238 protein-coding genes, 1 tRNA gene and 1 pseudogene (1 of these 240 only partly in view) are annotated in these 228,672 nt (G+C 45.4%); 159 read left to right on the top strand and 81 right to left on the bottom strand.

What is annotated here, in order from left to right; all coding sequences use genetic code 11:
* The 6 genes from FD974_RS06760 to dnaB form a co-directional block, all read left to right on the top strand.
* On the top strand, nt 1-924 hold the 3' portion of the coding sequence (locus tag FD974_RS06760; protein WP_215363685.1) for an asparaginase. 153 nt of this gene lie to the left of the window's left edge; only the last 924 of its 1,077 coding nucleotides appear in the window; its start codon lies off the left edge, out of view; the stop codon is at nt 922-924.
* 134 nt (nt 925-1,058) lie between these two features.
* The gene (gene rpsF, locus FD974_RS06755) at nt 1,059-1,433 is read left to right on the top strand and encodes a 30S ribosomal protein S6 (RefSeq protein WP_015421573.1); all 375 of its coding nucleotides are present in this window, start codon (nt 1,059-1,061) and stop codon (nt 1,431-1,433) included.
* Nucleotides 1,434-1,492: 59 nt separating this feature from the next.
* Nucleotides 1,493-1,786 carry a primosomal replication protein N gene (priB, locus tag FD974_RS06750; RefSeq protein ID WP_215363682.1) on the top strand — a complete coding sequence of 98 codons (294 nt, stop codon included), beginning with the start codon at nt 1,493-1,495 and terminating at the stop codon, nt 1,784-1,786.
* A gap of 14 nt (nt 1,787-1,800) precedes the next feature.
* Nucleotides 1,801-2,073 carry a 30S ribosomal protein S18 gene (gene rpsR / locus FD974_RS06745; RefSeq protein WP_076022861.1) on the top strand — a complete coding sequence of 91 codons (273 nt, stop codon included), beginning with the start codon at nt 1,801-1,803 and terminating at the stop codon, nt 2,071-2,073.
* 13 nt (nt 2,074-2,086) lie between these two features.
* Nucleotides 2,087-2,539: a 50S ribosomal protein L9 gene (gene rplI, locus FD974_RS06740; protein WP_215363679.1), complete on the top strand. Its 453-nt coding sequence runs from the start codon at nt 2,087-2,089 to the stop codon at nt 2,537-2,539.
* Between the two features lie 24 nt (nt 2,540-2,563).
* Nucleotides 2,564-5,059, top strand: a complete 2,496-nt coding sequence (gene dnaB / locus FD974_RS06735) for a replicative DNA helicase (protein ID WP_371817107.1) — start codon at nt 2,564-2,566, stop codon at nt 5,057-5,059.
* Nucleotides 5,060-5,134: 75 nt separating this feature from the next.
* On the opposite strand, the gene FD974_RS06730 is transcribed toward dnaB, so the two are convergent.
* Nucleotides 5,135-5,950, bottom strand: coding sequence for a mechanosensitive ion channel family protein (locus FD974_RS06730; protein ID WP_215363676.1), 816 nt, complete (start codon nt 5,948-5,950; stop codon nt 5,135-5,137).
* A gap of 180 nt (nt 5,951-6,130) precedes the next feature.
* On the opposite strand from FD974_RS06730, the gene FD974_RS06725 reads away from it, so the two are divergent.
* Nucleotides 6,131-8,194 (top strand): autotransporter domain-containing protein, encoded by a 2,064-nt coding sequence (locus FD974_RS06725; protein ID WP_215363674.1) that lies wholly within the window; start codon nt 6,131-6,133, stop codon nt 8,192-8,194.
* 1 nt (nt 8,195) lies between these two features.
* On the opposite strand, the gene FD974_RS06720 is transcribed toward FD974_RS06725, so the two are convergent.
* The 10 genes from FD974_RS06720 to FD974_RS06675 all read right to left on the bottom strand — a co-directional run bounded on the left by FD974_RS06720 (nt 8,196) and on the right by FD974_RS06675 (nt 18,327).
* A complete protein-coding gene (locus tag FD974_RS06720) occupies nt 8,196-8,738 on the bottom strand; it encodes a C40 family peptidase (RefSeq protein WP_215363671.1) in 543 nt (180 codons plus the stop codon).
* The gene (locus tag FD974_RS06715) at nt 8,719-10,392 is read right to left on the bottom strand and encodes a PhoH family protein (RefSeq protein ID WP_215363668.1); all 1,674 of its coding nucleotides are present in this window, start codon (nt 10,390-10,392) and stop codon (nt 8,719-8,721) included. The genes FD974_RS06720 and FD974_RS06715 overlap by 20 nt, the downstream gene beginning before the upstream one ends.
* A gap of 234 nt (nt 10,393-10,626) precedes the next feature.
* Nucleotides 10,627-11,094, bottom strand: a complete 468-nt coding sequence (locus FD974_RS06710) for a peroxiredoxin (protein ID WP_215363665.1) — start codon at nt 11,092-11,094, stop codon at nt 10,627-10,629.
* A gap of 39 nt (nt 11,095-11,133) precedes the next feature.
* Nucleotides 11,134-12,051, bottom strand: a complete 918-nt coding sequence (locus FD974_RS06705) for a polysaccharide deacetylase family protein (protein ID WP_215363662.1) — start codon at nt 12,049-12,051, stop codon at nt 11,134-11,136.
* 22 nt (nt 12,052-12,073) lie between these two features.
* A complete protein-coding gene (locus tag FD974_RS06700; RefSeq protein ID WP_215363660.1) occupies nt 12,074-13,120 on the bottom strand; it encodes a bifunctional UDP-4-keto-pentose/UDP-xylose synthase in 1,047 nt (348 codons plus the stop codon).
* Nucleotides 13,121-13,164: 44 nt separating this feature from the next.
* Nucleotides 13,165-14,034 carry a formyltransferase gene (locus tag FD974_RS06695; protein WP_215363657.1) on the bottom strand — a complete coding sequence of 290 codons (870 nt, stop codon included), beginning with the start codon at nt 14,032-14,034 and terminating at the stop codon, nt 13,165-13,167.
* Entirely contained in the window at nt 14,035-15,006 is a 972-nt protein-coding gene (locus FD974_RS06690) for a glycosyltransferase (RefSeq protein WP_215363654.1), read from the bottom strand.
* 62 nt (nt 15,007-15,068) lie between these two features.
* Entirely contained in the window at nt 15,069-16,241 is a 1,173-nt protein-coding gene (locus FD974_RS06685) for a DegT/DnrJ/EryC1/StrS aminotransferase family protein (protein ID WP_215363651.1), read from the bottom strand.
* A gap of 14 nt (nt 16,242-16,255) precedes the next feature.
* Nucleotides 16,256-17,950, bottom strand: coding sequence for a glycosyltransferase family 39 protein (locus FD974_RS06680; RefSeq protein WP_215363648.1), 1,695 nt, complete (start codon nt 17,948-17,950; stop codon nt 16,256-16,258).
* Nucleotides 17,950-18,327 (bottom strand): Mth938-like domain-containing protein, encoded by a 378-nt coding sequence (locus FD974_RS06675; protein ID WP_215363646.1) that lies wholly within the window; start codon nt 18,325-18,327, stop codon nt 17,950-17,952. Before FD974_RS06675 ends, FD974_RS06680 begins: the two co-directional genes overlap by 1 nt.
* Nucleotides 18,328-18,405: 78 nt before the next feature.
* On the opposite strand from FD974_RS06675, the gene FD974_RS06670 reads away from it, so the two are divergent.
* The 7 genes from FD974_RS06670 to FD974_RS06640 are packed head-to-tail and all read left to right on the top strand — an operon-like array spanning nt 18,406 to nt 25,060.
* Nucleotides 18,406-19,644, top strand: coding sequence for a pyridoxal phosphate-dependent aminotransferase (locus FD974_RS06670; RefSeq protein WP_215363644.1), 1,239 nt, complete (start codon nt 18,406-18,408; stop codon nt 19,642-19,644).
* Between the two features lie 17 nt (nt 19,645-19,661).
* A complete protein-coding gene (locus tag FD974_RS06665) occupies nt 19,662-20,972 on the top strand; it encodes a homoserine dehydrogenase (protein WP_215363642.1) in 1,311 nt (436 codons plus the stop codon).
* Between the two features lie 9 nt (nt 20,973-20,981).
* Entirely contained in the window at nt 20,982-22,424 is a 1,443-nt protein-coding gene (gene thrC, locus FD974_RS06660; protein WP_215363640.1) for a threonine synthase, read from the top strand.
* Between the two features lie 27 nt (nt 22,425-22,451).
* On the top strand, nt 22,452-23,678 hold the full coding sequence (gene glp, locus FD974_RS06655) for a gephyrin-like molybdotransferase Glp (protein WP_215366742.1): 1,227 nt from the start codon (nt 22,452-22,454) through the stop codon (nt 23,676-23,678).
* Nucleotides 23,679-23,702: 24 nt separating this feature from the next.
* The gene (moaD, locus tag FD974_RS06650; RefSeq protein WP_215363638.1) at nt 23,703-23,960 is read left to right on the top strand and encodes a molybdopterin converting factor subunit 1; all 258 of its coding nucleotides are present in this window, start codon (nt 23,703-23,705) and stop codon (nt 23,958-23,960) included.
* Between the two features lies 1 nt (nt 23,961).
* Entirely contained in the window at nt 23,962-24,423 is a 462-nt protein-coding gene (moaE, locus tag FD974_RS06645; protein WP_215363636.1) for a molybdopterin synthase catalytic subunit MoaE, read from the top strand.
* 16 nt (nt 24,424-24,439) lie between these two features.
* Nucleotides 24,440-25,060 carry a hypothetical protein gene (locus FD974_RS06640; protein WP_215363634.1) on the top strand — a complete coding sequence of 207 codons (621 nt, stop codon included), beginning with the start codon at nt 24,440-24,442 and terminating at the stop codon, nt 25,058-25,060.
* On the opposite strand, the gene FD974_RS06635 is transcribed toward FD974_RS06640, so the two are convergent.
* Nucleotides 25,057-25,305: a GIY-YIG nuclease family protein gene (locus FD974_RS06635; RefSeq protein ID WP_215363632.1), complete on the bottom strand. Its 249-nt coding sequence runs from the start codon at nt 25,303-25,305 to the stop codon at nt 25,057-25,059. The genes FD974_RS06640 and FD974_RS06635 overlap by 4 nt on opposite strands.
* 114 nt (nt 25,306-25,419) lie before the next feature.
* Here FD974_RS06635 and clpB point away from each other — a divergent pair, with 114 nt between their 5' ends.
* The 4 genes from clpB to FD974_RS06615 all read left to right on the top strand — a co-directional run bounded on the left by clpB (nt 25,420) and on the right by FD974_RS06615 (nt 31,421).
* Nucleotides 25,420-28,014: an ATP-dependent chaperone ClpB gene (gene clpB / locus FD974_RS06630; protein WP_215363630.1), complete on the top strand. Its 2,595-nt coding sequence runs from the start codon at nt 25,420-25,422 to the stop codon at nt 28,012-28,014.
* 43 nt (nt 28,015-28,057) lie between these two features.
* Entirely contained in the window at nt 28,058-29,296 is a 1,239-nt protein-coding gene (locus FD974_RS06625) for an MFS transporter (RefSeq protein ID WP_215363628.1), read from the top strand.
* Nucleotides 29,297-29,574: 278 nt separating this feature from the next.
* A complete protein-coding gene (aceA, locus tag FD974_RS06620; protein WP_215363626.1) occupies nt 29,575-30,873 on the top strand; it encodes an isocitrate lyase in 1,299 nt (432 codons plus the stop codon).
* A gap of 107 nt (nt 30,874-30,980) precedes the next feature.
* A complete protein-coding gene (locus FD974_RS06615; protein ID WP_215363624.1) occupies nt 30,981-31,421 on the top strand; it encodes an HIT family protein in 441 nt (146 codons plus the stop codon).
* A gap of 70 nt (nt 31,422-31,491) precedes the next feature.
* Here the strand turns inward: FD974_RS06615 and FD974_RS06610 are convergent, their stop codons facing one another.
* The gene (locus FD974_RS06610; RefSeq protein ID WP_215363622.1) at nt 31,492-31,974 is read right to left on the bottom strand and encodes a cupin domain-containing protein; all 483 of its coding nucleotides are present in this window, start codon (nt 31,972-31,974) and stop codon (nt 31,492-31,494) included.
* 144 nt (nt 31,975-32,118) lie between these two features.
* Between FD974_RS06610 and FD974_RS06605 the strand changes: the two genes are divergently transcribed.
* A complete protein-coding gene (locus tag FD974_RS06605) occupies nt 32,119-33,153 on the top strand; it encodes a 3-oxoacyl-[acyl-carrier-protein] synthase III C-terminal domain-containing protein (protein WP_215363620.1) in 1,035 nt (344 codons plus the stop codon).
* An 86-nt stretch (nt 33,154-33,239) separates the two neighbouring features.
* The gene (locus FD974_RS06600) at nt 33,240-34,112 is read left to right on the top strand and encodes a DMT family transporter (protein WP_215363618.1); all 873 of its coding nucleotides are present in this window, start codon (nt 33,240-33,242) and stop codon (nt 34,110-34,112) included.
* Nucleotides 34,113-34,125: 13 nt separating this feature from the next.
* Here FD974_RS06600 and FD974_RS06595 read toward each other — a convergent pair whose 3' ends face one another.
* Genes FD974_RS06595 through FD974_RS06575 form a run of 5 tightly spaced genes read right to left on the bottom strand, consistent with a single transcriptional unit; the run spans nt 34,126 to nt 38,476 of the window.
* Entirely contained in the window at nt 34,126-34,557 is a 432-nt protein-coding gene (locus FD974_RS06595) for a DUF1841 family protein (protein WP_251374559.1), read from the bottom strand.
* Nucleotides 34,544-35,200 (bottom strand): endonuclease III, encoded by a 657-nt coding sequence (nth, locus tag FD974_RS06590; protein ID WP_215366739.1) that lies wholly within the window; start codon nt 35,198-35,200, stop codon nt 34,544-34,546. Before nth ends, FD974_RS06595 begins: the two co-directional genes overlap by 14 nt.
* Complete coding sequence (gene rsxB, locus FD974_RS06585; protein WP_251374689.1) at nt 35,200-35,886, bottom strand: electron transport complex subunit RsxB; 687 nt, start codon at nt 35,884-35,886, stop codon at nt 35,200-35,202. Before rsxB ends, nth begins: the two co-directional genes overlap by 1 nt.
* Nucleotides 35,887-35,945: 59 nt before the next feature.
* Nucleotides 35,946-37,244, bottom strand: coding sequence for a polyhydroxyalkanoate depolymerase (locus tag FD974_RS06580; protein WP_215363612.1), 1,299 nt, complete (start codon nt 37,242-37,244; stop codon nt 35,946-35,948).
* 32 nt (nt 37,245-37,276) lie between these two features.
* Complete coding sequence (locus FD974_RS06575) at nt 37,277-38,476, bottom strand: amino acid aminotransferase (protein ID WP_215363610.1); 1,200 nt, start codon at nt 38,474-38,476, stop codon at nt 37,277-37,279.
* A 180-nt stretch (nt 38,477-38,656) separates the two neighbouring features.
* Between FD974_RS06575 and uvrB the strand changes: the two genes are divergently transcribed.
* The 11 genes from uvrB to FD974_RS06520 all read left to right on the top strand — a co-directional run bounded on the left by uvrB (nt 38,657) and on the right by FD974_RS06520 (nt 49,152).
* Nucleotides 38,657-40,810, top strand: coding sequence for an excinuclease ABC subunit UvrB (uvrB, locus tag FD974_RS06570; protein WP_251374688.1), 2,154 nt, complete (start codon nt 38,657-38,659; stop codon nt 40,808-40,810).
* A gap of 161 nt (nt 40,811-40,971) precedes the next feature.
* Complete coding sequence (locus FD974_RS06565) at nt 40,972-41,541, top strand: Fe-S cluster assembly transcription factor (protein ID WP_215363608.1); 570 nt, start codon at nt 40,972-40,974, stop codon at nt 41,539-41,541.
* 40 nt (nt 41,542-41,581) lie between these two features.
* On the top strand, nt 41,582-42,841 hold the full coding sequence (locus FD974_RS06560; RefSeq protein ID WP_371817106.1) for an IscS subfamily cysteine desulfurase: 1,260 nt from the start codon (nt 41,582-41,584) through the stop codon (nt 42,839-42,841).
* A gap of 49 nt (nt 42,842-42,890) precedes the next feature.
* Nucleotides 42,891-43,277, top strand: coding sequence for a Fe-S cluster assembly scaffold IscU (gene iscU / locus FD974_RS06555; protein ID WP_215333536.1), 387 nt, complete (start codon nt 42,891-42,893; stop codon nt 43,275-43,277).
* Between the two features lie 37 nt (nt 43,278-43,314).
* Nucleotides 43,315-43,638, top strand: coding sequence for an iron-sulfur cluster assembly protein IscA (iscA, locus tag FD974_RS06550; protein WP_076022896.1), 324 nt, complete (start codon nt 43,315-43,317; stop codon nt 43,636-43,638).
* On the top strand, nt 43,616-44,143 hold the full coding sequence (hscB, locus tag FD974_RS06545; RefSeq protein ID WP_251374558.1) for a Fe-S protein assembly co-chaperone HscB: 528 nt from the start codon (nt 43,616-43,618) through the stop codon (nt 44,141-44,143). The genes iscA and hscB overlap by 23 nt, the downstream gene beginning before the upstream one ends.
* Nucleotides 44,144-44,161: 18 nt before the next feature.
* On the top strand, nt 44,162-46,027 hold the full coding sequence (hscA, locus tag FD974_RS06540; RefSeq protein ID WP_215363601.1) for a Fe-S protein assembly chaperone HscA: 1,866 nt from the start codon (nt 44,162-44,164) through the stop codon (nt 46,025-46,027).
* An 18-nt stretch (nt 46,028-46,045) separates the two neighbouring features.
* Entirely contained in the window at nt 46,046-46,384 is a 339-nt protein-coding gene (fdx, locus tag FD974_RS06535; RefSeq protein WP_215363599.1) for an ISC system 2Fe-2S type ferredoxin, read from the top strand.
* 37 nt (nt 46,385-46,421) lie between these two features.
* The gene (locus FD974_RS06530) at nt 46,422-47,546 is read left to right on the top strand and encodes a DUF3300 domain-containing protein (RefSeq protein ID WP_215363596.1); all 1,125 of its coding nucleotides are present in this window, start codon (nt 46,422-46,424) and stop codon (nt 47,544-47,546) included.
* A 15-nt stretch (nt 47,547-47,561) separates the two neighbouring features.
* Nucleotides 47,562-47,930: a Rap1a/Tai family immunity protein gene (locus FD974_RS06525; RefSeq protein ID WP_215363593.1), complete on the top strand. Its 369-nt coding sequence runs from the start codon at nt 47,562-47,564 to the stop codon at nt 47,928-47,930.
* Nucleotides 47,931-48,159: 229 nt separating this feature from the next.
* Entirely contained in the window at nt 48,160-49,152 is a 993-nt protein-coding gene (locus FD974_RS06520) for a YeiH family protein (RefSeq protein WP_215363590.1), read from the top strand.
* Nucleotides 49,153-49,181: 29 nt separating this feature from the next.
* Here the strand turns inward: FD974_RS06520 and FD974_RS06515 are convergent, their stop codons facing one another.
* Nucleotides 49,182-49,958: a ferredoxin--NADP reductase gene (locus FD974_RS06515; protein ID WP_215363588.1), complete on the bottom strand. Its 777-nt coding sequence runs from the start codon at nt 49,956-49,958 to the stop codon at nt 49,182-49,184.
* A gap of 193 nt (nt 49,959-50,151) precedes the next feature.
* Between FD974_RS06515 and FD974_RS06510 the strand changes: the two genes are divergently transcribed.
* From FD974_RS06510 to FD974_RS06495, 4 genes are all read left to right on the top strand, one after another.
* Nucleotides 50,152-50,637, top strand: a complete 486-nt coding sequence (locus FD974_RS06510; protein WP_215363585.1) for an isoprenylcysteine carboxylmethyltransferase family protein — start codon at nt 50,152-50,154, stop codon at nt 50,635-50,637.
* 47 nt (nt 50,638-50,684) lie between these two features.
* A complete protein-coding gene (locus tag FD974_RS06505) occupies nt 50,685-51,065 on the top strand; it encodes a rhodanese-like domain-containing protein (protein WP_215363583.1) in 381 nt (126 codons plus the stop codon).
* A 35-nt stretch (nt 51,066-51,100) separates the two neighbouring features.
* Complete coding sequence (locus FD974_RS06500) at nt 51,101-51,553, top strand: OsmC family protein (RefSeq protein WP_215363581.1); 453 nt, start codon at nt 51,101-51,103, stop codon at nt 51,551-51,553.
* 79 nt (nt 51,554-51,632) lie between these two features.
* Nucleotides 51,633-51,761, top strand: a complete 129-nt coding sequence (locus FD974_RS06495) for a DUF3149 domain-containing protein (protein ID WP_215363578.1) — start codon at nt 51,633-51,635, stop codon at nt 51,759-51,761.
* Between the two features lie 79 nt (nt 51,762-51,840).
* Here the strand turns inward: FD974_RS06495 and lysS are convergent, their stop codons facing one another.
* From lysS to FD974_RS06475, 4 genes are all read right to left on the bottom strand, one after another.
* Nucleotides 51,841-53,385 (bottom strand): lysine--tRNA ligase, encoded by a 1,545-nt coding sequence (gene lysS / locus FD974_RS06490; RefSeq protein ID WP_215363574.1) that lies wholly within the window; start codon nt 53,383-53,385, stop codon nt 51,841-51,843.
* A 34-nt stretch (nt 53,386-53,419) separates the two neighbouring features.
* A protein-coding gene (prfB, locus tag FD974_RS06485; protein WP_215363571.1) for a peptide chain release factor 2 occupies nt 53,420-54,524 on the bottom strand; the annotation gives its coding sequence in 2 pieces (ribosomal slippage) (nt 53,420-54,442 and nt 54,444-54,524; 1,104 coding nt in all).
* A gap of 28 nt (nt 54,525-54,552) precedes the next feature.
* Nucleotides 54,553-56,298: a single-stranded-DNA-specific exonuclease RecJ gene (gene recJ, locus FD974_RS06480; RefSeq protein WP_215363568.1), complete on the bottom strand. Its 1,746-nt coding sequence runs from the start codon at nt 56,296-56,298 to the stop codon at nt 54,553-54,555.
* Nucleotides 56,295-57,263 carry a hypothetical protein gene (locus tag FD974_RS06475; protein WP_251374557.1) on the bottom strand — a complete coding sequence of 323 codons (969 nt, stop codon included), beginning with the start codon at nt 57,261-57,263 and terminating at the stop codon, nt 56,295-56,297. The genes recJ and FD974_RS06475 overlap by 4 nt, the downstream gene beginning before the upstream one ends.
* A 67-nt stretch (nt 57,264-57,330) precedes the next feature.
* Between FD974_RS06475 and FD974_RS06470 the strand changes: the two genes are divergently transcribed.
* The 4 genes from FD974_RS06470 to FD974_RS06455 are packed head-to-tail and all read left to right on the top strand — an operon-like array spanning nt 57,331 to nt 62,617.
* Nucleotides 57,331-58,593, top strand: a complete 1,263-nt coding sequence (locus FD974_RS06470; protein WP_215363564.1) for a lipoprotein-releasing ABC transporter permease subunit — start codon at nt 57,331-57,333, stop codon at nt 58,591-58,593.
* Nucleotides 58,586-59,281, top strand: a complete 696-nt coding sequence (locus FD974_RS06465) for an ABC transporter ATP-binding protein (RefSeq protein WP_215363562.1) — start codon at nt 58,586-58,588, stop codon at nt 59,279-59,281. Before FD974_RS06470 ends, FD974_RS06465 begins: the two co-directional genes overlap by 8 nt.
* Nucleotides 59,278-60,129 carry a TatD family hydrolase gene (locus FD974_RS06460; protein ID WP_215363560.1) on the top strand — a complete coding sequence of 284 codons (852 nt, stop codon included), beginning with the start codon at nt 59,278-59,280 and terminating at the stop codon, nt 60,127-60,129. Before FD974_RS06465 ends, FD974_RS06460 begins: the two co-directional genes overlap by 4 nt.
* Nucleotides 60,130-60,133: 4 nt before the next feature.
* Nucleotides 60,134-62,617, top strand: a complete 2,484-nt coding sequence (locus FD974_RS06455; RefSeq protein WP_371817105.1) for a DNA internalization-related competence protein ComEC/Rec2 — start codon at nt 60,134-60,136, stop codon at nt 62,615-62,617.
* 1 nt (nt 62,618) lies between these two features.
* On the opposite strand, the gene FD974_RS06450 is transcribed toward FD974_RS06455, so the two are convergent.
* Nucleotides 62,619-64,145, bottom strand: coding sequence for an HAD-IB family phosphatase (locus FD974_RS06450; protein WP_215363558.1), 1,527 nt, complete (start codon nt 64,143-64,145; stop codon nt 62,619-62,621).
* A 257-nt stretch (nt 64,146-64,402) separates the two neighbouring features.
* Between FD974_RS06450 and FD974_RS06445 the strand changes: the two genes are divergently transcribed.
* From FD974_RS06445 to FD974_RS06410, 8 genes are all read left to right on the top strand, one after another.
* Complete coding sequence (locus FD974_RS06445; RefSeq protein ID WP_215363556.1) at nt 64,403-64,690, top strand: hypothetical protein; 288 nt, start codon at nt 64,403-64,405, stop codon at nt 64,688-64,690.
* Between the two features lie 179 nt (nt 64,691-64,869).
* Nucleotides 64,870-65,406: a hypothetical protein gene (locus FD974_RS06440; RefSeq protein WP_215363553.1), complete on the top strand. Its 537-nt coding sequence runs from the start codon at nt 64,870-64,872 to the stop codon at nt 65,404-65,406.
* 85 nt (nt 65,407-65,491) lie between these two features.
* Nucleotides 65,492-65,698: a cytochrome c3 family protein gene (locus tag FD974_RS06435; protein WP_215363550.1), complete on the top strand. Its 207-nt coding sequence runs from the start codon at nt 65,492-65,494 to the stop codon at nt 65,696-65,698.
* 35 nt (nt 65,699-65,733) lie between these two features.
* A complete protein-coding gene (locus FD974_RS06430) occupies nt 65,734-65,949 on the top strand; it encodes a DUF4156 domain-containing protein (RefSeq protein ID WP_215363548.1) in 216 nt (71 codons plus the stop codon).
* Between the two features lie 141 nt (nt 65,950-66,090).
* Complete coding sequence (locus tag FD974_RS06425) at nt 66,091-66,285, top strand: GIY-YIG nuclease family protein (RefSeq protein ID WP_215363545.1); 195 nt, start codon at nt 66,091-66,093, stop codon at nt 66,283-66,285.
* A gap of 36 nt (nt 66,286-66,321) precedes the next feature.
* A complete protein-coding gene (locus tag FD974_RS06420) occupies nt 66,322-66,510 on the top strand; it encodes a hypothetical protein (RefSeq protein WP_215363543.1) in 189 nt (62 codons plus the stop codon).
* A gap of 83 nt (nt 66,511-66,593) precedes the next feature.
* Nucleotides 66,594-67,358, top strand: a complete 765-nt coding sequence (locus FD974_RS06415; RefSeq protein WP_215363541.1) for a hypothetical protein — start codon at nt 66,594-66,596, stop codon at nt 67,356-67,358.
* The gene (locus tag FD974_RS06410; protein ID WP_215363539.1) at nt 67,355-68,446 is read left to right on the top strand and encodes a hypothetical protein; all 1,092 of its coding nucleotides are present in this window, start codon (nt 67,355-67,357) and stop codon (nt 68,444-68,446) included. The genes FD974_RS06415 and FD974_RS06410 overlap by 4 nt, the downstream gene beginning before the upstream one ends.
* Before the next feature lie 241 nt (nt 68,447-68,687).
* Here the strand turns inward: FD974_RS06410 and FD974_RS06405 are convergent.
* Nucleotides 68,688-68,764, bottom strand: a tRNA-Met gene (locus FD974_RS06405).
* 250 nt (nt 68,765-69,014) lie between these two features.
* On the opposite strand from FD974_RS06405, the gene FD974_RS06400 reads away from it, so the two are divergent.
* Genes FD974_RS06400 through radA form a run of 3 tightly spaced genes read left to right on the top strand, consistent with a single transcriptional unit; the run spans nt 69,015 to nt 72,737 of the window.
* Nucleotides 69,015-70,859 carry a potassium transporter Kup gene (locus FD974_RS06400; RefSeq protein WP_251374686.1) on the top strand — a complete coding sequence of 615 codons (1,845 nt, stop codon included), beginning with the start codon at nt 69,015-69,017 and terminating at the stop codon, nt 70,857-70,859.
* Nucleotides 70,856-71,365 carry a hypothetical protein gene (locus FD974_RS06395; protein WP_215363534.1) on the top strand — a complete coding sequence of 170 codons (510 nt, stop codon included), beginning with the start codon at nt 70,856-70,858 and terminating at the stop codon, nt 71,363-71,365. The genes FD974_RS06400 and FD974_RS06395 overlap by 4 nt, the downstream gene beginning before the upstream one ends.
* A 4-nt stretch (nt 71,366-71,369) precedes the next feature.
* On the top strand, nt 71,370-72,737 hold the full coding sequence (gene radA / locus FD974_RS06390) for a DNA repair protein RadA (protein ID WP_215363532.1): 1,368 nt from the start codon (nt 71,370-71,372) through the stop codon (nt 72,735-72,737).
* 2 nt (nt 72,738-72,739) lie between these two features.
* Here radA and prmB read toward each other — a convergent pair whose 3' ends face one another.
* From prmB to dapD, 3 genes are read right to left on the bottom strand one after another with little or no spacing between them, the layout of a single operon-like run.
* On the bottom strand, nt 72,740-73,642 hold the full coding sequence (gene prmB / locus FD974_RS06385) for a 50S ribosomal protein L3 N(5)-glutamine methyltransferase (RefSeq protein ID WP_215363530.1): 903 nt from the start codon (nt 73,640-73,642) through the stop codon (nt 72,740-72,742).
* 16 nt (nt 73,643-73,658) lie between these two features.
* Nucleotides 73,659-74,810 carry a succinyl-diaminopimelate desuccinylase gene (gene dapE, locus FD974_RS06380; protein ID WP_215363528.1) on the bottom strand — a complete coding sequence of 384 codons (1,152 nt, stop codon included), beginning with the start codon at nt 74,808-74,810 and terminating at the stop codon, nt 73,659-73,661.
* Nucleotides 74,811-74,826: 16 nt separating this feature from the next.
* Nucleotides 74,827-75,654, bottom strand: a complete 828-nt coding sequence (dapD, locus tag FD974_RS06375) for a 2,3,4,5-tetrahydropyridine-2,6-dicarboxylate N-succinyltransferase (protein WP_215363526.1) — start codon at nt 75,652-75,654, stop codon at nt 74,827-74,829.
* Between the two features lie 175 nt (nt 75,655-75,829).
* Here dapD and smc point away from each other — a divergent pair, with 175 nt between their 5' ends.
* The 3 genes from smc to ligA are packed head-to-tail and all read left to right on the top strand — an operon-like array spanning nt 75,830 to nt 82,441.
* The gene (smc, locus tag FD974_RS06370; protein WP_215363523.1) at nt 75,830-79,351 is read left to right on the top strand and encodes a chromosome segregation protein SMC; all 3,522 of its coding nucleotides are present in this window, start codon (nt 75,830-75,832) and stop codon (nt 79,349-79,351) included.
* 18 nt (nt 79,352-79,369) lie between these two features.
* Nucleotides 79,370-80,416, top strand: coding sequence for a cell division protein ZipA C-terminal FtsZ-binding domain-containing protein (locus FD974_RS06365; RefSeq protein ID WP_215363519.1), 1,047 nt, complete (start codon nt 79,370-79,372; stop codon nt 80,414-80,416).
* 9 nt (nt 80,417-80,425) lie between these two features.
* On the top strand, nt 80,426-82,441 hold the full coding sequence (gene ligA / locus FD974_RS06360; protein WP_215363517.1) for an NAD-dependent DNA ligase LigA: 2,016 nt from the start codon (nt 80,426-80,428) through the stop codon (nt 82,439-82,441).
* Here ligA and FD974_RS06355 read toward each other — a convergent pair.
* Together FD974_RS06355 and map are read right to left on the bottom strand one after the other, a co-directional pair.
* Complete coding sequence (locus FD974_RS06355) at nt 82,438-85,041, bottom strand: [protein-PII] uridylyltransferase (RefSeq protein ID WP_215363514.1); 2,604 nt, start codon at nt 85,039-85,041, stop codon at nt 82,438-82,440. The genes ligA and FD974_RS06355 overlap by 4 nt on opposite strands.
* A 12-nt stretch (nt 85,042-85,053) precedes the next feature.
* A complete protein-coding gene (gene map / locus FD974_RS06350; RefSeq protein WP_215363510.1) occupies nt 85,054-85,890 on the bottom strand; it encodes a type I methionyl aminopeptidase in 837 nt (278 codons plus the stop codon).
* 269 nt (nt 85,891-86,159) lie between these two features.
* Here map and rpsB point away from each other — a divergent pair, with 269 nt between their 5' ends.
* The 17 genes from rpsB (at nt 86,160) to FD974_RS06265 (ending at nt 103,515) form a co-directional block, all read left to right on the top strand.
* Nucleotides 86,160-86,909 (top strand): 30S ribosomal protein S2, encoded by a 750-nt coding sequence (gene rpsB / locus FD974_RS06345; RefSeq protein WP_215363507.1) that lies wholly within the window; start codon nt 86,160-86,162, stop codon nt 86,907-86,909.
* Nucleotides 86,909-87,787, top strand: coding sequence for a translation elongation factor Ts (gene tsf, locus FD974_RS06340; RefSeq protein ID WP_215363505.1), 879 nt, complete (start codon nt 86,909-86,911; stop codon nt 87,785-87,787). Before rpsB ends, tsf begins: the two co-directional genes overlap by 1 nt.
* 187 nt (nt 87,788-87,974) lie before the next feature.
* Nucleotides 87,975-88,685 (top strand): UMP kinase, encoded by a 711-nt coding sequence (gene pyrH, locus FD974_RS06335; protein ID WP_215363503.1) that lies wholly within the window; start codon nt 87,975-87,977, stop codon nt 88,683-88,685.
* A gap of 11 nt (nt 88,686-88,696) precedes the next feature.
* On the top strand, nt 88,697-89,257 hold the full coding sequence (frr, locus tag FD974_RS06330; protein WP_215363501.1) for a ribosome recycling factor: 561 nt from the start codon (nt 88,697-88,699) through the stop codon (nt 89,255-89,257).
* A gap of 31 nt (nt 89,258-89,288) precedes the next feature.
* Entirely contained in the window at nt 89,289-90,062 is a 774-nt protein-coding gene (gene uppS / locus FD974_RS06325; protein ID WP_215363499.1) for a polyprenyl diphosphate synthase, read from the top strand.
* A 15-nt stretch (nt 90,063-90,077) separates the two neighbouring features.
* Nucleotides 90,078-90,905 carry a phosphatidate cytidylyltransferase gene (locus FD974_RS06320; protein WP_215363496.1) on the top strand — a complete coding sequence of 276 codons (828 nt, stop codon included), beginning with the start codon at nt 90,078-90,080 and terminating at the stop codon, nt 90,903-90,905.
* Nucleotides 90,905-92,095 carry a 1-deoxy-D-xylulose-5-phosphate reductoisomerase gene (gene ispC / locus FD974_RS06315; protein ID WP_215363494.1) on the top strand — a complete coding sequence of 397 codons (1,191 nt, stop codon included), beginning with the start codon at nt 90,905-90,907 and terminating at the stop codon, nt 92,093-92,095. The genes FD974_RS06320 and ispC overlap by 1 nt, the downstream gene beginning before the upstream one ends.
* Nucleotides 92,096-92,106: 11 nt before the next feature.
* A complete protein-coding gene (locus tag FD974_RS06310; protein WP_215363492.1) occupies nt 92,107-93,240 on the top strand; it encodes an RIP metalloprotease in 1,134 nt (377 codons plus the stop codon).
* Nucleotides 93,237-95,585 (top strand): outer membrane protein assembly factor BamA, encoded by a 2,349-nt coding sequence (gene bamA / locus FD974_RS06305; protein ID WP_215363489.1) that lies wholly within the window; start codon nt 93,237-93,239, stop codon nt 95,583-95,585. The genes FD974_RS06310 and bamA overlap by 4 nt, the downstream gene beginning before the upstream one ends.
* 18 nt (nt 95,586-95,603) lie before the next feature.
* Complete coding sequence (locus FD974_RS06300) at nt 95,604-96,131, top strand: OmpH family outer membrane protein (protein WP_215363487.1); 528 nt, start codon at nt 95,604-95,606, stop codon at nt 96,129-96,131.
* Nucleotides 96,132-96,137: 6 nt separating this feature from the next.
* A complete protein-coding gene (gene lpxD, locus FD974_RS06295; RefSeq protein WP_215363485.1) occupies nt 96,138-97,193 on the top strand; it encodes a UDP-3-O-(3-hydroxymyristoyl)glucosamine N-acyltransferase in 1,056 nt (351 codons plus the stop codon).
* A gap of 49 nt (nt 97,194-97,242) precedes the next feature.
* Nucleotides 97,243-97,692: a 3-hydroxyacyl-ACP dehydratase FabZ gene (fabZ, locus tag FD974_RS06290; RefSeq protein ID WP_015421422.1), complete on the top strand. Its 450-nt coding sequence runs from the start codon at nt 97,243-97,245 to the stop codon at nt 97,690-97,692.
* Entirely contained in the window at nt 97,692-98,489 is a 798-nt protein-coding gene (lpxA, locus tag FD974_RS06285) for an acyl-ACP--UDP-N-acetylglucosamine O-acyltransferase (RefSeq protein WP_215363482.1), read from the top strand. Before fabZ ends, lpxA begins: the two co-directional genes overlap by 1 nt.
* Nucleotides 98,449-99,702, top strand: a complete 1,254-nt coding sequence (gene lpxB, locus FD974_RS06280) for a lipid-A-disaccharide synthase (protein ID WP_215363479.1) — start codon at nt 98,449-98,451, stop codon at nt 99,700-99,702. The genes lpxA and lpxB overlap by 41 nt, the downstream gene beginning before the upstream one ends.
* On the top strand, nt 99,699-100,289 hold the full coding sequence (gene rnhB / locus FD974_RS06275; protein ID WP_215363476.1) for a ribonuclease HII: 591 nt from the start codon (nt 99,699-99,701) through the stop codon (nt 100,287-100,289). Before lpxB ends, rnhB begins: the two co-directional genes overlap by 4 nt.
* Nucleotides 100,290-100,300: 11 nt before the next feature.
* Entirely contained in the window at nt 100,301-101,125 is an 825-nt protein-coding gene (locus tag FD974_RS06270) for an RNA methyltransferase (RefSeq protein WP_215363474.1), read from the top strand.
* A 473-nt stretch (nt 101,126-101,598) separates the two neighbouring features.
* On the top strand, nt 101,599-103,515 hold the full coding sequence (locus tag FD974_RS06265) for an autotransporter outer membrane beta-barrel domain-containing protein (RefSeq protein WP_215363472.1): 1,917 nt from the start codon (nt 101,599-101,601) through the stop codon (nt 103,513-103,515).
* 102 nt (nt 103,516-103,617) lie between these two features.
* On the opposite strand, the gene FD974_RS06260 is transcribed toward FD974_RS06265, so the two are convergent.
* Nucleotides 103,618-104,445 carry a pyruvate, water dikinase regulatory protein gene (locus FD974_RS06260; protein ID WP_215363470.1) on the bottom strand — a complete coding sequence of 276 codons (828 nt, stop codon included), beginning with the start codon at nt 104,443-104,445 and terminating at the stop codon, nt 103,618-103,620.
* A 107-nt stretch (nt 104,446-104,552) separates the two neighbouring features.
* Between FD974_RS06260 and ppsA the strand changes: the two genes are divergently transcribed.
* Nucleotides 104,553-106,955, top strand: a complete 2,403-nt coding sequence (ppsA, locus tag FD974_RS06255; RefSeq protein ID WP_215363468.1) for a phosphoenolpyruvate synthase — start codon at nt 104,553-104,555, stop codon at nt 106,953-106,955.
* 67 nt (nt 106,956-107,022) lie between these two features.
* Here the strand turns inward: ppsA and FD974_RS06250 are convergent, their stop codons facing one another.
* The 5 genes from FD974_RS06250 to smpB all read right to left on the bottom strand — a co-directional run bounded on the left by FD974_RS06250 (nt 107,023) and on the right by smpB (nt 111,741).
* Complete coding sequence (locus FD974_RS06250) at nt 107,023-107,901, bottom strand: proteasome-type protease (protein WP_215363465.1); 879 nt, start codon at nt 107,899-107,901, stop codon at nt 107,023-107,025.
* Nucleotides 107,902-107,962: 61 nt separating this feature from the next.
* Complete coding sequence (locus FD974_RS06245) at nt 107,963-108,760, bottom strand: transglutaminase family protein (protein ID WP_215363463.1); 798 nt, start codon at nt 108,758-108,760, stop codon at nt 107,963-107,965.
* An 8-nt stretch (nt 108,761-108,768) separates the two neighbouring features.
* Nucleotides 108,769-109,749 carry an alpha-E domain-containing protein gene (locus tag FD974_RS06240; protein WP_215363461.1) on the bottom strand — a complete coding sequence of 327 codons (981 nt, stop codon included), beginning with the start codon at nt 109,747-109,749 and terminating at the stop codon, nt 108,769-108,771.
* Nucleotides 109,750-109,761: 12 nt separating this feature from the next.
* Nucleotides 109,762-111,174, bottom strand: a complete 1,413-nt coding sequence (locus tag FD974_RS06235) for a circularly permuted type 2 ATP-grasp protein (protein WP_215363459.1) — start codon at nt 111,172-111,174, stop codon at nt 109,762-109,764.
* Between the two features lie 114 nt (nt 111,175-111,288).
* The gene (gene smpB, locus FD974_RS06230; RefSeq protein ID WP_114638281.1) at nt 111,289-111,741 is read right to left on the bottom strand and encodes an SsrA-binding protein SmpB; all 453 of its coding nucleotides are present in this window, start codon (nt 111,739-111,741) and stop codon (nt 111,289-111,291) included.
* Nucleotides 111,742-111,767: 26 nt separating this feature from the next.
* Between smpB and FD974_RS06225 the strand changes: the two genes are divergently transcribed.
* From FD974_RS06225 to FD974_RS06165, 13 genes are all read left to right on the top strand, one after another.
* The gene (locus FD974_RS06225) at nt 111,768-112,202 is read left to right on the top strand and encodes a type II toxin-antitoxin system RatA family toxin (protein ID WP_215363457.1); all 435 of its coding nucleotides are present in this window, start codon (nt 111,768-111,770) and stop codon (nt 112,200-112,202) included.
* On the top strand, nt 112,192-112,542 hold the full coding sequence (locus FD974_RS06220) for an RnfH family protein (RefSeq protein WP_215363455.1): 351 nt from the start codon (nt 112,192-112,194) through the stop codon (nt 112,540-112,542). The genes FD974_RS06225 and FD974_RS06220 overlap by 11 nt, the downstream gene beginning before the upstream one ends.
* A 26-nt stretch (nt 112,543-112,568) precedes the next feature.
* Entirely contained in the window at nt 112,569-114,035 is a 1,467-nt protein-coding gene (gene guaB / locus FD974_RS06215; protein ID WP_215363453.1) for an IMP dehydrogenase, read from the top strand.
* Between the two features lie 25 nt (nt 114,036-114,060).
* Complete coding sequence (gene guaA / locus FD974_RS06210) at nt 114,061-115,668, top strand: glutamine-hydrolyzing GMP synthase (protein WP_215363450.1); 1,608 nt, start codon at nt 114,061-114,063, stop codon at nt 115,666-115,668.
* A gap of 23 nt (nt 115,669-115,691) precedes the next feature.
* The gene (locus FD974_RS06205) at nt 115,692-116,519 is read left to right on the top strand and encodes a ferritin-like domain-containing protein (protein WP_215363447.1); all 828 of its coding nucleotides are present in this window, start codon (nt 115,692-115,694) and stop codon (nt 116,517-116,519) included.
* Nucleotide 116,520: 1 nt separating this feature from the next.
* A complete protein-coding gene (locus FD974_RS06200; protein ID WP_215363444.1) occupies nt 116,521-118,416 on the top strand; it encodes a radical SAM protein in 1,896 nt (631 codons plus the stop codon).
* Between the two features lie 44 nt (nt 118,417-118,460).
* A complete protein-coding gene (locus tag FD974_RS06195) occupies nt 118,461-119,159 on the top strand; it encodes a hypothetical protein (protein ID WP_215363441.1) in 699 nt (232 codons plus the stop codon).
* A complete protein-coding gene (locus FD974_RS06190; protein WP_215363437.1) occupies nt 119,156-119,866 on the top strand; it encodes a hypothetical protein in 711 nt (236 codons plus the stop codon). The genes FD974_RS06195 and FD974_RS06190 overlap by 4 nt, the downstream gene beginning before the upstream one ends.
* Nucleotides 119,867-119,894: 28 nt before the next feature.
* On the top strand, nt 119,895-120,548 hold the full coding sequence (queE, locus tag FD974_RS06185) for a 7-carboxy-7-deazaguanine synthase (protein WP_215363435.1): 654 nt from the start codon (nt 119,895-119,897) through the stop codon (nt 120,546-120,548).
* A 41-nt stretch (nt 120,549-120,589) separates the two neighbouring features.
* Nucleotides 120,590-121,054: a 6-carboxytetrahydropterin synthase QueD gene (gene queD, locus FD974_RS06180; protein WP_215363433.1), complete on the top strand. Its 465-nt coding sequence runs from the start codon at nt 120,590-120,592 to the stop codon at nt 121,052-121,054.
* An 11-nt stretch (nt 121,055-121,065) separates the two neighbouring features.
* The gene (tadA, locus tag FD974_RS06175; protein ID WP_215363431.1) at nt 121,066-121,521 is read left to right on the top strand and encodes a tRNA adenosine(34) deaminase TadA; all 456 of its coding nucleotides are present in this window, start codon (nt 121,066-121,068) and stop codon (nt 121,519-121,521) included.
* Nucleotides 121,518-122,459 carry an LD-carboxypeptidase gene (locus tag FD974_RS06170; protein WP_215363429.1) on the top strand — a complete coding sequence of 314 codons (942 nt, stop codon included), beginning with the start codon at nt 121,518-121,520 and terminating at the stop codon, nt 122,457-122,459. Before tadA ends, FD974_RS06170 begins: the two co-directional genes overlap by 4 nt.
* 73 nt (nt 122,460-122,532) lie before the next feature.
* Entirely contained in the window at nt 122,533-123,120 is a 588-nt protein-coding gene (locus FD974_RS06165; RefSeq protein ID WP_215363427.1) for a heme-binding protein, read from the top strand.
* 31 nt (nt 123,121-123,151) lie between these two features.
* Here the strand turns inward: FD974_RS06165 and FD974_RS06160 are convergent, their stop codons facing one another.
* The 5 genes from FD974_RS06160 to FD974_RS06140 are packed head-to-tail and all read right to left on the bottom strand — an operon-like array spanning nt 123,152 to nt 128,690.
* Nucleotides 123,152-124,018, bottom strand: a complete 867-nt coding sequence (locus FD974_RS06160; protein WP_215363424.1) for a 23S rRNA (adenine(2030)-N(6))-methyltransferase RlmJ — start codon at nt 124,016-124,018, stop codon at nt 123,152-123,154.
* A 2-nt stretch (nt 124,019-124,020) separates the two neighbouring features.
* Entirely contained in the window at nt 124,021-124,818 is a 798-nt protein-coding gene (locus FD974_RS06155) for a phosphatase PAP2 family protein (protein WP_215363421.1), read from the bottom strand.
* Nucleotides 124,819-124,824: 6 nt separating this feature from the next.
* Complete coding sequence (locus tag FD974_RS06150) at nt 124,825-126,084, bottom strand: glycosyltransferase family 9 protein (RefSeq protein WP_215363419.1); 1,260 nt, start codon at nt 126,082-126,084, stop codon at nt 124,825-124,827.
* 16 nt (nt 126,085-126,100) lie between these two features.
* A complete protein-coding gene (locus FD974_RS06145; RefSeq protein ID WP_215363417.1) occupies nt 126,101-127,144 on the bottom strand; it encodes a lysylphosphatidylglycerol synthase transmembrane domain-containing protein in 1,044 nt (347 codons plus the stop codon).
* A gap of 49 nt (nt 127,145-127,193) precedes the next feature.
* Nucleotides 127,194-128,690 (bottom strand): glycosyltransferase family 39 protein, encoded by a 1,497-nt coding sequence (locus tag FD974_RS06140; RefSeq protein ID WP_215363415.1) that lies wholly within the window; start codon nt 128,688-128,690, stop codon nt 127,194-127,196.
* Between the two features lie 58 nt (nt 128,691-128,748).
* On the opposite strand from FD974_RS06140, the gene FD974_RS06135 reads away from it, so the two are divergent.
* Nucleotides 128,749-129,543, top strand: a complete 795-nt coding sequence (locus tag FD974_RS06135) for a DUF3047 domain-containing protein (protein WP_215363413.1) — start codon at nt 128,749-128,751, stop codon at nt 129,541-129,543.
* Between the two features lie 16 nt (nt 129,544-129,559).
* Here FD974_RS06135 and FD974_RS06130 read toward each other — a convergent pair whose 3' ends face one another.
* Nucleotides 129,560-131,845: a cation-translocating P-type ATPase gene (locus FD974_RS06130; RefSeq protein WP_215363412.1), complete on the bottom strand. Its 2,286-nt coding sequence runs from the start codon at nt 131,843-131,845 to the stop codon at nt 129,560-129,562.
* 74 nt (nt 131,846-131,919) lie between these two features.
* Here FD974_RS06130 and FD974_RS06125 point away from each other — a divergent pair, with 74 nt between their 5' ends.
* From FD974_RS06125 to FD974_RS06070, 12 genes are all read left to right on the top strand, one after another.
* Nucleotides 131,920-132,114 (top strand): heavy-metal-associated domain-containing protein, encoded by a 195-nt coding sequence (locus FD974_RS06125; RefSeq protein ID WP_215363410.1) that lies wholly within the window; start codon nt 131,920-131,922, stop codon nt 132,112-132,114.
* Nucleotides 132,115-132,232: 118 nt separating this feature from the next.
* The gene (gene apbC, locus FD974_RS06120) at nt 132,233-133,321 is read left to right on the top strand and encodes an iron-sulfur cluster carrier protein ApbC (RefSeq protein ID WP_215363407.1); all 1,089 of its coding nucleotides are present in this window, start codon (nt 132,233-132,235) and stop codon (nt 133,319-133,321) included.
* Between the two features lie 6 nt (nt 133,322-133,327).
* The gene (locus tag FD974_RS06115) at nt 133,328-133,864 is read left to right on the top strand and encodes a DUF3305 domain-containing protein (protein WP_215363404.1); all 537 of its coding nucleotides are present in this window, start codon (nt 133,328-133,330) and stop codon (nt 133,862-133,864) included.
* Entirely contained in the window at nt 133,864-134,439 is a 576-nt protein-coding gene (locus tag FD974_RS06110) for a DUF3306 domain-containing protein (protein ID WP_215363401.1), read from the top strand. The genes FD974_RS06115 and FD974_RS06110 overlap by 1 nt, the downstream gene beginning before the upstream one ends.
* 11 nt (nt 134,440-134,450) lie before the next feature.
* The gene (locus FD974_RS06105) at nt 134,451-136,541 is read left to right on the top strand and encodes a 4Fe-4S dicluster domain-containing protein (protein WP_215363398.1); all 2,091 of its coding nucleotides are present in this window, start codon (nt 134,451-134,453) and stop codon (nt 136,539-136,541) included.
* On the top strand, nt 136,538-137,179 hold the full coding sequence (locus FD974_RS06100; protein WP_215363395.1) for a molecular chaperone: 642 nt from the start codon (nt 136,538-136,540) through the stop codon (nt 137,177-137,179). The genes FD974_RS06105 and FD974_RS06100 overlap by 4 nt, the downstream gene beginning before the upstream one ends.
* 125 nt (nt 137,180-137,304) lie before the next feature.
* On the top strand, nt 137,305-137,526 hold the full coding sequence (locus FD974_RS06095; protein ID WP_215363392.1) for a formate dehydrogenase: 222 nt from the start codon (nt 137,305-137,307) through the stop codon (nt 137,524-137,526).
* 59 nt (nt 137,527-137,585) lie between these two features.
* Nucleotides 137,586-140,573, top strand: a complete 2,988-nt coding sequence (locus FD974_RS06090; RefSeq protein ID WP_215363389.1) for a formate dehydrogenase subunit alpha — start codon at nt 137,586-137,588, stop codon at nt 140,571-140,573.
* 33 nt (nt 140,574-140,606) lie between these two features.
* Complete coding sequence (gene fdh3B / locus FD974_RS06085; protein WP_215301175.1) at nt 140,607-141,263, top strand: formate dehydrogenase FDH3 subunit beta; 657 nt, start codon at nt 140,607-140,609, stop codon at nt 141,261-141,263.
* Nucleotides 141,263-141,499, top strand: a complete 237-nt coding sequence (locus tag FD974_RS06080) for a hypothetical protein (RefSeq protein WP_215363386.1) — start codon at nt 141,263-141,265, stop codon at nt 141,497-141,499. Before fdh3B ends, FD974_RS06080 begins: the two co-directional genes overlap by 1 nt.
* A 42-nt stretch (nt 141,500-141,541) precedes the next feature.
* Nucleotides 141,542-142,597, top strand: coding sequence for a formate dehydrogenase subunit gamma (locus tag FD974_RS06075; protein WP_215363383.1), 1,056 nt, complete (start codon nt 141,542-141,544; stop codon nt 142,595-142,597).
* 10 nt (nt 142,598-142,607) lie between these two features.
* Complete coding sequence (locus FD974_RS06070) at nt 142,608-142,877, top strand: hypothetical protein (RefSeq protein ID WP_215363380.1); 270 nt, start codon at nt 142,608-142,610, stop codon at nt 142,875-142,877.
* Here FD974_RS06070 and FD974_RS06065 read toward each other — a convergent pair whose 3' ends face one another.
* Together FD974_RS06065 and FD974_RS06060 are read right to left on the bottom strand one after the other, a co-directional pair.
* Nucleotides 142,878-143,588, bottom strand: a complete 711-nt coding sequence (locus tag FD974_RS06065) for an ATP-binding cassette domain-containing protein (protein ID WP_215363377.1) — start codon at nt 143,586-143,588, stop codon at nt 142,878-142,880. It abuts the gene before it with no gap.
* Nucleotides 143,581-144,276: an ABC transporter permease gene (locus tag FD974_RS06060; protein WP_215363374.1), complete on the bottom strand. Its 696-nt coding sequence runs from the start codon at nt 144,274-144,276 to the stop codon at nt 143,581-143,583. The genes FD974_RS06065 and FD974_RS06060 overlap by 8 nt, the downstream gene beginning before the upstream one ends.
* A gap of 66 nt (nt 144,277-144,342) precedes the next feature.
* On the opposite strand from FD974_RS06060, the gene FD974_RS06055 reads away from it, so the two are divergent.
* From FD974_RS06055 to cls, 3 genes are read left to right on the top strand one after another with little or no spacing between them, the layout of a single operon-like run.
* On the top strand, nt 144,343-144,543 hold the full coding sequence (locus FD974_RS06055) for a hypothetical protein (protein ID WP_215363369.1): 201 nt from the start codon (nt 144,343-144,345) through the stop codon (nt 144,541-144,543).
* A complete protein-coding gene (locus tag FD974_RS06050) occupies nt 144,543-145,289 on the top strand; it encodes an endonuclease/exonuclease/phosphatase family protein (protein ID WP_215363365.1) in 747 nt (248 codons plus the stop codon). The genes FD974_RS06055 and FD974_RS06050 overlap by 1 nt, the downstream gene beginning before the upstream one ends.
* Nucleotides 145,286-146,761, top strand: coding sequence for a cardiolipin synthase (gene cls / locus FD974_RS06045; RefSeq protein ID WP_215363363.1), 1,476 nt, complete (start codon nt 145,286-145,288; stop codon nt 146,759-146,761). Before FD974_RS06050 ends, cls begins: the two co-directional genes overlap by 4 nt.
* Here cls and FD974_RS06040 read toward each other — a convergent pair.
* On the bottom strand, nt 146,758-147,942 hold the full coding sequence (locus tag FD974_RS06040) for a CaiB/BaiF CoA-transferase family protein (RefSeq protein ID WP_215363361.1): 1,185 nt from the start codon (nt 147,940-147,942) through the stop codon (nt 146,758-146,760). The two genes, cls and FD974_RS06040, sit on opposite strands and share 4 nt — an antisense overlap.
* 11 nt (nt 147,943-147,953) lie before the next feature.
* The gene (locus FD974_RS06035; RefSeq protein WP_215363359.1) at nt 147,954-149,123 is read right to left on the bottom strand and encodes an acyl-CoA dehydrogenase family protein; all 1,170 of its coding nucleotides are present in this window, start codon (nt 149,121-149,123) and stop codon (nt 147,954-147,956) included.
* A gap of 178 nt (nt 149,124-149,301) precedes the next feature.
* Between FD974_RS06035 and FD974_RS06030 the strand changes: the two genes are divergently transcribed.
* From FD974_RS06030 to FD974_RS06015, 4 genes are all read left to right on the top strand, one after another.
* The gene (locus FD974_RS06030) at nt 149,302-149,805 is read left to right on the top strand and encodes a YqaA family protein (RefSeq protein WP_215363357.1); all 504 of its coding nucleotides are present in this window, start codon (nt 149,302-149,304) and stop codon (nt 149,803-149,805) included.
* Between the two features lie 54 nt (nt 149,806-149,859).
* Nucleotides 149,860-150,636, top strand: coding sequence for a 3-hydroxybutyrate dehydrogenase (locus FD974_RS06025; RefSeq protein WP_215363354.1), 777 nt, complete (start codon nt 149,860-149,862; stop codon nt 150,634-150,636).
* 128 nt (nt 150,637-150,764) lie between these two features.
* On the top strand, nt 150,765-151,343 hold the full coding sequence (sodB, locus tag FD974_RS06020) for a superoxide dismutase (RefSeq protein ID WP_215363352.1): 579 nt from the start codon (nt 150,765-150,767) through the stop codon (nt 151,341-151,343).
* 32 nt (nt 151,344-151,375) lie between these two features.
* A complete protein-coding gene (locus FD974_RS06015; RefSeq protein ID WP_215363349.1) occupies nt 151,376-151,966 on the top strand; it encodes a urate hydroxylase PuuD in 591 nt (196 codons plus the stop codon).
* Nucleotides 151,967-152,067: 101 nt separating this feature from the next.
* Here FD974_RS06015 and FD974_RS06010 read toward each other — a convergent pair whose 3' ends face one another.
* Nucleotides 152,068-153,231, bottom strand: coding sequence for an FAD-dependent oxidoreductase (locus tag FD974_RS06010; RefSeq protein ID WP_251374556.1), 1,164 nt, complete (start codon nt 153,229-153,231; stop codon nt 152,068-152,070).
* Nucleotides 153,232-153,286: 55 nt separating this feature from the next.
* Entirely contained in the window at nt 153,287-153,454 is a 168-nt protein-coding gene (locus FD974_RS06005; RefSeq protein WP_215363347.1) for a rubredoxin, read from the bottom strand.
* A 152-nt stretch (nt 153,455-153,606) separates the two neighbouring features.
* Here FD974_RS06005 and FD974_RS06000 point away from each other — a divergent pair, with 152 nt between their 5' ends.
* A complete protein-coding gene (locus FD974_RS06000) occupies nt 153,607-154,554 on the top strand; it encodes a hydrogen peroxide-inducible genes activator (protein WP_215363345.1) in 948 nt (315 codons plus the stop codon).
* Between the two features lie 77 nt (nt 154,555-154,631).
* Entirely contained in the window at nt 154,632-155,732 is a 1,101-nt protein-coding gene (locus FD974_RS05995) for an alkene reductase (RefSeq protein ID WP_215363343.1), read from the top strand.
* Between the two features lie 48 nt (nt 155,733-155,780).
* On the opposite strand, the gene FD974_RS05990 is transcribed toward FD974_RS05995, so the two are convergent.
* The 4 genes from FD974_RS05990 to FD974_RS05975 all read right to left on the bottom strand — a co-directional run bounded on the left by FD974_RS05990 (nt 155,781) and on the right by FD974_RS05975 (nt 158,115).
* Nucleotides 155,781-155,957 (bottom strand): hypothetical protein, encoded by a 177-nt coding sequence (locus FD974_RS05990; RefSeq protein WP_215363340.1) that lies wholly within the window; start codon nt 155,955-155,957, stop codon nt 155,781-155,783.
* A 22-nt stretch (nt 155,958-155,979) separates the two neighbouring features.
* Complete coding sequence (locus tag FD974_RS05985) at nt 155,980-156,171, bottom strand: hypothetical protein (RefSeq protein ID WP_215363337.1); 192 nt, start codon at nt 156,169-156,171, stop codon at nt 155,980-155,982.
* Nucleotides 156,168-156,902, bottom strand: coding sequence for a hypothetical protein (locus tag FD974_RS05980; RefSeq protein ID WP_251374555.1), 735 nt, complete (start codon nt 156,900-156,902; stop codon nt 156,168-156,170). Before FD974_RS05980 ends, FD974_RS05985 begins: the two co-directional genes overlap by 4 nt.
* A 67-nt stretch (nt 156,903-156,969) precedes the next feature.
* On the bottom strand, nt 156,970-158,115 hold the full coding sequence (locus FD974_RS05975) for an alpha-hydroxy acid oxidase (RefSeq protein ID WP_215363334.1): 1,146 nt from the start codon (nt 158,113-158,115) through the stop codon (nt 156,970-156,972).
* Between the two features lie 157 nt (nt 158,116-158,272).
* Here FD974_RS05975 and FD974_RS05970 point away from each other — a divergent pair, with 157 nt between their 5' ends.
* On the top strand, nt 158,273-159,208 hold the full coding sequence (locus FD974_RS05970) for a DMT family transporter (protein WP_215363332.1): 936 nt from the start codon (nt 158,273-158,275) through the stop codon (nt 159,206-159,208).
* An 87-nt stretch (nt 159,209-159,295) separates the two neighbouring features.
* Nucleotides 159,296-160,444, top strand: a complete 1,149-nt coding sequence (locus tag FD974_RS05965; RefSeq protein ID WP_215363330.1) for an aminotransferase class V-fold PLP-dependent enzyme — start codon at nt 159,296-159,298, stop codon at nt 160,442-160,444.
* Between the two features lie 33 nt (nt 160,445-160,477).
* On the opposite strand, the gene FD974_RS05960 is transcribed toward FD974_RS05965, so the two are convergent.
* Nucleotides 160,478-161,140, bottom strand: a complete 663-nt coding sequence (locus FD974_RS05960; protein ID WP_215363328.1) for an FABP family protein — start codon at nt 161,138-161,140, stop codon at nt 160,478-160,480.
* 80 nt (nt 161,141-161,220) lie between these two features.
* Between FD974_RS05960 and FD974_RS05955 the strand changes: the two genes are divergently transcribed.
* Nucleotides 161,221-161,523 (top strand): hypothetical protein, encoded by a 303-nt coding sequence (locus tag FD974_RS05955; RefSeq protein ID WP_215363325.1) that lies wholly within the window; start codon nt 161,221-161,223, stop codon nt 161,521-161,523.
* Between the two features lie 12 nt (nt 161,524-161,535).
* Here the strand turns inward: FD974_RS05955 and FD974_RS05950 are convergent, their stop codons facing one another.
* The gene (locus FD974_RS05950) at nt 161,536-162,504 is read right to left on the bottom strand and encodes a DMT family transporter (RefSeq protein WP_215363322.1); all 969 of its coding nucleotides are present in this window, start codon (nt 162,502-162,504) and stop codon (nt 161,536-161,538) included.
* 6 nt (nt 162,505-162,510) lie between these two features.
* Nucleotides 162,511-163,395, bottom strand: a complete 885-nt coding sequence (locus FD974_RS05945) for an NAD(P)H-hydrate dehydratase (RefSeq protein ID WP_215363320.1) — start codon at nt 163,393-163,395, stop codon at nt 162,511-162,513.
* Between the two features lie 62 nt (nt 163,396-163,457).
* Here FD974_RS05945 and FD974_RS05940 point away from each other — a divergent pair, with 62 nt between their 5' ends.
* From FD974_RS05940 to FD974_RS05925, 4 genes are read left to right on the top strand one after another with little or no spacing between them, the layout of a single operon-like run.
* Complete coding sequence (locus FD974_RS05940) at nt 163,458-164,873, top strand: MBL fold metallo-hydrolase RNA specificity domain-containing protein (protein WP_215363317.1); 1,416 nt, start codon at nt 163,458-163,460, stop codon at nt 164,871-164,873.
* A gap of 10 nt (nt 164,874-164,883) precedes the next feature.
* On the top strand, nt 164,884-165,741 hold the full coding sequence (locus tag FD974_RS05935) for an LOG family protein (protein WP_215363313.1): 858 nt from the start codon (nt 164,884-164,886) through the stop codon (nt 165,739-165,741).
* Nucleotides 165,742-165,763: 22 nt separating this feature from the next.
* A complete protein-coding gene (locus FD974_RS05930) occupies nt 165,764-166,279 on the top strand; it encodes a hypothetical protein (protein ID WP_215363310.1) in 516 nt (171 codons plus the stop codon).
* 3 nt (nt 166,280-166,282) lie between these two features.
* Nucleotides 166,283-167,500 (top strand): NAD(P)/FAD-dependent oxidoreductase, encoded by a 1,218-nt coding sequence (locus FD974_RS05925; RefSeq protein WP_215363308.1) that lies wholly within the window; start codon nt 166,283-166,285, stop codon nt 167,498-167,500.
* Between the two features lie 21 nt (nt 167,501-167,521).
* On the opposite strand, the gene FD974_RS05920 is transcribed toward FD974_RS05925, so the two are convergent.
* Nucleotides 167,522-167,911 (bottom strand): group II truncated hemoglobin, encoded by a 390-nt coding sequence (locus tag FD974_RS05920; protein WP_215363306.1) that lies wholly within the window; start codon nt 167,909-167,911, stop codon nt 167,522-167,524.
* Between the two features lie 112 nt (nt 167,912-168,023).
* On the opposite strand from FD974_RS05920, the gene FD974_RS05915 reads away from it, so the two are divergent.
* Nucleotides 168,024-168,548: a hypothetical protein gene (locus tag FD974_RS05915; protein ID WP_215363304.1), complete on the top strand. Its 525-nt coding sequence runs from the start codon at nt 168,024-168,026 to the stop codon at nt 168,546-168,548.
* A gap of 55 nt (nt 168,549-168,603) precedes the next feature.
* On the opposite strand, the gene FD974_RS05910 is transcribed toward FD974_RS05915, so the two are convergent.
* From FD974_RS05910 to FD974_RS05900, 3 genes are read right to left on the bottom strand one after another with little or no spacing between them, the layout of a single operon-like run.
* Entirely contained in the window at nt 168,604-168,840 is a 237-nt protein-coding gene (locus FD974_RS05910) for a TIGR02450 family Trp-rich protein (protein ID WP_215363302.1), read from the bottom strand.
* Nucleotides 168,830-169,135, bottom strand: a complete 306-nt coding sequence (locus FD974_RS05905; RefSeq protein ID WP_215363299.1) for a hypothetical protein — start codon at nt 169,133-169,135, stop codon at nt 168,830-168,832. The genes FD974_RS05910 and FD974_RS05905 overlap by 11 nt, the downstream gene beginning before the upstream one ends.
* A gap of 2 nt (nt 169,136-169,137) precedes the next feature.
* Nucleotides 169,138-170,721: a rhodanese homology domain-containing protein gene (locus tag FD974_RS05900; RefSeq protein WP_215363296.1), complete on the bottom strand. Its 1,584-nt coding sequence runs from the start codon at nt 170,719-170,721 to the stop codon at nt 169,138-169,140.
* 276 nt (nt 170,722-170,997) lie between these two features.
* Here FD974_RS05900 and FD974_RS05895 point away from each other — a divergent pair, with 276 nt between their 5' ends.
* Nucleotides 170,998-171,186: a hypothetical protein gene (locus FD974_RS05895; RefSeq protein WP_028819023.1), complete on the top strand. Its 189-nt coding sequence runs from the start codon at nt 170,998-171,000 to the stop codon at nt 171,184-171,186.
* A gap of 73 nt (nt 171,187-171,259) precedes the next feature.
* Here FD974_RS05895 and FD974_RS05890 read toward each other — a convergent pair whose 3' ends face one another.
* From FD974_RS05890 to FD974_RS05870, 5 genes are all read right to left on the bottom strand, one after another.
* Nucleotides 171,260-171,550: a DUF1330 domain-containing protein gene (locus FD974_RS05890; RefSeq protein ID WP_215363294.1), complete on the bottom strand. Its 291-nt coding sequence runs from the start codon at nt 171,548-171,550 to the stop codon at nt 171,260-171,262.
* A gap of 106 nt (nt 171,551-171,656) precedes the next feature.
* Nucleotides 171,657-172,946 carry a DEAD/DEAH box helicase gene (locus tag FD974_RS05885; RefSeq protein ID WP_215363292.1) on the bottom strand — a complete coding sequence of 430 codons (1,290 nt, stop codon included), beginning with the start codon at nt 172,944-172,946 and terminating at the stop codon, nt 171,657-171,659.
* 107 nt (nt 172,947-173,053) lie between these two features.
* Nucleotides 173,054-173,644, bottom strand: coding sequence for a hypothetical protein (locus FD974_RS05880; protein ID WP_215366721.1), 591 nt, complete (start codon nt 173,642-173,644; stop codon nt 173,054-173,056).
* 11 nt (nt 173,645-173,655) lie between these two features.
* Complete coding sequence (locus FD974_RS05875; RefSeq protein WP_215363290.1) at nt 173,656-174,087, bottom strand: YbgC/FadM family acyl-CoA thioesterase; 432 nt, start codon at nt 174,085-174,087, stop codon at nt 173,656-173,658.
* The gene (locus FD974_RS05870) at nt 174,084-174,527 is read right to left on the bottom strand and encodes a GNAT family N-acetyltransferase (RefSeq protein WP_215363288.1); all 444 of its coding nucleotides are present in this window, start codon (nt 174,525-174,527) and stop codon (nt 174,084-174,086) included. The genes FD974_RS05875 and FD974_RS05870 overlap by 4 nt, the downstream gene beginning before the upstream one ends.
* A gap of 176 nt (nt 174,528-174,703) precedes the next feature.
* Here FD974_RS05870 and FD974_RS05865 point away from each other — a divergent pair, with 176 nt between their 5' ends.
* Complete coding sequence (locus FD974_RS05865; RefSeq protein ID WP_251374554.1) at nt 174,704-175,285, top strand: hypothetical protein; 582 nt, start codon at nt 174,704-174,706, stop codon at nt 175,283-175,285.
* 63 nt (nt 175,286-175,348) lie between these two features.
* Here the strand turns inward: FD974_RS05865 and FD974_RS05860 are convergent, their stop codons facing one another.
* Both FD974_RS05860 and FD974_RS05855 read right to left on the bottom strand, forming a co-directional pair.
* Nucleotides 175,349-175,573 (bottom strand): molybdopterin-binding protein, encoded by a 225-nt coding sequence (locus FD974_RS05860; RefSeq protein WP_215363285.1) that lies wholly within the window; start codon nt 175,571-175,573, stop codon nt 175,349-175,351.
* A 17-nt stretch (nt 175,574-175,590) separates the two neighbouring features.
* Nucleotides 175,591-176,415, bottom strand: coding sequence for a substrate-binding domain-containing protein (locus FD974_RS05855; RefSeq protein WP_215363280.1), 825 nt, complete (start codon nt 176,413-176,415; stop codon nt 175,591-175,593).
* A 74-nt stretch (nt 176,416-176,489) separates the two neighbouring features.
* Between FD974_RS05855 and FD974_RS05850 the strand changes: the two genes are divergently transcribed.
* From FD974_RS05850 to FD974_RS05835, 4 genes are all read left to right on the top strand, one after another.
* Nucleotides 176,490-177,515 carry a substrate-binding domain-containing protein gene (locus tag FD974_RS05850; RefSeq protein WP_215363277.1) on the top strand — a complete coding sequence of 342 codons (1,026 nt, stop codon included), beginning with the start codon at nt 176,490-176,492 and terminating at the stop codon, nt 177,513-177,515.
* A gap of 78 nt (nt 177,516-177,593) precedes the next feature.
* The gene (locus FD974_RS05845) at nt 177,594-177,986 is read left to right on the top strand and encodes a cytochrome c5 family protein (protein WP_215363274.1); all 393 of its coding nucleotides are present in this window, start codon (nt 177,594-177,596) and stop codon (nt 177,984-177,986) included.
* 8 nt (nt 177,987-177,994) lie between these two features.
* Entirely contained in the window at nt 177,995-178,282 is a 288-nt protein-coding gene (locus FD974_RS05840; RefSeq protein ID WP_215363272.1) for a SemiSWEET transporter, read from the top strand.
* Between the two features lie 64 nt (nt 178,283-178,346).
* Nucleotides 178,347-179,039 (top strand): fumarylacetoacetate hydrolase family protein, encoded by a 693-nt coding sequence (locus FD974_RS05835; protein ID WP_215363270.1) that lies wholly within the window; start codon nt 178,347-178,349, stop codon nt 179,037-179,039.
* 14 nt (nt 179,040-179,053) lie between these two features.
* Here the strand turns inward: FD974_RS05835 and FD974_RS05830 are convergent, their stop codons facing one another.
* Nucleotides 179,054-179,827 (bottom strand): enoyl-CoA hydratase/isomerase family protein, encoded by a 774-nt coding sequence (locus tag FD974_RS05830; protein ID WP_215363268.1) that lies wholly within the window; start codon nt 179,825-179,827, stop codon nt 179,054-179,056.
* 75 nt (nt 179,828-179,902) lie between these two features.
* Here FD974_RS05830 and FD974_RS05825 point away from each other — a divergent pair, with 75 nt between their 5' ends.
* The 7 genes from FD974_RS05825 (at nt 179,903) to FD974_RS05795 (ending at nt 185,547) form a co-directional block, all read left to right on the top strand.
* Nucleotides 179,903-180,061, top strand: a complete 159-nt coding sequence (locus tag FD974_RS05825) for a DUF5993 family protein (protein ID WP_215363265.1) — start codon at nt 179,903-179,905, stop codon at nt 180,059-180,061.
* Complete coding sequence (locus tag FD974_RS05820; RefSeq protein WP_215363263.1) at nt 180,058-180,621, top strand: disulfide bond formation protein B; 564 nt, start codon at nt 180,058-180,060, stop codon at nt 180,619-180,621. Before FD974_RS05825 ends, FD974_RS05820 begins: the two co-directional genes overlap by 4 nt.
* A 76-nt stretch (nt 180,622-180,697) precedes the next feature.
* Nucleotides 180,698-181,648, top strand: a complete 951-nt coding sequence (locus FD974_RS05815; protein ID WP_215366715.1) for a tripartite tricarboxylate transporter substrate binding protein — start codon at nt 180,698-180,700, stop codon at nt 181,646-181,648.
* 125 nt (nt 181,649-181,773) lie between these two features.
* Nucleotides 181,774-183,468 carry a hypothetical protein gene (locus FD974_RS05810; RefSeq protein ID WP_251374551.1) on the top strand — a complete coding sequence of 565 codons (1,695 nt, stop codon included), beginning with the start codon at nt 181,774-181,776 and terminating at the stop codon, nt 183,466-183,468.
* A gap of 10 nt (nt 183,469-183,478) precedes the next feature.
* Complete coding sequence (locus FD974_RS05805; RefSeq protein WP_215363261.1) at nt 183,479-183,835, top strand: YcfL family protein; 357 nt, start codon at nt 183,479-183,481, stop codon at nt 183,833-183,835.
* 25 nt (nt 183,836-183,860) lie between these two features.
* Complete coding sequence (gene lpoB / locus FD974_RS05800) at nt 183,861-184,451, top strand: penicillin-binding protein activator LpoB (RefSeq protein WP_215366712.1); 591 nt, start codon at nt 183,861-183,863, stop codon at nt 184,449-184,451.
* 40 nt (nt 184,452-184,491) lie between these two features.
* A complete protein-coding gene (locus tag FD974_RS05795) occupies nt 184,492-185,547 on the top strand; it encodes a hypothetical protein (RefSeq protein WP_215363259.1) in 1,056 nt (351 codons plus the stop codon).
* Between the two features lie 16 nt (nt 185,548-185,563).
* On the opposite strand, the gene FD974_RS05790 is transcribed toward FD974_RS05795, so the two are convergent.
* The 5 genes from FD974_RS05790 to trxA form a co-directional block, all read right to left on the bottom strand.
* Entirely contained in the window at nt 185,564-186,955 is a 1,392-nt protein-coding gene (locus FD974_RS05790) for an MATE family efflux transporter (protein ID WP_215363257.1), read from the bottom strand.
* A gap of 3 nt (nt 186,956-186,958) precedes the next feature.
* A complete protein-coding gene (locus FD974_RS05785; RefSeq protein WP_215363255.1) occupies nt 186,959-188,686 on the bottom strand; it encodes a glycosyltransferase family 39 protein in 1,728 nt (575 codons plus the stop codon).
* A gap of 94 nt (nt 188,687-188,780) precedes the next feature.
* A complete protein-coding gene (locus FD974_RS05780) occupies nt 188,781-189,128 on the bottom strand; it encodes a type B 50S ribosomal protein L31 (RefSeq protein WP_215363251.1) in 348 nt (115 codons plus the stop codon).
* 144 nt (nt 189,129-189,272) lie between these two features.
* Nucleotides 189,273-190,535, bottom strand: coding sequence for a transcription termination factor Rho (gene rho / locus FD974_RS05775; protein ID WP_215363247.1), 1,263 nt, complete (start codon nt 190,533-190,535; stop codon nt 189,273-189,275).
* 269 nt (nt 190,536-190,804) lie between these two features.
* Nucleotides 190,805-191,131 carry a thioredoxin TrxA gene (gene trxA / locus FD974_RS05770; protein ID WP_062309025.1) on the bottom strand — a complete coding sequence of 109 codons (327 nt, stop codon included), beginning with the start codon at nt 191,129-191,131 and terminating at the stop codon, nt 190,805-190,807.
* Between the two features lie 131 nt (nt 191,132-191,262).
* Here trxA and FD974_RS05765 point away from each other — a divergent pair, with 131 nt between their 5' ends.
* The 6 genes from FD974_RS05765 to FD974_RS05745 all read left to right on the top strand — a co-directional run bounded on the left by FD974_RS05765 (nt 191,263) and on the right by FD974_RS05745 (nt 200,542).
* Nucleotides 191,263-194,253: a PD-(D/E)XK nuclease family protein gene (locus FD974_RS05765; RefSeq protein ID WP_215363245.1), complete on the top strand. Its 2,991-nt coding sequence runs from the start codon at nt 191,263-191,265 to the stop codon at nt 194,251-194,253.
* Complete coding sequence (locus FD974_RS05760; protein WP_251374550.1) at nt 194,250-197,774, top strand: exodeoxyribonuclease V subunit beta; 3,525 nt, start codon at nt 194,250-194,252, stop codon at nt 197,772-197,774. Before FD974_RS05765 ends, FD974_RS05760 begins: the two co-directional genes overlap by 4 nt.
* Before the next feature lie 130 nt (nt 197,775-197,904).
* Nucleotides 197,905-198,402 (top strand): LexA family transcriptional regulator, encoded by a 498-nt coding sequence (locus FD974_RS05755; protein ID WP_215363243.1) that lies wholly within the window; start codon nt 197,905-197,907, stop codon nt 198,400-198,402.
* Nucleotides 198,399-199,700, top strand: coding sequence for a Y-family DNA polymerase (locus tag FD974_RS05750; protein WP_215363240.1), 1,302 nt, complete (start codon nt 198,399-198,401; stop codon nt 199,698-199,700). Before FD974_RS05755 ends, FD974_RS05750 begins: the two co-directional genes overlap by 4 nt.
* A gap of 37 nt (nt 199,701-199,737) precedes the next feature.
* Complete coding sequence (locus FD974_RS09780; protein ID WP_256437833.1) at nt 199,738-199,869, top strand: hypothetical protein; 132 nt, start codon at nt 199,738-199,740, stop codon at nt 199,867-199,869.
* A 136-nt stretch (nt 199,870-200,005) separates the two neighbouring features.
* Entirely contained in the window at nt 200,006-200,542 is a 537-nt protein-coding gene (locus FD974_RS05745) for a TIGR00645 family protein (RefSeq protein WP_215363237.1), read from the top strand.
* Between the two features lie 36 nt (nt 200,543-200,578).
* Here the strand turns inward: FD974_RS05745 and FD974_RS05740 are convergent, their stop codons facing one another.
* Entirely contained in the window at nt 200,579-201,235 is a 657-nt protein-coding gene (locus tag FD974_RS05740; RefSeq protein WP_215363233.1) for a putative quorum-sensing-regulated virulence factor, read from the bottom strand.
* A gap of 198 nt (nt 201,236-201,433) precedes the next feature.
* Here FD974_RS05740 and FD974_RS05735 point away from each other — a divergent pair, with 198 nt between their 5' ends.
* The 6 genes from FD974_RS05735 to FD974_RS05710 all read left to right on the top strand — a co-directional run bounded on the left by FD974_RS05735 (nt 201,434) and on the right by FD974_RS05710 (nt 206,268).
* Complete coding sequence (locus FD974_RS05735; RefSeq protein WP_215363230.1) at nt 201,434-202,903, top strand: DUF4407 domain-containing protein; 1,470 nt, start codon at nt 201,434-201,436, stop codon at nt 202,901-202,903.
* A complete protein-coding gene (locus tag FD974_RS05730) occupies nt 202,900-203,775 on the top strand; it encodes a hypothetical protein (protein WP_215363228.1) in 876 nt (291 codons plus the stop codon). Before FD974_RS05735 ends, FD974_RS05730 begins: the two co-directional genes overlap by 4 nt.
* A gap of 29 nt (nt 203,776-203,804) precedes the next feature.
* Nucleotides 203,805-204,764, top strand: coding sequence for a hypothetical protein (locus FD974_RS05725; protein WP_215363226.1), 960 nt, complete (start codon nt 203,805-203,807; stop codon nt 204,762-204,764).
* 280 nt (nt 204,765-205,044) lie between these two features.
* Complete coding sequence (locus FD974_RS05720) at nt 205,045-205,407, top strand: hypothetical protein (RefSeq protein ID WP_215363224.1); 363 nt, start codon at nt 205,045-205,047, stop codon at nt 205,405-205,407.
* Nucleotides 205,408-205,487: 80 nt separating this feature from the next.
* Entirely contained in the window at nt 205,488-205,766 is a 279-nt protein-coding gene (locus tag FD974_RS05715) for a hypothetical protein (protein WP_215363222.1), read from the top strand.
* A gap of 31 nt (nt 205,767-205,797) precedes the next feature.
* Nucleotides 205,798-206,268, top strand: coding sequence for a hypothetical protein (locus FD974_RS05710; RefSeq protein ID WP_215363220.1), 471 nt, complete (start codon nt 205,798-205,800; stop codon nt 206,266-206,268).
* Nucleotides 206,269-206,270: 2 nt separating this feature from the next.
* On the opposite strand, the gene FD974_RS05705 is transcribed toward FD974_RS05710, so the two are convergent.
* The 3 genes and pseudogenes from FD974_RS05705 to FD974_RS05695 all read right to left on the bottom strand — a co-directional run bounded on the left by FD974_RS05705 (nt 206,271) and on the right by FD974_RS05695 (nt 207,900).
* Nucleotides 206,271-206,576 carry a HigA family addiction module antitoxin gene (locus tag FD974_RS05705; protein WP_215363217.1) on the bottom strand — a complete coding sequence of 102 codons (306 nt, stop codon included), beginning with the start codon at nt 206,574-206,576 and terminating at the stop codon, nt 206,271-206,273.
* A gap of 33 nt (nt 206,577-206,609) precedes the next feature.
* Nucleotides 206,610-206,840, bottom strand: a pseudogene (locus FD974_RS09825) (type II toxin-antitoxin system RelE/ParE family toxin); the annotation flags it as partial.
* Nucleotides 206,841-206,928: 88 nt separating this feature from the next.
* Complete coding sequence (locus FD974_RS05695) at nt 206,929-207,900, bottom strand: YafY family protein (RefSeq protein WP_215363214.1); 972 nt, start codon at nt 207,898-207,900, stop codon at nt 206,929-206,931.
* 119 nt (nt 207,901-208,019) lie between these two features.
* On the opposite strand from FD974_RS05695, the gene FD974_RS05690 reads away from it, so the two are divergent.
* From FD974_RS05690 to FD974_RS05680, 3 genes are read left to right on the top strand one after another with little or no spacing between them, the layout of a single operon-like run.
* Complete coding sequence (locus FD974_RS05690; RefSeq protein ID WP_215363211.1) at nt 208,020-208,205, top strand: hypothetical protein; 186 nt, start codon at nt 208,020-208,022, stop codon at nt 208,203-208,205.
* Complete coding sequence (locus FD974_RS05685; RefSeq protein ID WP_215363208.1) at nt 208,205-208,573, top strand: hypothetical protein; 369 nt, start codon at nt 208,205-208,207, stop codon at nt 208,571-208,573. The genes FD974_RS05690 and FD974_RS05685 overlap by 1 nt, the downstream gene beginning before the upstream one ends.
* A complete protein-coding gene (locus FD974_RS05680) occupies nt 208,563-208,895 on the top strand; it encodes a hypothetical protein (RefSeq protein WP_215363205.1) in 333 nt (110 codons plus the stop codon). Before FD974_RS05685 ends, FD974_RS05680 begins: the two co-directional genes overlap by 11 nt.
* 32 nt (nt 208,896-208,927) lie before the next feature.
* Here the strand turns inward: FD974_RS05680 and FD974_RS05675 are convergent, their stop codons facing one another.
* Genes FD974_RS05675 through FD974_RS05665 form a run of 3 tightly spaced genes read right to left on the bottom strand, consistent with a single transcriptional unit; the run spans nt 208,928 to nt 209,984 of the window.
* Nucleotides 208,928-209,344, bottom strand: a complete 417-nt coding sequence (locus FD974_RS05675) for an HAD domain-containing protein (protein ID WP_215363193.1) — start codon at nt 209,342-209,344, stop codon at nt 208,928-208,930.
* A 2-nt stretch (nt 209,345-209,346) separates the two neighbouring features.
* A complete protein-coding gene (locus tag FD974_RS05670) occupies nt 209,347-209,664 on the bottom strand; it encodes a hypothetical protein (RefSeq protein WP_215363191.1) in 318 nt (105 codons plus the stop codon).
* A 5-nt stretch (nt 209,665-209,669) separates the two neighbouring features.
* Nucleotides 209,670-209,984, bottom strand: a complete 315-nt coding sequence (locus FD974_RS05665; protein ID WP_215363189.1) for a hypothetical protein — start codon at nt 209,982-209,984, stop codon at nt 209,670-209,672.
* A gap of 113 nt (nt 209,985-210,097) precedes the next feature.
* Between FD974_RS05665 and FD974_RS05660 the strand changes: the two genes are divergently transcribed.
* The 6 genes from FD974_RS05660 (at nt 210,098) to FD974_RS05635 (ending at nt 221,063) form a co-directional block, all read left to right on the top strand.
* Nucleotides 210,098-210,385 (top strand): hypothetical protein, encoded by a 288-nt coding sequence (locus FD974_RS05660; RefSeq protein ID WP_215363188.1) that lies wholly within the window; start codon nt 210,098-210,100, stop codon nt 210,383-210,385.
* A 916-nt stretch (nt 210,386-211,301) separates the two neighbouring features.
* Nucleotides 211,302-214,424, top strand: coding sequence for a type I restriction endonuclease subunit R (locus tag FD974_RS05655; RefSeq protein WP_251374549.1), 3,123 nt, complete (start codon nt 211,302-211,304; stop codon nt 214,422-214,424).
* A complete protein-coding gene (locus FD974_RS05650; RefSeq protein ID WP_215363186.1) occupies nt 214,418-216,052 on the top strand; it encodes a class I SAM-dependent DNA methyltransferase in 1,635 nt (544 codons plus the stop codon). Before FD974_RS05655 ends, FD974_RS05650 begins: the two co-directional genes overlap by 7 nt.
* Nucleotides 216,045-217,226, top strand: coding sequence for a restriction endonuclease subunit S (locus tag FD974_RS05645; protein WP_215363184.1), 1,182 nt, complete (start codon nt 216,045-216,047; stop codon nt 217,224-217,226). Before FD974_RS05650 ends, FD974_RS05645 begins: the two co-directional genes overlap by 8 nt.
* Before the next feature lie 165 nt (nt 217,227-217,391).
* Entirely contained in the window at nt 217,392-218,711 is a 1,320-nt protein-coding gene (locus FD974_RS05640; RefSeq protein ID WP_215363182.1) for a hypothetical protein, read from the top strand.
* An 84-nt stretch (nt 218,712-218,795) separates the two neighbouring features.
* Nucleotides 218,796-221,063, top strand: a complete 2,268-nt coding sequence (locus FD974_RS05635) for a caspase family protein (protein WP_215363180.1) — start codon at nt 218,796-218,798, stop codon at nt 221,061-221,063.
* Here the strand turns inward: FD974_RS05635 and FD974_RS05630 are convergent.
* Nucleotides 221,057-221,362 (bottom strand): hypothetical protein, encoded by a 306-nt coding sequence (locus FD974_RS05630; protein ID WP_215363177.1) that lies wholly within the window; start codon nt 221,360-221,362, stop codon nt 221,057-221,059. The genes FD974_RS05635 and FD974_RS05630 overlap by 7 nt on opposite strands.
* 117 nt (nt 221,363-221,479) lie before the next feature.
* Nucleotides 221,480-222,607, bottom strand: a complete 1,128-nt coding sequence (locus tag FD974_RS05625) for a caspase family protein (RefSeq protein ID WP_215363175.1) — start codon at nt 222,605-222,607, stop codon at nt 221,480-221,482.
* Between the two features lie 90 nt (nt 222,608-222,697).
* Between FD974_RS05625 and FD974_RS05620 the strand changes: the two genes are divergently transcribed.
* The 11 genes from FD974_RS05620 (at nt 222,698) to FD974_RS05570 (ending at nt 228,580) form a co-directional block, all read left to right on the top strand.
* Nucleotides 222,698-223,285, top strand: coding sequence for an RNA polymerase sigma factor (locus FD974_RS05620; RefSeq protein ID WP_215363173.1), 588 nt, complete (start codon nt 222,698-222,700; stop codon nt 223,283-223,285).
* Nucleotides 223,286-223,298: 13 nt separating this feature from the next.
* Nucleotides 223,299-223,859, top strand: a complete 561-nt coding sequence (locus FD974_RS05615; protein ID WP_215363170.1) for a hypothetical protein — start codon at nt 223,299-223,301, stop codon at nt 223,857-223,859.
* A 189-nt stretch (nt 223,860-224,048) separates the two neighbouring features.
* The gene (locus FD974_RS05610; RefSeq protein WP_215363167.1) at nt 224,049-224,351 is read left to right on the top strand and encodes a hypothetical protein; all 303 of its coding nucleotides are present in this window, start codon (nt 224,049-224,051) and stop codon (nt 224,349-224,351) included.
* Nucleotides 224,352-224,360: 9 nt separating this feature from the next.
* Nucleotides 224,361-224,696 (top strand): hypothetical protein, encoded by a 336-nt coding sequence (locus FD974_RS05605; RefSeq protein WP_215363165.1) that lies wholly within the window; start codon nt 224,361-224,363, stop codon nt 224,694-224,696.
* Nucleotides 224,686-224,958 carry a helix-turn-helix domain-containing protein gene (locus FD974_RS05600; RefSeq protein ID WP_215363163.1) on the top strand — a complete coding sequence of 91 codons (273 nt, stop codon included), beginning with the start codon at nt 224,686-224,688 and terminating at the stop codon, nt 224,956-224,958. The genes FD974_RS05605 and FD974_RS05600 overlap by 11 nt, the downstream gene beginning before the upstream one ends.
* Nucleotides 224,955-225,152, top strand: coding sequence for an HNH endonuclease (locus tag FD974_RS09820; RefSeq protein WP_215363160.1), 198 nt, complete (start codon nt 224,955-224,957; stop codon nt 225,150-225,152). Before FD974_RS05600 ends, FD974_RS09820 begins: the two co-directional genes overlap by 4 nt.
* Nucleotides 225,149-226,828, top strand: coding sequence for a DEAD/DEAH box helicase family protein (locus FD974_RS05590; RefSeq protein ID WP_215363158.1), 1,680 nt, complete (start codon nt 225,149-225,151; stop codon nt 226,826-226,828). Before FD974_RS09820 ends, FD974_RS05590 begins: the two co-directional genes overlap by 4 nt.
* Nucleotides 226,829-226,883: 55 nt before the next feature.
* The gene (locus FD974_RS05585) at nt 226,884-227,192 is read left to right on the top strand and encodes a hypothetical protein (RefSeq protein ID WP_215363157.1); all 309 of its coding nucleotides are present in this window, start codon (nt 226,884-226,886) and stop codon (nt 227,190-227,192) included.
* Nucleotides 227,193-227,196: 4 nt separating this feature from the next.
* Nucleotides 227,197-227,685 carry a hypothetical protein gene (locus FD974_RS05580; RefSeq protein ID WP_215363153.1) on the top strand — a complete coding sequence of 163 codons (489 nt, stop codon included), beginning with the start codon at nt 227,197-227,199 and terminating at the stop codon, nt 227,683-227,685.
* Nucleotides 227,682-228,257, top strand: coding sequence for a hypothetical protein (locus tag FD974_RS05575; RefSeq protein ID WP_215363150.1), 576 nt, complete (start codon nt 227,682-227,684; stop codon nt 228,255-228,257). Before FD974_RS05580 ends, FD974_RS05575 begins: the two co-directional genes overlap by 4 nt.
* Nucleotides 228,257-228,580, top strand: coding sequence for a hypothetical protein (locus FD974_RS05570; RefSeq protein ID WP_215363146.1), 324 nt, complete (start codon nt 228,257-228,259; stop codon nt 228,578-228,580). The genes FD974_RS05575 and FD974_RS05570 overlap by 1 nt, the downstream gene beginning before the upstream one ends.
* Nucleotides 228,581-228,672 lie beyond the last annotated feature (92 nt).

Genomic DNA, 228,672 nt, shown 5'->3' with positions numbered 1-228,672 from the left:
CAGTCAGCAATTCCTGATGGAATCGAGGTGCTTTCCAGTCAAATTGCCAATATCAATAGCCGTGATTTAACTGATGCGCACTTAACTTCTCTTGGTCTGGCAGTTCAAGAGGCCCTGAATAACGCTCAAGTCCGTGGGATTGTGATTACCCATGGCACGGATACATTGGAGGAAACCGGTCTATTTTTGCAGGCCGTTTGCGGCAAGCTGGCCCATCGCCTAGGCAAGAGGGTCATTTTGACTGGCGCAATGCTGCCCAGTAATGCGCCTCAAGCTGATGGCCCTTCCAATCTTCTAGATGCGCTGCGTTGGGCTTGCACAGCAATCGATAACTGTCCAGGCGGAATTTATGCCGTGATGGATGGTCGTGGCTGTATGGCTATGGATTTGGCAAAGCGTCATGCCCAATCCCTGAACGCCCTCATTCAGGATTCGCCAACTAGTTCTGTCGGCCTGATTAATCCTTCATGGCTCGCTGGTGTGAAGTCAGTTCAAGCGCTTTGGGACGAAGATTTACCCATTCCCGCTGCAGGCGAGTGGCCGTGGGTAGAGATCTTGACCTGTCATGCTGGAGCTAGGCCAGAAACACTACGGCAGTGGCTTGGTAGCAAAGCCCAAGGTCTTGTAATCGCTGGAACGGGTAATGGCGGAATTCATGCTGCTTGGTTGGCGCCACTGACGGATTTGATTGATCAGGGAATTGCTGTTGTGAGAACAAATCGGACCGGGGCGGGGGCAACAGTCCAAGACCTGCCTGAAATCGATCTACCTTCCTGCCTAGCAAGTGGCAAGCTTTCAGCCCCAAAAGCCAGAATTGCGCTGCAATTAGCCATCAATGCTGCAAAACAGGCCAAATTAGTCGGTAAACCCCTGACTTGGCAGGATTTTTTTGCTAGAATAGCGGACTTACCGGAAATTCGGTAAGGTCTTCAAAAGCAGTAAATATGTGTAGTTCGTTTTACCTACAATTTGTTACTACCTTGTCACACTGGCGCTAACTTTAAAACCATCGGAAGTTAGCAAGACGCCCAGGTGACTTTATCCCTAAGGAGTGTTAGATGCGTCATTATGAAATCGTCTTTATCGTCCACCCGGACCAAAGCGAGCAAGTACCTGCGATGATCGATCGCTACAAAGCGACTTTAGCTGCTGCTGGCGGCAAAATTCATCGCATGGAAGATTGGGGTCGTCGTCAGATGGCTTACATGATCGACAAGCTTGCTAAAGCCCATTACGTTTGTATGAATATTGAGTGCGACCAGAAAACTCTGGACGAGCTCGAGCACGCATTCAAATTTAACGATGCTGTTTTGCGTCACCTCATCATCAAGACAAAGAAAGCTGAAACAGAGCCTTCTATCATGATGAAAGAAGTGCAACGTGAAGAAGCGCGCAAATCAGCTCAATCCGACGCTCCAGTAGCAGCGGCTTAAGTTAGAAATTTGAAGAGGAATACACAGACTAGAAAACGTATCAGAGTGACGGAGCGGCGTTGAATCATTTCACCCTAACTGCATTCTTGGTATCTAAAGACGCGATTCGATTTACACCAGCAGGAATACCGGTGATGCATTGTCAGCTAGAGCATAGTGGCGAGGTAAACGAGGTAGGGGTTGCTAGGAAAATTCAGATGAGTGTTGAAGCCATCGCAATCGGCCCAATACAAAAGGGCATAGAGCAAATGGATTTAGGAGCCGAGGCAGTGTTTGAAGGATTCTTAGCACCCAAGACTCTACGTAATCAAAGACTTGTTTTCCATATTACCCATATTCAATTGAAAAATTAAAAGAGGAAATCATCATGGCGTTTGGAAAGAAACCCGATTTCAAAAAGAAACCAGCTCAGAACCCATTGTTCAAGCGTAAGCGTTATTGCCGTTTCACTGTTGCTGGCGTAGAACAGATCGACTACAAAGATGTAGATACATTGAAGGACTTCATTGGCGAAAACGCCAAAATTACTCCTGCTCGTTTGACTGGCACAAAAGCAAAATATCAGCGTCAGTTAGACACTGCTATCAAGCGTGCTCGTTTCTTGGCCTTGTTGCCATTCTCCGATCAACATAAGAAATAATTAGGAGCCCTCAATGCAAATCATTCTTTTAGAAAAAGTAATTAACTTGGGCAACCTTGGCGACATTGTTCGCGTTAAAGACGGTTACGCTCGCAATTTCTTAATCCCTCAACGTAAAGCCCGTCGTGCTACTGAGTCAGCGATTGCTGATTTCGCAGTTCGCCGTGCTGAGCTTGAAAAAGTGGCTGCTGAGAAATTGGCTGCTGCTGAAGCGGTTGGCGCAAAGCTCAAGGACTTGGTTCTTGAAATCGGTCAAAAAGCTGGCGTTGATGGCCGCTTGTTTGGTTCAGTAACCAATCACGATATTGCTGATGCTTTGAAAGCCAAAGGCTTCGTTATTGAAAAAGCTTCTGTACGTATGCCTACTGGCCCATTAAAGATGGTTGGTGATCACCCTGTAGCGGTTGCTGTTCATACCGATGTAGTGGTGGATATCACTATCCGTGTTGTTGGCGAGCAAGCGTAAGTTTAAGATCTGTAATAAAGCCTCATGGCTGAATCCCGTTCACGTTCCCTTACGCCAAATCCCGGCATGATGGGTTCTGGGGATGCAGTCGTGCAGGCCTTAAAAGTACCGCCGCATTCTGTAGAAGCCGAGCAATCATTGCTCGGTGGTCTACTCATCGATAACTCCTCATGGGACAACCTAGGTGGAGTATTAAACGATAAAGATTTCTATCGCCCTGAGCATGCTTTGATCTATAAGGTCATCGCCCGTTTGGTTGGCGACAATCACCCCGCCGACGTAATCACTGTTTATGATGCAGTGAAGTCTGAGCAGGGCGGTGATTTAGTCAGTATTGACTACCTGAATTCATTAGCGCAAAACACACCAAGTGCAGCGAACATCAAAGGCTATGCCGATATTGTTCGTGACCGTAGCATTCTGCGTCGCTTAATTGAGGTTTCAGACAGCATTGTGAATTCTGCATTCGTCCCAGAAGGTCGGACTGTAAGAACCTTATTGGATGAAGCTGAGTCCCGTATTTTGCAGATTGGCGAAGAGGGAAGTCGCAAAGCCGATTATCTGGAAATTGAACCTTTACTAAGAACAGTTGTTGCTCGTATCGACGAGCTATACAACCGTCAAGGTGGTAGCGATATTACCGGGATTGCCACCGGCTTCATTGATTTAGATAAACAAACTAGTGGATTGCAAAAAGGTGATTTAGTCATTGTTGCTGGAAGACCTTCAATGGGTAAGGCGCAGCCATTAGATGCTAAAGTAAAAACGGTTGATGGTTGGAAGTTGATGGGTGATTTGCGTTTTGGCGATCGCATAGCCTCTGTGGATGGCCGGCATTCTATGGTCACCGGCATCTACCCGCAAGGTGCAAAGCAGATATACAAAGTGACGTTTTCTGATGGTCGTGAAGCTGAGTGCTGTGATGAGCATCTATGGCGTGTCATGTATCGTGATTGGGATGCTCCCAAGGTAATTAATACTGCGCGTTTAATGGAAATGCTCTCTTGTGTTCGCTACAAGAATCGTCTGTGGATAGATCCTGTTTCTGGTGATTTTGGTCACTCAAATGTATTGCCAATTAACCCATGGGTTTTGGGCGCATTGCTCGGTGATGGAACTTTAGCCTTATCCCATGGTAGCGTTATGTTCTCGACCAAGTCTCCAGAGCTTATTGAGCGTATGAATGCACTTGCTGGGTATGAGATGGAGTTGGTTCACGCTAATGCATATGACTGGAGATTGGTTTCCAAAGCCAGAATCGCTTCTAATGGCCAGCGTCAGTCTGTGCCAACAAATTATTTCCGCTCTGCCTTACAAGATATAGGTGTACTGGGCTGCAGAAGTTTTGATAAATATATTCCTGCTACTTATCTTGAGGCAAATAAGACCTCTCGTCTCGCACTCTTTCAAGGTCTGATGGACACCGATGGCTGGATTGAGAAGTGGGGCTCTATTCGTTTTTGTACAGCGAGCAAGCAATTATCCGAAGATGTTGCATCCTTGGCGAGATCATTGGGCGGATTTTGCTCAATCGCTCAAAAACAAACAAGCTACAGCTACAGGGGTGAGAAGAAGCAGGGGCGCCTATCATATGTTCTGAATATGAGTTTTGGCCCTGGCTTTCAAGCATTTACTTTGCCTGAAAAGAAGGAAAGACTCAGATCAACTTGGGATCGCCAGCGCAGACTTACCTTTAAGAGTGTCGAGCCATCCAGAGTTGCTCAGGCGCAGTGCATTTCGGTGAGTCATCCCGATAGAACCTACATCACGAATGACTATGTAGTGACGCATAACACTGCTTTTGCATTAAACATTGCTGAGAATGTCGCCTTGGCTGAAGGTTTGCCCGTTGTAGTGTTCTCTATGGAGATGTCGGGTGAGCAATTGGCAGCGCGTTTACTAGGATCGGTAGGGCGCGTTGACCAAGGTCGTATGCGAACTGGTAAGTTGCAAGATGATGAGTGGCCACGCGTAACCGATGCAATTGCCCGTTTAAGTAATACCCAAATTTTGATCGATGAAACTGGCTCCTTATCCAGCCTTGAACTACGTGCACGTGCACGCCGTATTGCGCGTAACTTTGGTGGAACATTAGGTCTGGTTGTGATTGATTACTTGCAGTTGATGAGTGGCTCTGGTTCAGAGAATCGAGCAACGGAGATTTCTGAAATTTCACGTTCTCTCAAATCACTCGCAAAAGAATTGCAGTGCCCAGTGGTAGCGCTATCTCAGCTTAATCGTGGTCTAGAGCAGCGCCCCAACAAGCGCCCCATCATGTCTGATTTACGTGAGTCAGGTGCGATTGAGCAAGATGCTGACTTAATTATGTTTATCTACAGGGATGAGGTTTATCACCCCGATACCACGACAGATAAGGGTGTAGCGGAGATTATTATTGGTAAACAGCGTAATGGCCCTATTGGCACAGTGCGCCTAAGCTGGCAAGGCCCTTATACCAAGTTCGATAACTTGGCGATGGGATCTATCGGCTACTCTTCTGGTGGGTATGAGCCGTTCTAATTCAAAGCCTAAAATTGGAAAAAAAGCCTCGCACTGCGAGGCTTTTTAGCTCTGGTGGGCATTAATTTAAGTAAATTACTTCACAGCTATATTTTGTGCTGCCACTGGTGAAGGAAATCCGGCTGACGTTAATGACTCACTCATCACACGATTGCTTTCAAAATAGACCTGCCAATAATGATTGTTATTGCAATAAGGGCGCACTGCCAATACTGGACCAACAAGATTGAATTCCAATATATTTACTTCAACAGCTGGCTCTTGTAGTACGTTTGGAATAGAGGCGATCTTTTCGCGCAGGAGTTTCATGGCAGCATTTTGATCTGCTGCACTAGAGAGTTGGCATTTAAGATCAACGCGACGATAAGAGCTATGACTAAAGTTTTGAATGGTATCACCCAAAATTTTGGTATTACCAACCATTGTTGCAATATTGTCTGGCGTATAGATAGTGGATGAAAACAGTCCAATCTCCTTAACTGTTCCAGTTACACCGCCTGCAGTAACGAAGTCACCAACTTTGAAGGGTCGCAACACAATCACAAATACACCCGCTGCAAAATTAGAGAGGAGGCCTGCCCAAGCGGCGCCGATTGCTACGCCAGCAGTAGCAATTAAGGCAGCAAAGCTGGTTGTTTGAATGCCGAAATAGCCCAGAATACCAATCACTAGAAGGATATTCAGGGTCACAGAAACAACCGATCTAGTGTATCGAAGGATTGTTGCGTCTAGTTTCTGCTGTTCCAAGCCTTTACTGAGAATGCTGAGAGCAAGTCCAATGAGCCACCGCCCTATCAGCCAAAATGCAATGGCTGCCAGAATTTTGAGGCCAATATCGGTAGCCGCAGTAACCAGAATTTCCTGAATTCGGTTTACATCAATTTCTTTCATTACTTCATTCCCGTATTAATTACATTTAAAAATATCAAAATTTTCACCATAGGATTAATTGTTGAGCCGAATCTATATTAGCCTTTGGGTTAATAGATATTATCCAAATGGCTAATTATTATTCACATAATCCAAAGATCACCTCCAGACCAGATTAACTTAATTTTTAGCTATTTTGATATGAAATACCCATTTTTCTCGTACCAATTTTCCTTATTGGGTCTATTAGGCGCCTTATTTGTTGTTGGTTCATGTGGACCCGCATTAGCCCAGTCTACAGGGGGTTGCGATTCTTATGCTCCAAATACTACAAGCGGCACTTCTCAAACGGTGAGCTGTAACAGTAGCATCAGTCCCGCAGCAACAGAGGGTGTTACTTCAACGGCAAATTCTACAAGTATTGGCAATAACGTTACAGTGAATGTTGACAATGGAACATCCTTAGTCATTAATGGCTCAACAATAGGTATTGGTAGTAATGCAAATATCAGCAACCATGGCAATTTAAATACGAGTGCATTCTATTATGGATATGGCATGTCATCAGGGGCTAATGGGCGCTCTCAGGCAGGCGGTAGCACCCTACTAAATGCTTCTGATGGCACCATCTACACTGGTGGAGGATATGCGGCAGGGATGTATGTGAGCGCAACAAATGCTTCGTCAGCTGCTAATTCACTAACAAATGATGGAGCAATTCAAACAGATGGTATTGGGGCCGCTGGTATGCGATTGGTTTCTGGTGCAAGCTCTGGAGGTGTTGTAAATTTAATTGTAAATAGTGGCACGATTATTACTAACGGTGTATCAGCCCACGGTATTCAAGTTTCGGGTGCAGGCGCTGTGACTATTGAAAATACTGGAACAATTAGAGCAAATGGCTCAAATGCCTTCGGCATATATTCTGCCGGGAATATCACTACACTGACCAATTCTCAAGGCGGATCAACACCGCTAACCTTTTCTGGCATTGCCCCTAGTAATTACAACGTAGTAGTTACAAGTCCAAGCAACTATGGAAAGTTAGATGCTAGCAATGGAGTAATTTCCGGAGTAATGAATTTTGGAATTAATAACACCTCAAGTTTAGCTTTTGATACCACATATGCCACTGTATTGAATGGTGTAAAGATTAATAATATTGGTAACTCTTATGGAACTTTTACCTCTGGAGGAAATACCTATCAATGGGCGTTAGCGCATCGAATTAATGGTTCAGCAGATGAAACAGATCTGGTCATTTTGCCGGTGGTTCAGCCTACATTGGAAGCACTCGAGGAAGTATTAGCTGCTGAGTCTTATTTGATTGCCCCAATTTATTTGGATACGCAGACTTCACTCAATTTAATGGGTACGGCTTTGCAGGGATTATTTGCTATGCAATCAGCAGGAGTTATTAACGGCATGGGTTATGACTGCCAGCTGTTTGGAGGTAATAATATTTGCGTTTCTGCTGGCGGTAGATTTACCAACGTGAGTACTTATCCATATAACAATACTAGCGGATTGATTATTGGGGCATACCGATTCTCTGATCATATTCGTTTTGGAGGCTATCTTGATCAAAATCTCTCACAGAGCACGCCAGGGGGAATTGTTCAATTAAATAATGGCAGCCCCATGGTGGGGATTTTTGGAGTTTGGTCTCAAAATATGGATGGAACTGGTGCGGAAGCAAAGATATCTGCTGGTTATGCAAATAAGGATGCTACGCTCACTCGTCCAGTTGTGGGAGTATCTGAAGCTGGCGCTGGCTCTACATCGCTAACTACTCAAGGAGTGATGGGCCTATTAAAGTATGGTTTTGCTATTGGCAATAGGTCTGTTGTATCTCCTTACATTGGAATGAGATACGTTGCGGGAGGAATGGGCTCTTACAGTGAAGGTCAATCAAACACAGTCTCTAGCCCTTTAACTTATAACGCAATTGATAACTACACCACTACAGCGCTAGTAGGCCTCATGAGTAGTCATCGCCTTGCTGAAAGAACTAGTCTACTGATAAGCGCGGGCGTGGAAAAAGATACGAATGCAAATATTGGAAATTTAATCACTACAGGTAATGGTGAGTTTAATGTTGCCATGAATAATAATTACCGTAGCGTAAGGCCAACAGCAAGCCTAGGAGCCTTTCATGATTTGAGTGCCCATGAGCGAATTGGTCTTTCAGCTATTTATCGTCAGGAAGCATATCAAGCGCTCACCTCAACAACAGTAATGGCGACCTATACAGTCGGTCTGTAACTTACTTCTCAGAGTTTGTTGAAGTTAGCCTTCGAGCTTCAGTAAATCTAGCTGCCCAGTAAGGTTTGGTGATGTATTCAAGTCGTACTGTTCCCCCGGCGCTGGGTGCATGAACAAATCTACCTTGCCCAACATATATTCCTGCATGGGAATATTTTTCGCCGGTAGTATTGAAGAAGACGAGGTCACCAGGGGCGGGGGGTTGGCCATCAACGCTTTGCCCTTTTCTACTCATCTCTTTAATAGTTCTTGGCAATTTGATATTTGCTGATTTGGAATAGACATAAGCAATCAGGCCGCTGCAATCAAAGCCACTCTTAGGAGTATTTCCGCCGTAGCGATAGGGCACACCCACTAAGCCTACTGCAGCAATAGAGATATCCTCTGTACCAACGCTGGCATCTTGCTTAAATTGCGATACCTTAGCGGTATTCGATTTGGCAGAAAATGTACTGCAACCTGAAAGCACTAGAACGCAAATAAAAATGCCGCACCCTATTAGGGCACGGCATGAGTGCTGATTATCAGAGCGCGTCTGCAGCATGATCCGCAAGACGTGAACGCTCCCCACGGGCAAGCGTCACATGTCCACCATGACGCCAACCTTTGAAGCGATCCACTACATAAGTGAGGCCTGAAGAGCCTTCGGTGAGATAAGGGGTATCGATCTGGGCGATATTGCCAAGACAAACAATTTTTGTTCCTGGGCCAGCACGAGTCACTAAGGTTTTCATTTGTTTGGGGGTTAAGTTCTGCGCTTCGTCAATGATGACAAATTTGCTTACAAAAGTCCGGCCCCGCATGAAGTTCATGCTCTTGACTTTAATACGTGAACGGATGAGTTCCTGAGTAGCTGCACGACCCCATTCCCCTGCACCACCATCTTCATTGCGTTGAAGGACTTCAAGGTTGTCATCAAATGCGCCCATCCAAGGCTGCATCTTCTCTTCTTCGGTGCCTGGTAAGAAGCCAATATCTTCACCGACAGGCACGGTTGCACGCGTGATGATGATTTCGTTGTAACGTTTACTGTCCAAGACTTGTTCAAGTCCAGCAGCCAATGCCAATAAAGTTTTACCAGTACCCGCTTGACCTAATAAGGTAATGAAATCAACTTCTGGATTCATCAAGAGGTTCATAGCAAAGTTCTGCTCACGATTGCGCGCAGTCACACTCCAAACATTATTCTTTTGATGAGAAAAATCTCTCAAGGTTTGCAGGAGGGCGGTCTTGCCATTAATTTCTTTTACTTGAGCGTAAAAAGGCGTGGAGCCATCGGGATTTTCTTGATATACAAATTGATTAACTAACATGCTTGGTACCGTTGGCCCAGTCACCCTGTAGAACATCGTGCCTGACTTACCATCAGCCCAACTTTCCATATCTTTGCCATGCTTTGGCCAAAAGTCTGCCGGAAGGGTCATCACCCCAGAGTACATTAAGTCACGATCTTCTAAAACCTGATCATTGAAATAATCTTCTGCAGGGAGGCCTAAGGCGCGCGCCTTAATACGCATATTGATGTCTTTAGACACCAGCACTACCTCTTGGCCTTTGCGGGTTTTTTGCAGCTCGCTGACTACCGCCAAGATGAGATTGTCACCTTTACCCTCTGGTAAGCCCTCTGGAAGGGCTTGGGTGGTCAGTTTGGTCTGAAAGAATAGGCGCCCTGAAACATCTTGGTTGCCTAATTTATTGAGGGGGATGCCCTCATCTAATGAGCCACTCGTTCCTGCCACTAATTGATCTAAGGATCGGCTTACTGTACGCGCATTGCGGGCAACCTCAGTCATCCCCTTTTTATGGTTATCCAATTCCTCCAAAGTTGTCATTGGCAAGAATAGGTCGTGCTCTGAGAAGCGAAAGAGAGAGCTTGGGTCATGCATTAATACGTTGGTATCTAGTACAAACAGACTTGGTGGTCCGGTACGAATAATACGTTTTGGCTTTTCTGGAGTACTTGCTATGGATTTACCACCCCGTTCATTGCGCGTAATAGTGCGATGATCAGTTTTAATTTTCGCAAGAGCAACTTCAGCCTCTGATAGATCTTCCTCGGTATCAGCCAGCCATTCTGTTGCATGCGTTTCCATCACAACTGGTTTTGCTGGGGCAGGACGTTTCTTTAAATCGGGAGTGTCTTTATTGCTAATTTTGACTTGGCCAGCAATTTGAGTTGGGATTGGGGGCAATGGCATGCAGACTCTCCTAAAAGAAAAAACCGCCAAGCAGATTGCATTGACGGTTTGTAATGAAACTGGCTGTAAAACAATCTAAAAAACGGCGGGGGTTACTTGCCTTGCCTGATCTGAAATATTCAGGCTGATGAGTCAAACGGATTGTTAGACTTTCCCGTCGTTTACGGTGCATATGAACTACTTTACCCCAATTTTTGGGCTTTGCAAGTACCCCAGATTAAATTAATCAAAAAATTATTTTGTTTCTTGGGCAGCTTGTAATACCTCTGTCACATGTCCGGGAACCTTAAGTCCACGCCACTCTTTTACCAGGTTTCCAGCAGAGTCAAAAAGAAAAGTGCTGCGCTCTACGCCGCGTACTTGTTTGCCATACATGTTCTTCATTTTCATGACCCCAAAGAGTTGGCAAAGGGTCTCATCAGTATCTGCGACTAACTCAAAAGGCAACTCGAGCTTGCTACGGAAATTATCATGAGATTTCAGGCTATCTCGAGAGACTCCCACAATCAGGGTATTTGCTTTAGTAAACGCTTCGATATTGTCACGAAATTCCCCAGACTCAGCGGTGCAACCTGGAGTCATGTCTTTTGGGTAAAAGTAAATCACTAGCTTTTTACCTTTGGCGGATTCTGGCGTAAAGGTCAATCCAGATGTTGCTGGAATAGCGCATTTGGGGATTGGTTTGCCAATTTCTACTGTCATGATTCTCTCGCTTATTTATCTTACTTCTGGTTCAAATACTTAGACTGCCTGCAAAATCAGTTCACCACTACGATTGGGTATCTCGCCCCAAGTAACCGGTTCAATGGCTATTTTATCGAGTTGTTTCGTCGCCACCCAAGATTGATGGAGTTCGCCCATGGTGACTAAGTCATGGCCCTGATTGAGCCATCCCATGATGAGTTGCTCGAATGCAGGCAATAGCTTTTGACCCTCTAATTCAGCATGTAGGGTAAATACTTGATCATTCGGGTTGCTTTGGGTGATCTCAAGGAGCTTTTTAACGGCGCCAAACTCATCAGCATCATCAATTCCAATCAGCTCATCAAACGTAGGCAATGTTGTGGGGTATTGAACATGCTTGGCTGTACCAGAGGGCAATGCAAAGCGGTAGGGCATCAGATTCGGTTTTGCTCTGCCGTCTGATGAATATTGAATGCCCCACTCATCAAGCTGCTCAAATGCTGCTTCATTCATTTGCCAACCGGCAGCTCCATAGGTTACTGGTGTATGTCCAAATATTTCACTAAAACGATCCCAGCTTTTTTGCATTTGCGCTTTTGTCCACTGTGGATCACGATGGCGGACCGCATCTTGCCAAGCCACATGATCCCAAGTGTGAATACCTGTTTCATGACCAGCAGCATCAATGGCGCGCATTTCTGCAGCAGCTTGTTTACCAATATCAGGACCTGGCAATAAGACGCCATAGAGCAATGTTTTGATGCCATAGTGCTCAACTACGGAGGTACGACTGACTTTTTTCAGAAAGCCAGGACGAAATACCCGTTTAAGTGCCCAGCCAGTATGGTCGGGTCCTAAGCTAAATAAAAAGGTTGCCTTAAGGCCAAAGCGATCCAGAGTGCGCGCTAGATTAGGTACGCCTTCTTTAGTGCCACGTAAGGTATCAACGTCTACCTTGAGTGCAATTTTTGCCATGAAGCTGTGAAGTTACTTTCGCTTATTCGGTGTCGACTAAGTGACGCGCTTTCTCAACATCTTGGCGATAAGCTTCAAAAATGTTCTTGAGCGCATCGCCCATCGTCGTTGTTGGCTTCCAGCCAAGTTCACTCATAGTGTTATCGATTGCGGGAACGCGATTTTGCACATCCTGGTAGCCTTCACCGTAGTAGGCACCTGAAGTGGTTTCTACAATCTTCACTTCATTTGCAGTCTTAGCGTACTCCGGAATACTGCGAGCAATCTCCAACATCTGATTGGCGAGTTCGCGAACAGAGTGATTATTTTTAGGATTGCCAATGTTGTAGATCTTGCCATTGGCAATGCCATCTTTGTTATCGATGATGCGCATCAGGGCATCGATACCATCATCCACATACGTGAAGGCGCGCTTTTGCGCACCACCATCCACCAAGTTAATGGGCTCGCCGCGAACAATATGGCCCAAGAATTGAGTGACTACGCGGGAAGAACCCTCTTTTGGGGTGTAAATGCTATCAAGGCCTGGGCCAATCCAGTTAAATGGACGGAAGAGGGTAAAGCGGAGGCCTTCCATGCCATAACCCCAGATCACGCGATCCATCAATTGTTTAGAGCAAGCGTAGATCCAGCGTGGTTTATTGATGGGGCCGTAAACCATATTCGATTTTGCAGGATCAAACTCACTGTCTTCACACATCCCATAGACTTCAGATGTTGATGGGAAGACTAAATGCTTTTTGTATTTCACAGCAGAGCGCACGATCGGCAAGTTTGCTTCAAAGTCCAGCTCGAAAACCTTTAAAGGCTGCTGAACATAGGTTGCTGGAGTGGCAATGGCCACTAGAGGCAAGATCACATCACATTTGCGAATATGGTACTCAACCCATTCTTTATTGATGGTGATATCACCTTCGAAAAAATGCATGCGCGGATGGTTGACTAAGTCACCAAGGCGATCATTTTGCATATCCATGCCGTAGACATCCCAGTCGGTTGTTTCTAGGATGCGCTTTGAAAGGTGGTGGCCGATAAAGCCGTTTACGCCAAGAATGAGTACTTTTTTCATCTTTACTGCCTCGTTTTTTAATCTAAAGGGTGCTGCTGTATTCATTAGCTGTTTGCTGGGTACCAATTCAGTATCGCAACCGCTTTTTGGTCTCCGCAAACGCCGAATACCTGATTATCAACCACTTGGATGCCAGGGGTCTGAAGATTGAGTTGGGCCGGTAGGGTGCCCTCTAAGCTAGTTTGAGCCACAATCATGCGTTGACCTTGCCAGTCTGTAAAAGCGCCAGGATAGGGCGGTGCAACGGCTCTGACGAGGTCGTGAACCTGTTTAGCGCTTTGTTCCCAATGAATTTGCCCATCAGCAGGCTTGCGGCCCCCAAAATAACTGCCTTGGCTCAGAAGATTAGGCGATCTGGGTACTCGACCATGAACCAGTGCTGGCAAAACCTGGGTTAAAACATCCACAGCAGCCGAGCTGACCTTGCCAAAGACATCGGTAGCGGTTTCATTTGGACCAATGGGAACGGCTGACTGACCAACAATATCCCCCGCATCTGGCTTAGCTTCCATGATGTGTAAAGTGGCGCCAGTTTGGGTTTCGCCATGCAAAATAGCCCAATTGACTGGTGCGCGCCCACGATACTTCGGTAGCAGTGAGCCATGCATATTGAGAGCCGCAATTTTGGCGCAAGCAAGTAGCTCGGCAGGAATCATATAGCGGTAATAAAACGAGAATAGATAGTCTGGTGCTAATGTTTGGATTTGCGGAATCAACCCTATTAATTGATTGGCATTAGGCGTGATGTAAGGAATATTTTTATCCTCACACAGCTTAGCCACACTTCCGAACCACACATTCTCATTGGGATCATCTTGATGGGTTATCACCAGATCTACTTGAATGCCCGCATTGAGTAAAGCCTTGAGGCAATTGACGCCAACATCGTGATAAGCAAAGACGACTGCGTGCAATTATTTTTTCTCTAAAACAGTTTGCACAACATAGCGAGGACGCTCACGAACTTGTTGGTAGATACGGCCAATGTATTCACCAAGGAGACCAAGGCCAAAGAGCATCACACCTATCAAGAAGAATGTCAGTGCGAAGAGGGTAAAGACTCCTTCAACCTCGGCACCCAATACAAAGCGACGTACCAGCAAGTAAGCAAAGAGGCTACCTGCGGCAAGCGCAAGCAACATGCCCAAAATCGAAAAGATCTGTAAAGGCATGACAGAAAAACCGGTCACTAAATCAAAGTTTAGACGAATGAGTTGATAAAGGCTGTATTTGGATTCACCAGCAAAGCGCTCTTCATGTTTAACGGTGATTTCAGTGGGGTTCGCTGCAAAAGTGAATGCAAGAGCTGGAATAAAGGTGTTGCTCTCGTCGCACTGACGCACGAGATCAACAATGCGACGACTATAGCCGCGCAACATGCAGCCTTGATCCGTCATCGTGATGCGGGTAATTTTTTGGCGCAAGTGGTTCATTGCACGTGAGGCAAATTTCCTAAAGAAGCTATCGCGACGGTTTGCACGAATCGTCCCAACATAATCATGACCTTGAAGTAGTTGATTGACTAGCGCATCAATTTCTTCTGGTGGGTTTTGGAGGTCTGCATCTAATGTAATGATGTATTGACCTCGGGCGTACTCAAAGCCAGCCATGATGGCCATGTGTTGACCAAAGTTACTATGAAATAACACGGCGCGAGTAACATCCGGTCTTAATTCCACTTGCTTGGCTAGCAGGCCAGCAGAGCGATCTTTGCTGCCATCATTGACAAACACCACCTCATAGCTGATCTGATGTTTGCTCGCAGTAGCATCTAGCGCTGGATAAAGGCGATCAAAGAGGGCCTGAAGTCCATCTTCCTCGTTATAAACGGGAATAACGATACTTAGTTGAGGATTGCTCGTTTGGGTTGCTAAATTCGCAGTCATCCTGCAATTTTGCCTGATCTTGGCTCTGAACCCCAATTCTGTAAGAAAGAGCGTCCTATGAGCTAGTTTTTAAGGTGATTTTTCAAAATGGCAATGAGCGTTCGAGCGATACGGCCAATATCCTCATCCGCCATCCCGGGGAAGAGTGGCAGAGTCAAAATTGAGCGACCAATACGCTGTGCATTTGGAGTTGACTGAGTTTGATAGCCGAGCTTCTGATACAGCGTAAAACCAGTAATGATCGGGTAGTGAACTCCAGTACCGATGCCTTGATCTTTTAACTCAGTCATGATTTGGGCGCGGTCAACATTCAACTGATCAAGAGGTAAAACCACTTGGAACATATGCCAGTTGCTGTCACTGAAGTTCTCTACAGGAAGCTCTAGTTTGAGTTGCTCCAAACCAGCAGTCTTGAGCTCACTTCGAATCACATCAAAATATTGTCTAGCCAAGGCGCTTCTGCGCGCCTGAAAAGCAGGTAGTTGTTTAAGCTGATGAAGTCCAATGACTGCATTGACATCGGTGAGGTTGTCTTTGCCGCCTAGTACATCAACATCCATGCCATCCATACCTTGGCGGGTGAGACCTTGCAGGCGCAACTTCTCTGCAAGCTTTGCTTCATCTGCATTATTAAGAACAAGGCATCCACCTTCAACAGTAGATAAGTTTTTATTGGCTTGAAAGCTAAAGCTCACCAAATCACCAATGCTGCCAATCTTTTGACCTTGCCATTGCGAGCCAAATGCTTGAGCGGCATCTTCAATAACGCGCAAGTTATGTTCTTTGGCAAGCGAGTACAGATGATCCATGTCAACTGGTAAGCCAGCCAAATAAACCGGCATGATGGCGCGCGTCTTAGGTGTTATGGCTGCAGATACTTTATTTAAATCAATATTGCGTGTAACTGGATCAATATCTACAAAGACTGGGGTAGCGCCCACACTCAAAATAACGTTAGAGGTTGCAACCCAGGAAATGGGGGTTGTAATGACTTCATCTCCAGGTCCAATACCGGCAACCTGCAGGGCGATTTTCATGGTTGCCGTACCGTTGGCAAAGCAACGCACTGGGCGTCCACCAAAGTATTCACTTAATGTCGCTTCAAACTCGGCAAGCTTGGGTCCAGAAGTAACCCAGCCAGAGCGCAGAACTTGGGCTACCGCATCAATCGTTTCTTGATCGAAGTGCGGGCGCGTAAAGGGAATAAAAGGGAGTTGAGATTCGTTAGTAGTCATAGTAGGAGATGAGCTTATTGCGTAGAAGTGCTTGTGGGCTCAGGATGTTTCACAATTACCCGTCTTGAATCTCGTCCCACCTCTTGCATGGGTACATTTAATTTTTGCAACTCAACATATTGCTCTGGAACCATTAATGCATAAGCAGTTTGATCTTCGGACCAGCGCTCAATAAAAGCATCTAAGGTCGGCAACCATAGCTGCGGTTCTTGTTTAACCCCAAACTCCAGTTCATCTGGGAACTCTACCATCACCATGGTTTTGCCTAAATAGAAAGGCACCGTGTGATCCAGAATTCGCACGGAATAAAAATTGACCTTATCAGGAATGGTCGCCTTTACTTTTTCTGCTAAGTCGATTCCCGAAACTGCGCGCCCAAGGGTCTCGTGACCCGTGCCCGCAATGAGTGCGCAAAGAAAAAAGCCGCTTGCAAAACTCGTCATACTTGCCAAGCCATTACGTTTGCTTTGCATCAGTGCAAGCAAGCTAAAAATGACCAAGGTAATCAATGCCGCAATAATCCAGTAGGTGTACTGAGCATAGGCTTCAATTTCATCTGGTCTGGCTTGTTTGCTGACTTGATCCAAGAAGAAAAAGCCCGCAATACCAAATAGCGCAAAGAAGGCAGTTTGTAATTGCCAAGGCAGTTTCAAGCTGTTGCTAAATCCTAAATTCCTGTCGAGGCGATTGCCAACAATCAACGCTAGGGCAGGAAAGATCGGAATAATGTATCCCGGTAATTTGGATTGCGAAAGGCTAAAGAATCCCAGAATGACTGCAAACCAGCAGGTTAGTAACCAGCCGCTGGAGAACTGTCGATTTCGTTCTTGCCATGCCTGTCCGATGGCACCAGGAATTTGCGCAACCCAAGGGAGGAAGCCCAAGATCAGTAGTGGGATGAAAAAATAAATGGGCCCCGTCCTGCTATGCGCAGTCTGAGTAAAGCGTTGCAAATGCTCATGAATAAAAAAGAACTCTAAGAATTCTGGATTACGTTGTGCCACTAGAACAAACCAAGGTGCAGTAATTGCTAAAAAAACAATCGTGCCGCTAATGATGTAAAGACGCTTCCAGATTTTCCAATCCCAAGCAGTGATGGAGTACACCATGAATACCATGCCGGGAATGGCAAGCCCAATGACCCCCTTGGATAAAGTGGCTAGGCCCATCAATGCCCAGCAAGCCCACATCCAGTGACGAGTGCCGCTTTGCAGTCGAGAAGTTTGCGCTAGTAGGAGGCTGCAAAGTGCCGCAACCAAAAATGCAGATAAGCCCATATCCAATGAATTGATATGGCCACCAATGACCCACATGGGGCTGGAGGCTAAAACAAGTGCGGCTATCCATCCCGCTCGGGCGTTATAGATGCGTGCGCCAGTAAAGCCAACAAACAAAATCGTGAGAAAGCCTGTAAGAGCTGTCCAAAGCCTTGCCTGCCAATCACCGATGCCAAACAGATTAAAAGCAGTTGCTGTTGCCCAAATTTGTAGAGGCGGCTTTTCAAAATATTTATATCCGTTATAACGCGGGGTTACCCAGTCACCAGTAACCAACATCTCTCTAGAGATCTCGGCATAACGACCTTCATCTGATGGAATGAGGTGGCGGTAATTGAGAGTGCCAAACCATAGCAATCCATAAATCAGCACCAGGATCAAAATCTTGACGGGATTTAAGGCTGAAGATTGTCTAATTTGACCAAATTGCATTAGGGTACTTCCACGATTAAGGCCAACAAGACCCGTCGACCCTCACCAACGAGAATGTTGTATGTGCGGCAGGCTGCTTGAGAGTCCATGACTTCAAAGCCAATTTTGGCCTCAATCAGGGTTTTGAGCAGCTCCGGTCTTGGAAAGCGCTGGCGATTGCCGGTACCAATCAGGATTAATTCAGGCTTAAGAGCGGCCATTTGGGTGAAATTGGCTGCAGCTAGCCCATCAAAAGATTTGACGGGCCATTCTTCAATATTGCCATCAGAGCTCAATAAAACAGCATGGTTATAGGGTGTCTTATTGATCTCGACATAGCCGTCTCCGTAACCGGTGATCGTATTGGCTCCAGAATGGGGGTCAGATTGAAGCTTCACATGGACTCTCTGTCATAATTATGTGGATTATAGCCAGCTGTTTTTTCCTAGATTTCAAGAACTTACCCTTAATTTATTGTGAAACCGATCCTAAAGTCCGAAAAACTCAATGACGTCTGCTACGACATACGCGGGCCAGTGCTGGAGCTTGCCCAGCGGATGGAGGAAGAGGGGCACAAAATTATCAAATTAAACATTGGTAATGTAGGGGTCTTTGGCTTTGATCCTCCCGAAGAGATTCAGTTGGACATGATTCGCAATTTGGGTAACGCTTCAGCCTACTCTGATTCCAAGGGAATTTTTGCTGCGCGCAAGGCAATCATGCAGTATTGCCAAGAAAAGGGCATCCAGGGCGTTGCTTTAGATGACATCTATACCGGCAATGGTGTTTCTGAACTCATTGTCTTGTCTATGAATGCCTTGCTCAATAATGGTGATGAAGTTCTGGTGCCTGCACCTGACTACCCGCTGTGGACTGCTGCGGTCAGTTTGTCGGGCGGCACTCCGATTCATTATCTTTGTGATGAAGCAAAAGAGTGGGCTCCAGATTTGGATGACCTGCGCAAAAAAATTACCCCGAAGACCAAAGCGATTGTGGTGATTAACCCCAACAATCCAACGGGCGCTATTTACTCTAAGGAAGTTTTGCAGGAGATCACAGCCATTGCACGTGAGCATGGCTTGATTTTGTTTGCCGACGAGATATACGACAAGATGCTGTATGACCAAGAGAAACATATCTCTTTGGCTTCGCTATCAACGGATGTTGTCATCATCACCTTTAATGGTTTATCCAAGAACTACCGCTCTTGTGGCTATCGTGCTGGGTGGATGATTGTGTCTGGCGATAAAGAGATGATTCGGGATTACATTGAAGGCCTCAATATGCTTTCTTCAATGCGTCTGTGTGCCAACGTCCCAGGTCAATACGCCATTCAAACAGCGCTTGGTGGCTATCAAAGCATTAATGATTTGGTGGCCGAAGGTGGTCGCTTAGCTAAGCAGCGTGATTTAGCTTGGAAGCTCATTACTGCAATTCCGGGTGTGACTTGTGTCAAACCCAAGTCTGCCCTTTATTTATTTCCAAGGCTTGATCCTGAAATTTACCCAATCAAGGATGATCAGCAATTTGTAGCTGATCTTCTAAAAGAAGAAAAAGTATTGCTAGTGCAAGGCTCTGGGTTTAACTGGGCTAAGCCTGATCACTTCCGTGTAGTGTTCTTACCTCACGAAGATGTGCTGACAGAAGCAATTGGTCGTCTGGCACGTTTTCTGGAGCGTTATCGTCAAAAGCATAGTCGTAAAGCGACTAATTAAACCGCAACAAAGGCATCATGAAACCGATTCAAGTTGGTCTATTAGGTATTGGCACAGTAGGTGGGGGTGTATTTACTGTTCTCGAGCGCAATCAAGATGAAATCACTCGCCGCGCTGGCCGCGGTATTCGGATTAATACTGTTGCTGATTTAAATGTAGATCGCGCTAAAGAATTGGTTAAAGATCGCGCTCAAGTAGTGAGTGATGCGCGCTCTGTCATCAGTAATCCTGAGATTGATGTAGTGGTTGAGCTGATTGGCGGCTATGGCATCGCTAAGGACCTGGTTCTTGAGGCCATTGCTGCGGGTAAGCATGTTGTTACTGCTAATAAGGCTTTGATTGCTGTTCATGGTAATGAGATTTTTAAAGCTGCGCATGACAAAGGTGTGATGGTTGCATTTGAGGCAGCGGTTGCTGGTGGTATTCCAATCATTAAGGCTTTACGTGAGGGCTTAACAGCCAACCGCATTGAATGGATTGCCGGAATTATTAATGGCACAACAAACTTCATCCTCTCGGAGATGCGCGATAAAGGTTTGGACTTTGCGACTGTTTTGAAGGAAGCGCAGCGTTTAGGTTACGCAGAAGCAGACCCTACCTTTGATATTGAAGGTGTCGATGCCGCTCATAAAGCAACCATCATGAGTGCAATTGCATTTGGTATCCCAATGCAGTTTGAAAAAGCCCATGTGGAAGGCATTACTAAGCTTGATGCGATTGATATTAAATATGCTGAGCAATTGGGCTACCGTATTAAGTTACTGGGCATTGCCAAAAAGACAACGACTGGTGTTGAGTTACGTGTGCACCCAACCTTAATTCCAACGAAGCGTTTAATTGCAAACGTGGAAGGCGCAATGAATGCGGTGCAGGTATTTGGTGATGCAGTGGGTACCACTCTTTACTATGGCAAGGGTGCAGGCTCGGAGCCTACAGCTTCCGCTGTGATTGCCGACCTAGTAGACATTACCCGCCTCTTAGGTGCTAGTCCTGAGAACCGCGTTCCGTATTTAGCCTTCCAGCCGGATGCTGTACGTGATATTACCGTCTTGCCGATGGGCGAGATTACAACGAGCTACTACTTGCGCTTGCGTGTAGCCGATCAGGCAGGTGTCTTGGCTGATATTACTAAGATCTTGGCGGCGCACAGTATTTCAATCGATGCGCTCTTACAAAAAGAAGCGGATGAGGGCGAGAGTCAAACTGACTTGGTTGCTTTGACCCATGAGACTAAAGAAAAGCATATGCTGGCTGCAATTGCTGAAATTCAAAATCTCAAGACTGTGGCTGGTGAAGTTGTCAAAATTCGTTTAGAAAATTTGTCTTAAGCTCAAGCCATGCGTTATCAATCGACTCGAGGCAATAGCCCACAACAATCTTTTCTAGAAATTCTGCTAGGTGGTTTAGCGCCAGATGGTGGTTTGTATTTACCGACGCAATATCCGCAAGTCACCAAAGCACAACTAGATTCTTGGCGTGGTTTGTCCTATGCAGATCTTGCGTTTGAGATTTTGAGTTTGTATTGCGACGACATTCCTGAGAATGATTTGCGCGCCTTATTGCGTAAAACCTATACCGAGCAAGTCTATTGCAATGGTCGTCCAGAAGATAATGCAAAAGACATTACACCGCTACACTGGTTGGGCGAAGAAAACGGGACGCGCATTGGTTTGTTGAGTCTTTCTAATGGCCCAACCTTAGCATTCAAAGATATGGCCATGCAGTTGCTTGGCAATCTTTTTGAATATGCCTTAAAGAAAAACGGGCAGAAACTCAATATCTTGGGCGCAACTTCTGGTGATACGGGTAGCGCAGCGGAATATGCCATGCGCGGCAAAGAGGGCGTGAAGGTATTTATGCTTTCACCACGCGGCAAGATGAGCGCTTTTCAATCGGCGCAAATGTACTCCTTGCAAGACCCCAATATTTTTAACCTAGCAGTAGCGGGTGTATTTGATGATTGTCAGGACATTGTCAAAGCTGTTAGCAATGATCATGCTTTTAAGGCCGGTAATCAAATTGGTACTGTAAATTCAATTAACTGGGGTCGCGTTGTTGCCCAGGTAGTGTATTACTTTCAAGGTTACTTATTAGCTAGCAAGTCTAGCGCTGAAAAAGTATCCTTCACCGTGCCATCAGGAAACTTTGGCAATATCTGCGCTGGTCACATAGCCCGCATGATGGGTTTGCCGATTGCGCATTTAGTTGTGGCAACCAATGAGAATGATGTGCTTGACGAGTTCTTCCGCACTGGCGTGTATCGTGCCCGTAAGTCTGCTGAAACACTGCATACCTCAAGTCCATCGATGGATATTTCTAAAGCTAGTAATTTTGAGCGTTTTGTTTTCGATCTCATGGGTCAGAATGGCCCAGCAACTGCGGAGATGTTTAAGCAAGTGGATACTGCTGGCGGCTTTGACATCTCTCAAGATGCTGTCTTTCAAGAGATTGATCAGTATGGTTTTCAGTCTGGTCGTAGTACCCATCAAAACCGTTTAGATACGATCCGTAATGTTTACGAGCAATATGGTGTCATGATTGATACGCATACAGCTGATGGTGTCAAAGTAGCGCGCGAGCATTTACAGGCAGGTGTGCCAATGATTGTTTTAGAGACTGCTTTGCCGATTAAGTTTGAAGAAACCATTGAAGTTGCCTTGGGTCGTCCGGCAGAATGCCCGTCAGCATTTAAAGACATTAAGTCTAAACCGCAGCGTGTTGAAAATATCGATGCCGATGTCACTCAAGTTAAAAACTTCATTACCTCTCATCTTAGCTAAGCAAATATCACTATGAATAAGCCTCCGATGTTGACCGCTCAGCAGGCTTTGGATCACTTGCTCTCACATGCGCAAGCAGTCAGTGAGAGTGAGAATGTCCCCATGCAGGCTTCTCTTGGTAGGGTGCTTGCGCAAAATGTGGATAGCTTGGTTGACGTTCCGCCGCTTGATAACACCTCAATGGATGGTTATGCCGTTCGTACTGCTGATGCCAAAGTTTCCGGAAGTGTCCTCAAAATTGCGCAGCGTATCCCGGCAGGATCAGTTGGTACAAGGCTTGAGCCAGGTACTGTCGCTCGAATTTTTACCGGGGCACCTGTTCCTCCTGAAGCAGATGCCGTGGTGATGCAAGAAGATTGTGTGATTGTGGATGGGGCAAGTGATCAGGTGCAAATTAATGCCACTCCTACACCAGGACAATGGATTCGTAGAAGAGGCGAGGATCTTTCTGCTGGAAAAGTAGCATTAACTGCAGGCACTTTTTTGCGCCCTCAAGAATTAGGTGTTGCTGCTTCTGCTGGCCTGACACATTTAAGCGTTAAACGTAGAGTAAAGGTAGCTGCATTTTTTACCGGTGATGAGTTATCACTCCCTGGAGAGCCTCTTAAGCCTGGTGGCATTTACAACTCGAATCGCGATACCTTATTAGCCTGCCTGCAATCTTTGGGTTGTGACGCCACCGATTTTGGGATTGTTCCGGACAATCTTGCGGCTACAAGGCAAACTTTGCGTAAAGCCAGTAAAGATCACGACCTCATTATTACTTCTGGTGGCGTATCCGTTGGTGAAGAGGATCACATCAAGCCTGCAGTAACCGCTGAGGGTAGATTAGACCTCTGGCAAATTGCGATTAAACCAGGCAAGCCTTTAGCCTTTGGGGCAGTCAGAAAATCGGATGAGGCAAAAGCTGGTGAGGCATGGTTTATTGGGTTGCCGGGCAATCCCGTCTCTAGCTTTGTCACTTTCTTATTATTTGTGCGCCCATTCATTCTCAAACTCCAGGGTAGAGTAGAAGAAAAAGTCCAGCCTTACCCCATGCGAGCTGACTTTGATTGGCTCAAAGCGGATCGACGCAATGAGTTCTTGCGAGTCAAGATTAATGCCAATGGTGGCCTAGATTTATTCCCCAATCAAAGCTCTGGTGTGCTGACTAGCGCATCGTGGGGTGATGGTTTAGTGGATTGTCCGCCCAATCAGCCAATTAAAGCCGGTGATCTGGTGAAGTACATCCCTTTTAATGCTTTGCTAGGCTAAAGTAAATCGGATTACGATTTAGCTATGAAACTTCAATTACGATTCTTTGCTTCATTGCGTGAGGGCCTTGGGCTCTCAGAAGAGGTCATTTCTGTTCCGGCTGAAGTCAAAACCATCTCTGACTTAAGAGCTTATTTAGTTGCTCGTGGCAATCCCTGGTCTGAAGTACTAGCAGAGGGTAAAGTCATTCGTTGTGCCTTGAATCAAGAAATGGTGAAAGAGACAACGCTTCTGCAGGACGGTGCTGAAGTGGCAATTTTTCCTCCTGTTACAGGCGGTTAAGATGCAGAATTCTTTCATTCGCATTCAAGAGGCTGACTTCGATTTAACGACTGAGGTTAAGGCGCTGCGTAAGGCTGATCCCCGCGTCGGAGCGGTAGTGACTTTTGTCGGTACTGTACGGGATATGAATGACGGTAGCGTAGTGAAAGGCATGACGCTAGAGCATTATCCCGGCATGACTGAAAAAGCCTTAGAAGAAATCATTTCACAAGCTAAGGATCGCTGGGATATTTATAAGACCCTCGTCATTCATCGAGTGGGGCCACTTCAGCCTGAAGATCAAATTGTTCTAGTCGCAGTGACGAGTGCTCACAGACGGGAGGCTTTCGCTGCCTGTGAATACATCATGGACTACCTGAAGACGGCAGCCCCATTCTGGAAAAAAGAAGACACGCCAGAAGGTGCAAGATGGGTAGATGCTCGTATAACTGACGATGCCGCAATGGCCCGTTGGAATAAGTAACTAGGGGCAAAGAACGATGCTAACCGATGAGAAGAAGGCTTTAATTGAGGATGAAGAGCGTTTTAGGCATGAGTTGAGGCAGAAGATAGAGGGTGATATTGCCACTACCGGGCAAGAAATCAAAGCCTCCGAGAAAAAGCTATTTGAAAAAATAAATACATTTCTCAATAGCTCAATTGGTTTGCTGTTGGTATCTTCGGTGGTGGTATCTGGTGGTGGCGCACTTTATCAGCAGATTGAACATGATTATGAGAGTCGCGAAAAAAGCAAAGAACAGTCTCTCACATTTAAATTCGAAATCGGTGATCGCATTAAAAATATGCAATTTCTCTTAAAGCGTGCCAAAACGGTAGGTGATGCCAAAGTAGCGATGGCAGGTATGTTTAAGAGCCAATTTCCCCTTAACTCTAGTTTAGATAACAAGAGTCTTTCTTCCTTGTACTTCAGTCTTTATCAATTAGCTGAGGGTACTGAGAAAGAGCGCAGCAAAGAAGCTATTCAAATCCTTGATGAGCTTGAGGAGCTTGAATATTCATTGCAAAGTAGAGTCAATACTGATGTTTTGAATGCCTCTGAAAAAGAACAAATCATCAAGTTAGTGTCTAGTATTGAAAGCATGCATTTAGGCGCGCGCTAGTTCGATATATCAAAAAATCCCAACTTTTCAGATCTCGCTAGCTTCTTGAGTTTGGCCTCCGCCTTAGAGGCCTCAGATCGATCCGGGTGCTCCTGTGTTGCCAAGAGGACAACTGGTCTACGCGCTCTTGTATAGCGTGCGCCTTCTCCAGAGTTATGGGCTGCCAGGCGGTGCTCGAGGCGGTTGGTAATGCCAGCATAGTAGCTGCCATCGGCGCACTCTAGAAGGTAAACAAGCCAAGTCAAAATGAGGGTAAATTCGCTTAAAAAAGGGTCTAAAACACTTGAAATTGCCTAAAATGCCCCTATATTCTATAGGTAGATATCAATAAAAATAGATGCAGTAGATAGGACTTAAAAATGAGAATAGATAAATTAACGACTAAGTTTCAAGAGGCCTTAAGCGAGGCGCAAAGCCTAGCTTTGGCTAAAGACAACCAATATATCGAGCCAGCCCACTTATTGCTGGCCATGCTGCGCGACTCGGATGGTGGCGCTAAGAGTTTATTAACGCGTGCCGGCGTCAATGTGCCTGGCTTAGAGAAAGCAACTGAGAAGCTGATTAGCAACCTTCCCGAAGTGCAGGGGACTGGTGGCGAAGTTCAGGTGAGTCGCGATCTGACTAATTGGCTGAACTTATGCGAGAAAGAGGCTAATAAGCGTAATGATCAATTCATCGCTGGCGAGTTGTTCTTGCTAGTGGTAGCTGATGATAAAGGTGAGCTTGGCAAAATTGCTCGTGAGAATGGTTTAAATCGTAAATCGTTAGAAGCGGCTATTGATTTAGTGCGCGGAGGAGAATCAGTGAATAGTGCAGATGCAGAAGGTCAACGTGAGGCCTTAAAAAAATACACCGTTGATTTAACTGAACGTGCGCGCATGGGTAAGCTCGATCCAGTGATTGGTCGTGATGACGAGATTCGTCGCACCATTCAGATCTTGCAGCGCCGCGGTAAGAATAACCCCGTACTCATTGGCGAACCAGGTGTGGGTAAGACCGCTATTGTTGAAGGCTTAGCGCAGCGTATTGTCAATGGCGAAGTACCTGAAACTTTAAAGAACAAACGAGTCTTGGTGCTGGATATGGCCTTGCTATTGGCTGGCGCTAAGTATCGTGGTGAATTCGAAGAGCGCCTGAAGGCTGTGCTTAGTGATGTAGCTAAGGATGAAGGTCAAACCATCATCTTTATTGACGAGATTCATACGATGGTGGGCGCTGGCAAGGGTGATGGCGCAATGGATGCTGGCAATATGCTCAAGCCTGCCTTGGCTCGTGGAGAATTACATTGCATCGGTGCTACAACCTTAGATGAATATCGTAAATATATTGAAAAAGATCCTGCCTTAGAGCGTCGTTTCCAAAAAGTGATGGTGGAAGAACCTAGTGTTGAAGCAACGATTGCCATTTTGCGTGGCTTGCAAGAGCGTTATGAGCTCCATCACGGTATTGAAATTACTGATCCAGCAATTGTGGCTGCGGCAGAGTTGTCGCATCGCTATATTACGGACCGTTTTTTACCAGATAAAGCAATTGATCTGATCGATGAAGCGGGTTCACGTATTCGGATGGAGATTGATTCCAAACCAGAGGTGATGGATAAACTTGAGCGTCGCCTCATTCAGTTGAAGATTGAGCGCGAGGCAGTTAAAAAGGAAAAGGACGAAGCCTCCCAAAAACGCTTAGGCCTTATCGAAGAAGAGATTAAGCGTCTTGGTGCTGAATATGCTGACTTAGAGGAAATTTGGAAGGCAGAGAAGGGTGCAGTTCTGGGTGCCGCCAATTTGAAGGAAGAGATTGAGAAGGTAAAAGCTGATATTGCTAAATTGCAACGTGATGGTAAGTTAGAGCAAGTTGCTGAGTTGCAATACGCCAAGCTCCCTGAATTAGAGGCTAAGCTTAAATCTGCTGCGGCTGCCGAAGCAAAGGGTGATAAAGATGGCGCGGTCAAAAACAAGCTCTTGCGTACCCAAGTGGGTGCAGAAGAGATCGCTGAAGTGGTCTCACGCGCTACAGGTATTCCAGTATCGAAGATGATGCAAGGTGAGCGCGATAAATTACTCAAGATGGAAGAACTTTTGCATAAGCGTGTGGTTGGTCAAGAAGAGGCTATTCGCGCAGTATCTGATGCTATCCGTCGTTCACGCGCTGGTCTTGCAGAAGAGAATCGTCCATATGGCTCATTCTTGTTCTTGGGGCCAACGGGTGTTGGTAAGACTGAGCTTTGTAAGGCTTTAGCTGGTTTCTTGTTTGATAGTGAAGATCATCTCATTCGTATTGATATGAGTGAGTTCATGGAAAAACATAGCGTTGCACGTTTGATTGGCGCCCCTCCAGGCTATGTTGGCTATGAAGAGGGTGGTTACTTAACAGAGCAGGTGCGTCGCCATCCTTACAGCGTGATTCTTTTTGATGAAATTGAAAAAGCGCATCCCGATGTCTTCAATGTGCTCTTGCAAGTATTGGACGATGGACGCCTAACGGATGGTCAAGGTCGAACCGTAGATTTTAAAAATACGGTGATTGTGATGACTAGCAATATTGGCTCGCATTTGATTCAATCCATGGCTGATAAGAAGCAATCTGAAATCAAGGATGCGGTATTTGAAGAGCTGAAGAATCACTTCCGCCCTGAGTTCTTAAATCGTATTGATGAGATTGTGGTCTTCCATGGCCTTGATAAAGGCAATATTGCGAACATCGCGAAGATCTTACTCAAGAACCTATCGGATCGCCTGGCGAAAGTGGATATGCAGCTAGAGGTAAGTGATGCTGCTCTCAGTAAGATTGCTGAAGTAGGATTTGACCCAATATTTGGGGCGAGACCACTCAAGCGTGCTATTCAGCAGCATATCGAGAATCCTGTATCGAAGATGATTTTGGAGGGTAAGTTTGGCCCGAAAGATACAGTGCCAGTTGATGTGGATAAAAAAGGCGAGTTCAGCTTTACAAAGTAATAATTCAATAGCAGAAATGATTCTGCGCCAGTAAACTCGGTACATGACTGATGCGCTCCAAAGTAGGCGCGCCAGTGATGTCCGGGTTATTGGTCTTCTTAGTCTGGCTCACGGCAGCTCCCATTTCTTTCATTTAATCCTGCCGCCCATGTTCCCATGGCTTAAGGCGGAGTTTGGCTTTAACTATGCTGAATTGGGATTGCTCATGACCATATTTTTTGTGGTTTCATGCACTATCCAAGCAGCCTCTGGATTTTTGGTTGATCGCATTGGTGCGCGACCAGTCCTATTTGTTGGTGTTGGTTTATTGGCTCTAGCAGCCATCACTTATTCCCAAAGTAATGGTTATGCTCTATTGGTCTTAGGTGCCGTAATTGCTGGTTGTGGAAACGGGATATTTCATCCGGTTGATTACACTTTAATTAATCATAAAATTTCGCCTCCGAATTTGCCTTACGCATATTCCATTCATGGTGTTGCCGGCTATATTGGTTGGGCTGCGGCTCCGGCATTCATGGTGGCAATTGCCACCATAGCGGATTGGCGTATTGCCTTTTTATCTGCAGGTATTGTTGAGGCGCTCATCCTGCTTACCTTATGGCTGGGGAGAGCGCGCCTGATTGATGATGTAGCAGCTAGGCAGGAAGAATCTAAAGCCACTCATGCTCAAGAAAATCCTGGTGGCGCTCCTATGAGTACCTTTGGTTTCTTGAGATTGCCGGTGGTTTGGTTGTGCTGGATTTTCTTTTTCTTTAGCATGGCAGCCACCACGGGTTTGCAATCATTTGCACCAACAGCGCTCTTTGAAATCTATGATCTTGCAGTGAGCTCTGGAAACTATTACTTAACATTGATGTCGATGGGCGGTGCGGGCGGTATGTTGCTTGGTGGTTATCTTGCTAGTAAGCTGAAAGTTCCTGAGCGCATTATCACGATCTGTTTCACCGTCAACATTGTGATGGGCTTGTTATTAGCAACAGGGTGGGTGCCAATCAATTTCATCATTCTTGCTTTCGTAGTGATTGGTTTGGGCTTAGGTATTGCCGCTCCTTCACGCGATTTAATGATTCGTACTGCAACCCCATCTGGAAGCTCAGGCAGGGTCTATGGCATTGTGTATTCAGGAATTGATCTGGGCGCTGCTTTGAGTCCACTGATTTTCGGAATCTTCTTGGATATTGGTCTGCCTAAATTCTTATTTATCGGCGTAGCCTTCCTGCAATTGATGATTATTTTGACTGGACTTAAGGTCTCTACGATTGCGTCCCGTAGAACCATTTAGGTTTTTACTCAATATTCCACCATGTGGAATGTCATTACCATACGTAAAAATAAGCCCATCTATTCGTTATGGAATCAATGCCACTGCGTGAATTAGTATCCCGCATTGTAAAAAACTAATATTAAATCATTGATTTTATTGATTAATTTATTTTAAAAATATCCTGTATTTCTACTTGCATCAGATCTCCCGATCTATAAACTCTTATATAAGACATAAGACTTAAATGTCTCAATATTCGTAGTTTTGAATTACTTGTTTAACTTAGGGAGAAAAACATGGCAGATCGCAAAGCAGAAATCGCAGCACTACAAAAGGACTGGGATACCAATCCACGTTGGAAGGGCATTACCCGTGGCTATACAGCCGAGGATGTTGTACGTCTACGTGGCTCACTCAAAATTGAGCACACATTAGCTAAGCATGGCGCAGAGCGTCTGTGGGACTTGGTGAATAACGAAGCCTACGTTAACTGCTTAGGTGCGTTAACTGGTGGTCAGGCAATGCAGCAAGTGAAGGCTGGCGTACAAGCAATTTACTTATCTGGCTGGCAAGTAGCTGCCGATGGCAACTCTTACGCAGCAATGTACCCAGATCAATCTTTGTATCCAGTAGATTCAGTGCCAAAAATGGTTGAGCGTATCAATAACTCATTCCAGCGCGCTGATGAAATTCAAACTGCTAAGGGTATTAACAAGGGTGATGCAGGCTATATCGAGTATTTCGCTCCAATCGTTGCGGATGCTGAGGCTGGTTTCGGAGGTGTATTGAATGCATTTGAATTAAGTAAAGCATTGATCAAGCAAGGTGCAGCTGGTGTTCACTTTGAAGATCAGTTGTCTTCTGTGAAGAAGTGCGGTCACTTGGGTGGCAAAGTATTGTTGCCTACCACTGAATCAGTGCAAAAATTAATCTCTGCTCGTTTGGCGGCTGACGTAATGGGTGTTCCAACTATCATCTTGGCTCGTACTGATGCAGAGGCTGCCGATTTGTTGACATCTGACTATGATGAAAACGATAAGCCATTCTTGACTGGTGAGCGTACTTCAGAAGGCTTCTACAAAACACGTAAGGGCTTGGATCAAGCAATCTCACGTGGTCTTGCTTATGCAGCTTATGCTGATATGGTTTGGTGTGAAACAGGTACACCTGATTTAGATTTTGCGCGTCAGTTTGCTGAAGCAATTCGTGCAAAGTTCCCAGGCAAGATGTTGGCTTATAACTGCTCACCATCATTTAACTGGAAGAAGAACTTGGACGATGCAACGATTGCGAAGTTCCAGCGTGAATTAGGTGCAATGGGTTACAAGTATCAGTTCATTACTTTGGCTGGTATTCACTCGATGTGGTACAACATGTTTGACTTGGCACAAGACTACATGCAGCGCGGTATGACTGCTTACATCGAGAAAGTACAAGAGCCAGAATTTGCTGCACGTGATCGTGGTTACACATTCGTATCCCATCAGCAAGAAGTTGGTACAGGTTACTTTGATGATGTAACTACTGTGATTCAGGGTGGCAAGTCTTCAGTAACAGCGTTGACTGGATCTACTGAAGAAGAGCAGTTCCACTAAGAAATCCCTAAGTAGTATGTAGCAAGCAGTAGCACACCAATACTGCCACGGCACCTAAATAACCCCACAAGGGTGACTTAGGTGCCGTTTTCGTTTACATTCTTGCTATGACTGATTGCGTATTGTGTAAAGATGAGCTTAAGCCCAATGAGGGGCAACTAGTTTGGCGCGGAGACGACTGTCGCATCATTCTGGTAAATGATCCCGATTTGCCAGGTTTTTGTAGGGTGATTTGGAATCGCCATATTGCTGAGATGACCGATCTCACTCCCGGTGAGCGTGAGCATCTGATGGCTTTAGTTTTTGCTGTTGAAGAGGCGATCCGTAAGGTGATGAATCCCGACAAGGTAAATATTGCGGCGCTGGGAAATATGGTTCCGCATATTCATTGGCATGTGATTCCAAGATATAAAGACGATGCTTACTTTCCGGGATCTGCTTGGTCAGTAAAGACAAGGGAGACGCCCCAAAGTCAATTAGAGAATCGCCAGAAACTTGCTCGAGAGATGCCCGAAGCAATCAGAGCAGCAATTGCATTGCTAGCGTAATGCAACTTCATTCAACATAGATTGAAACAGAGCTCAAGGGTAAATCCTTGAGCTCAATTCTAAAATTGCTTTATTGCAATTTATCGCAGCTTACTGGTTTGATCTGATCAGGCTTTTCTTGCCCGAGATAGATGCCAATAATTTTCACTGGACCTTGCCCGGCTGGTTTGCCATAGTGACACCAATTCATTGCTTCAACGTAGGAGCTACCTGCGGGGATTACTTTTTTCCCTTTAGAGCCATAGTCTACCTCGAGCTCGCCAGATACTACATATACATAAAGTGGGACAAGATGTTGATGGGTATCTGTTTTTTTCCCAGGAGCAATCTCGATATTGAAAGCATTGATGAGAGGTGATCCAGATGGAAATTTAAATTCTTGACCAATAATCGTTTTGTTGGCACCAACCATAGGGATTACAGTTGCAGTAATATCTTCGTAGGGTGTTTTACCATCTGTATGATTGATGGCATTTACATGGCTTGCTAAAAGTGCCAGGCCCCAAACAGCAATCATTTTGTTTATAGATAGCATTGATTTCAATGTGCTCATGAAGCCTTCCTTTTATTTAAAGTGGAGAGCTTATTATGATTGAAGAGAATTTAAACCACAAGAGATCACCGTGATCGGCCTTAACTTTAGTTATGAAGGGATTTGTACAATGAGCAAGACCTCTATTGGTTGCCACTTAGACTCATGAATACCTCTACTGTTGAACGACCCAATGCTGTTATTGCTGGAATTTCAGGGTTTGGTACTTACGTGCCAAAAACGCGAATTTCTGCAGAGGAGTTAGCGCGTGATGCCAATATCCCCCTGGAAAAATTAACCGAAGGCATTGGTTTTACGCACGTTCATAAAGCAAGCGATGATGAGCATCCATTCACAATGGGATTGGAGGCTGCAAAAGAAGCTCTATCGGATGCAGGGCTAGCGGGTGAGGAAATCGATTTAGTGATTTTTGTATCTGCGGGTGATTATGATTATCGATTTTGGTGCCCATCAAGCGCAGTAGTTCGTGAGATTGGATGTCACCATGCTTATGCATTTGAAGTGAGAAATGGTTGCGCTGGCGGGAATTTGGCCTGCAATGTGGCTATGGGCTTGATGGAAAGAGATCCATCTATTAAGCATGCTTTAGTCATCTGCGCTGATACACTCACGCGCGTTGTTTCCCCAAAAATCCCAGAATGTCGACCTATCCTTTATTTTGGTGATGGCGCCGCTGCTGTTGTGCTAACCAGAAATCATCCACGTTATCAATTCTTGAGTTTTGCCGAACACACAGATGGAGATTTGGGTGATCTATTGAGAGTTGAGGCTGGTGGTACGCGCATGCCTATTAAGCCGGGCTTTAATGAATGGGATAAGACTTTCTCTCGTGTAGATGAGCTTGCGTTTGCAACGCTGGTAAATCAAATTTACCTAAAAGAGTATCTTGGAGTGATGAATAAGGCACTCGATAGATCTGGAATTGTGGCTTCACAAATTGAGTATGTATTAATGAACCAGATTAAAAACTCATTGCGTATCCATATCATGAATGGCATGGGAATACCCGAGGATCACACCTATATCAGCATGGGAGAGTTCGGTCATATCGGGCCTGCAGATTGCTTATTCACTATGGCAAAGGCTCATCGTGAGGATTTATTGCCCGAAGGTAAGCTCGCTATCTTAGCTGCTAGCGGACTGGGATTTTCTTGGTCGGCTAGTGTTATTCGGTGCTAATTGACATATCACTTCATTATCAATATGAGATATTTTTCTTGAATGCTCATAAGGCTCAACGTCTCTAAATATGGAAAAATCTTCGGGTGAATAAAGAAACCAAGGGGATGCTTATTGGCTTTGTTGGGATACTGATTTTTAGCCTCACCTTGCCGGTCACGAAAATTGTTCTGGGTAGCTTTAATCCCTACTTCATTGCTTTTGGAAGAGCATTTTTAGCAGGCTTATTCGCTTTAGTCTATCTCTTATATACAAAAGCGCCGCTTCCCGCTCAGTCTGACCTAGTGAAGTTGGCAGTCATTGCATTGGGGGTGATATTTGGCTTTCCTATTTTGACTACGATTGCGATGGAAGAGGGCTCATCAGCCCACGGTGCTGTGATTTTAGGCATGATGCCTTTGGCAACCACTGTGATCGGAGTTATTCGTTTTAGGGAGCGCCCATCCTTGGGGTTTTGGTTGGTTTCCGTTCTGGGCGCAGGGTTGGTCGTGGTTTATGCGCTGCTCAAAAACTCTGGTAGTTTCACCTATATTGATGGTCTCTTGGTATTGGGCGGCATTTGTGCCTGTGTTGGCTATGTTGAAGGAGGTGAGCTGTCGCGCAAGATGAGTCCACCACAAGTGATTTCTTGGGCCTTGCTTATTTCCTTGCCGGTAAATTTGGTAGCAACTTACTTCTCATTTAGCTCTGTTTATTGGAGTGCCGACCCTTTTATTTGGACGAGCTTTATTTATCTCGGCTTATTTCCGATGTATCTCGGTTTTTTCTTTTGGTATGGCGGCCTTGCCATTGGCGGCATTGCCAGGGTAAGTCAAGTACAGCTGATCCAACCTTTTTGTACGCTAATTGCAGCCAGTCTAATCCTGGGGGATAGGCTGACCTTAATGAATATGGTTTTTGCTTTTCTGGTGGTATCAACGGTAGTGTTGAGTAAAAAAATGCTTGTGAAGCGCCATTGATCGGCATCGATGGTTAATTCAATCTCTTTAATGCCTCAAGATATTTTTCAGGGCTCAATGGTTGGCCTTCTCTTTGTGCTTCCCACATCACTTGACCAAGGCATTCCATCATAGCGTGTTGTGCTTCGTGCTCAGAGCCTAGTTTTTGAGTGAGCTTCTCTGCGACTGCTTTAATACCAGGCGGTTGATCAATGGAGATTTGCTCGCTGATCGACAGGTGCATAGACAGATGCAAGAAGGGATTGGTTTCCCCTCTTTCGGGTGTGTAGTCTTGCGATACTGCGCCCTCTGGGTCCGCGAGAGTAGAGTGATATTCGGGATGTAGCACCATCCAATCACTTGCTAATGTTTCCATTGGCGTCAGAATCTGATTCTCTGTTTTCTTCTTCCAGGTATCGCAGAAAAAACGACGCACTTCTTCGCGAGTGGGGTTAAATATCGCCACGGACTTTTCCTTTGCCTGTTTTTTGCTTGAATTCACACAAGGGTTCAACAATACATTGCTCGCAATCTGGCTTGCGGGCTTTACATGTGTATCGGCCATGCAAGATAAGCCAGTGGTGTGCGTCTTGTAAGTATTCTTTGGGTACCCGCTTTAAAAGCTGCTCCTCAACTTTGACTACATCCTTACCCGGCGCTAAGCCTGTGCGATTGGATACGCGAAAGATATGCGTATCTACCGCCATAGTGGGATGTCCAAACGCAGTATTGAGAATAACGTTCGCCGTTTTTCTCCCGACGCCAGGAAGCGCCTCAAGTGCCTCTCGGGTTTGGGGTACCTCGCCGCCATGTTGATCTAGCAGCATTCGGCAGGTTTCTTGAATATGCTTGCCTTTGGAGTTAAATAAACCAATATGCTGAATATATGGTCTGACACCTTCCTCGCCAAGATCTAATAGAGCTTGTGGAGTATTGGCTACTTTATAGAGCTCGCGAGTACCTTTGTTTACCGAGACATCAGTTGCCTGTGCAGATAGCAGTACGGCGATGAGCAATTCAAAAGGGGAGCTGTACTCCAACTCCGTTTCAGGGTGGGGATTATTAGCCTTGAGCTGCTCAAAAAAAGCTTGGCGCTTTTCTAAATTCATCATTTCTTTTCTTGAGCCCTGGCAATAGCAGCCGCGATGATGGCGCGCTTTCTCTCCTGCTCTTTTTTTGCTTCTTCAGAATCCGTTGCTTCTGCATTGACAGCAGCTAACTTCATGGCAGCCTTCTTTGCAAGACGTTCATCGTTATCACGTTGCTCGCGATCGAGCCTAAGTTCTCGTGCATGATACCGAGCGCGTGCAATGTCTGCCTGTTCTGGCGACCACGCATCCCAACCGGTATTCTCATTGGTGACATATATCATCGTGATGCAGTCAACAGGGCAAGGGGGGATGCATAAATCGCAGCCCGTACACCATTCACTTAATACAACATGCATTTGTTTTGATGCCCCCACAATGGCATCCACCGGGCAAGCCTGAATACACAGAGTGCAGCCAATACAAGCCTTTGGATCAATGAAGGCAACTGGCCTAGGCCGCTCACTGCCACACTCTGGGTCAATGCTAGGGTGTAGCTCAAAGGCATCTTGTGGGTAAATTGGGGTGAGTAGTTGGCCCAATCTTTTAATGCCCTCTATACCTCCAGGAGGGCAGCGATTTGGTAATACTTCGCCGGTTGCCAAGGCTTGTGCATAAGCTCTGCAATCGGGGTAGCCACATTTAGTGCACTGGGTTTGAGGAAGGATATCCTCGAGACGATCCGCTAGATTTTTCGTCGAATTCATATTCATGACAAATGAGTAAGCAAAAACTAAAAGCGCGACCCGAAAGTCGCGCCTTTAATTTAGGCAGATTTTTTACTTGCCAGCTTTGGTGGCTTAGCCCTTGCTCTCTTAGGGGTGGCTTGGTGTTCGCGGATAAACGATTTGATCTTCGGATATACCTTTTCACGCCAACGACGACCAGAGAAAATACCATAGTGACCTGCACCAGCAACCTCATAATGATCTTTATTGGCCTTAGGAATGCCAGCACACAGCGCATGCGCTGAGCGCGTTTGACCGCTGCCAGAGATGTCATCTAACTCACCCTCGACTGTAAGCAGGGCAGTCTTTTGAATATCCTGTGGCTTGACTAGCTCCCCGGATACTTCCCAAGTGCCATTGGGTAATGCGTAGTCTTGGAACACAGTCTTAATCGTATCGAGGTAAAACTTGGCATCCATATCTAAGACGGCGTTGTATTCATCATAGAAACGAATATGGGACTCAGCATCTTGTTCGTCACCGCGCACTAAGTTCTGGAAGTAGTCCCAATGTGATTGCAGGTGGTTTTGGGGATTCATGGCGATAAAGCCAGTGTGTTGCAAGAATCCTGGATAAACCTTACGACCTGCGCCTGGATAATTTTGCGGTACTTTGTAAATCACATGGCTTTCAAACCACTCATACGACTTTTGGTCAGCCAAGCTATTGACTGCTGTAGGTGATTTACGGGCATCAATTGGACCGCCCATCATGATCATTGATGCCGGTGTTTTTTCGCCAGCAGAAGCCATTAAAGAAATAGCGCCCAGTGTTGGTACTGTAGGTTGGCAAACAGAAATGACATGCAAATTATCGGCGCCGATATGGCGAATGAAATCTTGCACATAATGAACATAATCATCCAAACCAAAGTCACCATCTTCAGCAGGCACAATGCGCGCATCAATCCAGTCAGTGATATATACCTTGTGATCTTGCAAGAGCGTGCGAACAGTATCGCGCAAGAGCGTTGAATGATGGCCTGATAGTGGCGCAACTACTAAGACCACAGGATCTTCTTTTAATTTTTTAATGACATCAAGGTCATCAGAAAATCGTTTAAAGCGAATCAAATTGCAAAATGGCTTTGTCACCACTGTGCGCTCATGAATAGCCACTTCTTTGCCATGAGCCTGGACCGAGCGAATACCAAATTCAGGTTTTTTGTAATTTTTGCCTAAGCGGTAGAGGAGTTCGTAGCTAGCAGCTAAACGATCAGATCCTGGAATCTTCGAGGCTGGATTTGAGGCATTGATAAATGCCTCTGAAGCTGCTCTGGCCCATGAGCTTACTGGTTGAAGTAATGCTTTTTGAAATTCATGTAACTGATATAGCATGTTGCCTCCTGATAATTCAGTGTAACCGCTTGTTACGCTAAAACGCGGGCGATTGCTGTAGCCACCTTATCAATATTCTTGGTATTGAGAGCAGCCACACAAATACGGCCAGTAGAGAGGGCATAAATGCCATCTTCTTTTTGTAAACGCTCTACTTGCTCAGCAGTCAGGCCTGAGTAAGAGAACATGCCGCGTTGTGCTTCGATAAAAGCAAAATCTTGCTTTACACCAGCAGCAGCGAGTTTTTCAACTAAGCCATGGCGCATTGCTTTAATGCGGTCGCGCATTTGGGCTAATTCATCTTCCCAGAGTTGACGCAGTTCTGGTGAATTGAGCACAGCAGCAGCAATAGCCGCACCATGGGTCGGTGGATTTGAGTAGTTAGTACGAATCACGCGCTTTAATTGTGACAACACGCGAGTAGATTCATCTTTGCTCTGTGTGATGATCGATAGTGCGCCAACACGCTCACCATAGAGTGAGAATGATTTAGAAAAAGAGCTCGACACAAAGAATGACATGCCAGAGTCAGCAAATAAACGCACAGCTACACCATCTTGCTCAATGCCAGCAGCAAAGCCTTGATAGGCCATGTCTAAGAAGGGGATGAGTTCCTTTGTCTTGCAGATCTCAATTACCTGACGCCATTGTGCTTCGGTGATGTCGGCGCCTGTTGGGTTATGGCAGCAAGCATGCAAGAGAACTGTAGTGTGCTTTGGAAAGGACTCTAAGGATTTCACCATGCCATCAAAATCAACGCCGCGAGTCTTGCCGTCGAAGTAGGTGTACTCCAGCACTTCAAAGCCAGCTGCCTCAAAAATACCGCGGTGATTTTCCCAGGTAGGGTTGCTGATTGCGCATGGCGCATTTAAGTTCAAGCGCTTAATGAAGTCAGCACCCACGCGCAAGGCCCCAGTACCACCCAAGCATTCTGCAGTAACTACACGACCATCTTTAATGAGCGCAGAGTCAGCACCAAATAGAAGATTTTGCACTGCACTGTTATAGGGATTAGGACCCTCAATTGGGATGTAGCTGCGTGGGGATTGCTTGGCAACAATTGCCTCCTCCGCTTTGATAACTGCTTTTAAAAGGGGGACTTTTCCTTCATCGGTGTAATAAACACCTACCCCGAGATTCACTTTATCGGCACGTTGGTCTGCGACGTAGGCTTCGGTAAGGCCAAAAATAGGATCTTTAGGGGCTAGCTTGACTGAATTAAAGAGGTTCATTGGATGTTTAGAAGGGGCGGAAGTGGAGTGAAAAAAGGTTATTGGGTCTGTATTTAGCGTTAAATTTCGTTTAATTTGCTTTAAATGGCTTTTTTCAGGCTGTTACGAGCTATTTCCAAATAAAAACGGCAAAATCATTGTTTGTACAAAATTCGCTGTGAACTAAAGCTCACAGGTGAAATGATAGCTGAGATGCCCCCTAAGTTGCCTAAAACCTCACCAAATTCTCCGATTGCCCAGGATCTAAAAAGCCCGGTCGCTGATCCATTGGGTGAGGCGGGCCATGATCTGGACCCTTCCAGGTTTGTTTCCTTTCCAGACTCACCATTTCAGCTCTATCAGCCCTTTCCACCAGCAGGAGACCAGCCGGCTGCAATTGATGCCTTGGTGGCTGGAATCGAGGATGGACTGACTTTTCAGACGCTCTTGGGGGTTACTGGCTCAGGTAAGACCTTCACTATGGCCAATGTCATTGCGAGAACGGGTCGTCCGGCCATTATTTTTGCCCCTAACAAGACTCTAGCCGCTCAGCTGTACAGCGAATTTAGGGAATTTTTCCCCAAAAATGCGGTGGAGTATTTCGTCAGCTACTACGACTACTACCAGCCAGAGGCTTATGTTCCGCAGCGGGATCTGTTTATCGAAAAAGACTCCTCCATTAATGAGCATATTGAGCAGATGCGTCTGTCTGCTACCAAGAGTTTGTTGGAGCGACGTGATGTCATCATCGTTGCAACAGTGTCCGCAATTTACGGTATTGGTAACCCTGGGGACTATCACAGCATGGTGATGACCTTGCGCCCTGGTGACAAGATGAGTCAACGCGATATCTTGATGCGTTTAATTGCCATGCAATATGACCGCAATGAAACGGATTTCAAGCGCGGTGTTTTCCGAGTGCGTGGCGATACGATTGATATTTTCCCAGCTGAGCATAATGAGCTAGCAGTGCGAGTGGAGTTATTTGATGATGTGATTGAAAGTTTGCAATTCTTCGATCCACTCACTGGAAGAATTCGGCAAAAGATTCCGCGCTTTACGGTTTATCCAAGTTCACACTATGTAACACCACGCGATACGGTATTAAAAGCAATTGAAACCATCAAAGCAGAATTGCGCATTCGCTTAGATGAGTTTGTGAAAGACGGAAAACTAGTAGAGGCGCAACGCTTAGAACAGCGGACTCGCTTTGACCTGGAGATGCTCAATGAATTGGGTTTTTGCAAAGGTATTGAGAACTACTCACGCCATCTCTCTGGTGCCATGCCTGGCGAGGCTCCGCCGACACTAGTAGATTATTTACCCAACGACGCATTGATGTTTTTAGATGAGAGTCACGTTCTGATTGGTCAACTGAACGCAATGTACAACGGCGATAAATCCCGTAAACATACTCTAGTGGAGTTTGGTTTTCGTTTGCCTTCTGCAATGGACAACAGACCACTCAAGTTCACAGAGTTTGAAAACAAGATGCGGCAAACCATTTTTGTTTCTGCAACCCCAGCTGATTATGAGAATACGCATACAGGGCAGGTAGTGGAGCAGGTAGCGCGACCAACAGGATTAGTTGATCCAGAAATTGAAGTCTTGCCGGCAAGCTCACAAGTGGACGATTTGCTTAGCCAAATTTATGAGCGCGTCAAAGTGGGCGAGCGCGTGTTGGTCACAGTCTTAACCAAACGGATGGCAGAGCAACTCACTGATTATTTATCCGATAACGGGGTAAAGGTGCGTTATGTGCACTCTGATATTGATACCGTTGAACGCGTTGAAATTCTTCGCGATCTTCGACTCGGTGTATTCGATGTTTTGGTGGGTATTAATTTATTACGTGAAGGCTTAGATATCCCAGAGGTCTCACTTGTGGCGATTTTGGATGCTGATAAAGAAGGCTTTTTGCGTTCTGAACGCAGCCTAATACAGACTATTGGTAGGGCAGCTCGTAATGTGCGTGGCAAGGCAATTTTGTATGCCGATCGAATCACAGACTCGATGAAGCGGGCGATGGGTGAAACAGAGCGCCGTCGAACCAAGCAAATTGCGTTTAATAAAGCCAACGGCATTGAGCCTCGTGGTGTCCAAAAACGGATTAAAGACATTATTGATGGTGTCTATGACGTTAAAGAGAAGCGTTCTGAGATGCAGGTAGAGCAGGAGCGTGCGCGGTACGAGGATATGAGTGAGAAGCAATTGGCTGCTGAAATTAAGCTTTTGGAAAAGCAAATGAACTCTGAGGCCAAGAATTTAGAGTTTGAGAAGGCGGCAGCAACCCGAGACCGCCTCACCAAGGTTAAGGAAATGGCCTTTGGGGCACGCTCACGGGATGCGATTTAAGGGAAAATAGCGCTTTTGGAGTTGGCAAACACCTAATCCCTTGGATTTTTGGGATAATTCCCGAGCGGAATAGTTGGGTATATGGTAAAGTTGAGTGGAATGGTCGGGTATTACCCGCCCGACTGTTAGCTGTCCATAACAATCCATTACCAAGGTGACATATGAGACTTACAACCAAAGGTCGTTTTGCAGTAACTGCCATGATTGATTTAGCCCTACGTGAAACGCATGGGCCAGTAACTTTGGCTGGAATTAGCCAAAGACAAAAGATTTCCCTTTCCTATCTCGAGCAACTGTTCGGAAAATTACGCCGCTTTAATATCGTTGAGAGTACTCGCGGTCCTGGTGGCGGTTACACCTTAGCGCGTAAGTCTGATGAAATCAGCGTAGCGGACATCATCGTGGCGGTTGACGAGCCAATAGATGCTACCCAGTGTGGTGGTAAGGGAAATTGTCATGCTGATGAAGAGAATCATGGCCGCTGTATGACGCATGACCTTTGGACTAATTTGAATTCTAAGATGGTGGAGTACCTCAGCTCTGTCTCGCTGCGTGACCTCGTACAACAGCAAGAGGGCCGGGGTGTTGTATTGCATGATTTACGCCCTAAAAAGCTAAAGCCTGATGTCATCAAAACAGATAAAACTGCAGAAGTGGTTGCCGCCAAAAAAGAAGTTGCAGCTAAACGTCCGTTAGTCAATTCCGTTTTTAATCTGGCACAGCAGAATTAATTCAGCCCAATAACCAACACTCATATTTGATAAGTTAATCATGAACGCACCACAAGATATCCCTCAACAAGCGGTTCCAATGTTTAGTCCAAAACACTTTCCGGTGTACATGGATTATTCAGCAACTACGCCGATTGATCCCCGTGTTGTTGACAAAATGCTGCCTTACTTACGCGAGCAGTTTGGTAATGCTGCATCTCGCAGTCATGCCTACGGTTGGGCGGCTGAAGAGGCTGTTGAGTGGGCGCGTTCTGAGGTTGCTCAATTAGTGCACGCTGATCCCAGGGAGATTGTTTTCACTAGTGGCGCCACTGAGAGTATTAACTTGGCACTTAAAGGTGCTGCGCATTTCTATAAAGAGCGTGGCAACCACATCATTACCGTCAAAACTGAGCACAAAGCAACTTTAGATACTTGCCGTGAGCTAGAGCGTGAAGGCTTTGAGGTAACGTATTTAGACGTGCTACCCAATGGCTTGATTGATTTTGCTCAGTTAGAAGCTGCAATGAAGCCTGGGACTATTTTGGCTTCAGTGATGTATGTGAATAACGAAATTGGTGTTGTGCAAGATATTCCCCGCATTGGTGAGCTATGCCGTTCACGTGGCGTTATTTTTCATGTGGATGCAGCACAGGCAACCGGTAAGGTTGAGATCAACTTAGAAAAAGAAAAAGTAGATCTGATGAGTTTTTCTGCGCACAAGACTTATGGCCCCAAAGGTATTGGCGCTTTGTTTGTGCGTCGTAAGCCACGTATTCGTATTGAGGCACAAATTCATGGTGGCGGTCATGAGCGCGGCATGCGATCTGGCACTCTAGCCGTGCATCAAATTGTAGGTATGGGTGAAGCTTTCCGCATTGCTCGCCTGGAGATGGCTGAGAGTAATAAGCGAATTCGTGCACTACGAGATCGTTTGTTAAATGGTTTGAAAGATGTTGAAGAGGTTTATGTCAACGGGGATATGGAGCATCGCGTCCCTCATAACCTGAATATCAGCTTTAACTATGTCGAAGGCGAGTCCATGCTGATGGCTTTAAAAGATTTGGCTATTTCTTCTGGATCTGCCTGCACTTCAGCATCTTTGGAGCCTTCCTACGTATTGCGCGCTTTAGGTCGCAACGACGAGTTGGCGCATAGCTCTATCCGATTTACTTTGGGTCGCTTTACGACTGAAGAAGAAGTAGATTTCACGATTAAGTTGGTGAAAGAGAAGATTGCTAAATTGCGTGAGCTTTCACCGTTATGGGAAATGTTTAAAGATGGTGTTGATCTAAGCACTATCCAGTGGGCTGCACATTAATTAATTGATAAATATTTAAGCAACATTACAGAAATGACGAGGAAATACCATGGCATATAGCGATAAAGTAATCGACCATTATGAAAACCCCCGCAACGTTGGCTCTTTTGAGAAGGGTGATGATCAAGTTGGGACTGGTATGGTCGGCGCCCCAGCGTGTGGCGACGTGATGAAATTACAAATCCGCGTAAATGATCAAGGCGTTATTGAAGATGCTAAGTTCAAGACATATGGTTGCGGTTCTGCGATTGCCTCATCGTCTTTAGTAACCGAGTGGGTTAAAGGCAAAACTCTAGATCAAGCATTAGAGATTAAAAATTCTTTAATTGCAGAAGAGTTGGCTTTGCCTCCTGTGAAGATTCACTGCTCAATCTTGGCCGAGGATGCTATCAAGGCGGCAGTTGCTGACTATAAAGAAAAGCATCCCGCTAAATAAGTATCGGCAGTTTTTTAAAGAATAAGACAGGTTTTTTATGGCAATTACCTTAACTGATAAAGCAGCAAAGCACGTGCAGCGCAATTTGGATAAGCGTGGCAAAGGATGTGGCTTGCGCTTGGGCGTCAGAACGACAGGTTGTTCTGGACTGGCTTATCAGCTTGAATATGTAGATGAGGCTGCACCAGAAGATACGATGTTTGAATCGAATGGCATTAAAGTTTTTGTGGATCCGAAAAGTCTGGCCTACCTAGATGGCACTGAGCTAGATTTTGTGCGTGAAGGTTTAAACGAGGGCTTTAAGTTCCAAAACCCTAACGTTAAAGATGAGTGTGGTTGTGGCGAATCCTTCCGCGTCTAACAATTACTTTGATTTCTTTGGTCTTCAGCAGCAATTCGATTTGGATTTGTCTGCCTTAGATCAGGCTTATTTAGCCATTCAAAAGGAAGTGCATCCCGATCGTCATGCGCGCGGGAGTGATTCTGAGCAAAGAATTGCTATGCAAATGGCAACCTATGCGAATGCCGCTTTTCAGACTCTGAAGAATCCGATTCAGCGCGGCCTTTATATCTGCCAGCTTCATGGGGTGGATGCCAATCTAGAGACCAATACCGCTATGCCAGCAGCTTTTCTAATGAAGCAAATGGAGTGGCGCGAGAGTCTTGAAGAGCAGGAAGACGATTTAATGGCTTTGGAAGCCCTATCTGAGGAAGTTGAAGGATCCAAGGCGGAAACGATCATTGAGCTTACTCAAGCAATTGATGGAGCTAAAAATTATGAGCGTGCTGCAGAGTTACTCAGGGGCTTATTGTTTGTTGATAAGTTTGCGCAAGAACTCGATGATGCTATTGCTAGCTTGGTATAGCTTTACACTCAACCCCATATGGCACTCTTACAAATCTCCGAACCTGGCAAATCGCAAGCTCCCCATCAACGCCGAATAGCTGTTGGTATCGATCTAGGCACTACTAATTCATTGGTAGCTATTGTGCGCGATGCTTTGCCTAAAGTGCTTGCAGATTCTCGGGGCCAAGAATTACTTCCCTCGGTAGTGCGCTATTTACCAAACGGTAGGACTCAAGCAGGTTTTGAGGCAATTGAGAGCATTGTTTCTGACCCTAAGAATACGATCGTCTCGGTCAAGCGCTTCATGGGGCGCGGCATTATTGATGTGGAGCATATTGAAAATACTCCTTATGATTTTGTCGATGAGCCTGGCATGCTCAAAATTCGTACAGTAGCTGGTGATAAGAGCCCTATTGAAGTGTCTGCAGAAATTTTGGCGCGTCTACGCCAACTGGCTGAAGACTCAGTAAATGACGATATTGTGGGTGCAGTGATTACTGTGCCGGCGTACTTTGATGATGCGCAACGTCAGGCCACTAAAGATGCTGCCAAGCTCGCCGGAATTGAAGTGCTGCGTTTACTGAATGAACCAACCGCTGCAGCGATTGCCTATGGTTTAGATAATGCCTCAGAGGGCATCTATGCAGTCTATGACTTGGGTGGAGGCACCTTCGATATTTCTATTCTGCGAATGAGTAGAGGGGTATTTGAGGTTCTCTCTACGGGCGGGGATTCTGCTCTAGGGGGTGACGATTTTGATCATCGACTCTACTGCTGGGTGATTGAGCAGGCAAAATTGCCACCACTATCTATTGGTGATCATCGCAAGCTATTGCTCGCCTGCAAACATGCCAAGGAACAGTTAAGTCACAATCCTCTGGCTCGCGTTCATGAGACTTTGTCGGATGGTACTGTGGTTAATGTCGGTGTTAGCCAAGCTCAGTTTTTTGAAATCACCCAGAATCTGATTAACAAAACCCTTTTGGCGGTGAAGAAGGCTTTGCGTGATGCAGGCCTCAAAGCGGATGAGGTGAAGGGCGTTGTTATGGTTGGTGGGGCAACGCGGATGCCTCATGTCCAGCGTGCTGTTGGTGAGCTCTTTGGGACTAAACCTTTAAATAATTTAAATCCTGACCAAGTAGTTGCTTTAGGCGCTGCCATGCAGGCCGACTTGCTAGCGGGCAATCAAAGTAAAGATGATGAGTGGCTCTTGCTCGATGTGATTCCACTATCTTTAGGCATTGAAACCATGGGTGGATTAGTGGAGAAAATTATTCCACGCAATACGCCCATTCCGGTCGCGCGTGCACAGGACTTCACAACATTTAAAGATGGTCAAACAGCATTAGCAATTCAGGTGGTTCAGGGTGAGCGTGAGTTAGCGCAGGATTGTCGATCCTTGGGCAAGTTTGAGTTGCGTGGCATTCCACCAATGGCAGCGGGAGCAGCCCGAATTCGGGTGACATTTCAGGTCGATGCGGATGGTTTGCTTTCTGTGAGTGCAATGGAGCAGGGATCAGGTGTACAGGCCTCGATTGATATCAAACCCTCCTATGGCTTAACTGATGCTGAGATTACACGCATGTTGCAAGACGGGTTTGCTTCTGCCAAGATTGATCTGTTATCTAGATCCTTGCGTGAAGAGCAAGTCAATGCACAGCGTTTATTAGATGCCGTTCAAACTGCCCTAGACTCCGATCGTCAATTATTAAATGCGCAAGAGCAAGCAGTGGTGGATCAAGAAATGGCAACCTTGAGAAAAATATTAGAAGAAGAGTCTGATAGTGCTGTATTGAGAAAGGCAGTAGATCATGCAGCCAAAGCCACAGATGATTTTGCACAGAAGAGAATGAACTCCAGTATTCAGAAGGCATTAGCCGGTAAGAATGTTGCGGAAATTTAATTAAAGAAAATAACCCAGATGACTCAGATTGTTGTATTACCCCATAGTGAATATTGCCCAGAGGGCGCAGTTGTCGAAGTGACTCCTGGCACTTCAATTTGTGAGGCTTTATTGGAAAACGACATCCCGATTGAGCATGCCTGCGATATGGTCTGTGCTTGCACCACTTGTCATGTCATCGTGAAAGAGGGTTATCAGAGCCTCAATCCCCCTGATGAAAATGAAGAGGATTTGCTAGATCGTGCATGGGGTCTGAGTCCTCAATCGCGGCTATCCTGCCAAGCAATTGTGGCTCGTGAGGACTTGGTAATCGAGATACCGAAGTACTCCATTAATCACGCAAAAGAGAATCACTAGTTAGGGAATTGGTTTGCTTGCGAGGTATATTCTACTTATGAAGAGTCAATCTACCGTTTGGTGTTTAGTCGCAGGGACAGTTCTACTGAGTGCCTGCTCTAATAATAGCGACCCCTATAACCAGAGTTCCGGCTACCCTATGAGCTACACCCAGAGTGGTGGTTATGCTAGTTCTCCACAGCTTATCTCTTCTGAGCAACTGCAGTCTCTGGTTTCGCCAATAGCACTGTATCCAGACTCATTACTCTCTTTGATGTTGCTGGCATCTACGTATCCCTTGGAAATTGCAGAGGCATATAACTGGCGCAGAAGTAATGCGAGCCTTTCTGGGGCAGCTTTGCAAAATGCACTGAAAACCCAGTCTTGGAACGATAGCGTTAAGTCTCTGATTGCTTTTCCACAAGCCTTTGACATGATGGGTAGTAAATTGCAGTGGACGCAGAATCTTGGCAACGCCTATAAGCTTCAGCCGGCTGATACGATGAAGGCGGTTCAGGTTTTACGCAAGCGCGCTGTTCAGGCGGGAACCTTGAAGTCAAATCAGCAGATGACTGTTAGCACCGATCCAAACTCGAATATTGTGATTGGCCCAGCCAATACTCAGGTGGTCTATGTGCCAAGTTACAACCCAAACCTCGTTTATGGCACTTGGCCTTATCCGGACTATCCACCATATCCGGCATATAACCCTGCTTGGGGAATGATGTCTTTTGGTTTGGGTTTTGCTGTAGGTGATGCATTTTGGTCAACACCGAGTTGGTCTAATGGAACTATCAATGTCAATAACAGCGGGAGCAATACCCCAGGCAGATCTAATCGTGGGGTAATTGGTCCCAGCAGTATTCAAAATCAACAAAGACTCCTAAATGATTGGAAAAACAATGCTACTCCCCAGGAGAGGCAGGCGGCCAGAGCCGCTGGTCAGCGGGCTGATAGTGATTTTCAAAAAAATGCAACGCCTCAAGAGCGTGCTCAGGCTGATCGTCTAAACCAAGAAGCTCGCAACGATTACCAGCGTGATCGTGATAACCAAAATGCTTACAGAGAAGCTGCCCAGGAAAATGCTCTACGTGAGCAAGCCCGCTTTGATCGTATGAATGACGATCGTTTTGGTGGGCGTGGTGGTTTTGGTGGTGGTCGTATGGGTGGATTTAGACGCTAATTTAGAGAATATCAAATGAACTCATTTCGAATTACTGTGTCAGTCTTGACTGTAGTACTGTTATTTCAGTCTCAAGTTTTTGCGCAATCTAATTTACCTAAGAATGATGCCTCGACAAAAGCATTGGTCGAGTTATGTCAAAACGTGAATGATATTGATGCGCAAAATTTTTGCTTTGGCTTTGGTGAGGGCGTATATCAGTCCTATCTCGCCAATCGCAATCCCAAAATGAAGCCGAGCATTTGTTTTTCTCCAGATTCAGGCACTAGGGAGAGGATTCTTCAAGAATTCTTAAGTTGGAATCAGCGCAATCCCCAGTTCAATCAGGAGCGTGCGGCTAAGACTTTAGTGCGCTTTTTTGAGGCTCAGTACCCCTGTAAATAGGCTTAGAGAGATTATCTATTCTATTTGCACCAATTTAGAGCATAACGCACCCAAACGAAGCGACCTATCTTTTATTGCTGTTGTGAGTGGAATACGATGAAGTTGTTGTTCATTCTTTAGGTAGTACCTCCATAGTATTTCTTTAGACCACCCTTCGGGGTGGTTTTTCTTTATATCTTGACGACTGGCAATTTTCTCAAGAGTGTAGAGATTTAGAATCAGATTCTCAATGCTGAAGATCATCCAACAATACTTCCCTGGCCTTTTGGTCTGCCTGGTCATCGCGATGTCGACCAGTTTTCTTTCTGATAACTATGGTGGCCCACAGTTACTCTATGCCTTGCTCATTGGCCTATCCCTGCATTTCTTATATCTCAATGAAACAGTAAAGCCGGGAATTGATTTTTGCGCTAAGACTGTTTTGCGTTTGGGGGTGGCCTTACTAGGTATCCGCATTACTTTTGCTGATATCAGCGCGATTGGGATTAATACAGCGCTGATCGTGATCTTTGCGGTAGCAGCCACAGTCTGTCTTGGATATTTTTTGGCTAAATTTCTGAAGTTATCTCCAGATTTGGGATTGATTGCTGGAGGCTCTGTTGGAATTTGTGGGGCCTCAGCAGCATTAGCTGTAGCATCAGTTTTGCCTAAAACCAAAGAAAATGAGCGATTTACTTTGCTCGTGGTCGTTGGGGTTACGGTGCTGTCCACTATTGTTATGGTCGTCTACCCCTTTGCTTTGCAGTTACTCGATGTTGCCGCCTTACCAGCGGGGATTTTTTTGGGGGCAACGATTCATGATGTTGCGCAGGTCGTAGCAGCTGGAATGCTATTTGGCCCAGAAGCGGGCGATGTCGCAACAGTGGTGAAGTTATTCCGAGTTGCTTTATTGCTCCCAGTGGTTCTGGTGATCTCCATTTTCTTTGGTGCTGAAAAATCATCTCAGAAAATGGGATGGGGGAGCCTACGCTTAATTCCTACCTTCCTATTGGGGTTTGTGGCTCTATCAGTGATTGCATCGATGCAAATATTGCCAAGCAGCGTAACGCATTCCATTGGCGGAGCATCGCGCTGGATGCTCGTCATTGCGATTGCCGCCGCAGGTCTTAAAACCAACTTTCAAGAATTGGCTAAGTTAGGTTGGCAACCGGTAGTGATGTTGGTGGTAGAGACTCTTTTTATTGCTTCGATTGGTCTAGTCTTTATTACCAACTTTGAGTAATGGGTGCATAGCCTGTAATAGACGCTGCATTATTTTTCTACAAAAGCTCTCTCAAATACATAGTCACCGAGTTGACCAAGGCTTGGTGAGACCTTGAAGCCTTTGGCATCTAACATCTCAGCAGTTTCTTTGAGCATCGATGGGCTACCACAAATCATGGCACGATCCACTGCGGGATCAAGAGGTGGCAAGCCAATGTCTTTGAAGAGTTGGCCCGACTCAATGGCAGTCGTAAGTCTACCGGTATGTTTGAATGCTTCACGAGTGACGGTTGGATAGTAGATGAGTTTTTCACGAATGATTTCACCGATGTATTCGTCTTGCGTGAGCTCGTTCTTGATGTAATCACCATAGGCTAGTTCGCTCACTAGGCGCACCCCATGAATGAGAACTACCTTCTCAAATTTATCGTATGTTTCTGGGTCACGAATAATACTCATAAATGGCGCTAGTCCAGTACCAGTGCTGAAAAGGTAGAGATGCTTACCAGGATTTAAATCATCGATGACAAGTGTGCCAACTGATTTTTCACTCACTAGAATGGGGTCACCCACTTGAATTTTTTGCAATCTAGAGGTGAGGGGACCATCTTGAACCTTAATGCTGAGGAACTCTAAATGCTCCTCGTAATTTGGGCTAGCAACACTATAGGCTCGCACTAATGGTTTACCTTCTACTTCTAGACCAATCATCAAAAAATGACCGCTACGAAAGCGTAAGCCCTTATTTCTGGTGGTAGTGAAACTAAAAAGGGTGTCATTCCAGTGGTGAACGCTGAGAACAGTTTCGGTGTTGTAGGCTGCCATAGGTACTTAAATAATGAGGTGTAAACCTCAATTATCCTCAATCTTGAAACCACTCTATAAAAACAAGCGAATTTTGATCTATGTCATTCAAAAGCTCTCTACCGATTGAGCCCTCAAATCACGGTGTTGCATGAGAAGGCAGTGACTTGCCGAAGGGGGTAGACTGTAATCTTATATATACGAGGTCTTTTGTATGAGCTCAGTAGGTCCCAAGTCCGTCTTTGAACGGGGTATTTGGTATGTCATCATTCAGGCAATTCTGATTGGCTTGATTTTGTTTGGCCCGAAGGGGTCAGATTTACTGACTTCCGAACCCCTCAAAACAATCTTTTTGTCATGCGGCATTTCGATTGGCCTGATTTCAATCTTGGTAATGCTTATTGCAGTGATTAATCTTGGTAAAAATCTTACCCCCTTGCCATGCCCAAAAGACAATGCGCAGTTAGTGCAGTCTGGCCTTTATCGTTATGTGCGCCACCCCATTTATTTTGGAGTGTTATTAGCTGCTCTTGCATGGTTGCTTATTTTTCCAAGCGCTTACATTTTGCTCTATGGCATAGCCTTATTCATACTCTTTGACATCAAAGCGAGGCGTGAAGAAGTGTGGCTTGTAGAGCGCTTTCCCGCATATCAAGATTATCAAAGGCGGGTCAAAAAACTATTCCCTGGTGTTTATTAATATATTTTTATATATAATGAAAACACATCTAAATTTAAGGAAATAATATGAAAACAGCACATGATCTCGTCGCTTTAGCAAAGAGTCAGATAAAAGAGGTAAGCGTTGCAGATGCTGCGCAAGCAATTCAAGCGTCAGATATCTTGCTAGATGTGCGCGAGGCGGATGAGTATGCCAGTGGCCATATCCCAGGGGCAGTCCATATTTCTAGGGGTTTATTGGAGTTTAAGTTAAGTAACAGTCCAGAGCTGGCGCCACGTGATTTAAAAATCGTGTTGTATTGCAAGACTAGTGGACGCGCAGCATTAGCTGCAAAAGCTTTATATGATATGGGCTATTTGAATGTAGAGTCTATTGCTGGTGGCTTTGATGCTTGGGCTTCTGCTGGCAATCCAATTGCTAAGCCACAGCCTTTAGAATTTGAATAACCTTATATTTAATTAACTTGTTCTTGGGAGTTCTTATGAGTGGTGAGCCATCAGTTCGATTGGTGCAGCAAGCCGATTATCGGTTTGCCATTTATTACAACGAAGAACGCGATCCAATCTATGGGGATGAGCCGCCACCATTGGGTGGCTCTCAGGGAGCAACCCCATCTCAGTTTCTGTTAGCCGGCGTTGCTAACTGCCTGTCGGACTCACTGCTGTTTGCTATTAGAAAGTTTAAGCAGAACCCCGAGCCAATTGAAACAAGGGCTCGTTGCGAAATAGGCCGAAATGAACAGAACCGCTTACGTATTTTGGCGATTTATGTCGATATTCATATTGGAGTGCCAGGTGCATCTTTAGAAAATCTTGACAGAGTATTGGCCCAGTTTCAGGATTTCTGTACCGTATCTTCTAGTGTCAGCCTGGGTATACCAGTTAATGTGACAGTGACCGACTCCAATAATCAGCAGTTATATCCAGCGATATAAGGCTTTCCTTTGATGTGGGTCAAAACGGCCTCCTTTTGAAAAGCCTAAAGTGGTATTAGGAAATTAAAAGGAGATAGAGATGATCTTGTTTAAAGAATTGTTTGGCACTTTCGCTGGCCAGCTTAGCCTGGCAGTAATTCTGTTCATTATTGGCATGGCAGTATTCTTTGTCCGCATGTTCTTAAAGAAGATTGCAGCCGGCGAATAAGCCAAGATAAACACAGAAGTTAAAAAAGCCGCAGAATGTAAACTCTGCGGCTTTTTACTTTTGAGGCATTAAGGCTCTACTATTCTTCCTCGCGGCGCAGATGTGGGAAGAGAATCACATCACGAATATTGGGTGCATCAGTTAGTAGCATTACCAGGCGATCAATGCCAATACCACAGCCACCTGTTGGAGGCATGCCATATTCGAGCGCGCGAATGAAGTCATGGTCAAAGTACATGGCCTCTTCATCACCAGCTTCTTTTTGCTCTACTTGTTTACGGAAACGATTGGCCTGATCCTCTGCATCATTGAGCTCTGAGAAGCCATTGGCAATTTCACGCCCAGTAATGAACAGCTCAAAGCGTTCAGTAATGCCAGGGCGAGTATCGGATTCGCGGGCTAGGGGGCTTACTTCAATAGGGTAGTCAATGATGTAGGTTGGCTCCCACAAATGCTCTTCGGCAACCAATTCAAACAAGGCTAACTGGAGCGCGCCAAGACCAGCATTCTTTAATGTTGGAGAGTCTGGGTTCTCACCACCTTTTTTGAGTTCAGCTCGAATGAATGCGGCGTCTTCCAATTGTGCTGCTTCGTAGCGCTTATTGGATTGGCTACAGTACTTCAAGATCGCTTCAGTAATGGTCAAGCGCTGGAAAGGCTTGCTAAGGTCTAACTCGCGACCTTGATGAGTAAGTACAGCAGTGCCTTGCGCATCCATAGCAGCTGCTCGAATCAAGCTTTCTGTGAAGTCCATCAACCAGCGGTAATCCGTATAGGCTGCGTAGAATTCCATCATGGTGAATTCTGGATTGTGGCGTGGGCTCACACCTTCATTGCGGAAGTTGCGATTAATTTCAAAGACACGTTCAAAGCCACCTACGACAAGACGCTTTAAATACAATTCAGGCGCAATACGCAAAAACATTTGCATGTCTAAGGCATTGTGATGCGTGATAAAGGGCTTAGCAGTAGCGCCCCCGGGAATTGGGTGGAGCATGGGCGTTTCGACTTCCATGAAGTCAGCATCGAGCATATGGCGACGCAAGGAGGCGATCGTATTGCTGCGCGCTCTAAAAGTATTGCGACTTTCTGGGTTCACAATCAAATCAACATAGCGTTGACGATACTTTGTCTCTAAGTCAGATAGACCATGGAACTTATCAGGTAGGGGGCGTAGTGATTTGCTGAGTAAACGCAAGTTACTGCACTCAACAGAAAGTTCACCCTTATTGGTTTTAAACAAGTGACCTTCAGCAGAAATGAAATCGCCCATATCCCAATGCTTAAAAGCGCCATGGGTATCAGCACCACTGATTTCATCATTGATGTAGAACTGAATCTGACCGCTGCGATCTTGGATGGTGGCAAAACTGGCTTTACCCATCACGCGCTTAAGTACCATACGGCCGGCCACTTTGACATGCACCTTCTTGGCAGCCAGCTCGTCTTTAGACAAGCTGTCGTAGTGAGTGTGTAAATCTGCCGCTAAATGTGTTGGCACAAAATCATTGGGAAAGGCGACACCGCCTTGACGTAACTTGGCTAGCTTCTCGCGACGCTCTGCAATGATGTGGTTTTCATCAACAGGTTCAGTGTTACTTACTGGGGTGGCTTTATCGTTCATGGAGGGTGTCAATAACTGTAATAAGGGTAATGAATTAAACGCCTTGCTTTAGGCTGGCTTCAATAAAGGCATCAAGATCGCCATCCAATACTTTTTGAGTATTGGAGATCTCAACGTTAGTGCGTAAGTCTTTAATGCGACTTTGATCCAGTACGTAGGAGCGGATCTGGTGACCCCAGCCTACATCAGTCTTACTAGCCTCAAGCTTATCTTGCTCGGCGCGACGCTTTTGCATCTCGTGCTCATACAGGCGTGACTTGAGCATGCTCATGGCTTCAGCACGGTTCCGATGCTGGCTTCGGTCGTTCTGACACTGCACCACAATACCTGTGGGGATGTGAGTCAGGCGAACTGCAGAGTCGGTTTTATTAATATGCTGACCACCAGCTCCAGACGCGCGATACGTATCAGTGCGAATGTCAGCAGGGTTAACGTCAATCTCGATCGAGTCATCGATCTCTGGATAAACATAAATACTGGCAAAAGAGGTGTGACGACCATTCGATGAATCAAACGGAGATTTGCGTACTAAACGATGTACTCCAGTTTCTGAACGGAGGTGGCCATAAGCATATTCACCATCCACTTTGATGGTTGCACTCTTGATTCCGGCAACGTCGCCATCAGACTCTTCCAGGATTTCGGTTTTATACCCTTTTCGTTCGCAGTACTTGAGGTATTGACGAAAGAGCATGCTCGCCCAGTCGCAAGCTTCCGTTCCACCTGCGCCAGCTTGAATATCAATGAAGCAGTTGCAGGAGTCCATCTCATTGTGGAACATGCGACGAAATTCCAGATCATGAATGATCTTGCTATAGCTCTCGACATCTTGTTCGATTGCGGCAATCGTTTCAAAATCATTCTCTTCTTTTGCCATATCAAAGAGCTCAAGAGCGCCGGTGATATTGCTATTTAAATCAGTGAGAGTGGCAACAACCCCGTCGAGCAATTTCTTTTCTTTGCCTAGGGCTTGCGCTTTCTTTTGATCATCCCAAATCGTGGGATCTTCCAGAATAGAGTTAACTTCGGTAAGGCGGCGTGACTTTACTTCGAAGTCAAAGATACCCCCGAAGTGCTTGCTCACGGGTGAGCAGATCGGACAGGGTGTTTGAAATAATATTGAGTTGTTCGGCTTCCATCCCCTGATTATAAGGGGGTTATTGGAGTCTAGCCCTCATCATGGGCTTCAATCATGAGTTGAACCCGAGCCTGCCCTTGATAGCGGTCAGTCACGAGACGATAGGCCAATTTTGCTTTAGCTGGTAATGGCTGAGTCCGATTAAACCAGACCCCTGTAAATACTGTATTACCGGCCGAGTTAGCACCGCTAGGCCGTAGCTGAAGCCGAAGGTGTTTGTCTTTCATCAGGCTTTGCTGGGCTACCTCGAACTCCCCATAAAAAATGGGCTGAGGAAAGCCTTGACCCCAGATTTCTTCAGCCAATAGATCGCCCGTTTCTGGCGTGAAGTCCGAGGGATCTAGGATGCCATCATGAATGTGGCGGCGCTCCAATAACTCATCATTGAGCAATTCATTGGCAACCTCCTGAAAAAGAGCATCAAACTTTTCAAAGTCCGATTTTCTGATAGTGAGCCCCGCAGCCATGGCGTGTCCGCCAAATTTCAGAATGAGTCCAGGCTCTCGTTTGGAAACAATGTCTAAGGCGTCACGTAGATGAAATCCCGTCAGCGATCTGCCAGAACCACGCAGTTCCTCTCCAGTATCACCATCTGCAGGTGCAAAAACAATTGCGGGACGGTTAAATCGCTCTTTAAGTCTGGAGGCCACAATTCCGACAACACCTTGATGCCACTGCGGATTCCAAAGGCAAATACTGGAGCGGCCCTCCATCGTGCCAGCCAATTGATCTTCTGCAAGATGGGCTAAAGCAGCTTCTTGCATGCCGGATTCAATTACCCGTCGCTCACGATTGATCCGATCTAATTCATAAGCCAGTTCAATTGCCTCATCCGGTTGATCGCATAGCAAAAGACGAATGCCTAAAGTCATATCTGCAAGGCGACCTGCAGCATTTAAGCGTGGGCCAATGGCAAAGCCTAAATCAAAAGTGTTGGCTTTACGAGGATCTCGGGTAGCCGCTTGAAAAAGTGCTTGGATGCCTGCTTGTGAGACTCCAGCACGAATACGTTTCAAGCCGTTAGAGACCAACACGCGATTATTGCGATCGAGTTGGGCAACGTCAGCCACAGTACCCAATGCAACTAAATCTAATAGATTTTCAATCTTGGGTTGAGTATCAACAGTAAATTGACCACGTTTACGCAGCTCTGCTCGTAGCGCGACCAATAGGTAAAACATGACTCCGACTCCAGCAAGCGCTTTGCTGGGAAAAGAGCATCCAGGCTGATTCGGATTGACGATTGCAGTAGCTCTTGGCAGTCGATCGCCTGGCAAGTGGTGGTCAGTCACAATCACTTCCATGCCAAGCTCGCGGGCTCGGTCTACTCCAGCTTCACTGGCAATTCCGTTGTCAACGGTGATGAGGTATTTGGGTTTGGGTACTTGCTGCGCAGCTAAATCGACAACCTCTGGCGTCAATCCATAGCCCATCGTAAAGCGGTTAGGCACCAAGAACTGAATAGGGGTATCTGATCCGCCAAGCATTTTGAGCCCCCGCACTGCCACTGCGCAAGCGGTAGCACCATCGCAGTCATAATCCGCCACCACCAACATGGGCTCTTTGCGCTCAAGAATATCGGCTAGTAGGCTTGCAGTGGAGATGCAGTTCTTGAGCTCAATTGGCGAGAGCAACTGCTTAAGATCAAGTGATAGCTCATCCGGTTTAGTAACTCCACGAGCAGCATAGAGTTTTGCTAGTAAAGGGTGTAAGCCGCTTTGATGTAACCAAGTGGCAGTTCGTTCTGAAAAGGGGCGTTGCGAAAAGACACTCATCGATTTTGAGAGGCAATGAGTTCTTGCCAGCTGATTGGGTCAGATTTTTTCCAAAAAGCCCATGATTTTTTATAGAGATCTTTGGCTGTAACTATTCGTTGGCGCATTTTGCCATCAGGAAAATCAATTACGGCTATTTCAGAAAGGTGCTCATTGATTAAGGCATTCTGAAGTTCAGGCCAAAGAGTTTCTGGCTTGGTTACCCAGGCAAATGCAGAGTCTAATTTTGAGATCTCAACCTGATCTTGATGAGGTATTCCTAGGTATTTTGCCAAACCTGGAAGTAGGGGACTTTCACCATACATGTGAGTGATATGTTGAAATAAGCTTGGTGTCTGTAAATCTTCAAGCTTGCCAATGCCGCTAATCCATAAAGAATTTATTGCAGGTAAACCGCGTTGTGCACGCTCTTCATTGACTGGGTCAATATGCCAAAGCATCTGTACTTCATTTTGAAGTTTGCGCCAAAGCTTAGCTATCCCCAGATCTTGCGTATCACGGGGCATCCACCAATCAATATTTCGACCATGAGCTTGTTCTATCGAATGGGTTGCCAAGCTTGAAAATGGACCAGCAGGAATAAACCAATCAAGCCGTCCTTGATAGAGGGGTTTATGCCCAAAGTCTTCTTCAAGGAGTGGTAGGGCAATTTGAAGAAGTCTGGCGGATTCTTGTTCTGTCAAATCAATCTGATCTTGGTGCATCAAAATCAAATGATCTCGTGTGGCATGAAGATGAACTGGTTGTAGGCAGGCAATCATCTGGGCTGGATCCAAGGTAAGCTCACTTTGCCCTAATAGCAGGACAGGGGCGAGCGGCAGATGAGGGCCCAGTAAAAAGTGCTCTTGGGGCAGCCCTTTAGGGGGTGCGCTTTGGCTTGCATCCAAATCTAGCGCATCCTCCCCAGATAGCATCAGGGTAAAGCGGGGTAGTCCGCTGGAATTGGGGGTTAAATTACTAGTCATTCCCCTGATTTTAGGTGGCATTTACAGAATCCATCGCATTGCCTGTTCAATTCACTAAACTGTAGCCATGTTAAGACTTCCTATTGAGCTAGAAATTGGCCTGCGCTACACCCGCTCCAAGCGTCGCAAGACGGTCGGTAAGCGTGATGGCTTTCTCTCTTTTATCTCCGGAATATCTACCGCAGGCATTGCCCTAGGGGTTGCAGCTTTAATTGTGGTGCTCTCTGTGATGAATGGGTTTCAGAAAGAGGTTCGGGATCGCATGCTTTCTGTGCTTTCCCATGTGGAAATTACTGCTCCAGATGGTTTATCCAATTGGGAGCCAATCGCCCTCAGAGTCGCTAAGGAGCCCCACGTACTCGGCGTTGCTCCCATGGTGAGCTCCCAGGGTTTATTGAGCCGAGATTCCATGATGCGGGGTGTGTCCATTCGAGGAGTATTGCCCAGCGAAGAGGGTAAGGTCTCTGATTTACCTCAGCAGTTTGTTGTGGGCAGTATTGATGATCTACAGCCTGGTAGTTTTGGGGTAGCACTAGGTGCTCAGTTAGCGAGTATTGTGGGTGCGCAAGTAGGTGACCGCATTAATCTGATTGTTCCAGAGAGTGATATCACTCCAGCAGGTGCAATGCCTAGAATGCGGACTTTACAAGTAGTGGGCATTGTCGATAGTGGTCATTATGAATACGATAGCTCCTTAGCTATCATGCATTGGAAAGATGCCGCTGCTTTATTACGCTTACAAAATCCAACAGGCCTTCGTGTCAAGGTGGATGATATGCAACGTGCACCAGAGGTTGCTGCGGATTTAGCGCAGGTAGTTCCTCAAGCATTATGGGTAACTGACTGGTCACGCTCCAATCGCAATTGGTTTGCCGCTGTGCAGACCGAGAAAAAGATGATGTTCATTATTCTGACGCTCATTATTGCGGTGGCAGCATTCAATCTGGTGTCTACCTTGGTCATGACAGTAAATGAAAAGCAGGCAGATATCGCTATTTTGAGAACGATGGGCGCTAGCCCAGGATTAATTCAACGTATCTTTTTGGTTCAGGGTCTAGCAATTGGTTTGCTGGGATCTTTGGCTGGAGTCGGTTTGGGTTTGCTCATTGCTGTAAATATTGATGTCATCGTTCCTGCTATTGAGGCGATTTTTCGGGTGCGCTTTTTGCCACGTGATGTGTATTTCATTAGCGAGTTGCCATCTGATGTCCGCTTATCTGATGTAGTAACAGTAGGCCTCATGGCTTTTGGCTTATCGGTATTGGCAACTTTATATCCAAGCCGAAGAGCAGCGAAGGTTCAGCCTGCGGAGGCATTACGTTATGAGTAATTTAAATAATGTCATTCTGAGTGCAAGTAATCTTGCTAAGAATTATGGCAAAGGCCCTACTGCAGTTGAGGTGCTCAAGTCTGTTGATCTTCTGGTGAACGCTTCCGAGAAGGTGGCAATTGTCGGCTCTTCGGGATCGGGGAAAAGCACCCTATTGCATTTACTAGGTGGTTTAGATACTCCGACTGCTGGTGAGGTGATTCTGGCTGGTGAAAATCTCCACAATCTTCCCTTGGTGAAATTGGACCAACTGCGCAATCACAGTTTAGGATTTATTTATCAGTTCCATCATCTATTAGATGAGTTTAGTGCTCAAGAGAACGTTGCTCTGCCATTGCGTATTCGAGGCTTGAGTAATGATGAGTCTATGGAGCGTGCAAATACGATGTTGCAAGCAGTAGGTTTATCAAAGCGTGTGCAACATACTCCAGGAGAGCTCTCAGGTGGTGAGCGCCAGCGTGTTGCTGTAGCGCGCGCCTTGGTTGGCAACCCATCTTGTGTATTGGCCGATGAGCCTACAGGTAATCTTGATACTGAGACTGCTGATGGTGTATTTGATTTAATGTTAGATATTGCCCGTGAGCAAGGCACTGCCTTTGTTATTGTGACTCATGACCCTGTGCGCGCTAAACGTTGTGATCGTATTTTGCATTTGGAGCGCGGAGTTCTCAAAACATTCGCGCAATGAGCGAGTCTCTTGATTGGGTTGATACCCACTGCCATCTAGATGCGCGAGAGTTTCAAGATACTTTGGCTCAGATAGTGGGTAGGGCTAAATCCTCCGATGTGAAGGCATTGCTGGTGCCTACCGTCAAAGCATCCGATTGGGATCAGACAAAAAAACTTGTACATCAATATAGCCCGCAAATACCAGGCTTGGTCTATACCTTAGGTATTCATCCTTTGTATATCAATCAAGCTCAAGAAAGTGATATTGAAGCTCTTCAAAAGCGAATTCAGCTTTCACTAGGTGATCCACGTTTTGTAGGTATTGGTGAAATTGGCTTGGATTATTTTGTTGAAGGCTTAGATCCCCGGCGGCAAGAGTATTTTTTTCATGCGCAACTCGATTTAGCTGATCAATTTCAGTTGCCGGTGATTTTGCATGTGCGTCGCTCCCAAGATGCGATCCTTAAGGCATTGCGAAAGAGAAAGGTGCCTGGTGGAATAGCCCATGCATTTAATGGCAGCCATCAGCAGGCTGAGCAATTTATTGAACTGGGATTTAAGTTGGGATTTGGTGGGGCGGCTACTTACGATAGAGCCTTGCAAATTCGTCGCCTTCTTCTCGAGATGCCAATTGAGAGCATTGTTACCGAGACTGATGCGCCAGATATTCCACCGGCTTGGCTCAGGGGTGAGGGTGGAGCCTTTAATGAGCCTGCCTTGCTTCCTAAAATTACAAGGCAGTTAGCCGATATTCGGGGTATGGATCATCGGGAGTTTGCGGCTGCAGTTTGGCAAAATGCCATGCAAGTATTACCCCGTTGGTCTAGCTTAATGACCAGCAATACCAATTCAACCATAGCTTCTTAAGAATTTGCGAATCAATATTACGGCGTTTATCGCCGGGGGTTCGTTTCTACTATTTTTGCCCAGTGTTCCTGAGTATTGGCAAAGCATTGCAATATTCATCGCTACGCTGAGTCTGCTGTTCTATTGGCTGAATTGGAGCTTATTAAGTCAGCCAATGCTGAACAAAGTCAGCTCTGTAATGCTTGCATGCTGCTTAGGCTTTGCTTGGAATGCGCATTATGCGCAGACCCGCCTCGATCAGATTCTGTCAACAGCCTATGAGGGAAAAGATCTGGTTATTGAGGGCAGGGTGAATGCTTTGCCGCAAAGCAATGCTAGCGGAGCAAAGTTTTCTTTTGCAGTGGATCAGGCGTTTCTAGATCAAGAAGAGATATATCCATTTCCAAATCAGATCTATCTGAGTTGGCAGCCTGCTTGGCGCAATCCTCAAAACATTCCTGAGATCATTCCAGGTCAGCGCTGGAGATTCAAGGCGAAGATGAAGAGACCTTATGGCTCTTTGAATCCCTACACTTTCGATTTTGAGCGCTGGTCCTTTCATCAAGACTATGGCGCCATTGGTTCAGTGCGCACTGGTGAGTTAATTGCTTCTCGTGAGATAGCCTGGACAGAATTTTCCATGGCAATGGAGTATCAGCGCTGGAAATTACGTCAAAGAATTGATCGCTTATTACCAAGAGATGCGCGCTATGGCGGAGTGATTGCCGCCCTGGTCATGGGAGATCAAAATGCCATTGACCAAGATGATTGGCGTGTATTTAATTCCACCGGAATCGGGCATTTAATTTCCATTTCGGGATTGCATGTCACAATGCTGGCAGGGGTTGGAGCAACCCTAGCTTCATGGCTATGGCGCCGAAGGTCCTTGCCTTTATATATCCCAGTAAGCAAGGTGGCCGCTAGCGCAGGATTTCTGACGGCATTTGTGTACGCATGGTTGGCAGGCTTTCAGATACCTGCGCAAAGAACCATGTATATGGTCGGGGTTGTAGCTTTTGCCATGTGGTCTGGGCGCGATCCTAGATCATTTGATATTTGGTGGTGGGCTCTGGCAATGGTTTTATTGATTGACCCTATGGCGCCCTATACGCCTGGCTTTTGGTTGTCTTTTGGCGCAGTCGCTGCAATTTTGTATGCCATGAAAGACTCAGAGGGTTTGCTTGGTATACCAACCGGCCAAGAATTAGCACTCCATTGGCGGCATCGTTTCTCGCAAGCAATACGTGAGGCCTGCCGCGTTCAAGCGGTGGTCACAATTGCTCTGCTGCCATTAACACTCTATTGGTTTTATCAATTCTCTATCGTATCGCCATTAGCTAATGCGTTTGCGATTCCGGTAGTGAGTTACCTCGTTACCCCTTTGGCTATTACAGGCGCACTCTTGCCAGAATTTATTGGTAAGTGGCTTTTAGTCTCGGCCCATGCCAGCATGGCTTATCTGGCAGCAATTCTCGATTGGATGGCTGGTTATAAATGGGCTATTGCCTTTTCTAGTCAGCCAACATGGTGGGCCTTGCTGATCTCTTTAGTAGGTATTGTGATGGCGATTCGTCCAGGCAATCTGAGTATGAGTTGGGCATCAAGATTGCTGGGCTTGGGGCTCTGCGCATGTCTATTGGTTCGACCTCTTGAGAACACTCGATTGGAGGCGGGAGAGTTTCAAGCCACCGTGTTAGACATAGGGCAGGGCACTGCAGTATTGATTGAGACAGCTCATAAAACCTTGCTGTATGACACCGGTCCCACTCAAGGAAAAGATAACGCTGGACAGAGAATTATTCTGCCTTTCTTGAGGGGGCGGGGTATCAATACAATTGATCGGATGGTAATCAGTCACAGCGATAGCGACCATATTGGTGGAGCTTCCACCTTACTCAAAGAGATTCGGTTTAACACCATGATGGGCTCATTACCCATCAACAATCCTTTATTAGCCAATCTATCTCAACGAAAGATTCCCAGTATTCCCTGTCGGTTTGGACAGAGTTGGATTTGGGATGATGTGGAGTTTTATATTTGGCATCCCCATGAGGCGAGTATCTTTGCAGAAAAGGCTTCCGGGAAGCCCAATGAGATAAGTTGTGTGCTAGAGGTGCGAAATAGTAATACCTCCTTTTGGTTAACGGGGGATGTGGAGCGGCAGGGTGAGGCAGAAATTACTAGTCGTTTGACTGAAACTGCACTTCATGGCTTAAAAGGCAAAGATCTGATTTTCATGGCACCCCACCATGGCAGCAAAACCTCTTCCTCTTTGGATCTTTTAAAAACGCTTGAGCCAGATATTGCTTTTGCTCAGAATGGTTACCGTAATCGCTATGGTCACCCGCATCCCACTGTGACGCAGCGGTATCGTACTTTAGCAATTCCTTTTCATCAAACGCCGCTCACAGGCGCTCAAATATGGACTTTTAGGGGAAACCATGGATTACCGAGATCTCAAGCGGTGTACTTATGGAGAGAGCAATCTAAGCGGCTATGGCATCGATAAGTTAAGTTACTGCATCCACCTGAAACAAATCTTCAAAAGAGGCGATGTTTTTAATGTGCTTATGCTTGAGCAGCTCTGGAGACTTCGGATCAATGACAAAGGCTTTATCGGCCAGTAACAACATATCGAGATCATTTAAATGGTCTCCAATAGCCCAAACTTCAACAAAACTGGGTTTATTGGTTTTGGAGAGAAAGCGTTTAATTACATTGCTTTTGCAAGGTTGTAAATTGCCGTGACTACGATCGGGGTAAAAGTCTTTATTTAGATTGAGCTCCCCACTGCAGATATCGTTTCTAAATTTGAGGGTGTGAGCAATCGCAAAATCGGCAAAAATTCTTTTGCGCATGATTTCTGCGGCAATGAAATAGCTATCTGATATCAGTCCAACCATAAAGCCATTACGTTTCATTTGATTTACAAATTCAATGACGCCTGGCTTAATCGGCATATTCATTGCTACTTTTTCAAATTGAGTGCGATGGGTAAATTTAAATATTTCTGCAATCTGCTGGCTGCGCGTAGCAGCATCATTTTGTGAGACGTCGAGCAGGGCATCTAAAGTTTCTTCTGTATGGGTAAAGGCTGCTAGATCCTTAATAAATCGATTGGGTGTAATGGTCCCATCCATATCTAGCAGGACAACCTTACGCCGATCTTTACGACGGTTGATAATGTAATCAAATGAGGCAGATGCCAGCCTTTGTTCCTCATACATTTCAGAAATTTGCTCCACATGCAGTCTGCCGGCATGACGAGAGTAGTGGTGGATCACACGGGCAACTTCATTAGCCATTGTGGTCAGATCAACCAAAGGCTGGCTGTCATGCTCTAAAGAGCCAATATCTACTTCGCAAATACGCGCACCTTTTAAATGGGCATCAATTAGCAATCCAATATCTACTCCATAGCCTGATTCAAAGGTCAGTTTTTTTAGTAAGGAGGCTCTGGCGGCAATGATTCCACCCAGCGGTTGTGAAATTCCAGCTAACTCCGGAAAAAATACCTTGAGCATTGGCTTGGCAGTTAATTCGGTGACTCGCCCGCCGCCTCTGCCAAATTTTGCTTTCACAAAATCAGCTTCATCTGCGATGAGTGGAGCAATCATCTTGCTGATAATATTTTCTTCTAAGCCAGAAAGATCGCCATCTAAAAATACGACATACTCATTATTGGCAACTTCTATTCCATCTTGCATGGAGGCGCCCTTACCCAGCATTGAGCTGGTAAATACCTGTGCTCCAGCTGAGCGGGCTATTTGAGCGGTAGCATCAATTGAGCTGTCATCAATCACAATCACCTCCCCGGTGAATGTGTCCTTTTGTGCGTAGTGGATGACTGATTCAATAGCCTTCTCTTCATTGAGTGCCGGGATGATCACGCTACAAAGCTCTGGAAGTGGGGCGCTACTTTGGATAGATACTTCCTGTTTGCGCAAAATCTCTTTGCTGGACTGAACTGCAAATTGGGATTGCGTGCGAAGAAAATAATTTAATTTTCTCCATAGACGCATTAGAAAAACTTTCATGCTGTTCTCCTGTGGAGATATCTGAAGTGAAAGTATACCTAGCGAATGCTGATCTTCTGTCGATTTATGGCAATGAGCCTGATTCAACGCTCTAAGTCTATGATTTTTTATAATTTATTCATCCATAGTCGACTGAAAATAGATTTTTTGCATCATGAAATTGCATATATATCAAAAAGTATAAAATTGTCGCAATGTTCTTCAACAAGAAAAATTTGATCCTTGCTATTTGCATTTTCATTGTTACCTTTAAGGTAATGGCAGGAAATATTTTTATTCAGAGCGCGGTAGAGCGTGCCTGCCTTCATTCTTACACATGCACTGATATTGAATTAGGTGCAAAGTCTTTATCAACAGCTGAAGTAGCAAGTGATGAAGAGCCTGTGTACACATTATTTTTGATGTCACACGTTACGGGAAATGTAGGGAGCGCATCCTTAGATCTTCCCATTCCTTCAGATTTTCGATCTGCTTATAGACTTGCCGAGGATAGACTTATCCTCGGCGATATAGCGGACTGTCCCTACAAGCCACCCAAAGCCTAATTCCCTCGAGACCGCCATTGTGGTTTAGCCACATTTGGCCATGGCGATATAGGCCATGTATATGCATGGTCATTCTGTACTGAGGACTCTTGTATTTCTTATTCGGGCTTACAAGAGCTATTACTAATTAGCAAATTGCTTCACGAATGAAGTTATTTGCTTAGGATATTTGGGTAAAAATGAAAAAATTATTATTAATCGCTTCTATTTCTGCAGTTTTTTTATTAGGCGCTTGTGCGAGCAATGAAAGTCCTTCTGCGCAGTCAAATATAGCAAGTAGTCAGCCTAAGCCACCCAGTAAGACCTCAAAGACTGCTCCTGCGCCACTGCCAAGAGACGATATTCAAAATGAAATTGCTCAGTGTGTTCAGAAAGTCAATGAGGGTAAAACTGCTCAATCTGTGGATGGCACTATTTTTGCCTTAGACCCCGCCAATCCAAGCTCAAAATTTTTATATTCATCGCCTAATAAATTAACTGCAGATGAAGCTGTTTTGCTGGCCAAGTTCAAGCGAGAAACCCAAAAATGTAGGCAGATCGCAAAGAAAATTCAGAATCCAGCGCTGCGTAAGGTTTATCAAAATTACTTTGCAAAGATTGATCGGGTATATGACGATTTAATCTATAAAAAAATTACGATCGGGGTTGCCAATCAAGAGCGTTCATTATTAATGAACCAATTTAAGACCCAATTTCTTGATGTCTTAAATAAATAAATCCCTTGCCATGACTGCTAGATACCGTTTTACCTGTCGAGCTTGTGGGTTTAATTGCATCAGCTCCTTTGGTAAGGAGAGGGATGTGTACTGTACCCATGTCGTTAAGTTTTGCCAGAAGTGCCATTCCGTTGCCACGTATACCGTTCCAAACGCATTGGGTCTGAGTGAGCGCTTAAATTGCACCCAATGCCACGAGTCTGATTCATTGAAGGATTGGGATGGCATTGTCTGCCCACTATGCGGAAAGGGCTTGCATGCCTCTGGCAAAGATGTAGACCGATTTAATTGAGTTGCCATGACATTGCTTACAAAGAAATAAATAAATTGCTTATCCCTTCAATTTTAGGATTGATACTTGCTGGTTCTGCTGCAACAGAATTGAAGTCTGATGCCCGGCGAGTCAAATTACTAACTTCGCCTCCAGCCTCTGATTGCAAGCATCTAGGTGATGTCACAGGCGGTCAGGGTAATTTCTTTACAGGTTATTACACATCCAATGCAAATCTTCAGGCTGGGGCGCTTAATGATTTGAAGAATTAGGCGGCTGCTATGGGGGGCAATGCCTTATATATCTTTTCAAATAGCACAGGTCTTAATAGCGGCACCCAAGTAAGTGTTACGGCAACTGGGAATGCTTTTTGCCTGCAAGAATTAAGAAGACCTTAACTCTTTAAATTGGCGATGAAGAAGCAAGACGGCTTTCTATACATCCTCGGCCATCCATGTCGCACCTTTTCAGACTATGGTGTAGGGGATGATGAACACCTATTCAAAATTGGTGTCACCACTCGAACTGTCAATATTCGATTGAAGCAACACAACACCGACTTTAAAAAGCCTGCTGGGAAGGTAGTTCATGAAACTGGAGAACTATGAGAGGTGCATGAGGTTTACTCGGTTCAGAATGTGTATGTGGCAGAAAGTATGTTTTGGAAAAACACTAAATATGCTGATATACCATTCATGGGCGGTGTGGAAATCATAGCCATGAAGCCTGAGGAGGTTCAGAAGGCTATGGATGCGGTTTTAAAACTTTCTGATGGTGCAACAAAAGTTTCAATGCTGGCAGGTATCCCTGAAGGATTTCGAAAAGAAGCCTAATTCAACCCTTGAAAGCCTCTTAAGGGTAAGTCAATTTTTTTCACTGGGAATAACTTGATAAGATAAGGTAATTACAGGAAAAAATGAAAACAAAACTCTTAATCTCGGCATTGAGCCTAATAGCAACATCCGCTTATGCTCAACCATCAATGCCTGCTGGTGCATCACCATCAGCGAATAGACCTGAAGTGTCTCGTCAAGCAACCCCATCTATGCCTCAACCAGCAATGCAAAGACCAGCACCACAGCCTGCTGTAGGAGCTACTGGTGGTACTGGCGGTAACGGCGGAAATGGTGGCTTGATAATGGGTAATGGCGGAAATGGTGCAACACCAAAGCCTTCGGTCACTATGTACAACGGTGTAGGTCCATTGCCTGCGAATGTTGTAAGGGCTCCAACTCCTGTTGGTGCTAGTCAAAGCGCAACGCAGGCTCAGGTTGAGGCTGTAGTTCAGGATAGGAAGGCCCAGGCTCAATCTAATGCTCAGTATAGAAAGTCTGATGCTCAGACTAATGCTCAGGAAAAATTAGCGCCGTATTACACAGGCGACGTTGATGTCCCTAGCTGGAGTGGGTACCCGCCGAGCCACCCAGCATTGGGGGGAAAACTTGAGGAGGTAATATATGTTGCTGCACCAGTAACTCCAACTACTGTTGGTGCTACTGGTGTTAGAACACCAACGCCTCCAATGCCTGCCGATGATGCAAAAGGTCCAACTAGTGTTGGTGCTACTGGTGTTACAACACCAATGCCCCCATCGCCTGCCAATAATGTAAAAGGTCCAAATAGTGTTGGTGTTGACATTGACTATAACGATATGGTTATGAGATTGGTTCCGCATATATGATGCAAAAACTCCCACTAGTGCTGGGGCTGGTCGCCACGTTGGGCTTGTTGGCAACATCTGTTTATGCGCAACCTGGACCAGGACTTCGTAACGAAGTAGGTGTGACTCCTCCAACAGTTAGAGCCGACACTCCTCGTGAATCGGCACCTTCTATGCCTCAACCGGGAATTCAAAGACAGGAGCCACAATTCATTGGTGGTCCACAGCCTTCCGTGAGTGGTGGTAATGGGCCACCAACTGGATGTAATGCATCGGGTGGAAACTGTACCGGTGTAACTGCACAGCCATCCGTCAGTCAAATTATCGCGCTGCCAGTTCCTTCGGTGACCATGTACAACGGAGTGGGTCCATTACCTGCCAATGATGTAAAAAGTCCAACTAGTGTTGGTGCTAGTCAAAGCGGAGCGCAGGCTAGGGCTGAGACTAAGAGTGAAAGGCAGACTAAGAATGAGACGGAGCGAATGGCTGCTGCGATTGTAGCGAGCGAATTAGTGATTCTGTACAACACAATACCGTCTGTTGGTGTGCCACCTCCAACAGTCAGAGCTGAAATGCCTCGTGAAGCAATACCACTACCTGCGAATGATGCAAAAGCTCCAAATAGTGTTGGTGCTCTTCTCGGTAGCGGTGAAAATGGCGGTAATGTCGGCTTGACAGCGAGCCAAAATAGTCTTACTGGCGTTATTACCGTTACTGGCCCTAATGGTGAGACACGGGAGTCATGTGGAATGGATGCTTGCAATCCACCTCCAACTCCAACTCCACCTCCACCTACACCTTCACCTTCACCCGTCAAGCAACGGGCTCAGGCTCAGCCTCAGGCTCAGAATGAGGCTGCTCAGAAGGCTCTGGCTCTGGCTGGTGGTGGTTCTATTGGTGGTAATGTTGCTGCTACTGGTGTTTCAACACCAATGCCTCCAATGCCTGGCAATGATGCAAAAGGTCCAACCAGTGTTGGTGCTACTGGTCTTGCAACACCACTACCCAGAGGAGTAGGGCCGACGCCTTTGAAAAATGACGATGTTGGAGCTAATCCGCAGATAGAAAATCAATTAAAAATATTTGTATCTCCATTGATAGACCAATAATAGAATTACCTTGAATGTCTCTTGGTTGAAAGCAAATTTTTTACTGGCAAATAAGCAATACAAAGGCAAAAGGCTAAAGAATAAGAGTTTGCTTTATTTAAAGAAGTCTTGGAGTTTGAAGCAAGACATCGAAGGCTTAAAAAGAGAAATATTGACTTAAATTCAATACATAGCCAATACATAGACTTGAAAAGCAAAAAGGCTTCAAAGACATAATCGCCTTAGAAGCCTTCTACTTGTTTGGTTGCGGGGGCAGGATTTGAACCTACGACCTTCGGGTTATGAGCCCGACGAGCTGCCAGACTGCTCCACCCCGCGTCTGAAGCTGAAATTCTACCATTTTTTACCCCGTCCTGTCGAGTTAAACCTTTAATTTCACTTGAAAAAAGGCCTTTTTGGGGAGAATGAGGCTCCGAAGGCAGGCTGCATAAGGAGTAACATATTGCCATGCAACATCACTTAAGGTTTTGAGATGTCTATTAGTAATCCAGAATTTTCAAGTTCCACGCTGCTTAATCCCGTTGAGGTTCACGGACCAGAGGGCGAGCAAAAGAAGAGTCTTGGCGTCATGATGCTGGCGGCAATTGGTGTGGTCTTTGGTGATATTGGTACAAGCCCGCTTTATGCCCTCAAAGAATGCTTTGATGCTGAGCATGGCATCGCCTATTCTCCAGAAGCTCTATTTGGGGTCATCGCAATGATGATTTGGGCGCTGATCTTGGTGGTGACTGTGAAATACATCTCCTTTGTGATGCGTGCCGACAATAGAGGCGAGGGCGGCGTTCTCTCGCTCATGGCATTGGCTTTGCGCTCTTTTGATGGTAAGTCTAAAAGCCACTTCTTTTTTATGATTATTGGTATGTTGGGAGCTTGCATGCTCCTGGGTGAGTCGGTGATCACGCCCGCAATTTCGGTTTTATCAGCTGTAGAGGGTATAGAAATCGCTGCTCCTGCACTTCACCAATTTATTATTCCAATTTCCTTGGCTATCTTATTAGCCTTATTTCTCATTCAAAAGTATGGCACGGCAACGGTTGGTAAATTATTTGGACCAATCACCTTAATTTGGTTCTTTAGTCTTGCAATCCTGGGTGCAGTCAACATTGGTCAAGCTCCTGAGATCATTGCTGCTTTTAACCCAATGTACGCTATTCGTTTTGTGATTGATCATCCTACGACTGCTTATATTGTGATGGGTGCAGTAGTCTTGGTAGTAACTGGTGTCGAAGCACTTTATTTAGATATGGGCCACTTTGGTAAATCACCTATTCGCTACGCATGGTTGTTCATTGTTCTGCCGAGTTTGCTCATTAACTATTTAGGTCAAGGCGCGCTACTGCTATCCAATCCTGAGGCCATCAAGAACCCGTTCTACTTAATGGTCCCTGACTGGGCTCTTTGGCCTATGGTGGGTTTAGCTACGGCAGCAACTGTCATTGCCTCTCAAGCGGTGATTTCAGGGGCATACTCTTTGGTTAGCCAGGCGATCTTATTAGGCTTTATGCCGCGGATGAATATCTTGCATACTTCGGACTCAGAGCAAGGTCAGATTTATATTCCGATTGTTAATTGGACCCTATTATTTATGGTAGTGGTAACCATCATTGAATTTAGGGAGTCCGTAAACTTAGCTGCTGCATATGGTATTTCAGTGACATCCACTATGCTGATCACCACTATTCTGTTAGCAGTAGTCATGTTCCGCGAATGGAAGATGAATATTTTTTTAGTCAGCGCCATTACCGCTGCCTTTTTTATAGTCGATTTAGCTTTCTGGACTGCAACGCTTATTAAGATTAAAGATGGTGGTTGGTACCCGCTAGCACTCGGATTGCTTTGCTTTACCTGCTTGATTACCTGGTTCAGAGGCCGTCAAATTTTGCGCAAGCGTGCGATGGATGAAGGTATTCAATTGGGTAGTTTTATTGAGTCATTACTCAAGCATCCACCCCATCGGGTTGAAGGTACAGCAGTTTTCCTAACAGCCCACGTAGATTACTTGCCCGTTTCTTTCCTGCACAACTTAAAGCACAATCATGTGCTTCATGAGCGAGTGTTCTTTTTGAAGGTGAGCATTTGGGATGTGCCTTATATCAATGACGAAGATCGCATCACCATGAAAGACTTGGGCGGTAATATCCATGTGGTTCGTGCGGTATATGGTTTTAAAGAGACACCAGATATGGGCACTATCATTCATCTCATTGAAAAAACCTTTGGCATGAAGTTTGATCTCATGAATACCTCTTTCTTCCTATCGCGCGATACGATTATTCCCTCAGCTATTCCGGGTATGGCTATTTGGCGTGAGCGTTTGTTTTGCTGGATGTATCAAAATGCTGCGCGTCAATCGGACTTCTTTAGAATCCCTGCCAATCGATTGGTTGAGCTTGGGGCAAAGGTAGAGATTTGAGAAAGCCTTTTTCTTTTTCTGCGGCTAGCTCTTTAGGTCTTTTATTCCTGCTGAGTACATTGTCTTGTTTGTCTATGGCGACGCCGGCAGAAGAGGCGGAGCTGGAGCAGCTCAATCAAATTGAGCGGGAGCTTGAGGTGCAACGTGATTGGGCAAAGTACCGCTGGGAAAAAACCAATTCAGAGTGTTATCAAAAGTATTGGGTGAATCGTTGCCTTAGCGAATCCCGTGCCGAGTATCGAAGAGAGATTGATCCTATTCGTGCTCAAGAGGTTGAATTGCATGAAGTTCAGCGTAAATTGCGTTCCAGTCTCAAAGATCAGCGCGATGCCAAGAAGATTGCAGAACGCGCATCCGCTGAAAAGGCTGCTGAGCGTGCGGCTAATCAAAAAGAATTTGAAGAAAAGCAAAAAGCTGCTGCAGCTCGAGCGGCAGACTTAGAAGAACGTCGTAAAGATGCGCCTAAACGCGCTCAAGAAAATAAAGCGGGCACTCAGCTCGATTAATACTTTGGCCAAAATTAAAACAATCTATATTTGTCAATCTTGCGGCGGTACCTCTGCAAAATGGCAGGGCCAGTGCCCTTCATGCCAAGCTTGGAATACGCTCGAAGAAGGCTTGCCTGAGGTCAGCTCCAATACGCGCTTTCAGGGCTTGGCGCAATCCCTGCCAAGGCAAAAACTATCAGCTATTTCTGCCGAGGATCTGCCGAGATTTAGCACTGGAGTTGAAGAGTTTGATCGCGTCTTAGGGGGTGGCCTTGTACCTGGTGGCGTAGTGCTTTTAGGTGGTGACCCGGGGATTGGTAAATCTACACTGCTACTGCAAGCACTTGCTGAAATGAGTGCTTCGGGCATGAATGTCCTCTATAGCAGTGGCGAAGAGTCTGCTGCGCAGATTGCCCTGCGCGCTAAACGCATTGCTTTAGATGCTCCTCGGCTTGAAGTGTTAGCAGAGATTCAATTAGAAAAGCTTTTGTCCATTATGGACACCGTAAAGCCGCAGGTATTAGTGGTTGATTCGATTCAAACTTTGTACTCAGAAGTCCTCAGTTCAGCGCCTGGTTCTGTTGCGCAGGTGCGAGAATGTGCTGCGCAGTTAACGCGAGCAGCCAAGTCCAGCGGCATTTGCGTGTTGATGGTGGGCCATGTAACCAAAGACGGTCACTTAGCTGGTCCCCGCGTTCTAGAACATATTGTCGATACTGTCCTGTATTTTGAGGGAGATACCCACTCTTCCTTTAGATTGGTACGTTCAATTAAAAACCGTTTTGGTGCTGTCAATGAGTTGGGTGTTTTTGCCATGACAGAAAAAGGTTTGCGAGGCGTTGCCAATCCTTCTGCGATTTTTCTGTCGCAACATGCAGAAATGGTTCCCGGTGCTTGCGTATTGGTAACACAAGAGGGCAGTCGCCCTTTGCTGGTAGAAATTCAAGCATTGGTAGATACGGCGCATATTCCGAATCCAAGACGATTGGCGGTAGGCCTTGAGCAAGCCCGCCTAGCAATGCTCTTAGCAGTGTTGCATCGTCATGCAGGCGTAGCTTGTTTTGATCAAGATGTCTTTTTAAATGCGGTTGGCGGGGTCAAAATCTCTGAGCCTGCAGCAGACTTGGCAGTCTTATTGGCTATCCAGTCTTCGATTCGGAATAAAGCATTGCCAAAAGAGTTGATTGTTTTTGGTGAAGTAGGCTTGGCAGGTGAGATTCGTCCCTGCCCACGAGGTCAGGAGCGCTTGAAAGAAGCGGCTAAGCTAGGCTTTACTGTAGCCATTATTCCGAAGGCCAATATGCCCAAGACCAAGATTGCTGGCTTAACGGTGATACCCGTAGAACGCATTGATCAAGCTATTGCGGCAGCAGCAGAACTAAGTCAATAAATTTATAGTTGACGTAAATCTTCTGCTTGTATGAGTAACACTTGCTCATCCCCAGCTGATACTTCCATCCAAATCACAGGAATTTGTGGGAAGGCATTTTTAAAGTTCTCATATTCGTTGCCAATCTCAATGAGAAGTGCCCCACGCTCAGATAAGTAGTCAGGTGCACCAGCAATAATTTTTCGAATCAAATCCATACCATCGTCACCACCAGCCAACGCTAATGCGGGTTCTGCATGGTATTCAACAGGAAGCGCGCTCATCGAAGTAGAGTTCACGTAAGGAGGGTTGCAAATGATCAGATCAAAGAGATTGTCATCATGGGGTTCAGGCAATGCTTCCCATAAATCTCCTTCAAATAATTCCACCTGTGTACTCAAACCATGACGGTCAAGATTTCTAGAGGCTACTGCTAAGGCAGGCAGACTAATATCGGAAGCGCTGACATGAATATCCGGGCAGGCTAAGGCGAGCAAAATAGCTAAGGAGCCATTGCCCGTACAAAGATCTAAGGCTTTTCCATCTGCAGGTAGCCAAGGTTCAAGAGACCCATCCACAATGAGCTCAGCTATCCAGGAGCGAGGAACAATACTCTGCTCGCTAGCGTAAAAGGGCACACCCATTAACCAAGCCTCTCCCAGAATATAGGCCAGGGGCTTGCGGGTAGTGATACGTGAATGCGCAACTTCTTGAGCAGCAGAAATTTGATCTGCATGTAGGATTTGATCTAAATGATCTAAGGCCTCTGCTGGGCTGAGATTGCATTGCTTGCTGACAATCCACAAAGCCTCGCTGCGCGCATCAATTGCACCATGGCCATAAAACAAATCAGCGGATTCAAGTTGTTGCGTTATTTGATCAATACATTGATCAAGGGTAAGGGATTGCGCAGGCTCAGGATCCATGGATTTAGGCTAATGATTAAGCAACGAGTTGCTCAAGTGTTTTGCGATAGATGTTTTTGAGTGGGACAACATCGTCAATAATGACGCACTCATTAATCTTATGGCTAGTCGCATTTAGGGGACCAAATTCGACAACCTCTTTGCAAATCTTGGCAATGAAGCGACCGTCACTAGTACCACCAGTGGTTGATAGTTCGGTATTGAGTTTGGTTTCTGATTTGATGGCTTTACGTAGGGCGCCGGCAAGAGCGCCATCACCTGTAATAAAGGGGCTGCCACCCAGTACCCAATCAATTTCAAATTGCAGACCAGCGGCAGTCAAGATTTGCTCTAGGCGACTGCGCAGGCTTTCTGGGGTGCTCTCGGTAGAGAAGCGGAAGTTGAAATCAATCGTTAATTCACCAGGAATAACATTGTTTGCGCCTGTGCCAGCATGAATATTGGAAATCTGAAAACTGGTTGGCTGGAAATATTCATTGCCTTGATCCCATTCGGTATCCACTAAGGCCTGAATGGCTGGTGCCGAGAGGTGAATAGGATTCTCGCCAAGATGCGGGTAAGCAATATGCGCCTGGATGCCTTTGACGCGTAGCTTTCCAGAGAGAGAGCCGCGACGACCATTCTTAATCATGTCGCCCAATTGATCTACTGAGGTTGGTTCGCCAATCACACAGTAGTCCAAACGCTGGCCATGCTTTTGCAGTCGATCACACATGATGACTGTGCCATCATTCGCTGGCCCTTCTTCATCACTGGTAATTAAAAAAGCAATTGAGCCCTTGTGATTGGGGTGTGTAATGACAAATTCTTCTGTGGCCACTACAAAACCCGCCAGAGAGGTCTTCATATCTGCCGCACCGCGACCATACAGCATGCCATCGCGAATGGTTGGCGTAAAAGGGTCGCTCTCCCATTTTTCAAGTGGGCCCGTAGGAACGACATCGGTATGGCCAGCAAACATCAGCACCTTACCCTCGTCTCCAGCGCTCCCTTTTTTGATTGCCCACAAATTTGTTACCTGAAAATTGTCAGGACCACTGACTACACTCTCAGTGTGAAAGCCAATAGCTTGTAATCGTTTTGCAATCAGTTCCTGGCAACCCCCATCGGCTGGGGTAACTGAACGACAAGCGATCAGGGCTTCAGTTAACTCAAGGGCGGCGCTCATGATTTGGCTCTAGGGCTTAATCGCGTAAAAGTTCGTTGATGGCAGTCTTTGCCCGAGTCTGCGCGTCTACCTTCTTCACAATCACGGCAGCATAGAGGCTGTACTTGCCGCAAGCAGAGGGAAGTGAGCCGGGAACAACCACTGAACCGGCAGGAACGCGACCGTAATGGATTTCACCGGTTTCGCGATCATAGATCTTGGTACTTTGGCCGATATAGACGCCCATGGAGAGCACAGCGTTTTCTTCAATAACCACGCCTTCAACAACCTCAGAGCGAGCCCCGATAAAGCAGTTATCTTCAATAATGACCGGTCCAGCCTGAATTGGCTCTAAAACACCGCCAATACCAACGCCGCCAGAAAGATGCACGTTTTTCCCAATCTGAGCACAAGAGCCGACAGTTGCCCAGGTATCAACCATGGTGCCTTCACCTACATAGGCGCCAATATTGACGTAAGAGGGCATTAAAACCGCGTTTTTACCGATAAATGAGCCACGACGTGCCATTGCAGGCGGAACCACACGGAAACCGCCATTGGCAAAGTCTTCTGCAGTGTAGTTTTCAAACTTGCTAGGCACCTTGTCGTAAAACTGGGTATAGCCACCAGCGCCCATGGGTTTGTTATCTTCGAGGCGGAAAGAGAGCAAAACGGCCTTTTTCACCCATTGGTTTACCTCCCACTTACCCACGCTACGGCGTTCAGCCACGCGAATGCTCCCAGTGTTAAGGCCCTCTAGGACGGCGTTCACGGCATTGCGAATTTCCCCAGAAACGGCCTCTGGAGACAGGTTTGCGCGGTTTTCCCAGGCTTGTTCAATGATGCTTTGTGGTGATTTGCTCATGCTTTTTAGTTAACTATCAGATTGTTAAGGGATTTTGGCCCTGGATATAGATTGATCATTATATCGGTGGGGCAAAAACCCGTGTAAAGACCGCTAAGCTTGCTATCATCTTCCCACTTTAGTGTGAATTTTTACCCCCTTTATTTGAACCCCTTTTTTCCCTGCAAAGTACGCCGTGCAACTGAAATCCATCAAACTTTCCGGCTTTAAGTCTTTCGTCGATCCCACCCATTTTGAAATGCCTGGTCAGTTGATCGGGGTTGTGGGCCCTAATGGTTGCGGAAAGTCAAACATCATTGACGCTGTCCGCTGGGTCCTGGGTGAATCTCGCGCAAGTGAATTGCGCGGCGAATCGATGCAAGACGTTATTTTTAATGGCTCTGGGTTACGAAAACCATCTGGGCGTGCCAGCGTCGAACTCATTTTTGATAATGCTGATGGACGCGCACAAGGGCAGTGGAGCGCATTTACCGAGTTAGCAGTCAAGCGTGTATTAACCCGGGATGGTAATTCGAGCTATTACGTCAACAATCAAGTAGTGCGTCGTAAAGATATTCAAGATATTTTCTTGGGTACAGGTATGGGTCCAAGAGGCTACGCCATCATTGGACAGGGCACCATCAATCGCATCTTAGAAGCTAAACCAGAAGAATTACGTGTTTTCTTAGAGGAAGCGGCCGGTGTTTCTAAATATAAAGAGCGTCGTAAAGAAACCGCTTCACGCTTAGAAGACACCAAAGAGAACTTAGTACGCGTTGAAGATATTTTGCGTGAGCTTGATCAGCAGCTTACTCGCCTAGAGAAGCAGGCGACCGTTGCGGAGCGCCATGCTGAACTCTCTACCGAGATGAAGTCTCAGCAGCAACTGTTGTGGTTTGTACGCCAGACTGAAGCTGGTAAAGAGCAAGAGCGTCATGCTAATGGTATTCGAGATACGCAGGTTGGCCTAGAGGAGCAGACTGCAAAACTTCGCCATGCTGAGACAGAATTAGAAACGATGCGTACTGAACAGTACGCATTACAAGACAAGGTATCTCAAGCGCAAGGTGATCTGTATCAAACCAATGCGGATGTGAGTCAAGTTGAATCACAGATTCGCTATGTTCAAGAAGCGCGTCAACGTTTGCAGCAGCAATCACAAGATCTACAAGCGCAACTTCAGCGCTGGACTGTGCAAGAAACAGATGCAGCCCAAGCACAACGCACTGCAGAGCATGAACTCAGTCTTGCAGCTGAAAAAGAGCAAAGCCTATTGGCAGATTTGGGTGGCTTACAAGATCAGATGCCTGGTCGTGAAGAGGCATACCAAGTTACTGCGCGCGCACTAGAAGATGCGCGTGAAAACTTAGCGTCAATTGATCAGCGCCTTGCCAGTTTAGGTGAGCGCCTCAAGGCAATCACCGCTCAACTGGAAGAATTGAAAGGGCGCGATACGCGTCTTGAGGCTGAACTTGCTGGAATGCGCAGACCTGATGCAGAGGCTTTGCAAATGGCGATTGATCGCCACGCTATGGCGCAGCGCAAGGTGGATGAGGCGAGACAAAAGGCGGGTGAAGCCCAGCAGCGCGTACCTGCTACTGATGAAGCTCGTAATACGGCGCAGCAACAGATTCAGGTGGCTAATCAAGAGCTAGCCCAAACTGAGGCTAAGCTCACAGCATTAACTGCTTTGCAGGCTAGCGTTCAAGCTCAGGGCAAGATTGGTCCTTGGCTTGAGAGCAAAGGACTCAAAGAGAGTAAGCGTCTATGGCAAGAGCTTAAGGTGGAGAGTGGCTGGGAAGCTGCTTTGGAGTCGGTTTTGCGCGAACGCTTAGCGGCTGTTACTGCCAAGAGTATTCAAGAGACACTTACCTTAGCCAATGATGCACCTCCAAGCCGTTTGGCTATTTTATTAACAGAAGAAATTGCACCTGCGCATACTAATGCGCCCGCAGATTTTGTTCCGCTGCTCACTCGTGTGCAAAGCGCAGGTTCTGCTCGTGTTTCATCAGTACTACAAGAGTGGCTAGACAATATTTATATTGCCAATAGCCTGGAAGATGCATTGCATCGTCGTGAGAAATTACCTGCTGGCGGCGCTCTAGTAACTCAAGAGGGTCATTTGGTTAGTCGTGTTGGGGTGCAGTTATATGCCGCCGATTCTGAGCAGGCCGGTATGTTGGCCCGTGCTCAAGAAATGGAAGGTCTTGAGAAGCAATTACGTGCACAGCGCTTAATTCAGAGTGAGTTACAAGGTGAGTTAGATCAGTGCGTTGCTAATTACCAAGCTGCACATCAGGCAGCAGAACAAACCCGCATTGCTGCAGAGCAAGCAGTGCAAGAGGTGCATGGTTTTGAGGTTGAGAGAATGCAGTTAACTCAAGCCGAGGAAAAGTACAGCCAACGTGCACAGCAGATTCAGGGTGAGTTAAGTGAATTGCGCCAACAGATTGAGCAGTTAACCCAAACTCAGGAACAGTCATCGGAAGAACTTGCTCAGTCAGAGGAGGCTAAACAAGGTCTTCAAGAAAATCTTACAGTTGCTCAAGAAAAACTGGAGTTGGCAACCCAAGAACGTGATCATTTACGCGAAGCATTGCGCGCTGCAGAGATGTCTGCGCAAGAAGCAGCATTTGCAACACGCTCACTTCAGCAGCGCATTGCCGACTTGCAGCGTGATCAAAGTACTGCACGCGTGCAGATCATGGAAATTCAAGATAAGCAGGCGACTTCTGAGCAAGAGCTTGCTGGTTTGAGTGATGAAGAGGCGCAAGACAAATTACAAGGTTTACTACTGGCTCGAAGCGCTCGTGAGGCGGCTTTAGCTAATGCCCGTACTGAGCAAGATGCCTTATTGCATCAGCTACGCGAAGCAGATGAAGTACGTATGCAGATCGAGCGTAGCTTGCAACCGATGCGCGATAAAGTAGTCGACTTGCAATTACGTGAACAAGCTGCCCGTTTGAATTATGAGCAGTTTGCAACCTTGCTCTCTGATGCAGAAGCTGATCTCATTGCACTTGAAGCGAGCTTTAGCTCCGACCTGAAGGTAGGCGCCTTGCAAAGCGAGGTCAATCGCCTCAATACTGAGATCCAGTCTTTAGGCCCAGTCAATATGGCTGCTCTAGATGAGTTGGCAAGCTCTCGTGAACGCAAACAATTCTTAGACGCTCAGTCTGCAGACTTAAATGAAGCGATGCAGACATTGACAGATGCGATTGCAAAGATTGATGCTGAAACACGGGATTTGTTACAAGGTACATTCGATCAGGTCAATGCCCACTTTGGAAAACTCTTCCCAGAGTTGTTTGGTGGCGGTCATGCCGAGTTGGTAATGACTGGCGAGGAGATTTTGGATGCGGGTGTTCAGGTGATGGCGCAGCCTCCAGGTAAGAAGAACAGCTCTATTTACCTCCTCTCTGGTGGTGAGAAAGCATTGACTGCAATTGCGCTGGTCTTCTCCTTATTCTTACTAAACCCTGCACCATTCTGCTTGCTTGATGAGGTGGATGCCCCGTTAGATGACGCAAACACCTTGCGTTATGCGCAGCTAGTAGCCAAAATGTCAGACAAGACTCAGTTTTTGTTTATTTCACATAACAAGATCACTATGGAAATTGCCCATCAGCTTATTGGTGTCACGATGCAAGAGCAGGGTGTCTCCCGTATTGTTGCGGTTGATATCTCATCTGCAGTGTCTATGGTGGAGGCCGCTTAAGTGGATCTAGAGCAAATCATGACAATGCTGGGTTTGTCTGACTTGCAATTCGCTTTGGCGGTCATCGGTTTACTGATTTTGTTATCAGTAGCCATCTTCAACTTTAAATATGCTCGTAAGCGCCGTAATGAAAAGCGCTCTACAGATTTTTCTGGGGAAGGTCAGGTTGTACGCGAACCTTCTTTTGGTGCAGGATTTGCTGACCCTCAGGAGCGTTCTGAACCCTCTTTTGGCGGCGTGGATATTGCTGCTACCCCTGAAAAATTCTCTATCGATCCGCGCATTGATTGTGTCATTACATTGCGTTTTGATGAGGCTATTGGTGGCGCTGAGATCCTAGAAGAGATCAATGCTTGGGCTAATGAGTCAGGCACCCTGACTGCACGTTGGATGTGCGAGGGTTTGAATGCAGATGTTGATGCTGCGCAGGACTGGGAGGAATTACATCCCGAAGCTACTTATTCAGAGTTGCAACTGGCGATTCAGTTGGCGAGCCGCCGTGGCCCGATTGGCGTTTTAGAGCTCTCTGACTTTTGCTCGAGGGCTCAAGCCCTTGCTGATACCTTAGGCTCTCAAATTGATATGCCTAGCGTCAATGCTATGCTGGAGAGCGCAAAAGAGCTTGATGCTATGGCTGCCGAAAGTGATATTCAGCTGAGCATTAATGTACTGCTTGATGAGCCCTGTCCTTGGGCAAACTTTGATGCGTTGATGCGTCAGCGGGGCTTTCAGGTATCTCGAAATGGTCGTTACTACGAGTTCTTGAGTAATGGCGCGATGATTTTTGTCAGTGCGGAGTTAGATCCAAATCAGCCTGTGAAGCAATTGACACTATTGCTTGAGGTACCGCTCGTGGCTGCCCATGAGCGTGCCTTTGAACGGATGCTGGGTGAGGGGGTTGAAATCGCTCAAGCGGCACATGGACGCCTAGTTGATGACAATGGCATCAATCTTACCGAGGCGGCGGTTATCAGTATTCGTCAGCATCTTGACGTGTTGTACGCCAATCTTGAGAAGAGTGGTATTGCTGCAGGCTCTTCTACTGCTAACAGACTCTTTAGTTAAGGAGCTGTTTTGTCGCTTGCTAGTCCGACAAATTTAGCGGATCGATACGCATTCTTACAAGCTGAGCTAGCTCGCTTAGAGCACGCCTATTACGTGCTGGATAACCCCATCGTTCCTGATAGCGAGTACGACCGCCTCTATCGCGAGTTACTTGATATCGAAACTGCACATCCCGAGTGGGTAACTTCAGATTCACTCTCGCAAAGGGTGGGTGGTACTGCGTTAAAAGAGTTTGATTCAGTTGCCCATGCCGTGCCGATGCTTTCTTTAAACAATGCGTTTGAAGATGCTGAGTTGATTGCCTTTGATCGACGTTGCCGTGAGGGCTTGCATGTTGATCATGTAGATTACGCAGGCGAACTCAAGTTTGATGGTTTGGCGATCTCGCTTCGTTATGAAAATGGCTCCCTAATAAGAGCAGCAACTCGGGGGGATGGTGCTAGCGGTGAAGATGTCACTGCCAACATCAAAACGATTCGAGCTATTCCACTCAAACTCACTGGAACAAATATTCCACAGGTATTAGAAGTCCGTGGTGAGGTATTTATGTATCTCGATGATTTCCAAAAGATGAATGAGCATGCAATAACTCATGGTGAAAAAGAGTTTGCCAATCCTCGCAATGCTGCTGCAGGTAGTCTGCGTCAACTAGATTCTAAAATCACTGCTAAGAGACCATTATCTTTCTTTGCTTATGGGCTGGGAGCACTTGAACCACAATCGTGGCTTCCCAAAACCCATGAAGAATTGCTTAACGCTTACGTCAAGCTGGGTTTGCCAGTTTGCTCAGAGCGTAGGGTACTTCACTCCGTAGAGGAAATCTTGGCTTTCTACAACGAAGTTGGTGCCAAACGCGATTCTTTGCCTTATGACATTGACGGTGTTGTCTACAAGGTTAACTCCTTTGCAGAGCAAGCCAAGTTGGGATTTGTTTCTAGAGCTCCTCGCTTTGCTTTAGCTCACAAGTTTCCAGCGCAAGAAGCCTTAACTACCGTTCTTGGCATTGATGTGCAAGTGGGACGTACAGGCGCCATTACTCCAGTCGCAAGACTTGCTCCAGTAGAAGTAGGCGGTGTTACCGTCACTAATGCAACCCTTCATAATGAAGACGAAGTAAAGCGTAAAGATGTTCGTATTGGTGACACGGTTTCTGTGAGAAGAGCAGGTGACGTAATTCCGGAAGTAGTTTCGGTTGTGAAAGAGCGTAGACCTGCTAATGCAGCAGAGTTCGTAATGCCAACAAACTGCCCTGTATGTGATTCACATATCGAGCGCTTGGCCGACGAAGCAGTGGCCCGTTGTAGCGGTGGATTGTTCTGCGGAGCGCAACGGAAACAAGCTTTAATTCATTTTGCCCATAGAAGAGCGATGGATATTGAAGGTCTGGGAGAGAAGATTGTGGATCAATTGGTTGATCACAATCTGGTGAGAACTCCTGCCGATCTTTATCGCTTGGGTTTTACCGCCATTGCGAACCTAGAGCGCATGGGCGATAAATCAGCCGATAACTTGATTCAAGCGATTAACCAATCTAGAAACACGACCCTAGCCAGATTTATTTTTGCCTTAGGTATTCGTCATGTGGGCGAGACCACTGCCAAAGATTTAGCTAATCACTACCAATCCATGCACGCCCTGATGGATGCCAGTCTCGAAGACTTGCTAACGGTTAAAGATGTTGGTCCCGTAGTGGCTGACTCTATTACCAGCTTTATGCAAGAAGCGCACAATCGTGAAGTGATTGAGCAATTACTCGCTTCAGGAATGCAGCTCTCCGTAGAAGAAAAAGTCATCAGCGCCGCAGTAGCAGGTAAAACCTTTGTACTCACGGGCACATTTCCGACGATGACAAGAGATGAGGCAAAAGACTTGCTCGAAAAAGCAGGTGCCAAAGTGGCTGGATCAGTCTCCAAAAAGACTGACTATGTAGTTGCTGGAGCAGACGCTGGCAGCAAACTCACTAAAGCAGAAGAACTTGGTGTGCCAGTCATTGATGAGGCAGCCATGTTGGAGTTATTGGCTTAAACCCCTAACGCTTCTAATAATTCTGTCTCTAGCAAGATCTGCAATTTAGGATTCTTACTCAAGTTAGCGGCATCAAGAAGAAATACGTCCTCAACCCGTTCACCCAAGGTATTGATGCGTGCGGTATGCAATGAAACTTGGTGCTTTGCCAATACTCTGGAGACTGCATAAAGTAGTCCGGTACGATCGCTGGCTGAGAGTGATAGGGCATAGTACTGGCCACGCTCATCCGGGATCATATGCACGCGCGGCTGGATTGGGAAAATACGAGATTGCCGAGAGAGCCGTCCCATGCTTGGTGAAGGCAATGGATCCGTGTTTTGCAAGGCAGCAGTCAGCTCGAATTCCACTAACTGAATAAGATCTCGATAGCTGCCGCCCTCATCAACCAAATTACTACCTGAGATCTGGAATGTATCTAAAGCATAGCCATGTTTAGTTGTATGAATGCGGGCATCCCAAATCGAGAAGCCATGACGCTCAAAATAGGCGCAAATTCTAGCAAATAAGTCTTCTTGGTCTTTAACATAGACGGCAATCTGGAGGCCTTCGCCAACCGGGGAAAGACGGGCTCGCACAATTGGCACCAGGCTATCTACTTTATTAAATAAATGGCGGGTAAGCCAGGCAATATCGGCCGCATCTTGACGTAAGAAAAAAGCAACATCTAATTGTTTCCAGAGATTTTCGTAAGCCGCATCTTCAATGGCGTAGAGACGCAATTTTGCTCTCGACTCTTCTTGATGTTGGGCAAGCTCAGATGAGGCATCGGGTTTTGCCCCTCCCAATACTCTGAGTGTTACGCGATAAAGGTCTTCTAAAAGCTTACCTTTCCAAGCATTCCATACTTTAGGGCTGGTTCCACGCACGTCAGCCACCGTTAAAAGATAGAGGGCAGTAAGGTGGCGCTCATCACCCACTTGTTTGGCAAAGGCTTTAACAACATCCGGATCGGTGATGTCTTGCTTTTGAGCCACTTGACTCATCTTGAGGTGTTCAGACACTAGCCATACCAATAACTCAGTATCAGCTTTATCTAGACCATGATCTTTTGCGAACTTACGCATATCCGCTTTGCCCAGTTCAGAGTGGTCGCCACCACGCCCCTTAGCAATGTCATGAAATAGGGCAGCAATAACTAACAACCAAGGCTTCTCAAAGTGAGCGATAAGGCTGCTGCAAAATGGGAACTCATGGGTATGCTCGACTACCATGAAGCGGCGGATATTTCGCAGCACCATGAGAATGTGTTGGTCTACTGTGTACACATGAAACAAGTCATGCTGCATTTGCCCAACAATTTTTCTAAAGGCAGGCAGGTAGCGACCCAGCACGCTGGTGCGATTCATTAACTGGAAAGCACGACTAACCCCTTCAGGCTCTTTAAGGATTTGCATAAAGAGTGAGCGATTAACAGGATCCTTGCGCCATTTGCTATCCATTTTTTGACGTGCGTTATAAAGCGCTCTAAAAATAGTGGCAGAAAGACTTTTTACATTTTTAGTTTGTGCAAATACCAGGAAGGTACGCAGAATTTTTTCTGGGTGCTTCTGAAATAACTGCGGGTCGGTGATATCGAGAACCCCTTGGCGCTCAATAAAGCATTCATTACCTGCACCAGCTATGGGATGAGTGGTTTTAGATTCTTGGGGAAAGAGTAGTGCCTCAATATTTTGCAGAAGTACATCATTGAGCTGATTGACTGCTTTGGCTGCCCAGTAGTAGCGACGCATGATAGCTTCACTAGCTAGGCGGGAAGACTCTTCTTTGATGCCCATGGCTGCGGCAAGTGGCGCTTGTAAATCAAAAGCCAATACATCTTGCCGGCGTTTGGCGAGTAGATGTAAGTTAGCACGCAGAGTCTCTAAAAAACGTTGATTGCGATTGAGCTCAGTTAATTCCCGTTCGGTAATCAGGCCAGCAATACTCAGGTCCTTAAAAGTATTGCCTAAGTGGGCTGCTTTGCTAACCCAAGAGATCACCTGTAAATCTCGTAGTCCACCAGGGCTCTCTTTGCAGTTGGGCTCTAGAGAATAGGGCGTGTCTTGATATTTGTAGTGTCGTTGAATTTGCTCGGCTAATTTAGCTTGAAAAAAAGTTTTAGGATCTAAAGCTTTTTCATAGGCAGCCTCAAACTCTTTAAAGAGGACTTTTTTGCCGCAAATCAGCCGCGACTCCAATAAAGAAGTGCGCACAGTAATATCTTGTTCGGCTTCTGAAATACATTCTTTAACCGTTCTTACAGATGAGCCGATCTCTAATCCGGTATCCCAGCAGAGGGCTACAAATTTTTCAATCTTGCTAGCGAGAACTTCCTCAAAGAATTGTTTATCTTCTGGAAGCAAAATCAAAATATCAATATCCGAATAGGGAAACAGCGCCCCACGACCAAAGCCGCCAACTGCAATCAGAGCTGCATCTGACTGCAAATCACAGGTATTCCATAAGCTCACCAGTAGTTGGTCGCTAAGCTTGCTTAGTTGCTTGGTGAGTCTGCCAACGACTTGATGTTCTTTAAATTGTGCGTAGGCTTCTTCACGCGCTGCTTTAAGACTGACTACATCCGTAACGGATGTAGTTCTAGTAGGTGAGCGGGACATGATGCCGGGGGCTTAAGCGCTAGCGAGGCTGGGTCTAAAGGAGAGACCTTTAACGCAATCAGGAGGCGGGTTGCTACCCTCAGACCAAGTCAGAACTTCAACTCCAGTAGCGGTTACCAAGAGAGTGTGCTCCCATTGTGCAGAGAGGCTGCGATCTTTGGTTTTTACGGTCCATTGATCAGGCATCGTACGGATATCGCGTTTGCCAGCGTTAATCATTGGCTCAATGGTGAAAGTCATGCCTTCTTGCAATTTTTCACCGGTACCAGGGCGACCATAGTGCAGGATTTGAGGGTCTTGGTGAAACACTTTGCCAATACCGTGGCCACAGTACTCGCGAACTACGGAGTACCCTGCTTTTTCTGCATGCGTTTGAATCACATGACCAATATCACCTAGTGATGCGCCAGGTTTTACCTGAGCAATGCCCAGCCACATGCATTCAAAAGTAATTTGGGTGAGGCGCTTAGCCAGCACCGAGACTTCACCAACCATAAACATGCGGCTGGTATCGCCGTAATAACCATCAGGGGTGATGACGGTGATATCTAAGTTAACAACATCGCCGGTCTTCAAAATCTTTTCACCAGGAATGCCATGGCAAATCACATCATTGACTGAAGTGCAAATTGAGGCAGGGAAGGGTGGATATCCTGGTGGCTGATAGTTCAATGGGGCAGGAATGGTCTTTTGGACATCGCGCATATAGTCATGGCAAATGCGATCAAGCTCACCAGTGCTCACCCCTGCTATAACGTGCGGTGCTACATGGTCAAGAACTTCACTGGCTAGGCGGCCAGCTTCGCGCATCCCTAGGATGTCTTTTTCGGCGGTAAATACACTATTCATGCCTTGATTATCAACGACTTGGCAGTTTTTGACAGATCTCAGTTGCCCAAAAAATGGGCAGAATCCTCAATTACTCCTATTTCTAGACCCTAATCGGCGCTCGCTATCCATAGTTGGGCTCTGCCGAGCCTGGCTAGATCATTGATATTTAAGCTATAATTTTGGTCTCAGGTCTATTTTGGACTTGAAATCGCGAGTTGAGCCTTCCAGGGTGGCGTTTTTTAGCGCAGCTAGGACTCAACTTTAGAACACAACCCTTAGGAGAAGTTATGTCAGTAACTATGCGTCAAATGCTGGAAGCCGGTTGCCATTTTGGTCACCAAACTCGCTTCTGGTCCCCAAAGATGGCCCCTTATATTTTCGGTCATCGCAACAAAATTCACATCATCAACTTGGAAAAAACATTGCCAATGTTTCAGGATGCCCTGAAATTTGCAAAACAAGTTGCTGCTAATCGTGGAACTATCTTATTCGTTGGTACTAAGCGTCAATCACGCGAGATCATTGCTGAAGAAGCTGCTCGTGCTGGTATGCCATACATCGACAGTCGTTGGTTGGGCGGTACGCTTACCAATTTCAAAACTGTTAAAGGTTCCCTCAAGCGTTTGAAGGATATGGCAGTTGCTAAAGAAGCTGGCGATTGGGAAAAGCTTTCTAAGAAAGAAGCTTTGACGAATGATCGCGATCTCGACAAGTTGCAAAAAGCACTTGGTGGTATTCAAGATTTGAACGGCGTTCCTGATGCGATTTTTGTAGTGGACGTTGGTTATCACAAGATTGCTATTACCGAAGCGAACAAGCTTGGTATTCCAGTGATCGCTGTAGTGGATACCAACCACTCACCAGAAGGTGTTGATTACATCATCCCAGGTAATGATGACTCCAGCAAAGCGGTAACCCTCTACGCTCGTGGCATTGCGGATGCAATCCTCGAAGGTAAGGCAAATTCAGTTCAAGAAATCTTGATCGCTGCTAAAGAAGGCGAAGAAGAGTTTGTTGAAGAAGGGAAAGCTGAATAATGGCCGCAATTACCGCTGCAATGGTTGGCGAGTTACGCGCCAAAACTGATGCTCCAATGATGGAGTGCAAAAAAGCTTTGACTGAGGCTGATGGTGATATGGCTCGTGCAGAAGAGATTCTGCGTGTAAAGCTGGGTAGCAAAGCAGGTAAAGCAGCATCCCGTATTACTGCTGAAGGTATTGTTGCTTCATTCATTAACGGCACTACTGGTGCATTGCTTGAAGTGAACTGCGAAACTGACTTCGTTTCTAAGAACGATGACTTTTTGGCCTTCACACAAGCTTGTGTCAAGTTAGTTGCTGAAAATAATCCAGCTGATGTTGCCGCATTGCTCGCACTTCCAATGAATGGTCAAACAGTTGATGAAGTTCGTAGCGCCTTGATCGGTAAGATTGGCGAGAACATCATGCCACGTCGCTTTAAGCGTTTTGCAGGTAGCAGCAAGTTAGTCTCTTATCTCCACGGCACTCGTATTGGTGTCATGGTGGAGTTTGAGGGTGACGAGACTGCCGCTAAAGATGTAGCAATGCATATTGCCGCGATGAAGCCAGTAGCTTTATCAATGGCTGATGTGCCTGCTGATGCAATTGCTATTGAGCGTAGTGTGGCTGTTCAAAAGGCTGCTGAATCTGGTAAACCACCAGAAATCGTTGAGAAGATGGTTGAAGGTTCTATTCAGAAGTACCTCAAAGAGGTTTCTTTGTTGAACCAAACTTTCGTTAAAAACGATAAGCAAACTGTTGAGCAGATGCTCAAGGCTGCTAATACAACAATCAAAGGATTCACTATGTTTGTTGTAGGCGAGGGTATTGAGAAGCGTCAAGACGACTTTGCGGCTGAAGTGGCTGCTCAGGTTGCCGCTGCTAAAGGCGCTTAATCAGGCTTTACTGCTGGGTTCTCCCAGTTAGGCTGTCATGCTCAAAAGGGCATAGAAACCTTGGTTTCTATGCCCTTTTGTTTGATCTTTCACAAGCCCTTTATAATTCCAGTGGAATATTAAAAAGTACTTAAAGATCAATAAGCTAAGCATCAATTTGCTTAGCAAAATTACGGAAAATATAACGATGCCAGCCTACAAACGTGTTCTCTTAAAACTCTCTGGTGAGGCCCTGATGGGGGATGATGCTTTCGGGATCAATCCCGTCACCATCGATTCCATGGTTAAAGAAATTGCTGATGTAGTAAATACTGGCGTGGAATTGGCTATCGTAATTGGTGGCGGTAATATTTTCCGCGGTGTTGCGGGTGGCGCTGCCGGCATGGATCGTGCAACAGCTGATTACATGGGTATGCTCGCCACCATGATGAATTCACTTGCGTTGCAAGATGCTTTGCGTCAAAAAGGTGTTGAGGCTCGTGTTCAGTCTGCCCTCAGAATGGATCAAGTGGTTGAGCCTTATATCCGTCCACGTGCAATACGAGCTTTGAGCGAAGGTAAGGTAGTCATCTTTGCTGCGGGTACTGGTAACCCATTCTTCACCACTGATACTGCAGCTGCGCTCCGCGGTGCGGAGATGGGTGTTGAGATTATGCTTAAAGCCACTAAGGTAGATGGTATCTATAGTGCTGATCCAGTAAAGGATCCTAGTGCCACTTTATACAAAACGATCACTTTTGATGAGGCTCTCATCAAAAACTTGCAAGTGATGGATGCAACTGCATTCGCCTTGTGCCGCGATCGTAAATTACCAATCAAGGTATTTTCAATTCTCAAGCCAGGCGCCTTAATGCGCGTGGTTCAAGGAGAATCTGAAGGTACTTTAGTGCACGTTTAATAGGAGGCTTGATGTCCGCAGCAGAAATTAAAACTAACACTGATCAAAAGATGCAAAAGTCTCTCGAGGCTTTGAAGGCGAATCTTGCAAAAATTCGTTCTGGTCGTGCCAACCCTGGAATTTTGGAGCATATCCAGGTTGATTACTACGGCAACCCAACCCCTTTGAGTCAGGTTGCTAACTTGGGCTTAGCAGATGCAAGAACAATTAATGTTCAGCCCTTTGAAAAAACGATGGTTGCGGCCATCGAAAAGGCCATCCGAGATTCTGATTTAGGTCTTAATCCTTCTTCGCAGGGAACGGTCATCCGCGTACCCATGCCAGCACTGACAGAAGAGCGTCGTCGTGACTTAACTAAGGTGGTTAAAAACGAAGGTGAAGAGAGCAAGATTGCTGTTCGTAATTTACGTCGTGATGCCAACGAACACCTCAAGCGTCTAACTAAAGATAAAGAAATTTCTGAAGATGAAGAGCGTCGCGCTACTGATGAAATTCAGAAGATGACTGATCGGGCTGTTGTAGAGATTGACAAAATTGTTTCAGAAAAAGAAAAAGAGATCATGACGGTTTAATCGTCAAGTTGATTTCTACTAACCGTTCTTTATGACCCAACACGCTAGCTCTACCTTAGTCGTTCCAGAGGTGCGTGCTATTCCAAGACACGTTGCCATCATTATGGATGGTAACGGTCGCTGGGCTAGCAAACGTTTTATGCCAAGAGTTGCGGGGCACTCAGAAGGTCTCACTGCTGTTCGTAAGATTGTTCAAGAATGCCGTCGTTTGGGCGTTGAATATCTCACTGTCTTTGCTTTTAGCTCTGAGAACTGGCGCCGTCCACCAGAAGAGGTGGGTTTTTTAATGAAACTTTTTCTAAAGTCACTGAAAAGCGAAGTCTCTCGATTGGCAGAAAACGATATTGCTTTGCGTCTCATTGGCGATTTGAGTCGGTTTGACACTGCAATTCAAGAGATGGTGGAGTTCTCTGAAGAAAAAACCGCTGGCTGTAAGGGGTTGACGTTCACGATTGCGGCTAACTACGGTGGTCGTTGGGATATCTTGCAAGCTATGCGTCAATGTTTGGCGAGTAACCCAGGATTAAAGCCGGAGCAAGTCTGTGAAGAATTATTGCAGCCCCATTTATCGATGGCGTATGCTCCCGAGCCTGATCTCTTTATTCGAACTGGTGGAGAGCAGCGCGTTAGCAATTTTTTACTGTGGCAACTGGCGTATACCGAGTTGTATTTTACGGATGTACTTTGGCCTGACTTTGATGAAGCTGAACTTCATAAAGCCTTTGATTGGTTTAGCCAGCGTGAACGTCGCTTCGGTCGCACTAGCGCGCAGCTTGCGACTCAGCCCATGAGTGATGCTGTCTAAGCGCGCCCCAACCATATGTTAAAAACCCGCATCATTACCGCCACTATTTTGCTGGCGATACTACTTCCCATCTTGTTTCTATTGCCAGCGTTTTACCTTGGCATCTTTTTTCTAGTAGCGCTGATTGCTGCTGCTTGGGAATGGAGTCGGATGATTGCTCCAGAAGCTAAATTAGCTGCTTGGCTCTATGCCTTGTTTTGTCTGGCGATCATCTTATTTTTATTGGGTATGCAAGCAGTCGCATGGCAATTTTCCTTATTAATGATGGCGGTGGTATTTTGGTTCTTCATTGCGCCATTCATATTGGCCAAGGGAATGAATCTCTCTTTGCAAAAGCTGAAGCCGTTCTATAGCATTCTGGGGCTCATCATTCTTCCGGCAACTTGGTTTGCCCTAGTATTTTTGCGTGAGCTAGGTCTCGTATTTTTACTAAGCATCATGGCTTTAGTGTGGGTTGCTGACATTGGGGCTTACTTTGTTGGTAAAGCATTCGGAAAGCGTAAATTAGCAGCCCAGATTAGTCCTGGAAAATCTATTGAGGGCGCGCTCGGTGGTTTGCTGCTGTGCTACCTCTATGCATTCTTGTGTGTAGCTTATCTGCCCTTAGGTGATACTTTGTTTGGTGCATGGGCGGTTCGTTTTGGTTGGGTGCCCATGTTTGTTATGGTCACTGTGTTGACGGCCTTTAGTGTCTTCGGTGATCTCTTTGAATCTCAATTGAAACGCTTGGCAGGGGTCAAGGATAGCAGTCATTTATTACCGGGGCACGGCGGGGTGCTAGATCGTGTTGACGCCTTGATTCCGACGATGCCAATTGCAGCTTTACTTGCTGGGTTGATTTAATGGCGGTAAGACAGGTTGCCATTCTGGGTTCTACCGGTTCGATCGGGGTAAATACCTTAGATGTGATTCGTGCGCATCCAGATCGTTTTAAAGTTGTTGCACTGACTGCGGCGAAACAAATTGAGCGACTTGCTGCTCAATGTCTTGAGTTCAAGCCGCTGATTGCGGTAGTTGCTGATGCACAGGGTGCTTCACAACTTAGTCGATTGCTACAAGCACAACAAATTTCTACGCAAGTGCTGTATGGTCCGCAAGCGCTCGTTACTGCAGTAACTGAATCTGGATGTGACACCGTAATGGCTGCCATTGTTGGGGCTGCTGGTTTAGTGCCGACCCTAGCGGCTGCTAAAGCTGGTAAGCGTGTGTTGCTAGCCAATAAAGAGGCTCTAGTGATGTCTGGCAATTTATTTATGCAAGCGATGAAAGAGGGTGGCGGTGAATTACTCCCCATTGATAGTGAGCACAATGCCATCTTCCAATGCCTGCCTGATCGCTTCACCCAGTCCCCTGCAGATCATCTTGGTGTAGAAGAGCTTTGGTTAACTGCATCAGGTGGTCCATTTAGAGATTTGCCAGCGACTAGTTTGGCGACAATTACGCCAGAACAGGCCTGTGCTCATCCGAACTGGGTGATGGGTAGAAAGATTTCGGTAGATTCAGCAACCATGATGAATAAAGGTCTTGAGGTGATTGAAGCCTTTTGGTTATTTGGTTTGCCATTAGACAAAATTAAGGTTCTGATTCATCCGCAGAGTGTTGTTCATTCCATGGTGCGTTATCGCGATGGTTCTGTTCTAGCCCAAATGGGGCAACCAGACATGCGCACTCCGATTGCTTATGGCTTGGCATGGCCCGAGCGCATTGATGCAGGTGTTGGCCAATTGAACCTGACTCAATTAGCAAGCTTGAGTTTTTCAGAGCCTAATCTTGCTCAGTTTCCTTGTCTGAACTTAGCATTTTCTGCAGCAAGGGCAGGGGGTACGGCGCCGACGATATTAAATGCAGCCAATGAGGTTGCGGTAGCGGCATTTTTGGATTCTGGTCTACCCTATTTGCAAATTGCTCAAGTCGTAGAGCATGCTCTCGATACTATTGCGCCTATTGAGGCAAATTCACTAGAGACAATTTTGCAAGCGGATGCACAAGCACGTGCTGTGGCAAGCAGTTTTGTCCATAGCATCAGTCGATAGAGCATTTGGATATGCAGGCTTTAATGACTCTTGCTGCATTTCTGGTCACTCTTGGGGTATTGGTGAGTTTTCATGAGTATGGCCATTTTTCAGTTGCGCGTTTATGTGGCGTTAAGGTCTTGCGCTTTGCTTTAGGGTTTGGAAAACCACTCTATACCTATCGCGCAAAGAATGGAACAGAATGGGTTATTGCCTCCATTCCCTTGGGCGGATATGTCAAATTACTAGATGCGAGAGATGGCCAACAAGTTATTAATGTTGCGGATCGAGGAGCGTCGTTTGATGTAAAACCGCTTTGGCAACGCTCTTTAATTGTGGCAGCCGGACCGCTAGCCAATTTTCTGCTAGCGATCGTATTGTTTTCAGTCATTTATGTCAGCGGGGTGCCCCAATTACCCGCACGCTTGCAGGCTCCCCCTGAAAGCTCGGTTGCGGCTAATTTGGGCTTGGCCGCTGACGACCAAGTATTAGGCTGGAAACTGCTATCCGGAGATACGGTTAACCCTCCCAATGCAGAGGAGTTTGATCCGATAGTGAGTTGGAATGCTTTGCGCTGGCACCTGCTCGATGCCTTAGCCAGTGAGCGGGGCTTTGCCCTAGAGTTGACCGATCCGTCTGGAGCTCGCTTCATTAAGGTTTTTAGAGGGGTAGATTTACCACCAATTTCGCCAGATTCTGACCCCATGAAAGCCTTGGGAATATTGCCCCAGCCTCTCCCTCCGGAACAGTGGACAGAGCTCAAATTGGGCCCCATTGAGGCCCTATTTTTTGCCAGCGAAAGGGTCTATCTGGTGACCAAGGTCTCCTTTAGGCTCATGATCGGCTTATTTACAGGGCAAACCACTCTAAAACAGCTTGGCGGTCCTTTGAGTATTGCGGATATGGCCGGGAAGTCAGCTCAAGTCGGCTGGCAGCCCTTTGTAGCCTTTTTGGCTCTGATGAGTATCAGTATTGGCTTGTTAAATTTGCTGCCTTTGCCGATGCTGGATGGGGGTCAGCTCCTGTATGATGCATGGGAGTTGGTTGCTGGTAAGCGAATATCGATTTCTATGCAGGAAAAGCTCCAAAAAGCGGGTTTTTTGCTCCTGATTTCCATTTCCTTATTGGCCTTGTTTAACGATTTGCAACGCTACCTTTCATCTTGAATTTTTTGACTTCTTCTTTTCATGCCGTAACGCGATTTGTTGCACAAGCTGCCCTTATCATCGCGGCTGGTCTATGTGTGAACGCTCAGGCAGCAGAGAACTTTGTAATTAAAGATATTCGTATCGAGGGTCTGCAGCGGGTAGAGCCTGGCACGGTTTTTAGTTATTTACCAGTTCAAGTAGGGGATAGCTTTTCAGAAGAGAAGAGTGCTGAAGCAATTAAAGCCCTCTATAGCACCGGATTTTTCAGGGATGTTCAAATTCAAGCACAAGGCAATGTATTGATTGTCATTGTGGAGGAGCGCCCCACGATTTCTCGAATTGAATTTACCGGCATGAAGGAATTTGATGTCGAGGTCGTTCGTAAATCCCTCAAAGCTGTTGGGGTAGCAGAAGCGCGTTTTTATGACAAAGCATTGATTGATAAAGCCGAGCAAGAGCTCAAGCGTCAGTATGTAGGTAAGGGCTTGTATGCTGCAGAAATTGTGGCAACTGTGACGCCGGTTGAGCGCAATCAAGTTGCGATTTACTTCAATGTTGATGAAGGCCCTGTTGCCAAAATTCAGGAAATTAACTTCATTGGCAATAGTGTTTTTAGTGAGAGCACTCTCAAAGGTTTGATGCAGCTTAAGACTGGTGGTTGGTTGTCTTGGTACAGTAAAGACAACCTGTATTCCAAGCAAAAGCTCACGGCTGATTTAGAAAATATTCGTTCTTACTACCTTAATCGGGGTTATCTCGAGTTTGTCATTGAATCCACGCAGGTTTCCATTACTCCGGATAAAAAAGGTATTTATCTCACCATTAGCATTCGTGAAGGCAATAAATTCACAGTGAAAGATGTTCGTTTGGCAGGTGATTTGCTTGGTAAGGAAGCTGAGTTGATTCAATTGGTAAAGCTTAAACCAGGCGATACCTTTTCTTCAGCCTTACTGACTGAGAGCACCAAAGCAATTGCAGAGATTTTAGGTTCCTACGGGTATGCATTTGCAACGATTAATCCTCAGCCAGATATTCGTCGTGAATTGAGTGAGGTTGATCTCACTTTGGTGGTTGACCCAGGCCGTCGGGTCTATGTTCGCCAAGTCAACGTGACTGGTAATGCCAAAACCCGTGATTTAGTGATTCGTCGTGAAATGCGCCAGTTTGAAAGCTCTTGGTTTGATAGCGATAAGATTGACTTATCGAAGAAGCGTTTAGGTCGCTTAGGGTACTTCACCGAGACTGATGTTTCTACGCAAGATGTTCCGGGATCTCCAGATCAGGTTGATGTCAATGTGAAGGTTGCTGAAAAACCCACTGGCGCCATTACTCTTGGTGCGGGTTTCTCTTCCACTGAGAAGTTGATTCTCTCTGCTGGTATTAATCAGGAAAATGCTTTTGGTACCGGTACCTCTGTCGGCTTGAATTTCTCTTTGGGAAAAATTAACCAAAGTTTGGCATTGTCTAACTATGATCCCTACTTTACCGAGGATGGTATCAGTCGGTTTACGGATCTGTACTACCGATCATCCAAGCCGCTTTACTATACCGGTGACCCTGATTACCAAATTAAGAATGTGGGTTCCAATATCAAATTTGGGGTTCCTTATACTGAGGTTGACCGCGTATTCTTTGGAACGGGTTTTGAAGTTTTCCAGATTCAGTCTAGTATTAATACGCCAACGCCGTACCTAAACTATATGCAGGACTACGGCATTGCCGCGCCTGGTTATCCTGCTACCTTAAATACCTATAACGTGCCGATTACGATTGGCTGGTCACGTGATGGTCGAGACAGTGCATTGATTCCATCCTCAGGATCTTTGCAGCAGCTCAATGCTGAAGTGGGTACGCCCGTGGGCAATATGATGTTCTATCGGCTATTTGGCCAGTATCAGAAATATCACTCTTTCTCGAAAGGTAATATTCTGTCCTTTAATGGTGAGGTCGGTTATGGCGAGGCATATGGCAAATACCCCTTCCCAATCACCAAGAATTACTATGTGGGTGGTATCGGATCGGTACGTGGTTATGCACCGGGATCCCTGGGACCAACTTACGTAAATACCTATACTGGCCTGAATCAGCCTACCGGTGGTCAGTCTAAGATCGTTAGTAACGTGGAATATACCGTACCTGTTCCAGGCTCTGGTGTAGATAAAACCCTGCGAGTATTTGGCTTCGTGGACGGCGGTAATGTGTATAACGAAAATATCAATCTTGTCTTGAGATATTCCTATGGCTTGGGTTTATCATGGATATCACCGCTTGGTCCGTTAAAATTCAGTTATGGTATTCCGATCAAATCCTTGCCAACGGATAACATACAGCGTTTGCAGTTCCAAGTGGGTACCGCGTTTTAATTGTTTAAGGAAAGTTTTATGAAGCTCAATCAGTCTTCAAAATGGATTCAAGTTGGCTTAATTGCTATGACTTCTGCTATTGCCATGCCACAAGTTATGGCACAAGAGAGCGGAACTCGGGTTGGGGCAGTGAATGTTGAGAAAGTATTTAACGAATCCGATATGGCTAAGGCTAGCCAGACCAGATTGCAGAACGAATTTACAAAGCGTCAAAACGAAATTCGTCAAAGCGCAGAAAGAATTAAGTCTGCTGCTGAAAAATTAGATCGTGATTCAGCGGTAATGTCAGAAGCAGAGCGCGTTAGAAAACAGCGCGAATTGGCTGACCAAGATCGTGAATTACAACGTAAGCAACGTGAGTACACAGAAGATTTGAACCAGCGTAATTTTGAGGAGCGCGCCAAGATTGCTGAAAAAGCCAATCAAGCTCTCAAGCAAATCGCCGATCAAAGAAAACTGGATGTCATTATTCAAGACCCGGCTTATGCCAATCCTAAGGTCGATGTGACTGATGATGTCATCAAGGCTTTAAATAGTCTCAAGTAAGTCCTTATGCCAACCGCCATCGAGCTGGCCAAACAGTTTCAAGTAAGCTTGGTGGGGGATGGTTCCCTCGCGCTTCAGGGTCTCGCTCCGCTCGAGCGAGCTCAAGCTAATCAGATCTCCTTTCTTTCAAATCCGCTATACCGTCAACAGGCTAGTGATAGTGTTGCTGGTGGCTTGATTGTTAATCAAGCTGATGCGGATTTTCTTCAGGCAAATCCTGGGAGCGGCTCAGTAGGGCGCGTCTATTTTGTTTCCAAGAACCCTTATGCTACTTTTGCCAGAATGGCGCAGTACTTTGCCAAGACTTTGGCTCCCGTTTATGCGCCTGGAGTACACCCAAGTGCTGCCATTGATTCTTCTGTAACAATTCCTGCTTCATGTCACATTGGTCCGTTTGTTCAAATTGGCCCCGGTGTGAAATTGGGCGAGCGGGTGGTCTTGTTGGGCAATACTTCTATCGCTAGAAATTCCATTATTGGTAGCGACGCTTTGATCTACCCAAATGTATCCGTTTATTCAGAAACCACCATAGGCGAGCGCTGCATTATTCATAGTGGCGCTGTGATTGGCGCAGATGGTTTTGGTTTTGCTCCTGATTTTTCTGCAACTGGCGCAGAGTGGGTCAAGATCCCGCAAACTGGTGCTGTAGTGATTGGTGATGATGTTGAAATTGGTGCGTCAACTACTATCGATCGTGGTGCCATGAGTAATACCATCATAGGCAATGGAACTAAGATTGACAACCAAGTTCAGATTGCTCATAACGTAGTAGTGGGCAACTGTTGCGTGATTGCGGGTTGCGCTGCCATCTCTGGTAGTACCAAAATTGGTAACTTCTGCATCATTGGTGGTGCCGCTAACTTTGCAGGTCATCTCACCATTGCTGATAAAACTACTGTTTCTGGAAATACCTCCATTATTCGCTCTATCACAGAGCCAGGCCAACACTTCACGGGCGTTTATCCTTCGATGCTTCATGGTGCCTGGGAGAAAAATGCAGCTATTTTGCGTGGCCTCGATAAAATACGTCAACGCTTACGATTATTAGATAAATCTAAATAATTTCGTCACCATATTAAAAAATTAGAAACTTTATCCAGTAGGTAAATACATGAGTAAACCCATCGCTATCGACATCAATCAAATTTTGAAGTTGTTACCACACCGCTATCCTTTTTTATTGGTTGATCGCGTGTTGGAGATTGAGCCTCGCCAAAGTATTACAGCCCTTAAAAATGTCACCATGAACGAGCCATTTTTTCAGGGACACTTTCCAGATTTTCCGGTAATGCCAGGCGTTCTAATTATTGAGGCGCTTGCTCAAACCGCTGCTCTTCTTACTTTTTCAGAAGTGCGCGAAGAGAATGCCATTTACTACTTTGCCGGTATTGACGGTGCTCGCTTTAAGAAACCAGTGTTACCTGGCGACCAGTTGATCATGACTGCTAAGTTAGAGCGTGAACGTGCTGGTATCTACAAGTTTCAAGTGCAAGCCACTGTTGATGGTGAACTTGCTGCTGAAGCAAATATTACTTGTGCTGTTCGTACGAAAGGCGCGTAATGACTCGGATTCATGCATCCGCTGTAGTTGATAGCAAAGCTGAGATCGCTAGCGACGTAGAGATCGGTCCATACTCGGTCATTGGGCCAAACGTCAAAATCGGTGCTGGTAGCAAGATTGGATCTCATACTGTGATCGAGGGTTACACCACGATCGGCAAAGAGAATAATTTTGCACACTTTGCGGCTATTGGTGGCGCCCCCCAGGATATGAAATACCGAGGCGAGCCAACACAGCTCATTATTGGTGATCGCAATACGATTCGTGAGTTCACCACCATTCATACGGGTACTTCTCAAGATGAGGGCATTACCCGCATTGGTGATGACAACTGGATCATGGCTTATGTGCACATTGCGCATGATTGTCAAATTGGCAACCATACGATTTTCTCGAGTAACGCACAAATTGCCGGTCATGTGAAGGTGAGTGACTGGGCGATTATGGGTGGCATGTCTGGTGTGCATCAATTTGTCCGCATCGGTCAACATGCGATGTTGGGTGGCGCCTCTGCATTAGTGCAAGATATTCCGCCTTTTGTGATTGCTGCAGGGGATAAAGCTTCTCCTCACGGAATTAATGTTGAGGGCTTAAAGCGTCGAGGCTTTTCAACTGAAACGATTTCTGCACTACGTCAAGCCTATAAGGTCCTCTATAAAGATGGCCTCAGCTTCGAAGAGGCTAAGGTAGAGATTCAGAAGATGGCGCAAGCTAGTGCATCTGATGCTGCTACTGCAGAAAAGCTGACTGAGTTCCATGACTTTATTGCCGCCTCCACGCGCGGCATTATTCGGTAGAGAAGTTCTAGTGCCCAAACTTGCTTGTGTTGCAGGAGAGCCATCAGGTGATTTGCTGGCCGCACCAGTACTGAGTGCCTTAAAGCAAATTCCTGAAACATCAGATCTTCAGGTGTACGGTGTTGGCGGTCCACGCATGCAGGCTGAAGGTCTGCGTTCGGACTGGCCTATGGAGACTTTGAGTGTTCGCGGCTATGTTGAGGCTATCAAGCAGCTACCTGCAATTCTGAAACTACGCAAAGAGCTTATCGCTAACCTCCTTGGGGAGGGGCGTCCTGATGTGTATTTGGGAATTGATGCGCCAGATTTCAATTTGGGCGTGGAATTGGCTTTGCGAAAAGCCGGCATACCTACTTTGCATTTTGTGTCCCCATCTATTTGGGCATGGCGAGCAGGGCGTATCACTAAGATAAAGCAGGCTGTAGAGCGCATGCTCTGCATCTTTCCATTTGAGCTCGAAATTTATGAGCGCGCTGGTATGAAAGCCACTTATGTTGGTCATCCACTTGCAAGTGAGATTCCGCTGGAACCTGATTCTGAGAAAGCTAAACGAAGTATTGAAGAGATGCTCAAGCTATCGAGCAAAACATTAGATGGCACGATTATTTCAGTATTGCCTGGAAGTCGTAGTTCAGAAATTGAATTGATTGCCCCAGTCTTTTTCGAGACCATGCCTTTGCTTGTAAAGAGATTACAGGGGCAAAACGTCCACTTCATTATTCCGGTTGCTACTGAGCGTTTACGCGCACCACTTGAGCTATTAAGAGAACAGGCTATTGAAAAAGATCCTTCCCTGAAGATCCATTTGATTGATGGTGAGGCCGATGCCGTTCTTGAAGCTGCGGATGTTGTATTGATCGCGAGTGGCACGGCTACTTTGCAAGCAGCCTTATGGAAAAAGCCCATGGTGATCTCCTATAAGGTGCCTTGGTTGACTGCTCAGATCATGAAACGTCAGGGCTATCTTCCTTATGTAGGCTTGCCTAATATTCTATGCGGCCAATTTGTGGTCCCCGAATTACTGCAGGATGATGCTACCCCCGAAAAATTGGCGGATGCTGTGTTAGATTGGTTAAATAGCCCAAGCAAGGTGACCCAACTCAAGGCACGTTTTGCACAAATGCATGACACCTTACGCAGGCCAACCGGTTTACTAGTGGCTCAAGCTGTTGCTCAAACGATCGCGGCTAAAAAACATCAGGTTGGTGCGTGAGCGTCATTTGGATTTGTGGGGTAGATGAAGCAGGGCGAGGCCCATTGGCTGGTGCGGTAGTTGCTGGAGCTGTTGTGCTTGACCCTGAAAATCCCATTGATGGATTGAAAGACTCCAAGAAATTATCTGCTGCCAGACGCGAGTTTCTATTTGAGCAAATTCAACTCAAAGCAAAGGCCTGGGGGATTGGCGAAGCGAGTCCAGCTGAGATTGATGAAATCAATATTTTGCAAGCAACCATGCTGGCAATGAGTCGTGCAATTGAAGATCTTGCTACCCGTTTAGGCAGCTGGCCTGATAAGGCTTTAATCGATGGTAATCGCTGTCCAGAGCTGCCCATTGCAGCAGAAGCTATTGTGAAGGGTGATACTAAAGAGCCGGCGATTTCAGCGGCATCTATTTTGGCGAAGGTGACTCGCGATCGTCAGATGATGGCGCTGCATGAGCGTCATCCTGAATATGGGTTTGCCCAACATATGGGTTATCCCACCGAGGCTCACTTAGCAGCATTACAACAATATGGGGTATGTAATGAGCACCGTCGGAGCTTTTCGCCTGTTCGCAATGTCTTAGCTCTGCATAGCTGATAATCCCAACTATGAAAATGGAATTTATCAGCTCAAAAGACAACTCCTTGTTTAAGGAAATTCGTCAATTACAAGCTACTGGCCCCAAGGGTCAGAAGGCCAGATTTGCCTGCGGTCAGGCTTTGCTAGAAGGTATTCATTTAGTGCAAACCTGGGTAGGCAATCCAGGACTCAAGACCTTAATTACCTCAGAGCTGGGTTTGCAAAACCCAGAGATTGCTCAGGCTGTATATGACCATGTAGAAATTTGTCCTGATACTCGGGTTTATCAGTTGGATAAAGGCTTATGGGACTTACTCAGTGATTTAGTCAATGCTCCGCAGATTGCAGGATTATTGGAGCTCCCACAAAGCGCTTTAAATCCCCAGAAATCTGTGACCACCATTTCTGGGGATGTGATTATTTTGGATCGTATTCAGGATGCGGGTAATGTGGGCTCTATTTTGCGCACAGCAGCAGCAGCTGGCTTTACTCAAGTAATCGCATTAACGGGTTGTGCCCATCTTTGGTCAAGCAAGGTATTGCGTGCTGGGATGGGTGCCCATCGCTTGCTAGATCTGTATGAGGGTTGGTCAACCCCACAAGTGCTGAGCGCTGTAACGTCGCCTTTACTGGCTGCTACTGCTGATGGTGAGATTGATCTCTTCAATATGCCTAAGGTATTGATTCATCCAGTTGCTTGGGTAATGGGAAGTGAAGGGCAAGGCGTATCTGAAGACCTGATGGCTCAGGCTAAAGGTGTATCCATTCCAATTGATCCTCGTGTGGAATCGCTCAATGTTTCCACAGCAGCGGCAGTATGTTTATTTGAGACCCTCAGAGTGCGGCGTGCTTAAATAGTAGTTTTTACGAGGGGCTGCTTTCGGCCAGATGCAGACGGTAAAGCAGGGTGTTGAAAATCTTTTTGTCGGTGGTTCGATTTCCGCGGACCCACCAATATAAGCTAGTAGACTTGAAACACCAATATGCACCTTAACCTCATCACCCAACTCGCTAACAGGTGAGATTGCGGGAGATGCACCTTTACCATGAACTCACATTGAAGAAAAACAATAAGACCGACCATATCTTGTTTTTTTTCAATGAAATGATAAGTTAAGTCTTTTAATGGACGCCCCCATAAGCCTTGAATATCTGCACCAACTAGGTGCGCCTCAGTTCGATAAAAAAGTGTTTACCCTAGGTTTAATTGGTTCGGCAGAAAAATATCGCACTTAAGTATTCACCTCAATTATTATTCAAAAATTCTGAAAAACTGTTGGGCTTACTCAATTTATCCCCCCTTAAAATTACCTAAAGAATTTTTAAAATGAAATCAAAAATTAAATACGCTCTAGCAGTATTTTTGTTTGGAATATCAAATCAATTATGGGCAGCTTGTGTAGTGCAAGGTGATAGCTCAATTATTGCAACAGCTAATGGGGATAGTTGTACTAACTCATCGGCAATTAGCACCTCAGCTAATGATGCTTTCGGCATGGATGCGGGATCGTTGACTTTCATCTCTCTCAGTAATGCCGCTAGCGGAACAATAACTACTACTGGGAATGGTGCTGCGGGTATTCATACAACAGGAGATAATGCAATTATTATTAATGATGGCACGATCGCAGTATCCGGAGGCTCTAATAGTGGAAACTTTGCGGATGGTATAAATGCTTTAGGGAATAATTCTCAAGTTACTAATAATGGCACGATAACAGCATCTGGCACCGCAATGTTTGGCGTTTGGTTTGATAATTCCACAGGCGGAAGCTTCAATAATACGGGGTCTATATTAGCTACCGACGTCGGTGGAGTTGGTGTTGCTTTGGGGAATACCACTGAAACTTTTGCTAACAGTGGAGTTATCGTATCCAATCAAGGATATGGTGTTCTTGCTCGGGCTGTCGAAAGCTTTACAAATACTGGAGAAATTACAGCCGCACCAAGTTCTTATGGTGTATTTGCAGTTGGCACTATCGCAACACTTAATAATGCTCAGGGCGGTAATGGTGCAAGTGGTTCAACAACAGCTCTAACATATACTGGTAATCTGCCGACTAATTACAACATCATCATTAACTCGCCTACTCATTATGGCCAGCTTGCTGGTACAGGTCTAGGTGGAGCAGCATCAACTTTTGGAATCTATGCTGGCTCAGTTCTTTCCAAGGGGTCATACACATCAGTCCTTTCTGGTTTTGCTACGTCGAATTTAGCCGGCACAACTTCAGGAAATTACAACGGCTTTACTTGGTCGCTCAGTAACTCTTCGGGAGATATTTGGGATTTGATAGTTAATGGCGCATCTACAGCCGACACTCAACAGTCTTTGGTTAATACCGCAGCTTCACTCCAAAACACATATACCCTTCAAAACTCAGTCCTAGCCAATAGTTTTACCTATGACTGTAATGTGTTTGGCGCTAATAATGTTTGCGTTTCCGCTGGCGGTCGAAATACCCAAGTATCAGCAGCCAATGGCTTGAATAACGCCAGCGCATTATTGATTGCTGCTTATCGTGTAATGCCATCAGTTCGTGTAGGCGCCTACGCAGATCAGAACTTATCAGTAAACAACGCAGGCTCTACAGTGAACTTGGGTAACAACACTCCACTCATTGGTCTCTTTGGCGTCTGGAATGAGCGCTTAGATGGTACTGGCACAGAAGTGAAGGTATCTGCTGCTTATGGTCAAAAGAACACTACCGTGACTCGTCAGGTAGTTGGTACTAGTGAAGCTGGTTCAGGCTCTTCACAACTCAACAGTCAGGGCGCACAGTTAATAGCCAAGTATGGCTTTGGTGTTACTCCTGATGTGATCGTATCTCCCTATGTAGGTATGCGTTATACCCAAAACAACATGGGTGGCTATACAGAAGGGGCATCTTCAACAGTAACAGCGCCATTGACCTACTCATCACTCAATACCAATTCCACAACAGCGCTAGCTGGTATTGGCGCTCAATACAAGTTCATCCCACAAGCAACTGTTTTTGCTAGCGCTGGTGTTGAAACAGATACCAACACCAGCAATGGCACTTACTCGGCAACTGGAATCACTGGTTTAACCCCGATTAACTTCAATGCTAATCCAGTAAGAACTCGCCCAACTGCAACGCTAGGGGCTACCTATGATGTTGAGAAGAATCAACGGATTGGATTGACTGGAATCTATCGTCAAGAACCATATCAAGCAGTCTCTACAACCACTGTGATGGCGACTTATACGATTGGTTTGTAAGCAAAGCCGATTAGATTTAGATAAGAGACCCGCTTCGGTGGGTTTTTTTGTTTTCTGCCACCGTCGCTTATGGGTCGCAATCAGACCCTGAACAATACTTTTCTAGCCTAAGATTGTTTTATCTGATTTAATCGATTGCAATACCGTAGTAGCAATCTCTTCAATCGATTTACTGGTGGTGGCTACCCAAGGAATAGATTCCTTTTTCATCATCGCGGTTGCTTCATTGATCTCATAGCGGCAATTTTCTAACTTCGCGTAATTGCTTCCAGGGCGTCGTTCATTGCGGATCTCCGACAGACGTTCGGCATCAATCATTAAGCCAAAAATCTTATTGCGATAGGGAATCAAATCTTTTGGTAATTGCCCACGCTCAAAATCTTCAGGAATCAAGGGGTAGTTTGCCGCCTTCATCCCATATTGCATTGCTAAGTAGAGGCTAGTGGGTGTTTTGCCCACCCGAGAAATGCCCACCAAAATGACATCTGCCTCGGCAAGGTTCTTGTTTGACTGCCCATCATCATGTGCCAGGGAGTAATTGATGGCCTCAATCCGGTTTTTATAGGCTTCAGTATCTGCATTGTGATGAAGGCGGTTCATGGCATGGGTCGATTTAACCCCTAGGGCATGCTCCAAGGGCGCCACAAAGGTCTGGAACATGTCCAAAATCAAGCCATTGGCCTTTCCAACAATCTGATTGAGTTCGGGATTCACCAAGGTGGTGAAAACGATGGGCTGAACCGCGTATTTAGCGGCCGCCTGATTAATGCTAGAAACAGCGTCATGCGCTTTTTCAGGGCTATCTACAAATGGCACCCGAATGTGCTTAAAAGTGGCCTCAAATTGGGCCAAAATCGACTGGCTGAAGTTCTCGGCAGTAATGCCGGTGCCATCAGAAACGATAAAAACAATACGGGCTTGGGTAGACATGAGATTGGCCTAAAAAGTCGTTGTCAGCACTACAATATGCAGTTATTGAAGTATGCCGTATTTTATTCGGCCGCTTGACCAGTTTCCTTATCTTTAGAGAGTATTTTATGTCCAACCAACAGCAACAAAATAGCAATGTAGCAAATGCCTATGTTTTGCCTTTTGAGCAACTCCGCATGACTGACGTTGAGTCAGTCGGCGGTAAAAATGCATCACTGGGTGAAATGATTTCTCAGTTGTCCTCCACGGGTGTGCGTGTACCTACTGGATTTGCAACAACCTCATTAGCGTTTCGTGATTTCTTAGAGCACAACAATTTGACTGAGCGCATTCAGAAGCGCTTGGAAAATCTCAATATTGATGATGTACGTGCTTTGGCTGAAGCTGGTAAAGAAATTCGTGGCTGGATTGAAACGGCTCCATTTCAACCGCGTTTGGATGAAGAGATTCGTTCAGCATTTAAAAAATTAGATGATTCTGGCAAAGGCTCTTTTGCAGTGCGCTCCTCTGCAACTGCAGAAGATTTGCCTGATGCTTCATTTGCTGGCCAGCAAGAAACTTTCTTGAACGTTGAGGGTATTGATGACGTTTTGAAGAAGATCCGCGAAGTATTTGCCTCTTTGTACAACGACCGTGCGATTTCTTACCGCGTTCACAAGGGTTTTGCTCATGCTGAAGTAGCCTTATCTGCTGGTATCCAGCGCATGGTCCGCTCTGACCTGGGTGCAGCTGGTGTGATGTTTACTCTAGATACAGAGTCTGGCTTTGAAGATGTCGTGTTTATTACCTCAAGCTATGGCTTGGGCGAGACAGTAGTGCAGGGTGCAGTGAATCCAGATGAGTTCTATGTATTCAAAACTACTTTGGCGCAAGATAAGAAGGCGATTATTCGCCGCTCATTAGGTTCAAAGTTAATTCAGATGCAATTCGCCCCAGCAGGCTCTGCTGAAAAGGTGGTGACAGTGGATGTGACTCCAGAAAAGCGTAATCGCTTCTCATTAGAGGATGCCGATATTACCGAGTTGGCCAAGTACGCTGTGATCATCGAAAAACACTACGGTCGTCCAATGGATATCGAGTGGGGTAAAGATGGTCAAGATGGTCGTATCTATATTTTGCAAGCACGCCCAGAGACTGTAAAGAGTCAAGCTGCTGGTCAAGTAGAAATGCGCTACAAGCTCAAGGGCACCTCTAAGGTTCTCGCCAAGGGCCGTGCTATTGGTCAAAAGATTGGTGCTGGTCCAGTACGTGTCATTCGTGACCCAAGCGAAATGGATCGTGTTCAACCGGGTGATGTATTAGTTGCTGATATGACAGACCCGAACTGGGAGCCCGTTATGAAGCGCGCTTCCGCGATTATTACCAATCGTGGTGGTCGTACTTGCCACGCGGCGATTATTGCGCGTGAGTTGGGTGTGCCTGCAGTAGTGGGTTGTGGCGATGCGACTGAGCATTTGCAAGATGGCATGATGGTGACGGTTTCTTGCGCAGAAGGTGATGAAGGTCACATTTATGACGGCTTAATCGAAACTGAAGTAACTGAAGTGTCTCGCGGTGTATTACCTGAGATTCCAGTGAAGATCACCATGAATATTGGTAATCCGCAGTTGGCATTTGATTTCTGCCAAATTCCGAATGCCGGTGTTGGTTTGGCACGTCTTGAGTTCATCATCAATAACTACATTGGTGTGCACCCACGCGCTGTGTTGGAGTACCCAAATATCGATCCTGATCTCAAGCGTGCTGTTGAGAGTGTTGCCCGTGGCTATGCAAGCCCACGTCAGTTCTATGAAGATAAATTGGTAGAGGGTGTGGCAACTATTGCCGCCGCTTTCTATCCAAAGCCGGTTATCGTTCGTTTATCTGATTTCAAGTCAAACGAGTACAAGAAACTGATTGGTGGTTCGCGTTACGAGCCGGATGAAGAAAATCCAATGCTGGGTTTCCGTGGTGCATCCCGTTACGTATCGGCAGATTTTGGCGAAGCTTTTGCCTTAGAGTGCGCTGCAATGAAGCGGGTTCGTGAGGACATGGGTCTAGATAACGTCGAGATCATGGTGCCATTCGTTAGAACCATTAAGCAAGCTGAGCGCGTCATCGATATGATGGCAAAGTTTGGTCTCAAACGTGGTGAGAATGGCTTACGTTTAATCATGATGTGCGAGATTCCTTCTAACGCCATCTTGGCAGATCAATTCCTCGAGCATTTCGATGGATTCTCAATCGGCTCTAACGATATGACCCAGCTTACCCTTGGTCTAGATCGTGACTCTGGAATGGAGTTGTTGGCCATTGACTTTGATGAGCGCGATCCTGCGGTTGAGTTCATGATTGCACGTTCCATTGAGGCTTGCCGTAAGCAAAACAAATATGTTGGTATTTGCGGTCAAGGCCCTTCAGACCACCCTGACTTTGCTCGCTGGCTGGTCGCCAAAGGTATTACTTCAATCTCACTCAACCCAGATAGCGTAGTTGCCACTTGGGAAATGTTGGGCAAGAAAGAAGCTTAAGTAAGTACAGCATCATTTAAAAAAGGCCTAGATTTTTCTAGGCCCTTTTCTTTGGTGCAAGCTGGATTTAAGCTTTTACCTTACTGCCAACTTTTTTCTTTGCGACAGATTTACTTGCTACTTTCTTGGGTGTCTTAGGTAATGGGCTTTTCTTCACGCGATGAATTGGCACCGCACCCATTTTCTTGGCGGGAGCCGTAATAGAGCGTGAGGGGGTGGCGCCAGACCAGCTTGGTTCAGCAATGGAGTTAAAGGCAGCGCGTAACTTCTCACCCCAGAGTTGATGAATCATTTGGAAATATGGGTTAGATTCATCCATGGTAACTAGCTTGCTAGCCTGCAATGAATTCTTCTCATAGACTAAGAGGTCTAATGGCAAACCTACTGAGATGTTGCTATTGAGAGTGGAGTCCATTGAGATGAGCGCGCACTTGGTAGCTAAATTGAGTGGTGTATCAAAGGTAATGACGCGATCCAGAATCGGTTTGCCGTACTTGGATTCACCAATCTGGAAGTAGCAGGTTTCAGGCGTAGCTTCAATAAAGTTACCAGCGGAATAGATGTTAAAAAGCCTAGGTCGTTCATCTTTAATTTGCCCACCAAAAATCAGATTGCAATTAAAGTCAATTCCAGCTTTCTCAAGAGCCTTGTGGTCTCTGTCATATACCTGCTTAATGGCATCACCAATGACCACTGCAGCATCATGTGAGCTTTCCACGTTCCAAAGATTTTTACCATTGAGCAATTGTCCTTGGAGAAGAATTTCTTTTACCGCTTGGGTAATCGCCAGATTGCCTGCACTCATTAAGGTGAAGAAACGATCTTTGTCTTTTTGAAACAGAGACATTTTTCGAAAGGTGCCGATTTGATCAACACCAGCATTCGTGCGAGTGTCTGATAAAAATACTAAACCGTCTTTCAGGCAAAGCCCAACGCAATACGTCATCCTGCAACCCCTTAAATGAATTCTTGAAATTATCTCTTACTTATTAGTATTGGGGCTAAGTCTATTTGATTTGAGAGATGGAGATGCTGGCACTGAGTTCTTCTCCATCCCCGCCAGACCTTACCCCTTTAACGGGGGCAGCGGAATAATAATCCCTACCAATGGCCAGACGAATGTGACGTGAATCAATCAAGCAGGCATGGGTGATATCCACGCTAATCCAAATGCCTTTGTCAATATCACTACAAAAATCGATCCAAGCATGGCTAGCTAGGTTAGGGGATTCTTCCGCAAAAAAATACCCGCTGACATAGCGTGCAGGAATGCCGGATGCCCTGCAAAGACCAAGCATGATATGAGCATGATCCTGACAAACACCGGATTTCATCGCAAAGGATTGCGCTGCGGTCGTGGCGAAATTGGTTTGGCCGGGAAAGTACAAAATAGTCCCTTGTACTGCGGCTGCTAATTCAAGGACCTCTTCGATGGAGTTGTTCTTTGGCAAAGAGGCTGAGAAATACTCCAACATTTCCGGAGTTGGCTCGGTGAGATGGGTTTGCTGAAGTAGATGATAGGGTGATACCGCCTTTGGCTCATCGATAAATTCATAAGCATCATGGGTATGCACTTCACCTTCAGCTTCAATCATCATTGAGGTGTAGGAGCTTTCTTGAACAAAGATATTGCACAGATTGCCAAAGGCATCATAAGAGCTGCTAGCTTTAATCGGAGTGCTGACTTTCCACTTATCAATTGTCTGACCGGCAACTGAAGGGGGTGTGAGGCGCAACTCTTGAATGGAATAGCGAACCGGCGTTTCGTAGCGGTATTCTGTGCGGTGACGAATCTTGAGGTGCATGGGGCTCTTTATGCGACAGCTAAAGGAATGAGATAGGCATTGCTAAATTCGTCGGCAATGTGATTAATGCGCTCCAAGAATTCTTCGATGAACTCATCCAACCCTTGCGAGAAAACCTCATCAATATCGGAATAATCTAGACTTGCCTTGAGTTTTCCAAGAAGACGTTCAATTTCCTTAGATCGCTGATTTTTTACTTCCGACACCAAGGGGATGAGTTCGTTTACGCAGCAAACCAAGGAGCGCGGCATTTGTTTATTGAATATCAGGAGTTCAGCTACCTGCTTGGGAGTGACTTGGTCAGAGTAAATCTGCCGGTAAATCTCAAATGCAGAAACCGAGCGCAGCAGGGCAGCCCAATGGTAAAAATCAAAGAAGTTTCCATCGGTGCCGTCTAGTTCAGATGGCTTATCGCTGCGAAGTACTTTGAGCGCTGCAGGATCTTCATACTTAGTCTCAAGGATACGGGCGGTGTTATCGGCGCGTTCGAGTAAGGTGCCAATATTCATGAAGTAGAAGGCTTCATTCTTGAGCATCGTGCCATGCATCACCCCTCTAAATAAGTGACAGCGATGCTTGACCCACTCCAGTAGTCTGCTGGGATCGGCTTGATTTCTAGCCTCTAAAATCTGTTGCAGCTCAAGCCAGGTTGTATTTTGGGTTTCCCATACTTCGGAGGTAATCTTGCCGCGAATGACGCGTGCATTTTCTCTGGCCGCAAATAGACAAGAGACAATGCTCGAGGGATTACTGGTTTCATAGATCATGAAATCGAGCACATTCTCCCGATTAATCACTTTGTATTGCTTTAAGAATGCATCTTCAAGCTTAGAGATGGTGAGGAGTTTCTTCCAACTCTGCTCCAAAAACTCAGCAGGCTGAGGCAGCAAAGAAGTTTGATGATTAACATCTAACATGCGAGCAGTATTTTCTGCACGCTCGGTATAGCGGGCCATCCAGTACAAGCAATCGGCGGTGCGGCTCAACATATTTTGATTCCCTTATCCTTCTAAAACCCAAGTGTCTTTAGTGCCACCACCTTGAGAGGAGTTCACCACTAAAGAACCTTCCTTAAGGGCAACTCTAGTGAGGCCGCCAGGAACCATCTTGATCGTTTTTCCTGATAGTACAAAAGGTCTTAAGTCGATATGTCTTGGAGCTACGCCAGACTCGACAAAAGTGGGGCAGGTAGAGAGTGCGAGTGTAGGTTGTGCAATGTATTTATCTGGATTGGCAATCAGATGACCTCTAAACTCTTCGATTTCTGCTTTGGTAGAGGCGGGTCCAACCAACATGCCATAACCTCCAGCCCCATGGGTTAACTTCACCACCAGTTTCTCTAGATTTGCCAAGGTATAGGCTAGATCATCAGGTTTGCGACACTGAAAGGTCGGGACGTTATTGAGAATTGGCTTTTCTCCCAGATAGAACTCAATCATGTCAGGCACATAAGGGTAGATTGATTTGTCATCTGCGATACCGGTTCCAATTGCGTTAGCTAAGGTAACGTTACCAGCACGATAAGCCGACAGTAATCCGGCCACTCCTAAAGTGGAGTCTGAGCGAAAAGCCAGTGGATCTAAAAAGTCATCATCCACCCGACGATAGATCACATCGACCCGTTCAGGCCCTTGCGTGGTTCGCATATAGACCTGTTCATTTTTTACAAACAGATCCTTTCCTTCAACCAGCTCTACACCCATTTGTTGAGCTAGATAGCTGTGTTCAAAATAGGCTGAGTTATACATGCCAGGGGTCAGAACGACAACGTTAGGTTTTTTAACGTCATCTGGCTTTACGGACTTTAAACACTCCAATAAGAAGTCTGGGTAGTGCTCCACTGGGGCAACACGATATTTTTGGAAAAGATCCGGGAAGAGACGCATCATCATCTTACGGTCTTCAACCATATAGGACACACCAGAGGGCACGCGCAAGTTATCTTCTAGGACATAAAACTCACCTTCGCCAGCACGCACAATATCGATCCCGGCAATTTGGGCATAGATATCACGCGGGACATTCACGTTGCGCATCTCTGGACGATACTGCGCGTTATTGAAGATTTGTTCCGCAGGAATAATGCCTGCTTTGATAATGTCTTCTTCGTGATAGATGTCGTAAATAAAGCGGTTTAATGCTTTAACTCGCTGGCGCAAGCCCGCTTCCAGTTGCTCCCATTCCTTCGCCGTGAAGATTCTGGGAACTTGATCAAAAGGAATGGTGCGTTCAGCCCCGAGATCATCTCCGTAGACGGCGAAAGTGATGCCCACCCTACGGAAGATCAGATCAGCTTCAGCACGCTTTAAGCCCATCAGGGCATCGCTCTGTTGTTTGAGCCAGCTATGAAAAACTTGGTAATGGGGACGCGCTTTTCCGTTGGCGTCGAGCATTTCGTCAAAAGGCAATTTCATAGTTACAAACTAATGCCTTCGGAGGGGTTAACTACAAAGAAAATGGAGCAGCTTGGTGCTTTAATGCACTAATTTAGTGCATCGCACTTTTGAGAGTCTACACTCTCCAGCGGTTTAGGCGTTGAGGTCGCCTCTAGCAATGCGTCCCTTTTGCACTTCCCATTCACGCTCTTTGGTAGCAGCGCGCTTATCGTGCTGTTTTTTGCCTCGGGCTAGTCCAATTTCACATTTCACATTGCCTTTGGAGAAATGCAAATTCAAAGGGACCAAGGTGTAGCCTTTTTGCTCCACTTTGCCAATTAGCTTGCGGATCTCAATGGCATTTAAGAGCAGTTTGCGAGTACGCGTGCTATCGGGAACGATATGGGTGGAGGCAGAGAGTAGGGGGGTGATATGGCAGCCAATCAGGAATAGCTCCGCCTTACGGATGACAACATACGCTTCTTTGATGTGCACGCGACCTGCGCGAATGGCTTTGACTTCCCAGCCCTCCAGAACAAGTCCTGCTTCAAACCGTTCCTCGATAAAATAATCGAAGAAGGCTTTTTTGTTATCGACGATACTCATATTTATTTAGCTTCTCAAGATCGATTATGGCAGACGTCTACAAGACCGTTTTAATTGGCCAATCAGCCGACCGGATGTATGGCTTAGTGACAGATGTTGCCCGCTACCCAGAGTTCCTTCCCTGGTGCGGCGGCGTGGAAATATTTGAGCAAACGGATACCGTTTTAGACGCAAAAATCAATATTCAGTTCAAGGGCATTACTCAGTACTTTCATACCCGCAACATCAATCACCGCCCAGAAACCATTGATATGGTCTTTGTGGATGGTCCATTTAAGCATTTTTCAGGTCAATGGAACTTTATTCCCCTCAAGGAAGATGCCTGTAAGGTGGAATTCAAGCTCCACTGGGAGTTCAAGAGCGCCATTTTGGATAAGATCATCGGTCCGGTTTTTGGCCACATTGCTGGTACTTTTGTGGACTGTTTTGTAAAGCGTGCTGAAGACCTTTATGAGCAGTAAAACCATTAAAATTTTGCTTTGCGATGCCAGGCAAGGTGAGCCTACATTAAGCCCTTTCAGTCTTGAGCTTGAGTCTAAAGAGCAAGCCACGGTTGGTTTGGCTCTGCTTAGAGCGGGAATTGCCAATAGCCCCGATGATCCTGCCTTGGCCAGAAAGGGCTGTTTTGGGGTCTTTGGAAAGCGCAAGGATTGGGATAGCCCCATTTACGACGGGGATCGTTTGGAGCTCTACTCGCCGCTGCTGGTCGACCCCAAAGCAGTGCGTCGCAAGAAGGCAAATCAGAACCAAGATGCCAAATTCCAGGCTGCCGCAGCTAAAAGAAAGGCCAGGAGGCTATAATCGGTTTTTGCGACTAGGGGTTTTGCATGCGACTCATTCAAAAAGCACTCACTTTTGACGATGTGCTCCTCGTACCGGCCTATTCTTCGGTACTTCCTCGGGATGCCAGTTTGGCAAGTAAGTTAACTCGAGATATTTCACTCAATACACCGCTGGTGTCCGCTGCCATGGATACCGTGACCGAAGGTCGATTGGCAATTGCCATGGCCAGCGAGGGTGGCATTGGCATTATTCATAAAAACCTCAAGCCAGCTGAGCAAGCCCGTGAAGTGGCTAAGGTCAAGCGCTATGAATCCGGTGTACTCCGTGACCCGATTACCATCGGTCCAGATGCCACATTGCGCCAAGTGATTCAGCTTTCTCGTGAGCATGGCTTCTCGGGATTCCCAGTTCTGACTGGCAAGGAAGTGGTTGGCATTATTACTAACCGCGACTTACGCTTTGAAGAAGACTTAGATGCGCCAGTGAAATCCAAGATGACTCCGCGTGAGCGCTTGATTACCGTTAAAGAAGGTTGCTCATTAGACGAAGCAAAGCGTTTAATGAGTCAGCACCGCCTTGAGCGCGTATTGGTGGTAAATGACAAGTTCGAGTTGCGCGGTTTAATTACCGTTAAAGATATTCTCAAAGCCACAGAGCACCCAAATGCTTGTAAAGACAGTGAAGGTAAGTTGCGAGTGGGTGCGGCGGTTGGCGTAGGCCCAGACAATGATGAGCGTATTGAGTTGTTAGTGCGTGCTGGTGTTGACGTTATCGTTGTGGACACAGCCCATGGCCATAGCCAAGGTGTTTTGGATCGCGTGAAGTGGGTGAAGAAAAATTATCCTCACGTGCAAGTGATTGGCGGCAATATTGCTACAGGTGATGCAGCTAAAGCTTTAGCTGATCATGGTGCTGATGGCGTGAAGGTTGGTATCGGCCCGGGCTCCATTTGTACCACCCGAATTGTTGCAGGCGTTGGCGTTCCGCAGATTACGGCGATTGTGAATGTCGCTACTGCGCTCAAAGGTACAGGCATTCCATTGATTGCTGACGGTGGTGTACGTTATTCCGGTGATGTTGCTAAAGCCTTAGCCGCTGGTGCTAGTTCAGTGATGATGGGTGGCATGTTTGCCGGAACCGAAGAGGCGCCAGGCGAAGTGTTCTTGTATCAGGGCCGTTCCTATAAGAGCTATCGTGGCATGGGTTCTTTGGGCGCGATGGCCGATGGTTCTGCTGATCGTTATTTCCAGAGCGATATTAGTGCTGCCAATGCAGAGAAGCTTGTTCCTGAGGGCATCGAAGGTCAAGTGCCATACAAAGGCAGTGTTCTGGCCATCTTGCATCAATTGACTGGCGGTATTCGTTCTTCAATGGGCTATTGTGGCTGTAAGACTATTGACGAGTTGCATGAGAAAGCGAATTTTGTGGAAATCACTTCAGCAGGTGTACGAGAGTCACATGTTCATGATGTGAAGATCACTAAGGAAGCGCCGAATTACCACATTGATTAAGACTTAAATTAAGGCAGCTTCTTTCGTGCACGACAAAATACTGATTCTGGACTTTGGTTCACAAGTTACTCAACTGATTGCAAGGCGTGTGCGTGATGCACACGTCTATTCTGAGATCCATCCCTATGATTGTGATCCAGAATTTATTCGCAAATTCATTCAAGAGCAGGGCGGTAAGGGAATTATTCTTTCTGGCGGTCCCAGCTCCGTAACCGAGGAGGGAAGCCCACGCGCACCCCAAATCGTTTTTGAATTAGGTGTTCCTGTTTTAGGTATTTGCTACGGCATGCAAACTATGGCAACCCAATTGGGTGGAGCAGTTGCTTCTGCTGAGTCTCTTGGCAAGGCACGTGAGTTTGGTTACTCTGAAGTTCGTGCCCATGGCCATACTGATTTACTAAAAGGTATTCAAGACTTTTCTACTAGCGAAGGTCATGGCATTCTCAAAGTATGGATGAGTCACGGAGACTCTGTAACAAGCTTGCCACCAGCATTTAAGTTAATGGCCTCTACCGAGTCTTGTCCGATTGCAGGAATGGCTGATGAGGCGCGGCGTTTTTATGCATTTCAGTTTCATCCTGAAGTAACCCATACATTACAAGGCGAAGAAATCCTTGGTCGCTTTGTTCATCAGATCTGCGGTTGTAAACCAGACTGGGTGATGGGTGACTATATTGCTGAAGCAGTCGACCATATTCGTAGGCAAGTAGGTGATGAAGAGGTCATTCTTGGTTTATCGGGTGGCGTTGATTCCAGTGTCGCGGCCGCATTAATTCATCGTGCAATTGGTGAGCAGCTCACCTGTGTCTTTGTTGATCATGGTCTGCTTCGTCTCAACGAAGGCGATATGGTGATGGAGATGTTTGCGCGCAACCTCGGTGTCAAAGTGATTCGAGTAGATGCTAAAGACAAATTTATGTCTGAGCTTGCTGGGGTTTCAGACCCAGAAGCTAAGCGCAAAATTATTGGTAAAGAATTCGTTGAAATTTTCCAAACTGAATCTGGCAAGATTCAAAATGCCAAGTGGCTTGCTCAGGGAACTATTTATCCAGATGTGATTGAGTCTGCTGGTAAAGGTAAGAAGGGCGCGCATACGATTAAGAGCCACCACAATGTGGGTGGTCTGCCTGAAGATATGCACCTCAAGCTACTTGAGCCACTGCGTGAGCTATTTAAAGATGAAGTGCGTGAACTCGGCGTTGCCTTAGGCTTGCCGCGTGAGATGGTCTATCGCCATCCTTTCCCGGGACCTGGTCTTGGTGTGCGCATCTTAGGTGAAGTGAAAGCTGAGTTTGCAAGCTTGTTACAACGTGCTGATGCGATCTTCATTGAAGAACTACGCAATACGATTGACGAGGTCAGTCAAAAGTCTTGGTATGACTTAACTAGCCAAGCCTTCGCAGTCTTCTTGCCAGTGAAATCAGTGGGCGTGATGGGTGATGGTAGAACCTATGAGTATGTTGTTGCGCTTCGAGCGGTGCAGACGCAGGACTTCATGACAGCACATTGGGCGCATTTGCCCCATGATTTGCTCGGCAAAGTATCGAATCGCATCATTAATGAAGTGCGTGGTATTAATCGCGTCGTCTACGACATTAGCGGAAAACCGCCAGCAACTATTGAGTGGGAATAGACGAATTTAGTCTGTGACCCCTCATGCTTGAGTTACGAGAAACTGCCCTCGCAATACTGGCAAATACAGATGTCCAGCTCAAGGTAGAGCGACTCCAGCATTTGTTTGATGAGTATCAGCAGCAGCGTATTCATTTAGATGTCTCCAAAGAGTATTTGGCAGATCATCTCAGCCTTCCAGGAAGACCCCAAAAACCCGAACTGGTTCCTCCTTTAGAGGTTCCTAAAAGAAGAATGGACACGATTGAGGGCAGGGCAAGCTTATTGCATTCATTGGCCCATATTGAATTTAATGCCATGAATCTTGCTTTAGATGCAATCTGGCGTTTCCCCAATATGCCAACGCAATACTATGAGGATTGGCTTAAGGTCGCCAAGGAAGAGGCGTATCACTTTAGCTTGGTCAATGAGCATATGCAGTCATATGGTTTTTCTTATGGCGATTTTCTTGCCCACAACAGCTTGTGGGAGATGGTGGAGAGAACGACTGATGCGGTCATTGCCAGAATGGCGCTAGTACCTAGAACCATGGAAGCAAGAGGTTTGGATGCGGTGCCAGGAATACGAGATCGATTTAAGCAAATCAAAGATGCTAAAGCAGTTGAGATTTTAGAAATTATTCTGCATGATGAGATTGGCCATGTATTTATTGGTAATCGCTGGTTCAATTTCTTATGTGCCAAAGACAATCTATCCCCGATTACTACCTATCGAGATTTGGCGCGGCAATATCGAGCCCCAACACTTAGAGGCCCTTTTAATGTAGAGGCGCGTCAGCAGGCTGGATTTACCCAAGAAGAGTTGAAAATCTTAGGGGTGATGAGCGAACCTCAATCGACCACTTGTGGCTAATATGAAAGTTCTGAGCCTCATTCCACCGATGACGCAGCTCAATACGCCGTATCCCTCTACGGCCTATCTCACCGGCTTCTTGAGGTCGTGTGGCTTTGATGCGGTTCAAGAGGATCTTGCCTTGGCTTTAGTGTTGGGATTCTTCACGCCAGAGGGGTTGCTTGAAATTGAGCAAGAAGCATTGGGGCTTGCCGAAGAAAATCGCAGTGCTAGTGTCAATTTTTTTCTAGATTATTTTGATGAATACCAAAGCACGATTTCTTTAGTGATTGCTTTTTTACAAGGGCGAGATAGTACTCTTGCTCATCGCATTAATAGTCGTGCCTTCTTGCCAGAAGGCCCCCGTTTTGCCTCTATGGATGCGTATGACGAAGAGGAGGGTGGTGATTCTTTGGCTTGGGCATTTGGGGCGCTGGGCTCTCAAGATCGCGCAAGACATTTGGCGACGCTTTATCTCAATGATTTATCGGATGTATTGAAAGATGCTGTAGATGAACGTTTTGAGTTTGTGCGTTACGGAGAATCATTGGCCAGTAGTCAGCCTACCTTCACACCCTTAGCATCCGCTCTGGCAGCTGCTCCCACACTGATGGATCAGCATTTAAAGGAACTTACCAAGGCGGCTATTAATAAACATCAGCCCCAGTTGGTTTTATTGTCGGTGCCATTTCCAGGGGCGATGTACGCAGCGCTTCGCATTGCACAAACGATCAAAGCAGACTATCCACAAATTCATATTGGTTTAGGTGGTGGATATGTCAATACTGAATTGCGTGAGTTAAGTGATCCACGCATATTTGATTTTGTGGATTTCATCACCTTAGATTCTGGTGAGAGACCTTTATTGGCTTTGATAGAGCATCTCAAAGGCAAGCGCTCAGCAGAACGCCTGGTGAGAACATTCATTCGCAATCTTGATAATGAAGTACGTTACATCCATTGGCAGGAGCCAGACATCCCCTTTGAAGAAGTGGGTACGGCCACATGGGATGGCTTGCCATTAAATTCGTATTTGTCGCTCTTAGATATGCTCAACCCCATGCATCGTCTATGGAGTGATGGCCGATGGAATAAGCTCACGGTAGCGCATGGATGCTATTGGAAAAAATGTAGCTTTTGCGATGTCAGCCTGGATTACATCTCTCGTTATGAAACCGCCTCCGCCAGCATCTTGGTTGATCGTATTGAGGCAATTGTGGCTGAGACAGGGCAGACCGGCTTTCATTTTGTAGATGAAGCTGCCCCTCCAAAAGCATTAAAAGCTTTGGCCAAGGAACTTATTCGTCGCAAGGTGAATATTTCTTGGTGGGGAAATATTCGTTTTGAGAAAACATTCACTCCAGAGTTATGTGAGTTATTGGCCAAGAGTGGTTGTATTGCAATGTCAGGTGGTTTAGAGGTTGCTTCAGACCGCCTTCTAGCGCTGATGAAGAAGGGTGTTTCTGTTGAGCAAGTTGCCCAGGTCACCAAGGGATTCTCAGACGCAGGTATTTTGGTACATGCGTATTTGATGTATGGCTTTCCAACCCAAACCGTACAAGAAACAGTCGATGCCCTAGAGTATGTACGCCAGTTGTTTGAAAACGGCTGCATTCAAAGTGGTTTTTTTCACCGCTTTACTTGCACCGTCCATTCTCCAGTAGGGCTTGATCCAAAAGCATATGGGGTGGAGTTGATGCCACTTCCCCCCATTAGTTTTGCAAAAAATGATGTAGCGTTTATCGACCCTACTGGGGTAGATCATGATGCCCTTGGGGTTGGGTTAAAGAAGGCTATTTACAACTTTATGCATGGGGTGGGTTTTGAAGCTAAATCTCACACATGGTTTGATCTACCGAATATCCCCAAAGCTTCCGTTTCGCGTAATGCCATAGCTAAATTTTTAGGCTATGTATAAACTCTGAATACCAGCCCTATTATTAAAAAGTTAAATCAATTGATATGAAACTATCTCGCAGAACCTTTATTGCTTCTGCCGCTTTGGCTCCAGTCGCCTGTGGCGGCCTGTCATATGAGCATGGCACTCCTGTAACTCAGCCGAATCCCCTGCCAGCGATTCGTTCGCCTCAGGTAGGTCAAGAGTGGACCTATGTCAAAAAAGACGTATTTAGTGGTAAGACTCTGGAAGTCGTCAATGAGCGCGTCAAGAGTGTTGGCTCCTCTATTGTGATTGAGCGCAATACAACCGATGGTTATAGGCTGCCTGATGAAATCCAATCCTCCTGGGGAATGGTGACCTTGGATCCACAGTGGCCTCGTTTGTTGAGTTTTAGTCCTGCACTGCCGCTATGGCCTGAAAAACTCTCTGCTACCTGGGCAAAGCAGTTCACTACAAAGTACAGTATCGGCGGCTATTCTGATTCCAGAATGAACTGGCAAGAATATATGAGTGTTCATGGTTGGGAAAAGATTACCGTACCAGCGGGTGAGTTTGTGGCTTTGAGATTTCAGAATCTGATTAATTATGAGAGTGATGATCCCAATAAAGTCGACTGTATTCGCAAGGAAACAATTTGGTTTGTGCCGCAGATTGGTCGTTGGGTTGCTAGAGAAACCTCTGGTTCATATCAAATTCAAGGGCAGATTGGCGTAGTAATTTTGGAAGGCAGTTATCAGTGGCAGTTGACCTCATATAAATGAGATTGTTAAAAAAGCTTTTTTTACTCTTTTTGCCTCTGGCTTTGGCGGCATGTATTCCTGCGCAACCTTATCCAACTGGAGTATTGCTCAACCAGCCATTGAACCCACCCCAGGTGAGGGCTCCCAAAGTGGGTCAACAGTGGGTATATAACGTTCGCAATGTATTTAATCAGGAAATTGTGGACGTTGTTACTGAAACAGTAGTTTCTGTAGGACCGCAAATAGTTATAGCGCGTCAGGGTGTCAAGACCGGACGTTTGCCTGACGAGATTCAACAGCCCTGGGGATATATTCTGCAAGATCCTCATTGGAACCCGCCGCAAAAGTTTTTACAACCCATGCCTCTATGGCCCGAGCAACTCATCAGTGGCTGGTCTGGTTTTTATCGCAATCGCTACCAAGTAGTAGGCTACCCCGATAACGATTATTACTGGGGTGTAAATATCAATGCGTTGCGCTGGGAGCGAGTAAAAGTGCCTGCCGGTGAGTTCAATACGCTGTTGTACCGTAATGAGATGCCATTTTTTACCAGTAATGATTTTTCACGGGTTGCCAATATTCGTAATGAGGATGTGTGGTTTTCTCCAGAAATTGGCCGTTGGGTCATTAGGCGAAGTATGGGTCAGTACTTATGGGCTGGCATGTCTGGTTGGGGAGAGGCCCTCATGGAAGACTATTTGGAGTGGGAATTGGTATCCTGGAAGTAGGCAAAGCGCTTAAAATAAGCACTTAGCTATGTATACCGTCAAAGAACTCTTTCCAACCCTGCAGGGTGAGGGCGCCCACGCAGGTCGTGCCGCAGTGTTTTGCCGATTTGCTGGTTGCAATTTGTGGAGTGGACGCGAGGAAGATCGTGCTACTGCAGTCTGCCAGTTTTGCGATACCGATTTTGTTGGAAGCGATGGCGATGGTGGCGGTAAATTTGCAACCGCACCAGAGTTAGCGGATGCCATTGAGAATGCGTGGACCAGTACATCTGCCGGACCTCAACAACGTTATGTTGTATTTACCGGTGGTGAGCCACTACTACAGTTGGACGCACCATTAATTGATGCTTTGCATGCCAAAGGATTTTTGATTGCCATTGAAACGAATGGCACTCTCAAAGTGCCCAAAGGAGTGGATTGGGTTTGTGTAAGTCCTAAAGCGGGCTCCGATCTAGTTGTACTGCAGGCCGATGAAATTAAGTTAGTGATTCCACAGCAAGGTCATACCGCTATTGAGACCCTATTAGCACGATTTGAGAAGATGGATTACCGCAATCGTTTCCTGCAAGCAATGGATGGCCCCTTACAGCAAGAAAATCTCGCTTTGGCTATTCGTTTATGCCAAAAAAGGCCACTGTGGCGCTTGAGTGTGCAGACTCATAAAATAGTCGGCATTCGCTAGTCCTATTGCTGAGCCATTTATTTGTATCTAGAAAAACCTATATGACCACTAATTCCGAAGCTATTTCTATTACACGTCGACTGGAGTTTGATTCAGGTCATCGTATTCCCAATCATGATGGCCAGTGCCGCCATTTGCATGGACATCGCTATGCTATTGAGGTTACGCTCACTGGTGTGATTGCTGATCATCCTGGTAAAGCGGATGATGGGATGGTCTTGGATTTTGGGGATATTAAGCGCCTTACAAATCAATTTGTAGTGGAGCCCTGGGATCACGCTTTCTTGGTCGCCAAGGAGGATTCGGGCTTAGTGCAGTATTTAAACTCCATCCCAAATCATAAGACGGTAGTAATGGACCATGTTCCGACTGTCGAAAATTTAGCCAGCGCTGCATTCAAAATACTACAGCCGGTTTTTGAGAAAGCCTTTGACGGTCGCTTGAAGCTATCATCGATCCGCTTATACGAAACACCCAATTGCTGGGCCGATATCTCCCACCCATAATTTTATTGATCATGCAAGCTGAGCTTGACCGCCAATTTATGCAGCAGGCTATTGAGCAAGCGAAGTTGGCTGCTGCTGCTGGTGAGGTCCCAGTAGGAGCGGTGTTGGTTCAAGATGCCCAAGTGATTTCCACCGGATTTAATCAGCCGATTAGCAATAGCGATCCTAGCGCCCATGCCGAGATGATGGCCATTCGATCTGCTGCACAAGCACTCTCTAATTATCGTTTGCCGGGAAGTACGCTGTACGTCACCTTGGAGCCTTGCGCGATGTGCGCTGGAGCGATATTACATGCGCGGATTGACCGTGTCGTATTTGGTGCTATTGACCCTAAAACTGGCGCAGCTGGTAGCGTCCTTGATGTATTCTCAGAAAAGAGAATTAATCACCAAACTCAAGTTGAGGGTGGTGTTATGGGACAAGAGTGCGGGCAATTATTGCGTGATTTTTTTAAGGAGCGGCGTTGAAACGGATTCATTTAATTGCTCCTTCTGGAGCGAGCTTAGATCAGCGCAGCCCCTCGCTTGGTATTGAGTGGTTACAGCATCAAGGCTTTGAAGTTGCCAATAGGGATTGCACAACGCGCGTAGAGCAGCGTTTTTCTGGCTCTGACGAGCAACGTTTATCTGAAATCAATCAACTTGCCAATCTTCCCCCAGAAACGATAGTGCTTGCGATGCGCGGTGGTTATGGTTTACATCGCTTGCTGCCAGGTATCGATTGGGATGCAATTGCAAGGGCCATTCGTAATGGCTTGCAGATATGCGGCCATAGTGATTTCACTGTATTTGAGCTGGGAATGCTCGCCAAGACTGGTGCAATTACTTTGGCAGGACCCATGCTCAATTTTGATTTTGCCTGTCAGGGCGAGCATGGCGATGGCATCTCTCCCAATGCATTTATGTGGCAACATTTTCAAGCAGCAGTGAATGATCGACAGCTGCATTGCGACGTTCAAGTGCCGCAGAAATATGTATTACAAAAAGAAGGGCCAGTCTCTGGAATGTTGTGGGGCGGTAATCTCACAGTGATTGCTGGTTTAGTAGGCACTCCGTACCTACCAAGCCAACAACAAACACAAGGCGGAATTTTGTTTCTAGAAGATGTGAATGAGCATCCCTATCGCATTGAGCGTATGTTGATGCAGTTATTAGATGCCGGTGTATTGACGAACCAGGCTGCGATTATGTTGGGCGGTTTTTCTGCTTATCGTTTATACGATAACGATCGGGGTTATGACTTGGATAGCGCCATTGAGGTCATTCGTAAGCGTTTGCCTAGCCATATTCCTATCTTAACGGGCCTGCCTTTTGGGCATCAAGCAGATAAATTAACTTTACCCGTAGGTGCGCAAGCGCACATTCAATTTGATATATCAGGCTTTAGCATTCAGTCCTCGTGGTAACCCACTTATCTCGAAAGACCTCTTTATGAAAGTACTAGTCTTTCTCACCAGCCTTTTGATCGCGAGTACTGTAATGGCCACCGAAGAACCAAAATTTACCCTGCTTGAAAAATCAGAACCTTTTGAATTGCGTGAGTATGCGCCACAAATTGTGGCTGAAGTCACCGTCACTGGCGATTTAGATTCAGCATCTAGTCAAGGCTTTCGGCTTATTGCCGCCTATATCTTTGGGCAGAACCAAGTGAGCGAAAAAATTGCCATGACCACACCTGTAGGTATTGAATCTAGTAGTGAGTCAAAAAGCGCAAAGATTGCTATGACTACCCCTGTTGGTATTCAAGCAGATCAGACTGATAAAGGGGCGGATCAGCGCTGGACTGTTTCATTTGTGATGCCTTCTGAATACACCATTGATACATTGCCAAAGCCTTTAAATTCTCAAGTAAAAATCAGGCCTATCCCAGCAGAAAAAAAGGCCGTCATTATTTTCTCGGGATTTTATGATGAGGAGAAAGTGGCAGAGAAAACCAAATCCCTAGAGGAGTGGGTTAAGGCTAAAAACTGGAAAACTGTTGGCGTGCCCCAGTTTGCTCGTTACAACCCGCCTTGGACTTTACCGTTTATGCGCCGTAATGAAATCTTGATTCAGGTGCGTGACTGACTGGCACTCATTTGCTTGACATCGATCTGACTTAAGCCTCAAAGCTATTCAATAGGTATTGAGCGCCAACATCTTGGCCTAGGGCTTTTACTAGAATAGGCAAACTTTCAGCAAGGTGTTTTTCTAAGGTCCATGGCGGATTGATGATGAACATCCCGCTAGCTTGAAGGCGGCGCTCTTTGGGGGCATTCTCGACTCGCAGTTCAGTATGCAGCCAAGAGCGTTTATGAAGGGCTGCGATCTTTTTCATGCGTCCCGGTAAGTCTGCCGACTCCCTTCTAGAGAGAACCGGATACCAGATTGCATAGCAACCAGTAGCAAAGCGTTGCAAAGCCTCTTCCATGGCTGCCTCAAGATAGCGATAGTCTTGCTTATCTTCATAAGATGGGTCAATCAGGACTAATCCGCGTCTACTAGGGGGTGGCAGCAAGCCCTTGAGCCTAGAAAAACTATCTGCTGCATAAACATCTATTTGCTTTGCTTGTTTAAGCTCGCTGATATTGTGGCGCAAGATGTCAATTTCTTTGGGGTGGAGTTCAAATAGCTTTAAACGATCCTGGGGTCTCAGTAGGCGTGCCAAAATAAATGGTGAGCCAGGGTAGATGCTCATCTCATCAGCAGTATTTTCTGCTTGAATCAAGGAGAGGTAATTTTGTATACCTTCGCTGATTGGATTGCTAGCGGCATATTCCATTAAGCGATAAATACCCCCATCGGCCTCTTTACTAACGCTAGCAAAACCATCAATCAGACTGTAAATTCCAGCGCCAGCATGGGTATCGACAATCGTCAATGCCCCCGGCTTTTCTTGCAGGTACTCAACTAGATGCACTAGGGTGAGGTGCTTGAGAATATCGGCATGACTACCCGCATGAAAGGCGTGACGATAACTGAACATGCTTAAGGAGCCTTAGTAGTTAATTGCGCCTTAATAAAGAAGGCAAAGGTAATACCCACCAAGAGGGCGCAAGCATATTGCAAGGGCTCGTTAAGTTCTGAGTCCAAGGTTTGGTTTAGTAGTACATAGATGCTTGCTAGGCCACCTAAGGCTAATAGCCGTGGAAGTAATTTATTGGGACTCAGTTGGCCTTCTGGAATGTATTGGGCTATGGCAGCGCCAAGCAAGCCTGACCACAGGCCAATTGCACAGCCCGCGAGTACATCTGTAAACCAATGAGCCCCCAAGGCATTGCGAGAGATGCCTGAGAGACTGGCCAATATAAATATCCACCAGATAGAACCACGTTTAGTCTGGTTAGCAGCAAAGTAGATGCCGGCTGCAACGGAAAAAGCTGTGAGCGTATGACCCGAGGGCATCGCGCGATGCAGGAGTGGTTCACCGACGCGATAAAAATCTTCCAGGGCCAAAATGCTAGAGGGTCTTGGAAGATCCAAGAGGCGTTTTAAGATTTGACTGATGATGCCGCCAATCGTAGAAGCTATTAGTCCAGCACAGAGTAATCTCGGAGCAAGTAGTAAGAGAGGAAAGCACAGCGCAAAAATGCCCCAGCCATTACCTAAAAATGTAAACCAAGTCCACAGGGTGTCTGGCAAAAGTTGGGTATAGCGATTAATGAGTAAAAAAGTAGGGGTTTGTAGTTCGCCAAAGTAAAGAGCGATCGCAAAGCCTAAGGGAAGCAGGGGTAGGAGCCAAACCCAAGATGGTGCAATACTTAAAAAAGGTTTGCGCTGAACCATCTCTTCTTAGTGCGCTTTTGCTTGATCTGCTTCAGAGAGCTGCAAAGTCATTTTTTCTAGCACTTGTGCAACAGTAATAGCTTGCATACAGACATTGTCATGACAGGGCGTCTTACGATGGTTGGCTGCACTGACGCAGGGTGAGCATGCCAGATTGGCAGTAATCGCAATTGATTTGCCTACAGAGCCATATAAGGCTGGAGTCTCAGGCCCAAATAAAACTACTGTCCGTAGTGGCGTCACTGCAGAAAAGTGTCCTGGACCAGAATCATTGGTCACCATCACATCTGAAAGTGTGTAAAGCGGTGGTAATTGAGCAAAGGTGACTTGCCCAGCAAAATTCAGGGCATGTTTTACATTGGCTACTGTGCGCACTTTTTCAACATAATCAAATTCAGCTGGAGAACCCGTAATTAAGATTAAATCCTCGGGATAGCGCTGGTGCAGCCCTTGAATCAATTCAGAGAAGCGTTGCTGGGCCCAGCGTCGTTGCGGCAAAAGATCACTTGCATTGGGATTAACCAAGATAAGACGTTGTTTACCATGGGCGTAATTGATACCAGCGCTTGCAGCAAGCTGTTCAATTTGCTCGCGAACTTTTTTTAAAGCGACTGGGTCAATCACAGCTTGCTCTAGTTTGACTTCAGAATCTGTAATATGAATTTTGCTAAATGGCACTTCAATGTCTTTGGCAAATGCTGCATGAATCAAAGATAGAAAGTTCTTGGTGATGTGAATATGTGGGTTGTAATGAACTTTGCGGGTCAACATAAATCCACGCCATAAGCCTTCGCCATGAAAAATATGGTACCCAACGCGGCGACGTGCTCCACAAAGCCCAGTCAACAGGGCGGTGAAGCGAGAAAATAATTCCAAATCAATTACGGTATCAATACGGTGCTTGCGTGCCACTACTAAAAACTGCAGCGTATCTTTAATGAGACCGCCCAAGCTTGATGAGTCAATAGTGAAAATATTTTCAGGTTTAACGGTATTTAATAAAGTTAAGCTGGCGCGATTACTTTTGAAGATGAGAAAAAATAATTCGGCGCCACGAGCCTGTGCATTACGCATTGCGGGGTCAACCAAAATTGCGCTACCCATTTCGGAGAGCTCAATGAACAAGAGTTTGCGAGGGGCATCTAATGGGCGAGCAAATATATTTTTGATGCTATCAATGAGGGCTACCAAGGGACTAACAATTGCGCAGAGTGGAACTCCAACCCAATGATCGATGGCACGCATGGTGTTGACGCTAATACTCATAATAGGGCTCTAAAAATTACTTCCGTTTTAATAAAATAAAGGCGCCAGGCAGCACTGAAATGACGGTAATGGCGCCGTAACTAATTGATGCCAGCACTGTCAAGGAGGGGTCTACTCCCCACAAAGCTAATACTGATGAAAGGGTGGCTTCTCTTAAACCCCAACCAGAAATACTGATGGGTAGCATGAGTAAAAGGCTTAATGCAGGAAGGCCAATCATGAGGCTTTCAATTGGAGCATTTACTCCATATGCCTTAAGGCAAAAGAGGAGGGTCAAAATAGTCAAAGAATGAATCCCAATCGCAAAGACTCCTTGAGCAACATTCATAGGCCAAGAAAAAGCCAGCTTGATGCCGGGTAAGGCCTGTTGCATTTGCATCTTTCCGAGAAATTTTTGCAGCAGATTGCAGCTTGGTCCCCAAGCCAAAATGATGGCAGCAACAATACCCGCCAATATCATGACACCGGTCACTAAATAACCAAGGTCTGTACCCCAAGAGGCGAGGGTAGCTCCGCCCAGAATCAAACCAATACCACCCAGTAAATTATTGCCGGCCAAGCCCAGCAATCTATCAACCAAGACCATTGAAAAGCTCAAACGCAGTTTTGGTGTTGCGTGCTCCAAATCAACCGAGTGGTGCAATTCTTCATTGAGCTCTTTTTCTTGAGTCAGTTTTCCGCTGTCATTGAGGTGAGTGGCAGTAATGGCACGATAGCTATCACCACCCAGAGTGCTAGGAAGACCTTGATTGATTAATCCCCCAGCTAAATATAGGGAGATGTAATTCTTCAGGCTACCCTGAAACCCCACCTTGCGCATTAAATAGCCCCAGCGTAGACCGCCACCAATAAAAGCGCTAAACATGCAAAAGATGGCCGCTAAAAACCACCAAGGCTGCATCTGAAGATCTGAATTGAGTAATGCATCCCAATCAATTCCACTGGTAGCCTTCCAAAGCAGGGCAATAGATAACAGGATACGAATTGTTGGCCATGCACGTTTGAGGGCCACTTTCCAACCGGATGTCGGTTTTGAGGTGGTATTAGATGGTGAACTCATAGGCGTAAGGATAATGCCTTGAGCATCTAAGGTCTTGAAATCTAGGGAATTAGCGCCCTGTACCTGCCTTTTGCCAATTGCGGCAAAGGCTATAGTCAAATTTGGTTAAAACTTGCCCAAATCGGGTAATTTCAAGACTATCTAGAGGTTCACATTTCTCAAAGGCTAAGGAGCCCTCAATTGGCGGGGTAAATGCCATTCCTGACCAGTTAATCAGTAGGGCATCAGATCCTGGGGGTAACTCTCCAAACCACAGATCAAACTGGTCTTTGCGCTGATCTAGGACAAAAACAGGTAGTGGTTGCGCATACCAAGCTGCACGACTTCCTAGGGTCCAATTTTGTACGGCAATACCAGCGACCGACTTACTTTGCGCTAGTTGAGCCGCCTTTTGTCCAGCCATCTTCCAGCCGTATAAATCTGCAATTGGATTGGACCTAACTGCGGCGCTATTGATCCCGCCAGACAAAACAAAGCCAAATCCCAGAATGCAAATGAGCACTTGTCCGATAAACAAGAGACGGATTGCGAGTCGATGATGCATTACCCAAGTCTTTGCTAATCCGATGCCGACAAATGGCGCAAGACAGAACCAGGCGGGGGTAGTCCAATGAGGCAAGCTACCGCCTCCTGAAAGGGCGGCAAAAATCAGAAAGGGAATGAAAAAGAAGCCCAGCAAAGCAATGAGGGTGACTTTTGGGGAGTGCAAGCAATGCTTGAGAAAGGCATAAAGACCAACTATGAAAAGCGGTCCAAAGCAGGCAATTTGCAGTCCGATGAAGGCGCCCACCTTACGCCATACCCAGGCGCCACCACTACCATGGGCAATTTGATATTTAAATGACATCCAATCATTGATCCAGTTCCAGTACAGCACTGGTGTGATGAGTAGCAAGGCAATCAGTGCGGCAAGCCAAAAACCCATCTGCCCAATCCAGGATTTCTTGGGATTTACCAAAAAAACAAGTAAGAGGGCAAGTACTGTAAAAGCAGCGGTGTACTTGCTCAGCCCTGACAAACCCAAGAGTATTCCAAGGATTGCCCAATCAAGCATTGAGAGGGAATCTTTGGTGAGCCAGCGGATGGTCATGAGCATGATGCCCAGACTGAATGGCGTCAGTAGGGTATCTGGTACTAGCCCAATGGCTAAAACATGGGGGAGCGGTGCAGCAATGATCGTCAGCACTGCGAGTAAGCCGCACAGATTTGCTGAGGGTAACGTGGTAGTTAAGTAGCCTGCATTACGCCCTTGAATCAGGTGATGCACTTCCAGTGTGAGTTGATATACCAAGTAGGCGGAAATAATCCAGAGCAACTCTGGAATGAGTCGAATAATGCCTTCGGATGAACTCAGGCTCACTAGTGGCCATTGCACCCAGCCAACCAGTGGTGGGTGATCAAAATAACTCCATGCTAAATACTTGGCGTACAGGGCGTAGTGCGCCTCATCAACAGAAAACTCGATAGAGAAGCCCAGAGCAAGGTGAACGAGAGCAGCAATGCTAACGGCAATGATGGCCCAGCTAGATGGGGATTGATGGCGCATTTGATGATTTTAGACTTACTCCCTTCATTTTTTTCGATTCTTTGGGACAATCGAAAATATGTTCACCAAAACCACCATGCTGCTATGTATTGGCACTAGCGTATTGCTAGGGTGTGCTGGCTTTACAGGGAATTCTCTCGAAAACGAGTCAGGCCAAGCATTTAATGCGGATCAATTACCTGCTCGAGAAGAGTTACCAAAGTTTTCTGCTGAAAAGCCTCGCAGTGGGATGCCAGAAGGCTGGCATTTTTATCGTATTGCACCGTATAAGAAAAATACCGTTTACCGTTTAGAAAATTATCAAGGCCGCACTGTATTGGCGGCAAATTCTAAAACTTCGGCATCTGGTCTTGCTGTCAAACTAAATCCCCGCTCAGCGCAAAATTTATGGCTGCAATGGGAGTGGAAGGCCGTTAGAGAAATTCCACAAGCTGACAATGAGCAAAGTCAGAGTGATGATGCGCCTCTGCGTATTTTGGTTGCCTATGACGGCAATAAATCTAAGTTACCCTTAAAAGAAAAGCTGACTTTTGAGATGGCTAGTTTAATTAGTGGGCAAGAGATGCCTTATGCAACAGTGATGTATATCTGGTCAGGTAAAAATCCAGTCAATACTGTTTTAAATAATGCCCATACTTCTCGCGTGAAAATGATTGTGGTCGATTCGGGTTGGGATGATATTGGTCAGTGGCGCAAACACGAACGTAATCTCGCTGCAGATTACAAACTGGCTTATGGTGAGAACCCTGGCAATATTGTTGGCATTGCCTTATTGACTGATACTGACAACACTAAATCCGAAACACGTGCTTTATATGGCGATATTGAATTGATTCGCAAACTAGCGAAATAAATCAAGCTCCATTAGTTCAGACATGTATTGGTCGCCAACGTTTGAGAAAGAGGGCATTACTTAAAACGCAAAAACTAGATAGTGCCATCGCACTGCCTGCTAGCATGGGTGATAAATATCCGAGTGCGGCCAAAGGGATGCCAATAGTATTGAAAGCAAAGGCCCAGAATAAGTTTTGACGAATCTTATTCCAAGTATTTTTTGAGATTGCAATGGCATCAGCAACTAGGGTGGGGTCACCGCGCATTAAGGTAATGCCCGCTGCTTGCATTGCTACATCTGTTCCCGTAGACATCGCCATGCCCACATCCGCCATGGCAAGAGCTGGGGCATCATTGATGCCATCCCCAACCATGGCGACATATTCTTTAGTGGCTACATTGGACTGCTGGAGTGTGCGAATGATTTCTGACTTATCTCCTGGCATAACTTGTGCAAATACCTCATCCATACCAATGACTGCACCAACGCGCTTTGCCGCTGCGAGGTTATCTCCTGAAATCATCACAGTACGAATACCCATCTGATGCAATGAAGAAATGGCCTCTTTTGCATTGGGTTTTAGTTCATCACCGAACGCGAAGATGGCAAGTGGTACTGCTAAATTCTGAGGGGCTTCGATATCCATGGTTAAAACGGAAACCGTCAGACCCTGATTAAAGTACTCTTTTGAGAGATCCGATACGGCTTGATGATGCGGGCTACCTTCCAGAGAGGCAAGACTTTGCAGGCGAATGGATTTGCCAGCAAAACTACCGTTACTCGGAATGCCTTCGATGCCAATGCCAGGTAAGGCTCGACTATTAGTTGCCGCTATAGGAGCAATTGTTTGTTGATGGGCAGCCTCAAGCAGCGCCTTTGCTAGGGGATGCTCGCTACCGAGCTGAAGACCTACGGCAGTGGCTAATATTTGATTGGCATCGTATTGAACAAAATTCAGTGGAGCGAAATGGAGTAAACGAGGCTTACCAATCGTCAGTGTTCCCGTTTTATCAAACGCGACAATGTGCAGTCGATGCGCTAACTCAAGAACTTGAGCATCTTTAATGAGGATGCCAAAGCGAGCTGCAACTCCGGTGCCGGCCATGATGGCGGCAGGAGTTGCTAGACCCAATGCGCAGGGGCATGCAATGACTAAAACGGAGACTGCCCTTAAGATGGCGATTGAAGCTGAATCTAAATAAAACCAGTTAGCTAAGCCTGTGCATACCGCAATCAGAATGACAGCAGGCACAAAAATCGCACTTACTTGATCTACTAGTTTCTGAATTGGCGCTTTTTGAGTTTGTGCTTGTTCTACTAGGCTGATAATTTTCGACAGAACACTTTCAATGCCAACGGCTTGAGCCTTGATTACCAGCATACCCTCACCATTAACAGCACCGCCAATGACTTTAGAGCCCACGGCTTTTTTGATAGGGGCACTCTCACCAGTGAGCAAAGATTCATCTACATGGCTGCTTCCTGAAATGATTTCGCCATCAACCGAAATGCGCTCTCCTGGAAGAACAACCACTCGATCGCCTGGCATCACTTGCTCAAGAGATAAATTGCGATATTGCTCTGGACTGATGTCATTACCAACAGTCCATTGCAGATTGAGCACCTTCGCTTGCTCTGGCCAGAGTTTTTGTAGAGCGCGGATAGCTTCGCTAGTTTGTTGCTTTGCTCGCGATTCAAGCCATTTACCCAGTAGCACCATGCAAATAATGATGGCTGAGCCTTCGAAGTAGAGTTCATGGGTATGGCTAGAGCTGATAAGTAGGTACAAACTCAGACCATAAGCAGCGCTAGTGCCAAGCGCGACCAATAAATCCATATTGCCAGCCCCAGCCAGCAGCGATTTAAACCCAGCTTTATAAAAGCGCCAACCTAGAATGAATTGCACTGGTGTCGCTAAGGCAAGTTGCCACCAGCCCGAAAGAGACCAATGAATACCAAAGGGCATGAGTAGCATTGGCAGAACCAGTGGGGCGGACAGCGCAAAACTGATGAGGACTCGCCCAAAGCCATCAGTTGCCCAGAACGATTTATCGGAATTTCTGTCTAAATGACCTCTTAAGCTACTTTCTGTTGCTTCATAGCCAGTCTTTTGCACAAGTCCAATGAGCTCGTTTAGGGTGGCTTGAGAGCCCGGTTTAATCCGAATGCGCGCCTGTTCAGTGGCAAGGTTGACAGAAGCAGCTTCGATCCGAGGATCCTTGTTCAGAGCCTTTTCCACTCGCGCGACGCAGGAGGCGCAGGTCATTCCCCCAATATCGAGGGTGAAAAACTCGGGCGAGGTCGGTTGGTCAATGCTCATGTAGAAGATAATCCACCTTACGGGGCAAAAAAGCCATTTAAAACACTATTTTGACAGCTCCGAAAGGATCAAATATGCAAACTTTTAAAGTCTCAGGCATGACATGCGGCGGTTGTATTAACGCCATAACACGAGCTATTCAGGCTCAAGACTCACAAGCCCAGGTTCAGGCTGATTTGGCGACACAGGTGGTAACACTTGAAACAACCCTATCGGCAGAAGTGGCAGCTCAACTCATTGAGGATGCTGGTTTTCCAGTAGTGGCTTAGAAATATTGACGTTTTAAGCATTTTTTTGCAGGTGCGGTTAATCTACCCACTATTCAACGATTTGCACAAATGCGAACGGATATTGCCTTTTGGGTGATATTTACTATAGGAGAGAGTTGTGGCGGTTACTGTAGAAGCAGTTCAAGCAGCCTTAAAAGGTTTGATTGATCCCAATACCCAGATTGACTATGTAACGGCAAAGTGCGTTAAGAATTTGCGTGTAGAAGGCGGGGACATTAGCCTAGAAATCGTGTTGGCTTACCCAGCCAAAAGTCAGTTTGACGCTATTCGTAAAGCAGTTATTGCTGTCCTACGAGAAATTCCAGATGTTAAAAACGTGAGTGTCACCGTCAGCAGTCAGATTGTTGCCCATGCCGTGCAACGCGGAGTTAAATTACTGCCTGGCGTCAAGAATATTATTGCTGTTGCAAGTGGTAAGGGTGGGGTTGGTAAATCCACTACTGCTGTTAATCTCGCTTTGGCGTTGGCAGCTGAGGGCGCGCAAGTTGGCATGTTGGACGCCGATATCTATGGCCCTAGCCAACCAATGATGCTTGGTATTACTGGTAGACCAGAGTCTATTGAAGAAAATACGATTGAACCGATGGAAGGTCATGGGCTTCAGGCAAGCTCTATTGGTTTCTTAATCGATGCTGATGCGCCAATGGTTTGGCGCGGTCCCATGGTGACCTCTGCCTTAGAGCAATTACTCAGACAAACCCGTTGGCGCGATTTGGATTATCTTATTGTGGATATGCCTCCCGGTACAGGTGATATTCAGCTCACGCTGGCACAAAAAGTACCCGTCACCGGGGCGGTAATCGTAACCACTCCGCAGGATATCGCCTTGTTGGATGCCCGCAAAGGACTCAAGATGTTTGAGAAGGTGAGCGTTCCTATTATTGGCATCATTGAAAATATGAGCACTTATGTTTGCCCTAGCTGTGGTCATGAAGAGCATATTTTTGGCACTGGCGGTGGCGAGAAAATGTGTCAAGAGTACGGCACAGATTTCTTGGGCGCTTTACCGCTCAATTTATCAATTCGTGAGCAAGCGGATGCTGGTTTGCCAACGGTAGTTGCCGATCCTGATAGCCCCATAAGCAATATCTATAAAACCATTGCAAGACAAGTTGCAATTAAAGTGGCTGCTCTTTCGAAAGATATGAGTAGCAAGTTTCCTAGCATTGTTGTTCAAAACACCTAATTACTGATGAAGTTCGCCGTCGTCATGCGTAAGCAAAAAGTCGATAACCCTTGGATTGATTTCCGTTGGGCGGCAACAGAGGTGCTTCCAGATTATGGCCAATTTTCTTCTTCTCACCCCCCTGAAAAAATCATGGGGCAGTTTCTAGGCAGGGATGAGCAAGGAGAGTCTTGGTTGTTTACCGGATACGAGCTCGATTTGTATCCTGATGATGCTGAGGGTTACTACCTCAATGTTTCTGCAACTTTTCCATGCTGGTTTGTTATGTGGCGCATGGAAGAGGATTTTGATCAATATGTAGATGATCAATCCAAAACGCTCATTAGTTCAGAATCTAGCTTTCCAATTCCGCATCGTGTAGATGTGAGTTATAACGAAGCCGCCCACTTAATTGATAGTGGTGAAACAGTGGATAACATTCCCATGAATGATGAGCATGCTTCTTGGTTGCAGGGTTTTGTGAATCAGCATTTCCGGCCTGAGCCAAAAAAGAGGCATAAACCCGCATCCTTTAAAGGTGCCAATCGTTCTTCGGAGGATTGATGGAAAGCCGATTTTTAAGTCGATGGTCCCGCCTTAAATCGGGTAAAGCAGTTCAATCTGAGGAAGAGCTTGCACCATCGTCTCAGACGGTTGAACCAAAAATTTCCACTGATGTTCAAGACCCCATTTCATCTGAAGAAGTCAAATTGCCTTCGCTTGATGATGTTGAGAAGATTGATGAGTTGGCTCCTGATTTCTCTGCGTTTATGCAGCCAGGCGTTGACCCAGGGGTTCAGCAGGCGGCATTAAAAAAAATGTTCTCTGATCCCCACTTCAACATCATGGACGGTCTTGATGAATATATTGATGATTATTCAAAGCCCAATCCTATTCCATTGGCCATGCTAAAGCGTATGGCCCAATCCGATATGCTGAGTATCTTTAGTAAAGCTGACGATCAAACTGTTACTGAAATTACTACTACCGATTCGTCTCATGCCCAATTAAATGATCAAGATACCCATTCCACCGCTTTACCTAATTCTCCAGAGAGTCGTATAACATCGACCGCTGCAACTCCTGATGATGTGCAATTGAACCCTGTGCCCATGCCTGTGGATAAGAAATCGAGTTAAGAAGATTATTAATGAGCCAAAAATTAATTTGTAACTGCAATGGAACGATGCCTCTTGATTCAAGTAAATTGGGTGTCAAGATACACACTGCCTTATGTAGGCAAGAACTCAATTCGGTCGTGGATGCATTTAACGGCGATGATTCTCTTATCATTGCCTGCACGCAGGAAGGCGCCTTGTTTAATGAGTTGGCAGCGCAATCGGAAAAACCCTTAATTGCACCATTGCGTTTTGTAAATATTCGTGAGGTTGCTGGGTGGACACAGGAAGCTCTGTCATCTTCTCCAAAAATTGCTGCGTTGCTTGCCTTGGCTGATATGCCTGAGGCTGACCCTGTTCCGGTCATTAATTACGAGAGTCAAGGTCGCACATTGATTATTGGTGCTGGTGAGCAAGCCATTCCTTGGGCCGAACAGTTGGGCGATGTATTGGAAGTCTCTGTTCTCTGTACTGAACCAAGTCCGCTGCCATTATCAAGAGACTTTCCTATTTATTCTGGCTCAACAAAGTCGATAGAAGGATATCTTGGGAATTTCACAGTGCAGTGGGAGTTAGAAAACCCCATTGATCCTGAGATGTGCACTCGCTGCGGTGCTTGTGTTGAGGTTTGTCCATCTGGCGCGATTAATGATTCATTTCAGATTGATTTAGATAAGTGCAAATCTCATCGCAAATGTATTACGGCCTGCGCCAGTATTGGTGCGATCAACTTTGATCGGGTTGAGCGTAATCGCACTGCTCAATTCGATTTAATTTTAGATTTACGTTCAAAGACTCATATGCGTATGAGTCAAACTCCTCAGGGATATTTTGCTCCGGGTACTGATCCGCTGGAACAATCATTTGCTGCTAATAAGCTTTTGAGTCTAGTAGGGGAGTTTGAGAAGCCCAAGTACTTTGCTTATAACGAAAAAGTTTGCGCCCATGGTCGAAACGGTAAGGTCGGTTGTAATGCTTGTATAGAGGTTTGTTCAACAGCAGCCATTACTTCGCTTTTCAAAAATGGGCAAGGTACTGTTGAAGTTAATCCAAACTTATGTATGGGATGCGGTGCTTGCTCCACTGTATGCCCATCGGGTGCGATGCGGTATAACTATCCAAGTGTTTCACACCAGGGCAAAGAAATCAAAACTTTGGCAAATGTTTTTTCTCAAGAGTGCGCTAAAGAAAATAAATCTGTTAGTCCCGCGCTCCTGATACACACCCTGAAAGCTGGCACAAACCTAATCGATGCGCTTGGTCGCGCTGCCCATTTAAATCCAAGTCGATATGAAGGATTACCTTCCTACTTAATCCCCTATGGCGTTGAGCATATTGCCTCAACAGGAATGGACCTATGGTTAGGCGCATTGAGTTATGGCTTTAGTGAGGTTTACTTATTGTTGTCAGGTGAGCAAGATCCTGCTTATCAAGCTGCTTTGCAAACACAGGCTGAGCTCTGCAATGCAATCTTGGCGGCATATGGCTTTGAAGCGCGTATCAGTTTGATCCATGCAGCTGCATCAGATGACATAGCCCCAGTTTCATTGGCGATGGGTCAGTTGCGTCAACGTGGTCCACTCGCAGCAGTGTGCACTCCCGCTACTTTTGGTTTAAATAATCAGAAGAGAGAGACGATAGAAGCAGTTTTAGGTCATTTGGAAAAACAGGCAAAAACAGCTTTGCCTGAGGCAGGTGCTCCTTTGCCGGCCTCCTCATTACTAGGCGGCTTAAATATCAACAAGGATGCATGTACGCTTTGTATGTCATGTGTTGGCAGTTGTCCAGAAGGTGCGCTATTAGACAATCCGGACGAGCCTAAGTTGTCCTTTATAGAGAAGCAATGTGTTCAGTGCGGCATCTGTGTAACCGCTTGCCCTGAGCACGCTTTGAGCTTGATGCCACGCTTATTGAGCGTTGATCAAAGAAAGCAACGAGTTAATTTAAATGAGACCAAGCCTTTTCACTGCATTAGTTGTGGCAAGCCCTTTGGGACTCTCAAAATGGTTGACCTGATGTTGACCAAGCTTGGTGCACATGCCGCCTTCTCTGGACCAGCAATGGAGCGCTTAAAGATGTGTAGTGATTGTCGCGTAGTAGATATGATGAAGAATGAAACATGAGTGAATTAGAAAAAGATCAGAAGATTGCAGAAGTGGGTGATGTTGGCTTGCCTGAAGATTTAGCCAGGGCTGACTTATATGGTTTGATAGCCCGCTTCTTTTTATTACCCCCTGATCAGGAGCTGCTTGACCAGATAGCGGCATCTATCCCAGAGGGGCAGGGCAGTGCTGATGAAGCGCCACTCGCTCGACTATGGGATAACCTGGTGGAATTAGCTAAAAATAATCCTGCTCAAGCATGGAGAGATGAATTTGATGCGAACTTCATTAGCGTTGGTAAGCCAAATGTTGTTCTCAATGCATCTTTTTACTTGGCAGGACATCTCAACGAAAAGCCTTTGGTGGAGATTAGGCGCTCTTTAGACACATTCGGTCTGGAAGCTGCCGAGAATATTACTGAAACTGAAGATCACATTGCTGCCTTGTGTGAGGTTATGCGTTATCTCATCGCTGGCGACGATGTGGAGATTTCCAACCTGACAAATCAAAGGATCTTTTTTAATGCCCATATTCGTCCGTGGTATGACGAATTGTGCGATGCAATAGAAATAATTCCGGACATGCGTTTATATCATTCAGTTGCTGCCTTGACCCGTGAATTCATGGCAATCGAAGCCCAGGGCTTCGATATGATTTGATGTTGCATCGCATCATTTTTCTATGATCAATTCACCGAAAAATATATTTATTGTTATATATGCAAAAAATACATTTACCAATTACACTTTGACATAGATCAATTTGCACTACAAAGGAGTTTGCGATGAGCACTAAGTCCACCAGCACAGTTACTGAAGAAAATAAACCTTCTCGTAGGAAATTTTTCATTGGAGCAGGCGCTACTGTTGGCGCTGTCGCAGTTGCTTCACAAACCACAATTGGTAATGCGGTTATTCAAGAAATCGGCAGCACTGTTTCAGGAGACAAAGAAGGCTATCAACTCTCCGCTCACATTCGTAAGTACTACGAAACCACTTTGTTGTAATCCGTTCTAATTTTTTAGCTACTCCTTTTATAAAACCAAAATTTTTTCAGGGGCAATAAATGAGCCTGACTCGCAAATCTAATACACCTCAAAGTAGTCGTTCAGTCCCAGCATCACGCCTAATCGGCAGCCTTTCACGCGGACTCAAAGCAGCCGTTCCAACAATGGATCGCCGCCAGTTCCTCAAGCGTTCAGGCGTCGGCGTTGGCGCTGGAATTGCTGCAAGCCAACTGACTATGGTTCAAAAGGCAGTGGCTGAGCAAAGCAAAGCAATGCTAGATGGCAAAGCTGGAAAAATTGAAGTCAAGCGAACTGTATGCACCCACTGTTCAGTAGGTTGCGCAGTTGATGCAACTGTGGAGAATGGTGTTTGGGTTCGTCAAGACCCCGTCTTTGATTCTCCAATCAATTTAGGTGCTCATTGCGCAAAAGGCGCAGCACTTCGTGAGCATGGTCATGGTGACTTCCGCTTACGCACACCAATGAAGTTGGTTGATGGTAAGTATCAAAAGATTTCCTGGGATCAAGCATTAACTGAGATCACAGCGCAGATGAAAGACATTCGCACTAAGTACTCTCCAGATGCAATGTATTTCATTGGCTCATCAAAACAAAATAATGAACAAGCGTATTTGTTGCGTAAGTGGGTATCTTTCTTTGGAACCAACAACACAGACCACCAAGCTCGTATCTGTCACTCAACTACAGTTGCAGGTGTAGCTAATACTTGGGGCTACGGCGCCATGACAAATAGCTACAACGACATGATGAATTCGAAAGCAGCTTTGTATATTGGTTCTAATGCCGCTGAGGCGCATCCAGTATCCATGCTGAGCATGTTGCACGCTAAAGAAAATGGTTGCAAATTAATTGTGGTTGACCCACGTTACACCAGAACTGCAGCGAAGTCTGATCAGTATGTTCGCATTCGTTCTGGTACTGATATTCCTTTCTTGTTTGGTGTCCTCTATCACATCTTTAATAACGGCTGGGAAGATAAGAAATACATCAACGATCGCGTCTATGGCATGGACAAGGTTCGCAAAGAAGTAATGGAAAAATGGACTCCAGCCAATGTAGAAGAAGCTTGTGGTGTTCCAGAAGCTCAGGTTTATAAAGTTGCCGAGACTATGGCAAAAAATCGTCCAAGCACCATTGTTTGGTGTATGGGACAAACTCAGCACACCATTGGTAATGCGATGGTTCGCGCCTCCTGTTTATTGCAGTTGGCATTAGGTAATATCGGTAAGTCCGGCGGCGGCGCAAACATTTTCCGCGGTCACGACAACGTGCAGGGTGCAACTGACGTTGGCCCTAATCCAAACTCACTGCCTGGTTACTATGGCCTAGCTGCTGGATCTTGGAAGCATTTTGCGACTGTTTGGGGCGTAGATTATGAGTGGATTAAGGGTCGTTATGCACCTGGCATGATGGAAAAATCAGGCACCACTGTTTCCCGTTGGGTTGATGCAGTGCTTGAAAATGATGACATGATCGACCAAAAAACCAACGTTAAAGGTTTGTTCTTCTGGGGCCATGCACCTAACTCTCAGACACGCGGTTTAGATATGAAGCGCGCAATGGATAAGTTGGATCTTCTGGTTGTGGTTGATCCATATCCAAGTGCAACTGCTGCAATGGCTGCTATGCCTCCTGCAGAAGGTCAAAAAGTTAATAAGAATCGCAACGTTTATTTGTTGCCAGCTTGCACCCAGTTTGAAACTCAGGGATCTGTCACTGCTTCAAATCGCTCGATTCAGTGGCGCGAGAAGGTTATTGATCCGTTGTTCGAATCTGTACCAGATCACACCATCATGCAAGCATTTGCTGATCGTTTAGGTTTTGGTAAGGAGCTCTCCAAAAACTTCAAAATGGTTACTGGCAAGTATGCTGGTCAAGATTGGCCAGAGCCAGAAATTGAGTCTATCTTGCGTGAAATTAACCGCAGCGTTTGGACTATTGGATACACAGGCCAGACACCAGAGCGCTTGAAAGCGCACATGCGCATGATGAGCGTCTTTGATCCGAAGACATTGCGCTCTCGTGGTGGTGTAGATAAGGTGACTGGCTACGATACAGCTGGAGACTACTTCGGCTTGCCATGGCCATGCTATGGCACAGCTGCGATCAAGCACCCAGGCTCACCAAATCTTTACGATACAAGCAAGTCAGTCATGGAAGGCGGTGGTAACTTCCGCGCGAACTTTGGTGTAGAGAAAGATGGCGAGAGTTTATTGGCTGCTGATGGTTCTTACTCTAAAGGCTCTGCGATCAAAACTGGCTACCCTGAGTTTGATTCTGTCTTTATGAAGAAACTTGGCTGGTGGGATCAGCTAACAGATGCCGAGAAGAAGCTTGCTGAAGGAAAGAATTGGAAGACAGACTTGTCAGGTGGTATTCAGCGCGTTGTGATGAAGAATGGTTGTCATCCATTTGGAAACGCTAAGGCGCGTGCGGTAGTTTGGAACTTCCCTGATCCAATCCCAGTCCATCGTGAGGCTCTTTACAGTACAGACCTTGCAATGATGGAAAAATATCCTACATCGGACGATTTGAAGAACTTCTGGCGCTTACCAACGTTGTTTAAGACAGTTCAGCAAAAGAATATTGCTGACAAGCTCTATGAGAAGTTCCCAATTACCCTCACTTCTGGCCGTTTGGTTGAGTATGAAGGTGGAGGAGACGAGACTCGATCCAACCCTTGGTTGGCAGAGTTACAACAAGAGAACTTCGTAGAGATTAATCCTAAGGCTGCGGCAGTTCGCGGTATTCAAAACTGGGATTATGTTTGGGTTAAATCTCCAACTGGCGCAAAAATTAAGGTAAGAGCCTTGGTGACTGAGCGTGTGGATGCGAAGACTGCATTCGTCCCATTCCACTTTGCGGGCTGGTGGCAGGGCGCAGACATTCGTAAGTACTATCCAGTTGGAGCGGCTCCTGTTGTGCAGGGTGAGGCAGTAAATACTGCAACCACCTATGGTTACGATCAAGTGACCATGATGCAAGAGACCAAAACTACGATGTGTCAAATCGAAAAATTTGCCTAAGTCTAACTAAAGATAAAGTCAGGAGAATAAGCTATGGCAAGAATGAAATTTATCTGTGATGCAGAGCGTTGCATTGAATGTAACGGCTGTGTAACAGCGTGTAAAAATGAGAATGAAGTTCCTTGGGGAATTCAGCGTCGCCGTGTTGTGACGATTAATGATGGAATTATTGGCGCTGAAAAATCAATTTCAGTGGCCTGTATGCATTGTTCTGATGCGCCTTGTATGGCGGTTTGTCCAGTAGATTGTTTTTATCGTACGGATGAAGGTGTTGTTTTGCACGATAAAGATATTTGCATTGGTTGTGGCTATTGCTCTTATGCCTGCCCATTTGGTGCACCTCAGTTCCCAAGTCAAGGAACCTTCGGTATGCGCGGCAAAATGGATAAGTGCACATTCTGTAGTGGTGGTCCAGAGGCTAATGGTAGTGTTGCGGAGTTTGAGAAGTATGGTCGCAATCGCTTAGCTGAGGGTAAGTTGCCTCTATGCGCTGAGATGTGTTCAACCAAGGCCTTAATCGGTGGTGACGGTGATGTCATTGCAGATATTTTCCGTGCTCGTGTTGTAGCTCGTCAAAAGCATGGCAAAAATGTTGGCGCTGATGTATTTGGCTGGACAACTGCCTATGGTCAGCCTGGAGCGAAGACGCCGACACCAACGCCTGCTGCAAAAATTCCGGGAGCTAAATAATGAAATTCAATTTTAAGATCCTCGCCCTGTGCGCTACTGCTGTCGGAATCTTGGCTGGCTGCTCTGAGCCTCCACAGGCTGGCATGAGCGCAGCTAAGCGCCCAGATGTTGCGCCATATATGGGTGCAAATGATGGGTTTATGACAAAAGGTTGGACTCCTGGTAATGAGCTGAGCTGGAAAGAGGCGATTAATAAGCGCAACCAACAGCAAACTGAATACACCCGTATTAAGTAATCAGTTGAGATTATCTACAGTTAGCCGTTTGAGGACACTCGCATGAAATCATTTACAACCAGCGACATACGCCTTTGGGTGTTGGCAGCGGGTATTTCACTCTCAATGATGAGTGGTGCCAGCTTTGCGCAACAACCAAATGCTGCGGCACTTCCTAAGGTTGAATCAGCCAATATTATGGATATAGGGCGTGCGGCAGATGCAAGTCCGCAAGCGCAAATTGAGGCCGCTAAAAATCAGCCAGGCAATAACTCACCTGTATGGCGCACAGTCAATAGCGATACGCCAAACTTTGTGAATGGGCCCGTTACTGAGCGTGGAGTGCTTATTCAGAAGTCTGGTCAACAGTGGCGCCTTATCCGCAATGGTGTGATTACCGTGTTTGGGGCTTGGATACTAGCATTTGCTTTCTTTGGTGTCTTGGCAATGTATACCTTGCGTGGCCCAATCAAATTACACGAGCCACTTTCTGGAACTAAGATCAAGCGTTTTACAGATCTAGAGCGTTATACCCACTGGACTATGGCTTTTAGCTTTGTGGCTTTGGCATTTACCGGATTACTCATTCTGTACGGTAAGTTTTTCGCATTGCCTGTGATGGGTGGAACCCTGTTTGGAATCTTCTTGTTTATTTGCAAGAACATCCATAATTTTGTAGGTCCACTATTTACCCTGAGCATCATCGTCTTTTTCTTCCTGTTTGTGCGTAAGAACATGCTTGAACCTGATGATATGGCTTGGATTAAGTCGTTTGGTGGTCTGCTATCTGGTAAACATGTTCCATCAGGATTCTTTAATTTTGGCGAGAAATTTTGGTTCTGGTTTGGTATGGTCTTTTTAGGACTCATCATCTCAGCCTCTGGATGGGTGCTGGATATGATTGTCCCTGTCCCTGGAATTGAGTACTGGCGTGGCACTATGCAGGTGGCGGATATTATTCATGCTTCGGCTGCCTTATTGATGACAGCTATGGCAATGGGGCATATCTATATCGGTACCATTGGCATGCAAGGCTCAATCGATGGTATGAAAACGGGTTATGTTGATGCTACTTGGGCCAAAGAGCATCATGAAGTTTGGTACAACAAAGTTAAATAAGGACGAAGCCATGAAAAAAATCATTGCCTTCACAATTGGCGCTCTGGTAGCAAGTTCTGCCTTTGCTTTTTTTCCGCCACTGTCTCCAGAAGCTCAGGCTGCTGCTGACTTAAAAAAGGCTAAAACAGCTTATGCTGGTAAGGTTGGTGCATTCAAGCTTTGCCAGGTGCAAAATAAGATTGCAGACCAATATAAAGTCTCAGGCACTCCAGCGCCAGGTGCATGCGTTGCGCCACCACCTTTTGTGCCACCGGTTGCAGCTGCGCCAGCAGCAAAGTAATTAGTCAGCTATTAACTCTTGATGCAGGTAGCGTTTAGCTGCTTGCGTTTGGGGATTGGCAAAGAAAGGACCTACGGGTCCTTTTTCTTTTATCTCGCCATGATCAATGAATATGATGTATTCCGCCAATCTCTGAACTTGGGCAAGCTGGTGGGAGGTAAAGATCACCTCTGAGCCCATAAGCTTAAAGTGGCGAATAATTTGCTCCACCTGATCGGTAGTGTTGGGGTCAAGATTGGCGGTTGGTTCGTCGAGCAAAACCAAGTGGGGCTTTTGCAAAATAGCGCGACCTAGGCAGAGTTTTTGTCTCTCGCCAGCAGAAAGTTTAAGTGCCGGACTGTTGGCTAAGTTACTAAGACCAATTTGCAGCATTACCGCATCAATGTCCTCAAGAGAAATGCTGGGGTCAACGTCTCTCACCATGGCGATATTGGTTCTGGCAGATGCCTTAATCATGGGGGTATGATGCAGCACCAGAGATGATGAGTGCGTATTTGAGGAATGGGTTACGGAGCCGCTATCGGGTTTAATCAAGCCATCTAATAGCTTTAACAAAGTTGTTTTTCCAGCTCCGTTGGGGCCAATGCAGGCACAAATGCGGTCAGCTGGAATAATCGCATGGGGAATATTGAGAATAGTGCGACCATTGCTGTTGACAATGACATCTTTCAGTTCGATGAACTTGGAGAAGGGGTTTTGGGTGCTATCCATAACGACGCTCTGCAATTTGTCTAACAACAAAAGTAAATAGATTAGCCAGGAGAACAATACCTAGCAGTACGATTCCCAATGCTAGAGCAAGGGGTAGGTCGCCCTTGCTAGTTTCTAGGGCAATTGCCGTGGTCATCGTGCGGGTAGCATTTTCAATATTGCCACCGACAATCATCACTGCACCAACCTCGGAGATAGCCCTAGCCAAACCAGCCAATACCGCAATAGTGAGGGAGAAGCGACAGTCCCACATCAACCATTTCAGCGACGATAAGCGGGGGAGTCGCAGGGCCATAAAAGAATCCCGATGAATTCTCCAGGAATCTTCCAGAATTTGGCGGCTCAAGGCGGCAATTAAGGGTGTTGTCAGTAGAGTCTGAGCAATAACCATGCCCTTGATCGTAAAGAGCCAGCCCCAGACCCCCAGAGGGCCGCTTCTGGAGAGTAGAAGGTAAACCACGACGCCTACAATCACCGTTGGAACGCCCATCAGCGTATTTAAGGTGACCGTAATAGCCTTTTTACCCCTAAATTCCTCGGTAGCAAGGAGTGCTCCAATGGGCAGGCCTATAAGTGTGCCAAAAAGGAGTGCAGTGAAGCTTACCTGTAAAGATACCAAGACAATCCCCATCACTGCCGCATCTAAGTGGGCTAGCAGTGCAAAGGCATCCTGAAAGGTGATTAACATGGGCTTGATTCTAGCAAGGGGATGGCAAAATGGAGTAAATGCAAATAATTTCCCTATTTTTGACCCATGGCTGAAGTCATTTGCCTCTGTAATGAGGTGCTTGATGTCGATCTGCGCGAATATCTAGATTCTCATTCTATTGAATCGATTGAGGACTTGCGTGAACAGGCATCTATTTGCAATAAGTGCATGCAATGCCAGGATTTGGTTGAGAGCGAGATTTACCTAGCTAGAGTTCGGCGTCAAAGAGCGGCAGGTCAGTTTTAATGACGCAAAATATATCTAGTCGCATACGCATTATGACGATCAATATGCATAAGGGTTTATCACCTTTGCATCGGCATGCAACCATTTATGAGTTGCGCCAACGGATGCGCCACCATCATCCTGACCTTCTATTTTTACAAGAGTTGCAGCAAGAGCATCGTGGTCGAATACGACGTTTCGGGGATTGGCCTGCCAATGAGTTAACCCATTTTTTATCGGAAGACTTTTGGCATGATTGGCATTACGGTAAAAATGTTGAATATTCAGATGGCCATCATGGCAATGCGATTCTTTCCAAAAAGCCATTACACAAGGGGAGAAATTATGATATCTCCGCTTATCGATTTGAGAAGCGCGGTTTACTGCACAGTATTACAGAGCTTGCGGGAATTCCGATTCATTGCTTTTGTGTGCATCTTGCTCTGTTTGAAAAAGGGCGTGAGCGTCAGTTAACAGAGATCATCCAGTACATTGATTCCCTGACTGAATCTGGACCTGCTATTGTGGCGGGAGACTTTAATGATTGGCGAAATCGTGCTAGCGCACCAATGCAGGCTGCTGGATTCATAGAGGTATTTGAGGGGTTAACGGGTTCACCTGCTAAAACTTTCCCTAGCATTAAGCCGATCTTGCCAATGGACCGAATTTATGTGCGGGGCTTAAAAATTCATTCGGCAGAGATACTACATGAATGGCTAAAACTGTCTGATCATCTTGGAATTGCAGCGGAACTTGAAATTTTATGAACATTATTAATTTTTTATTGGGCTCGATTTTTGGTGAATCCTTTATTTGGGTTCCTATTCTCCACATCATCATCGTCCTGCTATTTGGCTATCGATTAATTTCTGTCAGAAGACCAGTTGGCGTGGTGCTTGCTTGGTTTTTGATTGTGGTGTTATTTCCCTTGATTGGTATCAGCTTATATATTCTGATTGGCGAGCGCCCTGTAGGTAGAAAGTTGACTCGAAAAATTATTCGCATGGATCGAGAGTACGCCGCTATCACTGAAACGATGCGGCAACGCCACCTTGCTGATAGAGCTCAATTGCCGCCTGAAGGAAGAGCGCTGAGTTTATTGGCAGAATCTAAAAATGGATCTCCAGTCACTGCTGGCAATCAGATCGAACTATTCACCAACTCGCTCGATATTTTGCAAGACTTTATTGACGAAATTAATCAAGCGCAACATACGCTCTATCTCGAGTTCTATATCTGGGCTCTTGGCGGTGATGCTGACCGAGTGGGAGAGGCCTTGATTGCCGCAGCTAAGCGCGGGGTAAAGTGTAAAGTTTTATTAGATTCATTAGGTAGTAAAGACTGGTTTAAGTCTAATTGGCCCGCGCGTTTTAGAAGGTCTGGAATTCAGGTAACGGAGGCATTACCTATTCAGATTGGTCGCTTTCAGTTTAGGCGTGCGGATCTGCGCCTTCATCGGAAAATCTTTGTCATCGACAGTCGTATTGTTTGGACCGGTAGTATGAATATGGTCGATCCTCGAACTTTCAAGCAGGATTCAGGGGTAGGTGAGTGGGTTGATGCCATGGTCCGAATAGAGGGTCCTGTAGCCGCTCAATTTGAATTGACCTTCTCCTTTGACTGGAGTGTAGATAACCCCAAGATTACTCACTTTAAAGATATTGTTCCAAAAGAAGATTTGTTAGTAGGTAATGTGCTGGCTCAAGAGTTTTCGTCAGGCCCAGTGTATCGCGATGATATTTTGTATCAAGTGATGCTTTCGGCAATCATGGATGCGCGCGAAGAGCTCACCATTACTACACCTTACTTTGGTCCAGATGATGGCTTGATTCAGGCTTTGATGGCTGCTGCTGGTCGAGGTGTAAAGGTTACTTTAATCGTTCCAAAATTAAATGACTCAACCTTAGTGGCTTGGAGTAGTCGAAGCTACTATTCTGATTTGATGAGCTCTGGTGTCAATATTGCCGAGTTCCATGGGGGCCTCTTGCATACTAAGAGTCTGATGATTGATGGACGAGCTGCCATATTTGGATCAGTCAATTTTGATCAGCGTAGCTTAAGACTCAATTTTGAAATCAGCCTGATCGTATACAACGAGCCATTTTGTGCCACATTGCAAAAGTTAATTAACTCTTATTTAGCACAATCCGATTTAGTTGATCCAATGCGTTGGAGTAAGAGAGCGCGCTGGCGTGTCCTTTTGGAAAATGCTGCACATCTTTCTTCCCCATTGCTTTAAATTGCACCTGTAGAGCGCATTTTTTCAATCTCACTCTGCGCAATACCGATTTCGGTAAGAATAGAGTCAGTATGTTGACCTACTGCTGGTATAGGATCCATCCGGTATTGATAACTATCATTTAAGCCGGGTGGAAGCATTGCCGGTATAGGTCCTGCAGGTGAGCCCACATCTATCCAGCGATTTCTGGCCTTAAGCTGTTCATGGCTCCATAGTCCTTGCATGTCATTCAGGCGAGCATTAGCAATCTGCGCTTGATCAAGTTTAGCGATCACTTGGTCAGTAGTAAGTTTGCTAAAGCAGGCATCAATAATCGCCAGTAAATCAGCGCGACTTTCATTGCGCTTAAAGTTTTTATCAAAGCGCTCATCTTTGGCAAGCAGGGGATTATCAAGAACGATCTCGCAGAATAAAACCCACTCACGCTCATTTTGTAAGCCCAGCATCACGGTGCCTCCGTCTCCAGCTTTAAATGGTCCATAGGGATAAATCGTGGCATGTGAAGCACCATTGCGAGGTGGTGGAGAAGCGCCATCGTAGGCATAGTAAAGCGGGTAACTCATCCATTCACCCAAAGACTCCAACATCGATACATCAATTGTCGAGCCTTTGCCGGTCTTAGCTCTTTGTAGTAAAGCAGCCAATATATTGGTATAGGCATACATGCCGGCGGCAATATCTGCAATCGAGTTTCCTGCTTTACTCGGCGCCTCTGGAGTCCCTGTGACAGACAGAAAGCCGGCTTCACTTTGAATGAGCAAGTCATAGGCTTTTTTGTCTCGATAGGGCCCATCATTACCGTAGCCTGAGATATCGCACAAAATAAGCTTGGGATTTTCAAGATGCAAGAGTTCTGCAGTCAAGCCCATTCGCGCGGCAGCACCAGGGGCCAGATTTTGCACCAAGACATCTGCCGTTTTCAGGAGGGTCTTGAGTGCATTGAGGGCGGGGGCTTGCTTGAGATCTAGCGTAAGACTTTCTTTTGAGCGATTGACCCAGGTGAAGTGGGAAGACATTCCATTTACGCGTTCGTCATAAGCGCGTGCAAAATCACCTGCGCCAGGGCGCTCTACCTTAATAACGCGTGCACCAAGATCAGCAAGCTGCCTAGTACAAAAGGGTGCTGCAATGGCATGCTCAAGCGAGATTACTGTAATGCCATCTAAGGGGCGAATGCTCATCTTAACTCTGATTAGAAGGAACGTGGCAGGCCGAGAATATGCTCGGCGACGTAGGAATAAATCAAGTTAGTTGAAATAGGAGCCACTTGATAAAGACGAGTTTCACGGAACTTACGCTCCACATCGTATTCATTGGCAAAACCAAAACCACCATGGGTCTGTAAGCAAACATTGGCTGCTTCCCATGATGCTTTAGCTGCTAAGTATTTAGCCATATTGGATTCTGCGCCGCAGGGCTGCTGAGTATCAAACAGTTCACATGCCTTAAAGCGCATGAGATTGGCCGCTTCAGTTTCAATGAAGGCATCGGCAATTGGAAATTGAATGCCTTGGTTCTTGCCAATGGGGCGATCAAATACCACGCGCTCATTAGCGTAACGACGGGCCTTATCTACAAACCAATAAGCATCCCCAATGCACTCGGCGGCAATGAGGGTACGTTCGGCATTAAGGCCATCCAAGATGTATTTGAATCCTTGACCCTCTTCGCCAATGAGATTTTCTGCAGGGATTTCTAGGTTGTCAAAGAAAACTTCATTGGTCTCATGATTGACCATGTTGGCAATTGGCTGGATATCCATACCTTTGCCAATCGCTTCCTTGAGGTCGACAATAAAGATCGACATCCCTTCTGATTTTTTCTTAACCTCTGCAAGGGGGGTGGTGCGCGCCAACAGAATCATGAGATCGGAGTGCTGAATTCTGGAGATCCATACTTTTTGACCATTGACGACATACTTATCACCTTTTTTCACTGCAGTCGTTTTCAGTTTGGTAGTGTCAGTTCCAGTGCTTGGCTCAGTGACTGCCATGCTTTGTAGACGTAATTCACCGGTAGCAATTTTTGGAAGATAGAGTTTTTTTTGTGCATCAGAGCCATGTCGCAGAAGAGTGCCCATGTTGTACATCTGTCCGTGACAGGATCCGGCATTGCCACCGGAGAAATTGATCTCCTCCATGATGACCGAAGCCTCAGCAAGACCAAGACCGGAGCCACCATATTCTTCTGGAATCAATGCGGCTAGCCAACCGGCCTGAGCCATTGCATCGACAAAGGCTTCCGGGTAATCACGGTCGTGATCAACCTTTTGCCAATAAGCTGAGTCAAAGCTTTTGCAGAGGTCACGCAATGCTTCGCGCATGTCTTGGTACTGGTCTGGTTTTGGAATGGGGTGATTCATATTGTCTCTATTAATAGTTATTTTGCTTAGGTTCAACCCATATAGTTTAAGCAAGATTTCATCATTTCGTGAAACTATCCGTGAGGAGTTCTAGAGATCGTCAGAGCAGTCCCGGTGTGGGGCATACTATATGAATGGCGATATTTTTACCCCAAACTAACTGCAAAGTGGCTGTCTGATGGACCATATGTTGAGTCAATTTTTTGACTTTTTTGGTATGCCATCAGTGGGCTTATCTGCGGTTTTCATTAGTGCCTTTATTTCTGCGACTTTATTGCCGGTTGGTTCAGAGCCCGTGCTATTTGGCTATATAAGTCTTAATCCCCATTACTACTGGATTGCCATCGGGCTTGCCACGGTGGGTAATACCTTAGGGGGTATGCTCGATTGGTGGTTGGGCCTGCTCAGTAGAAATAGTTTTGAGTCTTTAAAAGGCCCATCGAATGGCAGAATGCAACGTTGGCTAGAGGAGCGAGGGCCAAAGATGTTGTTGCTTTCTTGGCTGCCTGGCTTTGGTGATCCCCTCTGTCTGGCTGCGGGGTGGTTAAGACTCCCCTGGAGACCCTGTTTGGCCTATATGGCCGTTGGGAAGTTCTTTCGCTATCTGACTATGACTTGGCTTTTAACTTTAGTCCCCGAGAGCTTTTGGCACCAGATAGGACATTCGCTAGGCTTGATTTAAAAGCTTCCGTTGTATCCTATAGGTCATTTATTGGATCTTTAAAGGATTGCTCGCATGTCTCATTTAAAAGGTAAAACAGCCCTCGTCACTGGTTCAACTAGCGGTATTGGTCTTGCTATGGCTGTTGCATTAGCAAAGCAGGGCGCCAATATCATGATGAATGGTTTTGGCGAGAAAGATGCAGCAATAGCATCTGTAAAAGCTTGTGGTGTGGAGGTTGACTATCACGGTGCTGACATGAGCAAGCCTGCGGAAATTGAGGATCTCATCAAGCAAACAGAAAAACGCTTTGGTACTTTAGATATCTTGGTAAACAATGCAGGCATTCAATACACCGCCAATATTGAGGAGTTTCCTGCCGATAAATGGGAATCCATTATTGCCATTAATTTGAGTTCAGCCTTTTATACCTCTCACCATGCTTTGCCCGGAATGCAGAAGCGTAACTGGGGGCGCATTATCAATATTGCCTCAGTCCATGGCTTAGTTGCCTCCACACAAAAAGCAGCTTATGTTGCCGCTAAGCACGGGATTGTAGGTTTAACCAAAGTGACTGCTTTAGAGAATGCTAAAACAGGTATTACATGTAATGCTATTTGCCCGGGTTGGGTTCTTACTCCCTTGGTTCAAAAACAGGTGGATGCTCGTGCTGAGCGGGATGGAGTTTCCAATGAGGAGGCGAAAAAGGCCCTCGTCTCAGAAAAGCAGCCATCAGGCGAATTTGTGGCGCCTGAGCAGCTAGCCGCTCTGGCAGTTTTCTTGTGCGGACCAGATGCATCTGAGGTTCGTGGGGTAGCCTGGAATATGGATGGCGGCTGGACAGCTCAATAAATAGCCCCGGGGGCTGGCTATGCTAGCCCTTTTTTTCGTGACCAAACAAAAATGCCAGAATCGACTATAGTGGATGCGGATAAGGCTTATAAGCCTGGTTTTTAATGTACCTTATAAGGAAAATAACGATGGAACACACACTACCTCCGCTGCCATATGCCCTCGATGCGCTTGCCCCATTTATCTCAAAAGAGACTCTTGAGTATCACTATGGCAAACATCATCAAACTTACGTTACCAATCTCAATAATTTGATTAAAGGCACTGAGTTTGAAAACGCCAATTTAGAAGAGATTGTTAAAAAGTCTGCCGGTGGTGTTTTCAATAATGCTGCTCAAGTATGGAACCACACTTTTTATTGGAATAGCATGAAGCCAAATGGTGGCGGTGCTCCAACCGGTGCTTTGGCTGATGCCATTAATGCTAAGTGGGGTTCATTAGATAAATTTAAAGAAGAGTTCACTAAATGTGCTGTGGGTACATTTGGTTCTGGTTGGGCATGGTTGGTTAAGAAGGCTGATGGCTCATTGGATTTGGTTTCTACAAGCAATGCGGCGACACCATTAACAACCGACGCAAAGCCATTAATGACTTGTGACGTTTGGGAGCATGCGTATTACATCGATACTCGCAATGCACGTCCTAAATATCTCGAGAACTTCTGGAATTTAGTGAACTGGGATTTTGCAAATCAGAACTTTGCTTAAGCTTCCATTCCTTTTTTGAGATAACCCACTTCATGTCATCCATCTTCACTTCATTAGGGCGCACAGTCTTAGCGGGCTTTGTGCTTCTGATTCTGATTCTGCTGGCCTTAGGCGCAAATTTGACCTCGGTTGAGTTGCCGTTTTTGTTCCGCTGGATTCATGTGATGGTTGGCATCATGTGGGTGGGTTTGCTCTGGTACTTCAATTTTGTCCAGATTCCATCCATGGCCAAAATACCGGATGAGCAAAAGCCAGCTATCGCTAAGGTAATTGCCCCAACGGCTTTATTTTGGTTTCGATGGTCTGCACTATTCACTGTGGTGAGTGGTTTGATCCTGGCGGTACTTAATGGCTATGCTCATCAAGCATTTACTTTGCAGCCGCCATTTCGTGCTATTGGATTGGGGATGTGGATTGCTTTATATATGGCTTTTAATGTTTGGTTCATTATTTGGCCAAACCAAAAGCGGGCCCTCGGTATTGTTCCCGCTGAGCCAGAAGTAAAAGCAAAGTCAGCTCGATTGGCCATGTTGGTATCTCGCTTCAATACGATGCTGTCAATCCCAATGCTCTTCTTAATGGTTGCACAATCGCATAACGTTACCTGGTTTGCTATTGTTTAATCACTAGACTGGCCGAACTACTGCAGTAACTAACTAAAAAGCCCGCAATAGCGGGCTTTTTATATCTTTTCTACTTTCACCGCTGAGCGATGCTGATTAATCTAGAGCAGGGGAGGTAACTCTTTAGTAAGCGCTGCACGCTGAGCCGTAGCACTTCCCAAAAGAGCAAAGCCAAGTAGTTTGCCATCAGGTGATTCGAAGCGAGCCTCAATACCACCATCGATCGAGTTTATCTTCCACTGCCCAATGGCGCTGGCCGGTGGTGGTGAAACGATTGTAGGTAACGCAGGGGTCTTGACCATTACTGGCATAGCTGGATAAGTAAGCATGGTCTCTTGACCTAAGAGCTTAGGTGCTAGTGCTCTGGCAGCTTGCATGATTGGCATGATGTAGGGAAGAACCAGCCCCTCCACTTCGGCGCAATCTCCAATTGAAAAAATATTCTGAATATTCGTCTCTAGAGTTCGCCCCACTTGAATTCCGAGACCCGTTTGAATGCCTGCTTTTTGAGCCAACGCTAGACGAGGTTTAAGGCCTACTGCAGAAAGAAAAACATCACTGATAACTACTTTGCCATTAGCTAGGGTAATTGCAAGACCCTCATCTGTTTTATCAAGGGATTGTACGGTGGTGCCCAGATGCCAGCGTATACCAACCTCACTTAATTTATCTTGTAGTGCTTGTGATGCCTCTGGGGGTAGTAGGCGACCGAGTATCTGTGGCGCCAGGTCAATCACATCCACCTCATAAGAGCCGATGGCGAGATCGTTTGCAAATTCACAGCCAATCAGACCAGCTCCCAATATGGCAACCCTTTTTTTGCCAGCAATGGCTTGACGAAACTGAGCGTAGTCCTCCAAATCATTTACGCTAATGACGCTATCGACCGCATTGCCCTGTAAGGGCACGCGAATCTGATCTGAGCCCAAGCAAAGCACCAATTTAGAGTAGGGAACTGAACCTTGAGAAGTGATGATGAGCTGCTGCTTGCTATCAATTTCATGCACTTCTGTGTTGCCTAAAATATGGACGGCTAACTGATCTGCCATGCCCTCTGCGCTCATAGAAATGAGCTGCTCCGCATTTTTATTGCTAGCCAGAGCAGTTGATAGCATAGGCTTTGAGTAAGAGTAGCCTGGTTCACGGGTAATCAAGGTGATCGGTACTTCCTTATCTAGCTTGCGGATTTCACGAATCGTCGTAAAGCCAGCCATACCGCTACCAATAATGACAATGGCAGGTGAAGATAGTTGTGCTTGGGTCAAGCTGGGCTCCTAAAGAAGGTGGTATGAATAAATGAAGCTGCTATTGCAGTTTTGATTAAGAGATTCTGACCATTTCAAAGTCGGATTTACTGGCGCCACAATCTGGGCATTCCCAGCTTTCAGGTACGTCTGCCCAAGCTGTTCCAGGAGCAATGCCATCATCTGGCATTCCTTTGGCCTCGTCATAAATAAAGCCACACACAATACATTGCCAAGTATTCATCCGGTTTCCTGTAAATAGTTAGAGAAGTGTCAATTTTATTGAGAATAAAGTCAGATTTGCTGTGGGTGCAGCGACAAATTTAGGTAATCATTTGCTTCATTAGGAATGCTATTATTTATCTAATAATTAGATTATAGGGATGAATCCAAACTATGGCCGCACTGCCTTCACTTCGCCAATTACGCTACTTTGTTGCCATTGCCCATGAGTTGAACTTTACACGGGCTGCAGAAGCCTGCTTTGTAGGGCAGTCAACCTTAAGCGCTGGCCTTAAAGAGCTTGAAGATGGCCTGGGTGTTCGCCTAGTAGAGCGAGATCGACAAAATGTTGCTATCACTCCGGTTGGTCTTGAGATCCTAGGAAGGGCCAAAGCCATTTTGGCAGCCTCCGAAGATTTGGTGGAGTATGCGGTTGATGCTGGTAAACCCATGTCGGGGACGGTACGTCTTGGAGTTATCCCAACCATCGCACCATTTTTGCTGCCCAACGTTCTGCCTGATATTCGGGAGCGTTTTCCCAATCTAAAGATTGCATTGCGTGAAGACCTTACCGGTAATCTTTTAGCAAGGCTTGCCGAGCATCAATTGGATTTCATTCTGATTGCCTTGCCCTACGAGACCTCGGGTCTATTAGTTAAAGAATTATTTAACGATGAATTTTGGTTGGTTGCTCGCGAAGATGATCCGGCGCTTAAGGGTAAGGAAATTCATCTGCCGGCCAAAATGGCCGACCGCTTGCTTTTGCTAGAAGAGGGACATTGCTTAAGGGAGCATACGCTGCAATCATGCAAACGCTCTGATATAAAAAATGCTGACGGCATGGAAGCCACGAGTCTACTGACGCTCCTCCAAATGGTGGAGTCAGGCATGGGAATTGCGTTGCTTCCAGAGATGGCGGTTAAAGGCGGTCTCTTAAATGGCTCTTCACTGGTGGCTCGGCCACTAGCCCCTCCAGCGCCAAAAAGAATTATTGCACTGGTAGCACGAGCATCAACCACCCATCTAGAAGAATTTCAGGCGCTAGCCGAAAGTATTGAGGGGCGCTTTAAATCTGCCCCCCGAATTAGTCGCGGTGCGCGAAAAAGTTTTCCGAGGGCATGAGTCACCCTGCAAGATTGAACTATCCCTGCTACAGTTGCCTCACAAACAATTGGATTTGTCATTAAAGAAAGAGTTATATGTCTGGTAAAGAGATGATGTTCACGCCTGTCAAGCTTGGCGCAATCGAACTAAAGAATCGTCTAGTGATGGCGCCTTTAACCAGGATGCGTGCTATTGATGGTGACGTTCCAAACCCCTTGGCTAAAACGTATTATTCACAAAGAGCGGGAGCGGGCCTCATTATTAGCGAGGCAACCCAAATATCTTCCTTAGGCAAAGGATACCCCGCAACCCCTGGAATTTATTCTGCTGAACAAACTGCAGCTTGGAAAGAGATTGTGGATGCTGTTCATGCTCAGGGCGGCAAAATGGTGGCGCAACTGTGGCATGTAGGTCGTATTTCCCATTCCTCACTGCATCCTGAGCAAGGTTTGCCTGAAGCGCCATCTGCGGTAGCGCCAGCGGGTCAAACTTATGGCGCTGACTGGAAGCTGCATGATTATGAAATCCCTAAAGCAATGTCTGCACAGGATATTGCGAGACTACTGAATGAGTTTAAGCTTGCTGCACAAAATGCAAAAGCAGCTGGATTTGATGGTGTTGAAATTCACTCAGCCAATGGATATCTATTGGATCAGTTTTTGCAAGATAAAACCAATCAGCGCAATGACCAATATGGTGGCTCTATTGAAAATCGCCTGCGATTACTGAGTGAGGTGATTGAATCCGTTTCTCAGGTGTTTTCAAGTGATCGCATCGGTGTGCGTCTATCGCCTTACGGCAGCTTTAATGATATTGGTGATAGCGATCCAATTTCATTATTCAATGCTGTCATTGAAAAACTCAATACTTATCACCTGGCTTATGTACACATGATTGAGCCACGCTCAACTACTGCAGGCGGCAATGATCAGCTTGATGCTCAAGCGCCGATCACCTCAGAGATGTTCCGGGCAGCTTATCAAGGAAAATTTATTAGTGCAGGTGGCTACGATCAGGCTATGGGTGAGGCCGTATTAGAGGCTGGCTTAGCAGATGCAGTCGCCTATGGGCGTTTGTATATTGCCAATCCGGATTTGGCTGAACGTTTTAAACAGGGCGCAAAACTCAATCCCTACAACCGTGCAACATTCTACGGTGGTGGTGAGGCAGGTTATACCGATTACCCCACACTCTAGAGTGCTCTCACTTTCACAAACAGAGGCTTCTCTCTCAAGAAAGAAGCCTTATTTTTTATCTTCTGGATCTTTTAAAAGATCATATTGGTTGGCAACTACCAGAAGGACTATGGAAGCGCACCCCATGGCAAAAAACTCCCATTGATGCAGCATGGCAGTGCCAATCACCGTCATCAGAATTGTCCAACCTACAGCCATCTTGGCTTTTTTGCTTAGAGGTTTCATAAATATTGATGCAGTAAATAAATTATTTGTTCAAATGCCTTGCTTTGGCGCTGAGTTCGTTAATGGGACCGCGCTTATCGAGTTGCGATAGTCTGAGAGCCTCCACTTCAAAATCAATTTGCGCGGGATGGAATTCAATATTTCCTAAATGAATGACATAAGTCCAGACTAAATCACGACCCCGATTTTTATACACATCTACTACACGTTTCATTGCTTGTCGCCTATTAATGGTATCGCCTGATTTTTGGGCTCAATGTTGCGCTTCAAATCAATCAGATTACGTGGTTCAATTTTGATAACTCCGCCTCTCGGGCTATCAATATCTGCAATCAAGAAGAAGGCGATTGAAATCATGACGGGAAAAATCATGAATAACCCAAAATTGGGTTTGAAGTTTCTGGCGCCAAAGCCAATGAGAATATTGGCCCCAACAGCAATCGCAGCCATGAGCCACCAAGCTGCGCGTGGGATCCGATTCCACCATGCTGCCTGTGTATAGCTTTGTGAATTAATTACTTCATTCATTCCAGAAACCGCCAAGGTGAGGGTAGGGCTAGGCTGAGCATTGGCAGGAATGACCACTGCGTTCCATAGGGCGTTTTCAAGCTCGAGAGTCTTGCGGTTAATTTGCCGAGCAGTTTCTTGATCTTGCTTGATGTAAAACAGTATTCGCTGGTCTACGTATTGATTTAAGAGGTCCTTTACTTGCTCAGCATACTTGCTAGGTAGAAGATCTGCTCTTAAAAATTCTGTACCAATTGCATTTGCTTCCGCCTCTTCATAGTTTTGCCTCAAGTCATAGCGCGCAATTGCCATGGAGAAAGTAAATCCAATGATGAGGGCCAGCAAAGTTAAAGTCGCTGTCTCAATAATTCCAAGATCAGTAGAGGTCTCAGTATCTTTAGTGCGATATTTACTCAGTACAGCATTGCCAAACCACACTGAAGTGGTCAGGGCAATGGCTGAGAGAATAAAAACGAGTAGCGGGGAGTCGGCGAGATACGGAATTTTAGAAAGTTCCTGGATACAAGATGTCTTTGTTAACGTTTTGAATATCGCGATGTCCAGTAAAGGCCATGGTGAGATCAAGTTCTCGATGAATAATTTCAAGGCACTTGGTAACGCCGGCCTCTCCCATTGCACCCAATCCATAGAGGAAAGGGCGGCCGATCATGGTGCCACGAGCCCCAAGAGCCCAGGCTTTAAGAACATCCTGACCAGAGCGAATGCCGCCATCCATCCATACTTCGATATCTTTACCAACGGCATTCACAATGCCGGGGAGTGCTTTAATGCTCGAGATCGCGCCATCTAATTGACGGCCGCCATGGTTCGATACGATCAGCGCGTCTGCTCCAGTGTTAACTGCCATACGCGCATCTTCTTCATCTAAGATGCCTTTAATGATGAGCTTGCCACCCCACAGTTTCTTAATCCACTCAACATCATCCCAACTCAAGCCCGGATCAAATTGTTCGGCTGTCCAGGAGGAGAGTGATGACATATTGCCCACCCCGGTGGCATGACCCACGATATTGCGGAAAGTTCTACGTGGGGTCATTGCCATGCCCATACACCAGCGCGGCTTAGTCATCATGTTGAGGATATTGGGAATGGTCAGCTTTGGAGGTGCTGATAGACCATTCTTGAGATCTTTATGGCGCTGCCCCAAAATTTGAAGGTCCAGGGTAAGAACTAAGGCTGAGCATTTTGCTGCCTTAGCACGCTCAATTAATCGTTCAATAAATCCACGATCTTTCATGACGTATAGCTGAAACCAAAAAGGCTTAGTGGTGTGCTCTGCTACATCTTCAATTGAGCAAATACTCATCGTGGATAAACAAAACGGTACCCCGAATTTTTCGGCAGCACGGGCCGCTAAAATTTCGCCATCGGCACATTGCATTCCTGTTAATCCAGTTGGTGCTAATGCCACTGGCATTGCAACTTCCTGTCCCACCATGGTTGTCTTCGTGGTGCGATTGGTCATATCAACAGCCACTCGCTGACGCAATTTGATTTTCTGAAAATCAGATTCATTCGCGCGATACGTGGATTCCGTCCATGAACCGGAATCTGCATAGTCATAAAACATTTTGGGCGTGCGTTTTTGGTGCAACACCCGTAGGTCTTCAATATTGGTAATGATCGTCACGAAAATCCTTTAATTCTTTGCTTTATGGCCATTCCGACATGGCTGTCAGTTCTTCATTTAAGCTCTATCTTAGCAATACCAGGCATTTGTTTCTACAATGCCAAGTGAGCGCCTATTTAGAGCTCTAAACAGTGATTTATCCTCCAATAGTGACTTTATGCCTCAATTAGCGCTCCCCACCGTTTTCTATCTTTTGGTAGCTACTGTCTTATGGGCTGGAAATGCGGTCGTAGGTAGGATGCTAGTGGGGAGTGTCTCCCCGATCACCTTAAGTGCAGTTCGCTGGGGTCTTGCTGCATTGATCTTGCTTCCCTTGGGTTGGCGGATTTTTATGCCTAGTAGCCCTCTTTGGCAAAACAAAAAACGTTTTCTAATGTTGGGTCTATTGGGCGTAGGGAGTTATAACGTTCTTTTATATTTGGCCCTGCAAACTTCGACAGCCATTAATGTCACCTTAATTGGCGCAAGCATGCCAATTTGGATGCTTTTTATTGGCGCTGCTTTTTATGAAACGAAGCCCGGCATTCTGCAATTGACTGGGGCTATTGTCTCTCTGGTTGGTGTGACGATTGTCCTGACTCGAGGTGAATTATCGAGCTTATTAAGTATGGAGATGGTCGCTGGTGACTTATTCATTATGCTCGCCACCATCTTATGGGCTTTTTATAGTTGGATGATTAGTCGTCCTGGGTCTAGTACTGAAAAGCAATGGCCTTGGGCTGAATTTTTGATGGCACAAGTCATGATTGGTTTTTTATGGACTATGCTTTTTGAGGGTTTTGAAGTCGCCACTGGATTTGCCTTTATTGAGCTCAATCCTTGGACCATCTCCTTAATCATTTTTATAGCGATTGGCCCATCATTAATTTCTTATCGATTTTGGGGATTGGGTGTAAATGGAGCGGGCCCTACTGTCGCTGCCTTTTTTGCCAATTTAATTCCCTTATTCACTGCCTTGCTTTCCGGTCTGATTTTGGGGGATCCTCCTCAGCTTTTCCATGCCTTGGCATTTGCCTTGATTGTCCTTGGAATTCTGGTCTCCTCCACTAAGAAATCAGGCTCCCAAGCTTCTGTACCCCCTAAAAACCCCTGATTTAGGCTGTTTTTAATCAGGGGGCACTAAAAAGCTCCTAAATCAGTATCATTTAGGGCTAATCACATGATTTACTAGGAAATTACTATGCCAGGCTTACTCCCCAATGTTGATCCAGATGGTTTATTAGAGTTCTCGGTGGTTTATACCGATCGCTCCTTAAACCACATGTCTGAGCAGTTCAAAAAAGTCATGGTGGATATTTCTAGCGTCTTGAAGGATGCTTATAACGCTAGCTCGGCTGTCATTGTTCCTGGTAGCGGAACTTTTGGTATGGAAGCCGTTGCCCGCCAATTTGCAAACAATCAGAAATGCCTCGTAATACGTAACGGCTGGTTTAGTTATCGCTGGACGCAGATTTTTGATCTTGCCAATATTACCCAGGACATTACTGTTATCAAAGGCAAGCAGTTAGAAGATTCGACACAGGGTGTTTTTGCGCCAGCTCCGCTTGAAGAGGTGGTGGCTTTCATTAAAAAGGAAAAGCCTGCTGTAGTTTTTGCTCCTCATGTTGAAACATCCGCTGGAATTATTTTGCCGGATGACTATCTCAAGGCGGTTGGTGAGGCAGTGCGTTCTGTTAATGGTTTGTTTGTACTTGATTGCATCGCTTCTGGTGCAATGTGGGTGGATATGAAGGCATGTAATGTGGACGTCTTGATTACTGCGCCTCAAAAGGGTTGGAGTAGCTCACCTTGCTGCGCATTGATTGCTCTTGGCGATCGCGCTCGCGAAAAGATTGATGCTACACAAAGCAGCAGTTTTTCAATGGATTTAAAGAAGTGGTTGCAAATCATGGAAGCTTATGAAAAGGGCGGTCATGTTTATCACACCACGATGCCTACAGATGCCCTCAAAATTTTGCGCAATGTCATGCAGGAAACCCAATCTTTAGGTTTCGCTAACCTGAAACAAAAACAACAAGAGTTGGGCGAGAAAGTCCGCGCTTTGTTAGTTTCTAAGGGCTATCATTCAGTTTCGGCTAAAGGCTATCAGTCCCCTGGCGTGGTAGTCAGTTACACCAAGGATCCGGATATTCAGTCTGGTAAGAAGTTCATTGCCCTAGGTTTACAAACTGCTGCAGGCGTGCCATTGCAGTGTGATGAGCGTCCTGATTTCCGTACTTTCCGCATTGGTTTATTTGGCTTGGAAAAATTAGCTCATGTAGACCGTACGGTTGCCCTCTTAGAGGCTGCCTTAGAAAAAATTACTGAAACTGAAGCTCAGCCAGCGTAATGAAGGGCATCGCTTAGTGAATTTAAAGCCGTCTTAGGACGGCTTTTTCATTGCCTCTAAGGCTAGCGGATTGGGAGTCGCTTCTCCCACTTTAGTAAGTACATTGTTATCTAAATGGTGAAAGGGTTCAGATTGACCCGCAATCATCATGACGGTATCTTGCTCATAAGACCAAGTGCCATCATCCAAAAAGCTCACCATGATGCGATATTCGATTGTCTTAAAAGCGTAGTTCAGAAAAGGACTGGAAGAAATCCCAGCAGTAGGATCATCAATTTTGGCAATGCACTCAAACTGTGTTGCCTTGGCGGATGCTTTGCCAGTTGCCATGGTGATCATGCCGCGGGGAATGGAGAGGGTATGCACGATTAAATTGGTTGCAGGTTCCCATAACCAATAACCCACTTGATCATGATAGGTCTTGACTTGATCGGGTTTGGTGATGTGTAGGTGATAGCGCAAACCATAAAATAATTGCGGGCCATTAGTTTGGGGGTCAATAGGTTGCATTTCAATACGCTCTGTATAGACCTGTTTCTTCGGGCCTTCCGCTTTGGGCTTGATATCCAAACCACGTTGTCCCTCCCAGATACCCGCTAACTTAGTGAGGGGGCCTAAATTTTCCAAAGTATTGATAGAGTAATTTTGTGGCTCTGTATAGATATCTGTGGGAAAGGGATTGGCAATGGGATTCATATAAAGGCTTTAATAAATGACGGGTATAGGATGCATTATTGAGTATGATCAAATTATCCACAAACCTATTGGAGCCCCTCATGAATTTGCCTTCCCCCAAACTAATTCTCTCTGCTTTTATTGCTGCGACGATAGGTTTTGCGCCCTTATCGGGAGCGATTGCTCAAACTACTCCTGCTACCCCTCCAGCTGCCTCTCCAGAGATGCCGGCTCCCGCTGCTCAGCCAACTGAGCCAGCCGCCCAGAAGAAAGCAAAGAAAAGGGCGAAGAAAGATAAAAAGGCCGATAAGAAGGCCAAGAAAAAGGCTAAGAAAAAATCCAAGCCAGCACCAGCACCTGCGGCTGCACCAGCATCGGCTCCAGCATCAGCAGTAACGCAGTAAACCTTCGTCGATTTAATTTAAGGGGTCAGCGCTATCGACGCTGGCCACCTTAGATGGGTTGGTTTTGGAGGAATCATTGCGCACGAGAAGCCACATGGCGCCTATCACCAAAATCATCCCCCCAATTTGCAAGAGCGTAATCGGTTCTGATAAGACCGCCCATCCCATAAAGAGCGTTGATACTGGACCGAGTATTCCAGCTTGCGCAACCAAAGGGGAGCCAATGCGATTAATCGCAATCATGATGAGCAACATTGGAATAACGGTACATAGCGCAGCATTGAGTAGGCTAAGCCAATAAATTTGTGGGGCTTGAGTAAAAACTGCCATTGGGTCATAGAATAAAATTTGAATGACGCTCAGCAAGGCCGATGCTGAGCTGGCATAGACGACCATTCTGACGCTGCCAACCCGCTTGACCATTTCACCGGATCCGATCATATAGATTGCATAAGAGCAGGCGCTCGCAAAGACTAAGCCCATGCCTAGTAAGGCGGTAGATCCAGTAGAGCTTGCATCTTGAATGAATACGATGATCACGCCAAGGTAGCCCACAATGAGGGCATACCATTGCAGGCGAGTAATGCGCTTATTTAAAACAAAGTAAGAGATTAACAAAACAATCGTAGGCGTCAGATATAAAACGATTCGCTCTAAGCCAACTGAGATATATTGCAAGCCCAAAAAGTCTAGATAACTAGAAAAGAAATAACCCAAAAATCCTAAGATGAATATCTTCACTTGGTCCGCTAGGGAGAGACGACTCATCGTTTGTCGACGTGCTTGCCACCAGTAGATTGCCCAAAAGAGTGGAAGTGCCATCAACATGCGTAAGGCAATGATGGTTTCAGCATTAGCGTTATAGGTAAATGCGAGTTTGACCAAGATCGCTTTGCCAGAAAATAATACCGATCCCAGTCCGGCCATCAAAATGCCATAGAGATAGCGACGATGCTGATGCGAATGATCTTGTGAATGCATGCTGCTTTATAACAGCTTGTTGAGAATGCTCCGCATCTCCATAATGACCTCAGATGGGGTAAGTCCAATCGGCCCCACTTGTTTTGCAACCAAGCTATCTGCTGCACTAGCGTGGAGTTGCACGGCTACGCAAGTCGCCTCCCATAGTGTCAAATTGTGACGAAGTCCCTGGGCGGCAATGGCAGCAATACTACCTGTCAGGACATCTCCCATGCCGCCAATTGCCATTCCGGGATTGCCCTGCATACAGCGCACTGCACTGTATGTGGGCGAAGCAATTAAAGTATGTTGACCTTTAAGGACAACAATCGATTGGGTTAGGGTAACTAGCTGAGACAAAGCGTGCATGCGATCTGCTTGAATGTCTTTAGGACTCTTGCCGAGCAAATGCGCCGCCTCTCCCGGGTGAGGGGTAATGACGCAAAGACCAGGATTGAGTTGGTTGCGTTTTAATAAGAGCGCTAAAAATGCCGGTGTATCCGCTATTACATTGAGGGCATCGGCATCAATCACAAGTGGTACCGATGGATATTTGAGAGCTGCTTCAAGCCAGCCCTTGGCAAGGGCAGAATAACCAAGCCCGGGTCCTATGGCAATGAGGTCGGGGTTCGTATCAGCTAGTTGCGTTTGCGCATCAAAGCTAGCTAAACGAATCATGAGTTCAGCTTGCTCTGAGATAGCATGCGCTGAGGCGGGATCGAGCATTTCTAGAATGGTCCAGCCAGCACCCAAATGAAGTGATGCATTACCAGAAAGCAATAGGGCGCCTGCCATACCGGGTGCACCGCCAATGAGGAGCACCTTACCAGCATGCCCCTTATGTTCGGATGGAGCTCTTTTAAGGCGACTAATGAGATCTAGCGACTGCAATTCATTGGCTAACTTATCCATGCTACTAGTATCGCTTTCATGATTGTTCTATCAAGCCATTTTATCGGTAGTATTCTGTGACTATGCAAATACAATTTCTCGGTGCAGCTGGAGAGGTTACTGGATCAAGACATTCAGTAGAAGCCTTGATTAAAGGGCGAACTGTTCGCTTCATAGTCGATTATGGGATGTTCCAAGGTGGCCGAGAGGCCAGCAGTAAAAATTTGGAGCCATTGCCATTTTCTCCCAAAGAGATCGACTTTATTGTGCTTACCCATGCACACATTGATCACAGTGGTTTATTGCCAAGGCTGTGCGCACAAGGATTTACCGGCCCTATTTACTGCACTGATGCTAGCTTAGAGCTATTAAAGATATTGTTGCCAGACAGCGCCCACTTACAGCGCGCTGATGTAGAGCGTGCCGTGCGCAGACAAAAGGCAGGAAAGTGGCGCGGTGAGTTACCAGTAGCACTCTATTCAATGGAAGAAGCTCAGCTTGCGCTAGATCAGTGTGAAGCTCTCCCGTATGGAAAATTGCTGAGCCTGTTCGATGGTATAGATCTTGAGTTTCAGAATGCGGGGCATATCTTGGGATCAGCGATTGCCGTCCTCGATATCACCGAAGATCATGCGCAGAAAAAACGCTGTGTTTTCTCGGGCGATATTGGTATGAAGGGTAAGTTACTCATGCCAGACCCTACATTGATTTCTCAGGCAGATGTCGTAGTGGTTGAGTCTACGTACGGTGATCGTCTGCATAAAAATTTAGAAAATACGGAGGCTGAGTTAATTGATGTCATTACCAACACCTTAAATGCGCGTGGCAACATTGTCATTCCGGCATTTGCTGTTGGTCGTACGCAAGAGATTCTGTTCTTACTGATTGATCTTGTGAAAAGAGGTTTATTACCTCACCTCAGTATTTGGGTGGATTCACCTATGGCAACTGCAGCTACCCACTTAACTCAGCGCTTCTTTGAGCAGCTCGATACAGAATCTCAGACGACCTTTCAGTGGTACCAGAAAAATCCGAGCGCAGTGGATTTACGTTTTATTGCTGATGTAGAAGAGTCTAAGGCGCTCAATAAGATCAAAGGCGGCGCAATTATTATCTCTGCTAGTGGCATGTGCGATGCCGGCAGGATTGTTCACCATTTGCAAAATAATTTACCCCGTTCACAAAATGCCATCGTCATTACCGGCTTTCAGGCTTATGGCAGCTTAGGTAGGCGTTTGGTAGATAAAGCAGCCAAAGTGCGACTCTTTGGCGAAGAAGTCCCTGTTAGGGCATCTGTCCATACTATTGGCGGTTTATCAGCCCACGCTGATCAAGCTGGCCTATTAGATTGGTTGCGAGGTTTCCAGTCTGAACCCAAAGCGGTATTTGTCGTTCATGGAGAGCCTGAAGCTTCTGCTGTTCTAGCCCAAGCAATTCGTGATGATCTTGAATGGAATAATGTAGTTGTTCCTGAGCGTTTGCATACCTATTCTTGTTAAGGATTGTGAGATGAGTTCAAAGCTGCCGATTAATAATTCTCAAACCATTACTGATTTTTTGAATTTACAAAAAAGCCAATTGGCTGAAGAAAGTTCTGAAGATTCGTATAAATTCGCCTTTGATGATGAAGCCTTTTTAGCGCGACGAGAAACCCTAGGATTGCGTTTCCAACTAGAGTTATTAAAGCCTGAAATTTTGCTCCATGAACGCGGCATTGACCATACGATCACTGTTTTTGGTTCTACACGCTTTATAAGTTCAGAAACTGCCCTGCAAATGGAAAGGGAGGCTAAGACACCCGAGGCTCTTGCCATAGCTAAAAAAGCCTTATTACATAGTAAATACTATGATTCGGCGAGAGAGTTTGGAGCGCTAGTGGCGCGATATAACGCCACGCAGGCAGAGGACCGCAATAAACTCTACATTGCAACTGGGGGAGGGCCAGGCATTATGGAGGCAGCCAATCGAGGGGCATTCGAGGCTGGGGATAAAACCATTGGATTCAATATTAGTCTGCCCCGTGAACAGTGCCCCAATCCCTATCTCACGCCTGGATTAAGTTTCCGCTTTCACTATTTCGCCATTCGTAAGATGCACTTTATGCTCAGAGCACGGGCAATTTTGGCTTATCCCGGCGGTTTTGGATCTTTTGATGAGCTCTTTGAGGCTTTGACTTTGATGCAAACAAAGAAGGTTGATCGATTTCCGATTATTTTGGTCGGACGAGATTTTTGGTGTGAGACGATTAACTTTCAGAATATGCTCAATCAAGGTGTGATTGACCAAGCGGATTTAGATCTCATTCATTTTGTGGAAACTGCGCCAGAAGCGTGGGAAGTCATTCGCAATCGCTACCAATTGGGATGAGGGTCTGTAAAATAAGCGCAATATGAGCATTTCCAGCGCCATCCCACTCACTACCGAATTAGACCTGCCGGCCTATCTATTCGGCATCGCCATGCTTCTTGTGGTGATGTTGATTCACGGAATTGCGCTAGTACAGATTGCTAAGCGCTACGAGGTAAAGTCATTTTTATATTTAGCTGAGCATCGCTACTCAGCGGTAGCTTTTGTTTTTTACCTCAGCGTGCTGTGTTTGTTTTTAATGCATATCTTTGAAATTATTTTGTGGGGCGTATCGCTTTGGCTCTTTAAGCTTCTGCCAAATTTAGGTGAAAGTATTTTATTTAGCGGCAGTACTTATACGGCTATGGGATTTATGGATGATTTGCTGCCCAATGGTTGGAAGATGCTCGCTGTCATCATTGCCTTTTCCGGCATGTTTGCTTTTGCATGGACTGCATCCGTCATGATCTCCATGACCAAAAACTTTCGTCAGGCTTATACGCGTCGGCATATGGAAAAGCTTAAGCTGCCTGCGGAAGTTATTGAGCGCTTTAAGTAAAGCATGAGTAAAACATGGGATGCCGTCATTATCGGTGGCGGGGCAGCTGGTTTGTTTTGTGCCGGAGTAGCGGGGCAGCTAGGAAAAAAAGTGCTGGTCTTAGACCATGCTGAGGTTTTAGGAGAAAAGATTCGGATTAGTGGTGGTGGGCGATGTAACTTCACTAACCTACATAGTAGCCCAGCTAATTTCTTATCCCTTAATCCACACTTTGTAAAAAGTGCTTTAGCGCGCTACTCCTCTCAAGATTTTATTAAGCTCGTTCAGACCTACCGCATTGCTTATCACGAGAAACACCAAGGCCAGTTATTTTGTGATGATTCAGCAAAGCAAATTATCGACATGTTGATGGGTGAGTGCGCTAAGGGAAAAGTGCAGATTCGTCATCCAGTTGTGATTAATGCCATCTCTCATGAGGCTGGTGAGTGGCTTATTCAAACGGATGGCGGTGTTGAGCATAGCCGGTCTGTGGTGATGGCTACGGGGGGCTTACCTGTTCCCGCCATTGGTGCGACAGCTTTTTCTTTAGATATCGCTAAGCAATACGGGCTTCGGGTCATTGATCCGCGTCCAGCTTTAGTACCTTTGTCTTTCACCTCAGGTGAATTTGAGAATCTCAATGCGCTAGCGGGCCTGAGTCTGCCAGTACGTATTGCTGCAGGCTCAAAAGGGGATCGTTATGGGGCATGCCGGTTTCATGAAGACTTGCTATTGACCCACAAAGGCTTATCAGGCCCTGCAGTACTACAAGCGAGTAGTTATTGGGCAGAAGGAGAGGCGATTCATATTGATTGGCTAGGCGCCGTAGAGGCAAATGGCCAATTTAACTGCGATGATCTTTTTAATCATGAAGACAATCGCTTAAAGCTCACTGAAAATATTCTCGCATCGGTGATGCCGCTGCGATTAGCTAAGGCATTTGCTGAGCAAAAGAATTTGCTTGGTCGTAAATGGGCAGAGGTCTCCAAAAAGGATCGTCAAGCACTCAAAGAGCTCATTACCAACTGGTCAGTAAAACCCGCAGGTACTTTGGGTTGGAAAAAAGCAGAAGTGATGTTAGGTGGTGTTGATACGAAGGAGCTTGATGGTCAAACTATGATGTCTCGCAAGCATCCTGGACTTTACTTTATCGGGGAATGCGTAGATGTGACTGGCCATCTTGGAGGTCATAACTTTCAGTGGGCATGGGCGAGTGGCTTTGCCTGTGCTCAGGCAATATAAAACAAGTGATTTAATTAAAAATCAGTTCGGCTGATTTCTCATCCAGTCCGCAGTATTGAAAAAAGACTCTTCGAGTTTTGCGCCTAATTCACCGGTAATCCCACACTCTTCCATTGCTTGGAACATACAGGCTAGCCATTGATTACGCTCCTTGAGTCCAATCTTAAAGGGAAGGTGGCGCGCTCTTAATCTGGGATGTCCATACTGAGGCGAGTAAATATCAGGACCACCTAGCCAGCCAGATAAAAAGAGTTTGAGCTTTTCCCGCGAATTTGAGAGGTCTTGAGAATGCATGGCGCGTAACTCTGCAAAAGACTCTTCAAGGGCCATCAAATCATAAAAACGATCTACCAATTCATCGACTTTTTGAGAGCCGCCAATCAGTTCATAAGGGCTTTTTTGGGTGTCCATACGGTAATTTTATGACTAAATTGCTTGGTAATTGGAATTGTCATGATTTCGGTATAGAGTGGAAGTAGAGATTTACCAAGTGACAACCTTATTTTGAACAAAGGAGAAAAGCATGGACCACAAAGAAATTCAGGCATGGCAACAAGAGAAGGCAAAAGAGCTTTTTACGTATTCTCATAAATTGCTAGATGCCGCTAAGGAGTTAAGTGAATCCCATTTGGCAGAAATTCAATGGGGCATGAAAAATGCCTTGGAGAGCGCAAAGTCTGCGGCTAAAAATGACCTTAATAAGTTAAAAGACTTGCAAGAAGAAGCGGCAAAAGAGACAGCAAAGCGTGTTTCTGTTTATCAGAAGAAAGTAAAGTCTGTACTAAAGGATCTTGGTGATGATGCCGCTGATGAAACCGAGAAGCATTTGGAGAAGGTGCGCAATTCTTTAGTCACTTGGCTGGAAGATGCTGAAAGCAAAATTCCAGGTCAAGCTGATAAGCTCTCTAAGGTTGTGCATGAAATGTCTACCGCTGGGCAAAAGATGTTTAAGGAAGGTAGAAAGATTGTGAATCAAGTAGCTGATGCTGCAGAGAAAAATATTGAAGAGCATCTTCATAAGACTGCTGCTAAGAAAAAACCGAAGTAATCTTTTGGTCTTCTATGAGCAAATGCAAACCGCCTACTTGTTGTAGGCGGTTTTTTTATAGCCATCCTTGGCGCCAAATTGCTCCATCTTGCAATTCGCGCCATGGAATAATCTTTACCGACTGGTCAAATACAGCCTCAATCTCGACATGCTCAATGGGAGCATCAGGCAATTCTGGCGTGATGAGCTTGCTCACTAAAAAGTGCTTCCGCTTCTTGATCGGGTGAACGGCAGTCCACTTACTAAGCAGTAATTTTTTCGGACTAAGTGGGTTTTTATCTTTAAAGGGCATTGCATTGAAAGCTTGCGCCATTACTAATAAGGTCACCACTGCTAGGAATAAATACCTTGCTGGAGTCCTGAGGCTGAGCAGGGCACTTTAAATCAAAATAGCTTTTGGGGCCAAGACTGCCACAAAAATCAAATTGTTGATTCTCAAAAGACATTTGTGCTTGCTTCAGAATCATGGTGTGCTTGCTCCCGCTAGCATCTTTGCAAGACCATGTGGTGTAGTCTTCTCGACCGCAAGCGCTAATGCTCGTCACCAATATTAATGCGGGGATGATTAATGTTAGTGAGCGAGACATTCTTATAGGACCCAAAAGTGATGTGTCCCATCTTTGCCCAACTGTGCTACGAGTCCAAACTCCCAATCTAAATACGCTTGCATGGCAGCTGGATCAACATTAGTACCTTCATAAGGGCGCTTATATCTATCGAGTGCAGGTGACGCTAGATTGCTAGGGCCTTTTTCAAGCTCTAGTCCTGCGTTTGTCCATGCCGCATTCCCACCACTGAGAACGAATACTTCTGCATTGCAGAATGAGGAAAATTCTTGCGCAGCAAAGAGGCTTAACTCAGCAGGTCCACTGGACAGGACATAGCGCTTTGCAGGGGGTAGATTGCCAATATCCTGTGCTAGTTGTGAGCGCAAAATGAACCAGCTACCTGGGATGTGGCCCTTCACATAGTTAGCATGAGTGCTCAAGTCGACTACGACGGTTAGTTGATCTGTTTTAAGCCAAGTCTCTAATGTCTTTAGATCAACAGCATTGCTCTTAGGGTGTGTTGGTAGGGAAGGTTTCCATGCACCTTTTTCGGTTAATTGCGCCTCTGTGATGCCGTCAAGCACATATACATCCCAGCCCATCTGCGCCAACCAGGAGGCAGGCATATTGGCGCGAACACCACCTGGATCGGCTAATACAATCCGCGCACCCCTAACAGGAGCAACCATTTCAGTTTCCTGGACCAATTGTCCGCCTGGGGTAGACCTAAAGCCTGGTAAATGACCAGCTTCGTATTCCTCAGGCGTTCTTGGGTCAAAGAAGTAGGTGGTGCGACCGGTCTGTGACTGCCATTGCGCAAGGTCAGAAATTGTTGCTCGCTTCACGCCAGCCTGATCAGCAACACTTCGTGCACGCTGCGCCGCTGTATGTGCGGTAGATTCGCTCACTTCAGAAAAGCGACGACTCGCACCTTTATCTAACTCTTGACCCGCCAAAGTCCAACCAATAGTGCCATTACGTAAAGCATTAACCTCATTGGGGATGCCAGCGTTTATGAGAGATTGTGTGCCGATAATGCTGCGGGTTCTTCCAGCACAGTTGACGATTACTTTCGTTTTAGGATTAGGGGCAATTTCTGGAAGACGTAACACCAACTCGGCACCTGGTACGCTGATGCCCGTTGGAATACTCATAGTTTGGTATTCATCAAAACGACGCACATCCACTACAACCACATCTTCATTATTGTCGAGCAACTGCTTTACCTCTTGCGCTGACAGTGATGGGGTGTGTCTTTTAGATTCGACGAGCTCACCAAAAGATTTGCTAGGGACGTTTACATCCCTAAATACTTCTCCGCCAGCTGCTTTCCAGGCACTAACGCCACCACCAAAGACTGAAACATTTGCGTACCCAAGTGCTTGGAGTCGCTCCGCAGCAAGTTGTGCAAAACCCTCACCATCATCTAAAGTAACAATATCAACATCTTTCCTAGGGAGCTTGCTATAGGCATCTATTTCTAGGCGAGAAAGTGGAAAATTGGCAGCAAATAAGGGATGCTCTTCTGCATGAGGCCCTTCTTCGCGAACATCTAAAAATGCCAGATCTTCCTTGTTGAGTAATTTATTGCGTACAAATGCGTAATCTTTATTTTGGATGGACATAATTGTTTTTCGTAATGGGCTCTCATCAATCGGTCAGTGCGCCGGCTGTTTTAATAGTGAACTAAAACCCCCAATGTAGGGGTTTAGCGTCAAAAAATAAGGGTATTTGTGATTTTCATGTGTGTCTCCAGTGTTTTTTAGTATTTTTCATATTTTGGAGGATATTTGCCATCTAAGCGTTATCCCTTATTTCACCCCATATTTTCATTACTTTTTCTGGGGATATACTGATTACGCTGTTGGTATTGAACATTTATTTGATTGATAGGAGACAAGATGTCACAACACGATACATTGTTAGCTGCTTTTGAAACTTACAAAGCAGAGAACGAAAAGTTTATTGAAAAGGGTATTAAGGCTTCGGCTGCACGTGCTCGTAAGGCCCTTCAAGAAATTGCTGGCGCATGCAAAGAGCGTCGTAAAGAAATTACTGCAGCTAAAGAGGCGATGGAAGCCAAGAAGTAATTCTGCTTGGCAGTTCCTGACAGTTTTTAGTTGCAAAACAAAGCCTAGCCCTCAAAAGGAGCTGGGCTTTGTTTTATTCGGAGACTGTAAATAAGGTGAGCTTCATCGCTTTACTTCTCACCGGTACTAAGTTTTGATATTGGGTGCTAGTAGACCAAGCAGTTGCACTTGCCAGGTTTGGGAATTCTAGTTCAACAACAGCGTCAAACGGCGCGCATGCCAGTTCGTTCCATAGTGGCAGATTGGCTTTGCCACGATAGGCTACTACACCCCCGTATTGCTCAACTGTTTGACCCACTTGACTGCGATACTCTTCAAAGGCATGAAGGTCATTAAGTTGGATGAGGCCAATTACTTTAATCATCTTGTATCCCCAATGGCATATTGCTGCGAATAGACTTCTCTTGAGGGCTAAAAGGAATTAGCTCTCTGACTGGGCTGTCATTTTGCCTCTTGTTAGCTTATCAAAATTAACGGTTAAAACTCCTTTTGGGCGCGTTACCATTTTTACTTGCAGGCTTGCTCGCACGATTGCCACTATTGCCAGCGCCAGCGGGGCGAGGTTTTCTGGACTGTTGGTGCTGTTGGCTTCGCAATTGAATTGGTTGCGCTACTGCATTAGGATCAGGTTCAAAGCCAGCAATGACTTCTTGAGGAAGCTTTTGCTTAATTAATGTTTCAATATCCCTGAGCATTTGATGTTCATCGACGCAGACTAAAGAAACGGCCACGCCATTTGAGCCGGCCCTACCGGTTCTACCAATTCGATGTACATAGTCCTCAGAGACATTTGGCAGATCATAGTTGACTACATGGGGTAGTTGGTCAATGTCAATCCCACGAGCCGCAATATCCGTCGCGACTAAAACCGTAATTTTTCCATCCTTAAAATCGGCCAAGGCTTTCGTGCGGGCGCTTTGACTCTTATTGCCGTGGATGGCCATACTGGTAATGCCATCTTTTTCTAATTGGGTGACCAATTTATTGGCGCCATGTTTAGTACGAGTAAAGACAAGTACTTGCTTCCACTGATTGGTGCTGATGAGATGAGCCAATAGAGGATGTTTTTTAGTTCTATCTACTGGATGAATGAGCTGTGCAATTGCTTCATTAGCACTATTGCTACGGGCTACCTCAATCAACTCAGGCGAATTCAGTAAACCATCCGCTAAGGCTTTAATCTCTGCAGAAAACGTCGCTGAGAATAAAAGGTTTTGACGTTGCTTTGGCAGGGCAGCCAAAATCTTTTTAATATCGCGCAAAAACCCCATGTCTAGCATACGATCAGCTTCATCTAAGACGAGGATTTCAATGGCACTTAATGACACACAATTTTGAGACATGAGATCGAGCAAGCGCCCCGGGGTAGCAACCAGAATATCTAGGCCAGCCGCAATGGCTTTGATCTGGGGATTGGCACCAACTCCACCGAAAATCACCGCAGACTTTAGGCCAGTATATTTTCCATACGTTGTTACAGACTCTTGTACTTGAGCGGCTAATTCGCGAGTCGGGGTCAGGATTAAAACCCGTAATTGACGCTTGCCTGAACTAGCCTTAGGGCTAGTGGATAAGCGTTGCAAAATTGGGAGGGTAAAGCCAGCGGTTTTGCCTGTACCCGTTTGCGCTGCTGCAAGAAGGTCGCCGCCTTTTAATACTGCAGGAATGGACTTTGCTTGAATGGGGGTAGGGCTGGTATAGCCTTCCTCATTAATAGCGCGAAGAATGGATTCGGATAAACCAAGATCTGTAAATAACATAGGAGCCAATAGAAAATTGGCCCGTATTCAATTAAACGACTATCCCGGCCAACGGGGTGAGCTGCCACACTTCAAGTGATTGCAGTAAGAGCGCTTATTTTAAGCTATCAAGCGCTCTTGGTGCTCATATTCCAAAGGTTAGGACTCACGCTGTTGGCATATCCAGAGACAAATAATTTTTCAGCCCCAGTAGTCGGTTCAAATACTGCACGTTGAATACGTCCAATATTGCCACCGTACACATGAATACTAATCGAGGCTTGATCATCTAAATCATTGGCTACTACATGAATGTCATGGGTATTGGGAGATACCGTTGCCACCTCACCAGGTTTGCAGACGCTAGATTCACCAGGTTTCAAGCTACCATCGGCCTGGCGATAGTAATTGGCACTGCGCTCTTGGCCGCGAAGCTGGCCGACCATGCCCCACACAGTATGGTTATGTACTGGCGTTTTTTGGTTTGGCCCCCAAACAAAGCTCACAACAGAAAAGCGATCAAGTGGGTCTGCGTACAGTAAGTACTGCTGATAGTAATCAGGATGTGTTTTGCAAAAATCTGCGGGCAGCCAATCATCTTCGCGAACTAGCGCCTCCAAAAGCATCTTCCCTTTTGAAAAAATAATCGCTTCACTGGGCTGCTCTTCTAGCAACTGTGCCATGCCTTTGACAAAGGTTAGTAATTTTCCTTCTTGCATATTCATCTCCATTATTCTGAAGTTGGCTGATCAGCGGTAAACAGCCAATCTGGAAAAGCTTTAGGTTTGAGTGTAATAGTATCGACACACACAATATGTAGTAGGCCGCTAGCAATGAGCTCGGGATCAGCGCTATCGCTGATGCGTGTGGCAGTTTGTTTGACAGAAATTTGTGTGCGACCACGACGCTCAATGACTTGATCAATGCTCAATAGGTCATCCAAGCGGCCAGGTCGATGAAAGTTCATAGTGAGCTCACGCACCGGAAGCAATATACCGTGCTCATTAATTAGTTTGGTCGGACTTAAGTTGCGGTCTTGTAACCACTGGGAACGACTTCGCTCAAAGATCTCTAAATAGCGTGCGTGATACACAAAGCCTGCTGCATCCGTATCGGAGTAGCAAACGCGAAAGAGAAAAGGGGTGCTTGAAATATTACTCATAAATTCTGATCTAAGGTAAATATATGAAGAATCATATCGCGATGGGGTATTCCGGCTTCATCATAGGGCTCGCCTACAGCCTCAAATCCAAATGGTTCGTAAAAAGAAATGGCTGTCAGTTGCGCATGGAGTGTCAGCTGTGTCAGACCTTGCTGCCCGGCTTGCCCAATGAGAGACTGTAATAGCAGCTTGCCAAACCCTTTACCCCGATACGCTTTTAATACTGCCATGCGACCAATACGCCCCTCCTTTGGGCTCAAAATCACTAAGCGGCCTGTGCCAATGCATTTTGATGCCTGGTAGGCAAGGGCATGTTGAGCCTGATAATCAAATTCATCAAGCTCTAAAGCTGCTGGGACCCCTTGCTCTTGAATGAATACCGACTCACGAACGAAGTAGGCTTCGCGCTGCGCTTCTTGCCAGTTTTTAATCAAAATCATGTGAATGATGGGGCTTATTGAGAGTGAGTAGGGTGGAATGCACTCAAATGTAGCAAAAATCCCTGCTAGGCCATAGCATTAGCTCTAGGGCTTAGAAAGGATGCCTATCATGGGTACAATGAATTGTGATGTTCATTTTTAGAACATTTCTTTTAAACCTTTATTTGGGAGTTATTTTGAAGAAATCTTTACTTGCCTCATTAATTGCATCCATTGGTGTATTTGCTGCGGGCTCAGTAGCCGCTCAAGCCCCGGCTAAGATGCTGCCACTGGCAGCTGAAGCAATTGTTCTTAGCGCAACTGTAGACTCTGTTGATGTTCAAAAGCGTATCGTTGTTTTGCGTGATGCCAATGGTAACTTAGCGCAGATGAACGTTGCTAAGCAAGTCAATGACTTGGATAAAGTAAAAAAAGGTGATTTATTTGTTGTTGAGCACGCACAAGCGATTGCTGTTGGCTTGGTAGCCGCACCTAAAGGTGCTAAGCCTGGAGTATCTGGTGTCCGTTCTGTTGTGATTTCTGGCAAAGGTTCTGCTAAGCCATTCGAAGAAACAACCGATACAGTTTATGCCACCGTTAAGATCAGCACAATTGATGCGCAATCACGTGTAGTGACATTTACATTGCCATCTGGTGAGAAGCAGAAGGTTAAGGTAGATAAAAGCGTTCTTGGTCTTGAGAAATTCAAGTCTGGTGATGATGTCATGGTTGAGTTTGTGGATGACACTGCCATTGGCTTTGTAGCAGGTAAGAAATAAGCCAGCAGTATTTAGTAATAAAAAGGCCCGCTATGCGGGCCTTTTCTTATTGCATCAAGAGATTTAAGCTTCTTTAGCAATCATCACATCTGATGCCTTAATGATGGCCCAGGCTTGATCACCGGCCTTGAGCTGTAATTCATCAACCGCTTCATTGGTAATGGAGGCAGTCACAATGTGGCCACCACCAATATCAATCTTGACGTGTGAAGTGGTTTGACCCATCTTGAGCTCAACTACCTTGCCTTTGAGGGTATTTCTAGCGCTCAGTTTAACTTTGAGTTCCATCACATTTCCTTTGTTAATTATGGTTTTGCATTCGGGAAGAAGAGTTGTTCACCATTAATTTTGTACATGGCTATCACATCTTGACCATCTTTAGAGGTAATCCAGTCGATGAAAGTCTGACCTGCTGCTTTTTTGACGTGCGGGAACTTGGCTGGGTTCACTAACATGATGCCGTATTGATTAAATAGCTTTGGATCACCTTCCACCAGAATCGCCAAATCACCACGATTCTTAAAGTTCAACCAAGTGGCGCGATCGGCCAAGATGTAGCCATTCATGGCAGAGGCGGTGTTCAGAGCAGGACCCATACCTGAACCTGTTTCCTTATACCAAGTCATGCTTGGAGTAACTTGGATGCCAGCATCCTTCCAGTAGCGTAACTCAGCAGCATGGGTACCACTTTTGTCTCCACGAGAAACAAACGGCGCTTTAGCAGAAGCGATTTTTTGAAAGGCCGCCTGAATATCTTTACCGCCACCAATTTTGGCGGGATCCGATTTAGGCCCAATCAATACAAAGTCGTTGTACATCACTTCATTGCGCTTAGTAGAATATCCTTGAGCAACAAATTTATCTTCGGCAACTTTATCGTGTACGAACACAACATCCGCATCACCACGACGGCCAATATCTAATGCTTGCCCTGTGCCAACGGCAACTACTTTGACATCGATGCCAGTCTTCATCTTGAAGATTGGCAACATAAATCCAAAGAGGCCGGATTGTTCGGTAGAAGTTGTTGAGGAGACGACAATACTTTTTTCTTGGGCGCTAGCTTGGGTGCTCAAGAGGGCAAAGGCTGTCAGCGCTACAGTGAATATTCGATTCAATGTCATTTTCATTTTGGTTCGCTTCCTAGGATAGGTTCGGTTAAGATTTGTCATATTACAAAACATGAATATGCAAAAAATTACATATGAGAATTCAGATTCGACCCACTCTTGTATTTGGCGGTAAGAACGCTAAAGACCCCGCAGTAGTCGATTTGGTCTGGTTAACTAGCCTCTTAAAGGATATTGAGCACGGTAAAACCTTAATGTCTGCCTGCAAAAAGATGGGCTTGTCTTATCGCAATGTTTGGCAAAAGCTGAATGATGTCGAGCAGGCCTTGGGTTTTAAGCTCATTGATCGGGTCAGGGGGCATGGCTCGCAGTTATCTGAGTATGCTCAATATCTCATTCAATTTACGGATGATTTTGATCAAAAGACCATGAGACTGGGGCAGAGTAGTCTTGCCCATTTAGAAGAGGGTTTTTCTCAATTTAGGGTCAAGGCCAAAAAACAGTGGCGTCTGGCAAGTAGTAGTGATCCCGTCATTCACAGATCAGTAATGGAGATCGGTGGCTTTGAACTCATTACAGCAGGTTCCGGTGAGGCTCTTGAGCGTCTACTCAACTATGAAGTAGATATTGCTGGGTTTCATATTTCGGATCCATCGAGCTCGCAGGTAATTGCTAAGCGCTTAAAGTCAGAAGGCATGCAAATCTTCCCAGTGATGAAGCGAGTCCAGGGATTCATGGTTGCAAAGGGTAATCCCCTGGGGATTACTTCAGTGAAAGATCTGGTGCGGTCGCGCATTCGCTTTATCAATCGCCAAAAAGGATCGGGTACACGTCTTCTCTTAGATACCCTACTGAAGAAGAATGGTATTCAGGCTGAATCCATTAAAGGCTATGTCAATGAAGAGTTCACCCATTCGGCTATCGCCATGTCGATTTTGGCTAAAAAGGCTGATGTGGGTATGGGGGTTAAAAGTGTGGCAATTGAAAATGGCCTAGATTTCATTTACCTCAAAGATGAATTCTTCTTTTTAGCAATGGGAGAGGAATTGGCGAGCAATAAGGATGTGGCTAAATTGATTCGGAAAATTCGCAGCTTATCGAGCGATATTCCAGGCTACAAATCAGTGGGTCTTAAACGTCAAATTGCAGGCTGGCTCTAAATCATCCCATCTTCTATACCTCTCGATGAAAAATAGGCTAAATTAATAGAATGATCATTTCTGCTCAATGAGGTTCCTATGAAACGCATTACCTATCCTTTGACTTTGGCTGTTTCCATGGCAATTCCTGCTATTGCTTTTGCAGAGCTCGGTGAGAATACCTATAAACAGGTGTGTGCTGCTTGCCACAGCTCTGGGGTTTTGAATGCACCTAAGGTTGGCGATAAAGCAAAGTGGGCTCCTTTGATAGCGGAAGGGCAGGTTACCTTGACTGCACATGGTTATGTAGGCGTGCGGGGTATGCCAGCAAAAGGGGGAAACCCAAACCTCAGTATTGAGAAATTCTCAGATGCTGTGGTTTACATGGCCAATAAGTCTGGCGGAAACTGGAAATCGCCTGACGCAAATACTCTGGCAGCCATTAATAAAGAGATTGAGGCGCGCAAAGCAAAGCTGAATAAAAAGCCATAGATTTCTGTATGAATCTTGAGCCGCACTATGTTGAGCTATTGGGCTATTGCGCAGCCTTCTTAACGACGATTGCCTTTTTGCCTCAAGTGATTCGTTCCTGGAAGACTAGGGATTTATCGGGGATTTCTTTGGGCATGTACAGCCTTTTCACTTCGGGGGTTGGACTATGGCTTATTTACGGTCTCATAATTGAAAAGTGGCCTTTGATTCTGGCTAACGCCCTCACTTTTTTGCTTTCCCTAAGTATTTTGATGCTTAAAGTTAGTACCAAGACGCCCCCTAAAAATCCTGAATAGAAGTAATGTCATAATCCATCGCATTCAGTCTTGAATACATACATCCTTACCCGAAAGGCAGTTCATGAGCACCGCATATGTGATTGATCCATCACCAATTCCTTCTTTGCCAGTGGTAGGCGATTCACGCCGTTTTGCTGTGAACCGAATTTATTGTGTTGGGCGGAACTACGCAGATCATGCGCGTGAGATGGGGCATGATCCAGATCGCGAGCCACCATTCTTTTTTATGAAGCCAGCTAACTCTATTGTGGCTGATGGTAAGGATATGCAATACCCCAATCTTTCAAAAGATGTTCATCATGAAGTGGAGATGGTCGTTGCGATTGGCAAAGGGGGCGCTAATATTCCCGCTGATAAAGCACTCGAACATGTATATGGTTATGGCGTAGGTTTGGATATGACTCGTCGTGATCTCCAAGGGGAAGCAAAAAAAATGGGTCGCCCTTGGGATACGGGTAAGGCTTTTGATCAATCCGCCCCTTGCGCTGCGATTACTCCTGTAAGCCAGTGTGGTCATCTGGATCAAGGCAGAATTGCCTTATTAGTGAATGGCGAAGTGCGTCAAGAAGGCAACTTAAACCAATTGATTTGGAATATCCCAGATACGATTGCCTACCTATCCACCTTATTTACTCTTGAGCCAGGTGACTTGATTATGTCTGGCACGCCAGCTGGCGTTGGTCCTGTGAAAAAGGGCGATGTTCTTGAGGGATCGGTTGAGGGCTTAACACCAATCAAGATCAATATTATTTAATCTCTACTAAATCGCTATTTACCAAGCCACTTTGGCGGCCGTCCCGCTAGAAAGGCATTAACCCCTTCCTTGAAGTCAGCGCTGTTATAGGTTTCTCTCATCAGTGCCGTACAGTCTGGCAGATTGCTTTCTAGTAAGCGAGCTAAGGAGAGCTTGCTAGATTTTTGAGTAATGGGGGCAAGTGTTACCAATTTATTAGCTAAGGCATTGGCCTGTTCTGTAATTTCTGTTGCCAGAGCCAATTGATAGAGATAACCCAAATCCAATAACTCAGGCGCTTTAATCAGTTCAGCGCTAAGTAGCATCCGTTTGAACATCGGCACACCTAAATGGGCAGTAAGCCAGGAGACATTATTGGGCGATAAACCATTCCCCAATGTTCTTGCAATCGGAATTCCAAACTTCGCATCGGCAGTGGAGATTCGAAAATCACATGCCGTCGCAATTAATAATCCACTACCAACCGCTAAGCCTTCAATGACTGCAATGGTTGGAATGGGGAGATGTTGCAATGAATGAAAGATGGCATCAACCGCCACTTCATAAGCTTCATCCTCCTGAAGGGCAACAAACTGCTCAATATCGCTACCAGAAACAAAAGCTTTATCGCCAGCGCCTCTAAAAATGGCTACTCGAATAGCTGGGTTATTGGCTAGCGAATCACATATATGCTTGAGCTCTTCATACATTGGCCATGTCAAAGCATTGCGTGCTGCCGGATTATTGAAGGTAATGGAGGCGATTTGGCCATCAAGGACTAAATCAACGCAGGGTGGGGTGCTATTCATGACTTCATTCTATACAAATGACCCTGATAAAGACTTGTTTTCTGTTCCGCACCCTAGCTGCGATAGAATTCAAGTATGTATATGTTTCTACCTTTTCTGACGGCATTCATCGGACTGATCCTCGTCTGGTTTGAGAAGCGGATGGCTGGTTTAGTCGTGCTCGCGATTACTGTTGGAATTCTGATTTTTTGGTTCCGCATTCATGCGACTGATCATCTGAATATTAGCCTGTGAGTAAGCTTTCTTTTTCCTCTTTAGCTGCTTTAGGCAATCAGTTAGCCTTACTAGCCATTATTGGCATGTTGTCCTATGCCTTCGTTGATCAACTCTATTTTGGTGAGCTGCCTTGCCCATTGTGTTTAATGCAACGAATTGGCTTTGTCATCATTGGTTTTGCTTTGGTATTAAATATTCGCTGTGGTGCGCATTCTTCTCATTATGGTTGGGGAATTATTGGTGGCCTTGTAGGCATGATGGTTTCCTTGCGCCAAGTCTTCCTGCATATTTTGCCTGGCGATAAAGGTTTTGGTGCGACATTTTTAGAATTGCATTTTTATACTTGGGCGTATGTCGGCTATGTTGGTCTTATCGCTGGCTTAGCCATTTTATTAATGTTGCCAAACCGTGAGGTCCGTTCGCGCTCTCTGTTTGCCAATGCACTAGTCATTATTTTTATCCTGTTGGTTTTTGCCAATCTCGTGTCAACTCTTTTAGAGTGTGGCATCGGCCCTTGCGCCGATGATCCAGTGAGGTACGATGGCTGGCTATGGTTGCGTGCCCGTTTTGGTTTCTAAAGCATTGACTCTGATATCGATGTGTTTTTCTAAGGCAGTAAGGTGCCTGGTCATCGCATTGCTGTCGTCAGTGCTGATGACTGCAGCGCATGCCCAAACTCAAGCTTCAGAAAAGCAGAATATCTCGTGGCCCAAGCAGGCCATTCGAATTGTGGTGACTTTTACGCCTGGTGGAGCGCCCGATATTTTGGCGCGCGTGTTGGCTGAGAGTTGGCAGCAAACTTTAGGTGTGCCCATTTTGGTTGATAACCGGCCAGGATATGGCGGCAATATTGGCGCAGATCTTGTTGCTAAAAGCGAGCCAGATGGCTATACCTTATTGATAGGTACGGTTGGCATTCATACGATCAATGGTGCCTTGTATGAAAAAATGTCCTTTCATCCGATTCAGGATTTCACGCCCATTAGCTTTCTAGCGAGTACTCCCAACGTATTGGTTGTAAATAAAAGTTTGGGCGTCAACAATTTGCGTGAACTGATTGAGTTGGCTAAAGCAAAACCTAATGAGCTCACCTTTGGATCTTCTGGGGTTGGCACTTCCTTGCACATGTCGGGTGAGTTGTTAAAAGAAATGACTGGCGTACAAATCCGGCATATTCCTTATAAGGGAAGGGCGCAATCCTTGCCTGATTTAATTAGTGGCCGCATATCCATGTTATTTGATAATCTTTCTTCGTCCTTGCCATTGATTAAGGCGGGCGACATTCAGGCGCTAGGTGTCACGACCCTAAAGCGATCTCCAGTTGCCCCAGAAATTCCGACGATGGCAGAGCAGGGTTTACCGGGTTTTGAGGCAACCTCTTGGTTCTCCTTGATGGCTCCCGCGAATTTGCCAGCCGCCGTACAAATGCGTCTTAATGCCCTGACACGAGAAACCCTCAATACGCCCGAAGTAAGGAAAAAACTTCTTACTAGTGGCTTAGATCCCGCCCCCGGTAGCCCCCAGGAGCTCTCTAAGCTCATGCAAGTGGAAAGTAATAAATGGGGTAGAGTGGTTTACAAATCTGGCGCAAAATTAGAGCAGTAGCAGATCCAATAATTACCTCCATTTCATTGAATAAGTACTCCATTTCACGCCCTATTTATAAAGTAGGACTCGTATTGAGTGTGTTGCTGTTATTTGGTTGCGCTACGCAAAACCAGCAGTTAAAAATGAATGATTCAAAGGAGCAATTTAAGAATGGTGATTTGCACAGCACCGTTGCCACCATTCAAACTGCCTTTAAAGATAAAAACACCCTTTACTACATGGAGCTTGGGGGAGTTCAACGGCTACAAGGTTCGGCTCAAGTTGCGAATAGCACACAAAGTCTGCTGGCCGCGGATCAGTTAGTTGGTCAATGGGAAATTGATACCACCGATAAGCTAAAGCGCTCTTTTTCTAATATGGGCGCTTATGTTTTATCCGAGGGGTTCTCAAGCAACTATGATCCCAAGCCTTATGAGGTGACATATCTGAGTCAAACATTGGCGCTAAACCATCTTTCTCAAGGTCGCTGGAGTGATGCGATGGTAGAAGCCAAAAAGATGGCTCAACGTGAGAAGGTGATTGAAGAATTAATTCAGGGCAAGGTGGCTGCTGTCTCCAAGACTGAGGAAATACAGCAAAACAATCACACGACAAGAGGGGCTACTAGCCGTATTCAGGACATTAACGGTTACCCAATTAATTTATTAGATGATGAAGAGACTCGCGCTTTAAAGAATTCTTATCAAAATCCTGGGGCCTATTATTTATCGGGTTTTATTCATGAATCTCAAGGTGAGGCAAGCCTTGCCGCACCAGGTTATCGTTTGGCAATTGAACTAAAACCATCAGTAAATTTTTTCAAGACCAGCATTGCAAAATTGGACTCTAATATTGCTGACCAAAATAAGAAAAGCTTTGCTGATACATTGATCATTATTGATACTGGATATCTTCCAAAGATCGCGCCACATCGAATTAGTCAAACCTTTAATTTTGGTGGAAATTCTAAGTTAATGACTTTGACTTTTCCGGTGATTGAGCAGTCAACTGAGCGCTTTACGCCTACCCTAATCCAGGTGGGTGATAGGGTTGCCAATCCTGAATTGGTTACCAATTTGGAGGCGATGGCGCGGAAAAATTTGCACGATGAGATGCCGGGTTATGTTCTAAGAGCCAGTTCAAGAGCATTAGTTTCCTTGGCTGCCCAGTATGCTGCTGATCAAGCAGCTCAACAAGCCGCTAGAAGAAATAATCAGAATGGCCAAAACAATACCGCGGTAATCATTGGTGCAATTGCCGGATTGATTACTGGCTACGGCCTGCAAGCTATTAATGTAACGGATGTGCGACATTGGTCTACATTGCCAGCGCAAACCTATATGGCTAGAATGGGGCTTCCAATAGGCCCAAATGTACTCAAATATAGGACTCCTTCAGGAGTTATCCTATCTCAAACCGTCAACCTAGTTGGAGGGTATAACGTTATCTACATACGTATGTTCAGAAATCGGGCCACAATTCTTACTTCTAATGATCCTGTAGTCTTACCCAATGGAGGACAAGTCATTAAGCCCGCTGACATTGCTATTGGACCAGATCAATCTGCTTCAAGCCTTGCTCTACCTACGCAGCCAACTGCCGTAAAGCCAAATGAAGGTGTTTTTGAGGGTTTTAAGAAATTGATTGGCGGCTTTATGGAATCAAAGCCTGAAGAATCCGTTGTAGCGACTCAAGCTGTGTCACCCGCATCTACCCCTAACCTTGCGCTTGAAGCTCAAAGTGCTGATAGTCCCTCTGCTGCAGGCGGTAAGATTGAGGATGCAAAGCCACAAGAGTCACCCAATCTGCTAAATAGTCTTCAGCAGCTTTTTAATTAGGAATCTGAGAATGAAAAAATATCTGATTGCCGTTTTCGTAATTTTGACCTTGGCAGCCTGTAGCAGCACCCCATCAATGAAGGAGATGACTATTCGGATGGGGAATACCGATAGTATTGAAGTTACGGATATGCGTAGTTTGATGCGAAATGGCGTTTTAACAGCTCAAGTCACCATTCTCAATGAAAGCAAGTCTAATTTAGTGGCATATCGTTTTAAGTGGTTGGGGAAAAACGGTATGACTATTACCGATGAAGAGTCATGGAAACCCGTTACAGTTGGCAAAGGGCAGTCGACCGTTATTATGGGAATTGCGCCAACGCCAGATGCCACAGATTTTCGCTTTGAGTTAAATCAATATCAATAAACCCACAGTTAGTTAAAACATGATGATGAATATGAAAACAAAAGCTCTTGGTCTTCCTGCAATATTGCTAACGAGCGTATTTCTCATAGCTTGTTCAGGACCTCAGGTCCGCTATGGGGATGCAAAAGCAGTAGAAACCGTGAATGTAAATTATGGTTCTACAGACTTACAGATGATTGCTGAGGCTATGACAAGATCTCTGCTTCAATCTAAAGCAATTTCTGGAAGTAAAGATGCGCCTATCGTTACTCTGGCGGATGTTAAAAATAAGACCTCAGAATACATCGATACTAGAGTAATTACGGATAAGATTCGAACACAGTTATTAAAGAGTGGGCAGGTGCGTTTCGCTGTCAGTATTACTGAGATGCAAAATCAGACAGATGAGTTAAAGCGCCAGAATCAGTCAGGTCTCTATAAAGAAAGCACGATAGCTAAAACGGGAAATATGCAGGGCGCCCAGTATCGTATCGAGGGTTCAATTGCCTCTATCGTTAAAAATACTAAAGACGTAAAAGATGTTTATTACGTTTTTAATCTCAACTTGATTAACAACAAAACAGGATTGCTCGAATGGGCGGATGAGAAAGAAATTCGTAAAACTCAGACACGTTAATTGCTAAAGCAATGGCAATCCGAATGAAGGAATTAAATACATGGTATTGAACAGAACTGTATTGCTCAGCGGCGTTGTTTGCTGTTTGTTGGTATTGGCAGGCTGCGCATCGAAGCCACCGGCAGACAAACCAGAGTCGGCAATCGTTGGGCAGGTACCAGCGGATCCGCCAAAAAACCAAGCAATTACAGCGGAGTCCTTAAAGTCTGAATCTAAATCGATTGCAGTGACTGATATCTACTTTAAAAGAGAGGGTAAAAATCTTACCTTTATTGAAGAGACGCGCCATCAAACTAACAACAGCATTTCTTCCACGATTACGCCAAGAACAATTGAAATCGATGCAGATAAAGCAGATGCATCGGCTTTAACGGGTGGCCCGAATTCATCTGCATTCCCAGTTAAGTTTACGGATTTATCTGATCCAAAGTCTACTAGTCCTGGCACGGGTGCACCTCCACCTCCCATGATGGATAAGACGCCCCCAGATAGCAGTTCTTCAAGCATCAATACCGAAAGCATGAAGAAGTCTGGCTATCAAAGTAATGCTGAGTATGGTGAACTACGTTATTTAGCCAACCCCATTCGGGGTTTATTAATTAAGTCTGGATACAAGGTGGTGCAGGCTAAGGCAGCTTTAGCGATGCCAAATCAGGGTGATGAATACTTTGATATTGTGAAACGCATTAAGGCAGGCGATTTTGGTGATGCTGATTATGTCTTGTACGGTGTTTTAGCTGAAGTCTCTAGTACAGATAATGTTGCCGATATCCCTGGTACGAAATCTACCTCACAGCGAGTTACATTAGAGGTGGCTGTAGATTTTAATATTGTTGATACCAAGACAAATCAGATTGTGGCTTCTTTTCTGGCTTCTGGAGAGGGCAAGGATGTACAAATTGATGGTCGAGATACGAGTCATAAGCCAAGTATGGCAAAGTTAATGAAGTTGGCTTCGTTGGATTTAGCTGAAGATGTTCGAAAAAACTTAGCTGATCAGAATTTCCTTACGAATAATCCTGGATCCGCTGGTCAAATGCGTAATCTCAAAAGACGTCTAGATGATGATGCTTCGACCTTAAAGGTCTATAAGTAGAGCTTTAGAATCCCGCTTATACAAGGACCGGTGGATGCGTCTTTTCATAGCGCTCTGCCGTTCTTCTAAAGAGGTAGAGTAAAAAGCACGCAGCCAAGCCAAGACTTAAGCTATTGCCTGCCCAAAAGCCATTGGCCCCTTGCAAAAATTCTGGTGTATTGCCTAAGACGTTAAAGCCCATCAGATAGCCGCCGCCTAGGCCAACACCCCACAACGATCCTGCGTAAATCACCATAGGCCAAAAGGCAATTCGATAGGCGCGCAGAATAAATGCCGCCGTGATTTGCAAGGCATCAAATACTTGATAAAACGCGATGAATAAAAATAAGGGAATGGCAAAATTTTTGACCTCTTGAGGCGGGTCATAAAGATCAAGTAACTGAATTCTAAAAATCCAGACCGTAATTCCAATGACGATGCACAACATTGTCGTGAAGAATACGGATGACCAGCCAATCTCTTCAGCACGTTCTTGCTTATTAGCACCAATGGATTGAGAGACTAATGTCATGGTAGCAATCGATAGGGATAAGGGCACCATGTAAATCACGGTACCCATATTGGCCACAATTTGATGTCCTGCTAGTGCTGTGGTTCCGAGGCGCGCAATAAACAAGGACATGAAGGTGAACGATGTGACTTCAATGAGATAGCTAAATCCAATGGGCGTACCAAGTTTTAATAATGTCCAAATGCGATGACAATCTGGCCAGCTAAAGCGCGCAAAAATCTGAAAAGGACGGTAAAAGCGGTCAAATAATACAAAGCCGAGCGTAATGATGAGCCAAAACCAATTGATGATCACTGTCGCAACTGCGCATCCCGGACCACCCATGCCTTCAATGCCCAACCCACCATAAATAAACAGGAGATTGAGCGGCAGCTTTAGTCCTAGACCAATTAATTGCACAACAGTAATGACTGCTGGTCTTGAGACGGCATTATGGAGCGCCATTAAGACCCGCATTGCCATGCTCGCTGGCAAACCAATTGCCAGAATGCCAAGATAAAGGCGTGCTTTACCCTCGATATCAGGAGTCACTTGAGAAATTTGTAGTAGATAGTCGGCATTGAGCAAAATGAGGCAGCCCAACACCGTTAGGCCCAATGCTAACCAAGTAGCTTGGCGCACCTCTTCGCCAATTTCATTATGGCGCTTGGCGCCAAAGAGTTGGCCGGCAATTGGAGCGAGTGCAGAGATAACCCCGGTAAGGCCAACATAGATACTGATAAAGATTGCAGAGGCCATTGCCAATGCCGCCAAGTCATCAGCAGAGTAACGCGCTGTCATGGCGGTATCTAAAACACCAAAAGTAATTACGGCAAGCTGACCAATGAGAAGAGGTCCTGCTAATTTCAGAAGAGAGGGGATATCCTCGCGCAGCCGCGATAGCTTAAAGTGCAGCACGAATTATTCTTTACCGGCAGGGGTAATTTGATAGAGGCGTAGGCGCTCATCGCGGTCAAACGTGCGGCGATCTTCCCAAAGTAATTCAATTTTCTTTTTGTTCAGACTTGCATACGCTTTCGCTTCTTGCGAGCTGTGGGTCAGCATTAAATTACAACTGGGGTCATCTCGCAAGGTCAGTTTCGTGAAATAGCTAAAGGAAGCCAACTGGGCAGGGCCTAAGTTACTCGTATCAATGCATCCTGGTGTATTGGCAACTATTTGTACTAGGCGATCAGCAACATCGCGATAGGTCTTGGCGTAATTAATCGTTGGTAACCACAGCGTCATGAGCAAGACCCACATTAAAGTGGTGCCAGATGCGGAGATGATGAGACAGCGCCAGATTTCTTTTGGTGCGCGTGAGGTTCTCCAGCGCACAATAGCTAGCCAAACGCCCGTAATCAGAAGCGCAATACCAAAAGCCATGAGACTAAACTGCGTCTGAAATCCAGGTAAGAGACGGGATAAGTTTTCTGCAGTAGATTCAGGAAAGCCGGTAACTTTAGCAAGCCAGATAATCCAGATTGCTAAGGCGATGATCGTAAAACTAAACATCGCAAACCAATCGATAAAGCTAATCAGGCCACGCTTGAGAATGGGTAAACTAAATGCAGCGATGATAGAAAGGCTAGGAATCATGATCATTAAGTCATGCTCATTTGCCTCTAGTCTGAATAAAACATAAATGAGGCAACCTACAAATAGGCTCAGTGGAATGCAAAGGTGGGGCGCACGCCAGGCGCCAGACTCTTTTGTTCGTCCCCAGTGTGCAAGAGATATGATGGCTAGAGGCCAAACAGGCCAGGCATAGGCCCAAAAGTTAACGCTGAGAAATCCCAAAGAAGCGATTGAGGGGTTGCTTCGCATTTGCGGTACATTGCGCCAGCCCTCTTGAGCAATATGACGCCATTCTGGGGAAAGGTCACCCCAATACCAAAGCACTGGCCAAATGGCAAAGCCAATGAATCCCAATATGGTGCTTGTTAAGGTCCAGCGAAAGCGTAATTTGGCATTACTTGCAATAACGGCAATAACAGTTGAGCTGACGATGATGAGACTGAGCGTTAGATTACTGGACAGCGCAACAATCGCAATTCCTAAGCCTGTCCATAAACCGCCTTGCCAAGGCTTATCTAGTCCGCGTACTGTCCCATAGAGCACAATGCTGATGCCCATGAGTTGGGCCATCATTGGCGTCGTTTCATGAGCACGCTGCGCAAGGCCAACACAGGCTAAAAAGATTAAGAGAGCACCATCGGCCAGGGTCATGCCATAGTTCTTGCGACCTGGTTGCCCGCCAACTGCTAATGCCATGGGTTGGACTTCTTGGCGACGGCCTAATAAATACGTTGCGTACCAAATTGCTAGCGCTGCAGAAAAGAAGCAGATGGCAGAGTAGAGACGCGCTGCATTGGTATCGCCAATGAAGGGTCCAAATAAGTCTATTAAGCTTGCGCCTAGCCAGAACGGAAAGGGTGCACCCAATGAAGCGTCTCGCCCTGCAAGATGCGGAACAATCCAATCGAGCGCATTGCCTTGGTATAGAGTCCACATTCCGCCAAAGCCAATAGCATCTTCATTTTTCCAGGGATCGCGCGCAAATAGGCCCGCTAAACCATAAATGATGGTTAACGCAAAAATAATAATGCGTGGAATAGAGGTGGTGGCGGCGGCGGTGAGTTTGACCATAAAACGCTAGCAATAAAAAAGGCAGCAAACGCTGCCTTGATTATCTCGCAGGGAAGTGGTGATTGCCCAATCCCTATTCGAAGTAAGCCTGAAATTAAGCCTTTTTCTTGGCTGGCTTTTCAGCAGCTTTAGCTTCTGCAGCAGCTGCTTTTTTCTCAGCAGTTTTTGCAGCGCCATCACCAGTAGCTTTAGCGACTGCTTTGCTACCGAATTTCTGACGGAATTTCTCAACACGGCCAGCAGTATCCATAATCTTCTGGGTACCAGTGTAGAAAGGGTGTGACTCAGATGAAGTCTCGATCTTGGCCAATGGATATTCATTGCCATCTTCCCACTTGATAGTCTCTTTAGTAGACATCGTGGAGCGAGTCTTGAAGCTGAAGTTGTTTGAAACGTCTACAAAGACGATTTCACGATATTCGGGGTGAATGCCAGGTTTCATTTTTAGTCCTATTAGCGGGCAGCCGTTATGGTCTTAAGACCTCAATACTTACCCAGTTAAATGCAAATTAGTACAGCAGTAAAGGCGAAATTATGCCATGAAATCAATAGGAAAGCGCAGTTTTACTGGCTTTCCTGGCTTAAATTAGCCGCCTTTGCGCATTAAATCGAAGAATTCACCATTATTTTTGGTGGATTTGAGCTTATCAACGATAAAGTTCATCGCCTCAATATCGTCCATATCGGCCAATAATTTGCGTAAAACCCAAATTTTCTGGAGATTTTCAGCTTTAACCAACAATTCTTCACGGCGGGTGCCAGACTTATTGAGGTTAATCGCAGGGTAGACACGACGCTCAGCCAAGCGACGCTCTAAATGGACTTCCATATTGCCGGTACCTTTGAACTCTTCGTAGATCAAATCGTCCATACGGCTACCTGTTTCAATCAAGGCAGTAGCGATGATGGTTAATGAGCCACCTTCTTCAACGTTACGCGCTGCACCAAAGAATCGTTTTGGACGTTGCAATGCATTGGCATCCACACCACCAGAGAGTACTTTGCCTGATGATGGTACTACCGTGTTGTAAGCGCGAGCTAAGCGAGTAATGGAGTCAAGCAAGATGATGACGTCTTTTTTCATCTCAACCAAGCGCTTGGCTTTTTCAATCACCATCTCGGCCACTTGAACGTGACGCACAGCAGGCTCATCAAAAGTGGAAGCCACAACTTCACCACGAACGGAGCGCTGCATTTCAGTTACTTCTTCTGGGCGCTCATCAACGAGCAGCACAATCAAAATTGCTTCAGGGTTATTGGCTGCAATTGCATGGGCAATGTGCTGCATCATTACTGTCTTACCCGATTTTGGTGATGCCACGAGCAAGCCACGTTGACCATAGCCAATCGGGGAGATCATATCGATGATACGACCCGTTAAATTTTCTTCCGCTTTGATGTCGCGCTCGAGCTGCACTACCCGATTAGGGTGGAGCGGTGTTAAGTTCTCAAACATGATGCGGTTCTTGAGGGCCTCTGGAGGCAAACCATTAATCTTGTCTACCTTCACTAGGGCAAAGTAACGCTCACCGTCTTTAGGGGTACGCACTTCACCTTCAACGCTATCACCGGTGTGCAAATTAAAGCGACGAATCTGCGCTGGAGAGATGTAGATGTCATCTGGTGAGGCCATATAAGACGCATCAGGAGAGCGCAAGAATCCAAAACCATCTGGTAGCACTTCCAAAGTGCCGTCGCCGAAAACCGATTCACCTTCTTTGGCACGTTTTTTCAGAATGGCAAACATTAATTCCTGTTTGCGCATACGTTGGGTATTTTCAATCTCCAAGCTAGCTGCCATTTCAAGCAATGCGGATACGTGGAGGACTTTGAGTTCAGATAATTGCATGTGGTTCTCGGATGTGAAAAAAGGGTATGAATGTATTTTGGTTTTAGGCTGTCCTGATCAATATCAGACAGATCAGAGGAAAAACAGAAATTTTGGGAGTTTGCTTAAAAGAAGGGGGATGAGTTACTGAAAAATCGGAGCACTAGATAAGTGCGTTGAAATACTGACTGAATAGATACTACACTAAAAATGCGCTCAATAAGCAATGCTGGCAATGGGGTGCCGATAAAACCACAGGCTCACCTAGTGAACCTGTGATCAAGCATGATTTACAGATGACTATCAATAAATGCGGTCAACTGAGATTTAGCCAAAGCGCCTACTTTTTGAGCAGCTACAGTGCCGTTCTTAAAGAGGATCAGAGTTGGAATGCCCCGAATATTGAACTGAGCAGGAACCCCTTGGTTCTCGTCCACGTTCATCTTCGCAATTTGGATCTTGTCGCCATACTCGCCAGCGAGTTCTTCCAGGATAGGGCCGATCATCTTGCAAGGACCGCACCACTCAGCCCAGAAGTCGAGCAATACAGGTTTATCGGACTTGAGAACATCTTGCTCGAATGAAGCGTCAGTTACATATTTAATGCCGGCACTCATGAAAATTCCTTATTTTTGTCTTATTTGGTTTTATATAGTTATTGCGCTACAACGCTTATATTAGCAATAAGCCACACTTTCTGCCTAAATTTCCTATAAATCGCCAAAAGCTAGCCTTTAAACCCTGTTCTATGTCCCAACCTTTTCCCACAATGACTTCTGAGCGCCAAGCGTTTCATTGGGAGATTGCGCCTAATGCGGATGCGCTTAAAGAGCTTGCTATGGGAATTTGGGCGTGTGCACAGCAAACTGGGAAACGGCCTTTGGTGGTTTTGAGTACAGCCGGTCCCTTGATGGGTGTTAGGGCGGCCCTTGAGCAATATCGCCCACAAGAGCTAGATCCCCAGATTGCCTTTTTGCCACAAGTGATGAGTTTTAGTGATTGGCTAGAAGCAGCTCCGGGGAGCTGGAAGTTCCCCAAGAAACAAACTGATCTAGAGCGTTGGTTATCGGTTTATATCAACCTGCGCAAACATAAAACCTTGCAAAGCTGGTTTAAAGCGGAGAGTGAAGCGGGTGCATGGGGTTTAGCACAAGCTGTGATTGATGCTTGTGACATTTTGTCTGAGGCGATTACTCCGCAAGTATATGAACAATTAAATATTTTGATTGAAGCTGGCCAACTGAATTCAGAAGAGTGGGCTAAGAAGTTACAGCTTATTTTGGATGAAACAATTGCCCAAGCGTATCCAGATCTATCGCGAAAAATTGTTGACCAAGAATCCGAAGTGCTACTTACTTTTTGGCGCTATTTGAGTGGTGCAGGTGATGCCGTTTTTCGCAAACAATTTGCTATGGCGTCCCATTTGGGATTAGCAAAAGCCAATCAAAATCAGGCTCGGCCGTTTATCTGGGTTCAGACTGCAGACCCTAAGCCGATTGAATCTGAGTTTATGGGCCGGTATTTAAACGACTACGCCAAATATGCTCCAGTTGTCGAGATTACATTAGATTGGCAGTCTATTGCCTTATGGCCTGAAGCCCTTTCAGGGGTTAATGCAGTCGGAGATCTCGTTGCGTTAAATCTAGAGCAAGAACAGCAAATTGATACCAATATCAAGGCTGCACCTTATCAAGATTGGCATTTGATTTCAGCAAGACGTTTTGAGGAATTGGCATGGGCCGCAACTAAATCGATTGAGGCACACCTTATTGCAGGTAAGAAAAATATAGCCTTGGTTGCGCAAGATCGACTTGCTGCACGACGAGTACGGGCACTATTAACACGGTTAGGCCCCACTTTAAATATTCGAGATGAAACTGGCTGGAAAATTGATACCACCAGAGCGGCAGCTGCTATCAATAGCTGGCTAGAGTTGATCCGATCCCCAAAGGAGGGTCCAACGGCAAGTGTTTTGCTGGAGTTTTTACAAAACCCTTACTTGGATATTGCAGCTTGTATAGAAAAGCCACCTGAAGTTTGTATTGGTTTAGTGGCGCAACTCGAGGATATTTTGATTGCGAGCCAAGCAAAGTCTGGCTGGGAAACCTTTTACATGGCAATTGAGCGGGCCAATCAATATGCAGTAAATCATGCCGATATTCCTAATGAGGCTATGTTAAAGCTGCTGCAATTTGTACGTGAGCGTCATTATGTTTGGCAAGAGCTGCATCTCAACTGTTCAAATGCTTATGCGCTTTTACAGAACAATTTGCAAGAAACTGCGATGAGCAAGGCTTTGATGGAGGATGCTGCGGGCAAGCAATTGTTAGAGGTGATTGATACATTTGATTTGCGTAATAGCGACTATCAAAATGTAGCAATGCGGCTGCCTGAATGGATTAGCCTGATCAAGTCGGCACTTGAAGATGCTTCTTACGAAGAGGCTGGCAATGGGGCGCAAGCAAACTTAAGTATCTTGCCATTAAGCTCAACAAGGTTGCGTCAATTTGATGCAGTAGTTTTGGTGGGCTGTGATGACCAACATCTTCCAGCATTCGCAGAGCCCCCCTTATTTTTCTCGGATACCCTCAGTCGCTTACTCAAAAATTCAACTCTGAATGCACAATATGTTCAGCAAGCGCGTGACTTATCGCAGCTATTAATTTCCTGTCCAAGCGTTGCTTTACTGTGGCAAAGTAAAAGTAAGAATGGCGAGCCGCTTAGGCCATCCGCATGGATACAGCGTTTACAGACCCAATTACCCCATTTGAAGGTGGCAGCTTTTAAGCCAAATTCTTGCGAAGGAAAAGCAACACCTCTTCGAGAGGCCGTTGCAGTATTAGATCAAGCCCTCCCTTTGCCACTATCGATGAGTCCAAGCGCATACAAGGCTTTAAGAGACTGTCCTTATAAGTATTATGTGCGAAGTTTATTGGGGCTGCGAGAAGCAAAAGAATTTGAAGATGGCTTTGATGCGTCTTTAGTTGGCCAATCACTACATGCATTGCTTAGAAACTTTTATCAAGCCTTAAAGACTGAAGAGCAAAAATCGGCATCACCAATCATTAGCAACTCTCAGACTCGTCGCTCTTGGATGGAGCGAGAGTTATCTACCATTTCGGAAAATGAATTTAAGCGGCTGATTGAGGGTGATAGTAGAGTACTGGGCACCTTACGTGATTGGCAAAAACAAATTCCTAGCTTTGTCGATTGGCAGTTGCAAAGAGAGGCAAGTGGATGGCGTTATCACAATGCAGAACACAAGCTTGGCTTTGATCTACATTTTGTTGATCTAGATGGTGATGAACGAGTCATCCGGATTGAAGGGCGCGCTGATCGTTTTGATACCAACATTCATGGCCAGAAGCAGGCGGAGGTAATTGATTATAAAAATCAGTCGATGACAAAGCTAAAAAAGCGCGCTCAACATGTTTTAGATGATCCGCAATTGCTCATTTATGCCCGTGCTGCAAATGAGGATCCTGCTGGCGCCCACCTTCAGGGCTATCAAGTTAATTATGCGCAATGGGTTTCGCTCAAAGTGGATATTAAAAGAGATAAAAAACTCCAGAGATCGTTGGAGATTGAGAACGTATCCGAGTTAATGCCAGCTTTTGATCAGCAAATTACGGAAGACATGCAAAATTTATGGTCTAGAAAAGACATGACTGCTTTTGCGCCAGATGGCGTCTGTAAATATTGTGAGGCAAGAGGCGTTTGCAGGAAAGGGATGTGGTGAAAAAGTTTGATAACGCCATAGCTTGCGACCCTAGTAAGTCAGTCATTGTTTCTGCTTGCGCAGGGAGTGGCAAAACATGGCTATTAGTTGCTCGTATGATTCGTCTTTTGCTATCAGGGTCAAAACCATCAGAAATTCTAGCCCTAACCTTTACACGTAAAGCTGCGCAAGAGATGCGTGATCGTCTTTATAGTTTGTTAGAGCAATTTTCCACGATGAGTGACGAAGATCTTTTAGATGAGCTGTGCAAAAGAGGTCTTGAAGAGGCTCAAGCTACATCATTGCTACCCGAAGCCAAAAGTCTGTATATCAAGGTTCTCGCTAGTCCACAGTCAATAGTGATTGACACTTTCCATGGTTGGTTCGGCAGATTGCTCAATGCTGCCCCAATCTCGGCGGAAGTACAGCCCGGTTTTAGTTTGCGCGAGGATGGAAAAAGACTGCTAGATGAATGCCTGGCTGATTGGTGGGGCGATCTTCCATCCGATCTCAAGGCGCACTATGACGTTCTTCTAAGGAATTTAGGTGCAAGCAATACAGAAAAGTTTTTGATGGGCAACTATGGCCTCATGAAGCAACGGGGTGCCTGGACTTTCTTTGTTGAGAGTTGTAAGCAAAAAGGCATTCAACCGATTGAACACTTCAAGCAATATTTACCTAGACTCAGTCTAGAGAACCCGCTGCTTCAGATGTGGAATGCACCTCAGGCAAGGGCAGATCTAGAGTTTTTGGTGCGCTGTTTTTCTCATAGTAGTAAACAAGAGTTAGCGTTCGTACCCCAATTAGTGAGGGCGCTAGAGTGTATGCAGCGTGGTGGCGATGTGATGGAAATCGCCGCTCTACTGCAAGTAGTCTTTTTAAATGGTGATGGTGATCCACGTGATAACACTAACAGGGCTCTTGGTGCTGTTCATGATTATTTAGAGGCGGAAGGTCAGCTAGATCTTGAATCGGATCATGTCGCCTATAAGCAAGCTTGGGCACAGGCATTTGTTGATTATTTAGCTTGGCAAGCCGAAAAAGAAGTCTTTGAGTTAAACCAAGCCTGGTTTGCAATGAGTGAGCGCATGATGGACCATGTCGCGAGCGCTAAAGAAGCAATGCGAGTGCGTGATTTTGATGATTTAGAGATTGGTGTTAGCAAGTTGATGGGCGACTACGCTAATGCTGCCTACTTACAGGCGAGGTTGGACGCTAAATATAAGCATATCTTAGTGGACGAGTTTCAAGATACTAATCCTTTACAGTGGCAGATTTTGCGTTCATGGTTTGAAGCATATGGCCAAACAAAAGAGAGACCGAGCGTCTTTATTGTGGGCGATCCTAAGCAATCGATTTATCGCTTTCGCAGAGCTGATCCCCGTTTATTTATTAGCGCAACAACATTCTTAAAGACGGAAATGGGTGCTGTGGCACTGGATCTCGATACAACACGTCGCAATGCGCCCAAAATTAACGCGGCTGTAAACGACACATTTGCTCCATCACAGATACCACCTACATATCAGTTTCATGAGCAAGAAACCCTATGGGAGGCATTTCCCGAGGGATTGCCAGATGCGCCGTATTCAAAAGAGGGTGAAGCTGCGCTATTGCCGCTTATTCCCTATGTTAAGGAGGAGTTAGCTCCGCGTCAGGGTAGCGCTTTTGGGGCTCCTATTACGGATGTAAACCAAACCACTGCAACTACACAGCGCTATGTTGAAGGTCAACAGATTGCCAAGTGGATTCATCATATATTGGCAACGCGACAAGTAATTGACGAAGAGGATGGTCGAAAATTTTGGCGCGCCGCTAGAGAGAGTGACTTCTTATTGCTTGTTAAGCGCCGTAAATTTTTACCGCAGTTTGAGAGGGCGCTGCGCGAAGCAGACCTTGCTTATGACAGCTCTAGACTTGGGGGTCTTCTCAATACTCTTGAGATTGATGATTTGATTGCATTGCTGACAGTGCTGCTCTCACCACGCCATGATCTACCTCTAGCCCAGGTACTCAGAAGTCCAATTTTTAGTTTTACTGAACAGCAAATGCAGGCATTGAGTATTGCCAAAGCAAAACATGAGCACTATCACTCTTGGTGGGATGTGCTGCAGGATAGTCTAGATGCATCAGCCAAAAAGGCTGCGTACTTTTTGGAGCATTGGCGCGTATTGGCCGAGCATTTACCGGTACATGACTTGTTAGATGAAATTTATCAAGAGAGTAATTTACGCTTTGCATATGCCGCCTGTGCTCAGCCGTTGGCACGTGCGCAGGTAGTTGCCAATCTAGATGCTTTCTTGGAGCTTTCTCTTAATCAGGATGGTGGTCGTTATCCAAGCTTAAGCCGCTTTATTGATGAGATTAATGCTATGCGACGTAGCGATGATGATGAAACGCCAGATGAAGGTGAGGCAGAGTCGGAATCTGAGGTAGAGCTTGCGCAGGTAGATGAGGATAGCGAGATGTCAGAAGAGGATAGGCATAAGCGTGTAAGACTCATGACAATTCATGGGGCTAAGGGGCTTGAGTCTCCATTTGTGATTATTTTGGATGCTAACCACACCGTTGGTGCCTCTGATCATTCTGGCGTTTTATTAGAGTGGTCACCTAACGATAGAAGTCCATCTCATCTGTCGATGTATACCAAGGCAGGACTCACTTTTCCTCGCAGTAAAATTCGAGAGGATGAAGAGGTAATCAGTCAAAATGAAAACTGGAACTTACTTTATGTAGCAATGACGCGTGCTAAGCAAGGCTTATGGATTAGCGGTGTGGCGAAGGAGCCTACGACAAAAAATGCCATTGGACTGGATCAGAAATCTTGGTACGCTAGGGCCCAAGTCGGAAAGTTGCCCACTCTTGAGCTTGCTGAGGTAGTTGTTGCTAATCCAAGCGGTGTAGCAAATGAACATAAGTCAACAGATAGCGCTTTGGACTCAGATACTTTTAGTATTGAGGATTTCCAGATTGCGTGGGATCAGGCAAAAACGAGTCACCAACAGCAGTTGCTCGATATTGCGAGTGGTGCAACAGTTCAATCTAGTGTGACGACAGCGAAAGAAGATCCCGATCCAGAAATTTTGGAAGAGGGTACGCACTTTCATAAACTGCTTGAGTTCCTCGTCCCAGACTCCACTAGCCAAACCAAGCCACCTATGCCTAGCGAGCAAGAGCTTATGAATTGGTTAGGCATTGATCAAGAGCAGGCTAAAAAACTGACAGAGCGTGTACAGATTGTGATCAATGCCTCCAATCTAAAACCGTATCTCACTGAAAACCAGTGGGTGCAAGCTTGGAACGAGTTGGATATTGTCAGCAAAGAGGGTAAGAGCTATCGCATGGATCGTTTAGTAGAGTTTGAGGATCACCTTGCCATAATCGACTACAAACTCACTATTCCAGAAGAGGGTAGCCCAGCGTATGAGAAGTATCGAGCTCAACTGGGCGCCTATAAAGAAGAGCTTGGCAGAATTCGGAAAGATAAACCCGCGAAAGCCTACCTAGTTTCTTCTAAAGGTGAAATTGCACAAATTGTTTGATAGATTGACGTAATCGCTTGAGGTGCGTGCGTAGCTAAAAAAGCAACAAAAACCCCTCCTGTAGGGGTTTTTGCATCAAATAAGTCCCGGGTATTGAAATACTGTATGGATATACAGTATATTAGAACCTATGGCACTTATCGCACTTCCACCAAACGCTACAGAAAGCACTCTGACCCAAGCCCCACAAGCCTTGGCGGTTGGTTCTGCCTTTGAGTTCACCTTGCTCAGCCATCGTATTTCAGCAGGATTTCCGAGTCCAGCGGCTGATTACGCTGAGGAGGGGCTCGATCTCAATAGCTATTTGGTGCAAAACAAGCCAGCCACTTTCATGTTTACCGTCAAGGGCGATTCCATGCTGGGAGCCGGCATTTGTGATGGCGATAAGGTAGTGGTTGATAAGGCCCTGAAGCCAAAACATAAAGACATCGTCGTGGCCATAGTGAACGATGAGTACACCATCAAGCGCCTCTATCAGTTACGGGGCAAAACCGAATTGCAACCCGAGAACCCCCAATACCAGCCGATTACTTTTGAAGAGGGTAGTGAGCTCCAAATTTGGGGCGTTGTGGTCGGAGTAGTACGGAAGTACAGCCACGCCAGTAGCAGAAACGGGAGGGTCGCATGAACCAATCCGGTCAAACCAATCAACTCTTCGCGCTCGTAGATGTCAATAACTTCTACGTCTCTTGCGAGCGGGTGTTTGCCCCTAAGTTAGAAGGTGTACCGATGGTAGTTCTGTCGAATAACGATGGTTGCGCCGTAGCACGTAGTGCTGAAGTCAAGGCCTTAGGGGTGAAGATGGGTACGCCCTGGTTTCAGATGAAAGACCTAGCTAAGCAGCATGGCATTGCCGCCTATTCATCAAACTACACCTTGTATGGCGATATGAGTGGCAGGGTGGTAGAGGTCTTAAGAAAGTTCACACCCAATCTCGAGGTCTACAGTATTGATGAGAGTTTTTTGCAAATTGAGACAGTGCTCAAGCAATACGCTGACCCAACTAGCTTAGGTCAAATCATCAAGCAAGATGTTAAAGACACAACAGGCTTGCCAGTATGTGTTGGTATCGGCGCTAGCAAGACGCTTGCTAAATTCGCGAACCACTTGGCTAAAAAGAATCCCCAGTTTGCTGGCGTATGTGACATCAGCTCCATGCCCAAAGAAGTGCTTTACCAATGGATGGCAGAGACAGCAGTAGGTGAGGTATGGGGTATTGGCAGCAAGACTGCCAAGAAACTCAAAGAGCTCAAGATCAATAGCGTATTTGATTTGGTGCAAGTATCACCACAAGCCATGCGTCAACAGTTCGGCGTGGTGATTGAGCGTATTTGCTACGAGTTGCGTGGTGTATCTTGCTTGCAGCTCGAAGAAGTCGCTCCAGCTAAACAACAGATCATTTCTTCAAGAAGTTTTGGTAAGCCAGTGACCTCTATGGAAGAGTTGGCTGAGTCTGTAGCTACTCATGCTGCAAGAGGTGCCGAGAAGCTCAGAAGCCAAAAGTCAGTCACGGGCGCGCTCACTATCTTTGTGCAAACCAATCCACATAAGCCATTTGAACCACAACACCATCAAAGCATCACGGTGGTTTTGAGTGATCCTAGCGATAACACCCTAATACTCACAAGCGCCGCATTAAAAGGGCTAAAGCAAATCTATAAGACTGGCTTTAAGTACAAGAAGGCGGGAGTCATTCTTAATCTCTTGGCCGATAAGCCTACGATGCAGCAATCACTATTTGATGACATGGAAGTCAAGGGTAAATCTGCTGGCCTCATGAAGGCGATGGATTCGATCAATAGTCGCTTTGGTAATGCTGCCATCAAAACTGCAGCATCTGGAACTAAGCAAGACTGGAAGATGCGATCAGGCAATCGCTCGCCGAACTACACCACGCAGTGGGATGAATTACCGGTAGCGCAATAAATTATTTATCAAGTTAATCAAAAGAAGGAGAAATCACATGGAACTACTCAACAACTTTAACGGCATCTCACTCGCAGTCATCATGGTGTTGTCCTACTGTGCGGTCTTGAAAAATACTAAGCGTATAGAACGTAAGCATGCTCAGGTATTTAGCCGCAAGTATCAGTAAGCAGAAGTGAAAAAATAGCAGTAGGCCTAGACGGGGGATAAGGAAATCACGGATTCCTTATTCCCTAGTAAAGGCGGGTCTATATAGAATCATCGTGATGTCATAGAAACATCACAAATGTCGCTAAAATGAGCGCATGAACGAACACCTCAACACCGTAGAGAAAAAATTACGCCCTTTGCCGCGCTGGATATTTATGTCCCGCTGGTTGCAAGCGCCTCTGTATATTGGCTTAATCGTTGCCCAGGGCGTTTATGTATGGCAGTTCTGGTTAGAGCTAGTCCACTTAATTAGCATGATGGCCGACAAGTCCATGACAGAAACAGCATTAATGTTGATCGTCTTGGGTCTAATCGATGTAGTGATGATCTCTAACTTATTAGTGATGGTGATTGTGGGTGGATGGGAAACCTTTGTTTCTCGCTTGGAGTTGGAGAACCATCCCGATCAGCCCGAGTGGTTATCGCATGTCAATGCAGGCGTGCTCAAGGTAAAGCTCGCAACCGCCATTATTGGTATTTCATCAATCCACTTGCTGAAGACTTTTATCAACGCAGCTTCTTATGATGAAAAAACTTTAATGTGGCAAACCTTAATTCATATTACTTTTGTGTTGTCAGCAATTGCGATTGCCTATACAGAAAAGTTGGTGGCTGCTGCCCACAAGCATTAAAAATCAAGCTAAGATTTATTTGAAGTTAAAGGCTGCTTAAGCTTGTAAGGCCTTGCGTAGATACTCAGAGACATCGGATTGGCGAAGCATCCACTGCTTATAGTCTGAAGGCACCTGGCTAATCAGTTCGCCTTTGTGTTTACCAAAAGGCATGATTGTCGGAATGCGTGCCTTTTCGGACATTTCCCATAAAGCATCTAAAGAAGATGGCTTAAGCTTCTCAATAATCTGCCCAAGAATCTTAGAACAGATCCATACATCAGCCAATGCACTATGGGCATTGCGTAGTTGCTCTCTAGCGGTTGTTCTTTCAAAATGGTAGAGCAAGGCGCTTTGCGTGTGGCTATCTAAGTCCGGCCAAAGACTGCGAGCGAGAGCAAGAGTGCAAATGCGTTTCACTTCAGGCTTACCAATAGCCTCCCAATCAAAATCAATGCTGTGACCAATAAGATATTTAGTGCCACCAGGCAGCCTAAAAGAGCTACTAGCAGGACAATTAACCAACTCTTCATCCATGATGTGATGTGTGGCTAGCGCACCTAAGCTAATGGGTTTGCCAGGGTTATAGCGCTGTACCCAAGGGTTGCCAACAGAGAGGGGATTAATAGAGGTGACGTCTAAAGAGGCGGCCTCAATAATGACAGCATCATTCTTATCGGTGGCTTCTACATCAAAAATAATGGCTTGGGGCATGGTGGATGGATCTGAATAAAGGATGAAGACTCATTGTGCACGGCTTCATTAAAGAAGGGGGCATACCAAGATTATACTGTATACTTATACAGTATTAAGTGATTGAATGGGGAAATTTATCCTCAAAAATCTAAAGCTCATCCTATGAGCCTATAGCTCGCAATACTGCATTCATCGTTACTACTTTTGGATGAATGCATGTCAACAATTCGTCAAAAACTTGTCTTTCTAACTGGTCATCGTATCGATGCTGATGCATCGGCACAAGAGATTGGTAGTCTGAGCAAGATTGGTGCAGCCATTGCATTTGCTAGCTTTCTAGCTGCGTTGCAGTTCGGTATTGCGGGTTGGTTTCTCGCGATGGATCTCAATATTCTTTTGCAAATCAGTATGGCAGTCACATTTGCCTCTATTGGCGCTGCCATCGTTCTAGTGCTCGATCGTAACTTTATATACCTAGCTGATACCCGTTACGAGACCGATAAGAAGTTGACCTACGTGTACTTAGGTATTCGTATCTTCTTAATTACGGTGATTGGATCGCTTAGCAGTCAATTTACGATGCCTTTATTTCTCAAGTCTGAGTTGGCTATTCATGCGCAGGATATGAAGGATGGTCGCTTTGCAGAAGCTAAAGAGCGCTACCAAGAAAAATATGAGCTAGCTGATAAGACGGTAGGATTAACAACTCTAGAAGCAAAAGAAGCTACTTTAAAAAAAGAGCTTACGACCTTAACGCCGGAACTGGTTCGGCAGCGAGGTCGAGTAGGGCAGTGCTTTGCTGACTACAACAAAAAAATAAAAATGACGTTTGCACCGGATTTGGATGAACATGACATCGTCAGTCTATATGCCAAAGATAAGCAAGAATGTCAGCGAATTGATGGAATCTATCGTCAGAGCTATCGAAACTATGTAGAGCCTAGAGAAGCAGAGCTTGCACGAATGGGCACTGCGATTACACAAGCGCAAGGAAATATTGATACTGCAAAAAATGAGATAGCCAAAGAGCTCGAAAAAGCCAGTAAGGTCAATGAAGCCAACATCAATGTGGCCTCCGCTGATGTTCTCTCTTCGCTAGTTCGCAATAACCCTGGCGCCTTAATGAAATACGCCTTATTGACATTGCTACAGCTTTGCTTAGAGCTCATGCCGATTTTGCTCAAGCTACAAGCTGGCCAATCACCTTTGGGTCATCGCATGGCAATCTTCGCTTATGAAAATAAAACGAGGGCATTGACGCAAGTTAATCAAAGCGCAGCTAAGCGCATTGATGCAGAAGCCCAAATTGAATTGGCTAAGCATGAACATGCATTGGTAGAAAAGGAGCAATTTGCGACTCGTCAAGAGTATGACTCGCGAGCAGTAAAGCAAAAGCTGATGCAGGACTTGGAAAATGAACATTTGCGCCAAGAGTTAGAAGAACTCAAGCGTCAAAGTAGTGCTTATCTAAGAGCGCAGCACCAGTTTACGCAGGCATTTTCACAGGCTAGTGGGCAGTTTGTGAACCGCGTAGTCATGCCAACAGTCACCACTGTAACGAAGCCTTTTGCAAGTAAGTCTGCTGAAGGGGCTACATCAGCTGATTCGAATCAAGCGGCAAATGAAAGTGCCAAAGTGTTTGATTTTGGGGGAGTGCATGGCTTGGGAGTTAAGGCCGCATCATGAAGCTGGCATTGTTAGGATTCTTGAGTCTGCTGCTTGCAGCATGCTCAAGCGCGCCTCGCTATAACAGCTACAGCGGCGCTTATGTAGGACCAGCAAAGCCTGTATATCAGCCGCAAACATATCAGGTACCCAAAAATATTTATACCAATAAAAGTACCCACACCAATAGTTACAACAAGCAAAAAAATATTCAGAAAATGGCTGCTGCTTTGGGCGCTTCCCCGCCCATTGCCACGAAACCTACTTATGCGGTTTCACAGTTTGAGCGATTAAGCTATGAAGACTTGGTGCGCTTTGAGCCTAGTTGTGATCGTCGTGTAGAGCAGATTGCTTTATTAGAAGAGCAATTACGACGTAGTCGTTTTTATACTGTTAATGGGGTAGAAGGTAATACCTACCCAGGGAAAATTAGCAAAAGCTATTACTCCTTAGCCAAGTACCGCATCTGGTCACTACGTTTTGCCTGTCAGGGATCCGAAGTTAGCCGCGACTTAATAAAAGCTGACTTTCAGATAAGTCCTAATCAGCCACCAACAGCCACGCCGCGTTGTTACTTTGAAGAAACTGTAGAGGCAAAGACTGGCTTAGTGCAAACCAATTATCTAGCGAGCGATCAAAAATCCTCCTTCAAAGAAATTTGCACCAATTTTCCATATGTGGAAGACCGGCCATTTATTCGGGTTGGCGATCAGATGAGTTTAAGTCCACGGGATATTCGAGATGGAACAACGCATTCAGCTTTACGCAAGTGGAAAGGGAACATCTATCAGATGGTCGCCAAGACAGAGATGCATTTTAACCAAGCAGTACGTTTTACTTTAGTAACCGTGAGGTCCGGAACAAATCAATGGACAGTAGTCGATAAGTTTTGAAAATCTTTTAATCAGAAGGAATAAATATTATGAAAAAGCAAATCAGCTTAAAAACAATCGCATTAGGTGGTGCTTTGGGTGTGTTGCTAAGTGCCTGCGGAACAAACCCTGTGCAGCAGGCCCAAAACCAACAGCAAGACGAGTATCGTCAGCAAAGCCGTGTAGCAAAGCAGGCCATTAGTGAGGCGCCTGATTGGATGAGTAAGCTTCCCAAGGAGTCTGGTGTCATCTATGAAAATGGCACGGCGATTAGCAGTGATTTTTCAATGGCGGATCTTAAGGCAAAGACAATGGCCTATGTGAAGATCTGTACTGGTGCTGGTGGTAAGGTACGAAGCCAAATGAAGATGTACCGTGCTGATAATGACGCTGCCTCAGTAGAAAATTCAGAGTTAACCGTGCGTAGCCTTTGTCCTGATGTAGATATCTCTGGAGTAGAGACTGTTGAAATGAAGCATGTGGCTGAGGGCAATCGTATTCGTACCTACGTCTTAGTCGCATTACCACTAGGATCAAAGAACGTTGCTAAATCTGCGAAAGATATTCAGAACAGATCAGGCGAAGCCTTTAAAGAGCTTGATGGCATCACTAAAGATACTAAAGAGCAAAGCACTTCAGCAGCGCCTAGTGCCCCTTTAGTGCAACCAGTAGCACCTGCCAAAGTAGAGCAGTTAAGTCAGGTCCCGGCGCCAACAGCTACTAGTCCCAACTCCTCAAGCAAACTTGAGGATCCGACTCCAGTTGAGCGCGCAGCAACACCTTTATCACCAGCATCGGCTAAACCTTACGTTGCCCCAGCGACGAAACTAGATGGCTCCGTATTAGAGTCAGTTAAAGCCGTAGGAAATGATGCGGTGATCGTGCAAGGTCCTAATGGTGGTGATAAGCAAGTAGGGCTTATTGGCGCAAAGAACCCAGAGTACCTTGCGCGCAGAGCTGAGGCCTTGCAAAAACCTGGCGCAGTGATTGGTCAAGTAAGTATTGAATAAGCTACATCTTCTTAATTATGTTATTTACTAATAATTCAAAATTGACAAATCTCAACAAAAGTTAGCAAGATGAAAGCTACATTAAGAGATGGCTTTGTCGATACAGTAACTTGCTTACGCTAGTAAGGTACTAAATAGGTGAGACTCTAAATGGATAATCAACAGCGATAGCCCCGCCTTCAGGTGGGTTTTTTATTGGACAGACAGACTCTAGCTCAATATTTGAGCCTCTTAATCTTGATAATTAAATCTACAGACAAATCATCTCATTGGAGGTCTTATGCGTAACTACACTTACTTGGGCGGTGCCCGCTTCAGCATTAATAATCTGTACCGTAGCCTTCGGTTTGATATTGACCGTCTAGATATGAGCTGGGTGGACGATGAAAAGCCAGAATTTACCAGGGGCCTTAGAGTAGTAGACAACGACGAAATTAATACTGTGACCGTAGATGGTGAGGATGCTGATAACCTCATCTATAGCTTAACCTACATCTATGGCAAACAAGATGGGGCAGATAACTTTAGAGCTGCTACAGATGAATACCTCAAGGTTGCTCTAGAGACTAAGGAATTCTTGGTCTCACGCCAAAAAAAAGATCCCGAAGGAAAGCCAAAAACTGAGGAGTCAGTGATTCATTAAAGAGATTTAGAAGTAAGGGCGGAGTTCATCCGAATTGCCAAGCCCAGACATTTGTCAAATTGGCTAAAGAGGAGAAGAAAATGAATTTTCAGTTAATTAATATCGAACTGCATTCTGATGAGCTAAAAAAGTTTGACCCCAAAGAACAGGGTCTTTCAGAGTATCGTTATACCGGTATCGCGATAGAGGAAGGTAGCAGGTTCTACTATTGGGCTAAAGGCGTTAGCATTGAGATTAGCGATTGGGAATATGCCAATATCAAACTTAATCCCAAGCTATATTACTTCTCAACGGCCCTCAAGCTGCATCTTCGAATAGATCGAGCGCTTGGGGCAAGCGCTACAAATACTCTAGCGTGATGTCGTTACAAAGATTAGGGAAACTACATTAATGACGCTTGACTATGACCGCTCAGGCCTCATTGCCCTGATTAAAGCCGAATTTAAGATTGATTGGCATGGTATTCATGGGGCAAACCACTGGGCTCGGGTACTGCATCATGGTAAAAACATTGGCGCCATCAGAAAGGCTGATCTATTAGTTATAGAGCTCTTTGGCTTTTTGCACGATAGCTGCAGATTAAATGATGGGCGAGATCCACAACATGGAGCGCGCGCTGCTGAATTTGCTCATGGAATTCATGGGGATTATTACAGCCTGCAGCCAAAGCAGCTAGATCAGCTTTGCTTTGCGATGACCCACCACTCGGGTGGCGAAGTATCAACTAATGCCACTATACAAACTTGCTGGGATTCAGATCGATTGGATCTTGGAAGGGTAGGGATCTTTCCATCACCCCAATATCTCTCTCAAGAGGCCAGCTTATTTATTGATCTGGCTCATGACTGGAGCATTCGTTGATATTAGGCCGCCAAAAGACCGCTAAATGATGGGATTTTAGGAAGGATCTTTTTCAGCTTGATTTCTGCATGCCATAAGTCATACTTGGACTGCATCTCAATCCAAAGCTGAGGTCCATTGCCTAAAAAAGTTCCAAGTCTGAGTGCAAGTTCTGGTGTGATGGCGCTTTTTTCTGAGAGAACTGCATGCAGGGTTTGCCTAGAGATTCCTAGGTGCCTTGAGAATTCAGTGACAGATATTCCTAGCGTAGGGAATACATCTTCTCTCAGAATGGCGCCAGGGTGGGTAGGGGATCTTTTACGCATCATTATTAATGATAGTTTTTCCAGGTTAACTCGATAAGCATTCTTTTCAAGCCACTCAAACGTAAGGCACCAGGGCCCATTGATGTGGATGCTATATCTTTTAGGCTTCCCTTCTAATCCGTGAAAGTTAAATCCAGGCACATTTAGATCGCCTAAACCTATTGCTGAATCGATTGCATCTAAGCGCCTTAGTATTCTGCCGGCTAATGATCTTTGAACTTTGCTACTTTTTCCTTCGGTAAATAACTCTTGTAAACCTTTGTGAATGAATGACTGAATTATCCATTCATTTTAATGGCGATGAAATAAGTGTAAAGCATGACCTTACATTTGTAAAGGCTTAAGAAACTCAGGTTTATTGATAGTTAGCGAAAGCTTTTTCAAGCTCCGCCTTTACTCTTGCCTTGAGACTGGCTGGCCCAACTACCTCAACGCCTGATCCATGCTTCAGAATATCCATGACTAATTCAGGATCCTGGTTGTAATCAAACTCCAGGTTGTAATAGCCCTCTTTATCAAAGCTGCCCACTTGTTGGCCATGCCAATGCTCGCCAGATACCCATCTTGCATGCTCAGGAGTAAAGCGTAGCTTAGCTCTTTGTGTAGCCTTGCCTGAGAATATGCCGTAGCTCTCTGCAAAGTGTTCCTGACATTCTTTTTCAGAAACTTCCTGAGCCTTTTTATTGGTCAACACTGCACTGCGAATGCCATCGACTGCAAAACTACGTAAGTCGTTACGCATATGACAGAAGGCATCGAGATACCAGTTCTCGCGATAGTAGATCAGGCGCTGTGGTGATATCTCTCGTTTTGTATCCTCATCCTTGCCTTTGGAGTAGTAATCAATCTCGAGGCGATTGCGTTTGAGAAGGGCGGCACCAATCTCTGAGAAGTTCTCAATGGAGTTCTTTCGTGAACCCATGCCAATAACTTTGATGCGTTTACGCAATTCTTTAGCGGAGGTTTCACTTTGACCTAGGATGCCATCAATGATGGCTGTGAGGGGTTCAATGTGTGGGCCAATCAGGCCGCCTTGATCAAGCGAGGAGAGTAGGTGCTGCATCAACACCAAGGCAGTAGCTTCTTTTTCTGAGAACCACAGACCAGGCATTTCAATTTTGTCCACCTGATCTGGATTCTCAAACTTATAACCACCATAAAAACGGTCATAAACAATCGAGGCTTTAAGGCGGCTGCGTAGGTACTCTAAATCCCGTTTGAAAGTAGCTGGAGAGATCTCAAGTTCCGATAGGAAATCCTCCCTAGGCACGCATTTACGTTGCTGAATCATGTACTTAATGCGGTGCAAACGCTCCATATCACTCATTTCAACTCCAATCCAAAGAAATCAAACATTTATCGTTTTTATAACTTTAGTTACTTTATAGCTCATTTATTGAGCTAGCGGGTCATTAACCTGATCTAAATTAACAAAAGGAGTAAAAAATGGTTAAGTTACTTGGACTATTTGTAATGTTTATCAGTGCCTATTGTCTTGAGCAGGGCAGTCTGGATTTGGGGCTCGTTCAAGCTTTCTTTATTGGTCTATTGATGTTTTTTAGCGAAGCATTGATTTCCCATGTTTCTTTTGTGCAGCGAGAAAAAGTGCGCGCCAAGTATCGGGGTCGCTAATGGACAAGCTCAATTGTTCAGTGGGGGATTTAGCCATTACCGTCCGCTGCAATCTCCCCGAAAATCAGGGAAATATTGTGCGGGTTAGAGCGCCCATCGGCATGGAAGAATGGGTAGGCTCAGAAGAGCCGCTCTTTACCTGGGAGTGTGAGATAGCAACAGAACATGGTTGGCTTGCATATAACTATGATGGCTATTTGGAGACATCAAAAGTCGGACCGGTCCCCGATAAATATCTACGCAGAATAACACCACCTCAGGGTTACCTTCTGGAGGAGTTTGCCGATAGCGAACAATTGCAGATGGATTTTCATCAAACGGAAGTATCGGAAAAAGACATCGCTAAGGAACTTGTTCATGGCGAGTAAGCTCAATTGTGAAATTGGATCTATAGCGATTACCGTCAATGCAAAATTTACGCCCAACCTCGGAAAAATTGTTAGGGTCATCGAATCTTATGGATTGATGCCTTGGCATGAAATGGAAGGTTTAGTCCAGGTGTGGCGAGTTGAAGTGCTATGCCCAGATAGTGTTTTACATTATCTCTACCCCAAGCGCCATCATTTGGAAGTTACCTTTACTGGACCCATTCCGGATTGTTATCTCAGACCCATCGTGCCACTCAGTGGTCAGTTGACATTCGACTTTTATGAGGATGCCCTCATAACAATTGAAGAGTCGGCACTTTAGGGGGTAGATCTCGTCAATGCCCTTATAGAGGGCTACTTTGCTAGCCAAGTCGTCAGAAGGGCAATTTGCTTCTCAGTAATACCAGTATTGGGGTTGCAGCGAATCAGCTCAGGACAAGGCGTAGGAAACTCCCAATAGGAATCATCTAAAGCGCACCAGTGAGCCTGGCCATATGAGTGTAAATAAGCTTGTATCTCTTGATAGCGCGGATGTTTACCAATCACAGCTGCCCCAGTTGTGCCAATGACTAATTGAGCAATGCTATTCGGTAGTAATTTGCGCAGTTTTTCAAGAGAGTGGGTAAAGCGCCAGCTAGATGAAATCACAATCCCGAGGGGTTGATTTACCAGCGCCGCCTCAAGTAGATGGACTCGGTTAAAGGGATCCTCTCCAGCAAAATGCGTGGGATGCAAAACACCATCAAAGTCGAGAAACAGAATGCGATCCATAGCTACTTTTGTGAAGGTGTATACCCAATCCGATTTCCGCTGTTATCAAAGTAGTTTGTAACACCAGTAGGCGCTTGAACCTCGTAAGCTATGCGGTTGCCTTTGTTGTCATAGACACCATTCGTAGCATTAAAGTTATTAGGGCTGTTTTCAAAATTATATGGGCTGTTTTGCCAGTTATAAGAGCTGTTATTAAAGTTACTGGGACTATTTTCAAAGTTATAGGCAGATGCGCTAAATGGCACTGCTTGAGCCAAAGCAAGCGATGAAATACTGAGGGTAAATGTAGCTACAGACAATTTAAAAATGTTATTTTTCATTTGAATTACCAACCTTTCACAGTGGGGGCTTGAGGAACCTGACGGGGAACATTAATACTGGTATTTGGCGCAGCATAGACGGGAGCAGTACTTGTACCTTGATAAGCGCCGCTAGGACTATAAAAATTAGTCTGTCCGCTATCCGTCTGAAAGGACTGCACGTTTTGACCCGTGGCGTTGTAAACATTGGTAACGCCACTGGGAGATGTTTGGCTGTAGCCACGGTAATCACCATTAGGACCATAAATGGCCTGAGCATTGACAGCGCGAAACGCTAAAGTAGCTTGAGCAATCAGCAGTAGGGTGATGAGCAATTTCATAGGAACTCCAAAAGTGTCTTAAGGAATTCAGATTAATTGCTTCAAAGCTCACCTAATGAGCTAGTAGCCCAAGACAATCAAATATTCCAATCAATTGATAAAAGAGCCCAAACGTGATCAGCGCATTCGTATTTGTGACACTGCTGCCATGGCAGGTCAATGGCCTTAGCTACCCAAGATACCCGCTACAAAAGCCGCTGTTAGTGGCAGCTGTGGTCGATAGTGCTCGCATCATTGGCCTGCCTAAGCTCAAACTGCGCGATAGTCGCGGAAATCGTTATTACGCAGAGAAAACCATCATGCAAGAGCCTATTGCGGTCATACAAGCATCATCAGATCAAATGCTCATAAGTCGGGATAGCCTTAGAAAGACTTATATTCAATCCTATGTTAGGCGCTAGCTGAGAGAGACCTCGCGACTATTTCTAGTCCTGGCAACCTTTAAGCAAGCTTATTCAGTGAATGGATGGATTTCCGTTCTATAGCTCAGTTGGTTAGAGCAGAGGACTCATAAGAAAGAAGCCCTAGGGGTCTCGTAACAAAGACCTCAATAGATTCAAGAGGTTAGTGGTAGATTAGGTAGTCAAAATTGCTTACACACCGCTTACACACCAGGGCATTTTTCATGGTGTGTAGTAAATGCGGTTTTAGTGTGGTTTTGAAGTGGTAAGCACCAGCAGCAAGGTGTGTAGTAAATGTAAAGTTTTAGGGCCCATAGCTCAGTTGGTTAGAGCAGAGGACTCATAGCGAAAGTTGTGCCTTATGCTTGGAAACTGCATAAGGGATGGTGTCAAATTCGGAGAAAGCTAAAGGTAGAAATATCCAAGCTAACGCCGAGCCAAGCTTCAGCGTGAAAGTGCTGTTGAAGGTGTAGAGACTAGACGGCACCCATCTAAGTTCAGACGTTAAGTTTGAATATGATGAAGGCATAGTCCAGGGAGTAGTGAAAGCTACACAAACCGGAATCCTTTGGTCCCAGGTTCAAGTCCTGGTGGGCCCACCAGAAAAGCAAACCCTCATCAGCAATGGTGGGGGTTTTGTCTTTTGAGCGTTACGTTAAGTAACGGTTGGAAAGAGAGGCAATTTAATTGCCCAAAACAGGCGATTGCTGACATAAAATTAACCATGGTCACAATAGCTCAATCCCCTAAAATCTGCCCTGGCTGCCGCACTCTTACGCCATTAGATCAGATGAAGAAGATTGAATCCCGAAGTAGCGGTAAGACTACAAAATCCTGGCGCTGTTTTACATGCATTAAAAGAAAAAAATCTGCAGTTCAGGTAACGAAAAAGGACCAGACCCACATATGATTCTATATGAAATTTCTAAAAGTCTCAGGTGCTTATAGACAGATGATTTTTAGCGAAGACTCCAGAGTTAAGATCCCATGCATCCTGCACTTGATGCGGCTTGGGTACGACTATCTCTCTTTAAAGAATGCTGTATGGGATGAAGAAACCAACATCTTCCCAGCCCTATTCACTAATGCCATAAGTAAAATCAACCCTGATTTGCCTGATGAGGAAGCACTACGTTTGCTTGCTGATGTCAAACTGCTGCTAGATAATGAGGATCTTGGAAAGGCCTTCTATGAGAGATTGACTGAGCAGTCTGGAATTAAGCTGATTGACTTTGAGAACTTCAATAATAATAGCTTTCATGTTGTTACAGAGCTCACCTGCAAGAACGGGGATGATGAATTCCGCCCAGATATCACGTTATTGATCAACGGCCTACCCTTAGCTTTTATTGAAGTTAAGAAGCCTAACAATCGCGAAGGCGTTCTAGCTGAGCGTAACCGCATCCTTACTCGTAGTAGGAATCCAAAGTTCCGCCGCTTCATGAATATCACGCAGTTGATGGTTTTCTCAAACAATATGGAGTACGAGGATGGATCACCGCAACCTATTGAAGGTGCGTTTTATGCAAGCCCATCTTACGATACGCCAGTGTTTAACTACTTCCGCGAAGAAGAGTCTTTGGACCTTACTCAGTTGCTGCGAGAGGAAAATGACACATTAGAAAATGAAGTTCTTCGTGATAACAATCTTAATGTCATCAAGCACAGCCCAGAATTCCTGAGTAATAAAGCGCCCGATACCCCAACCAATCGCATTTGCACATCTCTCTTTAGTCGCGATCGTCTGTCATTTGTTTTGCGTTACGCATTGGCATATGTTAATGAGAGCGATGGCCTGCAAAAGCATGTGATGCGTTATCCGCAACTCTTTGCCACTAAAGCAATTGAAAAAGCATTAGATGCTGGTGTTAAGAAAGGCATCATCTGGCACACCCAAGGTAGCGGTAAAACTGCACTTGCGTACTACAACACTCGCTTTCTAACCGATTATTTCCAGCGCAAAGGCATCATTCCCAAGTTTTACTTCATCGTAGACAGATTGGACTTATTGATCCAAGCTCAGCGTGAGCTAGCTGGCCGTGGTCTTGTTGTACACACTATTGATAGCCGGGAAGCCTTTGCGAAAGACATTAAGACATCGCAAGTTATTCACAATAACAGCGGCAAACCAGAAATCACTGTAGTCAACATTCAAAAATTTGAAGACGATCCCGATGTTGTTCATGTAGATGATTACGACTTCAATATTCAGCGTGTTTACTTCCTTGATGAAGTGCATCGCAGCTACAACCCGCAAGGTAGTTTCCTGGCTAATCTGAGTCAGTCTGATAGAAACGCAATCAAAATTGGCTTAACGGGAACACCCCTGCTTGGCGAGGACTATAACTCTAGGGCATTGTTTGGGGATTACATCCACAAGTACTATTACAACGCCTCAATCGCAGACGGTTACACGCTTCGCCTAATTCGCGAGGAAATCGCTACTAATTACAAGATTTCGCTGCAGGAAGCTCTTGCGGCAGTTCAGTTACAACAGGGTGATATCGATCGAAAACAAATTTACTCGCACCCGAAGTTTGTTGAGCCGATGCTTGACTATATTGTGCGTGATTTTGAGAAAAGTAGAAATGCACTTGGTGACTCCAGTATAGGCGGTATGGTGATTTGCGATAGCGCAGATCAGGCCAAGGAAATGCACAGAATTTTTAATGCCGTTTACGCAGAGAAAACAAATAATGCTGAAGCCGAAAGCTACTTAGCACAGACAGCAGAGAAGAATCGTGTAAAGACTGCCGCCCTAATCCTTCACGACATTGGGAGTAAGGACGAACGTAAGCAATGGGTTGAGGACTTCAAGGCTGGCAAGATTGATTTCTTGTTCGTCTACAACATGCTTTTGACTGGCTTTGATGCCAAACGTTTGAAAAAGCTGTATCTTGGACGAATCATCAAAGCACACAATCTATTGCAAGCTCTCACCCGCGTAAACCGTACATATAAAGACTTCCGCTATGGATATGTAGTTGACTTTGCGGATATCCGCAAAGAGTTTGACAAAACTAATAAAGACTACTTCAATGAGTTGCAATCAGAGCTTGGTGACGAAGTTGAGCACTATTCTAATCTGTTCAAATCAGCTGAAGAGATCACGCAAGAGATTGAAGCTATCAAGGATGTTTTGTTTGCCTTTGATATTCAAAATGCAGAGGAATTCTCTCGCCAGATCAGCCAAATTCAAGATCGTACGTCGATATTGGCGCTCAAGAATGCGCTTGCTGATGCTCGCAATCTCTACAACTTGATCCGATTGCAGGGGGAGTACGCATTACTCCAGCAGCTTGATTTCAAGAAGATCAACCAGCTTTATCGCGAAACCAGTAACCACCTAGAGTTGCTTAACCTAAAAGAAGCTCTTGAAACGGCCTCTGACACTAGTAACTTGCTAAATGTTGCGCTCGAGGATGTGATTTTCAAGTTTGCCAAGATCAAAGAGGAAGAGCTTATTCTTGCAGACAAACTTAAGAACACGCTGCGTCAAACTCGCGAAGCCATGGTAAGCAACTTTGACCAGCAAGACCCAAAATTCTTATCCTTACGCGAAGAGCTAGAGCGCCTGTTTAAGAAAAAGAAGCTGAGCGAAGTTAGCCAAGAAGAAATGACTGCCAATATAGGCGCTCTCAATGCAATACATGAGAAGGTAAAGGAGCTAAATAGGCTTAACAATCAACTGCGCCACAAGTACAAAGGCGATGCAAAGTACGCCCGCATACACAAGCGTTTGAATGAGTTTGGTGACTTTACCAAAACAGAGCGTCAGTTATTTGAAGCTCTTATAAGCGTTAAATCACAAGCGGACGATCATGTACTTCAGAACACACAGATTCTCAATAATGAAAGCTACTTTGCAAGAATGATGCAGCCAATAGTTATTGGCGAGTTTTATAATCGTCAAAATATCAAGCTAACACCAGACACAACCCACACCATTAACCATCTAGTTGTATCTGAATACATGAATGAATTTTCTGCTGGCTCTCGTGCCGGCCGCAACGATAACGCTGGAGCGCAATTTTGGTAACTCAACAATTTGAACAGCGCACTCGTGAGCTTATTGATGGCTTAAAAGCCATTTGCGCAAATTATGGCCTTGGCAATGATGGAAATGAATTTAAGATTATCACCCAAGTTTTTCTTTACAAGTTTCTAAATGATAAGTTTGCATTTGAAGCTAAAAAGATAAACCCAAAACTTGCTGATTCGGATAATTGGGAGTCTGTTATTGCTTCTATGAATCCTGATGAGTTGGAAATGCTACAAATGCAGTTAGGGCCAGATACAGCAAAGCTCAAACCAGAGCACTTCATTGCTCATTTATTTGGTCGCCAGAATACTCCAGAATTTGCAAAATTATTTGATGATACTTTGCGTGACATCGCTATTTCAAACAATGAGATTTTTGCAGTTAAAACTGATGGTGGCGCAAAAATTACTTTATTTGATCGCGTCAGCGAATTCATCACAGACCCATCTAAGCGAGATGCATTCTGCCGCGCTATCATCAACAAGTTAGGCGACTTCAGCTTTGAACGCATCTTTAATGAGAAATATGATTTCTACGCTACCCTTTTTGAATACTTGATTAAAGACTACAATAAAGATAGCGGAGGCAAGTATGCTGAATACTATACGCCACATGCCGTTGCAAAGATCATGGCTGCGATTCTTGTCCCCGAGTCTGTGCGCGGGAAAATTAATAACGTAAGTTGCTATGACCCATCAGCAGGATCTGGTACGCTATTGATGAATATTGCTCATGCAATTGGCGAACAGCGTTGTAGTATTTATTCGCAGGATATTTCACAAAAATCTTCTAGCTTGCTGCGACTAAACCTGATTCTCAATAACTTAGTTCACTCAATACCCAACATCATCCAAGGCAACACGATGTTGCACCCTTACCATCGTGATGGCAAGGAACTTAAGAAATTTGATTATATTGTTAGCAATCCACCCTTCAAGATGGATTTTTCAGACTTCCGCAACGAGCTAGATACTAAGGAGCATCAAGAACGTTTCTTTGCTGGCTTACCAAATATTCCAAAACAAGCCGTTGACAAGATGGCTATCTACCAGCTTTTCTTGCAACATATCGTTTACTCACTAAGCCCAAATGGTAAAGCGGCGGTCGTAGTTCCAACGAGTTTTATTACCGCACAGAGTGGAATTGATAAAGTTATTCGTCAGCACCTCGTTGATAACAGGATGCTGGCTGGTGTTGTATCAATGCCTAGCAATATTTTTGCAACCACCGGAACAAATGTTTCAATCCTATTTATAGATGCCTCTAACCAAGCTGATGTTGTGCTTATTGACGCCTCAAGCCTTGGCACCAAGGTCAAAGACGGAAAAAATCAGAAAACCCTACTTTCAACGGCAGAAGAAGACCGCATTATCGCAACCTTTAACTCAAAAGAAGTGGTTGAAGACTTTTCAGTAGTAGTTAAGTATGAGCAGCTCGAAGATAAAAATTACTCGTTCAGTGCTGCTCAGTACTTTGACGTAAAGATTGAATATAGCAATTTAACAATTGAGCAGTTTCACGAAAAGCTACAAGGATTTTCTAATAATCTGGAAGATTTTTTTAGGGAATCATGTGAATTGGAAGCTGATATTAAAATTCAATTGGCAAAATTGAAATATGACTAATTTAATTCCAGCTAGCGAATTCTGCCTCTCTGTATTTGATGGGACCCATGACACCCCTAAGCCGGTTAAAGAGGGTAAGTTACTAATCACCTCAAAGCATATTTCAGGAGGGGTACTTGATAGCTCTTCAGCATATTTTATTTCAGAAAAAGATTATCTATCTATACAAAAACGAAGTGCTGTTTCGCAATGGGACATTCTCTTTAGTATGATTGGCTCTGTAGGTGAAGTATATTTAGAGAAAAATCAGAGCATACCTTATGCCATAAAAAATATGGGCGTCTTTTCATGCAAAGATGAAAATAAGGCGAGATGGCTTTATTACTATCTAATTAGCCCAGCTGCAAAAACTCACGTTCAAAGATTTATTAATGGTGCTGTACAAAAATTTCTACCACTTAGTGCTTTACGAAATTTTCCGGTACCGTTATATGACGAAAGTAAAAATACTATCGTTAAAGTTTTATCAACAATTGATGAAAAAATTGAATGTAACAATCGCATCAAAGTTGAATTAGAGTCGATGGCAAAGTTCATCTACAACTTTTGGTTTGTACAGTTTGATTTTCCGGATGAGAATGGCAAGCCTTACAGAGCGTCAGGTGGTCCAATGGTGTACAACGATATATTGAAACAGAAAATTCCAGTTGGTTGGAGCAATATTGCTATTGGGGATATTTTGGAAAAGAGTCCTGCCTCAACAAAAGTATTGAGTCAAGATATTCTCAATACCGGAGAGATCCCTGTTATAGACCAGGGTCAAAGTTACATTTGTGGTTTTACAAATGAAGTTTCAGCTTTAATTCAGCCAAAAAGACCCCATATTATTTTTGGTGACCATACAAGAGTTGTAAAGTTGGTTAACTTCAATTATGCAAGAGGTGCAGATGGCACTCAGATTTTGAGCTCTTCAGACAATAGCTTTCCAAGCTATGTTTTATATCAAGCTATTGCTAATATCGATTTATCTAATTACGGATATGCAAGACATTTCAAATTCCTAAAGGAAAAAATGATTATCCTGCCTCAGGAGTCTATTTCTAGTAAGTATCAAGAAATTGCCACCCCAATATTTGAAAAAGTAAAGAATATAACTTTTGAGAATTTAGAGCTAACGAAGTTACGTGACTGGCTTTTGCCGTTGCTAATAAATGGTCAAGTAACTGCTTCGTAATAACAGAAGCATTCCTTCACATTTTCCCCCACACTTTGCCCATAAATTCCCCACAAACTCTCCATTAATCCCCACTCTTAGCCACACTTTCTTTTGGCTAAATTGACCTTAATAATTCAGCCAACTTGGTTGCTCTAGCTTAGTCTCTGAAGCTAAAGTATATGTATGGCAACTAAAAAAGAAAGTACACATCAACTCATATACCGCAACCTAACCCTCTATCAACGCGAGCATAGTGCCGTATGGCAATGTCGCTATAAGGTAGATAACAAGTGGATACGGGCTACTACCAAAGAAACCCAGCTTGATTTAGCGATTAATAAGGCTAAAGAGCTATTGGTAGAGGCGGAGATTCGTAAGCGCTCTGGCATCCCAGTCGTAACCAAACGCTTTAAAGATATCGCTATGCTGGCTATCGATAGGATGGAGCGAGACTTAAAGGGCGGCCTAGGTAAGTCAATCTACAAAGACTACATCCGCATTATTAATGAGCATTTCGTCCCCAGTCTTGGTCAACGACTCATTACCAATATCGACTACGATGCCCTGCAGCAGTACTACGATGACCGTGAAGCTAGGTATGGCTTGGCAATATCTAATAGCAACCGCAAGGCTCAAAATGCTGCATTTAATAGAGTGTTTGATGAAGCTATTGTACGGGGTTACTTAACCGAAAGTAATCGTCCTAAGTTGGATGGCAAGACCAAAGAGAGTGTGCGTCGCCCAGCATTTGAATTACATGAACTGAGAGCCCTGTTAAAGCTCCTGGGCCCATACATAGAATCAGGTAGAACTCGGGATGTACGTGAGCGCCGTGAAATACTCAGAGACTATGTGGAGATGCTGGTCGATACTGGAGCAAGGCCAGGCATTGAGTTGCTTGATATGAAATGGAAGCAAATCCGTTTCATGATGAACCCCATCAGTACAGTCACAGATCAATTGGACGAGGAGGGTGAAGTCATTGAAGTGCATAGTCTTAACCGTAGTTGTGAAATGACAGTGAAGGGTAAAACAGGGCAAAGACAGATTATTGGACGCTTGCCTAGTGTCAGAGTCTTGGAGCGTATAGCTATGCGGAATTACGGCGTGGCTAGCTCAATTCAAGATCCATTGGCGGAATTGATTAAGCCTGCTAACGATGACTGCATCTTTAGAACTAAAGAAGGCGGAGATTTAAGTGATGTTTTAAACCACATGTTTGATGGTTTCTTAGCGGATCATGGTTTGCTCATTGATCCAAAGACTAATCAAAAGCGGGTGTTCTATAGCCTACGTCATACCTATGCCACGTTAGCACTTACTCACGATATGGTGCCTATTCATACCTTAGCCAAACAGATGGGTACTAGCGTCTTAATGATAGAGCGGCACTATAGCCATTTGCAGGTGATACAGGCTATTGAGCAATTGCGTGGGGCTAATACGAGAAAGCTCATTGAGGCGGATAGTAAGGCTGCTGATAACTATCCAAGCAAGAAGTAGACTGAACGAGAGCTACGGGTGGGTTAGATTGGTAAGTAAGATGTAAGCGTTACTTAAAGTAACGCTTACAGTAATTAGAATAAAATGACCAAAATGAAGAAAGTCTTATTTCTTGTCGGATATTTTTTTTTAGGCATAACTCATGCCGCCACCCTCCCTGAGGCTGTAGATCTATTTCAGGCAAAACAATACGACAAGTCTATTCCAATATTCCAAGAGTACGCGAAAAAAGGTAACCTGAAGGCACAAAGTTATCTGGCGCGAATTTATGTAAATGGACTCGGTATAAAGCAAAATTATGATGAAGCTTTATTTTGGGCCACTAAAGCAGCCGTCAAAAATGATCCCATAAGCCAAGGAATAATGGGATACCTTTACCTGAATGGGTACGGAGGTCTTGTTAAAGATAATGTAAAAGCAATGTCTTACTATCGCAAGGCTGCAGATCAAGACAACACAATTGCTATAGATACCTATTCTCAAATAGTTCTCCAAGGACATACGAAAAAAGGCCTTGATGAAATTGAGGTTGCTCTAAAAAAGGATAAATCAGTTTCGAGTTCTTTAGTGCTTATGAATCTGTATGGTAATGGAAAATACAAGCCATCTAATTTACATAAGTCCGTTCCATATGCTTTAGAGTCAATCAGACGAGGTGCATCATCCCCAATTTGGTACATCATTGATAATTCTAAGTATCTTCAGTTTACAGATGTATTAAATGCAGCTTGGTTAAAGGCTTTATATGACCTCAAGAATCCAGAGATTGAGGATTTTCCAGATTACCAAGGTGATTTGAAAGCAGCAATAGAGTCTTTGAAGCCTGAAGAAAGTCAGGAAGTGAAAAAAATGAAATTGCCTGATTTAATAGCAAAAACAGAAAAGTTTCTTGAGGAACGCAAAAAAAAATATGGGCCAATTGAGTCTGTCGATTTGATTAATGAGGGATGGATTCAGTTTGTAGGGCAACGGGGTGAAGTAAACGAGCCTTTGGCCCAATTATTAATGGAAGAGGGTCTAAAAAAAGCAATTACCATAAGGCGGCAGAGTTTAATTAATCATGCACGTAATAATTTAGGTGTTTTATTTGGAGCTGCAGTTAACTCTAATGTTCGAAATGAAAGATTGTCCCAGGTTCATATCATTGATGGTGCTGAGAGCGAATACGGTCCAGATAATCTCATTTGGTATGTTTATGAGGGAAGGATAGATTTACCTGATGAGCAATATAGGGCTTTACTTAAAAGATATAAGGAGATGGAGGGTGAAGACCACATCCTAGAGTCATTGGGTCCATTGCCTACTAATTTGAAAAATAAGCCTACTCAGATTATTCAATATTTAATTAAAAAATATGAAGAAAATCCGAATGATCAAATTGCCGCTCAAATTGCGGATATGTATGAAGATAATTATTCGGATCCAGCGCATTTAGTAGAGGCTAGGAAGTGGTATGAGGTTCTCGAAAAATTACGGGGTGAAGATGCCAACTTAAGACTGCATCGAATGGATAAGATACTTGCTGGAAAGTATGTACAAGAAATGCCAGATATGCGTAACTCGATTGATGAGTTATTTGAACTCAAGATTTTTGCACCGCCTAATCTTCAAGCTTTAGCTCAGCCTACTATTAAGGAAGAGAGAGGGGTTTCAGGAGTTCGCAAGCCTTCTCTATATGCATTGGTAATAGGTAATTCTCAATATCAATCTGGACGACTAGGTAATTCAGTTAATGATGCAAGTCTCATGGCTGCAAAATTGAAGAGCTTTGGATTTAATGTCATCTATGCCCCTGATTTAAATCGAAAAGCATTTATGAGTACCTTAATGAATTTTTCAGAGAAGGCTAGGGATGCGGATGTAACTATTTTTTATTATTCTGGCCACGGCATGCAGCTTGGGGGTGTTAATTATCTTTTGCCTACAGATATGGATTTTAGAAGCAAGGAGGATATTGTTGCCATAGATGGAATTAGTTTAAATGACGTCATTCGCAGAAACCTTCCCGGAAGGAGCAAAATTGTTTTCTTAGACGCCTGTAGAACAAAGCCATTCAAATCCTCTACAGCCGCATTTGCCAATCACGGTTTAGCACCTATGAACGTTCCTCGGGGCACATTGATATCTTTTGCAACCAAGGATGGAGGCGTAGCATTTGATGGTCCCGAGGGAAAAAATAGTCCCTATACAGGAGCTTTAGCAACCTTGATTAGCGAAAAAGAAGATATTGCTATTCTTTTGCGTAATGTTCGCGATGACGTACTAAAAGCTACTCAAGGAAAGCAAGAGCCCTGGGAATATGGATCTCTTAGCGGCGGTAAATTAGTACTATCTAGTATCGCCACTCAATAAATGCGTGAATGCTCATCTGGCTGCTCTTCTTCTGGAGGAGGATCATATATAGCAAAGGCGCATCCAGCTATGGTGGTGATTGAAGACAGCAATGCAGGCCATTCTTTGAGCATTATGTTGAAGAATGCTAAAGCACCGGCAAATCCAACCCATAAGAATGCTGCAGCATAACCAACGAACTTTTTATGCTTTGGTGCAAATATCATTGCAATATAGACTGCGCAAAATCCTGCAATTCCTGGATTTAGAACGTATTCGAAAAAGTTTTCCGACCATCCGCCGGGGCTAGATAAGAACATGAATATTTTTGATGCCAATTTCGCCAAGAGGTTGACTAGAAACCAGCCGATAACACTAGCGAAAGGTAGAAGAATCCACCGTAACCATTTAGGTAATTTACAAATTAGATTCATGACTTACTTACTAAAATAAAAATCACCAACAAGACTGCTGTTGTACCAAGGAATTTGTCTGCCTCCAGTATCATCCGAAACCTTTTGTGAAGTCTCTTTTAGGATATCCTCAATTTTTTTATTAGGCACTTTTGCTTTGGATAAAAGCGCTGCTGTGTATGGGCTATTTCTTCCATTGCCATCGCTAGCAACCTGACCCGGCGCCGCAGAGAAAGCAATAATAGCCCCACTTGGCGCTACCATTTGCGTTAAGCCATCTGCAGCTGACCTATATTGCGAGAAGACGGGATTATTCCTACATGCATCAAGAATAAAGATTGAAGTTTTTTTATTAGCTTTAGACATTTTGGCTAGGATGTTACTGATGTCATAGCCTTGTCTTGGAATATCTTGCTCATTTTTTAGTTGGGCATCAACGGGTATCAGATAGTTAGAGCCTTTAAACTCAATACCATGGCCGGAGTAATAAATCAGACCCACATCATAAGCTGGTAAATTATCTTCAAAGTTTTTGATTGAAGATCTTAGTTCAAAAATATCAGCATTCTTTACTTCTATCACTTTAAAGCCTGCACTTTTTAAAAATGCCGTCATGTCATCCGCATCATTTACTGGATTTTTTAGTGGTCTAGATGCATAGCTTGAGTTTCCAATAACCAGTGCAATTCTTTTTTGGGCGGTATCGGTATTGGCCATCATTGGCTGGCTCGGATTGGTCTGGCCTATTGTCAATCCGATCTCCTGAAGTTCGGCCTCATAAAATTCCGGGAAAGTGCTTGGAATTTTTATCCACCCTTGGGCCAGGCTTTCACAGTTACTAATAATTGGTTTGCGATCAAAGTATTGGATCTGACGTTCTACTGGAAATTGAGGAAGTTCAACTTTTGCGTTTTGTGTAGCCTCATTCTTGATGTTTCTAAGAGTGCCCCGTTTAAAGGTATCGGGAGACTGCTTATATTGATCTACTTCGCCCTGAATCTTCTTGCATACCTCAGAGCGGATTGTTGAGCTAATGAGCAGTTGTTCACTTTGCTCTTTTGTGGGCTTGATAGCATTCCAATAAAACGCGCCTGCAGCAATTCCTACCACCACAGCAGTTGAAAGTAGGATTACTGGACCTTTTTCAGACATTCAAATTCCATTGATAAGATATTATTAGTAAGAATAACTGTAATTAATTTTATATACCAACCCTGACTTTTTACAGCCTGAGTCGTCTTTATGTTGAGTCAACTAGAAAAAGAAGCAATTTTTCATAAATTAGTGAATGGCAGCGCTATTGAAAAAAATAGTGCTATCCAACTAATTTATGAGGAATTTCAGCCGGTTATGTATAAAAAGTTGCGTTATCAGTATCAATACCTCTCTGAAAGTGAAGCCCAGGACATTGTGCAAGACGCATTTCTTAAGCTGGCTACTACCACTTCACAGCCTAAATCAGCTGAGTCTTTGGTTTCTTGGGTGATCACTATTGCAGAAAACACCGCTTTAGATCTCTTTAAGAGAGCGTATAAGAAATATGAAATTCCATTGCCAGAGGAGACAGATTTCTCTGATGATGACCCTCCTGCTTCACCCGGAAATGCTTTGGCTACGGAATTTGATGTTCAAGATTGCGTATCAAAAGGGTTGATTGTGTTTTCCCAAAAATTTCCACAAAATGCTGCGGCTATTTCTATGTCTTTAGATAACATGGCCATAGTTGAGATTGCTGAGGTTATATCTAGGACTGAGGCTGCAACTAAGCAATATATATATGAGAGTAAAAAGAAATTAGCTCCATATATCGAACATTGTCTCGAGAAATAAAAGGGGTTATCGCATGACAACTAATAATCAAAATCCCCAAGATGAGCCATTCTCAAAAGAGCAAGAGGAGGCAATTAAGCGCTCAATTGAAAATTTTGAGAAAAAATTGGGTATTACCAAAGAGACCCCGGAGTATCTCAAGCAGTCCTTTGAGCGTAAATTAACAGGCCTATCCCAACCCAAAAAATCATTTGCCGTAAGGTGGAGAGGATTTGCGGCTTCAATGGTTACAGCCTTTTCAGTCGGCATATTAATTAGTCGCTTCCTTATGATGCCGGCAACAGTCACAACAAGAGGCGTGGGGGACGATAGCCTTTCGAACCAAGCTTCATCAGCGCAAGAGTATGTTTCTTTACAAGTTCCAAATCCAAAAGAGTTTGCCTTTGAGGTTATTTCTGCTGCATTAGAGGCAGATATGGAGGTTGAAGCTACTCAAGCGGGTGGTAAATATGGCCTTTATATCAAACCATTCAAAGCCAACGCCAAGGATCAGGAGAAGGTTAAGTCCCTGTTGGGGGTAAAGCCAGAGACCGCGGGTACGGTTAATGCCACTATTGGACAGGGCAAAAAGTAGACCTTCATATAATTTACCCCCTTTAAAAGGCCCTTTTGGGGCCTTTTCTTATTTCTGGGCCCCATTTTCATATTTTTTTGATTGGGGCCCCTGACTTTTCCCATTTCAGCTCGTCTTGTAGTTAAGAGCGAAGAAATTGGCGAGAAACAAAAGCAAATTCCTTCGTTTGTTGATTAACCCGGAGGATTTATGAAAACAAAACATGCAGAAGTAAGGGCGCAGCAAAGAGGCATTAATTACGGAGTGGAGCGGTTGTTACAGGCCTATGGAGAAGTTCGATCAGCCCCACACGGTTGCGTAATGCGATTTTTTAGCAAGAAGTCCATTCAAGAAATGGAAGCGGAGTTCGGTCATTTCTTCATTGCAAAAAATCATGAGAACTTGAGAAGTTACTTGATCGAGTCCCGTGAAGATCGTGCAATTGTGACTGTTGGAAAGCTTTATCAAAACCAACGCCTGACTAAATCCAAAGTTAATCGTCTTTATCACTAAGGAGTAGTCATGGAGATGATTCGAATGAATGGCCCAAAACAAGTCAAAGTTATCTATCAAGTTCTAAAAGAAGGGGTAGGTAGTCGATACAGAGATTTTGAGCTTCTTGAATATGCAAGTGCATTGCAAGAATTATTCAAAGAAGAGTATGAAGAGGGATATGACTATAAGCCTTCTTTTGATGAGCAGAACACAAAGGATGCATTCAGCCTAATGAGTTCTGATGAGGGTGAATTGATGTACGAAGAAAGAGATCTGCTTAATTCAGTTTATGAATTTGAATCGGATGAATTTATTACCAATAAGCCTTGGAAGAAATATTTTGGAGGAAGTTATGAGTGCTAATCGATATGGAGTGACTTTGGCATTAAAGGAGCATTTAGCGGCGGGTAATCCAATTACAAGATTAGAGGCAATTATTTATTTTGGTGTTCCGTCTTTAACGTCGAATATTTCAAAAATGCGCCAAGAGGGCTGGATGGTGAAGTCCCGAAAAGTCAATTATGTGAAGGTACTTTTGAGAATTAATAAGGTTGCAGTTGTAAAGCCACCATCAAATTTGCCGATTAATGAAATTGAAATGACGGAGTACTGGCTAGAGAAATGAAGAGATTTTTTGATAAACAGCAACGTTCAATTCTTGCTTGGGTATCCGGGGGAAGTTGTGCGATATGCAAAGAGAAATTAATGAGTAATTTTCATGCCGATCACGTTTTGGCATTTGTAAATGGCGGGAAGACTGTAACAAAAAATGGTCAGGCCTTATGCCAAAAATGTAATTTGACTAAAGGTACAAAGTGAATATTAAATTAAGACCCTGGCAAGTTGAGGCGCACCAAAAGGCGATGGACTGGTTAGTGCGCGGTAAAAAAGACCGTCATTTTTTAATAAATGCTGCCCCTGGTGCTGGAAAGACTCTAGCAGCGTGTGCAATAGCTAAAACATTGCTTGATAGTGAAGAAATCAACCGAGTGATTGTTATTGCACCACGTACGCAAGTAGTGACGCAATGGGCCGAAGACTTTACCCGCGTAACGGGAAGGCATATGGGTAAGGTTACAGCAAAAGATGGAGAGTTAGGTGATCTTGGCATGGATATTTGTGCCACTTGGTCTGCTATTCAAGGTCTTTGGCCAGAGCTGCAAGCTGTTTGCCAGTCCTCAAAGGTGTTAGTGATTTGTGATGAACACCATCATGCTGCGGTAGAGGCTGCTTGGGGTGAAAGTGCAGGCGGTGCTTTTGAGTCAGCCCAATTTGTACTGGTATTAACTGGAACCCCAATTCGTTCTGATGGTGCGGAGTCTGTATGGTTGGCCTATGACGATAGTGGCGCCATTTCTCATCCTGAAGAAGGCACATACACCTTAACTTATGGCGACGCTGTAGAGCTCGGGTATTGCAGACCAATCACATTTCACAAACATCAAGGTAAGTTTACGGTTGACCTTGGAGGTGAGGAGATAAAGGTTTCAGGAGACACTGAGCCTACATTACCTAAAAATTTAGCGCGAATTCCTGGGCTGCAAACCGCACTAGATTTTTATAAGCTGGCCAAGACGCCGCAGTATATCCCGGGAACTGAAAAGCCATTAATGACTGGTTATCAGGCCTCAATGATCGAGTCAGGTATCGAAAAGCTAAATCAGCTACGTCTAACAATGCCTGAGGCTGGTGGATTAGTGATAGCACCAAATATTGAGGTTGCCGAGTTCATGGCTTCTTTATTAGAGGATTTAGATGGTGAGAAGCCATTAATTGTTCATAGTCAGTTGGCTAATCCAGAAGACAAAATTAAACAATTTAGAAATACAACACGTAAGTGGCTAGTTTCCGTTGCGATGGTTTCTGAGGGTGTGGATATTCGTCGGCTAAGGGTATTAATTTATTTGCCTAACGCTCTAACCGAGTTGGCATTTAGGCAGGCGATGGGTCGCGTTGTTAGAACTGCTTCTTATGACGATTATTCACGTGCGTATGTTGTGATGCCGGCCTTTAAAACGTTTGAGAAATATGCGAAACGGGTTGAGGAGGAAATGTCTCCTGCTAACCGTGTTGATCCTGGCCCTCCAAAAGAGAAAGTCTGCCCTCAATGTGGCGATAGTCATCCACTATCAGCAACTGACTGTGAATGCGGGTATGAGTTTCCAAAGAAGCCAGAGGATAAGCAAGTTAAAAAATGCGTATCTTGCGGGGCGCTGAATTTGCGACGTACTGAGTCTTGCCATGCTTGTGGCCAGAGTTTTTCAACTGAATTTACTTTAACGCTTGAGGAGGCGCTGCGAGTAGGTGCAATTGTTAGGGGCATGGAGCTTGATGAAGGAGAGGTTCAAGGCTCAGAAGAAATGGCTCCCGAATTAAAGAGGCTCATTCTCAAAAGTGGTGATCAACATTTAATACGGTTTTTAAAAACAGTACCTGAGGAAAGCTACTCAAGGTTAGGTCGAATGTTGGATGAAGTACGTTCTGGGAAGTTGTAGGTAAGGCATGAATAAGTTGAGATTAGATAAAACAAGATTATTTAAGGATATTTCATTGAAAAATTTAAATACTGCAGTAGGCGTATTAACGCTGGTGATGGGTGGGCAGGTATTTGGACAAGTTGCGAATTGGGATAACTCGCCAGCCAATTGGAATAACAGCCAATCGAACTGGGATAACTCATCAGCTAACTGGAATAACAGTCCTAGGAATTGGAATAACAGTTCTAGTAACTGGAATGCAACTAATGGGGTTTATGACAACCAGGGCAAGCGACTTGGATATGAGGTGCAAGCGCCAACTGGTGTGACGAACGTATTTGATAACAACGGTAACCGCATTGGTTACGTACCAAGTAAGTGAGCTTATGACCGCACAAATATCAGAAACATTAATTTATGAAGATCAGAAACTTTCAATGTGCTCGCAACCTTTGGACTATTGGTTGTGTACAGCCGGTAAAGATATCGATTTCCAATCAACTTCTACGGCTTGTTGGCGTGGGTATACGGGAACATGGAAAGTGATAAATGATCGACTCTATTTGGCAAGTCTTAGTGGAACTGGTCGGAATGGGTCAAAACTAAGGATGAAAGATTTATTTCCTGATCATTCAAAAGGAGTTTTTGCGCATTGGTTTAGTGGTGAGGTGAGGTGTCCATTTGGCAAGATGCTGGATTACGTTCATATGGGGTATGGAAGTACTTTTGAAAAAGATTTATATCTCACTTTTAAAAAAGGAATGCTCGTTGCTAAACGTGTAATTACAAATGGCGTTGGCAAGGAGGGCGATCCCGAAGGGTATGGCGTAGCAGCATTTACAACATTCCCAGTAGATAAAAGTGGTTCGCAATGACATTGTATTTGCAAATATATATAGGCATAGGCTTAGTGATTTCGCTTGGGCTCTATCTATTTCAGTATGAGCGTCCTAGCCAGTTCGCAAAAGATATAGATAAGGCCATTCACGGTCAGAGACCTGAGAGACCCTGGCATTACCGCCTAAGAGAAAAATTAGTAATACCTGGAGCAATTTTGCTCATAACTTTATGTTGGCCAATTGCGATTTATATGGTCATCAAGGACTTAATAGATAAAAAAATGAATAGAGATAAAGAAGAAATTGAATATCCCTTTATTGCCAGACCGCAATACTTGCTTGAAGAATGCAGCATAAGTCAGATAGAGGCTGAAAACATCTACTCAGATCCGTTAAATGGAGTGTCAAGTCTGCCATTTGGTCATATGAGCAAAGCTTGGGTTGAGTTTGTAAATCAACTTAGTTCAGAAGGAAAACTACATCGCTTCAAAACACCTAAAGATACTCCTTTTGGGGAATATGGCGAGTTGCTAGAACAGGCTGTTGAGGGATACGCTATCACTTGCAACGGGCAGATAGTTTGCGAATTTATTAATGAGAGCTATTAATGCAAATAGAGATCAATACAAAAGAATTTTTAGAGCTAGTAACCCAGCTTAAGAAAAAAGGCCCAAAAACCAATACTAAGAAATATTTAAATGCAAAAGTAGATCTTTTTATGTTGGCAGGAATGGCAATTTTCAGAGTTGAAAGTGTTGAGCTTGCCGTGCCAGCTAAGGGGTATTGGGGAGCAAAAGTTACCTTTCCATTTGCTGTATTAATTAGTTATTTAACTGCTAAACCTGTTTCTGAAATTTTGAAGATTCAGTATTTAGAAAACAAAATTATTTTCGAGAATTTTAAGATTAGTGCAACGTCAACATATATATAGAGAGATAAATTGAATACCACTGAGATTACTTTTAAGTCTATTAGATGGGTGCTTATTTCCATTGCGATTGTATTTTCTATTCCCGTAGTTGC

It is taken from the genome of Polynucleobacter sp. es-EL-1, assembly GCF_018687975.1.
Lineage (GTDB): Bacteria > Pseudomonadota > Gammaproteobacteria > Burkholderiales > Burkholderiaceae > Polynucleobacter.
This window is presented reverse-complemented; position numbering and strand designations above follow the sequence as displayed.

What these genes read in the sequence shown, in the direction of transcription:
- FD974_RS06710 (WP_215363665.1), bottom strand. Translation starts at nt 11,094, where the DNA reads ATGACAGTAGAAATTGGCAAACCAATCCCCAAATGCGCTATTCCAGCA.
- FD974_RS05850 (WP_215363277.1), top strand. Translation starts at nt 176,490, where the DNA reads ATGAGAATTCAGATTCGACCCACTCTTGTATTTGGCGGTAAGAACGCT.
- FD974_RS06035 (WP_215363359.1), bottom strand. Translation starts at nt 149,123, where the DNA reads ATGAATCACCCCATTCCAAAACCAGACCAGTACCAAGACATGCGCGAA.
- FD974_RS06005 (WP_215363347.1), bottom strand. Translation starts at nt 153,454, where the DNA reads ATGAATACTTGGCAATGTATTGTGTGTGGCTTTATTTATGACGAGGCC.
- rho (WP_215363247.1), bottom strand. Translation starts at nt 190,535, where the DNA reads ATGCAATTATCTGAACTCAAAGTCCTCCACGTATCCGCATTGCTTGAA.
- ispC (WP_215363494.1), top strand. Translation starts at nt 90,905, where the DNA reads ATGGCGGTAAGACAGGTTGCCATTCTGGGTTCTACCGGTTCGATCGGG.
- prmB (WP_215363530.1), bottom strand. Translation starts at nt 73,642, where the DNA reads ATGGATCCTGAGCCTGCGCAATCCCTTACCCTTGATCAATGTATTGAT.
- FD974_RS06090 (WP_215363389.1), top strand. Translation starts at nt 137,586, where the DNA reads ATGAGCCTGACTCGCAAATCTAATACACCTCAAAGTAGTCGTTCAGTC.
- FD974_RS05605 (WP_215363165.1), top strand. Translation starts at nt 224,361, where the DNA reads ATGGAGATGATTCGAATGAATGGCCCAAAACAAGTCAAAGTTATCTAT.
- clpB (WP_215363630.1), top strand. Translation starts at nt 25,420, where the DNA reads ATGAGAATAGATAAATTAACGACTAAGTTTCAAGAGGCCTTAAGCGAG.
- FD974_RS05925 (WP_215363308.1), top strand. Translation starts at nt 166,283, where the DNA reads ATGAGTAAAACATGGGATGCCGTCATTATCGGTGGCGGGGCAGCTGGT.
- FD974_RS06000 (WP_215363345.1), top strand. Translation starts at nt 153,607, where the DNA reads ATGGCCGCACTGCCTTCACTTCGCCAATTACGCTACTTTGTTGCCATT.
- FD974_RS06500 (WP_215363581.1), top strand. Translation starts at nt 51,101, where the DNA reads ATGAGTGGTGAGCCATCAGTTCGATTGGTGCAGCAAGCCGATTATCGG.
- FD974_RS06465 (WP_215363562.1), top strand. Translation starts at nt 58,586, where the DNA reads ATGAGTAATTTAAATAATGTCATTCTGAGTGCAAGTAATCTTGCTAAG.
- uppS (WP_215363499.1), top strand. Translation starts at nt 89,289, where the DNA reads ATGACCCAACACGCTAGCTCTACCTTAGTCGTTCCAGAGGTGCGTGCT.
- queD (WP_215363433.1), top strand. Translation starts at nt 120,590, where the DNA reads ATGACCACTAATTCCGAAGCTATTTCTATTACACGTCGACTGGAGTTT.
- FD974_RS06355 (WP_215363514.1), bottom strand. Translation starts at nt 85,041, where the DNA reads ATGTCCCGCTCACCTACTAGAACTACATCCGTTACGGATGTAGTCAGT.
- FD974_RS05795 (WP_215363259.1), top strand. Translation starts at nt 184,492, where the DNA reads ATGGTATTGAACAGAACTGTATTGCTCAGCGGCGTTGTTTGCTGTTTG.
- FD974_RS05765 (WP_215363245.1), top strand. Translation starts at nt 191,263, where the DNA reads ATGTCCCAACCTTTTCCCACAATGACTTCTGAGCGCCAAGCGTTTCAT.
- FD974_RS05950 (WP_215363322.1), bottom strand. Translation starts at nt 162,504, where the DNA reads ATGCATTCACAAGATCATTCGCATCAGCATCGTCGCTATCTCTATGGC.
- FD974_RS06225 (WP_215363457.1), top strand. Translation starts at nt 111,768, where the DNA reads ATGGCAGACGTCTACAAGACCGTTTTAATTGGCCAATCAGCCGACCGG.
- FD974_RS05835 (WP_215363270.1), top strand. Translation starts at nt 178,347, where the DNA reads ATGAGCACCGCATATGTGATTGATCCATCACCAATTCCTTCTTTGCCA.
- FD974_RS06155 (WP_215363421.1), bottom strand. Translation starts at nt 124,818, where the DNA reads ATGGTTCAGCGCAAACCTTTTTTAAGTATTGCACCATCTTGGGTTTGG.
- FD974_RS05720 (WP_215363224.1), top strand. Translation starts at nt 205,045, where the DNA reads ATGCGTAACTACACTTACTTGGGCGGTGCCCGCTTCAGCATTAATAAT.
- FD974_RS06240 (WP_215363461.1), bottom strand. Translation starts at nt 109,749, where the DNA reads ATGTTGAGCCGCACCGCCGATTGCTTGTACTGGATGGCCCGCTATACC.
- FD974_RS06715 (WP_215363668.1), bottom strand. Translation starts at nt 10,392, where the DNA reads ATGCCATTGCCCCCAATCCCAACTCAAATTGCTGGCCAAGTCAAAATT.
- FD974_RS05745 (WP_215363237.1), top strand. Translation starts at nt 200,006, where the DNA reads ATGAACGAACACCTCAACACCGTAGAGAAAAAATTACGCCCTTTGCCG.
- FD974_RS06140 (WP_215363415.1), bottom strand. Translation starts at nt 128,690, where the DNA reads ATGCGCCATCAATCCCCATCTAGCTGGGCCATCATTGCCGTTAGCATT.
- FD974_RS05715 (WP_215363222.1), top strand. Translation starts at nt 205,488, where the DNA reads ATGAATTTTCAGTTAATTAATATCGAACTGCATTCTGATGAGCTAAAA.
- moaD (WP_215363638.1), top strand. Translation starts at nt 23,703, where the DNA reads ATGAAACTTCAATTACGATTCTTTGCTTCATTGCGTGAGGGCCTTGGG.
- FD974_RS06220 (WP_215363455.1), top strand. Translation starts at nt 112,192, where the DNA reads ATGAGCAGTAAAACCATTAAAATTTTGCTTTGCGATGCCAGGCAAGGT.
- FD974_RS05985 (WP_215363337.1), bottom strand. Translation starts at nt 156,171, where the DNA reads ATGAAACGTGTAGTAGATGTGTATAAAAATCGGGGTCGTGATTTAGTC.
- FD974_RS05945 (WP_215363320.1), bottom strand. Translation starts at nt 163,395, where the DNA reads ATGGATAAGTTAGCCAATGAATTGCAGTCGCTAGATCTCATTAGTCGC.
- smpB (WP_114638281.1), bottom strand. Translation starts at nt 111,741, where the DNA reads ATGAGTATCGTCGATAACAAAAAAGCCTTCTTCGATTATTTTATCGAG.
- FD974_RS06060 (WP_215363374.1), bottom strand. Translation starts at nt 144,276, where the DNA reads ATGTTAATCACCTTTCAGGATGCCTTTGCACTGCTAGCCCACTTAGAT.
- fabZ (WP_015421422.1), top strand. Translation starts at nt 97,243, where the DNA reads ATGAGTAAACCCATCGCTATCGACATCAATCAAATTTTGAAGTTGTTA.
- FD974_RS06495 (WP_215363578.1), top strand. Translation starts at nt 51,633, where the DNA reads ATGATCTTGTTTAAAGAATTGTTTGGCACTTTCGCTGGCCAGCTTAGC.
- FD974_RS05610 (WP_215363167.1), top strand. Translation starts at nt 224,049, where the DNA reads ATGAAAACAAAACATGCAGAAGTAAGGGCGCAGCAAAGAGGCATTAAT.
- FD974_RS05880 (WP_215366721.1), bottom strand. Translation starts at nt 173,644, where the DNA reads ATGCAAGAAGGAAAATTACTAACCTTTGTCAAAGGCATGGCACAGTTG.
- FD974_RS06565 (WP_215363608.1), top strand. Translation starts at nt 40,972, where the DNA reads ATGAGACTTACAACCAAAGGTCGTTTTGCAGTAACTGCCATGATTGAT.
- FD974_RS06690 (WP_215363654.1), bottom strand. Translation starts at nt 15,006, where the DNA reads ATGACTGCGAATTTAGCAACCCAAACGAGCAATCCTCAACTAAGTATC.
- FD974_RS05840 (WP_215363272.1), top strand. Translation starts at nt 177,995, where the DNA reads ATGAATCTTGAGCCGCACTATGTTGAGCTATTGGGCTATTGCGCAGCC.
- FD974_RS06075 (WP_215363383.1), top strand. Translation starts at nt 141,542, where the DNA reads ATGAAATCATTTACAACCAGCGACATACGCCTTTGGGTGTTGGCAGCG.
- FD974_RS05920 (WP_215363306.1), bottom strand. Translation starts at nt 167,911, where the DNA reads ATGGACACCCAAAAAAGCCCTTATGAACTGATTGGCGGCTCTCAAAAA.
- FD974_RS06110 (WP_215363401.1), top strand. Translation starts at nt 133,864, where the DNA reads ATGGAAAGCCGATTTTTAAGTCGATGGTCCCGCCTTAAATCGGGTAAA.
- FD974_RS05785 (WP_215363255.1), bottom strand. Translation starts at nt 188,686, where the DNA reads ATGGTCAAACTCACCGCCGCCGCCACCACCTCTATTCCACGCATTATT.
- FD974_RS06610 (WP_215363622.1), bottom strand. Translation starts at nt 31,974, where the DNA reads ATGAGCACATTGAAATCAATGCTATCTATAAACAAAATGATTGCTGTT.
- FD974_RS06460 (WP_215363560.1), top strand. Translation starts at nt 59,278, where the DNA reads ATGAGCGAGTCTCTTGATTGGGTTGATACCCACTGCCATCTAGATGCG.
- tsf (WP_215363505.1), top strand. Translation starts at nt 86,909, where the DNA reads ATGGCCGCAATTACCGCTGCAATGGTTGGCGAGTTACGCGCCAAAACT.
- FD974_RS05805 (WP_215363261.1), top strand. Translation starts at nt 183,479, where the DNA reads ATGAAAAAATATCTGATTGCCGTTTTCGTAATTTTGACCTTGGCAGCC.
- dnaB (WP_371817107.1), top strand. Translation starts at nt 2,564, where the DNA reads ATGGCTGAATCCCGTTCACGTTCCCTTACGCCAAATCCCGGCATGATG.
- FD974_RS06070 (WP_215363380.1), top strand. Translation starts at nt 142,608, where the DNA reads ATGAAAAAAATCATTGCCTTCACAATTGGCGCTCTGGTAGCAAGTTCT.
- FD974_RS06025 (WP_215363354.1), top strand. Translation starts at nt 149,860, where the DNA reads ATGTCTCATTTAAAAGGTAAAACAGCCCTCGTCACTGGTTCAACTAGC.
- FD974_RS06015 (WP_215363349.1), top strand. Translation starts at nt 151,376, where the DNA reads ATGTCATCCATCTTCACTTCATTAGGGCGCACAGTCTTAGCGGGCTTT.
- FD974_RS06165 (WP_215363427.1), top strand. Translation starts at nt 122,533, where the DNA reads ATGGCCACCGAAGAACCAAAATTTACCCTGCTTGAAAAATCAGAACCT.
- trxA (WP_062309025.1), bottom strand. Translation starts at nt 191,131, where the DNA reads ATGAGTGCCGGCATTAAATATGTAACTGACGCTTCATTCGAGCAAGAT.
- FD974_RS05740 (WP_215363233.1), bottom strand. Translation starts at nt 201,235, where the DNA reads ATGCCCCAAGCCATTATTTTTGATGTAGAAGCCACCGATAAGAATGAT.
- FD974_RS05630 (WP_215363177.1), bottom strand. Translation starts at nt 221,362, where the DNA reads ATGTTCTTATCTAGCCCCGGCGGATGGTCGGAAAACTTTTTCGAATAC.
- FD974_RS06685 (WP_215363651.1), bottom strand. Translation starts at nt 16,241, where the DNA reads ATGACTACTAACGAATCTCAACTCCCTTTTATTCCCTTTACGCGCCCG.
- FD974_RS05915 (WP_215363304.1), top strand. Translation starts at nt 168,024, where the DNA reads ATGGACCACAAAGAAATTCAGGCATGGCAACAAGAGAAGGCAAAAGAG.
- FD974_RS06415 (WP_215363541.1), top strand. Translation starts at nt 66,594, where the DNA reads ATGAAAACAAAACTCTTAATCTCGGCATTGAGCCTAATAGCAACATCC.
- FD974_RS06400 (WP_251374686.1), top strand. Translation starts at nt 69,015, where the DNA reads ATGATGCTGGCGGCAATTGGTGTGGTCTTTGGTGATATTGGTACAAGC.
- FD974_RS06640 (WP_215363634.1), top strand. Translation starts at nt 24,440, where the DNA reads ATGCTAACCGATGAGAAGAAGGCTTTAATTGAGGATGAAGAGCGTTTT.
- FD974_RS05620 (WP_215363173.1), top strand. Translation starts at nt 222,698, where the DNA reads ATGTTGAGTCAACTAGAAAAAGAAGCAATTTTTCATAAATTAGTGAAT.
- FD974_RS05855 (WP_215363280.1), bottom strand. Translation starts at nt 176,415, where the DNA reads ATGAAAATGACATTGAATCGAATATTCACTGTAGCGCTGACAGCCTTT.
- FD974_RS05670 (WP_215363191.1), bottom strand. Translation starts at nt 209,664, where the DNA reads ATGAAAAATAACATTTTTAAATTGTCTGTAGCTACATTTACCCTCAGT.
- FD974_RS06095 (WP_215363392.1), top strand. Translation starts at nt 137,305, where the DNA reads ATGAGCACTAAGTCCACCAGCACAGTTACTGAAGAAAATAAACCTTCT.
- FD974_RS06605 (WP_215363620.1), top strand. Translation starts at nt 32,119, where the DNA reads ATGAATACCTCTACTGTTGAACGACCCAATGCTGTTATTGCTGGAATT.
- FD974_RS06100 (WP_215363395.1), top strand. Translation starts at nt 136,538, where the DNA reads ATGAGTGAATTAGAAAAAGATCAGAAGATTGCAGAAGTGGGTGATGTT.
- map (WP_215363510.1), bottom strand. Translation starts at nt 85,890, where the DNA reads ATGAATAGTGTATTTACCGCCGAAAAAGACATCCTAGGGATGCGCGAA.
- FD974_RS06665 (WP_215363642.1), top strand. Translation starts at nt 19,662, where the DNA reads ATGAAACCGATTCAAGTTGGTCTATTAGGTATTGGCACAGTAGGTGGG.
- FD974_RS05970 (WP_215363332.1), top strand. Translation starts at nt 158,273, where the DNA reads ATGCCTCAATTAGCGCTCCCCACCGTTTTCTATCTTTTGGTAGCTACT.
- ppsA (WP_215363468.1), top strand. Translation starts at nt 104,553, where the DNA reads ATGTCCAACCAACAGCAACAAAATAGCAATGTAGCAAATGCCTATGTT.
- FD974_RS06445 (WP_215363556.1), top strand. Translation starts at nt 64,403, where the DNA reads ATGGCAGGAAATATTTTTATTCAGAGCGCGGTAGAGCGTGCCTGCCTT.
- uvrB (WP_251374688.1), top strand. Translation starts at nt 38,657, where the DNA reads ATGATAGCTGAGATGCCCCCTAAGTTGCCTAAAACCTCACCAAATTCT.
- nth (WP_215366739.1), bottom strand. Translation starts at nt 35,200, where the DNA reads ATGAATTTAGAAAAGCGCCAAGCTTTTTTTGAGCAGCTCAAGGCTAAT.
- FD974_RS06040 (WP_215363361.1), bottom strand. Translation starts at nt 147,942, where the DNA reads ATGAGCATTCGCCCCTTAGATGGCATTACAGTAATCTCGCTTGAGCAT.
- FD974_RS05900 (WP_215363296.1), bottom strand. Translation starts at nt 170,721, where the DNA reads ATGTCCATCCAAAATAAAGATTACGCATTTGTACGCAATAAATTACTC.
- FD974_RS06050 (WP_215363365.1), top strand. Translation starts at nt 144,543, where the DNA reads ATGACGCAAAATATATCTAGTCGCATACGCATTATGACGATCAATATG.
- FD974_RS06425 (WP_215363545.1), top strand. Translation starts at nt 66,091, where the DNA reads ATGAAGAAGCAAGACGGCTTTCTATACATCCTCGGCCATCCATGTCGC.
- FD974_RS05735 (WP_215363230.1), top strand. Translation starts at nt 201,434, where the DNA reads ATGTCAACAATTCGTCAAAAACTTGTCTTTCTAACTGGTCATCGTATC.
- FD974_RS06450 (WP_215363558.1), bottom strand. Translation starts at nt 64,145, where the DNA reads ATGAAAGTTTTTCTAATGCGTCTATGGAGAAAATTAAATTATTTTCTT.
- lpoB (WP_215366712.1), top strand. Translation starts at nt 183,861, where the DNA reads ATGAATATGAAAACAAAAGCTCTTGGTCTTCCTGCAATATTGCTAACG.
- FD974_RS06700 (WP_215363660.1), bottom strand. Translation starts at nt 13,120, where the DNA reads ATGAAAAAAGTACTCATTCTTGGCGTAAACGGCTTTATCGGCCACCAC.
- FD974_RS06145 (WP_215363417.1), bottom strand. Translation starts at nt 127,144, where the DNA reads ATGAGTTCACCATCTAATACCACCTCAAAACCGACATCCGGTTGGAAA.
- iscU (WP_215333536.1), top strand. Translation starts at nt 42,891, where the DNA reads ATGGCATATAGCGATAAAGTAATCGACCATTATGAAAACCCCCGCAAC.
- rplI (WP_215363679.1), top strand. Translation starts at nt 2,087, where the DNA reads ATGCAAATCATTCTTTTAGAAAAAGTAATTAACTTGGGCAACCTTGGC.
- FD974_RS06265 (WP_215363472.1), top strand. Translation starts at nt 101,599, where the DNA reads ATGAAATCAAAAATTAAATACGCTCTAGCAGTATTTTTGTTTGGAATA.
- FD974_RS06135 (WP_215363413.1), top strand. Translation starts at nt 128,749, where the DNA reads ATGTTCACCAAAACCACCATGCTGCTATGTATTGGCACTAGCGTATTG.
- moaE (WP_215363636.1), top strand. Translation starts at nt 23,962, where the DNA reads ATGCAGAATTCTTTCATTCGCATTCAAGAGGCTGACTTCGATTTAACG.
- FD974_RS05890 (WP_215363294.1), bottom strand. Translation starts at nt 171,550, where the DNA reads ATGATTAAAGTAATTGGCCTCATCCAACTTAATGACCTTCATGCCTTT.
- FD974_RS05710 (WP_215363220.1), top strand. Translation starts at nt 205,798, where the DNA reads ATGACGCTTGACTATGACCGCTCAGGCCTCATTGCCCTGATTAAAGCC.
- FD974_RS05635 (WP_215363180.1), top strand. Translation starts at nt 218,796, where the DNA reads ATGACCAAAATGAAGAAAGTCTTATTTCTTGTCGGATATTTTTTTTTA.
- FD974_RS05825 (WP_215363265.1), top strand. Translation starts at nt 179,903, where the DNA reads ATGTATATGTTTCTACCTTTTCTGACGGCATTCATCGGACTGATCCTC.
- FD974_RS06245 (WP_215363463.1), bottom strand. Translation starts at nt 108,760, where the DNA reads ATGCACCTCAAGATTCGTCACCGCACAGAATACCGCTACGAAACGCCG.
- FD974_RS05730 (WP_215363228.1), top strand. Translation starts at nt 202,900, where the DNA reads ATGAAGCTGGCATTGTTAGGATTCTTGAGTCTGCTGCTTGCAGCATGC.
- FD974_RS06160 (WP_215363424.1), bottom strand. Translation starts at nt 124,018, where the DNA reads ATGTTCAGTTATCGTCACGCCTTTCATGCGGGTAGTCATGCCGATATT.
- FD974_RS05695 (WP_215363214.1), bottom strand. Translation starts at nt 207,900, where the DNA reads ATGAGTGATATGGAGCGTTTGCACCGCATTAAGTACATGATTCAGCAA.
- sodB (WP_215363352.1), top strand. Translation starts at nt 150,765, where the DNA reads ATGGAACACACACTACCTCCGCTGCCATATGCCCTCGATGCGCTTGCC.
- FD974_RS05625 (WP_215363175.1), bottom strand. Translation starts at nt 222,607, where the DNA reads ATGTCTGAAAAAGGTCCAGTAATCCTACTTTCAACTGCTGTGGTGGTA.
- dapE (WP_215363528.1), bottom strand. Translation starts at nt 74,810, where the DNA reads ATGAGCGCCGCCCTTGAGTTAACTGAAGCCCTGATCGCTTGTCGTTCA.
- FD974_RS05885 (WP_215363292.1), bottom strand. Translation starts at nt 172,946, where the DNA reads ATGTTATTTACAGATCTTGGTTTATCCGAATCCATTCTTCGCGCTATT.
- FD974_RS05580 (WP_215363153.1), top strand. Translation starts at nt 227,197, where the DNA reads ATGACCGCACAAATATCAGAAACATTAATTTATGAAGATCAGAAACTT.
- FD974_RS05870 (WP_215363288.1), bottom strand. Translation starts at nt 174,527, where the DNA reads ATGATTTTGATTAAAAACTGGCAAGAAGCGCAGCGCGAAGCCTACTTC.
- tadA (WP_215363431.1), top strand. Translation starts at nt 121,066, where the DNA reads ATGCAAGCTGAGCTTGACCGCCAATTTATGCAGCAGGCTATTGAGCAA.
- FD974_RS06580 (WP_215363612.1), bottom strand. Translation starts at nt 37,244, where the DNA reads ATGCTATATCAGTTACATGAATTTCAAAAAGCATTACTTCAACCAGTA.
- FD974_RS09820 (WP_215363160.1), top strand. Translation starts at nt 224,955, where the DNA reads ATGAAGAGATTTTTTGATAAACAGCAACGTTCAATTCTTGCTTGGGTA.
- lpxB (WP_215363479.1), top strand. Translation starts at nt 98,449, where the DNA reads ATGACTTTATTGCCGCCTCCACGCGCGGCATTATTCGGTAGAGAAGTT.
- FD974_RS06030 (WP_215363357.1), top strand. Translation starts at nt 149,302, where the DNA reads ATGGACCATATGTTGAGTCAATTTTTTGACTTTTTTGGTATGCCATCA.
- cls (WP_215363363.1), top strand. Translation starts at nt 145,286, where the DNA reads ATGAACATTATTAATTTTTTATTGGGCTCGATTTTTGGTGAATCCTTT.
- fdx (WP_215363599.1), top strand. Translation starts at nt 46,046, where the DNA reads ATGACTCAGATTGTTGTATTACCCCATAGTGAATATTGCCCAGAGGGC.
- FD974_RS05860 (WP_215363285.1), bottom strand. Translation starts at nt 175,573, where the DNA reads ATGGAACTCAAAGTTAAACTGAGCGCTAGAAATACCCTCAAAGGCAAG.
- FD974_RS06260 (WP_215363470.1), bottom strand. Translation starts at nt 104,445, where the DNA reads ATGTCTACCCAAGCCCGTATTGTTTTTATCGTTTCTGATGGCACCGGC.
- FD974_RS06515 (WP_215363588.1), bottom strand. Translation starts at nt 49,958, where the DNA reads ATGGCAGCCTACAACACCGAAACTGTTCTCAGCGTTCACCACTGGAAT.
- FD974_RS06195 (WP_215363441.1), top strand. Translation starts at nt 118,461, where the DNA reads ATGAAACTATCTCGCAGAACCTTTATTGCTTCTGCCGCTTTGGCTCCA.
- FD974_RS05810 (WP_251374551.1), top strand. Translation starts at nt 181,774, where the DNA reads ATGAATGATTCAAAGGAGCAATTTAAGAATGGTGATTTGCACAGCACC.
- thrC (WP_215363640.1), top strand. Translation starts at nt 20,982, where the DNA reads ATGCGTTATCAATCGACTCGAGGCAATAGCCCACAACAATCTTTTCTA.
- FD974_RS06730 (WP_215363676.1), bottom strand. Translation starts at nt 5,950, where the DNA reads ATGAAAGAAATTGATGTAAACCGAATTCAGGAAATTCTGGTTACTGCG.
- FD974_RS06250 (WP_215363465.1), bottom strand. Translation starts at nt 107,901, where the DNA reads ATGACGTATTGCGTTGGGCTTTGCCTGAAAGACGGTTTAGTATTTTTA.
- FD974_RS05640 (WP_215363182.1), top strand. Translation starts at nt 217,392, where the DNA reads ATGGCAACTAAAAAAGAAAGTACACATCAACTCATATACCGCAACCTA.
- lysS (WP_215363574.1), bottom strand. Translation starts at nt 53,385, where the DNA reads ATGAACGATAAAGCCACCCCAGTAAGTAACACTGAACCTGTTGATGAA.
- FD974_RS06520 (WP_215363590.1), top strand. Translation starts at nt 48,160, where the DNA reads ATGCTGAAGATCATCCAACAATACTTCCCTGGCCTTTTGGTCTGCCTG.
- FD974_RS05780 (WP_215363251.1), bottom strand. Translation starts at nt 189,128, where the DNA reads ATGAAACCTGGCATTCACCCCGAATATCGTGAAATCGTCTTTGTAGAC.
- fdh3B (WP_215301175.1), top strand. Translation starts at nt 140,607, where the DNA reads ATGGCAAGAATGAAATTTATCTGTGATGCAGAGCGTTGCATTGAATGT.
- FD974_RS05995 (WP_215363343.1), top strand. Translation starts at nt 154,632, where the DNA reads ATGTCTGGTAAAGAGATGATGTTCACGCCTGTCAAGCTTGGCGCAATC.
- FD974_RS05665 (WP_215363189.1), bottom strand. Translation starts at nt 209,984, where the DNA reads ATGAAATTGCTCATCACCCTACTGCTGATTGCTCAAGCTACTTTAGCG.
- rpsB (WP_215363507.1), top strand. Translation starts at nt 86,160, where the DNA reads ATGTCAGTAACTATGCGTCAAATGCTGGAAGCCGGTTGCCATTTTGGT.
- FD974_RS06310 (WP_215363492.1), top strand. Translation starts at nt 92,107, where the DNA reads ATGCAGGCTTTAATGACTCTTGCTGCATTTCTGGTCACTCTTGGGGTA.
- FD974_RS06575 (WP_215363610.1), bottom strand. Translation starts at nt 38,476, where the DNA reads ATGAACCTCTTTAATTCAGTCAAGCTAGCCCCTAAAGATCCTATTTTT.
- FD974_RS05905 (WP_215363299.1), bottom strand. Translation starts at nt 169,135, where the DNA reads ATGTCTCGCTCACTAACATTAATCATCCCCGCATTAATATTGGTGACG.
- FD974_RS05910 (WP_215363302.1), bottom strand. Translation starts at nt 168,840, where the DNA reads ATGCCCTTTAAAGATAAAAACCCACTTAGTCCGAAAAAATTACTGCTT.
- FD974_RS06055 (WP_215363369.1), top strand. Translation starts at nt 144,343, where the DNA reads ATGGCTGAAGTCATTTGCCTCTGTAATGAGGTGCTTGATGTCGATCTG.
- FD974_RS09780 (WP_256437833.1), top strand. Translation starts at nt 199,738, where the DNA reads ATGGAACTACTCAACAACTTTAACGGCATCTCACTCGCAGTCATCATG.
- pyrH (WP_215363503.1), top strand. Translation starts at nt 87,975, where the DNA reads ATGCCAGCCTACAAACGTGTTCTCTTAAAACTCTCTGGTGAGGCCCTG.
- FD974_RS06190 (WP_215363437.1), top strand. Translation starts at nt 119,156, where the DNA reads ATGAGATTGTTAAAAAAGCTTTTTTTACTCTTTTTGCCTCTGGCTTTG.
- FD974_RS05680 (WP_215363205.1), top strand. Translation starts at nt 208,563, where the DNA reads ATGGCGAGTAAGCTCAATTGTGAAATTGGATCTATAGCGATTACCGTC.
- recJ (WP_215363568.1), bottom strand. Translation starts at nt 56,298, where the DNA reads ATGAGTGTCTTTTCGCAACGCCCCTTTTCAGAACGAACTGCCACTTGG.
- FD974_RS05725 (WP_215363226.1), top strand. Translation starts at nt 203,805, where the DNA reads ATGAAAAAGCAAATCAGCTTAAAAACAATCGCATTAGGTGGTGCTTTG.
- FD974_RS06365 (WP_215363519.1), top strand. Translation starts at nt 79,370, where the DNA reads ATGACAATGCTGGGTTTGTCTGACTTGCAATTCGCTTTGGCGGTCATC.
- hscA (WP_215363601.1), top strand. Translation starts at nt 44,162, where the DNA reads ATGGCACTCTTACAAATCTCCGAACCTGGCAAATCGCAAGCTCCCCAT.
- FD974_RS06680 (WP_215363648.1), bottom strand. Translation starts at nt 17,950, where the DNA reads ATGCAATTTGGTCAAATTAGACAATCTTCAGCCTTAAATCCCGTCAAG.
- FD974_RS06320 (WP_215363496.1), top strand. Translation starts at nt 90,078, where the DNA reads ATGTTAAAAACCCGCATCATTACCGCCACTATTTTGCTGGCGATACTA.
- lpxA (WP_215363482.1), top strand. Translation starts at nt 97,692, where the DNA reads ATGACTCGGATTCATGCATCCGCTGTAGTTGATAGCAAAGCTGAGATC.
- FD974_RS06115 (WP_215363404.1), top strand. Translation starts at nt 133,328, where the DNA reads ATGAAGTTCGCCGTCGTCATGCGTAAGCAAAAAGTCGATAACCCTTGG.
- FD974_RS05815 (WP_215366715.1), top strand. Translation starts at nt 180,698, where the DNA reads ATGACTGCAGCGCATGCCCAAACTCAAGCTTCAGAAAAGCAGAATATC.
- FD974_RS05940 (WP_215363317.1), top strand. Translation starts at nt 163,458, where the DNA reads ATGCAAATACAATTTCTCGGTGCAGCTGGAGAGGTTACTGGATCAAGA.
- frr (WP_215363501.1), top strand. Translation starts at nt 88,697, where the DNA reads ATGTCCGCAGCAGAAATTAAAACTAACACTGATCAAAAGATGCAAAAG.
- FD974_RS05965 (WP_215363330.1), top strand. Translation starts at nt 159,296, where the DNA reads ATGCCAGGCTTACTCCCCAATGTTGATCCAGATGGTTTATTAGAGTTC.
- FD974_RS06235 (WP_215363459.1), bottom strand. Translation starts at nt 111,174, where the DNA reads ATGAAATTGCCTTTTGACGAAATGCTCGACGCCAACGGAAAAGCGCGT.
- FD974_RS06525 (WP_215363593.1), top strand. Translation starts at nt 47,562, where the DNA reads ATGAACTCATTTCGAATTACTGTGTCAGTCTTGACTGTAGTACTGTTA.
- FD974_RS05755 (WP_215363243.1), top strand. Translation starts at nt 197,905, where the DNA reads ATGGCACTTATCGCACTTCCACCAAACGCTACAGAAAGCACTCTGACC.
- FD974_RS05895 (WP_028819023.1), top strand. Translation starts at nt 170,998, where the DNA reads ATGTCACAACACGATACATTGTTAGCTGCTTTTGAAACTTACAAAGCA.
- aceA (WP_215363626.1), top strand. Translation starts at nt 29,575, where the DNA reads ATGGCAGATCGCAAAGCAGAAATCGCAGCACTACAAAAGGACTGGGAT.
- FD974_RS06705 (WP_215363662.1), bottom strand. Translation starts at nt 12,051, where the DNA reads ATGGCAAAAATTGCACTCAAGGTAGACGTTGATACCTTACGTGGCACT.
- FD974_RS05570 (WP_215363146.1), top strand. Translation starts at nt 228,257, where the DNA reads ATGCAAATAGAGATCAATACAAAAGAATTTTTAGAGCTAGTAACCCAG.
- FD974_RS05600 (WP_215363163.1), top strand. Translation starts at nt 224,686, where the DNA reads ATGAGTGCTAATCGATATGGAGTGACTTTGGCATTAAAGGAGCATTTA.
- FD974_RS06720 (WP_215363671.1), bottom strand. Translation starts at nt 8,738, where the DNA reads ATGCTGCAGACGCGCTCTGATAATCAGCACTCATGCCGTGCCCTAATA.
- dapD (WP_215363526.1), bottom strand. Translation starts at nt 75,654, where the DNA reads ATGAGCAAATCACCACAAAGCATCATTGAACAAGCCTGGGAAAACCGC.
- FD974_RS05845 (WP_215363274.1), top strand. Translation starts at nt 177,594, where the DNA reads ATGAAACGCATTACCTATCCTTTGACTTTGGCTGTTTCCATGGCAATT.
- FD974_RS06510 (WP_215363585.1), top strand. Translation starts at nt 50,152, where the DNA reads ATGAGCTCAGTAGGTCCCAAGTCCGTCTTTGAACGGGGTATTTGGTAT.
- FD974_RS05930 (WP_215363310.1), top strand. Translation starts at nt 165,764, where the DNA reads ATGAGCATTTCCAGCGCCATCCCACTCACTACCGAATTAGACCTGCCG.
- FD974_RS06105 (WP_215363398.1), top strand. Translation starts at nt 134,451, where the DNA reads ATGAGCCAAAAATTAATTTGTAACTGCAATGGAACGATGCCTCTTGAT.
- FD974_RS05875 (WP_215363290.1), bottom strand. Translation starts at nt 174,087, where the DNA reads ATGAGTAATATTTCAAGCACCCCTTTTCTCTTTCGCGTTTGCTACTCC.
- FD974_RS06300 (WP_215363487.1), top strand. Translation starts at nt 95,604, where the DNA reads ATGAAGCTCAATCAGTCTTCAAAATGGATTCAAGTTGGCTTAATTGCT.
- FD974_RS06270 (WP_215363474.1), top strand. Translation starts at nt 100,301, where the DNA reads ATGAAAATGGAATTTATCAGCTCAAAAGACAACTCCTTGTTTAAGGAA.
- FD974_RS05705 (WP_215363217.1), bottom strand. Translation starts at nt 206,576, where the DNA reads ATGATGCGTAAAAGATCCCCTACCCACCCTGGCGCCATTCTGAGAGAA.
- FD974_RS06560 (WP_371817106.1), top strand. Translation starts at nt 41,582, where the DNA reads ATGAACGCACCACAAGATATCCCTCAACAAGCGGTTCCAATGTTTAGT.
- queE (WP_215363435.1), top strand. Translation starts at nt 119,895, where the DNA reads ATGTATACCGTCAAAGAACTCTTTCCAACCCTGCAGGGTGAGGGCGCC.
- guaB (WP_215363453.1), top strand. Translation starts at nt 112,569, where the DNA reads ATGCGACTCATTCAAAAAGCACTCACTTTTGACGATGTGCTCCTCGTA.
- FD974_RS05575 (WP_215363150.1), top strand. Translation starts at nt 227,682, where the DNA reads ATGACATTGTATTTGCAAATATATATAGGCATAGGCTTAGTGATTTCG.
- iscA (WP_076022896.1), top strand. Translation starts at nt 43,315, where the DNA reads ATGGCAATTACCTTAACTGATAAAGCAGCAAAGCACGTGCAGCGCAAT.
- FD974_RS05675 (WP_215363193.1), bottom strand. Translation starts at nt 209,344, where the DNA reads ATGGATCGCATTCTGTTTCTCGACTTTGATGGTGTTTTGCATCCCACG.
- glp (WP_215366742.1), top strand. Translation starts at nt 22,452, where the DNA reads ATGTTGACCGCTCAGCAGGCTTTGGATCACTTGCTCTCACATGCGCAA.
- rsxB (WP_251374689.1), bottom strand. Translation starts at nt 35,886, where the DNA reads ATGAATTCGACGAAAAATCTAGCGGATCGTCTCGAGGATATCCTTCCT.
- FD974_RS06150 (WP_215363419.1), bottom strand. Translation starts at nt 126,084, where the DNA reads ATGAGTATTAGCGTCAACACCATGCGTGCCATCGATCATTGGGTTGGA.
- rpsR (WP_076022861.1), top strand. Translation starts at nt 1,801, where the DNA reads ATGGCGTTTGGAAAGAAACCCGATTTCAAAAAGAAACCAGCTCAGAAC.
- FD974_RS06065 (WP_215363377.1), bottom strand. Translation starts at nt 143,588, where the DNA reads ATGGATAGCACCCAAAACCCCTTCTCCAAGTTCATCGAACTGAAAGAT.
- lpxD (WP_215363485.1), top strand. Translation starts at nt 96,138, where the DNA reads ATGCCAACCGCCATCGAGCTGGCCAAACAGTTTCAAGTAAGCTTGGTG.
- FD974_RS06080 (WP_215363386.1), top strand. Translation starts at nt 141,263, where the DNA reads ATGAAATTCAATTTTAAGATCCTCGCCCTGTGCGCTACTGCTGTCGGA.
- FD974_RS06205 (WP_215363447.1), top strand. Translation starts at nt 115,692, where the DNA reads ATGCTTGAGTTACGAGAAACTGCCCTCGCAATACTGGCAAATACAGAT.
- FD974_RS05645 (WP_215363184.1), top strand. Translation starts at nt 216,045, where the DNA reads ATGACTAATTTAATTCCAGCTAGCGAATTCTGCCTCTCTGTATTTGAT.
- FD974_RS05750 (WP_215363240.1), top strand. Translation starts at nt 198,399, where the DNA reads ATGAACCAATCCGGTCAAACCAATCAACTCTTCGCGCTCGTAGATGTC.
- FD974_RS06470 (WP_215363564.1), top strand. Translation starts at nt 57,331, where the DNA reads ATGTTAAGACTTCCTATTGAGCTAGAAATTGGCCTGCGCTACACCCGC.
- FD974_RS05615 (WP_215363170.1), top strand. Translation starts at nt 223,299, where the DNA reads ATGACAACTAATAATCAAAATCCCCAAGATGAGCCATTCTCAAAAGAG.
- FD974_RS06530 (WP_215363596.1), top strand. Translation starts at nt 46,422, where the DNA reads ATGAAGAGTCAATCTACCGTTTGGTGTTTAGTCGCAGGGACAGTTCTA.
- FD974_RS05935 (WP_215363313.1), top strand. Translation starts at nt 164,884, where the DNA reads ATGAGTTCAAAGCTGCCGATTAATAATTCTCAAACCATTACTGATTTT.
- FD974_RS06625 (WP_215363628.1), top strand. Translation starts at nt 28,058, where the DNA reads ATGACTGATGCGCTCCAAAGTAGGCGCGCCAGTGATGTCCGGGTTATT.
- FD974_RS06410 (WP_215363539.1), top strand. Translation starts at nt 67,355, where the DNA reads ATGATGCAAAAACTCCCACTAGTGCTGGGGCTGGTCGCCACGTTGGGC.
- FD974_RS06475 (WP_251374557.1), bottom strand. Translation starts at nt 57,263, where the DNA reads ATGACTAGTAATTTAACCCCCAATTCCAGCGGACTACCCCGCTTTACC.
- FD974_RS05685 (WP_215363208.1), top strand. Translation starts at nt 208,205, where the DNA reads ATGGACAAGCTCAATTGTTCAGTGGGGGATTTAGCCATTACCGTCCGC.
- rpsF (WP_015421573.1), top strand. Translation starts at nt 1,059, where the DNA reads ATGCGTCATTATGAAATCGTCTTTATCGTCCACCCGGACCAAAGCGAG.
- FD974_RS06725 (WP_215363674.1), top strand. Translation starts at nt 6,131, where the DNA reads ATGAAATACCCATTTTTCTCGTACCAATTTTCCTTATTGGGTCTATTA.
- FD974_RS06200 (WP_215363444.1), top strand. Translation starts at nt 116,521, where the DNA reads ATGAAAGTTCTGAGCCTCATTCCACCGATGACGCAGCTCAATACGCCG.
- FD974_RS05960 (WP_215363328.1), bottom strand. Translation starts at nt 161,140, where the DNA reads ATGAATCCCATTGCCAATCCCTTTCCCACAGATATCTATACAGAGCCA.
- FD974_RS05690 (WP_215363211.1), top strand. Translation starts at nt 208,020, where the DNA reads ATGGTTAAGTTACTTGGACTATTTGTAATGTTTATCAGTGCCTATTGT.
- FD974_RS05955 (WP_215363325.1), top strand. Translation starts at nt 161,221, where the DNA reads ATGAATTTGCCTTCCCCCAAACTAATTCTCTCTGCTTTTATTGCTGCG.
- FD974_RS06440 (WP_215363553.1), top strand. Translation starts at nt 64,870, where the DNA reads ATGAAAAAATTATTATTAATCGCTTCTATTTCTGCAGTTTTTTTATTA.
- FD974_RS05655 (WP_251374549.1), top strand. Translation starts at nt 211,302, where the DNA reads ATGAAATTTCTAAAAGTCTCAGGTGCTTATAGACAGATGATTTTTAGC.
- FD974_RS06505 (WP_215363583.1), top strand. Translation starts at nt 50,685, where the DNA reads ATGAAAACAGCACATGATCTCGTCGCTTTAGCAAAGAGTCAGATAAAA.
- FD974_RS05990 (WP_215363340.1), bottom strand. Translation starts at nt 155,957, where the DNA reads ATGAAACCTCTAAGCAAAAAAGCCAAGATGGCTGTAGGTTGGACAATT.
- FD974_RS06130 (WP_215363412.1), bottom strand. Translation starts at nt 131,845, where the DNA reads ATGAGCATTGACCAACCGACCTCGCCCGAGTTTTTCACCCTCGATATT.
- FD974_RS06615 (WP_215363624.1), top strand. Translation starts at nt 30,981, where the DNA reads ATGACTGATTGCGTATTGTGTAAAGATGAGCTTAAGCCCAATGAGGGG.
- FD974_RS06125 (WP_215363410.1), top strand. Translation starts at nt 131,920, where the DNA reads ATGCAAACTTTTAAAGTCTCAGGCATGACATGCGGCGGTTGTATTAAC.
- FD974_RS05830 (WP_215363268.1), bottom strand. Translation starts at nt 179,827, where the DNA reads ATGAATAGCACCCCACCCTGCGTTGATTTAGTCCTTGATGGCCAAATC.